The organism is Psychrobacter sp. H29 (assembly GCF_059073055.1).
Genome location: NZ_JCACRY010000001.1, coordinates 346029 through 576714 on the forward strand (window position 1 = coordinate 346029; position 230686 = coordinate 576714).

General features: G+C 44.4%; 193 protein-coding genes, 4 tRNA genes and 2 riboswitches (2 of these 199 only partly in view). Of the genes, 105 read left to right on the forward strand and 92 right to left on the reverse strand.

Annotation, left to right across the window (positions count from 1 at the left end; translation table 11 throughout):
• From AC5JP1_RS01395 to AC5JP1_RS01415, 5 genes are all read right to left on the reverse strand, one after another.
• Positions 1-217: the 5' portion of an FAD-binding oxidoreductase gene (locus tag AC5JP1_RS01395; RefSeq protein ID WP_493842830.1), read on the reverse strand. 1211 nt of this gene lie to the left of the window's left edge; only the first 217 of its 1428 coding nucleotides appear in the window; its start codon is at positions 215-217; its stop codon lies off the left edge, out of view.
• Positions 218-312: 95 nt separating this feature from the next.
• Positions 313-1971 (reverse strand): ABC1 kinase family protein, encoded by a 1659-nt coding sequence (locus tag AC5JP1_RS01400; RefSeq protein WP_493842831.1) that lies wholly within the window; start codon positions 1969-1971, stop codon positions 313-315.
• Positions 1972-2086: 115 nt separating this feature from the next.
• Positions 2087-2791 carry a ubiquinone biosynthesis accessory factor UbiJ gene (locus AC5JP1_RS01405; protein WP_493842832.1) on the reverse strand — a complete coding sequence of 235 codons (705 nt, stop codon included), beginning with the start codon at positions 2789-2791 and terminating at the stop codon, positions 2087-2089.
• A gap of 89 nt (positions 2792-2880) precedes the next feature.
• Positions 2881-3738 (reverse strand): bifunctional demethylmenaquinone methyltransferase/2-methoxy-6-polyprenyl-1,4-benzoquinol methylase UbiE, encoded by an 858-nt coding sequence (ubiE, locus tag AC5JP1_RS01410; RefSeq protein WP_493844413.1) that lies wholly within the window; start codon positions 3736-3738, stop codon positions 2881-2883.
• Between the two features lie 323 nt (positions 3739-4061).
• Positions 4062-4766, reverse strand: a complete 705-nt coding sequence (locus AC5JP1_RS01415; RefSeq protein WP_493842833.1) for an FFLEELY motif protein — start codon at positions 4764-4766, stop codon at positions 4062-4064.
• 475 nt (positions 4767-5241) lie between these two features.
• Here AC5JP1_RS01415 and AC5JP1_RS01420 point away from each other — a divergent pair, with 475 nt between their 5' ends.
• Together AC5JP1_RS01420 and AC5JP1_RS01425 are read left to right on the forward strand one after the other, a co-directional pair.
• Positions 5242-6912, forward strand: coding sequence for an ATPase (locus AC5JP1_RS01420; RefSeq protein ID WP_493842834.1), 1671 nt, complete (start codon positions 5242-5244; stop codon positions 6910-6912).
• A gap of 774 nt (positions 6913-7686) precedes the next feature.
• Positions 7687-9294 carry an inorganic phosphate transporter gene (locus AC5JP1_RS01425; protein ID WP_443526140.1) on the forward strand — a complete coding sequence of 536 codons (1608 nt, stop codon included), beginning with the start codon at positions 7687-7689 and terminating at the stop codon, positions 9292-9294.
• Between the two features lie 108 nt (positions 9295-9402).
• On the opposite strand, the gene AC5JP1_RS01430 is transcribed toward AC5JP1_RS01425, so the two are convergent.
• On the reverse strand, positions 9403-11076 hold the full coding sequence (locus tag AC5JP1_RS01430) for an aminotransferase class I/II-fold pyridoxal phosphate-dependent enzyme (protein ID WP_493842835.1): 1674 nt from the start codon (positions 11074-11076) through the stop codon (positions 9403-9405).
• Between the two features lie 430 nt (positions 11077-11506).
• Between AC5JP1_RS01430 and msrB the strand changes: the two genes are divergently transcribed.
• The 4 genes from msrB (at position 11507) to AC5JP1_RS01450 (ending at position 12987) form a co-directional block, all read left to right on the forward strand.
• Positions 11507-11932 carry a peptide-methionine (R)-S-oxide reductase MsrB gene (msrB, locus tag AC5JP1_RS01435; RefSeq protein ID WP_493842836.1) on the forward strand — a complete coding sequence of 142 codons (426 nt, stop codon included), beginning with the start codon at positions 11507-11509 and terminating at the stop codon, positions 11930-11932.
• A 140-nt stretch (positions 11933-12072) separates the two neighbouring features.
• Positions 12073-12558 carry a glutathione peroxidase gene (locus AC5JP1_RS01440; RefSeq protein WP_493842837.1) on the forward strand — a complete coding sequence of 162 codons (486 nt, stop codon included), beginning with the start codon at positions 12073-12075 and terminating at the stop codon, positions 12556-12558.
• A gap of 224 nt (positions 12559-12782) precedes the next feature.
• Positions 12783-12858: transfer RNA gene (locus tag AC5JP1_RS01445), tRNA-Val, on the forward strand.
• A 52-nt stretch (positions 12859-12910) separates the two neighbouring features.
• Positions 12911-12987: transfer RNA gene (locus AC5JP1_RS01450), tRNA-Asp, on the forward strand.
• 300 nt (positions 12988-13287) lie between these two features.
• Here the strand turns inward: AC5JP1_RS01450 and AC5JP1_RS01455 are convergent.
• Entirely contained in the window at positions 13288-14637 is a 1350-nt protein-coding gene (locus AC5JP1_RS01455; protein ID WP_493842838.1) for an MBL fold metallo-hydrolase, read from the reverse strand.
• Positions 14638-15013: 376 nt separating this feature from the next.
• Between AC5JP1_RS01455 and AC5JP1_RS01460 the strand changes: the two genes are divergently transcribed.
• From AC5JP1_RS01460 to AC5JP1_RS01490, 7 genes are all read left to right on the forward strand, one after another.
• On the forward strand, positions 15014-15280 hold the full coding sequence (locus tag AC5JP1_RS01460) for a YrhK family protein (protein ID WP_493842839.1): 267 nt from the start codon (positions 15014-15016) through the stop codon (positions 15278-15280).
• A 220-nt stretch (positions 15281-15500) separates the two neighbouring features.
• Positions 15501-15863: an ArsR/SmtB family transcription factor gene (locus AC5JP1_RS01465; protein ID WP_493842840.1), complete on the forward strand. Its 363-nt coding sequence runs from the start codon at positions 15501-15503 to the stop codon at positions 15861-15863.
• Between the two features lie 78 nt (positions 15864-15941).
• On the forward strand, positions 15942-16349 hold the full coding sequence (gene arsC, locus AC5JP1_RS01470) for an arsenate reductase (glutaredoxin) (RefSeq protein ID WP_493842841.1): 408 nt from the start codon (positions 15942-15944) through the stop codon (positions 16347-16349).
• A gap of 16 nt (positions 16350-16365) precedes the next feature.
• Positions 16366-17091, forward strand: a complete 726-nt coding sequence (gene arsH / locus AC5JP1_RS01475; protein WP_493842842.1) for an arsenical resistance protein ArsH — start codon at positions 16366-16368, stop codon at positions 17089-17091.
• 67 nt (positions 17092-17158) lie between these two features.
• Entirely contained in the window at positions 17159-18466 is a 1308-nt protein-coding gene (locus AC5JP1_RS01480) for an arsenic transporter (protein WP_493842843.1), read from the forward strand.
• A gap of 124 nt (positions 18467-18590) precedes the next feature.
• Positions 18591-19205 carry a DUF411 domain-containing protein gene (locus AC5JP1_RS01485; protein ID WP_493842844.1) on the forward strand — a complete coding sequence of 205 codons (615 nt, stop codon included), beginning with the start codon at positions 18591-18593 and terminating at the stop codon, positions 19203-19205.
• A gap of 80 nt (positions 19206-19285) precedes the next feature.
• Entirely contained in the window at positions 19286-19825 is a 540-nt protein-coding gene (locus AC5JP1_RS01490) for a DUF305 domain-containing protein (protein WP_493842845.1), read from the forward strand.
• A 114-nt stretch (positions 19826-19939) separates the two neighbouring features.
• Here the strand turns inward: AC5JP1_RS01490 and AC5JP1_RS01495 are convergent.
• Positions 19940-20015, reverse strand: a tRNA-Asn gene (locus AC5JP1_RS01495).
• 277 nt (positions 20016-20292) lie between these two features.
• Positions 20293-21495 carry a pyridoxal phosphate-dependent aminotransferase gene (locus AC5JP1_RS01500; protein ID WP_493842846.1) on the reverse strand — a complete coding sequence of 401 codons (1203 nt, stop codon included), beginning with the start codon at positions 21493-21495 and terminating at the stop codon, positions 20293-20295.
• Positions 21496-22114: 619 nt separating this feature from the next.
• On the opposite strand from AC5JP1_RS01500, the gene AC5JP1_RS01505 reads away from it, so the two are divergent.
• The 4 genes from AC5JP1_RS01505 (at position 22115) to AC5JP1_RS01520 (ending at position 27277) form a co-directional block, all read left to right on the forward strand.
• Positions 22115-22852 carry an SDR family NAD(P)-dependent oxidoreductase gene (locus AC5JP1_RS01505; RefSeq protein WP_493842847.1) on the forward strand — a complete coding sequence of 246 codons (738 nt, stop codon included), beginning with the start codon at positions 22115-22117 and terminating at the stop codon, positions 22850-22852.
• Between the two features lie 57 nt (positions 22853-22909).
• Entirely contained in the window at positions 22910-24613 is a 1704-nt protein-coding gene (locus AC5JP1_RS01510) for an NAD(P)/FAD-dependent oxidoreductase (protein ID WP_493842848.1), read from the forward strand.
• Positions 24614-24673: 60 nt separating this feature from the next.
• Entirely contained in the window at positions 24674-25693 is a 1020-nt protein-coding gene (locus AC5JP1_RS01515; RefSeq protein ID WP_493842849.1) for a DUF1365 domain-containing protein, read from the forward strand.
• A gap of 129 nt (positions 25694-25822) precedes the next feature.
• A complete protein-coding gene (locus AC5JP1_RS01520; protein ID WP_493842850.1) occupies positions 25823-27277 on the forward strand; it encodes a class I SAM-dependent methyltransferase in 1455 nt (484 codons plus the stop codon).
• A gap of 75 nt (positions 27278-27352) precedes the next feature.
• Here the strand turns inward: AC5JP1_RS01520 and AC5JP1_RS01525 are convergent, their stop codons facing one another.
• The gene (locus AC5JP1_RS01525; protein WP_493842851.1) at positions 27353-28525 is read right to left on the reverse strand and encodes an MFS transporter; all 1173 of its coding nucleotides are present in this window, start codon (positions 28523-28525) and stop codon (positions 27353-27355) included.
• Positions 28526-28633: 108 nt separating this feature from the next.
• Here AC5JP1_RS01525 and AC5JP1_RS01530 point away from each other — a divergent pair, with 108 nt between their 5' ends.
• From AC5JP1_RS01530 to AC5JP1_RS01550, 5 genes are all read left to right on the forward strand, one after another.
• Positions 28634-29521, forward strand: coding sequence for a LysR family transcriptional regulator (locus tag AC5JP1_RS01530; RefSeq protein ID WP_443526155.1), 888 nt, complete (start codon positions 28634-28636; stop codon positions 29519-29521).
• A gap of 29 nt (positions 29522-29550) precedes the next feature.
• Positions 29551-29961 carry a DUF2177 family protein gene (locus tag AC5JP1_RS01535; protein ID WP_319050595.1) on the forward strand — a complete coding sequence of 137 codons (411 nt, stop codon included), beginning with the start codon at positions 29551-29553 and terminating at the stop codon, positions 29959-29961.
• A 176-nt stretch (positions 29962-30137) separates the two neighbouring features.
• The gene (locus AC5JP1_RS01540; RefSeq protein ID WP_443526156.1) at positions 30138-30689 is read left to right on the forward strand and encodes an acyl-CoA thioesterase; all 552 of its coding nucleotides are present in this window, start codon (positions 30138-30140) and stop codon (positions 30687-30689) included.
• A gap of 184 nt (positions 30690-30873) precedes the next feature.
• The gene (locus AC5JP1_RS01545) at positions 30874-31968 is read left to right on the forward strand and encodes a cation diffusion facilitator family transporter (RefSeq protein ID WP_493842852.1); all 1095 of its coding nucleotides are present in this window, start codon (positions 30874-30876) and stop codon (positions 31966-31968) included.
• Positions 31969-31999: 31 nt separating this feature from the next.
• A complete protein-coding gene (locus AC5JP1_RS01550) occupies positions 32000-32557 on the forward strand; it encodes a DUF2059 domain-containing protein (protein ID WP_493842853.1) in 558 nt (185 codons plus the stop codon).
• 144 nt (positions 32558-32701) lie between these two features.
• Here AC5JP1_RS01550 and dps read toward each other — a convergent pair whose 3' ends face one another.
• Positions 32702-33184 carry a DNA starvation/stationary phase protection protein Dps gene (gene dps, locus AC5JP1_RS01555; RefSeq protein ID WP_493842854.1) on the reverse strand — a complete coding sequence of 161 codons (483 nt, stop codon included), beginning with the start codon at positions 33182-33184 and terminating at the stop codon, positions 32702-32704.
• A gap of 444 nt (positions 33185-33628) precedes the next feature.
• Here dps and uvrB point away from each other — a divergent pair, with 444 nt between their 5' ends.
• The 3 genes from uvrB (at position 33629) to AC5JP1_RS01570 (ending at position 37688) form a co-directional block, all read left to right on the forward strand.
• Positions 33629-35740 (forward strand): excinuclease ABC subunit UvrB, encoded by a 2112-nt coding sequence (uvrB, locus tag AC5JP1_RS01560; protein WP_319050591.1) that lies wholly within the window; start codon positions 33629-33631, stop codon positions 35738-35740.
• A 229-nt stretch (positions 35741-35969) separates the two neighbouring features.
• Positions 35970-37022, forward strand: coding sequence for a pyridoxal phosphate-dependent aminotransferase (locus AC5JP1_RS01565; protein ID WP_493842855.1), 1053 nt, complete (start codon positions 35970-35972; stop codon positions 37020-37022).
• Between the two features lie 288 nt (positions 37023-37310).
• Positions 37311-37688: a hypothetical protein gene (locus AC5JP1_RS01570; protein WP_319050589.1), complete on the forward strand. Its 378-nt coding sequence runs from the start codon at positions 37311-37313 to the stop codon at positions 37686-37688.
• 90 nt (positions 37689-37778) lie between these two features.
• Here AC5JP1_RS01570 and AC5JP1_RS01575 read toward each other — a convergent pair whose 3' ends face one another.
• Both AC5JP1_RS01575 and AC5JP1_RS01580 read right to left on the reverse strand, forming a co-directional pair.
• Positions 37779-38168 carry a hypothetical protein gene (locus tag AC5JP1_RS01575; protein ID WP_443526166.1) on the reverse strand — a complete coding sequence of 130 codons (390 nt, stop codon included), beginning with the start codon at positions 38166-38168 and terminating at the stop codon, positions 37779-37781.
• Positions 38169-38337: 169 nt separating this feature from the next.
• Entirely contained in the window at positions 38338-38853 is a 516-nt protein-coding gene (locus AC5JP1_RS01580; RefSeq protein ID WP_319050587.1) for a hypothetical protein, read from the reverse strand.
• A 339-nt stretch (positions 38854-39192) separates the two neighbouring features.
• Here AC5JP1_RS01580 and recJ point away from each other — a divergent pair, with 339 nt between their 5' ends.
• Positions 39193-41061 carry a single-stranded-DNA-specific exonuclease RecJ gene (recJ, locus tag AC5JP1_RS01585; protein WP_493842856.1) on the forward strand — a complete coding sequence of 623 codons (1869 nt, stop codon included), beginning with the start codon at positions 39193-39195 and terminating at the stop codon, positions 41059-41061.
• A gap of 68 nt (positions 41062-41129) precedes the next feature.
• Here the strand turns inward: recJ and AC5JP1_RS01590 are convergent, their stop codons facing one another.
• From AC5JP1_RS01590 to AC5JP1_RS01615, 6 genes are all read right to left on the reverse strand, one after another.
• Entirely contained in the window at positions 41130-41795 is a 666-nt protein-coding gene (locus AC5JP1_RS01590) for a trimeric intracellular cation channel family protein (RefSeq protein WP_493842857.1), read from the reverse strand.
• A gap of 123 nt (positions 41796-41918) precedes the next feature.
• Positions 41919-42554 carry a trimeric intracellular cation channel family protein gene (locus AC5JP1_RS01595; RefSeq protein WP_319050584.1) on the reverse strand — a complete coding sequence of 212 codons (636 nt, stop codon included), beginning with the start codon at positions 42552-42554 and terminating at the stop codon, positions 41919-41921.
• A 105-nt stretch (positions 42555-42659) separates the two neighbouring features.
• Positions 42660-43760 (reverse strand): multidrug resistance efflux transporter family protein, encoded by a 1101-nt coding sequence (locus AC5JP1_RS01600; RefSeq protein WP_493842858.1) that lies wholly within the window; start codon positions 43758-43760, stop codon positions 42660-42662.
• A 69-nt stretch (positions 43761-43829) separates the two neighbouring features.
• Entirely contained in the window at positions 43830-44561 is a 732-nt protein-coding gene (gene queE / locus AC5JP1_RS01605) for a 7-carboxy-7-deazaguanine synthase QueE (protein WP_493842859.1), read from the reverse strand.
• A gap of 235 nt (positions 44562-44796) precedes the next feature.
• Positions 44797-45618 carry a 2,3,4,5-tetrahydropyridine-2,6-dicarboxylate N-succinyltransferase gene (gene dapD / locus AC5JP1_RS01610; RefSeq protein ID WP_319050581.1) on the reverse strand — a complete coding sequence of 274 codons (822 nt, stop codon included), beginning with the start codon at positions 45616-45618 and terminating at the stop codon, positions 44797-44799.
• Positions 45619-45881: 263 nt separating this feature from the next.
• Complete coding sequence (locus tag AC5JP1_RS01615) at positions 45882-46838, reverse strand: alpha/beta fold hydrolase (RefSeq protein WP_493842860.1); 957 nt, start codon at positions 46836-46838, stop codon at positions 45882-45884.
• Between the two features lie 562 nt (positions 46839-47400).
• Between AC5JP1_RS01615 and AC5JP1_RS01620 the strand changes: the two genes are divergently transcribed.
• From AC5JP1_RS01620 to AC5JP1_RS01645, 6 genes are all read left to right on the forward strand, one after another.
• Positions 47401-48555: an FAD-dependent oxidoreductase gene (locus AC5JP1_RS01620; protein WP_493842861.1), complete on the forward strand. Its 1155-nt coding sequence runs from the start codon at positions 47401-47403 to the stop codon at positions 48553-48555.
• Positions 48556-48776: 221 nt separating this feature from the next.
• Complete coding sequence (gene arsS / locus AC5JP1_RS01625; protein WP_493842862.1) at positions 48777-49772, forward strand: arsenosugar biosynthesis radical SAM (seleno)protein ArsS; 996 nt, start codon at positions 48777-48779, stop codon at positions 49770-49772.
• Positions 49773-49982: 210 nt separating this feature from the next.
• The gene (locus tag AC5JP1_RS01630) at positions 49983-50804 is read left to right on the forward strand and encodes a DUF547 domain-containing protein (protein WP_493842863.1); all 822 of its coding nucleotides are present in this window, start codon (positions 49983-49985) and stop codon (positions 50802-50804) included.
• A 39-nt stretch (positions 50805-50843) separates the two neighbouring features.
• The gene (locus AC5JP1_RS01635) at positions 50844-51575 is read left to right on the forward strand and encodes a TIGR04283 family arsenosugar biosynthesis glycosyltransferase (RefSeq protein ID WP_493842864.1); all 732 of its coding nucleotides are present in this window, start codon (positions 50844-50846) and stop codon (positions 51573-51575) included.
• Between the two features lie 106 nt (positions 51576-51681).
• The gene (locus tag AC5JP1_RS01640) at positions 51682-52359 is read left to right on the forward strand and encodes a TIGR04282 family arsenosugar biosynthesis glycosyltransferase (RefSeq protein ID WP_493842865.1); all 678 of its coding nucleotides are present in this window, start codon (positions 51682-51684) and stop codon (positions 52357-52359) included.
• Positions 52360-52431: 72 nt separating this feature from the next.
• Entirely contained in the window at positions 52432-53475 is a 1044-nt protein-coding gene (locus AC5JP1_RS01645) for a methyltransferase domain-containing protein (RefSeq protein ID WP_493842866.1), read from the forward strand.
• Between the two features lie 129 nt (positions 53476-53604).
• Here the strand turns inward: AC5JP1_RS01645 and mtnP are convergent, their stop codons facing one another.
• Positions 53605-54498 carry an S-methyl-5'-thioadenosine phosphorylase gene (mtnP, locus tag AC5JP1_RS01650; RefSeq protein ID WP_493842867.1) on the reverse strand — a complete coding sequence of 298 codons (894 nt, stop codon included), beginning with the start codon at positions 54496-54498 and terminating at the stop codon, positions 53605-53607.
• A gap of 603 nt (positions 54499-55101) precedes the next feature.
• Between mtnP and AC5JP1_RS01655 the strand changes: the two genes are divergently transcribed.
• The 3 genes from AC5JP1_RS01655 (at position 55102) to AC5JP1_RS01665 (ending at position 58667) form a co-directional block, all read left to right on the forward strand.
• Positions 55102-56121 (forward strand): TAXI family TRAP transporter solute-binding subunit, encoded by a 1020-nt coding sequence (locus AC5JP1_RS01655; RefSeq protein WP_493842868.1) that lies wholly within the window; start codon positions 55102-55104, stop codon positions 56119-56121.
• A 70-nt stretch (positions 56122-56191) separates the two neighbouring features.
• On the forward strand, positions 56192-56659 hold the full coding sequence (locus AC5JP1_RS01660) for a DUF1850 domain-containing protein (RefSeq protein WP_493842869.1): 468 nt from the start codon (positions 56192-56194) through the stop codon (positions 56657-56659).
• Positions 56631-58667 (forward strand): TRAP transporter permease, encoded by a 2037-nt coding sequence (locus tag AC5JP1_RS01665; protein ID WP_372887390.1) that lies wholly within the window; start codon positions 56631-56633, stop codon positions 58665-58667. Before AC5JP1_RS01660 ends, AC5JP1_RS01665 begins: the two co-directional genes overlap by 29 nt.
• A gap of 146 nt (positions 58668-58813) precedes the next feature.
• Here the strand turns inward: AC5JP1_RS01665 and lipA are convergent, their stop codons facing one another.
• Both lipA and AC5JP1_RS01675 read right to left on the reverse strand, forming a co-directional pair.
• Positions 58814-59857, reverse strand: a complete 1044-nt coding sequence (lipA, locus tag AC5JP1_RS01670) for a lipoyl synthase (RefSeq protein WP_372887392.1) — start codon at positions 59855-59857, stop codon at positions 58814-58816.
• A 148-nt stretch (positions 59858-60005) separates the two neighbouring features.
• Positions 60006-60416, reverse strand: a complete 411-nt coding sequence (locus AC5JP1_RS01675; RefSeq protein WP_493842870.1) for a carboxymuconolactone decarboxylase family protein — start codon at positions 60414-60416, stop codon at positions 60006-60008.
• Positions 60417-60741: 325 nt separating this feature from the next.
• On the opposite strand from AC5JP1_RS01675, the gene acnB reads away from it, so the two are divergent.
• A complete protein-coding gene (gene acnB / locus AC5JP1_RS01680; protein ID WP_493842871.1) occupies positions 60742-63345 on the forward strand; it encodes a bifunctional aconitate hydratase 2/2-methylisocitrate dehydratase in 2604 nt (867 codons plus the stop codon).
• 247 nt (positions 63346-63592) lie between these two features.
• On the forward strand, positions 63593-64036 hold the full coding sequence (locus AC5JP1_RS01685) for a PACE efflux transporter (RefSeq protein ID WP_319050567.1): 444 nt from the start codon (positions 63593-63595) through the stop codon (positions 64034-64036).
• A 157-nt stretch (positions 64037-64193) separates the two neighbouring features.
• Here the strand turns inward: AC5JP1_RS01685 and AC5JP1_RS01690 are convergent, their stop codons facing one another.
• A complete protein-coding gene (locus AC5JP1_RS01690) occupies positions 64194-64991 on the reverse strand; it encodes an enoyl-CoA hydratase/isomerase family protein (RefSeq protein WP_493842872.1) in 798 nt (265 codons plus the stop codon).
• Between the two features lie 327 nt (positions 64992-65318).
• On the opposite strand from AC5JP1_RS01690, the gene AC5JP1_RS01695 reads away from it, so the two are divergent.
• A complete protein-coding gene (locus AC5JP1_RS01695) occupies positions 65319-66131 on the forward strand; it encodes an alpha/beta fold hydrolase (RefSeq protein ID WP_319050565.1) in 813 nt (270 codons plus the stop codon).
• A gap of 146 nt (positions 66132-66277) precedes the next feature.
• Here the strand turns inward: AC5JP1_RS01695 and AC5JP1_RS01700 are convergent, their stop codons facing one another.
• The 5 genes from AC5JP1_RS01700 to AC5JP1_RS01720 form a co-directional block, all read right to left on the reverse strand.
• Positions 66278-67342: an HpcH/HpaI aldolase/citrate lyase family protein gene (locus AC5JP1_RS01700; protein WP_493842873.1), complete on the reverse strand. Its 1065-nt coding sequence runs from the start codon at positions 67340-67342 to the stop codon at positions 66278-66280.
• Positions 67343-67412: 70 nt separating this feature from the next.
• Positions 67413-68594: a cysteine protease StiP domain-containing protein gene (locus tag AC5JP1_RS01705; RefSeq protein WP_493842874.1), complete on the reverse strand. Its 1182-nt coding sequence runs from the start codon at positions 68592-68594 to the stop codon at positions 67413-67415.
• 74 nt (positions 68595-68668) lie between these two features.
• Positions 68669-69487, reverse strand: a complete 819-nt coding sequence (locus tag AC5JP1_RS01710; RefSeq protein WP_493842875.1) for an HAD hydrolase family protein — start codon at positions 69485-69487, stop codon at positions 68669-68671.
• A 42-nt stretch (positions 69488-69529) separates the two neighbouring features.
• Positions 69530-70849 (reverse strand): phosphoribosyltransferase domain-containing protein, encoded by a 1320-nt coding sequence (locus tag AC5JP1_RS01715; RefSeq protein WP_493842876.1) that lies wholly within the window; start codon positions 70847-70849, stop codon positions 69530-69532.
• A gap of 43 nt (positions 70850-70892) precedes the next feature.
• Positions 70893-72116, reverse strand: coding sequence for a S1 family peptidase (locus tag AC5JP1_RS01720; protein WP_493842877.1), 1224 nt, complete (start codon positions 72114-72116; stop codon positions 70893-70895).
• A gap of 793 nt (positions 72117-72909) precedes the next feature.
• Between AC5JP1_RS01720 and AC5JP1_RS01725 the strand changes: the two genes are divergently transcribed.
• Positions 72910-73617 (forward strand): hypothetical protein, encoded by a 708-nt coding sequence (locus tag AC5JP1_RS01725; protein ID WP_493842878.1) that lies wholly within the window; start codon positions 72910-72912, stop codon positions 73615-73617.
• A gap of 122 nt (positions 73618-73739) precedes the next feature.
• Positions 73740-74480 carry an MHYT domain-containing protein gene (locus AC5JP1_RS01730; protein WP_493842879.1) on the forward strand — a complete coding sequence of 247 codons (741 nt, stop codon included), beginning with the start codon at positions 73740-73742 and terminating at the stop codon, positions 74478-74480.
• Between the two features lie 164 nt (positions 74481-74644).
• Here AC5JP1_RS01730 and AC5JP1_RS01735 read toward each other — a convergent pair whose 3' ends face one another.
• Positions 74645-75784: an ATP-grasp domain-containing protein gene (locus AC5JP1_RS01735; RefSeq protein WP_493842880.1), complete on the reverse strand. Its 1140-nt coding sequence runs from the start codon at positions 75782-75784 to the stop codon at positions 74645-74647.
• Between the two features lie 294 nt (positions 75785-76078).
• Here AC5JP1_RS01735 and AC5JP1_RS01740 point away from each other — a divergent pair, with 294 nt between their 5' ends.
• Complete coding sequence (locus AC5JP1_RS01740; protein WP_493842881.1) at positions 76079-77353, forward strand: TerD family protein; 1275 nt, start codon at positions 76079-76081, stop codon at positions 77351-77353.
• A gap of 150 nt (positions 77354-77503) precedes the next feature.
• On the opposite strand, the gene AC5JP1_RS01745 is transcribed toward AC5JP1_RS01740, so the two are convergent.
• The 12 genes from AC5JP1_RS01745 to queC form a co-directional block, all read right to left on the reverse strand.
• Positions 77504-78112: a TerD family protein gene (locus AC5JP1_RS01745; RefSeq protein ID WP_319050553.1), complete on the reverse strand. Its 609-nt coding sequence runs from the start codon at positions 78110-78112 to the stop codon at positions 77504-77506.
• Positions 78113-78172: 60 nt separating this feature from the next.
• The gene (locus tag AC5JP1_RS01750; RefSeq protein ID WP_319050552.1) at positions 78173-78925 is read right to left on the reverse strand and encodes a TIGR00266 family protein; all 753 of its coding nucleotides are present in this window, start codon (positions 78923-78925) and stop codon (positions 78173-78175) included.
• A 168-nt stretch (positions 78926-79093) separates the two neighbouring features.
• Entirely contained in the window at positions 79094-79669 is a 576-nt protein-coding gene (locus AC5JP1_RS01755) for a TerD family protein (RefSeq protein ID WP_319050551.1), read from the reverse strand.
• A 307-nt stretch (positions 79670-79976) separates the two neighbouring features.
• Positions 79977-80906: a glutaminase gene (locus tag AC5JP1_RS01760; RefSeq protein WP_493842882.1), complete on the reverse strand. Its 930-nt coding sequence runs from the start codon at positions 80904-80906 to the stop codon at positions 79977-79979.
• A gap of 224 nt (positions 80907-81130) precedes the next feature.
• Positions 81131-82198: a DUF475 domain-containing protein gene (locus tag AC5JP1_RS01765; RefSeq protein ID WP_493842883.1), complete on the reverse strand. Its 1068-nt coding sequence runs from the start codon at positions 82196-82198 to the stop codon at positions 81131-81133.
• A 222-nt stretch (positions 82199-82420) separates the two neighbouring features.
• Positions 82421-82996 carry a TerD family protein gene (locus AC5JP1_RS01770; RefSeq protein WP_057760825.1) on the reverse strand — a complete coding sequence of 192 codons (576 nt, stop codon included), beginning with the start codon at positions 82994-82996 and terminating at the stop codon, positions 82421-82423.
• A gap of 233 nt (positions 82997-83229) precedes the next feature.
• A complete protein-coding gene (gene rlmKL / locus AC5JP1_RS01775; protein ID WP_493842884.1) occupies positions 83230-85536 on the reverse strand; it encodes a bifunctional 23S rRNA (guanine(2069)-N(7))-methyltransferase RlmK/23S rRNA (guanine(2445)-N(2))-methyltransferase RlmL in 2307 nt (768 codons plus the stop codon).
• 194 nt (positions 85537-85730) lie between these two features.
• The gene (locus tag AC5JP1_RS01780; RefSeq protein ID WP_493842885.1) at positions 85731-86906 is read right to left on the reverse strand and encodes a mechanosensitive ion channel family protein; all 1176 of its coding nucleotides are present in this window, start codon (positions 86904-86906) and stop codon (positions 85731-85733) included.
• 147 nt (positions 86907-87053) lie between these two features.
• Positions 87054-88541, reverse strand: coding sequence for a dihydrolipoyl dehydrogenase (locus AC5JP1_RS01785; RefSeq protein ID WP_493842886.1), 1488 nt, complete (start codon positions 88539-88541; stop codon positions 87054-87056).
• Positions 88542-88664: 123 nt separating this feature from the next.
• Positions 88665-89162 (reverse strand): peroxiredoxin, encoded by a 498-nt coding sequence (locus AC5JP1_RS01790; RefSeq protein ID WP_493842887.1) that lies wholly within the window; start codon positions 89160-89162, stop codon positions 88665-88667.
• 163 nt (positions 89163-89325) lie between these two features.
• Positions 89326-89655 carry a hypothetical protein gene (locus AC5JP1_RS01795; protein WP_319050543.1) on the reverse strand — a complete coding sequence of 110 codons (330 nt, stop codon included), beginning with the start codon at positions 89653-89655 and terminating at the stop codon, positions 89326-89328.
• A 222-nt stretch (positions 89656-89877) separates the two neighbouring features.
• Positions 89878-90597 (reverse strand): 7-cyano-7-deazaguanine synthase QueC, encoded by a 720-nt coding sequence (gene queC / locus AC5JP1_RS01800; protein ID WP_493844414.1) that lies wholly within the window; start codon positions 90595-90597, stop codon positions 89878-89880.
• Between the two features lie 342 nt (positions 90598-90939).
• Between queC and ttcA the strand changes: the two genes are divergently transcribed.
• Positions 90940-92118 (forward strand): tRNA 2-thiocytidine(32) synthetase TtcA, encoded by a 1179-nt coding sequence (ttcA, locus tag AC5JP1_RS01805; protein ID WP_493842888.1) that lies wholly within the window; start codon positions 90940-90942, stop codon positions 92116-92118.
• Positions 92119-92220: 102 nt separating this feature from the next.
• Here the strand turns inward: ttcA and AC5JP1_RS01810 are convergent, their stop codons facing one another.
• The 7 genes from AC5JP1_RS01810 to ccoN all read right to left on the reverse strand — a co-directional run bounded on the left by AC5JP1_RS01810 (position 92221) and on the right by ccoN (position 98286).
• Entirely contained in the window at positions 92221-92802 is a 582-nt protein-coding gene (locus AC5JP1_RS01810; RefSeq protein ID WP_493842889.1) for a FixH family protein, read from the reverse strand.
• Between the two features lie 178 nt (positions 92803-92980).
• Positions 92981-94393, reverse strand: coding sequence for a cytochrome c oxidase accessory protein CcoG (gene ccoG, locus AC5JP1_RS01815; RefSeq protein WP_493842890.1), 1413 nt, complete (start codon positions 94391-94393; stop codon positions 92981-92983).
• Between the two features lie 229 nt (positions 94394-94622).
• Positions 94623-94673 carry a type I addiction module toxin, Fst family gene (locus tag AC5JP1_RS01820; protein ID WP_493844415.1) on the reverse strand — a complete coding sequence of 17 codons (51 nt, stop codon included), beginning with the start codon at positions 94671-94673 and terminating at the stop codon, positions 94623-94625.
• A 159-nt stretch (positions 94674-94832) separates the two neighbouring features.
• Positions 94833-95978 carry a cytochrome-c oxidase, cbb3-type subunit III gene (gene ccoP, locus AC5JP1_RS01825; RefSeq protein WP_493842891.1) on the reverse strand — a complete coding sequence of 382 codons (1146 nt, stop codon included), beginning with the start codon at positions 95976-95978 and terminating at the stop codon, positions 94833-94835.
• Entirely contained in the window at positions 95975-96157 is a 183-nt protein-coding gene (locus AC5JP1_RS01830) for a cbb3-type cytochrome oxidase subunit 3 (protein WP_194197257.1), read from the reverse strand. Before AC5JP1_RS01830 ends, ccoP begins: the two co-directional genes overlap by 4 nt.
• The gene (gene ccoO / locus AC5JP1_RS01835) at positions 96157-96795 is read right to left on the reverse strand and encodes a cytochrome-c oxidase, cbb3-type subunit II (RefSeq protein ID WP_201601089.1); all 639 of its coding nucleotides are present in this window, start codon (positions 96793-96795) and stop codon (positions 96157-96159) included. Before ccoO ends, AC5JP1_RS01830 begins: the two co-directional genes overlap by 1 nt.
• A gap of 9 nt (positions 96796-96804) precedes the next feature.
• Positions 96805-98286, reverse strand: a complete 1482-nt coding sequence (ccoN, locus tag AC5JP1_RS01840) for a cytochrome-c oxidase, cbb3-type subunit I (RefSeq protein ID WP_319050538.1) — start codon at positions 98284-98286, stop codon at positions 96805-96807.
• Positions 98287-99141: 855 nt separating this feature from the next.
• Here ccoN and AC5JP1_RS01845 point away from each other — a divergent pair.
• Positions 99142-99531, forward strand: a complete 390-nt coding sequence (locus AC5JP1_RS01845; RefSeq protein WP_319050537.1) for an SCP2 sterol-binding domain-containing protein — start codon at positions 99142-99144, stop codon at positions 99529-99531.
• A 204-nt stretch (positions 99532-99735) separates the two neighbouring features.
• Here AC5JP1_RS01845 and AC5JP1_RS01850 read toward each other — a convergent pair whose 3' ends face one another.
• Positions 99736-100710, reverse strand: coding sequence for a hypothetical protein (locus tag AC5JP1_RS01850; RefSeq protein ID WP_493842892.1), 975 nt, complete (start codon positions 100708-100710; stop codon positions 99736-99738).
• Positions 100711-101154: 444 nt separating this feature from the next.
• Between AC5JP1_RS01850 and AC5JP1_RS01855 the strand changes: the two genes are divergently transcribed.
• The 3 genes from AC5JP1_RS01855 (at position 101155) to AC5JP1_RS01865 (ending at position 103589) form a co-directional block, all read left to right on the forward strand.
• On the forward strand, positions 101155-102390 hold the full coding sequence (locus AC5JP1_RS01855) for a lipoprotein-releasing ABC transporter permease subunit (RefSeq protein ID WP_319050535.1): 1236 nt from the start codon (positions 101155-101157) through the stop codon (positions 102388-102390).
• 44 nt (positions 102391-102434) lie between these two features.
• Entirely contained in the window at positions 102435-103115 is a 681-nt protein-coding gene (gene lolD, locus AC5JP1_RS01860; RefSeq protein ID WP_493842893.1) for a lipoprotein-releasing ABC transporter ATP-binding protein LolD, read from the forward strand.
• 165 nt (positions 103116-103280) lie between these two features.
• A complete protein-coding gene (locus AC5JP1_RS01865; protein WP_319050533.1) occupies positions 103281-103589 on the forward strand; it encodes a hypothetical protein in 309 nt (102 codons plus the stop codon).
• Between the two features lie 50 nt (positions 103590-103639).
• Here AC5JP1_RS01865 and AC5JP1_RS01870 read toward each other — a convergent pair whose 3' ends face one another.
• Positions 103640-104215, reverse strand: a complete 576-nt coding sequence (locus AC5JP1_RS01870; protein WP_443526234.1) for a DUF2062 domain-containing protein — start codon at positions 104213-104215, stop codon at positions 103640-103642.
• 299 nt (positions 104216-104514) lie between these two features.
• On the opposite strand from AC5JP1_RS01870, the gene AC5JP1_RS01875 reads away from it, so the two are divergent.
• The 4 genes from AC5JP1_RS01875 (at position 104515) to AC5JP1_RS01890 (ending at position 110755) form a co-directional block, all read left to right on the forward strand.
• The gene (locus AC5JP1_RS01875; RefSeq protein ID WP_493842894.1) at positions 104515-107451 is read left to right on the forward strand and encodes a ComEC/Rec2 family competence protein; all 2937 of its coding nucleotides are present in this window, start codon (positions 104515-104517) and stop codon (positions 107449-107451) included.
• 189 nt (positions 107452-107640) lie between these two features.
• A complete protein-coding gene (sppA, locus tag AC5JP1_RS01880) occupies positions 107641-108696 on the forward strand; it encodes a signal peptide peptidase SppA (RefSeq protein ID WP_319050530.1) in 1056 nt (351 codons plus the stop codon).
• A gap of 264 nt (positions 108697-108960) precedes the next feature.
• Positions 108961-109851: an alpha/beta fold hydrolase gene (locus tag AC5JP1_RS01885; protein ID WP_493842895.1), complete on the forward strand. Its 891-nt coding sequence runs from the start codon at positions 108961-108963 to the stop codon at positions 109849-109851.
• 100 nt (positions 109852-109951) lie between these two features.
• A complete protein-coding gene (locus AC5JP1_RS01890) occupies positions 109952-110755 on the forward strand; it encodes a CPBP family intramembrane glutamic endopeptidase (RefSeq protein ID WP_493844416.1) in 804 nt (267 codons plus the stop codon).
• A gap of 84 nt (positions 110756-110839) precedes the next feature.
• Here AC5JP1_RS01890 and dusA read toward each other — a convergent pair whose 3' ends face one another.
• The 3 genes from dusA to AC5JP1_RS01905 all read right to left on the reverse strand — a co-directional run bounded on the left by dusA (position 110840) and on the right by AC5JP1_RS01905 (position 115109).
• On the reverse strand, positions 110840-111823 hold the full coding sequence (gene dusA, locus AC5JP1_RS01895; RefSeq protein WP_493842896.1) for a tRNA dihydrouridine(20/20a) synthase DusA: 984 nt from the start codon (positions 111821-111823) through the stop codon (positions 110840-110842).
• A gap of 113 nt (positions 111824-111936) precedes the next feature.
• The gene (locus AC5JP1_RS01900) at positions 111937-113241 is read right to left on the reverse strand and encodes an MFS transporter (protein ID WP_493842897.1); all 1305 of its coding nucleotides are present in this window, start codon (positions 113239-113241) and stop codon (positions 111937-111939) included.
• A gap of 224 nt (positions 113242-113465) precedes the next feature.
• Complete coding sequence (locus tag AC5JP1_RS01905; RefSeq protein WP_493842898.1) at positions 113466-115109, reverse strand: phospholipase D family protein; 1644 nt, start codon at positions 115107-115109, stop codon at positions 113466-113468.
• Positions 115110-115532: 423 nt separating this feature from the next.
• Between AC5JP1_RS01905 and AC5JP1_RS01910 the strand changes: the two genes are divergently transcribed.
• The 4 genes from AC5JP1_RS01910 to AC5JP1_RS01925 all read left to right on the forward strand — a co-directional run bounded on the left by AC5JP1_RS01910 (position 115533) and on the right by AC5JP1_RS01925 (position 119431).
• Complete coding sequence (locus AC5JP1_RS01910; protein WP_493842899.1) at positions 115533-116840, forward strand: O-succinylhomoserine sulfhydrylase; 1308 nt, start codon at positions 115533-115535, stop codon at positions 116838-116840.
• Between the two features lie 111 nt (positions 116841-116951).
• Positions 116952-117281 carry a YbaB/EbfC family nucleoid-associated protein gene (locus AC5JP1_RS01915; RefSeq protein WP_319050524.1) on the forward strand — a complete coding sequence of 110 codons (330 nt, stop codon included), beginning with the start codon at positions 116952-116954 and terminating at the stop codon, positions 117279-117281.
• Between the two features lie 118 nt (positions 117282-117399).
• Positions 117400-117993: a recombination mediator RecR gene (gene recR / locus AC5JP1_RS01920; protein ID WP_319050523.1), complete on the forward strand. Its 594-nt coding sequence runs from the start codon at positions 117400-117402 to the stop codon at positions 117991-117993.
• 124 nt (positions 117994-118117) lie between these two features.
• Positions 118118-119431, forward strand: a complete 1314-nt coding sequence (locus tag AC5JP1_RS01925) for a ribonuclease D (RefSeq protein ID WP_493842900.1) — start codon at positions 118118-118120, stop codon at positions 119429-119431.
• Between the two features lie 45 nt (positions 119432-119476).
• On the opposite strand, the gene AC5JP1_RS01930 is transcribed toward AC5JP1_RS01925, so the two are convergent.
• The 5 genes from AC5JP1_RS01930 to gcvT form a co-directional block, all read right to left on the reverse strand.
• Complete coding sequence (locus AC5JP1_RS01930) at positions 119477-120166, reverse strand: esterase/lipase family protein (protein WP_493842901.1); 690 nt, start codon at positions 120164-120166, stop codon at positions 119477-119479.
• A gap of 194 nt (positions 120167-120360) precedes the next feature.
• Positions 120361-123258, reverse strand: a complete 2898-nt coding sequence (gene gcvP, locus AC5JP1_RS01935) for an aminomethyl-transferring glycine dehydrogenase (RefSeq protein ID WP_493842902.1) — start codon at positions 123256-123258, stop codon at positions 120361-120363.
• Positions 123259-123322: 64 nt separating this feature from the next.
• A complete protein-coding gene (locus tag AC5JP1_RS01940) occupies positions 123323-124096 on the reverse strand; it encodes a nitroreductase family protein (protein WP_493842903.1) in 774 nt (257 codons plus the stop codon).
• Between the two features lie 318 nt (positions 124097-124414).
• On the reverse strand, positions 124415-124795 hold the full coding sequence (gene gcvH / locus AC5JP1_RS01945; RefSeq protein WP_444526966.1) for a glycine cleavage system protein GcvH: 381 nt from the start codon (positions 124793-124795) through the stop codon (positions 124415-124417).
• A 117-nt stretch (positions 124796-124912) separates the two neighbouring features.
• Complete coding sequence (gcvT, locus tag AC5JP1_RS01950; protein ID WP_493842904.1) at positions 124913-126085, reverse strand: glycine cleavage system aminomethyltransferase GcvT; 1173 nt, start codon at positions 126083-126085, stop codon at positions 124913-124915.
• A gap of 168 nt (positions 126086-126253) precedes the next feature.
• Positions 126254-126402: riboswitch (glycine riboswitch) on the reverse strand.
• A gap of 76 nt (positions 126403-126478) precedes the next feature.
• A riboswitch (glycine riboswitch) is annotated at positions 126479-126630 on the reverse strand.
• A gap of 261 nt (positions 126631-126891) precedes the next feature.
• Here gcvT and AC5JP1_RS01955 point away from each other — a divergent pair.
• The 5 genes from AC5JP1_RS01955 to AC5JP1_RS01975 all read left to right on the forward strand — a co-directional run bounded on the left by AC5JP1_RS01955 (position 126892) and on the right by AC5JP1_RS01975 (position 132749).
• Positions 126892-127212, forward strand: a complete 321-nt coding sequence (locus tag AC5JP1_RS01955; RefSeq protein WP_319050517.1) for a YcgL domain-containing protein — start codon at positions 126892-126894, stop codon at positions 127210-127212.
• Positions 127213-127441: 229 nt separating this feature from the next.
• Complete coding sequence (locus tag AC5JP1_RS01960) at positions 127442-128167, forward strand: hypothetical protein (protein WP_493842905.1); 726 nt, start codon at positions 127442-127444, stop codon at positions 128165-128167.
• A 379-nt stretch (positions 128168-128546) separates the two neighbouring features.
• A complete protein-coding gene (locus tag AC5JP1_RS01965) occupies positions 128547-129395 on the forward strand; it encodes an AAA family ATPase (protein ID WP_443526263.1) in 849 nt (282 codons plus the stop codon).
• A 13-nt stretch (positions 129396-129408) separates the two neighbouring features.
• Positions 129409-131523: a nuclease-related domain-containing protein gene (locus tag AC5JP1_RS01970; protein WP_493842906.1), complete on the forward strand. Its 2115-nt coding sequence runs from the start codon at positions 129409-129411 to the stop codon at positions 131521-131523.
• A 2-nt stretch (positions 131524-131525) separates the two neighbouring features.
• Complete coding sequence (locus tag AC5JP1_RS01975; RefSeq protein ID WP_493842907.1) at positions 131526-132749, forward strand: vWA domain-containing protein; 1224 nt, start codon at positions 131526-131528, stop codon at positions 132747-132749.
• Between the two features lie 130 nt (positions 132750-132879).
• On the opposite strand, the gene AC5JP1_RS01980 is transcribed toward AC5JP1_RS01975, so the two are convergent.
• From AC5JP1_RS01980 to AC5JP1_RS01990, 3 genes are all read right to left on the reverse strand, one after another.
• Positions 132880-133692 carry a phosphodiester glycosidase family protein gene (locus tag AC5JP1_RS01980; RefSeq protein ID WP_493842908.1) on the reverse strand — a complete coding sequence of 271 codons (813 nt, stop codon included), beginning with the start codon at positions 133690-133692 and terminating at the stop codon, positions 132880-132882.
• A 106-nt stretch (positions 133693-133798) separates the two neighbouring features.
• The gene (locus tag AC5JP1_RS01985; protein WP_493842909.1) at positions 133799-135625 is read right to left on the reverse strand and encodes an FMN-binding glutamate synthase family protein; all 1827 of its coding nucleotides are present in this window, start codon (positions 135623-135625) and stop codon (positions 133799-133801) included.
• A 171-nt stretch (positions 135626-135796) separates the two neighbouring features.
• The gene (locus tag AC5JP1_RS01990; RefSeq protein WP_493842910.1) at positions 135797-136624 is read right to left on the reverse strand and encodes an IclR family transcriptional regulator; all 828 of its coding nucleotides are present in this window, start codon (positions 136622-136624) and stop codon (positions 135797-135799) included.
• A 191-nt stretch (positions 136625-136815) separates the two neighbouring features.
• Here AC5JP1_RS01990 and AC5JP1_RS01995 point away from each other — a divergent pair, with 191 nt between their 5' ends.
• Together AC5JP1_RS01995 and AC5JP1_RS02000 are read left to right on the forward strand one after the other, a co-directional pair.
• Positions 136816-138000 (forward strand): acyl-CoA dehydrogenase, encoded by a 1185-nt coding sequence (locus tag AC5JP1_RS01995; RefSeq protein ID WP_493842911.1) that lies wholly within the window; start codon positions 136816-136818, stop codon positions 137998-138000.
• Positions 138001-138205: 205 nt separating this feature from the next.
• On the forward strand, positions 138206-139414 hold the full coding sequence (locus tag AC5JP1_RS02000; protein WP_493844417.1) for a CaiB/BaiF CoA transferase family protein: 1209 nt from the start codon (positions 138206-138208) through the stop codon (positions 139412-139414).
• A gap of 50 nt (positions 139415-139464) precedes the next feature.
• Here the strand turns inward: AC5JP1_RS02000 and AC5JP1_RS02005 are convergent, their stop codons facing one another.
• Positions 139465-140235, reverse strand: coding sequence for an IclR family transcriptional regulator (locus AC5JP1_RS02005; RefSeq protein ID WP_493842912.1), 771 nt, complete (start codon positions 140233-140235; stop codon positions 139465-139467).
• 221 nt (positions 140236-140456) lie between these two features.
• Between AC5JP1_RS02005 and AC5JP1_RS02010 the strand changes: the two genes are divergently transcribed.
• The 3 genes from AC5JP1_RS02010 to AC5JP1_RS02020 all read left to right on the forward strand — a co-directional run bounded on the left by AC5JP1_RS02010 (position 140457) and on the right by AC5JP1_RS02020 (position 145050).
• On the forward strand, positions 140457-141920 hold the full coding sequence (locus tag AC5JP1_RS02010; RefSeq protein WP_493842913.1) for an NAD-dependent succinate-semialdehyde dehydrogenase: 1464 nt from the start codon (positions 140457-140459) through the stop codon (positions 141918-141920).
• A gap of 135 nt (positions 141921-142055) precedes the next feature.
• Positions 142056-143315, forward strand: a complete 1260-nt coding sequence (gene gabT, locus AC5JP1_RS02015) for a 4-aminobutyrate--2-oxoglutarate transaminase (protein WP_493842914.1) — start codon at positions 142056-142058, stop codon at positions 143313-143315.
• 292 nt (positions 143316-143607) lie between these two features.
• Entirely contained in the window at positions 143608-145050 is a 1443-nt protein-coding gene (locus AC5JP1_RS02020) for an APC family permease (RefSeq protein ID WP_319050507.1), read from the forward strand.
• 130 nt (positions 145051-145180) lie between these two features.
• On the opposite strand, the gene AC5JP1_RS02025 is transcribed toward AC5JP1_RS02020, so the two are convergent.
• From AC5JP1_RS02025 to carA, 8 genes are all read right to left on the reverse strand, one after another.
• Positions 145181-146545 (reverse strand): glycosyltransferase, encoded by a 1365-nt coding sequence (locus AC5JP1_RS02025; RefSeq protein ID WP_493842915.1) that lies wholly within the window; start codon positions 146543-146545, stop codon positions 145181-145183.
• Between the two features lie 149 nt (positions 146546-146694).
• Positions 146695-147567 carry a TIGR03915 family putative DNA repair protein gene (locus tag AC5JP1_RS02030; protein WP_493842916.1) on the reverse strand — a complete coding sequence of 291 codons (873 nt, stop codon included), beginning with the start codon at positions 147565-147567 and terminating at the stop codon, positions 146695-146697.
• A gap of 90 nt (positions 147568-147657) precedes the next feature.
• Positions 147658-148926, reverse strand: coding sequence for a putative DNA modification/repair radical SAM protein (locus AC5JP1_RS02035; RefSeq protein WP_493842917.1), 1269 nt, complete (start codon positions 148924-148926; stop codon positions 147658-147660).
• Positions 148927-149231: 305 nt separating this feature from the next.
• A complete protein-coding gene (locus AC5JP1_RS02040) occupies positions 149232-150134 on the reverse strand; it encodes a hypothetical protein (protein ID WP_493842918.1) in 903 nt (300 codons plus the stop codon).
• A gap of 551 nt (positions 150135-150685) precedes the next feature.
• The gene (gene greA / locus AC5JP1_RS02045; RefSeq protein WP_057760725.1) at positions 150686-151162 is read right to left on the reverse strand and encodes a transcription elongation factor GreA; all 477 of its coding nucleotides are present in this window, start codon (positions 151160-151162) and stop codon (positions 150686-150688) included.
• A 342-nt stretch (positions 151163-151504) separates the two neighbouring features.
• A complete protein-coding gene (gene carB / locus AC5JP1_RS02050; protein ID WP_493842919.1) occupies positions 151505-154759 on the reverse strand; it encodes a carbamoyl-phosphate synthase large subunit in 3255 nt (1084 codons plus the stop codon).
• Positions 154760-154812: 53 nt separating this feature from the next.
• On the reverse strand, positions 154813-155553 hold the full coding sequence (locus AC5JP1_RS02055) for a hypothetical protein (protein ID WP_493842920.1): 741 nt from the start codon (positions 155551-155553) through the stop codon (positions 154813-154815).
• A gap of 1 nt (position 155554) precedes the next feature.
• A complete protein-coding gene (carA, locus tag AC5JP1_RS02060; RefSeq protein WP_493842921.1) occupies positions 155555-156787 on the reverse strand; it encodes a glutamine-hydrolyzing carbamoyl-phosphate synthase small subunit in 1233 nt (410 codons plus the stop codon).
• Positions 156788-157308: 521 nt separating this feature from the next.
• Here carA and AC5JP1_RS02065 point away from each other — a divergent pair.
• The 12 genes from AC5JP1_RS02065 (at position 157309) to AC5JP1_RS02120 (ending at position 173238) form a co-directional block, all read left to right on the forward strand.
• Positions 157309-157845 (forward strand): gamma carbonic anhydrase family protein, encoded by a 537-nt coding sequence (locus AC5JP1_RS02065; protein ID WP_493842922.1) that lies wholly within the window; start codon positions 157309-157311, stop codon positions 157843-157845.
• A gap of 180 nt (positions 157846-158025) precedes the next feature.
• Complete coding sequence (locus tag AC5JP1_RS02070; protein ID WP_493842923.1) at positions 158026-158727, forward strand: HAD family hydrolase; 702 nt, start codon at positions 158026-158028, stop codon at positions 158725-158727.
• Between the two features lie 124 nt (positions 158728-158851).
• A protein-coding gene (prfB, locus tag AC5JP1_RS02075; RefSeq protein ID WP_493842924.1) for a peptide chain release factor 2 occupies positions 158852-159947 on the forward strand; the annotation gives its coding sequence in 2 pieces (ribosomal slippage) (positions 158852-158923 and positions 158925-159947; 1095 coding nt in all).
• 61 nt (positions 159948-160008) lie between these two features.
• On the forward strand, positions 160009-160293 hold the full coding sequence (ppnP, locus tag AC5JP1_RS02080; RefSeq protein WP_319050494.1) for a pyrimidine/purine nucleoside phosphorylase: 285 nt from the start codon (positions 160009-160011) through the stop codon (positions 160291-160293).
• A 208-nt stretch (positions 160294-160501) separates the two neighbouring features.
• Positions 160502-161632 carry a DNA topoisomerase IB gene (locus AC5JP1_RS02085; RefSeq protein WP_493842925.1) on the forward strand — a complete coding sequence of 377 codons (1131 nt, stop codon included), beginning with the start codon at positions 160502-160504 and terminating at the stop codon, positions 161630-161632.
• A gap of 345 nt (positions 161633-161977) precedes the next feature.
• Positions 161978-163693, forward strand: coding sequence for an AMP-binding protein (locus tag AC5JP1_RS02090; protein WP_493842926.1), 1716 nt, complete (start codon positions 161978-161980; stop codon positions 163691-163693).
• A 71-nt stretch (positions 163694-163764) separates the two neighbouring features.
• On the forward strand, positions 163765-164571 hold the full coding sequence (locus AC5JP1_RS02095) for an SDR family NAD(P)-dependent oxidoreductase (protein WP_493842927.1): 807 nt from the start codon (positions 163765-163767) through the stop codon (positions 164569-164571).
• Between the two features lie 111 nt (positions 164572-164682).
• Positions 164683-165264, forward strand: coding sequence for a L,D-transpeptidase family protein (locus AC5JP1_RS02100; protein WP_493842928.1), 582 nt, complete (start codon positions 164683-164685; stop codon positions 165262-165264).
• Between the two features lie 216 nt (positions 165265-165480).
• Positions 165481-168078: an ATP-dependent chaperone ClpB gene (clpB, locus tag AC5JP1_RS02105; RefSeq protein ID WP_493842929.1), complete on the forward strand. Its 2598-nt coding sequence runs from the start codon at positions 165481-165483 to the stop codon at positions 168076-168078.
• Positions 168079-168281: 203 nt separating this feature from the next.
• The gene (locus AC5JP1_RS02110) at positions 168282-169547 is read left to right on the forward strand and encodes a PQQ-dependent sugar dehydrogenase (protein WP_493842930.1); all 1266 of its coding nucleotides are present in this window, start codon (positions 168282-168284) and stop codon (positions 169545-169547) included.
• Positions 169548-169713: 166 nt separating this feature from the next.
• Positions 169714-171357 carry a BCCT family transporter gene (locus AC5JP1_RS02115; RefSeq protein WP_493842931.1) on the forward strand — a complete coding sequence of 548 codons (1644 nt, stop codon included), beginning with the start codon at positions 169714-169716 and terminating at the stop codon, positions 171355-171357.
• Positions 171358-171585: 228 nt separating this feature from the next.
• Positions 171586-173238: a BCCT family transporter gene (locus AC5JP1_RS02120; RefSeq protein ID WP_493842932.1), complete on the forward strand. Its 1653-nt coding sequence runs from the start codon at positions 171586-171588 to the stop codon at positions 173236-173238.
• 128 nt (positions 173239-173366) lie between these two features.
• Here AC5JP1_RS02120 and AC5JP1_RS02125 read toward each other — a convergent pair whose 3' ends face one another.
• From AC5JP1_RS02125 to AC5JP1_RS02155, 7 genes are all read right to left on the reverse strand, one after another.
• Positions 173367-173711 carry a hypothetical protein gene (locus AC5JP1_RS02125; protein WP_493842933.1) on the reverse strand — a complete coding sequence of 115 codons (345 nt, stop codon included), beginning with the start codon at positions 173709-173711 and terminating at the stop codon, positions 173367-173369.
• A 215-nt stretch (positions 173712-173926) separates the two neighbouring features.
• Positions 173927-174286, reverse strand: coding sequence for a DUF3144 domain-containing protein (locus AC5JP1_RS02130; RefSeq protein ID WP_443526305.1), 360 nt, complete (start codon positions 174284-174286; stop codon positions 173927-173929).
• A 75-nt stretch (positions 174287-174361) separates the two neighbouring features.
• Positions 174362-175528, reverse strand: a complete 1167-nt coding sequence (gene metK / locus AC5JP1_RS02135; RefSeq protein WP_319050483.1) for a methionine adenosyltransferase — start codon at positions 175526-175528, stop codon at positions 174362-174364.
• A gap of 162 nt (positions 175529-175690) precedes the next feature.
• Entirely contained in the window at positions 175691-176287 is a 597-nt protein-coding gene (locus AC5JP1_RS02140; RefSeq protein ID WP_493842934.1) for a DJ-1/PfpI family protein, read from the reverse strand.
• Between the two features lie 154 nt (positions 176288-176441).
• On the reverse strand, positions 176442-177137 hold the full coding sequence (nth, locus tag AC5JP1_RS02145; RefSeq protein ID WP_493842935.1) for an endonuclease III: 696 nt from the start codon (positions 177135-177137) through the stop codon (positions 176442-176444).
• A 91-nt stretch (positions 177138-177228) separates the two neighbouring features.
• The gene (locus AC5JP1_RS02150) at positions 177229-178116 is read right to left on the reverse strand and encodes an RnfABCDGE type electron transport complex subunit B (protein WP_493842936.1); all 888 of its coding nucleotides are present in this window, start codon (positions 178114-178116) and stop codon (positions 177229-177231) included.
• Positions 178117-178511: 395 nt separating this feature from the next.
• Entirely contained in the window at positions 178512-179402 is an 891-nt protein-coding gene (locus AC5JP1_RS02155) for a LysR family transcriptional regulator (RefSeq protein ID WP_493842937.1), read from the reverse strand.
• Between the two features lie 93 nt (positions 179403-179495).
• Here AC5JP1_RS02155 and AC5JP1_RS02160 point away from each other — a divergent pair, with 93 nt between their 5' ends.
• The gene (locus tag AC5JP1_RS02160; protein ID WP_493842938.1) at positions 179496-180425 is read left to right on the forward strand and encodes a DMT family transporter; all 930 of its coding nucleotides are present in this window, start codon (positions 179496-179498) and stop codon (positions 180423-180425) included.
• A 52-nt stretch (positions 180426-180477) separates the two neighbouring features.
• Here AC5JP1_RS02160 and nudC read toward each other — a convergent pair whose 3' ends face one another.
• From nudC to dnaQ, 3 genes are all read right to left on the reverse strand, one after another.
• Positions 180478-181398: an NAD(+) diphosphatase gene (nudC, locus tag AC5JP1_RS02165; RefSeq protein WP_493842939.1), complete on the reverse strand. Its 921-nt coding sequence runs from the start codon at positions 181396-181398 to the stop codon at positions 180478-180480.
• A 136-nt stretch (positions 181399-181534) separates the two neighbouring features.
• The gene (locus tag AC5JP1_RS02170) at positions 181535-183217 is read right to left on the reverse strand and encodes a hypothetical protein (RefSeq protein WP_493842940.1); all 1683 of its coding nucleotides are present in this window, start codon (positions 183215-183217) and stop codon (positions 181535-181537) included.
• A 259-nt stretch (positions 183218-183476) separates the two neighbouring features.
• The gene (gene dnaQ, locus AC5JP1_RS02175) at positions 183477-185096 is read right to left on the reverse strand and encodes a DNA polymerase III subunit epsilon (RefSeq protein ID WP_493842941.1); all 1620 of its coding nucleotides are present in this window, start codon (positions 185094-185096) and stop codon (positions 183477-183479) included.
• 405 nt (positions 185097-185501) lie between these two features.
• On the opposite strand from dnaQ, the gene AC5JP1_RS02180 reads away from it, so the two are divergent.
• Both AC5JP1_RS02180 and AC5JP1_RS02185 read left to right on the forward strand, forming a co-directional pair.
• The gene (locus tag AC5JP1_RS02180) at positions 185502-186047 is read left to right on the forward strand and encodes a hypothetical protein (RefSeq protein ID WP_493842942.1); all 546 of its coding nucleotides are present in this window, start codon (positions 185502-185504) and stop codon (positions 186045-186047) included.
• 100 nt (positions 186048-186147) lie between these two features.
• Entirely contained in the window at positions 186148-186453 is a 306-nt protein-coding gene (locus AC5JP1_RS02185) for a hypothetical protein (RefSeq protein ID WP_493842943.1), read from the forward strand.
• A gap of 155 nt (positions 186454-186608) precedes the next feature.
• On the opposite strand, the gene AC5JP1_RS02190 is transcribed toward AC5JP1_RS02185, so the two are convergent.
• Entirely contained in the window at positions 186609-187121 is a 513-nt protein-coding gene (locus AC5JP1_RS02190) for a YkvA family protein (protein WP_493842944.1), read from the reverse strand.
• Between the two features lie 263 nt (positions 187122-187384).
• Here AC5JP1_RS02190 and AC5JP1_RS02195 point away from each other — a divergent pair, with 263 nt between their 5' ends.
• A complete protein-coding gene (locus tag AC5JP1_RS02195) occupies positions 187385-188659 on the forward strand; it encodes an LD-carboxypeptidase (RefSeq protein WP_493842945.1) in 1275 nt (424 codons plus the stop codon).
• 102 nt (positions 188660-188761) lie between these two features.
• Here AC5JP1_RS02195 and AC5JP1_RS02200 read toward each other — a convergent pair whose 3' ends face one another.
• Positions 188762-189784, reverse strand: coding sequence for a GlxA family transcriptional regulator (locus AC5JP1_RS02200; protein WP_493842946.1), 1023 nt, complete (start codon positions 189782-189784; stop codon positions 188762-188764).
• A 182-nt stretch (positions 189785-189966) separates the two neighbouring features.
• Between AC5JP1_RS02200 and AC5JP1_RS02205 the strand changes: the two genes are divergently transcribed.
• The 6 genes from AC5JP1_RS02205 to arfB all read left to right on the forward strand — a co-directional run bounded on the left by AC5JP1_RS02205 (position 189967) and on the right by arfB (position 196009).
• Positions 189967-191772 carry an acyl-CoA dehydrogenase family protein gene (locus AC5JP1_RS02205; protein ID WP_443526321.1) on the forward strand — a complete coding sequence of 602 codons (1806 nt, stop codon included), beginning with the start codon at positions 189967-189969 and terminating at the stop codon, positions 191770-191772.
• A gap of 22 nt (positions 191773-191794) precedes the next feature.
• The gene (locus tag AC5JP1_RS02210; RefSeq protein ID WP_493842947.1) at positions 191795-192802 is read left to right on the forward strand and encodes an NADP-dependent oxidoreductase; all 1008 of its coding nucleotides are present in this window, start codon (positions 191795-191797) and stop codon (positions 192800-192802) included.
• Positions 192803-192805: 3 nt separating this feature from the next.
• On the forward strand, positions 192806-193600 hold the full coding sequence (locus AC5JP1_RS02215) for an SDR family NAD(P)-dependent oxidoreductase (RefSeq protein ID WP_493842948.1): 795 nt from the start codon (positions 192806-192808) through the stop codon (positions 193598-193600).
• Positions 193601-193807: 207 nt separating this feature from the next.
• A complete protein-coding gene (locus AC5JP1_RS02220; RefSeq protein WP_493842949.1) occupies positions 193808-194572 on the forward strand; it encodes an SDR family oxidoreductase in 765 nt (254 codons plus the stop codon).
• A gap of 107 nt (positions 194573-194679) precedes the next feature.
• A complete protein-coding gene (locus AC5JP1_RS02225) occupies positions 194680-195534 on the forward strand; it encodes an HpcH/HpaI aldolase/citrate lyase family protein (RefSeq protein ID WP_493842950.1) in 855 nt (284 codons plus the stop codon).
• A 61-nt stretch (positions 195535-195595) separates the two neighbouring features.
• Positions 195596-196009: an alternative ribosome rescue aminoacyl-tRNA hydrolase ArfB gene (gene arfB, locus AC5JP1_RS02230; protein WP_493842951.1), complete on the forward strand. Its 414-nt coding sequence runs from the start codon at positions 195596-195598 to the stop codon at positions 196007-196009.
• A gap of 169 nt (positions 196010-196178) precedes the next feature.
• Here arfB and AC5JP1_RS02235 read toward each other — a convergent pair whose 3' ends face one another.
• The 3 genes from AC5JP1_RS02235 to AC5JP1_RS02245 all read right to left on the reverse strand — a co-directional run bounded on the left by AC5JP1_RS02235 (position 196179) and on the right by AC5JP1_RS02245 (position 201152).
• Positions 196179-198062, reverse strand: coding sequence for an autotransporter domain-containing protein (locus AC5JP1_RS02235; RefSeq protein ID WP_493842952.1), 1884 nt, complete (start codon positions 198060-198062; stop codon positions 196179-196181).
• Positions 198063-198359: 297 nt separating this feature from the next.
• On the reverse strand, positions 198360-199622 hold the full coding sequence (locus AC5JP1_RS02240; RefSeq protein ID WP_493842953.1) for an MFS transporter: 1263 nt from the start codon (positions 199620-199622) through the stop codon (positions 198360-198362).
• A 330-nt stretch (positions 199623-199952) separates the two neighbouring features.
• A complete protein-coding gene (locus tag AC5JP1_RS02245) occupies positions 199953-201152 on the reverse strand; it encodes a sugar transporter (RefSeq protein WP_493842954.1) in 1200 nt (399 codons plus the stop codon).
• Positions 201153-201715: 563 nt separating this feature from the next.
• Between AC5JP1_RS02245 and AC5JP1_RS02250 the strand changes: the two genes are divergently transcribed.
• Positions 201716-202351, forward strand: coding sequence for a hypothetical protein (locus AC5JP1_RS02250; protein ID WP_493842955.1), 636 nt, complete (start codon positions 201716-201718; stop codon positions 202349-202351).
• A 221-nt stretch (positions 202352-202572) separates the two neighbouring features.
• Here the strand turns inward: AC5JP1_RS02250 and AC5JP1_RS02255 are convergent, their stop codons facing one another.
• Complete coding sequence (locus AC5JP1_RS02255) at positions 202573-203211, reverse strand: TetR/AcrR family transcriptional regulator (protein ID WP_493842956.1); 639 nt, start codon at positions 203209-203211, stop codon at positions 202573-202575.
• A gap of 282 nt (positions 203212-203493) precedes the next feature.
• Here AC5JP1_RS02255 and AC5JP1_RS02260 point away from each other — a divergent pair, with 282 nt between their 5' ends.
• From AC5JP1_RS02260 to AC5JP1_RS02280, 5 genes are all read left to right on the forward strand, one after another.
• On the forward strand, positions 203494-204645 hold the full coding sequence (locus AC5JP1_RS02260; RefSeq protein WP_493842957.1) for an acyl-CoA dehydrogenase family protein: 1152 nt from the start codon (positions 203494-203496) through the stop codon (positions 204643-204645).
• A gap of 56 nt (positions 204646-204701) precedes the next feature.
• Complete coding sequence (locus tag AC5JP1_RS02265; protein ID WP_493842958.1) at positions 204702-205910, forward strand: acetyl-CoA C-acetyltransferase; 1209 nt, start codon at positions 204702-204704, stop codon at positions 205908-205910.
• 71 nt (positions 205911-205981) lie between these two features.
• Positions 205982-208183 carry a 3-hydroxyacyl-CoA dehydrogenase NAD-binding domain-containing protein gene (locus AC5JP1_RS02270; protein ID WP_493842959.1) on the forward strand — a complete coding sequence of 734 codons (2202 nt, stop codon included), beginning with the start codon at positions 205982-205984 and terminating at the stop codon, positions 208181-208183.
• Positions 208176-209333, forward strand: coding sequence for a CaiB/BaiF CoA transferase family protein (locus AC5JP1_RS02275; protein WP_493842960.1), 1158 nt, complete (start codon positions 208176-208178; stop codon positions 209331-209333). The genes AC5JP1_RS02270 and AC5JP1_RS02275 overlap by 8 nt, the downstream gene beginning before the upstream one ends.
• 299 nt (positions 209334-209632) lie before the next feature.
• Positions 209633-210337, forward strand: a complete 705-nt coding sequence (locus AC5JP1_RS02280; protein ID WP_493842961.1) for a hypothetical protein — start codon at positions 209633-209635, stop codon at positions 210335-210337.
• Between the two features lie 113 nt (positions 210338-210450).
• On the opposite strand, the gene AC5JP1_RS02285 is transcribed toward AC5JP1_RS02280, so the two are convergent.
• Positions 210451-211251, reverse strand: a complete 801-nt coding sequence (locus AC5JP1_RS02285) for an alpha/beta fold hydrolase (RefSeq protein WP_493842962.1) — start codon at positions 211249-211251, stop codon at positions 210451-210453.
• A 444-nt stretch (positions 211252-211695) separates the two neighbouring features.
• Here AC5JP1_RS02285 and rluF point away from each other — a divergent pair, with 444 nt between their 5' ends.
• Both rluF and AC5JP1_RS02295 read left to right on the forward strand, forming a co-directional pair.
• A complete protein-coding gene (rluF, locus tag AC5JP1_RS02290) occupies positions 211696-212691 on the forward strand; it encodes a 23S rRNA pseudouridine(2604) synthase RluF (RefSeq protein WP_493842963.1) in 996 nt (331 codons plus the stop codon).
• 69 nt (positions 212692-212760) lie between these two features.
• On the forward strand, positions 212761-213204 hold the full coding sequence (locus AC5JP1_RS02295) for an SRPBCC family protein (protein ID WP_443526352.1): 444 nt from the start codon (positions 212761-212763) through the stop codon (positions 213202-213204).
• Between the two features lie 75 nt (positions 213205-213279).
• Here the strand turns inward: AC5JP1_RS02295 and AC5JP1_RS02300 are convergent, their stop codons facing one another.
• The 4 genes from AC5JP1_RS02300 to AC5JP1_RS02315 form a co-directional block, all read right to left on the reverse strand.
• Positions 213280-213591: a DUF1244 domain-containing protein gene (locus AC5JP1_RS02300; protein ID WP_319050448.1), complete on the reverse strand. Its 312-nt coding sequence runs from the start codon at positions 213589-213591 to the stop codon at positions 213280-213282.
• Between the two features lie 129 nt (positions 213592-213720).
• Positions 213721-214356, reverse strand: coding sequence for a class I SAM-dependent methyltransferase (locus AC5JP1_RS02305; protein WP_493842964.1), 636 nt, complete (start codon positions 214354-214356; stop codon positions 213721-213723).
• 23 nt (positions 214357-214379) lie between these two features.
• Positions 214380-215453, reverse strand: a complete 1074-nt coding sequence (locus tag AC5JP1_RS02310) for an HNH endonuclease family protein (protein ID WP_493842965.1) — start codon at positions 215451-215453, stop codon at positions 214380-214382.
• A 253-nt stretch (positions 215454-215706) separates the two neighbouring features.
• Positions 215707-215781: transfer RNA gene (locus AC5JP1_RS02315), tRNA-Gly, on the reverse strand.
• A 259-nt stretch (positions 215782-216040) separates the two neighbouring features.
• On the opposite strand from AC5JP1_RS02315, the gene AC5JP1_RS02320 reads away from it, so the two are divergent.
• The 3 genes from AC5JP1_RS02320 to AC5JP1_RS02330 all read left to right on the forward strand — a co-directional run bounded on the left by AC5JP1_RS02320 (position 216041) and on the right by AC5JP1_RS02330 (position 220235).
• Entirely contained in the window at positions 216041-217711 is a 1671-nt protein-coding gene (locus tag AC5JP1_RS02320; protein WP_493842966.1) for an alpha-keto acid decarboxylase family protein, read from the forward strand.
• Positions 217712-217901: 190 nt separating this feature from the next.
• Positions 217902-218237, forward strand: coding sequence for a GlpM family protein (locus AC5JP1_RS02325; RefSeq protein ID WP_319052153.1), 336 nt, complete (start codon positions 217902-217904; stop codon positions 218235-218237).
• A gap of 204 nt (positions 218238-218441) precedes the next feature.
• On the forward strand, positions 218442-220235 hold the full coding sequence (locus AC5JP1_RS02330; protein ID WP_493842967.1) for a potassium/proton antiporter: 1794 nt from the start codon (positions 218442-218444) through the stop codon (positions 220233-220235).
• A 14-nt stretch (positions 220236-220249) separates the two neighbouring features.
• On the opposite strand, the gene AC5JP1_RS02335 is transcribed toward AC5JP1_RS02330, so the two are convergent.
• Complete coding sequence (locus AC5JP1_RS02335; protein ID WP_493842968.1) at positions 220250-221152, reverse strand: LysR family transcriptional regulator; 903 nt, start codon at positions 221150-221152, stop codon at positions 220250-220252.
• 250 nt (positions 221153-221402) lie between these two features.
• Here AC5JP1_RS02335 and speB point away from each other — a divergent pair, with 250 nt between their 5' ends.
• From speB to AC5JP1_RS02375, 8 genes are all read left to right on the forward strand, one after another.
• A complete protein-coding gene (gene speB / locus AC5JP1_RS02340; protein WP_493842969.1) occupies positions 221403-222371 on the forward strand; it encodes an agmatinase in 969 nt (322 codons plus the stop codon).
• A 130-nt stretch (positions 222372-222501) separates the two neighbouring features.
• A complete protein-coding gene (locus tag AC5JP1_RS02345; protein WP_493842970.1) occupies positions 222502-223848 on the forward strand; it encodes a purine-cytosine permease family protein in 1347 nt (448 codons plus the stop codon).
• The gene (locus AC5JP1_RS02350; RefSeq protein ID WP_493842971.1) at positions 223845-224642 is read left to right on the forward strand and encodes a carbon-nitrogen hydrolase family protein; all 798 of its coding nucleotides are present in this window, start codon (positions 223845-223847) and stop codon (positions 224640-224642) included. Before AC5JP1_RS02345 ends, AC5JP1_RS02350 begins: the two co-directional genes overlap by 4 nt.
• A complete protein-coding gene (locus tag AC5JP1_RS02355; RefSeq protein ID WP_493842972.1) occupies positions 224639-225382 on the forward strand; it encodes an MBL fold metallo-hydrolase in 744 nt (247 codons plus the stop codon). Before AC5JP1_RS02350 ends, AC5JP1_RS02355 begins: the two co-directional genes overlap by 4 nt.
• A 140-nt stretch (positions 225383-225522) precedes the next feature.
• Entirely contained in the window at positions 225523-227259 is a 1737-nt protein-coding gene (locus AC5JP1_RS02360) for a 5-guanidino-2-oxopentanoate decarboxylase (protein WP_493842973.1), read from the forward strand.
• A 59-nt stretch (positions 227260-227318) separates the two neighbouring features.
• Positions 227319-229109, forward strand: a complete 1791-nt coding sequence (gene dld, locus AC5JP1_RS02365) for a D-lactate dehydrogenase (RefSeq protein WP_493842974.1) — start codon at positions 227319-227321, stop codon at positions 229107-229109.
• Positions 229093-230499, forward strand: a complete 1407-nt coding sequence (locus AC5JP1_RS02370; RefSeq protein ID WP_493842975.1) for a YjiH family protein — start codon at positions 229093-229095, stop codon at positions 230497-230499. Before dld ends, AC5JP1_RS02370 begins: the two co-directional genes overlap by 17 nt.
• A gap of 152 nt (positions 230500-230651) precedes the next feature.
• Positions 230652-230686, forward strand: the 5' portion of a protein-coding gene (locus tag AC5JP1_RS02375) for an aldehyde dehydrogenase family protein (RefSeq protein ID WP_493842976.1). 1477 nt of this gene lie beyond the right edge of the window; 35 of the gene's 1512 nt are visible here — the first part of the coding sequence; it begins with the start codon at positions 230652-230654; the stop codon falls past the right edge of the window.

Here is a 230686-nt window from a genome sequence, read left to right on the forward strand (position 1 = left end):
AAATCTCGACCGCTGCTGCGACTTCTTGCTTATCTTGCACCGTTAGTACGGCATCTGGCGGCTGATTGGCCAGCCACGTCATCGTATGGCCATGCTGTTCACGCACTGTTGAGTTCACACTCAATTGTTTGCCAAAACGTTCTTGCAGTGCTGCGATAGCCAAGCTATGGTCTGGTTTGAGAGTGTTGTGAGTCCGTGACAATGCTAGTGCTGACATGATGTATCCTATAAATAATGCGACTATTTAGCCTTAAACTAACATAATCGATATTTATTTGATATCGCTAATAGCAGGCATTTGTTCTATTATAATTACATTAGGATACGCCATACAACGACTAAAACAGCTAACAAATAAAACAAGGGTGCAAACCAGCCCACTTGCGTTGCAATACCAATATTGATCCCAAATCCAGCCAATGCCAGCCAATCGCGGCGACGGTCATTGAGCATGTCAGCGCGAATCTGCTGAATTTCACGCAACTGGCTGTCCTGACGTGACCCCTGTGAGGCAAGGCTTTGTAGACCTTGATCAAGTAGTTTGGGAATATCAGTGGTAGACAGTAGCATTTCAGGCAGCTGCTGGCGTAACTGTTGTAGATTGCGCATAGGATCTAACTGCTCCTTAATCCAACTGCTCAGGATGGGCTTGGCAAGTGACCAGATATCCAGATCAGGATACAAGTCGCGACCGAGCCCTTCTACATGAACCAAGGTTTTGAGCAAGAGCATCAGTTGAGGGGGGATGCTCATATGATGACGACGCGCAATGTCTAAAATCTGCATCAGCACGCCAGCAAAATCGATATCATTGATTGATTTTTGTAGCATAGGGCCCACGGTGCGCTTCATATCACGCATTAGGGCATGCTTGTCAGCATTTGGTGGTATCCAGCCTGCACGGCTAACGATATCGACGACCGCGGTAAAGTTATTGTTCATGACCGCAAGTAGCATTCGTGCCACGATAAGCTGATCGTCTTTTGATAGGGTACCCATAATGGCGCAATCAAGCCCGATATAGCGTGGCTCATGCCCCAAATCAACTGCTGCCATACCTTCGTGTAGTGTCTGCACAGGCGGCGTCTCTACGAATACATTGCCCGGATGCATATCGGCATGAAAAAAGTTATCACGGAACACTTGCGTAAAGAATATCGTTAGACCTTTTTTGGCAAGCGCTGCACGGTCATAACCCAGCTGATCGAATATCTCAACTTGCGAGATGGGTACCCCTTGGATACGCTCCATGACCATCACGTTTTTGGCAGCATCATACACTTCAGGCACATACATCAATGCCGAACCCAAGAAATTATTGCGCATTTGGGTGGTATTATCCGCCTCAAGCGTCAAATCCAGCTCATTGAGCATGACTTGCCGATAGTCTTCGACGATATCAATGATATGTACGGCGCGTGCAGCCTCGATACGGGCAGATGCCCAACTTGCCAGTTCTCGTAGCAATTCAAAATCAGAAACGATTACAGTGCGAATATCAGGGCGTACGACCTTTACGACGACTTCACGTCCATCATGCAATGCAGCCGTATGGACTTGCGCAATAGACGCTGCTGCTAATGGTTTGATATCGAAGCGAGCGAATAACGTGTCAATAGGCTGCCCAAGACCCTGTTTTGGATGCTCAATTTGAGCGACAGCAATGTCCGCGTCGAAGGGCTTAACTTTGTCCTGCAGTTGCACCAATTGAGCGATAATTTCGGGTGGTACTAGATCGCGGCGCGTTGAGAGCAGCTGCCCCAATTTGAGGAATAGTGTACCCATATCTTCAAGCGCGTACTTGATCCCATTTGGCTGATGCTTCTTGCCCCATGCTGCCGGATGCGTACGAATTAGGCGCATTAACGGTTGTAGCTGTGGCGATTCTTCGATAGAAAAATGGGTATCGAGGCGATAAGTGGCGGCGATACGCCAAAGCTCAAGTAAACGGGCGCGGTGAGATAGTAGCATGGGATAGGGTACTCTGGGCAAAAACGAAAATAGGGTAGGCGCTATGTTGTGTAGTAAGTATGATCAGCAATACTGGCTGCTGATCATAGATTAAATATGCTACTCATAAAACAAACTACTGATGAAATGAGTTATTGAGGAAACGGGCCTGCTCTTCTTTAATAGCAGCAAGCTTGGCTTGTTCACGTTCGACATCAGCCCGCAGTTTTAAGAGTTGCTGTTTAAGGTCATTGGCTTCAGCGACTTCGACGGGGTCAGGTGTGCTGTTACCAGCAACGTCATTGGCCCAATCACTGACATCATCAAAAGCACGTTTGGCATTGTGACGCCAAGTGCCTTTGAGTTGAGAGATGAGAAGATGTAATTGACTGGCCATTGGTTTGCCAATCAGTGGCTCAAGCTGACCTGCTACATCGGGGTCAAAACCTGCCACCAGCTGTTTTAGCTGCATCAGTACTTTGTAATCGCCAGCGATTGGTAAGTTACCTTCGGCGCCGCGCATCAGATTGAGCAGCTGAGCGGGATTGTCTACGGTGATGGTACAGTCTGGCCGGCTATGTCCAAAACGTGCGCGCTCCGTACTGGCTTTTTGACGTTCGCTCATCTGGCCACTTGGCTCAAACACACTTTCAGTCATGACTGGCTCAAAACGCAAGCGCTCATGAGAGAACAGGACATCTAAGTCAATATCAGGCATGCCCATATTGAGACGCAATACTTTACCTGCAAGTGGTGCCAAACCTGCTTTGGTAATCTCGTCACTTGCAATCGCAATATTAATCAGCTTTTCGGCACCAGCCAATAGTAATACAGTTAGCATAAGGCTCTCGCATCGTTAAGTGAGCGCTTGATTAGCGCATAGAATATTAAGTATTAACGTCAGTTCAATAGGGTATTGCCAGTTGTGCTCTACGCCTTAAAGCCGCGGTGCACAGCAACAATACCAGCAGTCAAGTTGTGATAATCACAGTTTTCAAAGCCAGCTTGTTGCATCATTTGCTTTAAGGTCTGCTGATCAGGGTGCATGCGAATTGATTCTGCCAAATATTGATAGCTCTCAGAATCATTAGCAATCAGCTTGCCCATGACTGGCAGGGCGGTAAACGAATACAAATCATAGGCTTTTGATAATGGCTCAAACACGGGCTTTGAGAATTCCAGAATCAACAAGCGACCGCCTGGTTTTAGCACGCGGTACATGGCTTTTAGCGCTGCGTCTTTGTCTGTGACGTTACGTAGACCAAAGCTAATGGTCACTAGATCAAAGCTTTCATCATCAAATGGTGCCAATGTTTCAGCGTTCGCCAGTACAAAATCAACATTGTTACAGCCAGCATTGATCAGACGTTCACGGCCCACCTCTAACATAGCAGCATTGATATCTGACAATACAACATGACCGTTTCTACCGACTTCACGGCTAAATACTTTAGCTAAGTCGCCCGTACCGCCAGCGATATCTAATACATGCTGACCCGCACGAACGCCTGATAGACTAATAGCATAGCGCTTCCATAGACGATGAATACCAAATGACATCAAGTCGTTCATGATATCGTATTTTTTGGCGACAGACGTAAAGACATCAGCCACGCGTGCTTGCTTTTCAGCTTTATTGACGGTCTTGTACCCAAAATGCGTTGGCTCGTCGCCATCAGTATCTGGCGTATGCGGATTGTTGATGTCATCGCGTTGGTTAAATAGTGCTTGCTTGATCGTTTGCGCGGTACTGTTGTTAGCGCTACTACTCTTATTGCTGTTTGGCATAGTCGTTTGCTGGCCTTGCGGCGTTCCAGTTGGTAGATCTTGAACTTTGGTAAAGTCATTGTTGCTGTTATGAGCAGCATTGCTGTTATCTGCGTTAGATGCCGCTGTCTGGGCACGCAGTATTTGTGCGCTTATCTGCTGGCTATGAGCGATACTGTCCTCTACCAGTTTGTTTTGCAAGTGACTATTGGTAGGTATGGTATGGTCAAGATGGGCACTGTTATTGTTTGAAGTATCGGTCATCGTGTTTCCCTATCGTTTTTTATTAGACTACATACAGCCTAATGTATTATAAGAGCTGATTGAACTCTAAATGATGTATTCTATGATACAACAAACCCTACTGGCTTATCGCTATTATGCACCTCATCGACGATCAGTAGTTCACGCTTACAAAACGGCTCAATAAAGTCGCTGACACTCTTAAGAGGTTTCATCGCTTTAAAGCCTGTATCAATAAAATCATAAAGCGGTTGATAACCGTGACGATATGCTGTGGTCTTTGCTAAGCCAAACGCCTTTTTTAACATAAATGAGTTTAAGTGTTTGTCCGTGCGATAACAGACTTCTTTTAGATTGGCAATCTGTACTCGGCGCTCCGCTTCTTCGTCCACAGCGCGGTAAGCGGCCAGCATATTGTCTTCGTTCACTGGCAGGTTTTGATCGAGTAACCACTGTGCTAAGTGCAAGTCTAGCTCGATGGCTAAAATTGCGGCTTGGATGCCCATGCTACCAGCTTCTAATGCAGATTCTTTGGCAAGACGCTCTAGTTTTTTTGCTTTTGGCAATATACGTGCTAGCTGTTCAGCCAACACTTTAAATTCGTCACCCCCATACAACTGGGTCAAAAAATAATCTGCCATTAGCTGGTTTTTTGGCTGCTCAAACAGTGCGCGATGAGTATGACGTATGCGTGCTTGCTGCCATGTTTGTACTTCTTTGAGCTTAATGCTCAATTGCTCATCCTGATGATGAGGTAGTGCCCAAAAACGGTTCAAGTGCTGTTGTAGATCAGCTAAAGCGGCCATGGCAGTAAATCCTATAGAGGTAAATAATATTTTAAAATTATAAAAAGTAGGTATGTTGATTTGAGTCAGTGAGTGTTTGAGCATCTATGTTAACAAGCACTTAAAATTGTGTTCACCTTAAAAGAAAATAAATAAGAATACAAATGCCAAACTGTTACATAGCACTATTATTTACTCGATTGGCGCGGTGCTATGATTAAGTGAGATAAAAATAGCCGAAAAGACAGTTGAAAGAACGTTTTGCTAGCGATATCCGCTGTGTGCAGAAGTACTTAGCGGAAATCTTCTTAACGCATAGTTTCTTAATTAACAGCTTCTTGATGACAGGCTTCTCGGTCAAAGGGTTTAATATTATCTGACAATAAAATAACCGAGCAATAATACAAATCAATAAAAACGTCATTTAATAAAAACAAAGTTACTAAGAATATAGCTACCAAAAATACAGTTACTATAAATAAAAGCGAGTCCAATCATGTCCCAAAAAAATGATACTACTGAACCTGCGGCACTACAAGCGGTGAGTGCACAATTTAGTGAGCAAGTCGTCGAGCAGCGCCTAACGCCCAATCCTTTGAGTCAGTTCTCTATGGATGAGGATGCGCTGAGACTGGCGCTAGTGACAGCGCAATATGCACTAAGAGCCACGCGTCAGCAAACCACCAACAAACCAACAGGACTATTGGTGCTTGTCAATGGGATGGAGCAGGCAGGTAAGGGCACATCAGTTAAGCAGCTCAGACAGTGGGTTGATCCAAGACTACTCAAGGTTGAAGCAACCATTGGTCAGGCACCACTAAGCTATCAGCCTATTTGGCAAGCCCATACGAGTGATATGCCGCGCCATGGTGATGTGATGGTGTATTTTGGTAATTGGTATGCGGACTTGCTATACAACATCATGCGATTGGCAGCATCGGATGACAAAAGTGACCAAGATCAGTCTACGAATGCTCAGTTAATGAATAATAGTATCGACACAGACGCACTGCCTATTGCTCAATGGCAAGACTATCTACAGCAGCAATTAAAAGTGTTAAAAGCGTTTGAACAAGATCTTGTGGCCAATCATACCAGAGTATTAAAATGCTGGTTTCATGTTGACGCTGACACGCTGCAAAGTCGCTTGGAAGATGATGAAGCGGATCCGCAGTTTTTGTATCAAATAGACTGGAACAGCAAAAAAGTCATCGAAAAATTTAATGAGGTAGCAGCGACGCTACTCGAACAGCAAGGTGATTGGATTATTATCGATGGCGACGACAAGTCTGTAGCTGCTGATAACTTCTGTCATGAAGTCTTGCATGCCATGCAAGCCTCACTGGTAAGTAGTCGCAAAAGTGCACCCAAGGCTGAAAAATCTCAATCTAAGAAGAAAAAGTCTCAGTCAAATGCTGACAAAAAGCCCTTTAAGCCTGTCAAGATACCTAAGAAATTGACTGACATAGACGACTCAAAAATCAGTAAGTCTGACTACCGCGAAGCACTGGCAGAGAAGCAAGCGCGTCTTGCTGAGCTATTACGTGCGCGCAAAGGTCGCCATATTGTCTTTGCTTTTGAGGGCATGGATGCCGCTGGAAAAGGCGGTACGATTAAGAGACTAGTGGCAGCGCTCGATCCACGTGAGTATCAAGTTTATAATATTGGCGCACCGATGTTATACGAGACCCAGCATCCTTACTTATGGCGGTTCTGGACCAGATTGCCTGCTGAGCAAACCAATCGTATCAGTCGTATCGCTATTTTTGATCGCACTTGGTATGGGCGCGTATTGGTTGAGCGTATTGAAGGGTTTGCAACCAATGACGAATGGCAGCGCGCGTATGATGAAATCAATCGCTTTGAGTCAGATTTGGCAGCTGCAGGAACGTTGGTTATAAAATACTGGTTGGCTATTGACAAAAAAGAGCAGCTTGAACGTTTTGAGGATCGCCAAGACACACCGCACAAGCAATTTAAGCTGACTGATGATGACTGGCGCAACCGTGATAAGTGGTCTGATTATGTGCAGTCTGCCGCGGATATGCTGGCACGCACAGACACAAAAACAGCGCCATGGTGTGTTATTGCAACCAATGAAAAACGCCAAGCACGTTTGGATGTGTTAGATCATGCGATTGAGCAGCTATCAGCAGTAGCTGAATAAAAATAACTAATTTTTAATGATTAGGTTTCACTATTAGAGTTTTGATGTTTTGGTTTTCATAACTTGGCTTCAATGTCTGCGCTTTAGTGTCTGGACTTTAAGAGTTAGGCCTGTGATGGTCATGCTTTGAATAGTGATTTTTGACAGTGGTTTATACTGACAGCTCGCTGTTGATAGCGCCTACAAGTTGCCTATTAATAGGCTAATGGAACAAAACATATTCAATTCAATCTGTCATCGAGAAAGGGTGACATCAAACGTACACATTCCCAGTTACAAATATTGCAATATCATTATGCATTATGTGATTATATTTAATATAATAGGGGCAAAATTGCCTCTGTTATGTCATAAAGTCTCCTAGTAAACGAATATTTTATGATTAGGGCAGAGATTCAACCAATATTACTGCCGTACTAGAGATAAATAAAAACAGTACCACTATCAGAGTTGTAAGCCGCGAGATGCTGTAATCGAATGATTGAGCACTATACCTTGCGGCTTTGTGATATATGGAGTGATGTGTTTTTGGTAGGGAGTATTTCTTGTTGACCTACTATTATCGACCTAAATCAGACGTGCAAAAGCAACGATAGATTTAGGATTACGGCAGCAATAGCATGTTAAAAGTTCATTATTTTAAGTTCACTGTTTAGAAAACACATTGCGTACATATCAAGCAGTCGAAATGCAGATTAGCATCATCTGCTTAAATGCTACGCAATGTCCTAATCGCATATAATTTCAATCAGCTTACGCAGGACGTATCAACGTATGGGTATTAGCAACAGTTCTACAGAGCCAACTCAACCAGTCGGCTCTATGAAAGTAAATCTATTTTTTGCCATTCTATTAATTGCGATGACCGTCTACTTTTTGTGGTGGGGTTTAGATTACACCATGCGTCAGCAAACGACGCTGTTCATTGTGGCAACCGCGTTTGGTGTCTTTATGGCATTCAACATCGGTGGTAACGATGTTGCCAACTCCTTCGGTACTTCGGTAGGGGCAGGAACGCTAACCATTCCCCAAGCGCTAGGGGTAGCCGCGATATTTGAAGTTTCTGGTGCAGTATTGGCAGGTGGTGAGGTTACCGATACTATTCGTAAAGGTATCGTTGACTTGGACGGTCTGACAGTCACACCCAACCAGTTTATTTATGTCATGCTCTCAGCATTGATCGCCGCTGCATTTTGGCTGCTATTTGCCACACGCAGGGGGCTACCAGTATCGACGACCCATTCTATTATCGGCGGTGTCATTGGTAGTTCTATCGTTCTAGGATTCGATTTGGGTGGTAGCGCTACTGCACTATCTACCGTAGATTGGGGTACGGTTGGTACCATCGCTATTTCTTGGGTTCTATCACCGCTGCTAGGTGGTGTATTAGCATATATCCTATATGGTCTCATTAAGAAAAATATCATTGCGTATAATGATCAAACAGAAGCCCATATCGGTGAGCTAAAAGCCAATAAAAAGGTACTAAAGCAAAATCATAAAGAGTTTTTGGATGGTTTGACAGAGTCAGAACAGCTGGCTTATACCTCAGCCATGCTACGTGATCAAGAAATCTATAAAGATGATGATTGTGTCGTCACAGACTTAGAAACTGATTACTACAAAGAGCTTTATGAAATCGAAAACGAGCGTAGTAATCTTGATACGCTAAAAGCGCTTAAGCAATGGGTGCCTATTATTGCTGCATTGGGCGGCGCAGTCATGACTTCCTTGGTCGTGTTTAAAGGTCTTAAAAACGTTAATAGTAATCTGACCACGCTGCAGGGTTTCTTGATCATGGGTATGATCGCAGCCTTAGTTTGGCTAGCGACCTTTATCTACACCAAGAGTATTCGCGGTAAGCACAAAGAAGATCTGACCAAGGCTACTTTTATTATGTTCAGCTGGATGCAGGTATTTACTGCATCAGCCTTTGCCTTTAGTCATGGTTCAAACGATATCGCTAATGCGGTTGGTCCTTTTGCTGCCATCATGGACGTTATCCGTACCAATGAGATTGCCTCACAAGCAGCAGTACCGCCAGCTGTCATGCTGACTTTTGGTGTTGCGTTGATCGTAGGTCTTTGGTTCATCGGTAAAGAAGTGATCCAAACGGTTGGTACCAATCTAGCAAAAATGCATCCTGCGTCAGGATTCTCAGCAGAGCTTGCTGCTGCTGCAGTTGTGATGGGTGCATCAACCTTAGGTCTGCCAGTATCTAGTACGCATACTTTGGTAGGTGCTGTACTTGGTATTGGTATCGTCAATAGAGATACGAATTGGGCGCTAATGAAGCCAATTGGTCTTGCATGGGTAATCACCTTGCCAGTTGCCGCTGGACTATCAGCGATCAGCTATGTTGTTTTGAAAAACATCTTTTAGTATGTGTCTCGTTGCGACATTTAGGTTGCGATTATGCTAAGAACAACAAAAAACGCTTATTAGTTTTATGCTAATAAGCGTTTTTTTATTTGTTTACTAACTGTATGTTTAATCGGTACCGAACTGTTGGCGTTTTTTTGCAAAAAACCGATCCAGTCTATCCATTGCGTTTTCTAAGTCGTGCAGATTAGGTAAAAACACCAAGCGGAAATGATCCGGTTTGTCCCAATTAAACCCTGTTCCTTGCACCATCAATACGTTTTCTTCGACCAGTAAGTCCATCATAAAGTTCATGTCGTCGTCGATAGGGTAGACCTCTGGATCCATTTTTGGAAAACAATAAAATGCGCCTTGGGGCATGGTGCAAGAAATACCTTTGATTGCGTTAAGACGTGAGACCGCCATTTCGCGCTGCTTATATAGGCGACCTTTTTCAGAGGTTAGCTCTTGCATACTTTGGTGACCACCCATAGCGGTTTGAATAGCGTATTGTCCCTGAACATTAGAACAAAGGCGCATGGACGCTAACATATCCAAGCCTTCAATGAAGTCAGTAGCGTGCTGCTTGCGACCAGATACCATCATCCAGCCTGAGCGAAACCCTGCAATACGGTGTGATTTTGACAAGCCATTGTATGAGAGCACCAGTACTTCGTCAGTTAAGGTGCTCATAGGGGTGTGCACGTGATCATCATAAAGAATACGATCATAAATCTCATCTGCCATGATGATCAAATTGTACTCTTTGGCAACCTCAATAATCTGTTTTAGTAGCTCATCGCTATAAAGAGAACCTGTTGGGTTGTTGGGGTTGATAACCACGATGCCTTTTGTCTTGCTGGTAATTTTAGATTTGATATCTTCGATATCAGGGTGCCAGTTGTCTTCTTCGTTACAGCGATAGTGTACGGCGGTGCCACCAGCGAGGTTAGCAGCCGCTGTCCAGAGCGGGTAGTCTGGCATCGGAATCAGTACCTCATCGCCATCATTCATCAGCGCCTGCATGGTCATCACAATAAGCTCAGAGACCCCGTTACCTAGATAAACGTCACGCACATCCACCGCTGACAGCAGACCTTTAGATTGGTAGTACTGTAAGATCGCTTTGCGCGCTGAAAAAATGCCTTGCGAATCTGAATAGCCAGTAGCTTCAGATAGGTTCATGGCGACATCACGCAAAATTTCATGGGGCGCTTCTAAACCAAACGGTGCTGGATTACCGACATTAAGCTTCAATATACGCTTGCCTTCAGCCTCCATTTTATTAGCAGTCTGTAATAGTGGGCCACGAATGTCGTAGCAGACGTTCTGCAGTTTGTCAGATTTTTTGATGGTGTTCATAGTGTGACCGTTCGTCGAATGAGTGTATGTGTGTTTGCCAGTATGAGAAGACATAGCAGGTTGAATAGTGTCTGTTTTGGTATTTATTTGACTATGTGACGTCGCATTTATGTCAGTAGCTATTTCAGTAGCTATGTCGGTATCCGTATCTTGCGCACTTTGCTTTGTAGATACAGTTAATTCATTGTTGTCAGTGCCTCCGCTCTTTAGCTCTCCGCGTAGTAGGTAGCCTTCGCTACACCCTAAAATACGGGCAAGTGTGGGCAGCTTTGATGAGACGATGCCATTGGTGCCACGTTCCCAGTTTGAGATAGCGCCGCGACTGACTTTGGCACCAGCAGCTGTCATGGCTTGTGCTAGTTGTTCAGCGGTGAATCCTTTGTCATGTCGCAACTGGACCAATCTTTCTGCTTGCGTGCTTTTATTCTTATCATCAGACATTGTTGTTGGAACCTTTATTGATTAGTAAACTCATAACCTGAGATACGTGTTTTTACTTAATACCAATGCAAGATATTATTGCATTCAAAAGTGTTTTGCAAATAGTTTTAAATAAAAAATCTTATATGCAAGTTATACTTGCATTAGCTATAAACAACTCTTCGATTAGGAATGTTTGTATATCAATAATAGGCGTTAGGCGTATCAAAATTACATCTTTACCCATTATTATGTAGAGGTAATTTGCTATATTTTGCTTAATCAATCTCATTAGCAATGCTACGTATCCCGTAATATTAGCAGCACTCCCTTTGTTTATACCTTGAATAGTGAGGCAATAACCAACAGATAGGGCACATCGTTTTCATAATTATATGGCGATAAAACAGTTATCGAGATTAGATAATAAATACTCGAATAAGGATAAATTATGCAAGATAATCAATTAAGCAAAGAAGAGATCAGCCAACTGACTGAAGCTGACTGGAAAGAGCGTTTAAGTGCTGATGAATACCATGTGATGCGTGAGAAAGGTACTGAGCGTCCATTCACAGGTGTGTACAACGATGCCACTGATGATGGCATCTATCGCTGTAAAGGCTGCGGTGCTAGCTTGTTTGATTCAAGCAGTAAGTTTGATGCCAGCTGCGGTTGGCCAAGTTTTGATCAAGGTATCGATAACAGTGCGATTGACGAACACGTTGACAACTCGCTTGGTATGACTCGCACAGAAGTCACTTGTAGCAACTGCGGTGCCCATTTGGGTCACGTATTCCCAGATGGTCCTACTGAGACGACGGGTATGCGCTATTGCATCAACTCAGTATCTATTGATTTAGATAAGTCTGAGAAGTAGAGAAGTAAGTTAAATAGTATTAGCAGCGTGAAAAGGAAGTACAGAGTGCTTCCTTTTCAATAGTTTTATTATATGTATGATAGAAAAAGAAGTGGTGCATAAACGCCTAGAACAATAAAACCTCAATTTAAGGATAAATAATGAGTACTATTTATGATTTTACCGCTGAGCGAATGGACGGTAGCTCGCAAGCATTCTCTGATTACAAAGACAACGTATTACTAATCGTCAATACGGCAAGCAAATGTGGTTTTACACCGCAGTTCGAAGGGTTGGAGTCGTTATATCAACAGTATAAAGATCAAGGCCTAGTCATCATTGGTTTCCCTTGTAATCAATTTGGCAGTCAAGATCCAGGCAGTAACGATGAGATTGGGGCATTTTGTCAAAAGAACTATGGTGTCAGCTTTCCTATGATGGCAAAAACCGATGTCAACGGATCAGATGCTCATCCTGTCTACGAATGGCTCAAAGATCAGAAAGGTGGTGTGCTGACCGATGGTATTAAATGGAACTTCACGAAGTTTTTGGTCGATAGTAGAGGACAAGTTATTGACCGCTATGCCCCAACAACTAAGCCAGAAGCAATCAAAAGTGATATTGAGCAGGCACTAGCGCATAAATAAACAGCATATCTCAAAAATGTTGATTTTTTAGAAAAATATAAAATCAACAAAAACATATGCTTGCTAAAAATTTGGATAAAAATGTCAAAAATATTTCAAAAAGTAGAAAATAGCGTTTGACAGCCATGTGTAAATCTATATAATACACACCCACAGCAGCAGAGCTTAGTGACAAATCTTAGAACTCAGTTGATGTTGAATAAATTGCATCGCAATTGTTCGAAGGGTGATTAGCTCAGTTGGTAGAGCGTCTGCCTTACACGCAGAATGTCGGCGGTTCGAATCCGTCATCACCCACCACTTCTTAGCAAGTGGGCTCTTTAAATAAGAGCAAGAAGCTAAGACGACCTAAGCAGCGGTAGTTCAGTTGGTTAGAATACCGGCCTGTCACGCCGGGGGTCGCGGGTTCGAGTCCCGTCCGCTGCGCCATATTTAAAACCAATTTAGACTCTCGAGTTTAAGCAAGTTTCGCCTCAAACATTAGATTGTTTGAGGTTTTTTTGTGTCTGTGTTTTCATCTGTTTTCTATGAATTATATGTAGCTAAGTCATATCAATTAAAGGTTGGCTAAAACGTGAACCCTTCTTTTATATCATTCTTGTACTGAATAAAAGAAGGGTCGTCGTATTTATTTTAGATACAGCGTTTTAAAGGAGCTTTGCTTAAAGTGGATTATCTATAATTTATGACACGTTTGGCTCATTATAGACTTTAGCTACGGATAGAGGGTTAGTCATACGCTGCTTGCCATGCGCCCATTGATCCTAGATAGATATCAATATGCTCAAAACCTCGACTAGCAAGCCATCCTGCTGCTATCGTTGCTCGAGCTCCACTGGCACACATCAATGTATAGTGGCGATTCTGGTCGAGCTCACGCCAACGCTCGTTCAGGTGACCAACATAGATATGCTGTGAGCCTTCAATCGCACTATCGTTTCTCTCGTCGATATCGCGCACATCTAGCAAGGTCCAGTTCTGAGCATTGTCCAGACGATTTTTTACTTCAGAGGTGTCAATCATAGGGGTTCGCTGCATCCGCGCGCCTTGCGCAGCAGCAGGAACGACACCCACATAGCCCCCGACAATATTATCAAAAGCAATACGTACCAGATGCTCCATTGCAGTCGCTAGTTGCTCTTCATCAGAAGCAATCAGTGCCAAGCTTTGTCCTTCCTCAATAAACCACCCAGCAAATGCAGGTAGCATATTGACAGGTAAGCTCTTCGATTCAGGCAGGTGTCCGGATGCATAGGCCATTGGCTCACGAATATCGATGAGATGATGGGCACCGCAGTCATGCAGCTGCTTGAGCGAGAGGCTACGCGGACGCATAACAGTAGGAGGCGCCTCACCGCCCTCCATGTTGAGACGCTCCATCAACCTAAAGTAGGGCGGTTGATAATGGTTTTCGTTAGTCTTAAAGTCAATAAATGCCTCACGATCAGTAATCTGCAAACGCGGGTTGTTCATCCGTTCATGACCAACAGTAGAAAACTCACGCTCCGCCATACCTGAGCCACATACTGAACCAGCACCGTGAGCGGGATATATAATGGCCTGATCTCCGAGTGCTAGAATGTCTTGTAACGAGTCATAAAGTAAACCTGCCACTTCCCTGCGACGATCGGGATAGAAGTCGGTACGGCCAACATCACCGACGAACAGTGCATCGCCTGTAAAGACGCCGACGGCTTTGTCTGGATATGCGGTATCAAACAGTGCATAAGCCAGATGATCATCGGTATGGCCAGGAGTCTCTAGGGCACGGATTTCAAGTTGACCGATGGCGAAGCAATCACCATTACGTGCTGTCTGAGCATAGACAACCGGTTGCTCTGGGTTTGGTCCATGCAAGACGGTTGCCCCTGTCAAGGCTGCCAAAATAGGGGCGCCAGAGACCAAATCCTCATTACGATGTGTCTCAAAAATATGAGTGATCTCAAGCCCTGCTGCACGTGCTTTTTCTATATATATAGTACAGTCGCGTCGCGGGTCGATTACTGCTGCCTTACCACCAGAGCCTACCAAATAAGATAGGTGAGACAGTCCAGGTGTTTTAATTTTTTCTAATAGCATGGTCTTTTCCTTGTTATAGTTATGTCAAATGAGATTTTTGCCAGTAGCATGTTATTAGCCACATTAATGTATCCGATTGAATTCTTATTCATTGGGATTTTTTTAATATCTATCAATATACAATAACATATATTAACTTTGTATTTGTATAGGTATTTATCCAATAGATAGCGCTTTTTTGAATTGATATTTAGCGTTTCATGTATGCTGTTTTCAGGTTTAAAAATTCTATAGATATAATAAAGTTATTGAACGGTAGTGAGGGAGGTTAAAAACAGACGTCTTATTTAGTAGGTTTTTTACAGTAGCTTGTTGACAGAGATGCTGGCCAATTGATATATCTATGACTCAAATACATGCAAGTAAAGGATGAATTTTGAGTGACCACAAAGCGTTAGATGTTGATGTTGGGCAAGAGCATATTGTCATACAGCGACGATATGACGCTTTGGGTGCAGTGAATGATTTGCTCATTGCTGTTTGGTTTTTGATTGGTAGCTTTTTCTTTTTGAAAGAATCGTTGACGACGGACGGTACATGGCTATTCATCCTTGGCAGCGCACAACTACTTATCAAACCGCTAATTAAGCTAATTAGCTTGATTCATGTTGGTAGGGTATTTAAACGCGCAAAAAAACAGTAAGTTGCCGAGGTAGGTAATACTATATCAAGCCGTAGCATCAAATTACTTCCTATCCATTCTTACTTCTGAAACTGATAATTGCTAATGCTTGTGGCGCATTACTAAGGTGTATTGGTTTAATTTATCATGCCATGATGAATAATGCCTGACGCCTCTAAGAAATGAAAATCTCGTTCAAAAAGCATTGAACTATTTTTAATATGTCTGTATTATTGGACATATGGAAATAACTAATGCTATTGCAAGCTTTGCTGCGCTCTCTCAAGATACTCGATTAAAGGCTTTTAAGCTGCTGGTCAGTCACGAGCCTGAAGGTCTCCCTGCGGGCGAAATAGCCCGTCAGCTTGGTGTACCGCACAACACGATGTCAGCTCATCTAGCGGTGCTAGCACGAGCAGGTTGGGTAGTCTCTCAACGACACAGTCGGCAAATAATTTATCGAGCATCGCTCTCCCATATGGACAGCGTCATTCAATTCTTACTCCAAGACTGCTGTGCAGGGCATCCAGAGCTATGTGCCTCACTTATGGATAGTTTGAGTGGCTGCCGAGTGGATGCGTCTGCCGAACAAAGCCGTCATTAAACCGATTATCAATTCAATAACGACCCTCACTTAAACGCCTCTCACTTAAACGACAGTCACTTAATAGGTAATATCACTATGAAGCCATTGATTTTTCATAATCCCAATTGCGGTACCTCTCGTAATACCCTCGCTATTATTAAAGCGTCAGGCGAAACGCCAGAAGTAGTGGAATATCTGAAAAATACACCGACGCGTGATCGCTTAGTTGAGCTATTAGCGCAAATGCAAATCTCTCCGAGAGAGTTATTAAGAAGCAAAGAAGCTATCAATGATGAGCTAGGGCTAGATAATCCTGAACTCTCTGACGATCACATTATCGATGCGATGATCGCGCATCCTATCTTAATCAACCGTCCTATCGTGGTAACCGACAAGGGCGCAGCTTTATGTCGTCCTTCAGAGCGAGTGTTTGAGCTGTTAGATAACCCAGTAAGCAGCTTTACCAAAGAAGATGGCGAGGTTGTCTCTCATGGTAAACGCTAAGGTTACGCAGCCATCTATGACGACCTCTGATATTGATGACTTGCCCAATATTGATATAGATAATCTACAGCCTATCGACATCGAGTCTCTTATTGCACCAAATGATTCACGTCATTCGCCGAAGATATTGGTGTTGTACGGCTCTGTCCGCGCGCGCTCATTCTCTAGATTGGCCGCTGAAGAGTCAAGCCGGTTGCTACGTTGGTATGGCTGTGAAGTAAAAATGTTTGATCCATCAGGTTTACCATTGCCTGATGATGTGGATTCAGACCACCCCAAAGTGCAAAAATTGCGAGAGCTAGCGCAGTGGTCAGAAGGTATGCTGTGGGTAAGTCCGGAGCGTCATGGCAGTATCACCAGTATCATGAAAGCGCAAATCGACTGGATACCATTGTCACTAGGTGGTGTGCGACCCACTCAAGGTAAAACCTTAGCACTGATGCAAGTCAGCGGTGGCAGTCAGAGCTTTAATACGGTCAATCAAATGCGTATTCTCGGTCGCTGGATGCGGATGATCACTATCCCTAATCAATCCTCGATTCCCAAAGCATTTTTGGAATTCAATGACGACAATCGTATGGATATGTCACCTTTATATATGCGTTTGGTTGACGTCTGTGAAGAGCTGGTGAAATTTACTTGGCTCACACGCGGACGCTCAGCATACCTTACCGATCGCTATTCAGAACGCGTTGAGAGTGCTGAACAAGTATCAAATCGCGTTAATCAAAAATCGATCTAACCCCCTAATCGATCTAATTCTCTATATTAAATCGGCTGAATAAAGTCAGCTTAATTAAGGTTGTACCATGCTTGCATTTACTATTTTTGTGGTCACTTTAGTATTAGTCATATGGCAACCTAAAGGGTTGGGTATCGGCTGGAGTGCTATGGGCGGCGCTCTTGTCGCGTTGGTGTTCGGTGTGGTACAGCTATCAGACGTCGGTACTGTTTGGGATATTGTTTGGGATGCAACCTTTACCTTTGTGGCGCTAATTATCATCTCGCTTATCCTAGATCAGGCGGGGTTTTTTGGTTGGGCGGCATTACATGTGGCAAGGCTCGGCAACGGGCAAGGGCGCTTGCTGTTTCCTATGATTATAATGCTAGGCGCCTTTATCTCTGCGTTTTTTGCCAATGACGGGGCAGCGCTATTACTAACACCCATTGTGATTGCTATCTTGCTGCGTCTCAATTTTTCGCCGCCGTCAGCTTTGGCATTCATCATCGCGACAGGCTTTATCGCTGATACGGCAAGTTTGCCTCTGGTCACCTCAAACTTGGTCAACATAGTCAGTGCCAACTATTTCGATATTGGGTTTGGTCGTTATGCGGCGGTCATGGTACCCGTCAATATCGTGTCTGTATTGGCGACACTCTTAGTCCTATGGGTCGTTTACGCGCGTCATATTCCCAAGCGCTATCCAGTTGATAACTTAAGTGATCCAGAGTCTGCTATTACAGATCCATTGGTGTTTCGAGCTGCATTTCCGCTATTGGGCTTGCTGCTTCTTGCTTATTTTGCGACTGAACCATTAGGGCTACCGATTTCACTTGTTACTGGTGCGGCAGCTCTTGTTTTGATGGCCATTGCTGGTCGCTTGTGGCAAGGCGGGCACGGTGCAGTTGTTTCTGTGAGTGAGGTGTTACGTAATGCACCTTGGCAAATCGTCTTATTTTCCATCGGTATGTATTTGGTGGTATATGGTTTAGGTAATGCAGGTCTCACTGCATATGGTGCACAAATCCTTAATTGGTTGGGAGGACAGGGCGCAGTCATTGCCACAGTAGGCACAGGGTTCTTGTCTGCCATTGTCGCGTCTATCATGAATAATATGCCAGCGACTTTAGTCGGCGCGCTAGCGATTGATCAGGCTCAAGTGCCCGCAGCGACGCGAGAGCTGATGATTTATGCCAATGTGATCGGCAATGATTTGGGCCCCAAGTTTACACCGATTGGTAGTCTTGCCACTTTATTATGGTTGCATGTACTGGCAGAAAAAGACTATAAAATCAGCTGGGGACAGTATATAAAAATAGGCTTGTTGATTACGCCGCCTGTGCTATTCGTAACATTGTTAGCTTTGGTTGTTTGGTTGCCTATGCTGTCAAGCTAATCAAAGCATTAGCAAGCTCACTTTACTAGAACGCCAATTTGATAAATGTATCGATGCTCAGCTTTTTTTTGGGCATGATAAGGTCTCCATGCAATCCGTGTTTTACCTAAAATGAGGGTATAAAATGACAATGCTTACTGTGAACACCGTCCTCAAACCTCGTCAGTATTTGCTAATGCCAATCCGCGGGGCAGCTGTATTGGTTACTGCGCTTCTATTGTCGGCATGCGCAGAGTCTGATAATACTGATGACGTAAGTGTCAATACCAGTAAAGATGCAAACGTTGCGGTAGTAGAGTCTACAGCAGAAACGCAAGCAAGCCAGACTGGTATTTTGAAGAATGTATCTGCAACCGTCTACAAAGATGCCAACTGTGGTTGCTGTAAAGAGTGGATAGATCATGCACAGACGCACGGGCTAGTCTCAACAGCCCAGCACCCAGCTGATTTGTCATTGATTAAAGACCGCTATAGCGTTCCTAATGAGATGCGTTCTTGTCACACGGCAGTGACGACCGATGGCTACATCTTTGAAGGTCATGTCCCGGCGAAGTATGTGGCAGAGTTTTTACAGAACCCACCAGAGCAAGCTATTGGGCTCGCTGTACCTGGTATGCCAGTCGGTAGCCCAGGTATGGAGTATCAAGACAAGTTTTCGCCTTATCAGATTATGCAAATGAACAAAGACGGTACAAATCAAGTATATGCAGATATTGAGTCCATTGCTCAGCAGCTATAGCCTGTAGTTATATAGATACATTGATAACTATATGTCTTACAACCATGTTTTTTGGTTTAAGCGGTGACGGAGACTGACTAATGAATGCTTCAGAGCACAAAGGCATGAATCCTTATGTGAAATTTACGCTTATGATTCTGACATCTACTGCCGTGATGTATATCATGATGTACTTCAACACTTACCAATGGGATCATGTTTATTTTAGTGAGACTAGGGCTTATATGGCGCTATATATGGGTGCGGGTATGGCAGTGGTGATGCTGGCATTTATGACCAATATGTACAAGAGAACCAAAATTAACTTGATGATTTATGGTCTAAGCGTATTGATGTTTGCTGTTGCTGTTGCTGTTGCTGTTGCTGTTGCTGTTGCTGTTGCTGTTGCTGTTGCTGTTGCTGTTGCTGTTGCTGTTGGTGTTTGGGGTGTCAGATCGCAAGCAACGGTCGATCAAGTCGATTGGATGCAAGCCATGATACCGCATCACTCTATTGCCATTCTCACCAGTAGTCGTGCTGATATTGAAGATCCACGTGTACAACAGCTTGCCGATGATATTATTGAAGCCCAAAAACGTGAGATAAAAGAAATGCAGGCGCTTATCGAAGCGTTGGAGTAAGGGTAGAGTTTCTTTCATATTATAGCCATAAAAAAACCCCCATCAAACTGATGGGGGTTTTGGCAAATGCCATAATTGAATCTATAGTGACTCAAAAGATTTACTACTAAAATGTGGCTCTCCAACCTGGGCTCGAACCAGGGACACACGGATTAACAGTCCGTTGCTCTACCAACTGAGCTATTGGAGAATAGGCTGTAAGTATTTGATCGCTTACAACGAGCCTTAGAAGCCTCTAACGAGTTCTTGCTAAGTGGGGCGTATTCTAGCAAAGATAAAAAATACGTCAAGCGTTTTTTTGCATAATTAGTAAAAATTATCATTTTAATAGCTTGAGAGAAGATTTTTGTCAAAAACTAACCAAAGACTGCCTAAAAAAGACGCCACATAGAGAATATGTGGCGTCTTTATTTATCAAGATACGAGATCTACTAGAATACTGGCAACACTAATTGGCGTTGATTAAGTTACTCGGCAACGTCTAAATCAGCAACGGCTTTTTCGATACGTGACAAAGCATCTTTTAAAGTAGCCTCGTCAGTCGCGTAAGAGATACGCATATAGCCACCAAGACCGAAAGCATCACCAGGTACAACTGCCACACCAACTTTATCTAATAACCAAGCTGAAAACTCAGTACAAGAAGACAAACCAGCCGCTTTGATAAGTGGCACAATGTTTGGATACACATAAAATGCGCCATCAGGACGCAGGCAAGTAATACCTTTGATAGCATTTAGACCATCTACAACCAAGTCACAACGCTGCTCAAACGCCTCAATCATTGGCTCAAGTACACTTTGATCACCGTTGATCGCTGCGGTTGCAGCAACTTGGCTAATAGACGTTGGACATGAAGTAGACTGTGACTGTACTTTTTTCATCGCACCGATGAGTTTGGCAGGGCCGCCAGCATAACCAATACGCCAGCCGGTCATGGCATAGGCTTTAGACACACCGTTCAAGATAATGGCACGGTCTTTTAGCTCAGGCGCTGCATTTAAAATATTGTAGAACTTATCACCTGTCCAGCGGATGTGCTCATACATATCATCAGATGCCACATAGACGTGTGGGTACTTTTTCAATACTTCAGCAATGGCTTTTAGCTCATCTAGCGTATAAATCATACCAGTCGGGTTAGAAGGGCTGTTCAGTACCAGCATTTTGGTTTTTTCAGTGATGGCATCTTCTAGCTGTTCGGGGGTGATTTTAAAGTCTTGCTCAGCTGGGCACTTAACGATGACTGGTACGCCTTCTGCGATGATAACCATGTCAGGATAGCTGACCCAGTATGGTGCTGGGATGATGACTTCGTCGCCAGGGTTGATAAAGGCTTGGGCAAGGTTGAAGAATGACTGCTTACCACCGACCGATACTAGGATCTCGTTTGGCTCGTAGCTGATATCGTTGTCACGCTTGAATTTTTCTATGATAGCGGCTTTTAGCTCTGGCGTACCATCGACAGCAGTATACTTGGTGAAGCCGTCATTGATTGCATCGATTGCTGCTTTTTTGATGTGATCAGGGGTATCAAAATCAGGTTCGCCAGCGCCCAAACCGATAATATCTTTACCAGCTGCTTTTAGTTCTTTGGCTTTGTTAGTAATCGCTAGCGTAGGAGAAGGTTTGATGCTATTGACGCGGTCAGACAGTTGCAACTCGCTCATGAGAGATCCTTTTTTATATGGGAGTGGGGTTGGTGAAAATCTGATATGAATGATTTAATGTTTTTATAGCTGTCAGGACAAGATGTTAAGTGGCTTGAACAATAATAACGCCAGTCTCATGTTGTCATGAAGATAGCCTTTATTTGCCCATCAACGAACCGGTTCACTAATGTACGTATGGCTATCTTGATATTGTAGCATGCCCGTATAGAGCTGTCTTAACGCCTCTATGACAAAACGATAGTAAACGGTTGCGATATCGCGAACCGTACCATTTATTAAGGTTGTTGCCTGTCTGCATAGCTAAAGCTTTGCGAAGATATTGCGCTTTTATATCAGCAATTGCGAAGTCACAACAATAAACCTATCGCCATACACTATAATTATTTAGGTTTGTTAAATAAGATGGCTTATCGCTTAATCAAAATCAATCAATACGGTGCGTGAGTCAATACGGCATGTTAGAAATAAGACAGTCGGTCAACGGCAAGCAAGACAAATAATCTTCATTGAAGGGTCTCGTGTGGTTTTCCGAGATAAGTCTCCTTAGATTCTAGATGAAGGGCACACTTCACAACATATATTTCATACTATAAGAATATTACAAAGGACATTTACCATGACAAATTCTACTGAAAATCTACATATTCTCATCACGGGTGCGACATCTGGTATCGGTAATCAGTTAACAAAGGATTACCTGTTAGAAGGACACACCGTCTACGCCGTTGGCCGGGATGATGAGGCATTAGCCGAACTTAAGTCATTAGGTGCAGAAACGATTGATTTGGATCTTATGGATCGAGATAAAGTCGTTGAAGCTTTTGCGAAAATCGAAACGGTTGATCTCGCGATTTGCGGTGCTGGCATGTGTGAATATCTGGACATGCCAAATTTCGATAGCAGCGCCTTTATGAAAGTCATGTCAGTCAATATGGGTACGTTGTCTCATGCTATCGAAGGAGTATTACCACATCTGATTGCTTCAAAAGGTCGCCTTGTCGGTATCGGCTCTGCATCTGCTTATGTGCCTTTTGCGCGTGCTGAAGCTTATGGCAGCTCAAAAGCAGCGATACATTACTTGATGAAAACGCTACAAATTAGCTTGGCGCCACATGAGGTGTCGGTCAGCCTTGTCGTACCTGGTTTTGTCGAGACGCCAATGACCAAGCAAAATGACTTTCCTATGCCGTTTATCCAGACGCCAAAGCAAGCAAGTCAAGCCATCCGTGATGGTATCGATAGCGGTCATGAGGTTATCGAGTTTCCCAAAAAGCTTACTATGCCACTAAAAGTATTGGGTACGCTGCCTGATCTGGTCTGGCAGCAAGTCAGTGAAAAGCTGAATAAAAAATAATTTATCATAGAATATATGACTCACTAACATAGTAAAAATATAATAGGGAATGCCTTTATGCCGTTTATTCGCGCCAAGCGTGCAACCAGCCAAAAGACTGATAACAGCAACATAAAAAAATCAAGTGGTCAGCCAGTGCAAAAACGTATTGCCATCATTGGCTCAGGGGTATCAGGATTGACTTGTGCGCATTATTTGGGTATGCAGCATGAGGTGACCGTTTTTGAAGCCAACGATTATATCGGTGGGCATGTAAACACCATTGATGTGGCACTACAGGATGGCAAAAAGGCAAAGAGCGGTAATGAAGAGAGTAGTGCAATAGACACCGGTTTCATTGTTTTTAATGAGCGTACCTATCCGAATTTCTTTCGTTTACTTCACGAGCTACAAGTACCGTTTCAATCGACGGACATGAGCTTTTCGGTAAAAAACACGGCGCGTCGATTTGAATACAACGGTCATACGTTAAATACCTTATTGTCACAGCGCAAAAACGTACTTAATCCAAAGTTTTGGCAATTTATAAAAGATATCTTACAGTTCAATAAGCATATCAAGCAGTTGCGTCAAGACTATGATAATGCACGCGTACAAGGAGAGGCTGTTAGCGGTTTTACCACGCAAACCCTTGGCGGTTACCTAGCACAAGAAAGCTACGGTCAGCTGTTCACTGATAACTATCTGCTACCGATGGTTTCTGCTATTTGGTCGACCAGCTTGGATGAAGTGCAAGATTTCCCGCTGGTGTTTTTTGCGCAGTTCTTTGACAATCATGGTCTACTCGATGTGGTCAATCGTCCACAGTGGTTTACGATCAAAGGTGGTTCAAAACAATACGTCAATAAGTTGATTCCACGTTTTATCAAGTCGGGCGGTAAAGTGCGAGTAAATAGCCCAGTCCAATCTGTGGCGCGTGATGGTGAGCAAGTGTTATTGACTGTCCAGAACAAAGGTGATGATAGCGATACCGAACACCTTGTATTTGACGAAGTTATCTTTGCCTGTCATGCAGATACGGCACTGGGTATTTTAAAAGATGCCAGCACTAATGAATCAGAGGTGCTGAGTCATTTCCGCTTTACCAAAAACACCGCTGTACTACATACCGATACCAGTATTTTACCTAAGAAGCCATTGGCATGGGCAAGTTGGAATTACCTGATAGATGAGAGTATTTCAGGTACTAAAACAGGTGATAAACAAACTGACGTAAATACGAAAACACCTGCAAAGCCCGTGCTGACCTACCATATGAATATCTTGCAACGTCTAACCAAAAAGCACAATTATTTGGTTACGCTTAACCATGATATAGATGACAAACAAATCATTAAAAGTATTGATTATAGTCATCCGGTATTTGATCTCACAATGGTTGATGCGCAAACCAAGTGGGCAAGTATATCTGGTGCCGGCTTGCACACTCATTTTTGCGGTGCCTATTGGTTCAATGGTTTCCACGAAGATGGCGTACGCAGTGGTCTACGTGTCTGTCAGGCGCTCGGTCATGATATCGATATCAAAGATGAGGTTGATCCAGCACATTTGCCTGACGCTACGAGTGCACATACGCCGTTTCGCTATAAAGACCTGCCAGTAAAGGCTGACACAAAACAGCGTAAGTTAGATAAGCGTCAGGTGATGACTGCGACCACCAATCAAGAGCTGGTTGAATATGCTGCACTTCTACAGAGTGAGACGGGAAATAGCAACCAACCTAAAAAACGTGGTTTATTTGGTCGCCGTAAAGCCAAGTAATATCACGATATTTTAAAGAATGTATGTTATAAAAATATGACGTTAAAAATGAGACTGTCTATGGCCACACCCATTCAATCTGCTAATGCTATGCCCGCGCATGATCTAACTCGTAAGCGTCCTATAGTGCCGCATCAGTTATTTGAGGGTACGACATGGCACAGTCGCTTGCTACCCAGTATCAATAAGTTTGTTTATCCGTATCGCTATTGGGGAGTCAATATTAGCGCGCTGGCAGCAGGTCACGCGCTGCCTGAGATCAGTACAGCAGCCTTCAGCGATCATAAGACTATCAGAACATCACCTTTGAGTACGATATTGCCAAAGCAATTACTGGTAAAAGGACTGCCTTTGTTTTCTGCAAAATCAAAGGCGCTACAACGGTTCTGCCCTGAAGACTATTTGCAACATTCTAATAGCCTAAGTGACGATAAAAAGGTAGATAACAATATTCAGCCTGATCAAGCATTAGAGCAGCGTTTAAGCCAAGCATTTTTGAAGCATGCAGGCAGTACACCTACAGGGGATATGTTGGGATTACTCGTTTGCCGCAATGCAGGTATGTATTTTAGCCCAGTCAATTTCTATTTAGGGTTTGACGAGCAGCAGACACCGACGCATTTGCTGGCTGAAGTTTCCAATACGCCGTGGGATAAGCGTCACTACTATGGGTTTTTGTTAGAAGGGGAGGACACCGAGTTCTGTCATGATAAAAACTTCCACGTGTCACCTTTTAACCCTATCGATCAGTTATATCGCTGGCAGGTCACAGTTAAGCGTAGCAGTACAGATATGGCAGATGAGCAATCAACTACTGGATTACAGGTTCGTATCGCGATCAATATCAGTGATGAGCGCGGCGAAGTCCTAAAAACAGGTATAAAAATATCGGGCGTACCGATGACAGATCGTTCTGTGCGTAATAGCTTGCGCAAAAATCCATTGATGAATACCACGTCTTTAGTACGTATCTATTGGCACGCTTTTAAGCTATATGCGATCAAAAAAGTACCTTACGTCAATTATGACGAAAAACTAGCTGACAGCCAGCAGAAAAGTACGCATCATAAAAAATCTTGAGCGATTAGAGAATTAGCGCTCCATAACCTTAAAAGTCAAAATCTTAAGATGCAGCAACCTAAAACGTAGCCATACCCTTTATATACTCAATTCCAAAATACAAAGCACTTAGACAAGGACAACCATACGATGTCAGCACGACCGACCGACAGAGCACCAGTCACAACACTAGAGAAATTAAGCGCTCGCATGAGCAAAGTCGTCAATGAAAGCGCTGTGCTACAGCCAGTAAGCGATGGCGTAAACAATGTCGCTCGAAAACTTATATTTCGTGCACTGCAGCATATTCAGTTTGGCAGTCTTACTTTAATTGAAACATTTGCTGAGCCCGAATCAAAGACGAGCAGTTTTGGCAAAGTCGAGTCCAATGCAGCAAGCAGCTCGGCAGTGGGTCGCCATCCGTTGCATGTCACCTTGAAAATTCATGATAGCGCCGTATATCGTCAGCTATTGTTAGGCGGCTCAATCGCGCTTGCGGACAGCTATATAAATGGCGAATGGGATACGGATGATTTGACAGGTTTGATTCGCTTGGCGGCTCGCAACTTAGCCGTGCTCAACAAGCTAGAAAACCGTTTTGCAGGTATTAGTAAGGCGTTCGAAAAAGCCAAGCATCAGCTACGTAGCAATGATAAATCGGGTTCTAAGTCTAATATTTTAGCGCATTATGATTTGGGCAATGACATGTATCAGCGATTCTTGGATGACACGATGATGTACTCATCGGCGGTATATCCCACGCCTGACATGACACTTAGTGACGCTCAGCAGCATAAGCTATCGCTCATATGCCAGCGTTTACAGCTCAGCGCTGATGACAATGTGATTGAAATTGGCACAGGTTGGGGTGGGTTTGCTATCTATGCAGCCAAACATTATGGCTGTCATGTGACGACCACGACCATCTCGGATGCTCAGTACGATGAGGCACAGCGGCGCGTCACGGCAGCAGGTCTGTCAGATAAGATCACGCTACTCAAGCAAGACTACCGCGAGCTTACGGGACAATATGACAAGCTGGTCAGTATTGAGATGATTGAAGCGGTAGGGCATGAGTACTTGCCAACGTTTTTCGCTAAGTGTGACAGCCTACTTAAACCAACGGGTCTTATGGTACTACAAGCGATCACTTTCAATGATCAAAACTACCAAGATTACATCGGTTCGGTCGATTTTATCCAGACGCATATCTTTCCAGGTGGCTGCCTGCTCTCTAACCAAGAGCTGACCACTCAGTTCACTGAGCAGACGGACATGGTCATCAAGCAACTACACGACTATGGCTTTGACTACGCTTATACATTACGTGATTGGCGTGCTGCGTTTTTGGCACAGCGTACAGAGATCCAAGCGCTTGGCTATGATGATGCCTTTATACGTTTGTGGGAGTTTTACTTCTGCTACTGCGAAGGTGGGTTTTTGGAGCGCACCATTGGTGTGGTGCAGGTCACTGCAGTAAAACCAAACAATATCGATACCTTGCATTTTTCTGATTTGCCAGCTGCTGTTTTGGACGACAAAACGGTCTCAGATAATGAAGGAACATTTAACGATGCAGGTGTGACAGACACAGTCTCGGTATAAGTATATAAGATTTAGCTGTTGAGCTTGTGCGGTCTCATACTACCAGTAGAGTATGAGACCGATATGCTGACAGACTTAGGAAGCTAGTGCAGACCGTCTATCAATGGCGCCCGAATAGCGTGTCACTGCTAATGCCATCAAAGAGATAACAGCACCGATCCAAGCGGTATCTTGCAAGCTCAAGTTTTCAACCACGCTGCCGCCGATAATAGAGCCGAGCGCGATACCGATATTGAATGCAGCAATGTTGAGACCAGAAGCGACATCGACAGCATTTGGTGTGTATTTTTCGGCTTGTTTGACGACGTAGATCTGTAGACCAGGCACGTTTCCAAAGGCAAAAGCACCCCATACTAAGATAGTCAGCACCGCTGCAACTTTTGACTGCATCGTAAAGGTAAACAGCAATAAGACAATGCTAAGTGCGCTAAATATTATACTAAGCGCACTAATAGGACCACGTTTGTCGGCAAGTTTGCCGCCCCAAATATTGCCGACGGCAACGGATACACCGTATACTAGCATGATGAGGGCAACAGCAGAGGGTGCAAATTTGGTCTGCTGTTCCAAAATAGGGGCAAGGTAAGTAAACGCTGTAAACGTACCACCATAGCCAAGAATAGTCATCAGGTATACCAGCAGCAATTGTGGTTTTACGATGACTTGCAGTTGTTCTTTAAATGTTGCAGGAATGGATTGTTTAAGGTTTTTGGGTACCAGTAAAGCGCTGCCAATCAAAGCGATAACGCCCAGTACCGAGACGACCAAAAACGTGGCACGCCAGCCAAAATGCTGACCGATCCATGTGCCGAGTGGTACACCAGTGACTAGCGCAACAGTGAGCCCGGTAAACATAATGGCAATTGCACTGGCCTCTTTTTCTTTACTCACTAAACTGGTGGCGATCATAGAGCCAATGGAGAAAAACACGCCGTGAGCCAGACCGGTTAATATACGTGCAAGTATCAGAGTCTCGTAACTGGGCGCTTGCCAAGCCAGCAAGTTGCCGATGACAAATAAACCCATGAGGCTCATGAGCACTATTTTGCGATTCCAGCGACCAGTGAGTGCAGTAAGTATGGGCGCGCCAATAGCGACGCCCACCGCGTATAAGCTGACCAGTAGCCCTGCAGAAGGCAAGCTGACGCCCAGATCAGCTGCGATAGTTGGTACTAACCCAACAATGACAAATTCGGTTGTCCCGATTGCAAATGCGCTCAGCGTGAGCGCCCATAAAGCGAGTGGCATAACGACATCCTAAGCATTAAATGATGTGCGTAGTTTGACGTACTTATAGTTTGCAAAAAACAGCACAAATGACAAAATACTTTTGTCAGTTTCGTAAAGGTAGCAGTAATGACAGGACATGCTAGAACAGAAGATATAGAGATATTTTTGACGGTAGTGGATACGGGCAGTTTTACTGGCGCTGCTAACTTGTTAAATCAGCAGGTCGCTAAAGTATCTCGTGCTGTGTCCAGACTCGAAGGTACGCTGCAATGCACACTGCTAAATAGAACGACGCGACGTTTAGAGTTGACAGAGGAAGGGCTTGTCTTTATCCGATATGCGCGTGAGAGTTTAAATACTCTGCATACTGGTGAAGAGGCGATTAAGTTGTTAAAGCAAGCGCCAAGTGGACACTTACGAATTGATGCAGCCAGTCCGTTTGTTTTGCATCAACTCACGCCATTGGTAGGTGAGTTTGTGCAGCAGTATCCGCATATTACGCTTGATTTGACATCGCATGACAATATTATCGATTTACTTGAGTACAAAACTGACCTTGCGATTAGAATCGGTGACTTAAAAGACTCAAACTTGCACGCGCGTATGCTAGGCAGAAGTAAACTGCGTCTGGTAGCCAGTCCTGAATATTTATATCGCCATAACCAAGTCACTGATGTCGCAGACTTGATCCATCACAAATTGATCAGTTTTAATGACGCATCAAAGCTTGCGAGTTGGCCATTGACGTCGTCCGTGGATCTTAGTTTTCATATGACCGCGAGTAGTGGCGAGACCCTGCGGCAGCTATGCTTGGCGCATCAAGGCATCGCGCTGTTGTCTCATTTTATGATTGGCAAAGACATAGAGTCTGGGCGACTGATTGAGGTACTGCCTGAGGCGGTAGACAGACCGAACAATCGCGAATCGATACAGGCCGTTTATTATAGAAACAGTGCTGTATCGTCGCGTATTTTAGCATTTCTAGATTTTATTCAGCCGCGGCTGACATTATAGTTTTTATTCATTTGATAAGGGATATCATTATGGGCTACGTTTTTATCTACCTTGCCGCTGTGGTTATTTTCTTGGGTGTTGACGCTGTTTGGTTGACGACCATGAAAGGCGCCTTTTATGAGTCGCGTATTGGTCATCTTTTGGCTGATGAGCCAAATATGATGGCTGCTGGTGTGTTCTATATGTTCTATATACTGGCACTTTGTATATTGGTTTTATATCCACAAATCAAAGCAGGCGCATCAGTTGGTCATATCTTCTTACTTGGTGGTTTGATTGGTTTGATGGCTTATGGCACCTATGACTTTACCAACTTGGCACTTTATAAAGGTTTTACATTAGATACGGCGCTGGTTGATTTTGTGTGGGGCGGTGTTTTGACAGGTTCCGTCAGTGCGATTGTTGCTTGGCTTGCTTATCGTTTTCATTGGTTGAGCTAAGGTATATCGTCTTGCTCTCTATGATGTCGTATATATAGTACTGACATATCGCTTTACTTGTAGAGCGGTGATTTACATAACCTAGACTGTTTACTGACAGAGGGCTGTTTGTGCTATAGGCTGACCTACTGTATAAATGGTAGGCATAATAAATGTCAAACCCATTAAGGAATATTATGCCACAATACAATACCAGCTCAACTGCCAAAAAAGCCCCGCTAAACCACGAGTTGTATATGTCGATATTGATGACGCCTGATATGGCAAACTTCATCGGTAATGTACACGGTGGTGACTTGCTCAAGATGCTTGATCAGGTTGCTTACGCCTGTGCCAGTCGCTATAGCGGGAACTATGTAGTGACACTGTCTGTCGATCAAGTGATGTTCCGTGAGCCTATTTATGTGGGTGAGTTGGTTACTTTTGCAGCGAGTGTCAACTATGTAGGTAACACTTCGATGGAAGTAGGTATTCGCGTTGAGGCAGAAGACGTACGTGCTCGTACAGTGCGCCATACCAACAGTTGTTACTTTACGATGGTGGCTATCGATGATAATGGTAAACCAACCCCTGCGCCGCCACTCGATATAAAAAACGAAATGCAGCAGTGCCGAGCTGATGCAGCAAAAGAGCGCAAACAGCAACGTATGGAAAGCTCACATCGCCCAAGCTGCGACTTTGAGAGCATAAGCCAAAAATTCGATAAGCATGATAATGAGGCTAAATAAAACAAGAAACTAAACAGAACGAATAGCTTTTCAATTCTGAATATTCAGCCATCATTACCCTGTGTAACGACTCACTAAAAAGACACTAATAGTGTAGCGCGCTTACTTTAAGCTGATGTGTATTCCAATTTATTCATCTATAGTAAATACGTTCAGTATCAACCTTTTCTTTAGTGAGTCCAGCATGAGCCTAAAACCATCTATCGCTAATCCCCAGCGTCATCTATCATCCTCTCCTAAAGCACAGCCCTCTCGTGCTCGCGGTGCCAGTCATCCAAAAGTATCAGATGATACCAGCCTAAACTCTAATACCAACAACTATTCTGAAATCAATGATGAGCATTCAGGTTCACTCGTTACGGTATTGATTGCGGTTGGTGCCAATCTTATTATCGCAATTGCAAAATCAGTTGCTGCTTTTATGACAGGCTCTGCCTCGATGATTGCAGAAGCCGCTCATTCGTGGGCAGATGCTGGTAACGGCACATTACTCATTGTGGCAGAAAAAAAGTCTATAAAACCTGCAGATAAGAGCCATCCATTAGGCTATGGCAAAGAATCCTATGTTTGGTCGATGATTGCTGCGTTTGGTGTATTTACCGCAGGTTCAATTGTCTCTATCTATACTGGTATCAAAGAGTGGAATGCTACGGAGTCTGAGACCAATTATACGGTCGCTTTTATTGTGCTAGCAGTAGCATTTGTGCTTGAAGGGTTCTCACTGATTCAGGCCTATAGACAAAGTAAGAAACATGGCGAAGCGTTAGATGTTAGCGCGATTGGCTATGTAGTAGATACCTCTAACCCAACGCTGCGCGGAGTGTTTTTTGAAGATTTGGCAGCTGTTGTTGGCTTGGTGATTGCGGCTGCCGCGATGGGTATGCATGCTTATACAGGAGAGCCTTATTGGGATGCGCTAGGCTCTATCATTGTAGGTTTGCTACTGGGAGCGGTCGCTATCTTTTTGATCAGTCGTAACCGAGACTTTTTGGTAGGACATCGAGTTGCTGAACACATGCATGAGTATGTCTTGGGCGAACTACTCAATCATCCAGATATCGATAGTGTGTCATATCTACACCTAGAGTGGGTCGGTCCCAAAAAAATGTTTATGGTTGCGGCTGTAGATATCAAAGGTAACCAAAAAGAAGAGCAGATTGCACAGAAATTCGAAGAGGTTGAGAACCTATTTCGAGCCAATCCTATATTTCAGGAAGCTATTTTGACACTATCGGTGCCAAATGCTGATCTTTTGACTTTATCAGATATTTCATTATAAACTTAATCCACAACAATCAAGTGATAATCATATGAAAGCTTTTTCAAGAAATACCATATTTTCTATGTCATTGAGTGCCGTGGGACTGATACTCATGCCTACGCTATCCACACAAGCCGCTGTGCCAACGGATAGTTCTTTACTACGGTTAGCACAAGTGACTAAGGTCGTAGAGCGAGCGAACGATATTTCTAATAGCAGTGGTATGGCAGAACAGGTCACGCAGTCAATACTATCTTCGATATCTAGTGATAACATAAGCCAAGAAAAACGCCAACGTTTCGATGAGATTGTTAGTAAATACAGTAAAGAAATGACAAATAGTAGCCAAATAGGAGATATGAATAAGCAGATTATCAACGTCTATATGCAGACAGCGAAACAACACTTTGACCAAAGAGAAGTTGACGCTCAGATAGCCTTCTATAGTAGTGAAATAGGTCAAAGCATCATCGACAAACAACCTGCTATGCTCAACGATTATATGGAAAAAGTGATGCCTATTGCTATGGAGTCCACTATGAAAAAAGTGAAAAGCACTGTACCGAAAATGGTAGCAGAGATTAAAGCTCTCCAGCTTGAAAAGTAGTTCGAGTCATTATGAGATTAAAAGATTGTACATACAATAAATTAGTCGTTGAAAAATACCAAAAGCACAAAAAAGGCCACCAATATTGGTGGCCTTTCTAAATCTAAAATATCTATCTAAAATCATCAAAAAACAATGAAATTATTATTTCTTTGGCGCGTTGGCACCGATGAACCATGCATCTTTATCAACAATACGACTTGCTTCGGTAAACAAATCAGCAGTATCTTCATCACCTGCATCACCAGCAGTAGCGATTGCTTCTCTTAAGGTCTCTGCTACTTTTTTATAACGACTAGTTAGCTCACGAACGTGTTGATCTACTTCAGTAATATCAGTTGGATAATCATCCAAGATAGACTCTTTTGCCACACGACTAGCTAGACCATTCGGCTGACCACCTAGGATAACAATGCGCTCAGCAATCGTGTCTGACACTTCAAGAATACGATCTGATGTTTCATCTAATAACTGATGCACACCGATAAACCCAGTACCTTGTAGGTTCCAATGGCACTGCTTGCCATCCAGAGTTAAATCAATAACATTTGCTAGGTTTGCGTTTAGCAAATCAATCATTTTCTTTGCAGTCTCGTCCGAAATTCCACTTGCGTAACGTTCTCTCATATTGTACTCCGTTATTTGTTTAAAATTATTATATTGAATTAAATATCCAATCTATTTTTATTAGTTCTTGTTTGATGACACTTGATAAATTAATTTCGTTATTTGATCGAGTGCCATCTACTTGCTTGTTAATTCATGATCGATAATAACAGCTTAAACTGATGATGGAACCCCTCAGTGTTAGGCTTTGTTAGGTGGTCGTGTAAAGGGTTTGTTAACCGTGAAAATCTTTGTAAATTTATCAGAGGCTGTGTGCGTTTTTTATAACGATGCAATATTTATTCGCTACTATTGAAGCTATACATATAGCAAATAGCGCTTTTATATACTTGCGCTTCATTTAGAAATAATCTTTGTAAGCCTTAGATAAGCGGCGTTATTGTCCTTTAAAATCCGCCGTTTGAACCCCATATTGTTATAAACGTTAATAAGAAGAAATCAATTATGCGAATGCCTGAACCGCGTTCATCGCGTCAGTTAAACCAGTTGGCCACACAGCTCCAAGGTGAAGCTGAAATCACTGGTGTCAATGCGTCAGGGACGCAAATATCGAGTCGTGCTTTTGAGATGGTTACCGATTTTGAGCCGGCAGGCGATCAGCCGCAAGCGATAAAAAAACTGGTCAATGGTATCAACTCTGATATGGATGAGCAGCTATTGTTAGGTGTAACAGGCTCTGGTAAGACTTATACCATGGCAAAGGTTATCTCTGAGACGCAGCGTCCGACCATTATCATGGCGCACAACAAAACACTGGCCGCTCAGCTATATGGTGAGTTTAAATCGTTTTTCCCTAACAATGCTGTCGAGTACTTTGTTAGTTATTACGACTATTATCAGCCAGAAGCCTATGTTGCTGCCAGTGATACTTTTATCGAAAAAGACAGTGCCATCAATGATCATATTGATCAGATGCGTCTGTCTGCTACGCGTGCACTTTTAGAGCGCCGTGATGCCATTATTGTGGCCTCGGTATCTTGTATCTACGGTTTGGGTGACCCAGAGAGCTATCTAAAAATGTTATTGCATGTTGTGGTGGGCGACAACATAGACCGTACGGCGACTATCAAGCGTTTGGTAGAAATGCAGTACACACGTAACGAGTTAGATTTTGGCCGTGGTACGTATCGACTACGTGGTGAGCTGCTTGACATTTATCCTGCTGAGTCTGAGCAGCTAGCCGTACGTGTGCATTTATTTGACAACGAAGTCGAGAAGATTACGTGGTTTGATCCTTTAACAGGGAAAACAGTACGCAGCGTGCCACGTATTACGATTTATCCAAAATCGCACTATGTGACTCCGCGCAATAAACTAGAGGCAGCAAGTCATACCATCCGCGAGGAACTAGAGCCACGGCTAGAATACTTCCGTGATAACAACAAGCTGATTGAAGCACAGCGTCTCAAAGAACGTACTCAGTATGATCTTGAGATGATTCAGCAGCTGGGCTACTGCAATGGTATCGAAAACTACTCACAGCATCTCTCTGGTCGCCCATCAGGAGAGGCGCCTCCGACATTGTTTGATTATATTCCAGAGGATGCGTTATTGTTCCTTGATGAATCACATGTCACGGTCTCTCAGATTGGGGCGATGTATAAAGGCGATAGATCACGTAAAGAAAACTTGGTCAATTATGGTTTTAGATTGCCAAGTGCAATGAATAACCGCCCGATGAAGTTTGAAGAGTGGGAGCGTATCAAGCCTAAGACGATTTACGTCAGTGCGACGCCAGCATTGTATGAGCTTGAACACAGTGAGCAAGTAGTAGAGCAGGTCGTCCGTCCAACTGGTCTGATCGATCCTGAGATTGAAATACGTCCCGTATTGACGCAGGTTGATGATGTGCTATCAGAAATTACTAAACGCCGAGAAAAAGACGAGCGTGTCTTGATTACCACATTGACCAAACGCATGTCAGAGGATTTGACCAGCTATCTTAAAGAGTACGATGTAAAAGTCGCTTATCTACATTCAGATATTGATACGGTCGAACGTATGCAGATCATTCATGAGCTACGCACAGGCGTACATGATGTGTTGGTCGGTATCAACCTATTACGTGAAGGCTTAGATATGCCTGAGGTGTCGCTAGTGGCGATATTTGATGCTGATAAGGAAGGTTTTTTGCGTTCTGAGCGTTCACTTATTCAGACGATTGGTCGTGCCGCACGTCATTTAAATGGTAAAGCCATTCTTTATGCTGATCGTATTACGCCAAGTATGCAAAAAGCGATAGACGAGACGGATCGTCGTCGTGATAAGCAGATTGCCTTTAATGTCGAGCATAACATCACGCCAAAAGGCGCTCGCCGCAGTATTACTGATAAGATTGATACGGGTGAAAGCTTGGATGCCAATGATAATCAGGCTATCCCTGTTAAGAGTAACCTACCAGATGTCGACATCAATATATTACGTAGTCCTGATTTGCTTGCTAAAGAAATAAAACGTCTAGAGAAACAGATGCAGCAAATGTCGCGCGATTTGAAGTTTGAAGAAGCAGCAAAAACACGTGATAAAGTGCTTGAGTTAAAAGCACATTTAATCTGATAGTTTGGTTTGATAAATAAAAAAAGGTGACGTGCTTATTGAGTACCTCACCTTTTTTATGGCTTTTTCAATAGTAGGGCGCTTGTAATACGTTTTAATGACACTTACCATATGCGCACCATTCTTACTATCCACATCGCATTCCAAAACTTGTACCAGGCTTTATAGATAAGCTTGTCATCCAAGACTGAATTTTTGGAATGGTCATAAACTAGGCGTATTATTCACTGTGCTTATTAACCATTTGATAGAACTTAACTCCAATGAAAACTCACTGGGTATGTCAGCGGCTGCCAAAAAAGCTGTTATCGACTCTTTAGATATCGGCTTTCGTTATCCAGACGATCAGCGTGCAGCACTGATCACCAAAGTCGCTGAGATAAACGGCGTAGCAGAGAACCAGATCTCACTAGGCAGCGGCTCTAGTGAGAACATCCGTACCGTTGTCCAAATGCTAAAAAATAAGTCCTTAATAGAAGGTAAAAACTTTCAAGTCATCGTGCCGCATCCAACTTTTGCCTATGCTGAGCTATATGCAACTTCCATTGATATACCCGTGGTAAAAGTGCCTTTGACCCCTGAAAACTACGATTTCGACTTACAAAACATGCAAAAAGTCGCTGACGACTTTGACGGTATTAGCTTATTTTATTTATGCAATCCAAATAACCCAACAGCGACTATTACCGATACTGCAGTATTAAAAAATTGGGTAGGGTCTGCGCCAGCCGATCACTATTTTTTATTAGACGAAGCTTATTCGGAGTATGTGATAGACTCTAGCTTTGAGAGTGGTATTGGCTGGCTCAGCCAGCAGCAATCGGATAATCTGGTTGTTGTGCGTACTTTCTCAAAACTATGTGCGCTCGCTGGCATGCGTATCGGCTATGCAGTGGCTAGCCCGCAAATGATAGCCAAACTAGAGGCGTTTATCTCGATTGATAATACCAACTTGTCAGGCGCTGTAGCTGCGTTAGCGACTCTCGATGATGATGCGTTCTTGTCATTGAGTCTACATACGGCCAACCAATCGCGTAAGTTAGTTGAGCAGACGTTAGATGAGCTGGGCTTACGCTACCTGCCATCGCAAGCCAGCTTTATATTTCATGAGATAAAAGGAGACGTACAAACCTACATCGATAGAATGCGAGATCATGGTATCGCAGTCGGTCGGGAGTTTGCGCCAATCACTGGATTTAATCGGCTAACGCTTGGCAGACCTGATGAGATGGCAGTATTTGTAAAAGTGCTCAAATCATTTCGTGATAAAGGCTGGGTTTAGTTGGATTCGTTAAGGTAGTTTGATAATGCAGTAGGGAAGTTGCCACTGAGCAATTTCATTTTCTACTTTATATACCTTTATTTATGTTCCGACACTAAAATTGACCGCGGGTTTTTACCAACATCAAACGCAGTTTTACATATTGTACCTTAAATAACTTTTTTCTATCTTATAGGATGGTTCAGTAAGGTGTGACCCGATAAGCACATATATAAACGTCGTATAAATAATATACAAATGGGCATGCTCACGTATCTGATAATTATAAAGTTAGGGATGTACTGTACTATGTTTGATATCAAGTCGTTTTTCAAAAGAGAAGTAGAAAAAAAGCTCATCAACGTGGATGATTATATTTTTATGCCTGAGCGAGTAGAGATGGAGCTCGAAGGGGGTCGATTGAACTGTGTACTAAATAGTGACGGCCGCGTAGATATTTTTTATAGTAAAGAAGGGGTAACAGAAGTAGGTTCGGCATCGCGTAAGCACCCATTTACAGCATTTGAGAAAGAGCTGTATCATGGTATTTATGATGACGTAATCGATGATTTGATCAAGGAAGTAGATAAAATTATTGATAGCTCTTCTAAGTACTTCCGTCGTAGCCAAGTGCTTCCTTTTACCGCTGCTATATCGCAAAATCCAGTGGACGAAAACAAGTTCTAGGCTACGTAGTATAGAGCTGAGTAGCAAAAAAAGGGGTGCATTACTTATAATGCACCCCTTTTTTTTGCTATTCTTTAATGCTTATATATTCTACTGAACAAAACTTGCATAGCAGCTCTGTAGTGATTTTGCGACTACTTGCGCTACCAACTGAGTACGATACTGAGAGTCAATAGCGGCATTGCCCAACTCAACAATGGTGACTTGCTGCGGTGCTTGCTCGCTGACACAACCACAAACGTTGGTTTTGACCGATTCTTGCTGTGCTTCTGTCATGGCGACGCTTGCAACACGCCAAGCGGTTTGTTTTTCAATTTGGCTACGGCATTGGTTGTCGATCGCAGCTCTAAAGACATTCATACCAATCTCGTTTGCGGTGCCGATTGCTGTACCTGTACCGTTATTTGTAGCACCTGTTGTGGTACATCCAGCTAGCGCAAAAGTGGCTAGCATGACTGTTGAAGCCAAAAGTTTTTTCATGAATTAATCCTTTAAGGTGTTGGGTAGTCTCTAAAGCTACATATTATCAGTAAAACATCGCAATGACATCATGAACCAATGGCTGGGGTCAGCTTTCAACTAGATAACGCATAAAAAAGCCATCTAAGAGAATGTCTCTCAGCTGGCTTTTTGCAAAATATGGCTGATATTAGACGTTTTTGCCGTGCTCTTTTTGCTGAATGTCTTTTGCTAGCTTGTAGCATTCATTGATATGGTCAGTAGCGATCTTCTTAAAGATGGTATAGCCCATAGTAGCAGCAACCAATTGACCGCCCAATGGGATAAACTTAGTAACCTGTTTTGCAGCGATGCGACCACCGAAGCCTTGGATTGTCTTTTTGACGATACCACGTGTCGCCATCAGACCAGCAAAGTCTACCGTACGGTCTTTAACAGCACTCCAATGCACTTCACGTGACTCTAAATTGATGGCTGACTGACGATCTTCAATCAAACCAAAGCGCTCACTGATTTCAGGAATCAATTGCGTCAACATACCAGCATCGACCGCCACATCAAAAAACGGTACAGGAATAACAGCAACACCTGCAGATACTCTGGCGCGCTTTTTTACCATGCCTAGGCATTCTTTTTTGACTTGATCAAGATCCAAGCTAGGATCGATTGTATTCGGTAGTTTTTCAGCAGCTGGGGTGGTTTTCATAAAGTGTCCTTATAAATGGTTAAAATATTGATAATTAAAATTTCAATAAATAGCAAGTCTCTCAGTTGTTTACTATTCTATGTATTTATCAGCGGCATACAATCATTGCTTTGTAGCAAAATGCAGAAAAGTACGGTCACTATGCACCCTTTTTGTAAATACAGGACTGCCTGTGCCTATACATGTCAGCCTTTACTTGATGATGAAAATACAAATCAATCACCTATCTAAAGTGTTTGCGAAGCTAATATTTTGATAAGCATATGCAACCATGAATAGTATACAGAGGCATTATAAATTGTCGTTGTGAGCACGCTCTAAAGCCAGTAGAATACGTTCATGCTAAATTTAACCTCCCGTTATACTGGTACTCGCATCGACGAGCTACCCACTGCGTTGCAACCACTTGCCGCCCAATCTTTCACACTTGCCCGACTGTATGCAGGGCGAGGTATCATGGAGCCTGATGAGCTTGAGACAGCTTTGTCTGGTCTGTTGCCAGCTGATATGCTGCACGGTGTTACTGACGCTGTCCATCTATTAGATACTGCTATCGATGAGCGTAAGCGAATCCTTATTGTTGGGGATTTTGACTGCGATGGCGCAACCAGTACCGCACTGATGATGCGTGCGCTGACTGCGATGGATGCGGTTGTTGATTTTTTAGTGCCAGATCGATTTAAGTATGGTTATGGACTCACGCCAGAGATTGTTGAGCTAGGGATTGAGACTTATCGTCCAGATCTGATAGTGACAGTCGATAACGGTATTTCTAGCCATGAAGGCGTGGCGCGCGCCCAAGCTGATGGTATTACGGTGATTATCACTGACCATCATCTCACGACTAAAGAGACACCACCTGCTGAGGCCGTCGTAAACCCTAATCAACTTGCTTGCGACTTTACTAGTAAAGCACTGGTAGGGGTTGGCGTAGCATTTTATGTCCTTGGACGACTGGCAAAGCTGCGCCGCCAAGCGGGCAAGTCTACAGTACAGGTCAGTCAGTATCTGGACTTAGTTGCGCTTGGAACCATTGCAGATGTTGGCGTACTCGATAAGAATAACCGTATCTTGGTACATCATGGATTGTCTGCTATTCGTCAAGGTCGCTGCTGTATGGGTATATTGGCATTACTTGAGCAAGCAGGCCGTGACCCGAAACAGCTTCAGGCACAGGATTTTGGTTTTGTGTTAGGACCACGTATCAATGCTGCTGGACGTATGGATAACATGCGTATTGGGATTGAGTGCTTATTAACTGAAGATTGGAGTACTGCGCAGCGTTTGGCGCAAGAGCTTGAACAGCTGAATCGTACACGTCGTCATGTAGAAGGCGAGATGCGGGCACAAGCAGATAGTATTGTGCAGGCATTAACCACTGATAATATTCATGATAGCGGTGTCAATATTGAGACTCATGTTAATACTGATGAGCATATAGGCGATAACCAGAATGAGAGTCATGATGATACAGTCAGGTCAGATGTCACCTCTGATCTGACGAGTAAAACAAGTGCTCGTAGTATCGTTCTGTATCAAGATGACTGGCATCAAGGTGTCATTGGCATTGTCGCTGGTCGATTGAAAGAAAGCCACTATCTACCTAGTATCGTTTTTGCGCCAGCAGATACTGAGCATACGGATGCAGACAGTGCCATCAAAGGCTCGGCACGGTCTATCCCCGGCATCCATATTCGTGATGCGATTGAACAAGTCGCCGAGCGATATCCGGATTTGATCAGCCATTTTGGTGGTCACGCGATGGCAGCAGGCTTGACCCTCAAACGCCGTAACTTTGAAGCATTTGTTACCGCATTCAATGAAGTAATGGCTCAAATGAACGACGACGTGTTTGCAGAGCAAAAATTCACTGATGGGTCTTTGCAGGCGAGTGACTTTAGTCTATGGTTTGCTGAACATCTCGCAGATGCCAGTATTTGGGGTCATGGGTTTGCACCGCCACTGTTTGATGGTGTCTTTGAAGTGCTCAGCTTTAAAATATTAAAAGACAAGCATCTGAAGCTATCGCTACGCTATCCAGACGTTCAGTATCCAATTGATGCGATTTGCTTTAATTTTGACAGTGATGCTTGGGATTACCGTGCCAAAAAAGTACATTTGCTGTTTCAGTTAGATATTAATGAATGGAATGGCAAGCAAAGCCTACAGCTGATGATAAAAGATCTAGCGGTAGTAGAACAGGGCTAAGGCTAAAATAGTGTGAGTGCCATCAAGCTTGAGTGTACTCATACCAGTTGCCATCTTTTGATTTTGGATTAGTATTTCCATTCGAGTGTCGGAAACTGCCAGTCATAGCGGATAGCCAGCATACGTAAAGTAAATATCGTACACATGGTAGAGATATCAACGATCCAGTCTGTCACGCCTAGGTTTCTGAGCGCAAAGTAGAGAATACCACCAGTTAATGCGGCAGTAATATAAATCTCTTGCTGTAGTACCAGTGGAATCTCGTTGCAGATCATATCGCGGATAATGCCGCCAACAATAATGGTAATCACACCCAATAATAGTGCTACCGGTACATTGGCGCCCATGCTATCAGCGACCTTGATACCTATCAATGTGAATGCAGATAAACCGATGGTATCGGATAGCTTGAGGAACTTGTCGACGCGCCTTGAGTTCGGGTGAAAAAAGATCTGCATCACCAGTGACGAGATAGTAATGAGCGTCAGATAGCTCATATCTACCATCCAAAATAGCGGATGACGGTCCAAAATCACATCACGTACCGTGCCGCCGCCAATAGCGGTGACAATTGATACCAGCAAGCAACCAAAGACGTCAAAGTTTTTGTGCTTCGCCAGAATCGTTCCTGAAACACTACAGGCGACAATGCCGATCATATCAAAAAAATATATCAAAGAGCGCGGATCAAAAGTAGTGATTAGGACGGCAGGATCCAGTGCGATAGCCAACATAAGTCATTCTCACTATTTTCAATGATCGTCATTGGGACTGTCTTAGTCAATAAACTACCATAAGCCTGCCATCGCAAATGCAGTAGCTAGCAACTAAGTAATTAGCAACTAAGCAGCTAATAACTAAGCAACCAAACGAATAGAGGGCAGATGCCAGTCATATCTAAGTGCTAGCATACGCACGGCAAAAATCACAAAGAGCATAATAAACTCATTAATACTAGCACTTACGCCCAAGTACTGTAGACATAAATAAGTCACAGATCCTGCGATACTGGCAGTGATATAAATTTCACGTTGTAGTACGAGGGGTATCTCATTACAGATGATATCACGTAGCATTCCGCCAATAATGGCCGTCCAAACGCCCATCATTATCGCAATAATCGGGGACATATCTTGTGTCAATGCAACCTTAAAGCCAATAACACTAAATGCCGCTAGACCAATAGCATCAAAAAGCTTAAGTGCATTGTCGATCTTGTGGTAGAGATGGAAAAATATCTGCAGGATAAGAGACGTTACAGTAATCACGATCACATAATTGAGATCAGTCATCCAAAATAGGGGATGACGGTCTAGTGCCATGTCACGTAGGGTTCCACCGCCGATGGCATTGACCATAGAAACCAATATGCAACCAGCAATATCAAAGCCTTTGTGCTGCGCGAGTAGCGTTCCTGCAATCGCACAAGCGATGATACCTACCATATCTAATAAATATAATAGAATATCGGGAAAAATTAAATCATTAACCATGGTTATATTGCCAAATCTTGATCATCAAAAATAATTAAATGTGTTGTTAAAGCGGGTATGACGATGATGACCTAAACTAAAGCTATTTTGCTGTTAGATCATCATTTAGCCATCTTTTGCAAACAGTATCAGTCCGATAATAATCAGCACAATACCGACCAATCCTAAGATTGATGGGAGTGGGTTGCCCAGCAGGATCATACCACCGATCAAAGCAAAGATAATTTCACTTGCCTGAGTCGAGTCGACGCCCGCTACCTCGCTTGAGGTCACCGCTTGCTCACGTGCATATAAGAACAGGCTGGTCGCAGCCACGCCTGATAGTAAAGCAACCAGTAGCGTATTGAATACCTGCGCGCCGCCTGGCAACTCAGGGCGGACTATAATGCCTAACACAAGCCAAAATGGCAAACTCCCTACGGTCATTAACCATACTTTGTTAAAGGCGTTCTGCAGTAAGTCTGTATCGATAACAGGGATGCGTCCGATTAGAGTCTGAAGGGTGGAGCTACCGGTAGTGTCATGCTGAGTACTATGGGTATCAGCGGTATCACGAGCACTGGCTAATAATGCGGTCTCAGCACGCATTGGCTGCGCCTGTTGCTGGCTGTCTTGTTCTTTAATTTTATGCTGCTTGGCATTATAAGAGGCCTGCCAGACCAACTGATTACCAATAGGGTAGCTAAATGCAGCGATTAGCGCCGGTAGTGCACCATATAGCAGCATTTGGGTCAGTGGAATAGCATTGGTATCAGCAGGCGCGTGTAGACCCTCACTGATATTGACCAGCACGACGCCAACGAAGACAATCAGCGCATAGACGATGAATTTTTTGTCAAAGCGTTGCCCAAATGCCAATAAGACGAGCAAGCTGGTGACGACCGTAAACATAAAGGTTGCCGCGACAACCCAGCCGCTAGCATGATCACCTGCATAGCAAATACCGGTATAAAACAAACCAAAACCAATACTGCCAGTGATGCACCAAAAGCCTATATGCTGACAGAAAATCGTCCAAAGCTCTTTGATGCGTCCCATACCGTGCTGAACAGCAATCATTGCCGTCAGTAGCAGCAACATAAATACGTAGCGCAAGCTCGCTGACCAAAACCAATGCCCACCAGCCGCGCTCATCAGCTCATTTAACACAAACGTTGAGCTAAAAAACGCACCTGATAGTAGCCCCAGTAAGATCAGTCTTATCATATTTCCTCCTTGAAAATGCTTGCGGTTTGTATCTGGTTTTAGGCAGACGATATGTCATCTGTGGTTATGCTATTTGCCTTTGGCGTCCGCCCAGATAATCTTGTGTAGTTGCAACTGAAAGCGCACAGGCAGGGCATCTGCCAACATCCACTCAGCAAGCTCCCGTGCCAATACAGGTACTTCAGGGCTAAGCTGCTCATCAATATCATCTGCAACGTTGAACATTGGCGAAAACCAAACGGTTCCGACCAGCTCATCTAGCTTATGCTCTATTAATTTTTCTTTGGCCCAGTCGTAATCTTTACGATTCATGATGACAAATTTGATTTGGTCATGTTCGGTGAGGTAGTCGAGGTTTGACCATAGGTTTTTGTCGACTTCGCCTGAGCTAGGCGTTTTGAGATCCATGACTTTACTAACTGCTGGCGGCACATTCTCTACGGTGAGGGCACCTGCTGTCTCAAGAGATATCTCGTAACCATCGCTCAGCAAGCGTTTCATCAGCTCGATAGCATTCGGCTGCGCTAATGGTTCACCGCCTGTCAGGCAGATGCGCTTACATGGATAGCTTTTGATGGTTTCTACAATCGTCTCTAAAGACTGACGTTCGCCACCAGTAAAAGCATATTCAGTATCACAATAAATGCAGCGCAGCGGACAGCCTGTGAGACGGACAAATATCGTCGGTAAGCCTGATGTTATTGCTTCACCTTGTAAAGAATAAAAAATCTCGGTCAGACGCAGTCCGGCTTCAGGATCAGTAACAGGAATAGCGGCGTTGCGTAATAGTGATTCACTCATAATATGTCAAATACAGTTAAAGGCTGACAAAGCGATTAAGCCGTTGTCAATCGTAGTAAAAAAGGCAGGTTTTGTTATAGATGATTTTGTTTGGACAAAGCCAAAAAATGGATTATAACGCAACAGTATCTATTAAGGTGCAAAAAAGACGCTGAAGTTTGCTTCAGCGTCTTTGATAAAGAAGATTTATTACTGTCTGTACCGTTCGGGTACGAGAATATAAGTATGAAAAATACTAGGCTAAACGTAATAGCTCATTTACTGATGTTTTTGCACGAGTTTGTGCATCGACTTTTTTTACGATGATTGCAGCGTACAAGCTGTGCGTGCCGTCTTCTGAAGGCAAGCTACCCGGTACGACAACAGAACCTGCTGGTACACGGCCACGATGAATCTCACCAGTTTCGCGATCATAGATGCGTGTAGATTGACCGATGTAGACACCCATAGAGATAACAGCGCCTTCTTCGACGATCACGCCTTCAACGATCTCAGAGCGTGCACCGATGAAGCAGTTGTCTTCGATGATAGTAGGGTTGGCTTGTAATGGCTCTAATACGCCGCCGATACCAACGCCACCTGATAGATGGACGTTTTTACCGATTTGGGCACATGAACCAACGGTTGCCCAGGTATCAACCATAGCGCCTTGATCAACATAGGCACCAATGTTGACGTATGATGGCATCAATACTGCACCTGCTGCGATATATGAGCCTTTACGGGCAACTGCTGGCGGTACCACACGTACGCCTGCTTCTTTGAACTGTGCTTCAGTCCAGTCAGCAAACTTAGTTGGTACTTTGTCATAAAACTGCACATGCTCGCCTGCTGCCTGGACATAGTTGTCGTTCATGCGGAATGATAGTAGTACGGCTTTTTTTGCCCATTGGTTGACGACCCATTCGCCATCTTTCTTTTCTGCGACGCGTAGGCTACCGTTATCTAACTGCTCAAGCACTTGACTGATAGCATCACGTACGTCTTGTGGCATAGTGCTTGGGCTATACTCATTGCGATTTTCAAAAGCCTGTTCGATAGTTTGTTGTAACGACATAAAAATTCCTAAGATAAGTGAAAGGGGAGGTAACTCAGTATTATAGTGATATAACGGGTTTGACCCGATCTCAAATAGGCCATACCTCACAATATAATTGATTTTGAGGTGTGGCTTATTTATAGGATTCACTGGGTCAAAAACTTACTTGCCGTATTGTCGCTAATTTGGCAGCGTTTAGCAAATAAGTTCAGTGTCTCGTGATGAAAGTACGGACGATAAAATCCCTGAAACATGCTGTAAAAAAGAATCAGCTACCACTGTTAAGCATCTGGCGTGGTGTTGTCTATCCACGCTAAAATATCTTGATAAACAGTCTGGTGGTCTGTTTCGTGTAGCACTTCATGGCGCATAGTGGGATACAGCTGAATATCAACACGATTGAATTTTTGCTTGTGTAATCGGCCAACAACTTTGCGGATACCGCGTCCCATATTACCAATAGGGTCATCCTCACCGCTAATAAACAGCATTGGAAAATTCTTGGCGATGGTGGTTGCCCAGCCTTTATTTAGTCCTGTATCCATTAGGGTAAATAGGGTCATAAAGCCATTATTAGTAAAGTCAAAACCTGTTTTTGGGTCGGCTTCATAGGCCTCAATGTTAGCCGTGTTTTCACTCAACCACGCAAACTTCGATGATGCAGTACGATCTTTCAGTTGGCTATTGAGTATCTTATTCATGGTATTTGCCAGCACTGTATTGGGCTGTCTTGGTGCTATTTTTGCTAATATCTTATTGATAGGAAGCAAAACTTTGGTCAGTGGGTTGGCGTCTGCCGAGCCCATTAGTATCGCCCCAGTAAAGTTATGTGCGTGATGTTTGAGCACGTTGCGCACGATAAAAGAGCCCATAGAATGACCCATAACAAAATGCGGCACATCGGGGTGGCGGACTTTTAGGTTGTCTGCCATCACAATCACGTCTTTTAATAGAGACTGCACGGGATGTTCTTCACCAAAAAAACCTAAATCCGCGTCGGTTTTGATAGTTTGCCCATGACCCAAGTGATCATAAGTCGCTACAGCAATCCCATTGTCCGCCAAAAACTGCGCAAAATCTGCATAACGACCACCATGTTCTGCCATTCCATGCACGATCAGTAACGTTGCGCGAATATCGATACCTTTGTCACGAGGTTCAAAGAAGTCATGATGTAAATAATGGGTGTTATCGGATGAGAGAATATGGTCATTATTGGTATCGAGAGGGGTACTCATATAAGGTTCCTTGACGGGTTTTGATTGTCTGTATTTTTTGTTGATATGTTTTGAGAGTGACAATGCATTGGGCAATATCTCACAGAGCAGTATCTTACAAAGCAGGGTCACAAAGAGTTAGATCTTAAAGAGCTATGTTTTAAAGAAAAAATCTTAAAATAATGCTCCAAAATAATGTCTCAAAAATAGCTACTTGAAAACTTGAAAAATAGCATTCTAAAAAATCACTCTATCACGTGGCTTCTATTACGACTCACTATACTAAGTGTTTTGTCATCAGCGTAGGTAAATAATTTTACCTTCTTTTATTATTCCGAACAGTATGCTTACAAAATTCATGGTTAGCCGGACAAATGCCATGGACAATTTAACGACAAAGCTGAGTGTGGTCAATATTGTTAAAAGACTTTGAGCTTTTTAAGCCGTTTACGCTCTTACTGTCTGCCCGTAACAGAAGACTCTCAATTATATGTTACTTTTAGAAAATATCTAATAATCAGATGCCCTAAAGTTGTCTATTAAGACACCCCTTAAACACACCGTCAGCCTTGATAAGTTGCCTATGAAACCTTCACCGATAAAGAAACTCTTATTAGCAGGGGCGGGTCACGCTCATATTGGTATGCTGCGCCAAATTAGTGACGCATCTCTAGACACGAGCGATATTGATATTTGTTTGGTTAGTGAGCAGACGCAGACCATATACTCTGGGATGCTACCTGGTTGGATGGCAGGACATTACCAACTTGATGACATCAGTATCGATACAAAATCACTGTGCGCGCGTGCGGGTGTACGATTTATTCAGCAGGCAATTACTCAGGTCCATGCCGCATCAAATACTGTAGTGACTGATGGTAATGATATGTCGACTGGTGACGAGACGTTAGCTGATGATAAGGCGTTAGCGCTCGACTATGATGTGCTGTCACTCAACACGGGTGCAGATACGGATATTAGGTGGTTAGAGTCGTCAGCAGGCGTGATTGCTATTCGTCCATTGTCAGCATTCATCACACACTGGCAGCAGATATTGGCGGATGCTCAGCAGTCTGATAACTATCAGCTGGCTATCGTTGGCGCAGGGGCTGCCGCGACCGAGTTGGTTATGGCCGCTCAAGTCGCGCTACAGCATATCAACAATAACCATCAAGTGATCTTGGTGTGCGGCAAGCAACTGTTATCAGGATTTAATACACGGTTTCAAGAGCGCGTTATTCAGCAGCTGCATCGCCACGGTATTAAAATAGTTTATGAGCGAGCAATTGACTATCGTAACGGCCACCTATCGACAACAGATGACTCGTGGCCGATGAATGCTGTGATCGCTGCAACTGGCGTAGTGGGTGCTGCATGGACGACTAACACGGATCTTCAGACAGTAGATAGAGGCTTTGTCGCAGTCAATAATCTGCAACAAAGCATCTCTCACCCCAATGTGTTTGCAGTTGGTGATGTCGCCACGCGCGTAGATAAAGAGGTAGCGCATTCAGGTGTCCATGCGGTGCATGGCGGTGCGGTAGAAGCTGATAATCTATTTGCATATCTAAAAGGCGAGTCTATGCAAGAGTATCAACCAAAAGCACGCACGTTGTATCTATTGTCTTGCGGTGACAAATACGCCATTGCCAGCTGGGGAGACTGGAGTTTACAAGGTCGCGGGCTATGGTATCTCAAACGGTATATTGATAAACGCTTTGTAAAATCCTATTCGTAGTCATGCTCATTTGGAATAAAAGATAATATCCATAATATTGGTTGTCAATATTGATTCACAATGAGGTATGATTGGTTAGGTAAACCGTAAAGTAACGGGGAAGTATACAAGATGCTATTTCTAAAATAGTAAGCGAAAGCAGTAACTTGTATTTGTCTAAAGCTTTTTTGACTTTGCGCTATTATTTTTTAGTTGTGTGACTAACAGGGTTTTATACCATTATGAAATCGACTATCGAATTACTTGAGCATACTGACTTTCCAGCTATCAAACGCCGTCAACTGACAATACTACAAGTCAACATGGGCTATTTATGCAATATGTCCTGCGTGCACTGCCATGTGGCAGCCAGCCCTTATCGTACAGAAATGATGTCGCGTGAGTTGGTTGAGTTGATACCCAAGGTGTTACAAGCACAAAATATAGATACGCTCGATTTGACGGGCGGTGCGCCTGAGATGCATGAAGATTTTAAGTATCTGGTAAAAGCAGCTCGTGCACTGGGTGTTAAAGTGATAGATCGCTGTAATCTGACTATTCTCATGGAGGATGGCTATGAGGATATGGCGCAGTTCTTAGCAAACAATCAAGTGGAGGTAGTCGCATCTCTGCCGTGCTACTCCCTAGAAAACGTAGATAAGCAGCGCGGTAAGGGTGCGTTTGACGACAGTATATTGGGGCTACAAAAGCTCAACCAGTTAGGCTACGGTAAGTCCGATTCAAACCTAACGTTGAATCTGGTCTACAATCCGCAAGGTGCTACGCTGCCACCCAATCAGCAACAGCTTGAAGCGGATTATAAGCGTGAGCTAAAAGAGCACTTCGATATCGAGTTCAATCATCTGTTTGCATTGACCAATATGCCTATCCAGCGCTTTGGTGCAGTACTACTGGCCAAAAATGAATTTCATCCCTATATGGACTTGCTCAAAGAAAACTACGTGGCAGACAACTTAGCCGAGGTGATGTGTCGCTCGACTATCAGTGTCAACTGGCTTGGTGAATTATTTGACTGTGATTTCAATCAGCAACTAGAGATTCCTGTACCCAATAAATCGCGTCGGCACCTACGTGATCTATTGACTCAAGATCCCTCTGGAGATGCCATTGCCATTGCTGACCACTGCTACGGCTGTACAGCAGGACAGGGCAGTAGTTGTGGCGGTGCGCTAGAGGAAGAGACTACAGATCAAACGATAATAGACACGGCTATTTAGTATTCTATACCCATAATAAATGACGACTGGTCGTAAGTGATTAGCAAAGATAAGCAACTACCTGTAATAGGCACTTATGTACCGTAAATATCTATGTGCAGTAAGATCTTATTGGCAGTCAATACTGTCTGTCGTTTATATACAAGATTGTAAGAAGCACATCGAAAGAATTATACAAAGAATATCATCGACTCAAATGGAGTTAGTTTTATGTCAAGATTCAATTTTTCAGCGAAAACGGTAATCGTGCAACCAGTCCTTGCGATCGCGATCTTATCATCAAGTGTAGCTGCTTATGCTGACTTTAACCATCAAAGCTGGGACAGTTTATTAAATAAACATGTAACCATGACCAATGGTGGCAAAGCCTCTGTGGTCAATTATGCTGGTATGAAGGCGGATAAGAGCAAGCTGACAAGTTACCTTGAGGCGACGAGTAAAGTGTCTCAAGCAGAGTTTAATCGCTGGAGCAAAAACGAGCAGTTGGCATTTTTGATCAATGTCTATAATGCTGGTACGGTCGACTTGGTATTGACGAAATATCCGAATATTAAATCCATCAAAGATATCGGTGGTCTGTTTGGTTCGCCGTGGAAACAGGATTTTATTCCATTATTAGGTAAGACACGCTCGCTTGATGATATCGAGCACAATCTCATTCGTGGCTCCAAGCGTTACAACGATCCGCGTATTCATTTTGCGGTCAACTGTGCCAGCATTGGCTGTCCTGCACTGCAAGATGATGCTTTTACTGGTAAACGTCTAAACAGTCAATTAGAGCAGGCAACTTCTAAGTTTTTGGCAGACAGTAGCCGTAACCGCCTAAAGGGAAGTACGCTAAGCGTGTCGCCGATTTTTAAATGGTATAAAGAAGACTTTGCTACCAATTGGCGTGGCACCAATGATCTGGAAGGGTTTTTGGGTCGTTATGGCTCATCTTTAGGGCTGAACAAAGCGCAAACAGCAGATCTAAAGCAGGGCAAGATAAAAATCAGCTACACTGATTATGATTGGAATCTGAACAAAAAATAAGACGAGGCTCCAATTGATATTGGTTAGCAGTTGCCTACTATGACGGTACATACATTGAACCTCTCTATCATTGTTCCATTGTTAAATGAAGCGGATAACTTGCCGCAGCTTATTGGTCATATCAGTAGACTTAGGCCGGTTCCGCAGCAAGTTATCCTAGTCGATGGTGGCTCAAATGATGGTTCAGTCTCTATCGCTAGAGAGTTGCTAAAAGATGTGTCAAGTAGGACTCACTCATTGACTGACTGGCTTGTTATTGAGTCTATCGCTGGACGCGCGCGGCAAATGAATGCTGGTGCTGGGCAAGCGACGGGTGAGGTATTGCTGTTTTTGCATGCAGATACTCAGCTACCGACTGACGCGATAGATAAGGTAGAGATAGCAATGCGTCAGCATAAATGGGGGCGTTTTGATGTGCGCTTGGACAGCACTCATCCGCTTCTTAAAGTCGTTGGTACAATGATTAATAAGCGCTCACGTTTGGTTAGTGTTGCGACAGGTGATCAAGCCATCTTTGTCAAAAGATCCGTGTTTGAACAACTCGGAGGTTACGCTGATCAGCCGTTAATGGAAGATATTGAGCTATGTAAGCGCTTAAAAAATATCAGTAGACCTGCTTGTCTAAAGAGTAAAGTGACGACATCAGCGCGGCGCTGGCAGCAACATGGAAATGTTCGTACGGTTTTTTTGATGTGGCATTTGCGTTTTGATTACTGGCGCGGCGTATCGCCTGATGTTTTGAAACAGCGCTATTACAAGCAGCACAGATAATATGGCGATAAGCATTCAACATCGAGGTTGCGATAAGTATTTAAATCGAAAGAAAACAACTTAATTTATCGATATTGTAGACAAGAAAAGAAAGGGACTTTTACTGATGCACTCAAGCCCTCGCACTGTTCACACCGCGAGAACTGACTCGCAAGCAGGCCAGCAAAAAATAGGCATTATTCTATTTGCTAAATACCCTGCACCAAATATGGCAAAGACTCGTCTACAGCCTGCATTAGGTGTTGATGGCGCTGCACATATGGCAAAAAATCTGCTACTACATAGTATAGAGCAAGCGGTTGCTACCGACTTTGCGGTCGAGCTATGCGTGAGTCCCGCGCCAGATTACCCGTGCTGGCAAGCGTTTGACTTACCCGAGTCAATGCAATGGTCGGCTCAGTCAGAGGGCGATTTGGGCATGCGTATGTTGACAGCCAGTCAGAGCGCATTAGAAAAATATGAAAAAGTTGTCTTAATTGGGACAGACTGTCCTAGTCTCACGGCAGAGCGTATACAGACCGCCGTACAGCAGCTGGAGAAATACGACACGGTGATGATTCCTGCAACCGATGGAGGCTATGTGTTGCTTGGGTTCAAGCAGATTAATACTAGCCTTTTTTCAGACATCAGTTGGAGTACGACGATCGTCGCTGACGTGACCAAGCAACGTATCGCGGCATTAGGGTGGACACTGGCGCTATTGCCAGCGTTGCATGATATTGATGAGCCTGAAGACTTACAGCATTTACCGTCAGATTGGTGCAATACGCTCAACAAAATCTAAAAATAAAATATGATTTTCTACCGTTATTCACTTAACTTTTAATTGGATCTTACTACTAATAAGGATATTGTCATGCATGATGTCGTGCAAAATTACTATGGAAAAGAGCTGCAAGGTACCGATGATCTAAAAACCTCGGCATGTTGTGATATTAGCAATATGCCTGAGTGGTTAAAGCCGTTGCTCGCAAACATCCATGATGAAGTATTGAATCGTTATTACGGCTGCGGACTCGTGTGTCCTGCATTGCTTGAAGGCTGCCGAATTTTGGATTTAGGCAGTGGTTCAGGTCGCGATGTCTATGCACTCGCGCAACTGGTTGGTGAGAGCGGTCATGTGGTCGGTGTAGACATGACTGACGAGCAATTAGCCGTTGCAAAGGAACATCAAGCCTATCATGTTGAGCAGTTTGGCTATGACAATGTGACGTTTTTGCATGGTTATATCGAAAAACTAGATGAACTGGATCTTGCTGATGGTAGCTTTGATATTATCGTCTCAAACTGTGTTATCAATTTATCACCAGATAAGGCTGCCGTGATGGCGAGCGTGCAGAGACTACTCAAGCCTGGCGGCGAATTTTATTTTTCTGACGTCTATGCTGATCGCCGTATCCCGCAGCATCTGATCGATGACCCTGTCTTATATGGAGAGTGTTTAAGTGGCGCTTTATACTGGAAAGATTTTGTTCGTTTATCAAGATGCGCAGGGTTTTTAGACCCACGTCTGGTCGAAGATCGCCCGCTTGAGATTACAGATCCAGTACTGGCTGCCAAAATCGGTGATATACAGTTTTTCTCAGCCACTTATCGCCTGTTTAAGATTGCCGCGCTAGAAGATGCCTGTGAAGATCATGGACAAGCGGTGATATACAAAGGATCTATCGAGCAATCCCCGCATCGGTTTGATCTAGACAAGCATCATGCGATTGAGGCGGGCCGGGTATTTCCTGTCTGCGGCAATACCTTTCGGATGCTACAAGAATCTCGCTTTGCACCGCATTTTGAATTTATTGGTGATGACAGTCGCCACTATGGTATTTTTGCAGGGTGCGGTGAACTGATGCCATTTGATCAGGCTATGATGCCATCGTCTGGTATGGGCGGCTGTTGTTAAGAGTAAAGGCGTGTATTTAGTATAAATTTCAGACCTATATGCTAAAGCAAAGGAAGGCTATTATTTGAGATAATAGCCTTTTTTTTTGATTAGAAGTAGTCAGTTCACAATGGAGGATACGCTTTAAGACTACGCTAGCAACGCTGCCAATCTGATTTTGGTATGTTCATCCATCATATCCACAGGCGTGACCAATGCTTGTGCAAGCGCACTATGAGCGATGGATTCAGGCATTTCAGCAGCAATCAAAGCAACGGCTTCTTGGATCACCTGTTGAGCATTTTCAGCATTTTTCATCAGATTTTTTATCGCATAGTCTGCACTGACAGCCTCTTCGGTCGGGTGCCAACAATCAAAATCGGTTACTAACGCCAATGTTGCATAAGCCATGCTGGCTTCACGTGCTAATTTGGCTTCGGGCATGTTGGTCATGCCAATGATATCTGCTTGCATTTGACGATACCACTCTGACTCTGCACGAGTTGAGAACTGAGGCCCTTCAATACAGATATAAGTTGCCTGCGAGTGACAGTCACCCTCGATAATATCTGCTTGGTGATAGGCACGTGTCAATATACCCGATAGAGCAGGGCATAGTGGGTCTGCCATTGATACATGAGCAACTGCGCCTTCGCCAAAGAACGTACTTACTCGCTGTTTGGTCATATCAATCATTTGATCTGGCACGACCATGTCTAATGGTTTGAGTGATTCTTGTAGAGAGCCAACGGCTGATACCGAGACGATATAGCGTACGCCCAATGTTTTTAGCGCATAGATATTAGCGCGATAGGGGACTTCAGATGGGGTCAGTCTATGACCTTGACCATGCCGCGTCAAAAAAGCAACGGTCACACCTTCTAGCTCACCCAAAACAATATCATCAGATGGACTGCCATAAGGCGTCTGTACCGTAATACTACGTTTATTGGTCAATGCTTGGATCTGATAAAGACCACTACCGCCAATGATAGCGATATCAGCAGACAAAGGTCCTGATGCTTCTATTGTAGATATTGTCATAAAAGTTATCCAAGTTGGGTTATAAGAAACGATGATGTTGTCTTAGCTGATAAAGCATATATCTATATATAGTCAATCCTCTATAAATTGGATACGGTGTCAGCCTTGCTGAGTCTACTGCTCGTAGTACTTTCACTCGGCTTCCTTGTATCCAAATCATATTGAACCGACTATATCTTAGACGCCGTATCAATAAAAAAGGTCTGTACGAAATATAGCAGAACTTGAATAGTAATAAAAATAAATCGAAAAATCTGACCCACTCTCCATTATCGACTATGTTGTTATAAACAATATGAAATAAGGATAAGCATTCGCTGAGTAGTAATTGATAGCGATAAAGGTTTACAACGCAAACAAACTTTGATTAAATATATGGAACACCGTTTCACTAAGCGGAACATTGTAACGCGTAAATCAGACAGTAAAGTAAGGTTAATTTCTCAAAGCGCCTTGTATATAAGGCATTGAAAGCAAAAGAGAAAAAATACTTTAGTTTATTTATGACAAAAATTGCTATATCATGACTCAGCTGTAACGGATTAATGCCAATTTATTAATACCGTTAGATGTATTAAATTGATTACTTCAAGGATGAACTCAATGCTCAACTCTCTAAAGTCTCCATTACTTTTATCAGCCATGTTAAGCGCCACACTAGGCCTAACCGCATGCTCATCACCGAGCTCAGAAGGTGAGGATACTGCCGCTGTAGATAGTACGGCAACTGAGGCTGCCACTGATACGCTGGATACTAAATTTGTGACTATCGCGACCGGCGGCGCCTCTGGTCCTTACAACATCATCGGTACATCACTGTCTGAGGTGTATGTCAAAAACTTTGGCGTTAACTCAAAAACCCAAACCACTGGTGCATCGGTTGAAAACGTCAATCTATTGACCCAAGGCAAAGTCGATATGGTATTGGCATTGAGTGATGTGGTCACTGATGCAGTCGAAGGCAAAAACAACTTTGAGCAGCCAATCACGAACATCCAACAGATTGCAGTACTGTACCCTAACGTGGTGCAAATCGTCACGTCGAAAAAATCTGGCATCAAAAATATTGAAGACTTGCGCGGCAAGCGTATCGCTGTTGGCGATCAAGGCTCTGGCACGGAAGTAAACGCTCGCACCTTACTAGAAGGGTTTGGCATCACATACGATGATGTCACCGTTGATTATCTAGGGTTTGCTGAAGCGGCTGATGGCATGAAAGCAGGTAAGATTGAAGCGGCATTCTTTAGTAGTGGTCTACCAAACTCATCTCTAATGGAGCTAGAGCAAGGCCTCGATCTACAGATTGTGACTATCGACCAAGACAAGCTAAAAGAAATCATTGCGGCTAAGCCTTATTTTAAAACCTTTGCTATCCCTGCGGGCACTTATGGCAATGAAACAGATGTTCCAACTGCAGCAATCATGAATGCGTTGTTGGTTAGCTCTGATCTGTCTGAAGCTGATGGTTATAAACTAACCAAAGCTTTGTTTGATAATTTGGACGGTCTAAAAACAGCACACCAAGCGGCTAATGACATCAGCTTAGAAACGGCTCGTGAGGGTATGGTCGCTCCAATCCATCCTGGTGCTAAGAAGTACTATGACGAACAAGCAGCCAAGTAATTCATGTTGGTTATCAACTGGCGCCGCATTCATTGTAGCGCTGGTTTTTTTTATGCTATGGATGGGTTTGATGCTCCAATCCGTTGTGGAAGTGCGAGTTGCAGTCGAGGGTGATGATGACAAGGTTTGTTATTTCGCCGACCCTAATTTTCAGCTGCGCTGGATACATTCTGTAGAAAAACAGTGGTGGGAAGAGCAGTATCAGCGTCTAGATAAAACCAGTACAGAAGATGCTACGTTATTACTCACCACCACTTACTTTGAAGCGTTCGGTGCTGGGACCCCCTCAACTGAACCACTCGCTCCCATACAAAAACCTGGCTATCTCGGGTATCAAATTAATGAAGAACTGCCCAATCTCAATTGGGTCGTGTCTAGACTGACCAAGGGTGAGATCGATTACGGTGGTCGTCGTTTCTTGATTCACCAGTGGGTGCCAGACTATTCTGAAGTGGTAATCATGCCTAAGACGTATGGTTTAATTGATAGATTTAAAAAGGACTTTTGTCATGAACTCCCAAGTGACGGATCACGATAGCGTGAATACCACGCCAGATGCTGACGTTGATAAAGATGCTGAGGCTGTCAACCGAGCGGTATTGGAAAAATACGACCGAGAGTCAATCACACGTCATATCACGCAAGGACCAGTGAAGTACTTTATCGCTGGTATTTGTATCCTTTATTCGCTCTTTCATTTGTATATCACCTTTAACCCAATGCCAGCGTTGTTACAGCGCTCCGTACACGTGGGTGTTGGTTTTGCCTTGATTTTCTTGATTTTCCCCGCCAGCAAGAAAAGCAGTCGTAAGCGAGTCGCATGGTATGACTGGCTTTGGTTTGCGCTGTCCTTATCTGGCATGGGCTACTTGATTTACGAGTATCAAGATATTGTGACCTCGCGCGGCGGTATGGCGAACCAGATGGATGTGATATTTTCACTAATCACCGTAGTCTGTGTGCTAGAGGGTAGTCGCCGTATCACAGGTTGGATTTTGCCGATATTGGCAGGGATATTCTTAGCCTATCCGTTTGTCAGTCACATGGATTTTATGCCTGACAGACTTTTGACTCGCCCTTATGATATGGGTGATATTTTTGGTCAATTATTCCTAAAAACAGAAGGTTTATATTCTGTCGCGATCGGTGCGTCAGTGACGTTTATTTTCTTGTTTATCTTATTCGGTGCGTTCTTAGCACGCTCAGGGATGGGGCAGCTGTTTAATGATTTGGCATTGGCCATCGCAGGTCATAAGAAAGGCGGGCCTGCAAAAGTAGCGGTCATCTCTAGTGGCTTTATGGGCAGTATCAACGGCTCTGCATTATCAAATGTAGTAAGTACCGGTGCCTTTACGATTCCGCTGATGAAAAAAGTCGGCTATCACAAAGATTTCGCGGGTGCAGTTGAGGCGAGTGCGTCTGTAGGTGGGCAGATTTTGCCACCAATTATGGGTGCCAGTGCGTTCATTATGGCAGAGACCACAGGTTTGCCTTATAGCACGATTGCGCTTGCAGCCCTACTACCAGCCGTGCTGTACTATTTGGGTGTGATTGCACAGGTACACTTCCGCGCTGGTCGCCGCGATCTAAAAGGTATCGCTAAAGAAAATCTGCCAGCAGTAAAAGCAGTACTAAAAGCACGTGGTCATATGCTATTGCCGATTGTTTTTTTGGTTTTCTTGTTAATCAAAAATGTACCTGTCGGTTATGCTGCTGCTTATACCATTGGTTTTACGGTTGTCATCAGCATGCTACGTGCTGAGACACGCATGAGCTTCTCTGATATTTTGGGTGCATTGGAAGATGGTGCGCGTCAGTCGCTTGCAGTCATGGCGGCCTGTGCGGTCGTTGGTATTATCATTGGGGTGGTGAGTCTGACCAGTTTTGGTACAGTCATGACATCCTCTATCGTCACGCTAGGTGCGGGATCGTTGTTCTTTACGCTTATTTTGACCATGCTAGCATCTATGGTATTGGGCATGGGACTTCCGTCTATTCCTGCCTATATCATTACGGCGACGATGGCGGCGCCAGCATTAGCTGGTTTTGACATTCCAATCTTGTCAGCGCACATGTTTGTTTTCTACTTCGGTATTTTTGCCAATATTACACCGCCTGTGTGTCTAGCGGCCTTTGCGGGTGCGGGTATATCGGGCGGCGATCCGATGAAGACAGGATTCTTGTCACTCAAACTGGCACTCGCTGGATTTATCGTACCGTTTATGTTCATCTATAATCCTACGATGCTGATGATTGACCCAACTGGACTCGCTGTTACGGCAAAAGACTTCCCACTACCGCCTATTGTAGATATCATCACGGTGGTTGTGACCTCAGTAACAGGTGTGATTGCACTAAGCTCAGCACTTGAGGGGTATTTTAGAGGTCAGATGAATACCGTAACTCGTGTCATCTTAGCGATTGGTGCTTTGCTATTAATTTATCCTGAGATGTTGACGGGTATCATCGGCGGTATCATCGTACTAGGTATTGCAGTACTCAACATAAAAACAGCTGGAAAGCCAACGCCAACTTTAACCGTGTAAAACGTTGGATTTAAATCTTTTGATAGATTATCAAAGCTAAAAAAAGGGTGAATAACAAATTTGTTATTCACCCTTTTTTCGTATTCTTAAAAACTGTTCTTAGCGATCGTTGTTAGCAACTAATTTCGCATCGCTTTGTAGCTAGATTAGCAGCCAAGTTTGCCTTCAGCTTCTAATGCTTTTTTGCTACGGATAGGCGCTGGGCAATCTTCGCCGTAGTACTGACGATCCGCAAAGTAACTTGAGCGCACCATTGGACCTGCCCAAATGCTAAAGAAGCCAATCTTTTTGCCGTAGTCCATATAACGCTGGAACTCGTCTGGATGGACGTAACGATCGACGGGCGCGTGATTCTTACTAGGCTGTAAGTACTGACCAATGGTGATCATGTCTACGTCATGCGCTTTTAGGTCATCAAGTAGGGCATAGATCTCTTCTTCAGTCTCACCAAGACCGACCATAAAGCCGCACTTAGTGGCGATATCAGGACGACGCTCTTTATAAATCTTAAGCAAATCTAGCGAATGCTGATAGTCAGAACCTGGACGGAAGGCTTTGTACAGACGTGGCACGGTTTCGATGTTGTGGTTGAACACATCAGGCGCGGTCTCTGTCAGTAAGTCCAAAGCGATATCCATACGACCACGGAAATCGGGTACTAGGATTTCAATCAAGCAGTTTGGGCTAAGGGCTCTTGATTCGTTTAGCACTTCAACGAAGTGTCCAGCACCGCCATCTTTTAGATCATCACGATCGACAGAGGTGATTACCGCATATTTGAGCTTTAGACCTTCGATAGTCTCAGCGGTATGACGCGGCTCATCCTTATCTAGCTCATTAGGGCGACCGTGACCGACATCACAAAATGGACAACGGCGAGTACAGATATCACCCATAATCATAAAGGTCGCTGTACCGTCCGCGAAGCACTGTGGCAGGTTAGGGCAGGCAGCTTCTTCACAGACGGTGTAGAGCTTTTGCTCACGCAAAGTGGCTTTGATACGTGCCACTTCAGCAGGCGATGACATCTTTACCCGAATCCAATCCGGCTTTTTCTTAGCCTCGACGGTCGGGATCACTTTAATTGGGATACGGGCAACTTTATCGTAACCACGCAGCTTTTCGCCTTGGATGGCTTTTTTTGGTTTGACCTTAGCAGCAGGTACATGTGTTTGTACGGCAGTTGTCATAATAGAATTATCTCTTAACCCTTTATATTATAAGGGTTTATGGAATTATCAAAATGTTTTATGAGTGGCGATATTATAGCAGAAATTTAGCAGATATTTTTTGTACAATATCATTAAGGTTACTACGATTGCTCTAGCGACCATAGTTTTAAATATCTATGTTGATTTCTAACTCATTCAGTGTATCTATGGCGGCGCGAAATGCTTCTTGTGTGGCGGGTGCACCGCAGTATGGCAAGCTATGCATGAGGACTTCTCGAATCTCAGCGACACTAGCCCCATTATTGATGGCACCGCGGATGTGTCCTTTTAGCTCGGTCGGGCTTTTTTGGGCAATTAAAAAAGCGATGGTGATTAATGAGCGGTACTTGCGCGGCAATACCGAGTCATCTTGCCAAGTACTGCCCCAAGCGTGCTCAATAATCCAGTCTTGTAGTGGCTGAGTAAATCCTGTTGCCGCGTCAAGCGAGCGCTTCACATGCTGCTCACCCATGACCTCCGTGCGTACTTTGAGGCCGTTGTCATAGTTGGTATTATTGTCCATATTGCTATCGTCCATATCGTGTCGTCCTTAATAATGTCTTATAAAAGCGTATAACAGTCATATGGTGTCTGTTCGGTCATAAAGCAAGCGCTTATTGATACGTGTGACTGAGTAAATGCCAGTTATAATGAGCGCGACAATCATATTATTGATGGCACTATTTTTATAATAAATGTTCAATATGGCCTTACTATGCGCCTTTTCAGGACTGAGCCATTAACATTTAGAGCGATTTAAGCTATGATTGCACGGATAATTATTCCCTATAGTATATAGACGCAGGCAGTCATACTGACTACCCACGCAATGTGCTAAACCCCAACTGACGAGGACGACTATTGTGTTAGAAGCTTATCGTAAACATGTCGAAGAACGTGCTGAGCTAGGAACGGTTCCGCTACCATTGAACGAAAAACAAGTAGCAGAGTTGGTTGAATTACTAAAGAACCCGCCAGCAGGCGAAGATGCATTTTTGATGAACTTGTTAGAAAACCGTATCCCTGCTGGTGTTGACCAAGCAGCCTACGTAAAAGCTGCGTTTTTGGCTGCTATCCTAAAGGGTGAGACGTCATCGCCACTTATTAGCAAGCAAAAAGCGGTTGAAATCCTAGGTACGATGCAAGGTGGCTACAACGTTCAGCCACTAGTTGCTGCCCTTGATGACAGTGAAGTTGCACAAGACGCTGCTGAAGCACTAAAGAAAACGCTATTGGTATTTGACGCATTCAATGACGTGACTGAGAAAGCAGAAGCGGGCAACACCATCGCTAAAGAAGTGGTTCAATCTTGGGCTGACGCAGAATGGTTCTTGAACCGTGATGCAGTAGCAGAAAAAACCACTTACACGACGTTCAAAGTCACTGGCGAAACCAATACAGATGACTTGTCACCTGCGCAAGACGCATGGAGCCGTCCTGATATTCCATTGCATTCACTAGCCATGCACAAAAACTCTCGCGACGGCATCACTGCTGACGAAGAGGGCGTTGTTGGCCCAATGAAGCAAATCGAAGCGTTAAAAGAAAAAGGCCATCCGCTAGCTTATGTTGGTGATGTCGTTGGTACTGGTTCTAGCCGTAAGTCTGCCACCAACTCAGTATTGTGGTTGATGGGTGAAGATATTCCTAACGTGCCAAACAAACGTGGTGGTGGTCTGGTATTGGGTAACAATATCGCTCCGATCTTCTTTAACACCATGGAAGATTCTGGCGCATTGCCAATCGAAAAAGTTGCTGTTGATAACCTAAACATGGGTGATGTGTTTGACATCTATCCATACGAAGGCAAAATCACTAAGCATGACTCTGATGAAGTGCTATCAACGTTTGCACTAAACTCACCAACATTGCTTGATGAAGTACGTGCTGGTGGCCGTATCCCATTGATCGTTGGTCGTGGTTTGACTAACCGTGCTCGTGAATATATGGGTCTTGGTCATTCAGACGTATTTGCTAAGCCAGAAGAGCCAGCCGATACGGGCAAAGGCTTTACGCTAGCGCAGAAAATGGTTGGTAAAGCGTGTGGTCTAACTGGCGTACGTCCAGGTATGTATTGTGAGCCTAAGATGACTACGGTCGGCTCTCAGGATACCACTGGTCCAATGACGCGTGACGAGCTAAAAGACTTGGCATGTTTGGGTTTCCAAGCAGACCTAGTCATGCAGTCATTCTGCCATACTGCTGCTTATCCAAAGCCAGTTGACGTTGAGACTCAGCATACACTACCTGACTTTATCATGAACCGTGGCGGCGTCAGCTTACGTCCAGGTGATGGTATCATTCACTCATGGTTGAACCGTATGCTATTGCCAGATACCGTTGGTACTGGTGGTGACTCGCATACTCGTTTCCCAATGGGTATCTCGTTCCCAGCGGGTTCTGGCCTGGTTGCGTTCGCAGCTGCAACTGGTGTAATGCCACTTGATATGCCTGAATCTGTCCGTGTTCGTTTTGTTGGTGAGCGTCAAGCGGGTATCACCCTACGTGATCTCGTACATGCGATCCCTTATCAAGCGATCAAAGAAGGTTACTTGACTGTTGATAAGAAAGGTAAAATCAACGAGTTCAACGGTCGTATTCTTGAAATCGAAGGTCTAGAAGATTTGACCGCTGAGCAGGCGTTCGAATTGTCTGATGCCTCAGCTGAGCGTAGTGCTGCTGGTTGTACCATCACCTTGTCTGAAGACTCAGTAACGGAGTACCTAAACTCAAACATCACGCTACTTAAGTGGATGATCAGTGAAGGCTATGGCGATGCGCGTACGATCAGTCGCCGTGTTGAGCAAATGCAAGAGTGGTTGGCCAATCCAAGCCTCATGCGTGCTGATGATGATGCTGAATACGCTATCGACATCACTATCGATATGAGCGAAATCAAAGAGCCGATTCTTTGCTGCCCGAACGATCCAGATGATGCAAAAACGCTAGCAGACGTGGCTGGTGATACCATTGATGAAGTATTCATTGGTTCATGTATGACCAACATCGGTCATTTCCGTGCCGCTGGTAAATTGCTACAAGACGTACCAGCAGGTAGTCTTAAGACTCGTCTATGGATTGCACCACCAACTAAGATGGATGCACGCCAGTTGATGGAAGAAGGTTACTACAATATCTATGCACAAGCCGGCGCTCGTACTGAAATGCCAGGGTGTTCACTATGTATGGGTAACCAAGCACGTATCGCACCGAAATCTACTGCGGTATCGACCTCTACTCGTAACTTCCCGAACCGTCTAGGTCAAGGCGCTAACGTATACCTGGCTTCTGCCGAGCTTGCAGCAGTTGCAGCCGTACTTGGTAAACTGCCAACGAACGACGAATATCAGCAGTATGCTGGCATGCTAAACAGCATGGGTGATGAAGTCTATCAATACATGAACTTCGATCGTATGGAAGACTATACGGAAGAAGCAGACAAGATCAACGTTGCTCAGTTGAGCTAATCTTGGTCGATACTTAAGTTAGACGTTTTTAAGTTCTATTACTCTCATTTAAACAGTAACCCCGTATCGTAATGATGCGGGGTTTTTTGCGATATAAGCACTAACTGACTTCCAAAGCTATCTCATGTATAATATAAGTGCAGGCGGAAACCGTGGCTCTGCACTTCCTTTATCTTTTCTATCTCGGGACGGACCGATACTTTGATATGCACTTTGCTGTTTAAATACAGGTGCTTTGGAGTCTTGGTTGATTACCTTATCCCCAGTTAAACGCCGTATTGTCTATGTGATTGTGTTTGAGATTCTGGCAATCATATCCTCTACCTTTGTACTCATGAAGCTTAGCAATAGTGATGCATCAGAATCGCTGCCCGCTGCTATGATGATATCGCTCGCTGCGATTATTTGGAACTTCTTATACAACACCGCTTTTGAGACTTGGGAGCAGCGCAGGCGTATAGCTGAGCGTACGCTGCTAATTCGTAGTGCGCATGCGCTGATTTTTGAAATCGGTCTGGTATTGATTTGCTTACCAATATACATCATCTGGTACGATGTCGGCTTGATCGAAGCATTTATGATGGAGGCAGCTTTGATGGTTTTCTTCTTAATATATAACTTTGTATTTACCTTTATTTTCGATAAAATATTTACCTTGCCTTATCATTATGACCCCGCGACGGCCTCTTGATAAAGGGCGCTGAATAGAAAAGGGCTGCCATAGTGGCAGCCCTTTTTTGATAGTATCCTTATAGTCCATCTAAGCAAAACAAACTCAGTTGTCAGATTAAAATGCTTACAGTCTCGTTATTTAACTTGGCGTTTAGCTTGCCTAGCCATTGACCCTGTTACTTACCTTGATAAACAGGTTTACGTTTTGCTATAAATGCGCTAACCCCTTCTATAAAGTCATCGGTTTTTGCCATTACTGTCTGTTGCTCTACTTCCGTATCTAGCGCTGCGCTCAAACCAGCAAAGGCGTGTACGTTGAAGCTCTCCTTCATAGCAGCCAATGCTTTGCCTGGCAGTTGGCTCAATCGTAGCGCCAATGCTTGTACGGTAGCATCTAGCTCATCAGCACTCACCACGTTATTTACTAAATTTAAGCGCGCCATATTTTCTGCTTTTAACTTATCACCTAGCATCACAAGTTCAGTTGCTTTTGCGGCACCGACCAATTGATTCAGTAAATAAATACCACCTGCATCTGGCACTAGGCCAATATTGACAAAGGCTTGTACAAATTTTGCGTTGTCTGCGGCGATACGAAAGTCACAAGTAAGTGCCAAGTTCATACCAGCACCAGCTACAGCGCCTTCTAGTTTGGCAATGATAGGTTTATGCACCTGGCGTAGCTTCAAGCTGACCTCTCCTGCGCCCTCTACCATACCTCTTAGTTTGGTGGAGACAACCTCTTTGTCCAGTCCTTCAGATAGCATCTCTTTGATATCGCCGCCACTTGAGAAATTACCGCCAGCGCCTTGCAAGATAATCACTCGTACCTGATCGTCTGCTTCAGCCTTGTCTAGTGCTACCAAGACTTGGTTTTTTAGGGGGGTACCAAAAGCATTTAGGCTTTTTGGATCGTTAAAGGTAATGGTCGCAATGTGTTTTTCAACTTGATAATCGACTAAAGGCTCTGACATTATAGATTTCCTTATTTAAATGACGGTTTTAATATTTTGTATCAGTGAGAATGCTATGAGATAAAGGTAAAAATGATTCAATACCAATTACTATAGCAGCTTGCTCGGATTATAAAAGGGCATTTTATGAGCGCTCAAGACACATCTACACACTGGTCAAGAGTGCTGTTTTGTCGTATAAATTGATAAGGATTATCCAAGGACGTGATTGTCTAGCAAGGAGGTCATTGCCGAATGCATTTATAGACTATGCTAATATTCTAAGCTGAGCATAGAAGAATGTCATGTGACATATAAATTTTCAATGAATCAAACAAGGATGTGATTATGCCAACTATCAATATCAATAATGCTGATATCTATTACGAAGACAGCGCGCCTAACGATACGCAAAAGCCTGTCATTGTGTTTGCTCATGGTCTGCTGTGGAGCTCGCAGATGTACGAAAAACAAGTAGCGTATTTTAAATCAGATTATCGCTGCATTGCTTTTGACTTCCGCGGGCAGGGTCAGTCACAGATTACCAAATCTGGCTATGATATGGAGACACTGACCGAAGATACGCTTGGGCTAATCGACGCGCTTGGTATTGATCGCTGTCATTTTGTTGGTCTGTCCATGGGCGGGTTTGTGGCTCAGCGTATCGCCATAAAGCGTCCTGAACTACTGCTATCGCTCAGCTTACTAGAGACATCATCTGACGCCGAAGATCCAAAAAACATACCGCAGTACCGTAAACTGGTCAAAGCCATTCGTTGGCTCGGTATAAAGCGTGTGAGTAGCAAAGTCATGCCGATTATGTTTGGCAGTACGTTTTTGACGGACAAGCTACGCAAGTCCGACCGTAAGCACTGGCTCACTATGTTGCAGGGTAACCGTAAAGGCGGTGTGGTTAAGGCGACCATGGGCGTCATCGAGCGGACAGGTACTTATGAGCAACTGGGTGAGATTACGACACCGACACTCATCATCGTTGGGGATGAAGACGCAGCAACGCCTTATGATAAGTCTGAACGGATGCATTTTGCCATTGCTGGATCTAAGCTTGCGGTTATCAAAGGAGCAGGTCATACCTCAACAGTAGAGGAGCCTGATCAGGTCAATCGAGTGCTTAATAAGTTCTTGGAAAGCTGTGCTTAATATAAACAACGAGTAGAGTATAGATAACGAGCAGATGCACGGCAGTACTTTGCTGATTGAAAAGTACTCAATAACCTAACAAAAAAGCCGCTATCGCTTATGTGATATCGGCTTTTTGTACTGTAGATATGATAAGCAGTGGAGGACTAGCGCCGTGAGCTATATGGCGTATGTCCATCATCAATGGTACCAAAAGCTTCTGCACGGTTGACAACTTCGGTGGCCCATGCCCGATGGGTCGCGGGCTCTAGCATGGTGTTGTTATATTTAAATACTGCTTTTGCGTCAGTATGTAGAATGGCTTGTGCTTCATCTAATGTGCTGAGTGGCACGCAGTAAGCTTGCTGCACTAAGGCGATTTGACTCGGATGAATGACCGTTTTGCCCACTAGACCCAAGCTGACATCATGGTTTAGCTCTTGCATGAACAGTGTTGGCTGATCCAGATATTCAAATACAGGCGCGCTCAGATAAAACCCATGCGGCACGAAACAGCCAAGCAGCTGATAGGCTAGGGTACCGATAGGCGTATCATAGATAATGCTGTTTTTTGGTCGACGTAGACGCAGCGCTGCAAATAGATCATTACCACCAATACGGAGTGCAAATACAGGCTGACTAAAGGCCTCCTTAAAAGCAATGGCCAGCTCTTGGTTATGATGCGGACTAAACAGCGCGGCAGTTTCGAGTGTGGGCATGAGTAGGTGGTCGATACTGAGGTTCTGACAAGCCATCCGCCAGTTCGATAAGCTATACATATCGACCTTTGGCATGACAAAACCGTCGATCAGGTCGATATGAGCATAGTCCGCCAGTTGTTGTAGCATCGATGGACTACGCGGACGTATAAAGACCAATGGTCGCGTTGGATGCTGTGCGTGAATAGCAGCGGCTCTAGAGGGCGCATTGATGCTGTTGACATGTTCAGCCCAAGTATCCAGCAGTATACGCAAGCGCTCAAGTGCCAGCTCAACGTCTTCATGACTGACAGCATCCTCTAGGCAAATAATAATACTGTTGATCGTAGGTAGCTTGTCGCGCTTGATGACTTGCCAAATATCTTGCCGAGTAGCAGGCATGTATAGACTAGCACCCAGCTGATAGGGATGATGCGTATGCGGTCTGACCATCGCATGACGCTCAGTAATCAGATGCGCATAAGACTGGGTATCGTGGTAAAGCTCTGACTCATTGTGTTTGGTATCTGACATAGTTGGCATCATAAATAGAGGAATAAGGGACAAGCGTTCAATCATGCGAGATGAATTTGTGCTACAGGTACTAACTGTCTTTCGTGCGTTGCTTGATCAGAGTGATGGCTTGATAAGGCAGTATTTTATCACCTAATACGTCAATAGTGATGCCTCGTTGCTCACATAAATGACGCAGTAGTACGGTATCGGGATGCGCCGCGGTCGCGAGCAATATACGCTCGGGATCACGGCGCAAGATAGCGCGCGTCGCCTCGGCAATCGTGGGCTTAATACGGTTGCGATTAGTGATGTTATAGTCTGCTGCGAGCGTATCTATCAATGCAGCTGTCTGGTAGCGCGGCTGCTGATAGGTTGGCAAACACTCTGGTGGCGCGGTCAGTGAGCGTCTCGCTGCATCGACATGATCGATAAATGCCAAGCTATGATCTGCCTCTATCAAATCTTCATAAAAAACACTGCGATGAAGACCTGATTGCGGCTCGGTATATAAGCTGCGCGAAATCAGGCCTGATACGGTGCTATTTAACAAGCCTGATGGAATTAACCAATCTTCTGCGCTCGCCGCGAGCCAAGCAACGCCCGCCGGATCGGCAAGAGTCAATAGCGGAATAACATTCGCGCCTTGGTGAAAAATATTGGCAAAATTGGCATGAGACGTATCGCTAAATACGTCTAAGCTGCGCGCAAGCTCCTTATAAATCGCGCCTTTACCTGTCCAGCCATCGACGAATACAATCGGACTGTTTGGGTACGCGTCCAGCAGCATTTGCAGCGCCACAGGATCAAGCCCGCGATCACGAATGATGCTGATACCATAATGCTTGCTTGGTAAATGATAGCTACTGTCTGTGTCCGACAGTGCGCGCTGCAATAGTACGCCAATCGGTAGACCTGCCCGTACTAAGCTGACCAAGATCAGCGGATGCTCATCACTGACATCATGACCAAAGACATCATGTAGGGTATGCGCTAAGTGTGCGATATCAGTTGCGGCTCTCTCACCACCTTGCGTTAGCGCTTGACGGTATAGCTGCTCATGCATCGCGGTAGGCGCTTGCTCTAAGGTTAACATATCAGAGTAGTGACGTTGCCCACTTTGAATGAGTGCCTCTTTTTGACTGACCGGCACATCGGCAACAGCGTCTTTATCGACGATATTGAGTAGGACCGTCACATCGCTGGCAAGGTAGCTACCTGAGCCGTAGTTGTTTAGATTCGCTCTATGGGTCTGTATGTTAGGTAAAGTCATAATATGAATAATGGCACTCGTGATGATAATGAGGTTATGTGTCTGTTTTTTGGACTAGTTGTTTAAACTGATAGCTAAGACTGATAGTGATCATGTATCTGACCGCGGCTTGGCATACCGTACCAGTCAAGCAGTTGCAGAAAAGGTAAGTCCGCCAAGCTATCACCAAAGCCAAAACTGGGACGCTGATGATCTAAATGATGGTCTAACAAAAACTGTACGGCATGATGCTTGTGAACCGCATGGGGCAATATCGCTAGATTATTGGCATTGACGTGTACATAAAAATCTTGCTCAAAATCACGTATCAATGCTGGTAATTGTTTGGCTAAGTCGACCAATGCTTGATGGTCTTTTTGCGCGTGTTTAATCGCTAAATAAATGGTTAATTCTTCCTCGACAGAGCCATTGCTAAAGCAATCAATATGCGGCGTAAATACCAACTGACTCTGCTCACTTTTGCTATGACTAGCAAACAGCTCGCTCAGTTGGTTTAACTTATCTTGCAATGGTGCAAGCTTGTTATACATATGTTGCTGCCATTTGCTTAGTAGCTGCCCATTAGCCGTTAAAATAATGGCACCATGAGTCAATACTTGCCAACTGTCAAACGGCAGCTTCACACGTTTTATTTCACTACGATCTCGCGCCGTCACGACTATTAGGTCGGTACTAGCCAGTAACCAGTTAAAAAAGCTCGCTTGGCGCTGACTCATAAAGCTGAGTGGTTCATCTTGCTTATTAACCGTCGCACATACTAAGTTTTCAGTTTCAGCAGTAGGCAAATCCCATGCGTCGATTTTACGTTGGGTTTGAAAAAGTGTATCGTCCAAATCCATTAAGGCATATGGTTTGATAACATCGGGATTGGGCTTGAAAAATGGGGTAGTCATGACGTCGTCCATAAACAGGAAGTATGAAGGTGAAAGAATGGTTTAAGTCGTCGGACTGACCACCAAAACATTATCCAAACCGCGCCACATCGCATCGACGCTATCAGCAGCCGTTTCTACACACAACACAATCAAGTCCCACTCATTGGGATCAACATTATAAGCAAAGTTGGTCATACCCAATCCGTAATTATCATGAAAGCTCAGCATGGTAGTGATGGCCCCGCCAAGCGCAATCGGTGAGCGAGTCAATGCACTAAATTTCACGATAGTATCCGTGTCAGCTTTGAGGTTTTGATATGTTGTCTCAAGCCATTCCGCCAATAAAAATGGCAACCAAACAAACTCATTGCTGCCCAATACCAATATTTTTTTGGGCAGTTGACTCACATCAAAACTGTCTTGATCATGAAAGCGTGCAAATGTAGCCTTAAAACTTGAAAGATAGTTATCAAAGCCATCTGTGCTATTTAATGTAGGAAAGCGTCCCCAGTTGCCGGTAAATCCAAGCGCTTGGCTACCTGCTGCAGTAGTATCAACCGATGGCATAGTGATAGGCTCTGGGTTGGGTGCGTCTGTCCATTGCCATGCTCCAGACAGCAGATGATGACGATGAAACTCAATACCAGTCAAGCGATCCGCCATACGCGTAGGCTGAGCGTCATCTGTCTGCTGGTTTGTATTCTCTTGATCCAATGACCAATCAACCAGAGTCGTTAGATGCACTTGCTCTAATTGTGTCAGCCCTGCATCACGTAAAGCCGTGACGACATTAACACAGGTATTGCCTGTTGACGCTTCGTCATCGACCATGATTAGCGTTTTGCTAGCGAGCAGCTGTGCTTGTGTGATGCTATCTGTACTTTGATAAATCAAATGCTGGCTGGCATGACTGTGATCTTCACAAAAAGTCGTGAATAACGAATTAGCATCATTAGTATCGCTTTGTTTACCCTGATCAAGGCTTTCATCATGTTGAGCATGACGAGTAGAGTTCAGTAGCAGCGCCTGCGGATAGCGTGTTTGTAGCGCTTGATGCACGCCTGCCGATAGACCGACCGCAGTCTCTGCCATACCGATGACTAAAATTGGCTCGGGCAAATCATTAGGAACTAAACTGGCCAAATCAGTAAACGCATTTCGCATGGTGCTGGGTGCCACGGGAATATGACGACCCAATACTTTTGAGACAAACAAAAACGCCCGTTTTGGGTTAATGCGCTGGGCAAATCCAAGCAGATCTTCTAGTTGATAGTGGTCGCTGTGTGCCAAATCACGATTAGTGGTTGCATTCGTCTGATAGGTCAGATCCAGCGTGCCGCGAGGTAGGGTGATGCTTGTACTGTGTTGCTTATTTAACATTCATATTCCTTTGCGCTTTTCATTTTATATAGGTATAGATTTCTTAACCCTGACAGCCAACCAGCCATAACGCGCTACGGCTTTGCTTGCTGAGTTGCGGTGTGGTTAAAGTCATATCGCTTGATCTATCAGTCCTATTCTCCAAGCTGATACCAGCGCTTGCAAGCAGCGCAGATAATAACTGAAATTTTACCGCATAGTTCATGTTTTGTGCGTGTTCATGGATCAGACTGGCAGTTACCATACCAACGACCTCGCCAGTTGGTAGCAATAATGGGCTACCACTAGAGCCGGGTTGAATGGGCGCGGTAAACTGAAGATAACGGATATCATCATTCAAGCCCGTTAGCCCTGAGATACAGCCTTGCGTCACTTGTAGTTGACTGCTGAGTCCCGATAGCGGAAACCCCAATGTGGTAATGGTTTCACCCAATATATCACTACACTGCTGCGCCAATGGAATATGGTGAGGCAATGGGTCGCTAACTCTGATAATAGCGGAGTCGCTACCGATATCGCTGAGTACCACTTGTGCCTCGCGGTCGGGCTGGCCCTGCTGGCGTATACCAATCATTTGGGCTGACTCGATTACATGATAACAGGTAAGCAGGTGATACGGATCAATGGCAAATGCCGTGCCTGTCCACGTCTCACCTGACTGCACTTGACGAGGCGTACGCACTTCGTTATTAGGACGCGCGTGCTGTTGCTGGGCCTCTATAATACGTGCATGTGTATCAGGTGACCGCATATCGAAACTGACCTGTGCGCGCCGCTCAAGACTTGCCAATCCTTGGGTCGATGATTCACCAAGCGCCCGACATTTGAGTTGTCCATTACGCTGATATATCTCTAAGATGATAGCGGCTTTCACGTGACGTTCGCGCGCCGTAAAGTCATAGCGAAGGGCACCATCATCGATCGTCAAGCAAACATCCTTTAGCTCAACTGCAGGTAGGTTGAGATTAGGATCATGATAAACATAAGCAATCAGCTGTAAAAAATAAACGCCTTTTTTATCAAATAATGTAGGTAAATCAAGCTGCCATATATTTGGGTCTTTTGAATTGTTTATTGTCGCCCAATCTTTCAGTTCATGCAGATAGGCAGGGCTACAAACCGCTTTGCGATTCGCATCTAGAGGCAGCCATAGTAGCCCAAGCTGCTGTCCAAATTTAAGGGGTGTGGCGGTAGAGAAGGTAATCGAGCACTGCGCGTTTGTGATAAAGGTGTTGGCGCCTAACACGAGCGCGGTCTGTGCTGTCATCGTATAGTCCTAATTGATTTTTTATTTATCCACACGGTCATTATAGTGTTGAATGTAGTTGTACTAGTGACATAAAAAGTAGTACTCATACATCATGATACAAATAGAAAATTAAAAGTATCGCTATATTTTAGAATAAGCAGCATGTTTATCTACTAGCAACGGTGATCTGTGGTAAGCACAAATGACAGAGAGCAGAGTATATATAGAAGACAGCACAATGATAATGCTAAAACGTTGTATTAAGCAGACTAATGTTTGTTTATATAATAGATAGCCATCTATCGGATATAGTCACCATCCATCGGACAATCTATCAATAAGTCTTGCTTGACTAGATAAATATCATGATAATGCGATTAAAATTCATTACTGTTTAGTAACTTTATTGCAGATTACTGTTAACGAAGTAAATGAAGAAGCTATAAAGTAACCACTTACTAAGTACTAATTAACCACGTACTTGAAGTACTCAAGACCAGCCGTTCCAATCTTATCTTAAAGCTCACTTTTTATCTTTAAATATACGAAAAGCTAAAAGTTGCCCAGCTGCAAGTAATACCATGTTTGATAACTATGCCTACACGTTTATCAGTTATTAAAAATAAGACGGTTTAGTCATTCTATGCTGAATAGCATGGTTAAAAAAGAATTTTACATATCGCCTTTCCATAATATCTATATTGCACAACAGTCAATAGTATAGAAGCTCGATGCTTCCATTAGACATGCTGCCTGATATATAAATGGTTCGGTATAGCAGCTTAGTCGTATTTTAGAAAAGGAGTGACCTTTGAAATTTTCTTGTGCATTAGAGACGTCTTCTGAACGTGTCCGTTTGGTTAATGTCATCTCGCCACTTATCAAAGCGGGTTATCAACTTGTCTCCCAAAGACAAGAGTCGTCAGGAAATGGTGGCAATATCATCCACGTCATTGCGAGAAGTATGGGCTCCAAGACACAAGAAGAACTAATCGATGATCTTTCTTCGATTGAAGGGTGCACGCTTTTTAATTTAGAAATAGATGACGAGAGTAGCTCATCAACCGCGCCTGCACAAAAGGTTTTAGACGAAAAAAGTGTTCTATCCGCCATTGGTGCCTATTATCCTAAGATAGCAGATATCGTTAGTGAGTATGAGGCAAGCCTACCTTTTGATCGCCGTGTAACAGCGTTGCAAGAGTTGGGACGCAAGGTGGGTGGCGGTATTTATCAGCGAGATTATTCACTGGGCAGCCCATTAAAAATGCCCAAGACAATCAGTCGTGAGCTTGTACCAGCACTGAAAGGGTTGTCCAAAATTAAAGCAAAAGACAATGTCATTTATTTAATCAAATGTCCATTTTGCAAGTCGGCAAACCACAACCATTCAGGGTGCCACTTTGTTGTGGGATACATAGAAGGGTTTTTGGCAAGCAACCCTGCTGTAGATAGGGTGCAAGTCGAAGAGACTAATTGCGGCGCCAGTAGTACCAATATTTGCGAATTTACCATCGGGTAGGTCAGCACGACGCATAGATAACTCACTGTCTATGTAAACCAATAACGAGCGTATGATGTCCTGCAGTTGATCCAAATCAGTGTTATATGGCTCAGTTTTTATTAAACACAAAAGGCAAAAAAATGATTGAAGTTGAATATAACTTACTTTTGGTACTGGTCTCTTATGCCATTGCAGTATTTGGCTCTTATGTTGGTTTAAATCTTGCCATTCGAGTACCCTCTGCAAAACCAGGTTCAGACCTGTATTTTTGGGTTGCGCTATCTTCGATTGCGATTGGTGGTGCTATTTGGTCGATGCATTATATTGGCATGATGGCAGTCGACATGAAGATGCCAGTTACCTATGATTTAGGTCTGACGATTGTCTCGATGTTGCTGGCTGTTGGCTTTGTGGCTGTGGGAATTATCATTGTAGGACGCGGCGACTCTAGCACCGGTAGATTGATCGGCGGTGGTGTTTTGACAGGTTTGGGTGTTGCAGCCATGCATTATACTGGTATGGCTTCGATGCAAATGGACGCGACTATGTCATACAACATACCGCTTTTGATTACATCTATTGTGATTGCTATCGTGGCTGCTATTGCGGCATTATGGTTGGCCTTCAATCTACGCGGTACGCTACAGCGTTTTGGTAGTGCGTTTATTATGGGCATCGCCGTTTGCGGTATGCATTACGTTGGTATGGCAGCGATGGAGATGAATATGACTGGTCATATGATGGATATGGGTTATACGCATGACAGTGCTATATCTTCATCGATTATGATTTTTATCGGTTCGGCTATCGTATTGGGCTTGTTGTGGTTTATTGCATCTAAGAATGCACCTAAAAAAGCAACACTGGTATTTGGTGACTAACTTTAAGTTACTGCTTTGCTATTGATATATCAAGAATACAGGAAAAAGGGTTTTAGATAGTCATCTAAAGCCCTTTTTTTGTGGCTACTTTTTGAGCCTACTAATATGGTTATTGACACGTCGTATTTTTAAGTATGCAATCAGTCACTCAGCAGCATCTTCAGTTACTCAGTAGTGTCTTCAATTTTGACACTCACCATGATAGAGCGTACTTGACACGGCTCTATTTGCTGCGTGATATCAGCCAACTTTGGTTTATCGGTCAGGCCGAGCCAATAGCCAAAACCAATTTGCGTCAAATCGATCCCGCTATGCGTGGTGTAACCAATACCACCAGATGGGCGGCTATTAATCTCAAGGACGCGGTGTTGTCCGTCATCATCGGCTTTGGTTTGTACACTCACGATACCGTCACAGCCAAAGGCTTTAATCAATGGAATAACCACATCCATGACTGATTGCTCATAGCCAATATGCTGGATCTTGCCTGTCTTATAGCGAGTAACGGCCGCTAGTACTTCACCATATTCGCAGACCACATCGATTGAGTACTCTTGCCCTGATAGATAAGGCATAAGCAGCATAGGGATAGGGCGCTTATGTACCATTACGCTATTGTTGTAAGCATTGATAAACTGCGCGGTATTTATTTTTTTCTCTTCAGTAAAGTATAAATGCTCAAAGCTATCGTAAGCACTGTCTTCAGACTTACCTGTATCCAAGCGCCAAAATCCTTGGGCAAAAATACCGACGACAGGTTTGACGCATAGGGGCTGATGACCGTGCTCAGCGAGTAAAGCCTCAAGCTCAGCAGTATTGTCAAAGCGCCAAGCATCAGCGACAGGGATACTGTGCTCATGACACTGTTGCATAAAGGCAAATTTATCTTCGATCGACTCTAATGCCGCAACGCTCGTTGCTCCTGTTAGCAAACGAATACCCGCCGCATCAAATATCTCACGGTGTGCTTCGTAATCGACGCCATTACGCCCAGTCAGCAATACTTTGACATTGTTTGCTTTGGCGTGCTCTAAGACAAATTGCCAGCGCGGCGTAGCTGGTGCACTCATTGCTTGCGCTTCATCATTGATAAATGATTCAGACGGCTCACGATAGATCTTATCAGCAAATTCAAAAATCTCAGGGCGGTTGTGACGGTGTGAGGCAATAATATTAAAAGAGTCGTTTAACTGGTTTTTTAGAGTCTGCAGGCTCTCTAACATATCGCGCTGGCTGGACTGACCTTCAGCTAACCAAGCAGCTACTGGTGTGGAGTGGACGCTATCGTTAGCAAGGTTATTCATAGTTTTCTCAGCGTTATCATTGTGTGTAGGAAACAGGATCAATCAGCATTGCTACCGCAAAACTGGTAGCAATAAGGGCAAGACGATATCATCTAGCAGCATGTATTATATACAAATGGCGCCTCTTATAAATGCCTCTCATGAAATAGTCACATGGATTTTTCAGAGTGTTTTTATGACTCAAAGTATGATTGCTCGGTTCAAAACTCTCATAATATCCATGCTACTATATGACGATGATGGACATAGCAATCAAAATGACAACGAGATAATAAATAATCCAAAGGACAGATAATGAGTCAAGTGCAACCCCAAACATTAGTGGCAGGTGCCAATGCACCGTTACCAACTGACAATATCAGTATTCGTATCTTGAGCCAAAGCGCTATTGACTGCGCAGCGTATCGCCTAACCACAGATGGCAAGGTACGCGGCGATGGCGATATGATATTTTATGGACAGACCCGTAGCGATGATGGCAGCGTTAGCTTTCGTGGTCACGATAGTGATGGGTTTTTTGATATCAACTTACCTGCACAACCTACGAGTATCGAAAAAATCGCTTTGGCGTTCTCTAGCGCGCAGGCATTGGCCCAAGTTGGCGACGTGGATATTCAAGTCCTACAAGGCAGTCAGGTACTCATGAGTTGCCAATTGAGTGCTGCTGGGCGTAACGAAAAAGCCATTATTTTGGCGGAGTGCTACCGTCGTCAGGGTAGTTGGAAGTTTCGTTTTATTGCTCAAGGATTTGAAGGTGGGTTAAAACCGTTGTCTGAACATTTCGGAGTCGAAATCGCAGATGAGGCACCAGAGCAGCAGCAAAACCCTGTACAAAATCAGTCGCAACCGATCAATACGCAGCGACCTATCAATACGCAAAAAGCAGGCAACACCTCTCAAGCGAGTACTCCGCCACCGATTCCTACCAGTCCGTCGATTAATCTAAGCAAAATTACGTTAACCAAAAACCAATCGAGCATCAATCTTAAAAAACGCGATGACTTTGGTAAGATTTCAGTGAACTTGGACTGGAACCAACGTCCAGAGAGTAACAAGTCAGCTCCCAAAAAAGGCATCCTAGGAGATCTATTTAAACAGCATCAAGCGAGCGGTATTGATCTTGATGTTGGCGCGATGATTCATCTAAAAAACGGTGAAAAAACCCTGATTCAAGCGTTGGGTGACCGTTTTGGTAGTCTGCAAACAGCGCCGTATGTGTGCTTGCGAGCCGATGATAGAACGGGGCAGGTGAGCGGCGGTGAGTGGCTCGATATCAATGGTCAGCAGTGGTCACAGATTGAAGAGGTGTTTATTTTCGCCTTTATTTATGAAGGCGCGCCAAACTGGGAAAAAACCGATGGTGTTGTGACCATTCATGTACCGGACCAGTCACCGATTGAGACCCGTCTAACAGAAGGGGCTGGTAACTTGCCGATGTGTGCAATTGCGCGTTTGGTCAATCAGCAAGGCAGTATCAATGTAGAGCGCATCAATCAATACTTTAAAGGCCATCAAGAAATGGACAAAGCCTTCAACTGGGGTTTTAGTTGGAAGCGTGGACGTAAGTAATGGCTTGAACCATACTACTCGAAAACCCCCTCGTTGCTACAAAAGCGACTGGGCAAATAAGAAACCCCGTCTGTGAATAGACGGGCTTTCTTATAATAAAATGAGTCAATAAATCAGATAAATTATTATCCAATCAAAATATCAAGTCAATTATGCATGTGGTGTGATAGCAGGCATCAAGTCATGGAAGGTACGACCAGAGGCAGTTTCACCAATCGCGTGCATTTTCCATTCGTTGTTATGACGATAAACTTTTGCCATTACCATCGCGGTATGTCCACCTTGTGCTGACAGATTATAACGTGCTACTTCGCTATTGTTGTTGGCGTTAACAATACGGCAAAATGCATTCTCTACCGTTTCGAAGGTTTGACCGGTAAAGCTATTGACCGTGAATACTAGAGAGACCACATTGGCAGGGACTCTTGAGAGATCGACGTTGATAACTTCATCATCACCATCGCCATCACCAGTACGGTTATCACCTGTATGGACGATACTGCCATCTTTTGACTTTAGCTGACTGAACCAAATAGCGTCAACTGCTTGTTTATTGGCATCGAACATAATGCATGAAGCATCTAAGTCGATAGAGTCGCCGCCACTACCGCCGCCGAATAGTTTGCCTAAAAAGCCACCTTTTTTATCTTGTGGACCTTGAGCGACATCCCAGCCCAGACCCAATTTAACCTGAGTCAGATCGCCGCCAGCTTCTTTGCTTAGGGAGATTTTCTGCCCTTTTTGTAGACTAACTGCCATGTGAGTATCCTTATAATAATTATGAGTAAAAACTGCGAATAAAAACGTGATTAAAAAATGCTATAAAATATTATCTAAAAATCCGCCACCGCCGCCGCGTCCACCTGAGCTACTGCCTAGTACGCTCTGTAACCAACCTTGATAGCTATCGCGATTGCGCGAACAAATAATCACTTTGCCCGTTCCTGAAAAGTTCAGAACCATACCTTCGCCACTGGTTACAGAGTTGATGATATTGCTCATAATGCCTTTTTTCTTACTGGTCGAAACGGATAGCTTATACTCAAGGTTCGAGTCCCAGCAAACGACATGACCGTTATCAATAATGACATCTTTGTCTGGCGTCACCTCAATCTCAAACAGTGAGCCAAAGCCAGATACCACGACCTGTCCTTGACCTTGGGTCTGCATGACCATGAAGCCACCAGTATCCCCAAATACCGCACCGCCCAGATTACGCTGAATATTGGCTCTAATATCGACACCTGTCTGCGCGGCAACAAACGCACCATCGCTGAGCGTATATTGTTGTTTGCCGACCTCGATGATTTGCATATCACCATCTAGCGTAGGCGCGAGCAGACAATCGCCTTCACCATTGACCGCTTCAATCTGCTGCTGAAACAATGATTCATCATTGGCGAAACGGCGCATGAGTGACTGCATAAGTCCACCTTGGAGTTTACCTTTTAACTCAAGGTTAGACTCCATCATCACCATTGCATTGGCTTCACAATATATCGAATCGCCTTTTTTGAGATTACAGTGTAAAAAAGGCTCAATAGTACCGATCAAACTGAATGTTGCGGACATGGGTGGCAAATCCTTATTCTAATATCTTTTTTAAGTAGCTTTTTAGTCAGCCAATTAAATTTAAAGCCATCAAATGCGTTAAAAGGGCACACTTGATGGCTCATAATTATCGCAAACAATCACCTGATTGCGATAATTGGCTGGTCAGACGTTTACATTATTTCGATATTATACGTTGACGCCATAAGAGGCTGCTAGTGGTCCAAGACCACCACTGAAGCCTTGACCAACAGCACGGAATTTCCAGTCACCATTATGACGATATAACTCGCCGAAGATCATAGCCGTTTCAGTACTACCATCTTCTGATAGGTCGTAACGAGCGATTTCAGATTCGCCATTATCATTTACGACACGGATATAAGCATCGCCAACTTGACCAAAGTTTTGGTTACGTGCCTGACCTTCATAAATAATGGCACAAATGGCTACTTTGTTTACATCAGATGGGATGTTAGCAAGATTGATTTTGATTTTTTCGTCATCGCCATCGCCTTCACCAGTGCGGTTGTCACCAGTGTGCTCAACAGCGCCATTATCTGATTTTAGGTTGTTAAAAAAGATAAAATCTTGGTCATTACGGACTTTTCCTGCTTCATTGATCAAAAAGCCAATGGCATCTAAGTCAAACTCTTGACCGTCAGTTGCGCGTGGATCCCAGCCTAGACCGACTGTAATGTTAGTTAAACCTGGCGCTTCTTTTGATAAGTTTACGTTGCCGCCTTTTGTTAAGCTAATAGCCATACAAATATCCTTTGGATTAATAGTTAAGTGGATTAATTATAAAAAATAAATTAAAAGTTGTGCAGTGACTGATATATCAGCCAGAACAGCAAAAAACTGAGCTGTACGCTATATGCTGTATATCATTACGTTTTACTATACTAAGCGTTCGCTCACTAAGCAAGGCGTATTTTGTGCGCTTACTATATGCTTACCAAGGGACATAATAACCCTGCAAACTTGATACTTTTTAATCATCTTAGCAATAGTGGATAAGATATTGTTATGAAAAGTAAACGTCTAATCTAAGCACATATACATGTCGTGCTTATTCTGCAAAAACTGACCAACCAGTTTCTTGCACAAAACGCTCTAGCGCTTTTAATCCAAGTTTAGAGTTGCCTATATGATCAAGCCCTGGTGACCATACCGCGATAGAGCCTTTACCGGGCGCTATGGTCAAAATACCGCCACCAACGCCACTTTTACCAGGTAAGCCCACACGGTAAGCAAACTCTCCAGAACCATCATAATGACCACACATCATCATTAGTGAGTTAATACGCCGTGCTCGGTGTTCATTGATCACACGTACTCCTGAGTGCTTATCAACCCCATTAGAGACTAAGTACAGACCGGCACTGGCTAACTGTTGGCAATTCATGGCAATCGAGCATTGATGAAAATAGGTACCTAATACATTGTCCACCTCATGTTTTAGACGACCAAAGGATTTCATAAAGTGTGCTAAAGAGGCGTTTCGGTCTTTGTGCGCCATCTCAGACGCCGCTACTTTATGATCAAAGCGAATTGACTCGTCATCTGCAATGAGGTGAACAAATTGAAGAATCTCACCCAATGTCTCTTTGGGTTTATGACCCATCATAATAGCATCCACTACCGCAATAGCGCCGGCATTGATAAATGGATTGCGTGGGCGCCCAGTCTCATGCTCGAGCATCACAATTGAGTTAAAGGGGTCACCAGATGGCTCACGACCAACGTGTGTCCACAGCCCATCACCTAACTTGCCAAGACCAATAGTCAGGGTAAATACCTTAGAGATACTTTGGATTGAGAAGAGTGTACTAGCATCTCCTGCAGTATAGAGCTGTCCATCGGGGGTAGCGACTGCCATACCAAACTGGTCTGCATCTACATGTGCCAGCTGAGGTATGTAGTCTGCTACTTTTCCGCGATCGGTTTCAACTGCCATTTCTGCGGCGATATCATCAAGAATTTGCTGTATATCAATCATGAGGTCTTATTTTTGTCGTATTGTTGAAGGATGAGGCATTTGGTAATGAAGCGGGGTGCCTATAGTCAAGCGCTCATCATACAGAATGACGTACTCGTAGTATACGCATACATGAATAAAGGATGGGGTTATATCGCGCTAAAAGTGACGAAAAAAAGCAGGTCATACCTGATGATATGACCTGCCTAAATGCGTAACAGTAGATACAATACTAATAATCTGTCTTAGTTTAAGCTTGCTCTTTCAGCTTTGCGGTGCTGCAGTGATGCCAGCAGCGCCCAACCGATAAAGGCAATACCAATAAGACCAGTAATAATCTCTGGAACATGGAACTTGACTGACAACAACATGATGAGTGCCAAGGCACCGATAGCGTAGTGTGCACCATGCTCAAGATAGATAAACTCATCAAGCGTGCCTTTGTCCACTAAGAAGATAGTCATAGAACGTACGAACATCGCACCAATCGCAAGACCCAGCATGATAACGATAACGTCATTGGTAATCGCGAATGCGCCAATCACACCATCGAAACTGAATGAAGCATCAAGGACTTCTAAGTATAAGAAACCAATGATACCGCCTTTCATAATAGCGCTGGTTGCAGCTGCACCTGAGCCATTCTCTTCGTTCTCTAAGTCGGCTTCAAGGTCACCCTCAAGCATACCTGATACGACTTGCACACCAAGGTATACCAAGATACCCCAAACACCAGCGATCAAGACAGCACTTGATTGCTCAGCAGAAGCCCACGATACGGCAATCATCAAGACGATAAGCGCAACAAACACACTCATAGCATCAACTTTGCCAAGCTTTGCTAGGCGGCTCTCAAGCCAATTAAACCAATGTACGTCTTTGTCATCAAATATAAAGTTCAAGAAGACCAGTAATAAGAATATACCACCAAATGCTGATATTTCAGCATGATGTGCCATCAGTCTGGCTGAGTACTCTTGAGGGTTGTTCAATGCCAAATCGATTACTTGCATCATACCAAGGTCAGCAGTAACAGCGACGATGACAATAGGGAATACCAAGCGCATACCGAAAACTGCGATCAAAATACCAACGGTCAAAAATATCTTTTTCCAAAACTCGTCCCAGCCTTTGAGGACTGAGGCGTTGACCACCGCGTTATCAAAAGACAACGAAATCTCCATGACGGCCAAAATAGCGGTAATCGAGAGCGTGGCTATCAAGCCGCCCATACCGCCATGTGAATATCCCCACCATGCTGCGATTGCCAACGCAATTGCGGTAAAGATAAAATCTAAATAAAAATGTCTCATGACACATCCTGTCTGGTTGCGTAAAGCTGGTCTAGTATAGACACAAGCCGCAAAAAAGTGGCTATTGCTAACCACTTTTTATGCATAATTTTAAACGAAACGTAAAGCATTACTAGTCATTTGAGCATTAAAAATTGTGACTATTTGCAACGATGATTGCTCTACGTTTTGGACGTGATATTTAGGACCGATGAGGGTCTAAATGCCAATATAGATACGCCTTTAGATGTCGACACCATACTGCTGACACATTGCTTGTAGGCCACCTGAGTAACCTTGACCTACTGCGCGGAATTTCCATTCACCGTTATGGCGATATACTTCACCAAATACCATTGCCGTCTCAACAGAATAGTCTTCTGCCAGATCAAAACGAACCACTTCAGTGCCCGTTTCTTCATTGACTACGCGGATAAAGGCGTTTGCCACCTGACCAAAGTTTTGACTACGAGCAGCCGCGTCATGGATGGTCACAGTCACAACCACTTTGTCTACGTCAGCAGGAACTTGAGTTAGGTTGACTTTGATGACTTCATCATCGCCGTCGCCTTCGCCAGTACGGTTGTCACCAGTGTGCTCGACCGCACCATTGTCAGATTTGAGCTGATTGTAAAAGATAAAGTCGTGATCGCCGCGTACTTTGCCAGCACCATTTAACAAAAACACACTGGCATCAAGATCGAATTCGGCACCAGAGGTGGCGCGTTCATCCCAGCCAAGACCAATAAGTAACTTGGTTAAATTTGGATCCGTCTTTGTGAGTGACAGATTGCCGCCTTTGTTGAGTGATAAAGCCATAATGTTATCCTTGTTATTAGAAGTACTATGAAATAAAAGGCGATGGTTACGCTATATCTGCGCAAACCCATCGCCTAGTAACGCTCTATCATAACAACAAAAAATGACCCAATCAAAGCCGATTGGGTCATGGTTATATTTCATATACATAGAGCAAAAAACTTACGTTTCAGACAGTTATGTGACTACTGCTCATTGCTCCACTCACATAAAGAACCTTCGTATTTGCTACATTATAGACTCTGGCGATGACGAATCTCAAAGCTCTGATGAATTGGCTTTTTGATATTAAAATCAAAGCCAATGGTTTTTTGCGTAATATCGACGATATCGTAGCGCTCTATCAACTGCTCATCTAGCTCAAAGCGCGTGAAGTTATTAGAAAAGTATAAGACGCCATCGGAGGTCAGACGATTCATCGCACGATTGATTAGTGCGGCATGATCCCGTTGCACATCAAAGGTACCTTGGAACTTTTTAGAGTTTGAGAATGTCGGCGGATCAATAAAGATAACGTCGAATTGCTCGGTATTGTCTTTGATCCACTCAAAGATATCAGCCGCGACGAATTGATACTTGTTGCGGCTAACGTCCAGACCATTCAATACAAAGTTTTGTTTGCCCCAATCTAGGTAATTCTGTGACAAATCAACGCTGGTGACTTTTTTAGCGCCAGCGAGAGCGGCATGGACACTAGCGGTACACGTGTAAGCAAATAGATTGAGTACGGCTTTACCGCGACTGTTGTCTTTGATGCGTGCGCGCATATTACGGTGATCGATGAACAAGCCTGTATCTAAATAATCGGTAAAGTTAACATAGAGATAGGCACCATCTTCACGGGCAACATGAAACTTGCCACGTTTTTCAGTGGTGTTCTGTTTGCTGTACTGATCATTACCTGACTGGCGTGCCCGTGTTTTGATAAAGATTTGTTCGCGGTTAATATCAAACACTTCACGAATACCCATCAATGCCAAGTTGAAGCGCTTTTTGGCCGTCTCAGGTGGGATAGTTTTTGGCGGTGCATACTCTTGTACATGGGCGTAATCACCATATAAGTCGATAGCTACTTTAAAATCAGGTAAATCAGCATCGTATACACGAATGTTACTCACGTTGCCTTTCTTGGCAAGCTTTTTAAGTTTGCCAAGATTCTTTTGTAGACGATTAATAAAATCCTGTCCTTCTTCCACTTCGATTTCACGTTTCTCAAACTGACTGACAAGGTGGCCTGTTTGCCCAGAGATCAGTGTTCCATAGCGGAAGTAAACCGTGATCGCACCATTATGGCAGCGCAGAGTACGCGGCTTTTTGATAGGGAGTATATCTACTTGCTCAACGCGAGACGCCAGGATGCCGAGCATTGGGTCGATACCGCTACCAGCAAAGCTGTCCTGAATAATAAGCCCAATCGCTTGGTATAACGGTTTAATCATCTCCTCATCACCCAAACGCTCACCATAAGGTGGGTTAGTGATGATCAAGGGGTTATTCAATCGACCGTCATTGACCAGTGGTTTTAGCGTGCTGCCCAGTTGATCAAGGGCACGGGTTTCGATATCGAGTAGCGGGAGTAAGTCTTGTAACCCTGCGGCAATTAGATTTTTTTCGGTGGCGATGATTGCGCCATTGTCAGCATCAAACCCTAGCATCAGTGGCAAGGTATCTGGTTGCTCATTAGCAATATCTAAGGCATCACGAAAGCGTGTCTGAGCATCATCAATCATCTCCTGCCATAGCGTCTCATCATGATGCTGCCACTCATAAAAGCCAAATTGATTAGCAGCTTTGTCGATACCCACAGCGTAATCGCAGTGCATGAGTAGTGCTTCGATCAGAAACGTCCCAGAGCCGCACATAGGATCGATCAAGGCATTGTAATAAGGCGCGTTGCCTGCCTCGTTTTTCTTATGCCAGCCCGCACTATAAAGTAGGGCGGCCGCTAGGTTTTCTTTTAGTGGGGCTTCTGTCATGGCCACACGATAACCGCGGCGATGCAAGCTGGTGCCTGACAAATCTAGATACAACTCGGCTTGCTTGTCATTGATGGTCGCAAAAATAGAAAAATCTGGGTTTTTGCTATCGACATTAGGGCGGCTGTCGTAAACTTCGTTGAAAGTGTCTGCAATAGCGTCTTTGACACGTAGCATCGCAAACTGCTGGCTCACCGCGACACGTTTATCGACAGACAGACGAATCGCAAAGGTTTGCTCCAAGCTAAACTGCTCTGTCCAATTGACCGATTTTGCCAAACCATAGAGCTGCTCTGCCACATCATATTCTGCGTTAATGTTTCGACGTTTGATGAGCATCAATACTCGTGAGGCGACACGCGACCATAGGCAAATAGTGTATAAGTCACGCAAGTTGCCAGTGACGGCAAGACGTCCCGTACTCTTGATATCGCTCTCAATACCAAAACTGGTCAGCTCAGTCTGCAGCGGTGCCTCAAGCCCATCGGCACAGGTAATGATAAGATCAAGCATCAACTCTGGTGTAACGGTTGCTGGAGATGCGGGGGCAGTTTGTTCGGTCATACGGATACCTGTGGGCTAAATTGACAAAAAAGCAAATAATAAGAGGGACGGTGTAACCCGCAATTTTACCATAATTCGTGGTGGGATAGTTCAAAATGAGGACGTACCTATATGATCAAACCCATAGAATCTGATCAAACATATCACGTTATGTGTCTATAGACGTCACATGTCTACTTATATGTTGCTAAAGGTCACTCTTCTGGAACCACTTGGGTAGTAGTGGCAAAAGGTTTGGTCGCGATAGGGTAGTCAACGTCTTTTGGCATAAGCAGGCGCATATGCGGGTAGGGCGTCGAGATTTCAGCGGCATCAAAAGCAACTTTGATCTCTTCTTGCAATACTTCTTTGATTTTGGGTATACGTGCAACCGCTGCTGGTTTTACCCAAAAACGCACAATAAAAAACACGCCATACTCACCAATTTCGGCGACTGTGGCGGAAGTCTCAGGACGATTGAGCACCGCATCGGTATTGCTGAGCACTTGCAAAATCTCTTTGCGCGCCATCTCGATGTCGTCTTCGAAGGCAATACGCACACGTATATCAAAACGGATGAAATTTTTGGAGGTTAAATTGATCACCTCAGAGGAGGCAACGTTGGAGTTTGGGATAATGACCGTGATATTGTCTCGCGTCAGGATATGGGTTGTGCGTAAAGCAATGAGTACCACGCGCCCTTCGTTATCATTGATATGAATCCAGTCGCCAACCTGAAAGGACTGCTCTAGCAAAATCGTAATACCTGCAATAAAGTTGGCAAGGGTTGACTGAGCTGCAAAGCCGACTGCTAAGCCAACAATGCCCAAACCAGCAACCAATGATACGATATCAAAGCCAAATTGTGCCATCACGCTGGCAAGACCGAGTACCAATATGAGCACCGATAAAATATTTTTGAGCAGCTGCTCTATCGAGGCGTTGAGACCGTAATGCTGCAATACTTTATGAATGATTTGACCTGATGATGCCCAGAGCACGTAGTAAATACCAGCCCAAGTGCTCGCTTTTACTGTGGCTTTGATCGTTTCCGGTTCAAAGTTTATTTGACTCATGATTGCAATCAGGCTCGCCACAATCCACACGTAACGTAGTGTTGAGCGAGCGATTTTGGTACGGCGCTCGTTCAAATGAATTTTGGCTCTGCTTTGTCTCAGGATATAGTTGGCTAACCAATAAAAAAAACCCAATACTGCAAGCAGTATTAGGATTTTGATGCCAGTACTTGTCAGCTCTACCGCCTGAGAGGACCAATTAAGGGATTCTTCATCTATGGAGCCACCCAGAGCAAGGTAGAGGCTAGTATGCAGGTCACGAATGATCTCTTTAAAAAAGTCGGTAACACTGGCGATAGGCATTGTTTCATCCATACAGGGTGTGTTTGTACAAATTTTTATATATGAGGTATCTACTAATAAGTTACCTCAAGTGGTCAAAGCAATCAAATATATTACTACTGAGCATGACTTATATCTAAAGATGCTGCTCATGACTACATAGGATTGTTTGGTCATCAATTAAAAATTGTCTTCCTGAGTGTCTTGAGACTGATATGGAATTTTCATTTTATCCTGAACATCACGCAGCGCCGTACGTAGTCCCTCTAGTATCGTAGGATGATAAAAAGGCGTGTCTAACAGTTGTTTGATACACAAGTCATTGGTAATCGCAGTGGCTAATATATGACCGATATATTCAGCATCAGGACCGACCATACTAGCACCCAAGATTCTATCGGTTTTTTTGCACCCATAGATATGTAGCAATCCGCAATTGACACCCATCACTCGGCTACGGCCCTGATTGTCAAAGCTCACGCTACCGATAACAAACTCAAGCTCTGAGTCGTTTTGGATTTCTGGTAATGACATACCGATATTGACGATTTGCGGTGAGCAAAAAACAATAGAAAAAGGCGGGGCAGGTGGACGGATATATGCGTTTTCTGTATTTTCGCAGACCATATTGCCTGCACTATAGCCTTCGTCACTAGCGACATGTAGCAGCGGAATATTGGCATTGGCGTCACCGACAATATAGATATCCAAGTCACCAATTTGCCCCGTCTTTTTACTTAAGTCTTTTGGACGGTTTTTATCATCAAGCTCAACGCCTAAGTTCTCGACTCCGAGCTGCTTGATATTATTGCGGCGACCAGTAGCGACCAGCACATACTCACCTTGCCATCGCTGAGATGTGCCTGCACTATCCTCATATTCGATAAACGCACTCGTGTTACCGCTATCTGATGTTGTACCGACATTGTTGATGGTGCTTCCCAAATGCATGGTGAGCTCACTACTCAAGCAGTCGATGGCTTTGTGGTTAATATCCTCATCTTTGAGACCAGCTACTTGCTTGACTCGGTTTAGGAGCGTGACCTCAACGCCCAAACGCGTGAATGCCTGCGCAAGCTCTAGACCGATAGCGCCAGCACCGACGACGGCCATAGATTTGGGCAAATCTGTCAGCTCAAAAACACTATTAGAGGTGAGCATGGTATCGCCAAGCTTGTCTGCCCAGCCATCAGGAATAAACGGTGAGCTACCTGTCGCCACAATGATTTGTTCAGCTGAGATGATCTCGTCATTTACCTCAATCAATCCATGCTCATTAATACGAGCACGTCCATCGATTTTTTTGTGATCGGGCCAGCTGTCTACTTGTTTTTTGATGTAGCTGGCAAAATGACTGCGCTCGTCACGCACACGCTGCATGACCTGCTTGCCGTCAATTTTTGCTGTTGCATGAACACCGAACTCGCTAGAGTTATTGGTATCATGTGCGCGATCAGCCGCCGCAATAAGTAGCTTACTAGGCATACAACCGACTGCGATACAAGTTGTTGTCCAAAACCCTTCATTGATAATGACGACGTCGTCCTTTATTTTGCTCGCTTGGCGAAAGGCATTTTGACCTGCGGTACCAGCGCCAATAATGGCAACAGAAACGTGGCGTGTGATGTTATGTGGTGCATTATCAGTAGTATCAGACGGTTTGTTCATATTATTCTCTAGTAGGAAGGGTTGTAGTAGCAGTGCGTTTTATTGGCCAAGACCTTTATATTCAAGCGGTCATCATGTTTATGGATAGTGCGTAACTGCTGATTAAATGGCTCAGCTTATAGATTATGGTGCTAATATAGTCAGTAAGCGACTGGTGTAGTCTTTGGCACGTAGGTTTCGCTGCGCATGAGTCAATTGACTGTCTTTATCAAATACAAATGCAGAGCGCACCAGACCTAGAGTAATCTTGCCATACATATTTTTTTCTTTAATAACTTCAAAATACTGGCAGAGCTGCTCATCAGTGTCACTGATAAGCGGGATTTGTAGATCATACTTGTCGATGAACTTTTCGTGAGACTCGACGCTATCACGAGAGACACCAATGATGTCATAACCTAAATCATCAAATTCGTGGAGATGAGCGGTAAACTCAGTCGCTTGAGTAGTACAGCCAGGGGTGCTGTCTTTTGGATAAAAATAGAGAATAAGACCTTTGTCCGTATTGGCAACCATCTCTTTTAGACTGATTTCATCATGGATGAAGTTACCAGCGAGCTTGCGTACTATTGTTACTGGAAAGTCAGGTAGGTCGATGGTTTCTGTGGTTGGCTTGGCCATTGTAAAATCCTTGTTGGTTTTGATTATATGTTGGTTTTATTTATCGTGTTCTTATTATAGGCAGATTAATAGAAATAAATAATCAGTTTTACACTTTGCTCATTCATTGCCAACAAAAAAGACTGGCAATGGCCAGTCTTTTGTATATCAAATAAGTAGTCGGTTAAGCAGGTTTCTGTGGCTGCTTCAAATCCAATCCGACCGTACACTGTTGCAAGTCTTTTTGCATGGTTTTTACATAAGGCAAGCCAGAGGGATCTTTTTTATCTTTTGCGTAGCTTTCGATCTCCCACATCTGACCAATCGTCATATTACTACGCACGCCGATAGTACAATTACACAGTTTAGTAGCGTCGTTTTTACTAGCAACTTTATATTTGACTGCGCCATTGACACAAGAGTTGATATTATCCTGCTTGATATCGGTAGCATTGGCTTGTGGCATGGCAAATACGGCAGCCAAGGCTAGGGGTAATACTGGCAATAACTTCATAAATTTCCTCTTACAGGTAGCGTCAGTTTTGTAGATTTGGTATTCAGTGCGTCATCAGCATATGAGCGACTATAACGGTCGATTTCATCTGATGACACAGATAATCGTTCATACCATAGCAATTATATCGATTGAAATACAATGGCGACGTGCTGTGTTAATGCAAGCGAATGTTTCGCTAATGTTGATTGGTAGCGCTGTTTGATCCGCAGTCTGTCGTCTCTATCCTGCTTGATAATGAGTAGGATCAGTGACGCCAGCTTGGCTAAACCCTTGACGACGTAATGCACAGCTGTCACAAACCCCGCAAGCCAAACCATTCGCATCTGCACGATAACAAGAAATCGTTTGTCCATAATCGACACCCAACGACAGACCAAGCTCAATCGTTTGCGCTTTAGACAGTTGTTGCAGTGGCGTTTGAATAGACAAGCGATGACCGGTAACGCCAGCTTTTGTGGCAAGATTGGCCATGTGCTCAAAGGCTTCTATGTACTCTGGGCGGCAGTCTGGGTAGCCAGAATAATCGACTGAGCTGACCCCAATGACAATATGGTTGGCATCCGTTACTTCTGCAACGGCTAGTGCATAAGACAAAAAGATTGTATTACGTGCAGGCACATAAGTGTTTGGGATAGCGTCATTGTCAATCTCGTCACGCTTTTTGCTAGGGAATTTATCTGAATCACCATCTGGTACGATCATGCTATGGTCGGTGAGCGACGACCCACCAAGTTGGGCGATATCAATATCAATGATTCTATGATTAACGTCTGCTGTCTCTGCGATGGTCTTTGCTGCGACAAGCTCGCTATTGTGACGTTGACCATAATTAAAGCTGACCGCTGTCACAGAGGCATAGCGTGCTTTTGCCCAATACAAACAAGTGACCGAATCAAGACCACCTGATAATAGGACAACAGCGTTTTGGTTTTTGTTAATAGCGTCCAACTCAGTATCGGAGGATTGAGGGAGAGAAGTATCCTGAAAAGTAACGTTAGTCATAGTGATATCTATTATTGGTTTACGAAAACGGCTATTTTAGCAAAAATCCAGCGACTACAGAACCATGAAGCGACCAATCAGGCATCATTAAGTAGCCAAGGCGAACGTGGTCAGTATGCTGATAAAAATAAAGTCCAAATGACTGTCCTCTTTTCAATCTGTTAGCAATATTTGTTATAATTGCCGCTTTAAAAGCACCAGCCACCACAGGTCATTCACTGTGCTTTACTGCAAACTGTTTTATCGCAAAACCCTTCTTATAAAGATATTGAGTAACTTATGACTGCAGCAACTTTATTTACGCCAAACATCCCTCCTAAGTTTGATGAGATGTCTGATCATATGTCTGGTGAAACAGGATTTAGCAGCTATGTTCTAGAGGACGATACCGACACAGAGGCTAAAGCGTCTAGCAATGAGGATGTCGTTGCTAAGCAAGCTGCCGATACTCAGGCGCCTACTGAGTCTACATACTTTCGTAAACTCCAAAAGAAGCTACGCCGTCAAGTATCATGGGCCATTCGTGATTTTAATATGATCGAAGATGGTGATGTGGTGATGGTCTGCGTCTCAGGCGGTAAAGACAGCTATACCTTACTGGATATTTTATTGTTATTAAAACGCATTGCCCCCATTCATTTTGACATCGTCGCGGTCAATCTGGATCAAAAGCAGCCTGGCTACCCTGAAGATATTTTACCTGCATATCTCAATCAGCAAGGCATTGCCCATTATATTTTAGAAAAAGACACCTACAGTATCGTCAAAAGCGTGGTACCAGAGGGTAAAACTTACTGTTCAGCGTGCTCACGTCTGCGCCGAGGCTCACTATATGGTTTTGCCAAACAAATCGGTGCCACCAAAGTTGCGCTTGGGCATCATCGCGACGACATGCTTGCGACTTTCTTTTTAAACCTATTCCATGGCGGGGCGCTTAAATCAATGCCACCTAAATTGTTGAGCGATGACAAGCAAAACATGCTGATTCGCCCGCTAGCCTATGTCGAAGAAAAAGACATCATTGAATATGCCAAATTAAAAGAATTTCCGATCATTCCTTGTAATTTGTGTGGCAGTCAGACCAATCTACAACGCGCTATTATTAATGACATGTTACGTGAATGGGATGATGCGCATCCGCAGCGTTTGGCTTCTATCTTTAAAGCCATGCAAAACGTAGCGCCATCGCAATTAGCTGACCGTGAGTTGTTTGACTTTGAAACACTCAGTCTTGATCGTGATAATGATGAGCGTTTATTTGAGGGTGACAATATTCAAGCAGGGCAGACTGATAGCTTGGCGGATATTGGTTTGCCAGTATCACCAAAAACGCAGACGTTCAATCCAAAGTTCGCCAGCGAGAAGTTACATCCGGTAGCGCCAGAATTAGCAGCAGACAGTACCTCAAAAAGTGAGCGTACCGCCCAAAAAATTCCAACGATTAACCCTATTATTTAGCCTTTATAAATGAATACTGATTGAGAAAACCATAAAAAACCAGCCACTGTTATGAGTGGCTGGTTTTTTTGAATGTAGATATTAGGGCATAGCTCACTAACATTAACTCTTAGCGAAGACTGGTAATGGGTCAAAGCTAACTGTTGAGCGCGGTAGTTTTGCCACATCTTGCATGCGCCAATCATCCTGACCATCGTTGCTTACTTGCAAGTAATATTTGGCTTTTACTGAATCAAGCTCTACTTGCGCGCTGTATTTATTACCCTCGATATGCTGTAGCACGACGTCGTGGTCTTTTTTGACATCGGTTGCATGCGAGATAGACAGATCCAGCGTATCGGGGTAGGTGAGTGGTGCGCCGTTTAGTAGTTTGCCTGACTGCACGCTTTGCTCAGGATAATTAAGATAAAACACAATATCGCCATTATCTGTAAATTGCATTTCACCATGCAAGTCTAAATCATAAGTGAGCTTATCACGTGACACATCATGGTAGAGCGTCTTGCCATCCATATACCAGTCGTCACGTACCACGCTGTCACGGATTTGGTAGGAATAATAAACGAACCAGATGCACGCGATTACTACCACAGCTGGCATGCCTATGACAAAGATAACAACCATATAGTTCTTGTACCAAGGTTGAGTATCTTGAGGCTTAAAGTTTGGTGCTTGATTAGACATAAAATACCTATTTATCAGATACTTATTTATCAGAAATCTATACATCAGATATCTACAAACGGTATCAACGGATAATTTGACGGCTAAGCGCTGCCAGTTCAATGATAAATTCTTCATTCGATAGCTTACGATAGACCGCATCGCTAACTATCAAATGAAATATATAGGACCTAAAGGCTTACTGTCCTTGGGTGGTAAAGACATTCTGTTTACTGACCTGATACTTGCCGTCTTCACTGACCACGTTCAGGGTCACTGGCGTTTGACCAAACTCAATCACATCAGGGTCACCATAAATACTAACGGGCATATCAAAGCTTTCGCCTGCTTCTAATGGCACATCATTAAAGCGTAGCTCTAGACTCAGTCCATCTTGCGGTGCTAGCGTGATTTTATAAGCATGCGCATCTTGTGTTTTATTGGTCAGTTTAACGATATAGCTGTTTTCTATCATGCCTTCAGTATTGACGGAAGATAATTGATTGCGGTCACGGCGAATATCAATCTCTAACGGCACGCGATCTGTTAGAGCATATATGACCCCACCACACAGTACCGCTAATAAAGCCAAATAAGCAAACAGTCTGGGGCGAAGTACGCGGCTAGGCTCTTTTTCTGCCAGTTGACGCTCGGTTGTATAACGAATCAGCCCGCGCGGGTAGCCAACCTTATCCATGATCTCATTGCACGCATCAATACAGGCTGCGCATTGGATACAGGCGACTTGCAGGCCATCACGAATATCGATACCAGTGGGGCAGACCTGTACGCACATAGTACACTCGATACAGTCACCTAGATGCTCAGGATTTGTGCCTTTTTTGCGGGCACCGCGCGGCTCACCGCGCTCATAGTCATAAGAGACAATCAAGGTATCTTTATCAAACATCACGCTCTGAAAACGCCCATAAGGACAAATCTGTACACACATCTGCTCACGCATATAGCCTGCATTGGCATAAGTAGCAAAGGTAAAGATAAACATCGATACCCATACCCATGTAGGCCAATCAGGTATAGGAATCAGTCCTACTGTCTGCCAGCTATGATACAGAGAGTCTGTCCCCGCCACATAACTGACGAAAGTCGCCGCTGTGATAACTGAAAGCAAAAGCCAAATCGAATAGACCACCGTACGTTTGAAGATTTTACTTGCACTCAGTGGTGCCTTGTCAAATTTCATGCGTTTATTGCGATCACCAATGACCCATTTTTCAACATACTGATACAGATGTGTCCAAATCGTTTGCGGACAAGCATAACCACACCAAACACGGCCTGCATAGACAGTCACCATAAACAAAGTGAACGCGGCAATGATGGCAAATGCGGCAATAAAATAAAAATCTTGAGTTAAAAAAGTCATGCCAAAAATATAGTAGTGCTGTGAGGGCACATCGAACCATATTGCTTGTCTACCATTATAGCGCAGCCACGGCAAAAGTAAAAAAGCGGCTAAGAGCGCATACATCGTGATGACACGAATGTTTTGATAAAAACCTGTGACAAACCTCGGGTGGACACGATGCTTGGTCGCATCAAGATCAATCTGTTGGACCGGGATTTTATTGGGTGATTGTTGTGCTGACATAAACGTGCCTCTTTAAAAAAAGAATCAGTCTGCTGGCATGATGAACAAATACCTCTAGCGTTGAAGTATATGAGTGTACGATGTTATCAATGTCAGTAAATAGAGGGTAGAGAACTGGACAAATACCAGTCTCATCCACTTACCAAATAGTAGCTTATAGAGATCAAATTGGTAGAGACTAAGTTAGGACTTCATAGCGTCATACTTAACAGGCTATTTTGAACGACAGCTATTCTAACATTACCCCTACTAATAATGGGGTTATAATCTTGAAAAGCAATTACTATATCGTGATAATGTTTACTATCTATGATTGATTACCATAGTCATTCTGAATTAATAGTCATTTTGAATAAAATTCTGCAAGGATATATAAAAAGGGAGAACTGTAATGACAGTTCTCCCTTCATTAAATCTCGTCCATGTACAGTATTTATACTTAGTTAGCAGTTGCTTCTTCAGTTGCTACAGGCTGAGTCGCTGCTGCAGTAACCATTGATCCCTCAGGTGATTTACCAGTCTTGTCTGATAGTGAGTAGATGTAAGCAGCAAGAAGCATAATACGCTCATTACCTAGCTTAGTATCCCACTTAGGCATCACACCAGCACGACCATAACGTAGCGTCTCACGAATAGTCTCGCGGTCACCACCATATAACCAAATATTATCAGTCAAATTCGGTGCACCCGCTGAAATCATACCTTTACCATCTGGTCCATGACAAAGAACACAGTTGGTAGGCTCGTTGAAAATAACCTTACCTTGAGCCACTTTCGTTTGATCAAGTTCATAGTCATTTTGATTACCTGACATCGCTAAGACGTATTCAGCAACAGCACGTATGCCATCTTCACCAAGCTGATCACGCCATGCTGCCATACCACCGACACGCCCGTTATGTAACGTCGTTAGGATATTGCTGGCTTCACCACCATATAACCAATCATTGTCGGTCAGATTAGGGTAGCCTGTGGCACCTTTAGCGTTTGAGCCGTGACATACCGCACAGTTCTGCAAGAACAAACGGCTACCGACTTTCAATGCATTTGGATTTTCAGACAGTTTTTCGACATAGGGGGCAAGTTCTGCTACTTTACCATCGATTTGAGTCTGTAAGTCTGCTGGTGGGTTGTCACTACGACGCATGGTCGCTTGCAACTCATTCAGTGTCCCTAGCGTCGCGGTTGCACCCGCTGCATCGGCTTTGACCAGGATGTTCTTTTCAAAGTTATCGGTAAATACTTTGTTGTTGCTCTCAAGCTCACTAAATAGCTCGTTCTTAGAGGTCCAAGGCACTGTTTCGCCATCGACTTCTACGGTTGCGATACCTTCCCAGTGTTTAGGGAACATGGCTGGGAAAAATACCCAATAAGCAACGCCCCAAATGATTGAACCAAAAAAGATTACCAACCACCATTTAGGGAGTGCTTTGTCGTATTCTCGGATGCCATCATACTCATGACCAGTCGTACCGTCGTCTTCTAGGCTCGGTTTGTATTTGATAACAAACAACAAGACACCAAGAATAAAAGCCCAGCAGCCGATACTGATTAGCGTGATCCAAGAACTCCAAAAAAATGTCATCGTTTATCCTTATTGCGCTGCTCTTCAGACAAGGATTTAATATCCTCGTCATCAAGCGCAAGTTGTGCATCTTCTTCGAAGCGTTTTTTGTTTTTTGGCGAATACGCCCACCATGCAACGCCTACGAAGGCAATAAAGGCAGAAACGGTCGCAATTGTTTGTAATTCACCAATACCCATTAGCGCTGTCCTTCCATTGCGGTACCTAACTGCTGTAGATAGGCAACCAAAGCGTCAAGCTCAGTGGCACCAAGTACAGCATCTGGAGCACCTTCGATGTCTTCTTCAGTGTAAGGAACACCAAAACGATCGCGGAATAGACGCATTTTAGCTTGAATGTCTTCACCATCTACTTCATTTTCAGCAAGCCAGGGGAATCCAGGCATCACTGATTCAGGCACTAGCGAACGTGGCGCAATCAAATGCTGCTTTTGCCAGTCTTCAGAATAACGACCACCTACACGTGCTAAATCTGGTCCAGTACGTTTCGATCCCCATAAGAATGGGTGATCCCACGTTGACTCAGCGGCACGCGAATACGGTCCATAGCGTTCGACTTCTGCACGTAGTGGACGAACCATTTGCGTATGACAAACGTGACATCCTTCACGGATATAAATATCACGACCTTCGAATTCAAGCGCTGTCCAAGGCTCCATAGCAGGTAGGGGAGCATTCACCCCACCTTCCTCAGGGCCCTTGTTATCATAGATCAATGGTACGATTTCAACCAGCGTTGCAAAACTAATAGCAATCACGATACCAATGACTAACAAGCCTGTATTTTTTTCAATAATTTCATGCGGTGTACCAGCCATGATCGCTCCTTATACGTTAGCTGTCGAAGGTTTTTCGACACTAGGTTCATGATCCGTTGGATCAGCGACATCTACAGGCTTACCTTCTGGCATCTTGAGTGTTTTATAGCAGTTATAAGCCATAACAAACATACCCGATACATACAAGAAGCCACCAAAAGCACGACCGATATATGGGAAATGCGAGAATTCAACAGTATCAACGAAGCTATATACCAAAGTACCGTCTGGGTTCGTAGCAAGCCACATCATGCCTTGACCAATACCTGAGATCCACATAGAGACGATATAGAAAATCGTTCCTGCAGTCGCCAGCCAAAAATGCGTGGTGATCAAGCTAATAGAGTACATCTTTGGTTTGTTATAAATACGTGGTAACAATACGTATAGCGAACCAATAGTAATCATACCAACCCAGCCAAGTGCACCTGAGTGTACGTGACCAATTGTCCAGTCCGTGTTGTGCGATAGCGCATTGACTGTCTTAATAGACATCATTGGGCCTTCGAACGTCGACATTGCGTAGAACGACAATGCCACAATCATAAAGCGGATGATCGGATCGGTGCGCAACTTATCCCAACTGCCTGATAACGTGAGTACACCATTAATCATACCACCCCAAGATGGCGCGAATAGAATGATAGAGAATACCATTGCCAATGACTGCGTCCAATCAGGAAGCGCTGAATAATGCAAATGGTGACCACCAGCCCACATATATGAAGCAATCAATGCCCAAAAGTGAACGATAGACAAACGATACGAATAGATAGGACGACCAATCTGTACAGGAACGAAATAATACATCATTCCAAGGAAGGCGGCCGTTAAGTAAAAACCTACCGCGTTATGCCCGTACCACCACTGCACCATCGCATCAGTTGCACCGCCAAATAGCGAATAAGATTTGAACGCACTAACCGGAATTGCCATGCTGTTTACGATGTGTAGTAGGGCAATCGTAATGATGAAAGCGGCAAAGAACCAGTTAGCCACATAGATATGTGAGGTTTTACGTTTGATGAGCGTACCAAAAAATACAATGGCATAAGAGATCCATACCAAAGCAATCAAGATATCGATAGGCCACTCAAGCTCAGCGTACTCTTTACTTGTGGTCAAACCTAGCGGTAGGGTGATGATGGCTGCGACAATAACTGCCTGCCATCCCCAAAAGGTGAACCACGCCAAATACGGCGCAAATAAGCGTGTCTTACAGGTACGCTGGACGATGTAATAAGACGTTGCGAACAGGGCAGAACCACCGAACGCAAAAATCACCGCATTGGTATGCAGTGGTCTTAGATGACTAAAGGTCAGCCATGGAATGTCAAAGTTGAGTCCTGGCCATGCTAACTGTGAAGCAATGAACACACCAAGACTCATGCCGAAGATGCCCCAAACGACAGCCATAATCGTAAAAAATCTTACGACAGTAATTTCGTACTCACGGTCAACTGGGGCGACTGCTGTGTTTTGTAAACTCATTGGATGATTCCTTTACAGCCCGAATTATCAACAGAATTAACCAACAGTCCGCGCTATAGATATTATAAAAACTGACAAACTATAATAGCTGCGGTACATACTGTTCTTTGCCGCGCTTATCATCATAATCTTATTAACTATCAATATAGGCTGGCGTTTTATATCAGTAGGCACTGATGGATAAAAAGAGGCGCTTTGTGCACCTTGTTTACAGCCAATCGATAGTAGGATTGTTAATAGATTATCAAGATAAATAAGAAGACGCGCCGTTTTTGAGCATCAAACATCTTGTAAGGCTAAATATATATCTTAATTATTACGAAAAAATCGGTACTAATGAAGATAGATACCCATACTATAGGGCTATAAAAACGCACTGACCATAGATGTATGCTAGCGGCGGCTGACAAAAAAACATTTTTATGTAATGTTAGGTTAAAACTCCCGACTCTGTTTAAGGGTATTGTAACGCAATCCTAATAAAATATCATCAGAACTATGCGCCAAAATACAAACTCTTTGGTATAAAAGTTAGCAAGCAACTTATTATCATTGCGCTATTTGCTTATTTTATACCCAATTTTATCACGATTCTAGAGGTGTATTTGTGTCAAACCAAGACAAATCTCATTAGAGATAGACATGTGCTTCTAAAGTAATTTTGTAACAATGGGCTTACAGGTGATACAAATAGGTTTTACTTATTATCAAATCGCCCCTTATAATGAGCCTGAACATCAGTGATAGCGACATCTTATAAGTCTATCAATAACAATCATTTCAATAAATTGATAATTAGGTTGATACGCCAGACAATAGTATTAACCCAACAAAATACCAATTAAGGACAATAACATGGCAGTTTTTTTGACAGATGAATGGTTTGAGCAAGTAGAGAAGATGGGTAGTGAAGCGGGTGAGCTAAACTTGCCACCAGCACTGGCTAATATGATCGTTAACCTAAAAGTATCCGATACAGAAAAAGACATCGAAGCCAATTTTGCTAATGGCCTATTACATCGCGGTTTGAATAGCGATGCGACCACGACATTGCTATTAGATCGCAGCATTCTGCAATCTATCATCACTGATTTTGACACCAACCAAATCATGGGTGCCTTTATGAGTGGCAAAATTCGTGTCGAAGGTGATATGTCGCAGTTGATGGCAGTACAAACTGCTCGCCCAAGTGCAGAGCAAAAAGAGCTATATACTCGTATCAAATCGATGACGACGATGGCTTAGTCACGTATTTATACGACTTTTAATCTAGAATTTTGAATGGTAAAAGTCGATAAGATACAAAAAAGCCCCTAATATAAATTAGGGGCTTTTTGTTGTATAAAAACGAGTTATAGCACGCAATACTGTCAGCTATCCAGCTATCCAGCTATCCAGCTATCCAGCTATCCAGCTATCCAGCTATCCAGCTATCCAGCTATCCAGCTATTAGCTGGCTTTCGATGGCTGTTTTGCGCTTTGCTGATTTTCTTTGTATATCGCGGCTTGTAACCACACATTGGCTTGTACATAGTCGTGTACTTTTATACTAGCGGTCTCTGGTGTGTTTAGAGCACCGATACGCACTACAAATGGATCGGCATCCTGTTCGCGGAGCGTCACCACATCAAACAAAATAACGGATTTACCGTTAAATACGGTTTCTTGTTTCCCAAGTACTTGACCTTGACACCAAGCCTCGTCTTCTTGTCCTAAGGTATCGCCAAATAAATAAGCGCACATATGACCTAGATTGATTTCAACAGGTGCCATTTGTTCTTTGGTTTCAGGTTTCCACTCACTGATTTGCGCTTGTAAGTCATCTGGAATTTTTCCGTCATTTGCTGCAACGATATCGTTAAAAGCACGGTGATAGCGGATAGATTCTTGATCTTCTACCATGATTACCTCATTTTGTTCGCTTAGCTTAATCTCATGTGCCCATGCGCTAAAATTCACAAAATAAGAGGTATCGCGCTGATACAGATGGCGGTTGGTCGTATAGAGCTGATCAAATGCATAAATGATACTGCCATCAGCAGTACGCAGGCGTAACACTGCATCGTGCGAGTTGTCATTGGCGATGACGCGCTCGATTTTGCAGTCAAGACCATAAGGGCTATCGACGCAAGGATATGCATTGATAAAGCGCTCAGGCTTGCCATCTTTCATCGCTAGCACTTGATTAATATGACAAGGCTGATCTTCTGATAACAACAAACAGCTGTCTTTTGCACTGACATTGTTGTTCAGGCCTTTGGGCATGGCGGCGACTTCAATCATTTTTTGTAGCCACTCTGGCACATCTTGACTCATGTCATCGGTCAAAATACGCCAGTGATCACCGTGACCTGCAGACTGCTCGTCGGTCAACGTGATCTTGGTAGGAGATTGAATGTTTTTATATTGATAATTTATGGTCATGAAAATACTCAAAATTAAGTCAGCGTGAGGTTTGTATCTAATACTGCTGTTACTTACACACCATTCAGTATTTCAAATTACTGGTTTATGATGTCAGCGATATGATCAGCAAAGCATGAACAAATCACAATGTGGGGTTAATGACAATTGTCTTTAGCATATAATATATAGGTATGGACACGGCTAATAGCAAGACCCTCTCTCAAAAATAATAACAGAAACCAGTTTTTTGGTAAAAAATCCTCTCAGTACTTGCTAATGACTGGCACATATCAGCCAAATTGTGTCAAACTAGCTCCCTTTTGACGGCTGTCTTTGGCTCGTCTGAAACCCTGTTTTTGTGTTCGATTTATATGTGAGCAGTAGCAAATGTTTGATGCATTGACCGCTGCTCATTATCCAACCTATATAAAGTCGCACGTAGATAAGATAAAGAGTTTGAATATGTTTCGTCCTTTAGCGTTATTTATCGGCTTACGATACACCCGAGCAGAGCGCAGTAATGGCTTTATCTCCTTTATATCACTCATCTCAATGATCGGTTTGACGCTTGGGGTTGCCGTATTGATTACGGTGCTATCAGTCATGAATGGGTTTGATCGCGAGCTAAAAACCCGTATTTTGGGTATGGTGCCGCAGGCCACGGTGGTATCTACTGAGATCATCGGCGATTGGGAACAATTGGCGGATAAAATAAAAGAAGATCCAGAAGTGGCGGCGGTGGCACCCTTTATCCAATTACAGGGCATGCTGACATCTAATGGTCAAGTCGCAGGCATCATGGTGACTGGCGTCGAGCCTGAATACGAAAAAGATGTCTCCATCATCAATGAGCACATGATTGAAGGCAGTATTGATACCTTGCAAAGCGGTGACTTTAGTATCGTTTTGGGCGAGGAGATGGTGCAGTCTTTGGGCTTGCAGATAGGGGACAAGGTGACTCTAGTGCTTCCAGAGGCCTCTCCGTCACCCGCAGGCGTGATACCGAGATTTAAGCGCTTCACCTTGACAGGCATCTTCACTATTAGCCCAGAAGTCGATAGTCTCATGGCATTTATCCCGATGGGTGATGCCGCCAAACTATTACGTCTGCCTGAGGGTGCGCAGGGCGTACGTATGAAACTGGACGACATCTTTACAGCGCCAGCTGCAGCAGAGAAAGCCGCTGCTATTGCTCCTCAGCAGCTGTATCCTAACGACTGGACACAGACGCACGGCAATCTATTTGGGGCGATTCAAATGGAAAAAGCCATGGTCGGTTTGCTGCTGTTTTTGATCATCTTAGTGGCCGCTTTCAATATTGTCTCAAGTCTTGTGATGCTCGTTACTGATAAAAAAGCCGATATTGCGATCTTGAAGACCTTTGGCGCATCACCTCGACTGATTACCCAAGTGTTCATGGTTCAAGGTGTGGTTATCGGTGTGATCGGTACGGTTGCTGGTACGATATTGGGTGTGATATTTGCACTGACTGTCAGTGATATTTTGGGCTTTATCAATCAAGTCTTTAATCTAAATCTGTTTGATGCGTATTTTGTGAATTATTTGCCTTCACAGCTGCGTTTGCTTGATGTGTTATTGATTACAGGGGCGTCGTTTGTACTGAGCTTTTTGGCGACTATTTATCCAGCACGTCGCGCAGCCAAGATTCAGCCAGCTCAAACGCTACGCTACGAATAGCCTAAACGCACAAATATCAAAATAAATAAAATAAAGGAAGCGCTATGTCTGCCATTTTGAAGGCGACCAATATCAACAAGATATATGATGAGGGTGCAGTCAGTACACAAGTATTGACGGGTCTCGATCTAACGGTTCATGCTGGTGAGCGCATCGCTATCGTTGGTACCAGTGGCTCAGGAAAAAGTACCTTACTGCATTTACTTGGTGGTCTCGATACACCAACCAGCGGTGAAGTATGGCTACATGGTCAGCTACTAAATAGCATGAATGAGACTGAACGCGGTGCCATGCGCAACAAGCATTTGGGGTTTATTTACCAGTTTCATCATTTGTTGGCAGAGTTTACCGCTGTTGAAAACGTTGCGATGCCGCTGCTCATGCGTCCAGAAGTCTCAACGACCCAGGCACGCACCCAAGCGATTGAGATTTTGGAGAATGTCGGTCTTGAGCATCGACTGATGCACAGACCAGGTGAGCTGTCAGGGGGTGAGCGTCAACGTGTGGCGATTGCGCGTGCGCTAGTGACCAAGCCCTCGCTTATCTTGGCAGATGAGCCAACGGGTAACTTGGACTACGACAATGCGCAAAGCGTCTTTGGACTGTTGTCAGAGCTACAGAGCACGATGCAAACGGCATTATTGATGGTCACACATGATCGCAATCTAGCGGCGCTTGCTGACCGTCAATTGTTGCTGCGCAATGGTCATTGGGAGCAGTATTAACCCTTCATATGACGAGAATGTCAGATTGACGTAAGTATTGTCTATTGGCGCTAATAAGCGCTGTTCTGGTGAAATATATTGTTGTATTATCGAGTAGATATTTAATAGCAAGAGATACTGAGGCGGCTACCAATCAGCTGCCGTATCTATTTTATAGGAACACATATGATGAATTTAGATGACGATCCAATCGCTGCTTTTGGTAGTGCTGAAGAAGGTGATGAGCCATTAAAGCCGTATATCGATCCGTCTGTGTTTGAGACTATTGATAGTCAAGAGCAAAAGGATTTAATCTCGCCAGTGTTTGATGCGATTACTCTAGCTGGGGTTGATTTTGATCTCAAGGTTCAAGACAGCGCAACTGGTAAACGTTATACGCTATGCAAAAACGATGAAGTTATTGAGATTGTCTCTATGGACAAAGACTTTACAGATAAGCTCAAAGCCGCCATAGATAAGAACAAAGCAGAGTAGCGGTATCAATCAAAAACAACCTTAATACCGCTGGACTGACATAAGCGGTATTAAGGCTCAAAGGATTTGTCAGTGGGTTTTTTCTGACGTTTTTGCCAACTTGCAACGGTTTTATAGCGCCACACTGCCTTAAAGGCAAGTCCACAAATAATGCTGGTTACAACCGCCAAAAGCGTTAATCCGATACAAAATGCTGTCAGCGATACTGTGCCTTTATAGGTAATAAATGGATTGGCACCATCTGATAGCGCCCATAAGCTAAAGTCTGCAATCATCCTACCGATAAACCGCAAACTGATCACAGGTGCGTCAATAATTTTTGCGCCGATATAATATCCAGCATAAAAGATTGGTAGACTAGTCAGTGGATTAGTAATCCATGTCAGACCGAGCGCCATAGGTACATTGGCTCGAAAAATAAGCGAGCCAATTAAGGCCAATAACATCTGCCCTGGCAATGGAAAAAACGCGCTGAGCACACCAATATAAACCGCCTTGTTGAGACTATGGCGATTAAAATGCCATAAACGTGGGTCTGCTAAATGCGGCGCGAATAATTTTAAGGTGCGACTTTCTAGGACTTTTTCTGGTGTAGGAAGTAAGTCTTTTAGACGTTTTTGGGGCACAGGATCGCCTTTAATCGTTAACCACAGTCCACTCAATGATGTTGAGGGGCTGGTATAGAGTAATATTATGGATAAAAAGTAATAGTGAGTATACATAGGGCAGTAATGTCAGACAGGCATCACCTTCGTATTTCTCATCAGTATAGGGTAATATAAATATAAATGCTATTGCATCATAACTATGCTCATTCAGTTGCTTCCAATATGTCTACGAATGCAGTTATGTCTATGCCTTTATTGGCATAAATAACCATAGCGAACGACGTTATCTTATTTTGCCCATCAAGCAAGGAGTGCTGGTGTATTGGTTAATTGGCAGCCTCGTCGTTATTGCTATGATGGGGACTTTGACAGTCGCAGACAAGGTGGCGATCCCTACTGAACTGTTTTCGATAGGGCTGGCTAGTACGTCTGGTTTGTTTATCTTACTTATATTATTTTCTATTATTCTACTGACACTTACCCAGTGTCATGTCTCCTCAGCAACAAATCATCACACCTCAAGCAGCATATTCAAAAATGCTGAACGCTCATCTCGTATCGTTAAGTACTTTTTATTTACTATATTAGCCACTTTGTTGGTAGCAGGTAGCGCGCTACAGGCGTTAGTGGCACATCATAAAGCTGCAGCCGCAGAAATCACCGATCCTATACGTGTGCAAGCGCTTGTTCGTATTGAAGGGCTAAGCGACAGTGTCTATAGTCCAACCGCAGATAGTGGCTATCGACAAGTAGCCGTGCTAACAAATGTAACGCCATTAATAACTGAATTAACGCCTCAAGATTTGGCAAATAGTACAAGAGACTATATAGCAAAAAATAGCCTAAGTAATAACAACACCAATCGTTCTAACCAAGACAACGACAGTAACGTCACGTACCGAGCATTACTTAATGCTTATCCAAAAAGTGCATCGACTGATGCCACACTCTCAAACCTCAATAATTTGCAGCCTGGTGATACGCTATTTATGAGTTTAGCACTTGCGCCATTGGTGGCCTCTGATCAAACAATAAACAACGCTTCTGGTTTTGATAGCTATCGCTGGTTGCGAGGTCGGCATATTGATGGCAGCGCAAATATCTTGGCTATCAGCCCACTAACCGTAAGTAATAACAAAGCTAGCCTGAATGAGGCGTCACATCAAAATCCGACTTCTGACTCGTATCTTGAGCGCTTGCGCTTGCATATTGATATAGGGCGCTGGCAATTAAGACAGCATTTTTATAGAGACTGGTCAGCACAAACGACAGCAGAACAGCAGGCTAAAGCTGTCACGTTGAGCTTACTCACAGGCGATCGTAGTCTAATTAATCGAGATACCAAAGATTTGTATCAACTGGCAGGTATTTCTCATTTACTGGCTATCTCAGGGACGCACGTATTGTTCTTGGCTATTGTACTAGGTGGTCTCATTGTGCTGCTGCTTAATCAGTTATGTCCAGCACTTTATCGTTATATTCCGCGCTGGCAAGTGCGTTGGTGGACAATGATTGGTGCAGCCTTTATCTACGCGTTGTTTACAGGTTTTGATGTACCTGCTGCTCGTACGGCTTGGATGCTACTAGCGATTGGACTTGTGAGAGTGACATTGCTACCTATTAGTACGATTCGAGTACTATTGGCGCTGGCCATACTGATGGCATGGTATGATCCTTATGTGCTCTGGCAGGCAGGATACTGGTTGTCCTTTATTGCAGTAGCGCTATTGCTCAAATATGACGATACGTTACATCAGCACAGTACCGCTGAGTTGGCAGGGCCATATACGAATAATAAAAGCACTCACGTAAGCACGGCGCTATTGAAGCATGCTTTGCGAGCTGTCCGGCGTATTCTTAAGCTACAGTTCTGGCTATTCTTTACTTTACTGCCCATCACATTGATCTTATTTGGCAAGGCATCATTATGGGGGTTGGTGGTCAATTTATTTGCCATTGGGCTGTTTGGTTGGGTGATTGTACCGCTTAATCTACTAGCAGGACTGTGTTATCTGTTATCCCCTATGGTAGCCGACACCATTTGGTCGCTAGTCATTACCATTGTCGGCAGCCTGCATGAGCTGATTGGTTGGTTAACATCGTTGCCAGCACTGTCAGAGGCATGGCTCTATACACCAGTGAGTATGGCTATATTGCTTATGGTTGTATTGAGTATTTTGCCTTGGTTATTGCCTAGAGGTCTGCTCAGTCGTTGGTTGATACTGCCACCATTGACGCTATTAATGATGACGGTGTATGCCAATCAGCAGTCGCTGACCATAGTGCCGACACTGTATGTCCTACCGACGGGTGATTCGTATATAACGGCAGCATTGCTGACATATCCTACCGTAAACAAAGAAAGTAGTAACTGGTTGTTCTTAGCTGATCACAGACCTGCTTCTACACGAACCACGCCAAATAGCCTGACAGTAGATACACTGTCTGCTTCTTTAGAGCAGCAACTGGGGAGCTTACCGGTTAATCGTTTGGAGAGTGTCATAGTACAGAGCAGTAGCGCCGCACTGACGGATACGCTGACCTCTGATAATCAACGCATGATTTCTAACACCAACAACTCTGAGTTATTACCGAAAACAGTCATTCATTTGGGAGAGCGCCTACCGATCAGTCGATATTGGCAAGCAGGACGCTCTGAGCGTTGGTCTACGTTTCAGCAAGCATATAAAACAACAAACGGTGTCAAGAGTCAAACAAATATCAGTGCCCAAAACTGCGAGCAGGGAAGTGTATGGCAGCTTGCAAACGGAGATATATTAATAAAGGCAATGACAGGCTGGAGCCAGATAGGTGACACTAGTGTTTGGGACTGTACAATTGCCATCGATAGCCGCACACCTATACAAGTACGAAGATACAATGCAGCTGATCCACTCAAGTCATCACCTATAAATCCTCACCTGCAATTGGCCAATAGCTATCTGGATGATAGTCGTATAGATACTAGTCGTACAGACACTTCTCGCTCACGACTGATTTTAGATACCGATACACACCAGCGCGTCTGGCAAATGTGGTCGCTACTATGTACGGCCGATCTGGCTGACGAGCGCGCAGTATTTAAAAATACAACCTGGCTAGGTCATAGTACCTCTCAGGTGACAGCCGATGTCATGGTTCGTCAAAGCGTTGATACTGTCATGACCTACGATGATAAGCCTTTACCAGTGGCATTGTCGTTAAACACGCTTGATAATAGTGTTGATATTGAAGCTGTTCGCCCTCAAGAATAATGCTGATACTACCAGCGTTACAATATAGTGATATTTCACAGTTATACTATTGAACCATGGTCGAAATACAACCATACTTAGCACCCCATGAATACCGATGACTGATTTGACATAGAGACCATTACTTCTAGTGGTATCTGTCAACCTCATCTTTTTATTGTTTTAGCTTGTTCTGACTTAGGAAGTTATATGCCCAACTGGCCACCAGACCCTAACAAACGTCCTGATAATTCGCCACATCAGCCAACACAAATGCAGCAACCAAACGCGCCGAGTGGACAAGAATGGAAGGTGCTAGAAAATACCTTATTAGCTAGTGTGGTCGAGCAGCGCCGCGCTCGTCGCTGGAGCATTTTCTTTAAATTATTAACCTTTGGTTATATTTTATTGATATTTTTGACCCTAGGTCGCGGGTGCAGTAGCGCGCCAACAGGTATGGATGCCGTAGATACCAGCTCGCCGCATTTAGCTGTAGTGGAGCTGCAAGGTGTGATCAGTAGCGATGATGTGGCCAACGCCTATGATGTCAATGATGCGCTAAGAAGTGCCTTTGCAAACAGCAACTCCAAAGCCGTTGCATTAGATATTAACTCACCTGGTGGTTCACCTGTACAGTCTGATGAAATTTGGCAGACTATGATGGAATTACGTGAAGAGTATCCGGACAAAAAGCTTTATGCAGTGATCGGTGATATCGGCGCATCAGGTGCTTACTATATTGCTTCTGCAGCAGATGAGATTTATGTCAACCCATCGAGCTTGGTCGGCTCTATCGGTGTCATTATGCCAAGCTACAATGTCGAAGGTCTGATGGACAAAGTTGGTGTAGAAGATCGTACGATTACCGCTGGTGAGTATAAAGACATCTTAAGCTTGTCACGTCCATTGACTGATTATGAAGAAAAGCATGTTGAAGGAGTGCTGGCTAATACGCATAAGCATTTCATCAATGCAGTAAAAGAAGGTCGCGGCGACCGTCTCAAAAACCCTGAACAAAACAAACTGTTTTCAGGGCTGTTTTGGACAGGTGAGCAGTCTATCGAGCTAGGACTAGCAGACGACAACGGTAGCATTACCAGTTTGAGTCGTCAGTTAGAGCTAGATACCGTAATTAGCTATAGTCCAACTGACCCGTTCCAAATGTTTATGGACCGTTTTGCCGTAAAACTAGGGGCAGGTATCGGCTCAAGCGTCAGCCTTGATGGTTTCTTACCGCAAGAAGATGGCGATGCAAAAATGCGTTAAGCGTTTTATGTTTTAGATATAGTGTGTATGATTGTTAAGGCTGGGCATATAATTATGCTCAGCCTTAATTTTGTGCAACCTTAAATAAAACATATGGTTTAAAGTTATAAGAATTACCAGATAAGCGACGTATATATGCCAATTATCAGACTTGCTATAGAGCATGTCTGGTATTTATGTTGGCAATGCAACAATATGACAATGCAATAATATGACAACCACTAAAAATAATAGACAAACTAAACGATTCAACGAGAGCCTGTTATGAGTGATGAAATAAATTCGCAGACCTTTGCGGTGCTACCTGTCTCCAAGATCACCAATAAACCTGTGCTACATTTTGCCCATGCCAATGGGATGCCAAGCGCTGTTTACGAGCCATTCTTTGAGAGATTGTCAGCGTTCTTTACGATTGAATATATCGCCATGTTGGGCGATACCCCCGATTACCCCGTAGACGATCATTGGCGTAGTCTAACGCAGCAGATTATTGACAGTGTAAAAGATGCCTGTGACAAGCATGGCGTCGCGCAAGTAGTAGGTGTGGGGCATTCGCTAGGAGCCATGTGTACCTTGCAGGCAACGTACCGTCGGCCAGAACTATTTGCTCAAGCCGTGCTTATGGATCCGCCTTGGATTTATGGCAAAGTCAGCCTGTTGTGGCATTTGGCAAAAACAGCAGATAGATTGCCACTTATGAATAACCGCTTGATGGACAAACTATCACCAGCAGGTGTGTCCAAACATCGCCGCGATGTATGGGATAGCCGAGATGAGGCCTATGAAAAGATGCGCCACAAAGGATTTTTTAAAAACTTTGATGAACGCAGTTTTCAAGGGTATATCGATCATGGCTTACATGAGCGCGCGGATGGTAAAGTCACATTGGCCATTCCTAAAGCCAGTGAAGTCGAAGTGTTTCGCACCAATCCTTCTTGGTATTGGCTAGCCCCAAATCGTGGTCCGAAGGTGCCTGTTACCTTAATTATAGGTCAAGACAGTATCTTCTTAAAACGCCGCTTTCCCCAGCAGATACAGTCGCGCTTAGGCATTCCTTATGAGACGCATAAAGGGGGTCATATGTTCCCGCTAGAGCATCCAGAGTCTGTCTCAATGCAGGTGCTCGCCTTGATCGAGCAGCAACTGCCAAAATAAAAGTAAGGTACCATCAACTCGTCAGGCTCTTGGATCTGAGCTGACTGTCTATTTGCTAAGTGATATTGATATGTCCAAGAACTCTGTGTCCAACAAACCTATGCCAAAAAACTCTACGCCAAATGACCTAGCTGAACCGTCTGATAGGCAACGCTTGCCTCATCGTGCGCCATTGTTTTCACGCTTAGGAGTATTTGTATTAACAGTAGGTATGGTATTTGCATTTTTTATCAGTCAATTGGTAGGCGTATATATTGCTGGCAAGCTGGTATTACCTGCTACAAAAAATGCATCGATAGGGGATATATTCTTTTTTGGTAGTAATGATGGGACGGTCGTGAGTATCTCGATAGTCATAGGCTGCATACTGTTGGTAGCGACCAGTATTATCGTTATTCGTCTACGAGGCGGTAAGGTGCGTCAGTACCTAACATTGAAGCCGTTTTCATTTGCGGTAGGTATGGGTATGCTGGGCGTGCTATTGATATTTATGATTGCCAGTCAAGCGCTGACCTATATACTAGATATGACACCGCTGGTTTTTGTCGATCCACTATATCAATCGGTAAGCCCAATATGGCTGTTGGTCTTAGCGATGGTAGTCGTTGCCCCAATTTACGAAGAAGTTATTTTTCGGGGCATCTTATGGTCAGCGATTGCAGAGCAGTTCACAGCGCCGTCATACTCTGTGCATCACGGCGCGATAGTAGCAAGTATCGTGACAAGTTTGATATTTGCTATTATCCATGTGCAGTACGGTATTTATGAGATCAGCACTATTGTGGTACTGGCACTGATATTTTGCTATGCCCGTATTAAGTCAGGGTCACTATTACTGCCAATCGCACTACATATCATTAATAATGGGGCAGCGATGTGGCAGTATCTCTCACAAGTATCGTAGTCAAAATTGACATTGTAATAGTGACAATATGACAGTAGTGACTAAAATCTGTAGTCTGTTAAATTGACTGCATGCCAATCTGTGCTATGCGTCAGGATTTAACAACAATACCTCATCTGCCGCTCTTTTGACATCATCGAGAGTAAGCTGAGGTTTGCCGCTTAGTGCTTGTCGCCATTTACGCGCGCCCATCAACCCCTGAAATAATCCCAAATAATGTCGCGTCATTGTTGGGAGTGCTTCGCCTTTTTCAATTTGTTCTTCTAGATATGGATATAGCCGTGCCAAGATTTCTGAGCGCTTAGGGATAGTCTCGGGTGTTGTCTCACTCCACAAGCTATTGGCCTCTGCTAATAGGTACGGGTTATGATAAAACGCTCGTCCTATCATCACGCCATCGATATGCTGCAGGTGCATTTTGATGTCTTCTATCGTGTCGATACCGCCATTGATTTCGATATCTAGCTCAGGAAAGTCTTGCTTTAAGCGGTAGACATCATCATAACGTAGCGGTGGTATCTCGCGATTTTGCTTAGGACTAAGACCTTGTAGCCATGCCGTACGTGCATGAACAATAAAACGTGTACAGCCAGCAGCAGCTACTTTCTGCACAAAATCGACCATAAACTCGTAGCTGTCAAAGTCATCAATACCAATACGGTGTTTGACTGTCACTGGAATGTCGACAGCTGCTTGCATGTGCTTGACCAAGTCGGCAACCGTTTTGGGCTCTGCCATCAGACAAGCACCTATCTTATTATGTTGTACGCGATCAGAGGGGCAGCCGACATTGATATTGACCTCGTCATAGCCATACTGCTGAGCAAATTCAGTACACTGCGTCATCTCATCGATGTCTGCACCGCCAAGCTGCAATACAAGCGGGTGCTCGAGCGTATCAAAACGTAGATGCCGTGCTCGGTTACCATGTATCAATGCACCAGTACTGATCATCTCGGTATATAGATACGTATGCGGATTGAACAGTCGTGCAAAGTAGCGATAATCTGTCGTTGTCCAGTCGATCATTGGCGCAACTGAGAGGCGTTTGTTGGTCATATCAACCATGATTATTGAGCCTTAATATTTGTGTCTTAAATAAATGGATAAGGTGCAATGGACGAGACATACCATTGCACCTTAGTTTTAAACTTTGTTCAAATCAGTGACTGATCCATTATTTATAAAATAACATGATCAATCTTTTTGAATTCGGGCAAATTATAGAAGTAAAGCCCCATAATAATACCGATAGAGCCCACAAAGGCAATATATAGCGCTGGTGAGAAGCTGATAAGCGTCGTGGCGTAACCAAGACCAAAGGGGATCAGTACACCAACGATACCGTAGGTAATATTATAACAAAAAGCGATACCTGTGAGACGTACATTGGTCGGAAATAGCTGCACTAAAATGGCAGGGACCATGCCCACGATACCGGCACAGAATCCCAAAAGTGCATACATAATCAATATATAATCGCCACCCGCCTGCAAATGATAAAAGAACGCCAACGTTTGAGCGATAAGTAGAACAGAACCAATGACCAAAATTTTACCAAAGTTCTCATGGGTCGAGATCATGCCATAAAAGACACAGCCAAGAATCATAAATACGATGCCCAAACTGTGAGAGAAGCTAAACAAATCACTGTCTAAAGTAAAGTTGATTTCTATTAAATCTGGCAGTAGTAGGACAATAACAGAGGTAATGCTAGATATCACTAGAGTCAGTACCATACTGACAAAGATAGAATGCTTGCAGCGCTTGAATAACACCGTAAATGGTCTACCCAAATTCTTACCAGTTTTTGGCTTATCTAACGCCAAGAAAAATGGGGTCTCTTTAACCAGTCGCCATACCAACAATGGTAGACAGGTTAGTAAGGCACCAACAAAAAACGGCAAACGCCAGCCATAATCAGTCAACTGTACGGTGGTCATAAAACCAGTCAGCCACAGAAAAAACGCATTAGAGAAGAGTACCCCTACCAAAAAGCTAGCGGTAATGTAGCTACAAGCCACTGACAAATACTGCCTAGGCACATGCTCCGCCACAAACACCCAAGATAACGGTACGTAAAGACCAAATGCCATGCCCTGTATGATTCTCAGCAGTATGAATAACGCAGGTGCAAGCGCGCCCCACTGCGCATAAGTAGGCAGATAGGCCATCGCAAGCAAGCTACCTGCCGTGACGATTATGCTCAGAAAAAGGGTCGGTTTTCGACCTTTGAGATCACCATAACGCCCGAACAGAATACCCCCAAGCGGACGAGCTAAGTAACCAATGACAAAAAGCCCCAGTCCTTGTAGTTTGGCGACATTGGGGTCAGTATCAACAGGAAAAAACGCAGCGGTCACGATATCTGCAATGTATAAGTAAATCAAAAAGTCAAAAAAGACGATCGCACTGATGAAGCTTACGAACATAACGGTATTTTTGTCTTTTGTAGACATCAAGGCGTATTGAGAACGAGACGGCATAATAGATCACGCATCCACAGGGTAAAGTGGCCATTAAGACGATCATCGTTTAGATAATCGGCCATGATAAAAACCGGCAAATCAAAGTATATAAACAATGATTTGCCGAAACAGTAATTTTGTGTGTGTTGTAATAAGAACTTTGATTACAGGATCTGGCTTTTACCAGAAGCGAAACTGCACATCCTGTACTTTTAAGGACTATTTAGAAAAGGATTTACATACTACAGCAGCCAGTCGATGGGTAGCCAAGACATGATAGTAAGCCAAATATGATCACCCATATCGACTCGTGGCTCTGACTCGTAAACGACCTCTTTGCCATCTTCCATCGTGTGCCACTCTAAACTACCATTGTCTAGCAGCTTGACCTCATAAGCCTGATTTAACAAATCATCACTAAGCGCACCGTGTAGCTGTCTTGCTAGCTCGTCATCATTGATAATGACACCCATCTCAGTGTTGATATTGGCCGAGCGAGGGTCAACGTTGTATGAGCCAATAAACACTTGATAATCATCAACTGCAAAGGTTTTTGCATGCAAACTGGTCGATGACTGACTACGCGCTCGCCACAGTTTATTATCGCGTTTTTCTTCACCAGCCGTTGATTTTAGCTCGTATATTTTGACACCTGAGCGAAGTAGGTTAGGACGCCATTGGCTATAACCAGAGTGAACGGCAGTGACATCAGTGGCATCAAATGAATTGGTTAAGATTTTGATATTAACGCCAGATTCAGCCAGTTTCACCAACGTATCGACACCATCTTTGGTTGGCACAAAATAAGAAGAGATAATGGTCAGCTGTTTGGTTGGGCTACCAAGTAACGTACGCAGTTGGTGAACCAAATTGGTTTCAGAGGAGACGCTTTTAGACAGTTTGCCCACATCATCACTCAAGAACTGCATGTCCGTCCAACGAAAGGGAACCTGTTTGTTGATCAGATCAGTATCAATGGTAGAGTCTTCGATAGCGGCCTTATAGACAGTCAAACTGCTGCCTTCGTTGTTTTGCTCATCGATACCGAGCTTGTCCAAAGCCTTTAAAAAGTCAGGCGTAACGTCAGTATCAAATTCGGCTAAGGTCTCAATATCAAACGCCAAAGGAGACGACCAGTAACTGCCGAAGCTATTGTCAATGTCTGCGACCACCTTTCCGATAAGCAAAACATCCAAATCTGCAAACTGACTGCTTTGGTCATTACTCAGGTATTCGTTGCCGATATTACGTCCGCCAATGATGGTGATTTGCTTGTCAAAAGTCATGCTCTTATTGTGCATACGGCGATTGATACGCGGCAACCCAGTGACGTAGTTTAAGGTCGGCATTTTACGGTGCATCAAAGGGTTGATGATGCGCACTGCGATATTAGGGTGGCTAGCAAAACGTAGCAAGTGCTGATCAAACTTTGCACTGTTATTAAAATCATCTAACAACAAACGCACGATGATACCGCGTTCAGCCGCTTCCCATAAGTCTTTTAAAAGTAACTGCCCAGCTTGGTCATTGTGCCAAATATAGTACTGTGCATCGATATTGCGCGTGGCCATACCGGTCAAGATGCTACGCGCTGCAAACGCATTTGCCCCAGTGACAATCGGATGGTAGCCTGATAAGTCAGGGTGGATCTCATTTTGGGCAGTAATGGCAGTCACCAGATCAGTAGGACTTGGCTCTGCTGTGGTTTCTGGTTCAGAGTCTGGGCTATCTGACTGTTGGTATAATGCATTGACTCGGGCAGATAACTCTTGGCTATCAGACAGGTGCGGCTGCTCAGGTAGACTCTGGCAAGCACTTAGACCCAAAGTCAGACCAAGCGTTAGACTGAGCGATAAGGTGTTTGCTTTTATACTGAACGTCGACATAACGAGTTTACCTTAGTGAGTCTAAATAATACTGTTAAATAAAATGTATGAATAAGTAATGTGCTGAAATCGTTCAGCTATTTTAGAGATGATAGCATTGATTGGATGCTCTATCATCATATCACCAAAGGCAAAACCCAAATCGCCGCTCAGCTTAGCAGCTGTTTGCATATCTGCCTATTATAAATACGTTATTTTTGTTAGATGAAGTGGCTGCTTTTACTATAAGCTAGCCGATTTATATGGCGATAACAGAGTCTGGATATGTGAGCAGTGCAGTATATGATAATAATATTTCAGGGTGCTCTGAAACCAGATGTGTAGAATAAGGCGACATGATATGATAACCCTGATGAATTTGCTTGATAATCAGAAAAATAAGCAGTCATTTTATACCAACCAAAGTAAAGCAACGGAACGTCTATGAGTCAGTCGCAAACGAAAGATGAAAGCAGTTTGAACCAAAAAGCCTCAACCAATGGGTTGGATCCAAACTGGCGCAATGATGCCTTAGATTTGGGTCTTGACTATGGTATGCAAACTATTGCTGTGCGAGCAGGTCAACACCGTACCGATGAGGGTGAGCATTCAGAGCCTATCTTTACTACCAGCTCTTATGTCTACCAATCAGCTGCTGATGCTGCTGCTCATTTTGACGGTACAAAAACCGGTAATGTCTACTCTCGTCATACCAACCCAAGTGTACGTACTTTTGAGCGTCGGTTGGCTGCATTAGAAAATGGTGAGCGTGCTGTTGCAACGGCCTCTGGTATGGGCGCGATCTTGACCATGTGTCTGGCGTATCTCAAAGCAGGCGATCATCTACTCGCAGCCAATCAACTATTTGGCTCATCTATTGGTCTATTCAACAACTATATGGCCAAGTTCGGTGTGGAAGTCAGCTATGTGGATTGTTTTGATAATGATGCATGGGCAAATGCTGTTCAACCAAACACCAAAGTCATTTATTGCGAAAGTCCCAGCAATCCGCTAGCGCAGATTTGTGACATTGGTTACTTGAGTGAGCTATGCAAAGCCAATGATATCTTACTGGTCGTTGATAACTGCTTTGCCACGCCAGCTCTACAGCGCCCACTAGATTTAGGTGCGGACGTGGTTATTCACTCGGCGACTAAGTATTTAGATGGACAAGGGCGAGTATTGGGCGGTGCGTTGGTTGGTAGTGATAAGCTGATGCAAGACGCATTTACCGTGGTGCGCTCAGGCGGTATCAGCATGAGCCCGTTTAATGCATGGGTATTTACTAAAGGACTTGAGACACTTAAATTACGTATGCAGGCGCATTGTCACAATGCCAATAAAGTCGCAGAGTTTTTGGTCAATCATCCTAATGTCAGCACCGTGCATTTCTCAGGCTTGAGCGATCATAGCGCACATGAACTTGCCACACGTCAGCATCATATGAAAGGTGGCTATGGTGCTATCATGGGTTTTGAAGTCAAAGCGTCTGATAGTAATGAGTCAAACAGCCGCGATACAAAAGAAGCAGCGTGGCATGTGATTGACTCGACCCAAATGGTCTCTATCACCAATAATTTGGGTGATGCCAAAACCACGATTACTCATCCTGCAACGACCACGCATTTCCGCCTGACTCCTGAAGCTCGTGCTGAAGCGGGGGTTAAAGATGGTCTGATTCGTCTATCAGTCGGTTTAGAAGATGTCGAAGATATCATCAAAGACTTGGCACGCGGTTTAGACAGTTTGTAAAGATAGCGGTATAATCACTGTTCACGCATGACATGAACTTTACGTGGTTCATGACTACTAATTACGATGCGCACCGTATAACATTCAAATATAAAAGATAAAGAGGCAACTATGAACATTCAAGCATTGATGCAACAAGCACAAACGATGCAAAAGAAAGTAGAAGCAAACGTTGAGTCGGCTAAAAAAGAGCTGGCTAACAAAGAAGTACAAGCCGAAGCGGGCAGTGGCTTGGTTAAAGTAACGATGACGGGTCGTCATGTGGTCAAGCGTTTGACTATTGATCCAAGTTTGCTAGAAGACGAGCCTGATATGATCGAAGATCTTATTGCGGCAGCCATCAATGATGCGGTTCGTCAAGCGGACGAGTTGTATGAAGAAACAATGGCAGGCGCGACCTCAGGTATGGGTCTACCACCAGGTATGCAAGGCATGTTCTAAGCGCTAAATATGTCGTACTGAAGTCAAAAATGGGGTTGTTATCGACATGATACGACCCCATTTTTATAGCTACGATTTATAAATCCAGTTAAATAAAGTCAACTAAAGGAAAGTCACTTTGCTTACAGCCAAATTTGATCAGCTAGTCAAGCAGCTGCGTATTTTGCCAGGTGTCGGTCAAAAAAGCGCCCAGCGAATGGCGTTACATCTGCTCAGCAAAAAACGCCCGCAGGGTATGGCACTTGCCCAAGCACTCGATGAAGCCATGCGCGATATCGTTGAGTGTCAGCGCTGTCATAGCTTTAGTGATGAAGAGGTATGTCCTCTGTGCCAAGACCCTAGGCGCGATGACAGTCTGCTATGTGTGGTTGAGACGGCGGCAGATGTGATGGCCATTGAGCAGACAGCAGGGTACCGTGGTCGTTATTTTGTACTGGGCGGGCATTTATCACCTATCGATGGTATCAGTGCTGATGATCTAAATATCGACCAACTGGTGTGGCGAGTCAAGCAAGAACCCGTAGAAGAGATTATATTGGCAACGGGCACAACCGTTGAAGGTCAGACTACTGCTCATTTTATTAGCGAAGCAGTCAATCGTCATGTGAGTAGAGTCACGCGTTTGGCACAAGGCGTGCCGATGGGCGGCGAGCTTGAGTATCTTGATAGCATGACACTTGGTCAAGCCATGCAGAATCGCTCTTTTTTATAGTATTTGATAAAGACTAAGTCTTAGCCACTTTGTTTCATGAAGTTGTTATAATTGTATTCTCCTTTAATCTTAATAAGATGCATGTTAGCGTTTTATTTTCTCTTATATATGCAGGTATCTGCCCGTGTCCAATAATGTTCCAAACGCTTCAGCCCATCCTGATCCAGATAGCATGACTACTGATGTCTCAGAGCAATCAGCTCGCACTGAAACGATACCAGCAGCGTTAGACGTTGATATACTAGACATTGACGCATTGCTGGATATTGCTGATGACGTTGCGATTACTTGGGTGCGTGAGCAGAATCAATTAGTTGAGGTTATTGACGCCTTAGCGACTTGCGGACGTGTGGCATTAGATACTGAATTTATCAAGCGTGACACTTATTATCCACGTTTGGCACTGGTACAACTCAATACTGGCGATCATGTGTATCTACTGGATGCCCCGCAATTACAGCTGGCAGAGTTATGGGAAGCACTGCGTAAAGTCGATGTGGCTATTTGGCATGCTTGCGGTGAAGATCTAGGTATTTTTTATCTGCTGTCTGGTTGTCCGCCACTGACCAATATTTTTGATACGCAAATTGCCTTGTCTTATTTAACAGGTCAATTGCAAATGGGCTACCAACAGGCGCTCGCTGACCAACTGGATATGCATATCGACAAAGAGCACAGTCAATCTGACTGGTTACAGCGTCCGTTGACAGATGAGCAAGAGCAGTATGCAATCGATGACGTGCGCTACTTGCCAGCGTTATATCTGAGTATCGAGCATGCACTAAAATCACAAGGGCTATACGAGTATGTCTGGGCTGACTGTCAGCTCTACGCCAGTGACTTATATGATGCGCAGCATGTTGAAGACGATGCGATGTATCTTACGATGGCTGACTATCGCTATACCTCACAGCAAATGGCTATCCTCAAAGGAGTGGCGACGTGGCGAGAAGAGCTGGCACGTGCGACCAATCAACCGCGTACCTTTATCATCAAGAAACAAGCGGTACGTGAGATCGTCACCGAAAAACCAAACAGCATGCGTGAGCTGTCGCACAAAACAACAATGCACCGCAGTATGCTGCGTCTGTATGGTGAAGAGCTGCTAAAAGTAATAAGAGAGGCAAAGAGCCTGCCACTCGCGGAGCATCCAGACTGCCTAGTGCCGCCATATCGCTCAAAAAACAAAGTGCTGTCCAAAGCGGTGCAACAATCGATTGATGAGCATGCACGAGAGACTGGTGTACCTGCTAGCGTACTAATGCGCAAAAAATGGTTAGGACAACTGTACGAAGTCGTCGCTCTCGATAAAGATGTCAGCCAATTGCCACAAGGGCTGAAGGGCTGGCGTAATGACTGGGTCATACAAACCTTGATACCAGTGATTGAAAAGCACAAAACTGAGTTGCGTCAAGGTATGGGTATCAATGCCCAATAACGTCTAGTAAAGCTAAGAACTGATATCAAAGATAGCGTTTAATCGTTAGCGTTTAAAGACGCCGTGCACTAAGAAATATTTGGTCTGCTCAGCGACCTCTGGGTTTACGAGCATACCAGTATGAGAGACAGGCAGGGTGATATGATCTGCTGCCGCCTCAATCTTAGTTTCCTCTATATAGACGGTTCCGTCATGTGCCAGATGCTCTTTGAGTGGCGGCTTATCTGATTTACGCAGTTTGCGATTGTGATACTTCAAAAACATTTGACCCAAACCATAAGGACGATTGCCAGCGATCACGCCAAGGGTCACATGCTGTGGTAGTGGTGCGACAGTACCATCTAAGGCATCGATGTAGGAGCGACCAACGACAGCAGGAGTCAGTCGCCAGATATAATCGGCACAAACACTGCCGACATGCGGCGTCCCTAGCGTCACACAATGGCCAATCTGCCATTTGGGGTACTGAGCGACAAAATCACGAATGATTAGACCGCCCAAGCTGTGTCCGACCAGATCTATGGGATGGTCTGGATGATGGTTTTTCTCTAACCAATGGTTTAAGCGTGCGCTATTGGTTTTGATACTATCACGCATGCTCCGGTAGCTATATTGATAGGTATCAAACCCCGAGGCTTGCAAACGTTTTGCAAGTGGGCGCATTACCCAAGCTGTCTGGTGTAAACCATGTATTAGGATGACACGCGTCTTTCGTTTAGGTGATTTGTGTTGCATAGTATTGCCCAATTAACTGCTTTGAAAAATCTAAGTTAAGTGTCTCGTTGTGGATACATTTTCCATTTTTATAAATACTACTATCAGTAATAGTACCTGTTAATCGAGTATATAAAAAGTCAGCAAAATAAAAACCTCCAAGCCAGTAGCTGGCTTGGAGGTTTTTTATACATGTAGCGTTTAAACAGTAACGATTACATATAGTTTTCGATACTTGGGCAAGAGCACATTAGGTTCTTATCACCGTACGCATCATCAACGCGTGCCACACTTGGCCAGAACTTGTTTGCACGGATGTATGGCAGCGGGAATGCAGCAGTATCACGGCTATATGGATGCGTCCACTCTTCGCTAGTAATCATAGCAGCAGTATGCGGTGCATTGACCAATGGGTTGTCTGCTAGCGTCCAGTTATCTTCGCCCGCTTTGGCTTTGATTGCTTCAGCTTTGATAGATTTTAGCGCGCTAATAAAGCGATCCAATTCTTCTTTTGACTCAGACTCTGTCGGTTCAATCATTAGCGTACCAGCGACTGGGAAGCTCATCGTTGGTGAATGGAAACCATAATCCATCAAGCGCTTAGCGATATCGCTTTCAGTGATACCAGTCTCTTCTTTTAACGGACGAATATCAATAATACATTCGTGAGCCACGCGGCCGTTTTTGCCTGCATATAGGACAGGGTAGTGGCCTTTTAGCTCGGCTGCTACGTAATTGGCGTTTAGTAATGCCAGCTCTGTCGCTTTTAGCAGACCATCACGGCCCATCATAGCAATGTACATCCATGAAATAGGCAAGATGCTCGCTGAGCCATAAGGGGCTGCCGATACTGCTGAGCAGTCTTTTTGCGCATTATGTACAGGGCTCAAGGTGTGGTTGGCCATAAATGGTGCCAAATGCGCCTTCATACCGATAGGACCCATACCTGGACCACCGCCACCATGAGGGATACAGAAGGTTTTGTGCAGGTTCATGTGCAATACATCAGCACCAACGTCTGCAGGCTGCATCATACCAACCTGAGCATTCATGTTAGCGCCATCCATATAGACCTGACCGCCGTGCTTATGAGTCAAATCACAGATATTGCGGATACCTTCTTCAAACACACCATGCGTCGATGGATAAGTGATCATTAGCGCACCTAGACGATCACTGTGCTCTTCACATTTGGCTGTCAAATCATCGATATCAACGTTGCCATTCTCATCGGTTTTGACGACGACGACTTTCATGCCCATCATCATGGCGGTCGCAGGGTTGGTACCGTGTGCTGACATTGGAATCAGGCACACATCGCGATCGGTCTCGCCGAGTGACGCGTGATAACGGCGAATAGCGAGTAGACCAGCATATTCACCAGAGGCGCCAGAGTTTGGCTGCATAGAGACGTCATCAAACCCAGTAATGGCTTTGAGCTGATCTTGCAAACTATCAATCATCGCAATATAGCCGGTGACTTGGTCACGCGGTGCAAAAGGATGCACGTTGGCGAACTCAGGCCAAGTGATTGGTAGCATCTCACTGGTGGCATTCAATTTCATAGTGCAGCTGCCCAGTGAAATCATGCTACGGTTCATCGCTAGATCTTTGTCTTCGAGCGACTTGAGATAACGCAGCATTTCATGCTCGGTATGATGCGAGTTGAATACTGGATGTGACAAGATATTATCTGTACGCAGATGCGCACTATCGAGAGAAACGCGAGCGGTTTCAGGTAGCTCGTGAGACTTACTTACAAAAAGCTGAGTCAAGATTTTAAAATCTTGCTGATCGCTGGTTTCACTAAAAGCAACGCTTAATTTGGTGTCGCTTAGACGCCATAAGTTGTAGCCCACGTTGTCTGCGTTTTTGAAGATTTGAGTAGCCAGTTTTTCTGAACCGCAATCAATCACAACGGTATCAAAGAATTGATCATGTACTACATTTAGGCTGCTGTCATTGGCTTCTTTGATAGCATCAGCGAAAGCAGTCGCAAAGGCATGAATACGCGTGGCAATGCGTTTGACGCCGCCTGGACCATGATAGACCGCGTACATACCAGCGAGATTGGCTAGTAATACCTGTGACGTACAGATGTTTGAGTTGGCTTTTTCGCGGCGGATATGCTGCTCACGTGTTTGTAGTGCCATACGCAGTGCGGTATTGCCTTGCGAGTCTTTTGATACACCAATGATACGACCAGGCGCTGAGCGTTTGGCTTTATCAGAAAATGCAAAGAAAGCGGCATGTGGACCACCAAAGCCCATTGGAATACCAAAACGCTGCGTGCTACCTAGTGCCACGTCTGCACCCATATCGGCAGGTGACTTAAGTAGCACCAAGCTCATGATGTCGCTGACGACACTCACATAGGTTTTGTTTTCTTTTACGGCCGCGATGACATCTGTTAAATCTTTAACGTCGCCTTCTACGCCAACATACTGGAATAATGCGCCAAAATAATCACCAGATTTAGCCGTTTCAAAATCACCAACAACCACGTCCCAACCGAAGTATTTCGCACGCGTATGAATCACATCTAGCGTCTGCGGATAGACACGTTCATCAACGAAATACTGTGTTGATTTACTTTTGCTTACGCGCTTTGACATGGCCATGGCTTCTGCCGCTGCGGTTGCTTCATCAAGCAATGAGGCACCAGCTAACTCAAGACCAGTCAAATCGATACATACTTGTTGGAAGTTTAGCAATGCTTCTAAGCGACCTTGAGCGATTTCAGCTTGATAAGGCGTATAAGCCGTATACCAACCTGGATTTTCAAGAACATTGCGCTGAATAACAGCAGGCATACGGACAGGCGAGTAGCCTTGACCGATATAGCTTTTATTAACAGTGATGTCGTCTGCCATCGTGCGCAGTTTGGCAAGTGCAGCATGCTCACTCATCGCCACTGGCAAATCCAACTCTTTGTGCAAGCGCACTGGCTCAGGCACTGTGTCATTGATAAAGCTTTGCATATCTTTATAACCAACAGCGCTGAGTAGGTCAGCTTGCTTGGTCTCATTTGAGCCTAAGTGGCGATAGACAAATTCAGCTTCGTTGAACAATCCTTGGAAGGTATCAAACGATGGGTTTTGAGAGATAGTCATGACAATCCTTGGTTAAGGGAGTAATAAACAAAATAGCAATTAAGGGAATAATGTGAGCGGTACGTTATACGTAATGCACAAACTGAGTCTGATCAAAGCGGAACTGAGTATTGTAAACGCCATTGTCAGCGCGTTCGCCAGCACCAATCATCATAATGATATGTTGATCGTCGCCCAAGCCTAGTAAGCGCTTCATAGCAGGCTCATCAAAGCCGCCCATGGCACAGCTATCAAACCCATGAGCGCGTAATGCTAGCATGAGGTTTTCGGCAGCAAGTGAGGTGTTATTGGTTGCCCAGTTTTTGGTGTCTTCAAACGTATAGTAAGGCGATTTTATTGGCCCTTTTACGCGTCTGACCACTTGCGTCGCGCCCCATTTGGCTGCTGAGACTACGTTGGCTGGACCGCGCAAAAAGTCCATCGTGACGACTTTGTTATAGTAGTCTTTCACTTTCTTTGGGACTGGCTGGTCAGGGTATTCGCGCAATACTTGCTGAGCGTGGTCGTGCCAAATGTCAGTACGGGCAACGATTGCAATCAAACGTGCTGATGTTTTTGCTGCGTTTTGATTCATGCAGTTTTTGATGGCACGTTTTTTATTGTCAGCATCATCGATAACATAAAACTCCCACGGCTGCAGGTTGCTAGAGTTCGGTGCTAGCATTGCCAAACGCAGACAGTCTGCCAATACGTCGTCAGGTATGGGGGTGTCAGTGAAGCGGCGTACTGAACGGCGTGACTCTACGATATCGCGAAACGCTTGTAAGTTTGGCGTATGAGTAGGCGTGGCAACGAGGTCTTTATTGTCGGTCTCTAAGGTGGCGGCGTCTGAGTTCATATTAGGATCCATGCTGGGGATTGGGTCATCTGTCCGAGTCGGTATTGGGGCACATCTATAATAGAGGTCAAACATGTGAGCAATACGAGCCAATAAGATAACGCTTGAGAGCAATAACATCGAGCGATCATGATTTGTGACGGTCTATATGATCTATGTACAGCTATTCTCATATAACAAACGCATAAAACGACTAAGCGCTTTTGATGAGACAGGGTATTGAAGTAGAGAATATAGATACCAGCTGCTGCCAGTATCTATAACGTTTAGTCGGAGCTAATAATTTGTATGAGCTAATATTTTATATGTTCTAAAGTCTTACAAGTCGCTTTCGTATTCATCAGCAGTCATCAGTGCTTCGTAGTCAGCGATATTGTCAGGCTTCATTCTAAAGAACCAACCTTCGCCATATGGGTCAGAGTTGATGATCTCTGGATCATCTTCTAGTGCTTCATTGATCGCAATAACTTCACCTGAGATAGGGGCATAAACGTCAGAAGCCGCTTTTACAGACTCTACTACTGAGATCTCGTCATCAACAGCGATGATGTCGCCTACGTCTGGTAGCTCAACGAATACCACATCACCCAATAGATCTTGAGCATGGTCAGTAATACCAACAGTGACCGTACCGTCGTCTTCTAGGCGTAGCCACTCGTGGCTCGCAATATATTTTAGCTCTGCTGGGATGTTGCTCATGGTCTCTCTCCTAAGTGATAGAGGTTAATTAACAAAAGTAATAGAGGCTAGGCGTGTCGTCATTTCCATAGTTCTGTGTAAAATGACAACGCGCTCTAATGATAGAATTTATAAGACCTAAGAGTCAAACTGCTGCTTGCCATTACGGACAAAAGGCAGCTTCAATACGCGTACATCAACGAATTTACCTTTGCCGCGTAGATCGACTTGTACACTGTCATCTTCTGATACGCTGGCAGGGACACGGGCAATCGCGATTGAATTTTTTAGGCTAGGGGAGAATGTGCCGCTGGTGATAATGCCAGTTTGCTCATTGTCAGCGCCTTGATTGATAGTCACCGTCATGCCTTCACGCAATACGCCACGCGTGGTCAATAGCAGACCCACTTGTTTCATAGCGGTGTTGTCTTCTTTTGACTGCTTGCGTTTGCTGACCAGTGCTTCGCGGCCGACAAAGGCGCGGTCGTCTTTTAGTGCAAGCGTCCAGCCCATGTTGCACTCGTAAGGGCTGATGGTCTCGTCCATATCGTGACCATACAGGTTCATGCCAGCTTCCATACGCAGCGTATCACGCGCGCCAAGGCCAGCAGGTTTGATGCCATTTACTTTTAGTTGCTCAAAGAAGGCAGGGGCATCATCGGCATGCATGATGACTTCGACGCCATCTTCACCAGTATAACCAGTGCGAGCCACAAACCAATCAGCGCCTTCAATGTCTGTCAAATCAGCACCGACGAAAGGTTTTAGTCCTGCTAAAGTATCTGCCCAATTTGGTTTGGCTTGAGCCAGTTTTGCAATAGCATTTGGACCTTGCACGGCGAGCATGGCAAGCTCAGGACGCTCGGCAATAGTGATATCAAAGCCTTCAGCGACTTTATTGAACTGTACCAAGTCTTTGTCACGAGTAGCAGCGTTAGAAACGATACGGTACTCAGTTTCCTCTGCATTCATGAGATAGACGATCAAATCATCAATGACGCCGCCTTGCTCATTGAGCATACCAGAGTATAGCGCTTTACCAGTGGTAGTGAGTTTATTGACATCGTTGGCGAGTAGCTTTTGTAGCCATGCTTTAGTATCAGCACCCTTGATATCTGTCACCACCATATGTGAGACATCAAACATACCAGCATCTGTTCTTACAGCGTCATGCTCTTCGATTTGTGAACCGTAATTGATAGGCAATTCCCAACCAGAGAAGTCGACCAGTTTGCCCTCACTATCAATGTGAGACTGGTAAAAAGGGGTACGCTGAGGCGCTTTAGAGTGAATATCTTGGGTATCAGTCATAACAAATCCTTATGTGTACATCAGTCAAGCTCAGCAGAGCCGGACGTGATGCGCAACGCAAAAGTAGTGAGAAGCAATACTGCAAGGTGCAAATATTACATCAAAGGGTGACACAGAAAGCAAAGATAAAGACGTAAGCCAAATAGACGCTGAACGTCAATTTGAGCTAAAGCCCCATCTGTCCTGTGACCTGAGATTTTCAATACGAATCATCATTTATGGGCAATGATATAAACCCTACAATCAATGATAGCGTATTTTCTCCCCTTCGGTGGGTAAGACGTCGTCCGTACTTACCACTCTCCAGATTTGTTATGCCTTATGTTTGAAAGTATTTTGAGAGGTAGTGCGCTATGAGCGTGATGCTACCAGACACTATCAAACAACAGTGACATGCGTTTTTCAGTCCTTTTACCTGAGCGATTGGCAGGGTGGATGCGCCTTCGGTGGTTGTATGGCAGTTATGATCTTTATATCGCCATTTGTATAACCAATGCGGTTCAATACAAAGTGGATGCCCACAAACTCTCTCCTGAAAAACGCTTTTATTATGAAAGGTTCAAAGCGCTTTTACAAGTCATCCGAGCCATTAAAATCAATAAATTTAGCAAAAATCATATTTTGTTTGGGCAGTTTACTGACAGTATGCGAGCGTTAGTATTGTATTTTCTGTCTCTATCAGCAGTTTTTAGAATGTTTCACGCCATACATAACCGCAAAAATTACCATAGCAAAACGCAAAGCAACTACTGGTATTTGCCTGAAATATGCTAACCTACGCCCATAGTTTCTGATAGGTGGTTTTTATGCATTGCGATATTTATAAATTTCCCAAACATGACGATATGTATGTCTACATTGCGCGTCCTGATTATCCTGATGATACCGATGAAATAAAAGACTGGCTTGGGGTGTTACCAAAAGATTTCCGTGCAGGGTTAGGTCGTAGCAAGTTTGTCATGCATTTAGATTTGGCAGCGACGCCAACACTTGCACGTGTCGATAAAGCAGAAGTACTGGCAAAACTACAGTCTCAAGGCTATTTTGTACAGCTACCACCGCAAGATGTGATGCGTCGCCAAGCAGAGCTGCGCGCTCGTGAAGCACAAGACAGCATTTATGATTAGTGTACTGGTTAAGGCATGATGGCAAAGTGATCTAGAATGTGGTCTCTACAGCGGTATGGTTAAAGCGTCCGTGACACATTCGGTCACATGCATTTGGGTAGAGAGTCGTGATAAACTGACAGTCCACGACATCTATAGAGAATTAAATAATCGGCATTGATAATGTGTATCGATTATTTATTGAGTCTTTTTGGTACGATAGCACGCACCATACACTGCTAGGCACAATGTGTCATCGGTGATAAACGCAGGTAACAACACACGCATGGACTGGTTAAAAAATATCTTACACAGCTTACCATTAGAATCTATCAGCGACATTCTCGGTGAGATTGCTATTTGGTGGGGTCAGATGGTAAAGAACGTACCGCCTGCGGATCTGCCAATGTATGCTTATCTTGGCGGTGCTATCGTGGTGTTGGTATTGTGGCTACTGGTCGCTCGCGTACTGCCAAAACCCTTAGGCGGTATGAGCTGGATGATATTGTTTGCCGTGCTATTAGCGCCAGGTACAGCGCTTGGTGATGCCAGTGAGCTTGCACCAGCCAGTATCAGTGTGGTCTACGCTATCATGATGAAAGACTTTGCAGGCGCGATTGCCAATATGCTACCGATATTAGTGGTATTGGTTTTCGGGTTGTTCATCGGTTTTTTGTGGCAGCTGATACGCGGTGCTTTTGCCTCGAGTCTGGATAAAGCACGTAGCCGCAGCGCAGAAGATACACAGGCGACGATGCAACTGACGACAGGCAACTATTTGGCGGACAGCGCTACGCTGAGTGAACCGTCTGATGAGTCTACACTGTCTGCTAAGACTGAAACCAGTCATCTTAAGGATAGCAGCTATAAAGACAATATTTATAAAGACGGTGCTAGTGCAAAAGCAGATAACGTTAGCCTAACAAAAGAAAGCACACTGTCCAAAAAAGCAGATAATAAAATCTCTGAAAAGTAATAAAATCTGGAAAGCGACAGATCTGGAAAGCGACAGAAAGGTAGTGCCTGCTTACACAATGGACTCATACGTTCAGAATATAAAGATTAAATAAAAAAGACACCAAGGCGTGTCTTTTTTTGTGTCAGATTGATGCTGTGGCATATTACTTTCGCGCCAAACTATTTGTGTGCAGGATTGTTTGTAGGTTATATCAACAATGACAGCTTGTTAGGCACATTATTAGGCACACATAACAATTGTTAATAACTGCGAACGCATGAGTATTTTGGCAATACGTCAGGCTGTGCTAATCTAATTTATTATATTGATTTGTTATCCACTTTTTATACCCATTCATCTATAACCCCTCATTTATAACAACAATCGAGATCTGACTATGACCGACAAAACCTTTACAGGCACACAAAACTATATCGCAACAGATGATCTGCAATTGGCAGTAAATGCAGCTATGACGCTACAAAAGCCGCTGTTGATCAAAGGTGAGCCAGGAACTGGTAAGACCCTGCTAGCCGAAGAAGTCGCAGAAAGTTTAGGCATGCCGCTGATTACGTGGCATATCAAGTCGACCACCAAAGCTGAGCAAGGTCTGTATGAATATGATGCGGTATCGCGCCTGCGTGATTCGCAGTTGGGTGATGACAAGGTTTATGAGATTGGTAACTATATCAAGCCAGGCAAGCTATGGGATGCCTTTACCAGTAAAGAGCGTAGCGTACTATTGATCGATGAGATTGATAAAGCAGATATCGAGTTCCCAAATGATTTGCTACATGAGCTTGATAAGATGTCTTTTTATGTTTATGAGACGGGTGAGACCATCACCGCAGAGCAGCGTCCAGTAGTGATTATCACCTCAAACAATGAAAAAGAGCTACCAGATGCCTTTTTGCGTCGTTGTTTTTTCCATTATATCGACTTTCCAGAAGAGCAAACCATGCGCCAAATCATCGAGGTGCATTTCCCTGATATTCAAGAAAAACTGGTCAACGATGCTTTGGATATATTCTATAAATTACGTAATATTCAGGGCCTCAAAAAGCCACCATCAACGTCTGAATTGGTTGATTGGTTGACCTTGTTGCTAGCTGATGATATGGCACAAGAGGAGCTAGAAGAAAACCTACGTGGCGAAAAGTCTATTCCGCCACTATATGGCGCGCTGCTCAAAAACGAAGCGGATGTGAATTTATTGCAGCGTTTTGCCAATATGATGCGCCGTTAAAAGGAAAAGTACATTGTATTTCGATGAGCAGTTTAACGTTTTCGTTTTAGGAAGTAGTAATGATGAAGCATTATTAAATACACTTGATGTGTTGCTTTTTAAAAGTAGTACTTCAAGTAAGTTTAATAGCGTATCTGATAAGTTGGATGACTTTTGGAGATCTAACTTTATAGGAAACTTAACAGTAGAGCAGATGAATAATGAAAATCTCATTCTTGCTCTAAGTCAATATGTTCGTTCAAAATCAATTGACAAAGACATAGTGACCAAGTTGTTGGAACTCAATCAACCTAGCGTTATCAAAGCAATACGTCAGTCAGGCATTATTGCCAATGCTGACCATTGTTCTTGGGGAGTTTTGAGAGAGATAAACAATCAAGTTGATTTGTTAGAGTTCAAGGAGTTTTTACTTATAGTTGAATACATACAACTACAGTATCAAGAACGTTGTAATGCTTATAAATATCTCAAGCGCCAGCTGCAGCTAGATCAAATTACAGCAATGGTATTTAGTAGCTTCTATGCTTATGAATATTTAATGAGTGATACGGATCGTCTAAAAATACCGTATCAAATGGACATTAATGACAACGTTTCTGTTCAAGAGATCTGGTCTGTTTTCCATGAAGTTATAACAAGCTCAAATATCGAGAAAAACAAGCTAACAGAGAAAAAATTAGCTCAGGTTTTAAAAGCTAAAATGATGCCATTCTTGATTGGTGAAAATCTCAATCATTCTCTTATAAAACAGTATGAAGCCTTTAAAGAACTTGTTGCTCATAAAGTAGAAATTAACCTATATCAAGATCAAGTTATCAGTGCCTACTGTTATCAACTCTCAACAAATTATTATTTAAAGAATGGGCAGTTGGTACTCGAATCTAAACCACGTGATTTAGACTTATTTCAAGAGAAGTTTGGCATTTTATCAGCATATTGGCAATGGCGCGGATTTAATAATTTAACAGAAAACCCTTACTTCGAGCGCTTGGATAGAGGCGGGAATATAGAGTTCAACGCGTTGGCATTAGCCAAAACCGAAGGTGTCGCCCTACAATTACATGAAATATATGGTATTGAAAAAGCAGTTTTTGAACAAAATTATGACCTATACTCTTTAGTTTTTACTATGTTGTTGTCGCAGGTTCATTATGTTCAAGATTTTGTTGTAGCTTTTAAAAAAATAAGAGAAAGTAAGAATCAATACGTGTTTGCAATATTATCTCAGTTGATGATGGATGGACTTTTAATTGGCCAGAACAGGATGCCTATTACTTTTTCTACTCACAAAGAGAAAGCAATTAAAATGTCAGATTGGATAATTGAAGGTGGTAAAAATAAAAGAGTAAGAGAGATGAGTCGTATTCTTGAATTTTGGTCGCGAGATTTACGAGATGGTAGCGATACTTCTTACATTGAGAAATCTTTCTATAAGATCGATGAATATATATTTGCTCTGCCATGGCTGTCAGCTCAAAAAAACTTCAATACAGCCACTATAAATACTTTTAGGAAACTAGATAAAAATAGATCTAACTTGAAATCTGAAACAGACTCAATGGAGCAGAATTTAGCTAGGTTATTAGCTAAATGTAAAGGCAGAGTCTACAGTCAGTATGAGCCTTTAGAGTCTGGAGTAGGTGAGATAGATGCCATTGTAGTAACAGATAATAAAGTTCTAGTTATTGAGCTTAAATCTACTTATGTAAAAAGTAGCGTTAAAGAGATATATGAGTACAGGAATTTCGTACTGAAGAAAGCTGCATATCAATTATTACGTAAGTCCAGCTATGTTAGAGATGTTTTTTTGCCTAGCTTAGGACTTAACAGCTCTCAATTTAGTATTCATTCATGGATTGTAGATACTACGCTAGAGTTTGATCATGAATACATTGATGGTTTCTTAAAAGTGTCTTTTGAAGAGTTAGTTATTATTCTAAACGGACATAAACAGTATCTTTCAGATATGCTTGATAACGACGACACTAATAACAATCCTCTTAGCGCTTATGAAGAGAATTTAGACACGCTGATCAAAAGTGTTGAGGATAATACTTTTTGGACTACTAATTTATCGCTTATGAGTTCAATTCAAAATTCAAATAATGCTTCTACATTAAAGGCATAATCATGTTTATCAAACTATTCTATACTTTACGGACCTATGGCGTGCCAGTCAGTACGCGTGAACTGCTTGATCTCAATGCCGCTTTAGATAAAGGGCTGATGATGCAGACGCATCCTGAAGACCCAGCACTCACTACTTTTGCGAGTCGTGAAGACATGTACCGGTTGATTCGGCTGTGTATGGTCAAAGACGAGCGTCATTTTGATAAATTTGATCGGGCAATGGCAGATTACTTTGAAGGAGTTGACAGCCTTGATATGGATGCGCTGTTGGCAAAACTGACAGACGTACCCAAAGAGTGGCTTGATCTAAAGCTGGATCCAAAGAATCTAACCGAAGAGCAAAGACGTCTGCTGAAGAAGTATGGCTCATTAGAAGAGTTGATGAAGGCACTAGAAGAGCGGTTAAAAGAGCAAAAAGAGCGTCACCAAGGTGGTAGTAAATGGGTTGGCACAGGTGGCACTTCGCCATTTGGGGCTTACGGCGACCATCCAGAAGGCGTACGTGTCGGCGGTGAATCTCGCAAACGTAGCGCCGCAAAAGTCTGGGAGCAGCGTAAATACCGTAACCTCGATGACAACAATCAGCTTGGTACCCGTCAAATCCAGATGGCACTACGTAACCTACGTCAGTTTGCACGTACGGGCAGTGCAGATGAGCTCGATATTCATGAAACGATCAAACGTACCGCAAAAAAGGGCGTGCTCGATATTCATATGCAAGCGGAGCGTCGTAACCGCGTCAAAGTACTGATGCTGTTCGATGTGGGCGGGAGTATGGATATCCACGTTGAAGCACTAGAAAAACTGTTTTCTGCGGCAAAGAATGAATTCCAGACGTTAGAGTTCTTTTATTTTCATAACTGCTTGTATGACTATGTGTGGAAGGATAACAACCGTCGACATAGCGCCCCGATGCCGACTTTTGAGTTACTTAATAAATATGGTCGCGAGTATCGAGTCATCTTCGTCGGTGATGCCTCTATGTCACCCTATGAGCTGATGACAATAGGCGGCAGTGTCGAGTATATGAATGACGAGGCGGGTATCGTATGGCTCAAGCGCGTACTTGAGCATTTTGATAAAGTAACTTGGCTCAATCCTGAAAACCCAAGCTACTGGCAGTACACTCAAACCATCGTTGAGATCAAAAAGCTGTTTGAAAACAAAATGTACCCGATGACCTTGCATGGTGTTGAGGAGATGACCCAATACATGGCGCGGTAATACTATTGTTATGCTTGTATGCGCAACATAAAAAGCACTTAGGACGATAGCGTCGTCTTAAGTGCTTTTTTAATGGGTGACAAGTAGTGATAAAAAGTGGCGAGTTTATACTTTATAGTAAATACGGCAGTTATTCTGCGTTTTCAACCAGTCCGATCATCACGCCCATCTCTTTTTTGTCTTGCTTGTCGATACTAGGCGCATATAACGCCGAGGCAATACCACCATCTAAAAACAGCGCGTTTGGACAACTCAGCTCATTTTTAAATAATTCTGCAAACTGATAAAAAGTCACAGGTGCATCGCTATTGACGAATTGTATGCTGCCATCAGTACAGACGCCTGCGCCATTACGCAGTTTGACTGAGCTACTATCAGGGTTGAACTGAGGATGTATCTCATCATTGATGACCAGCATGGGGCCAGATTGCGTCGCATACCAAGGCTGCACATCACCATTGTTTAGCTGTTCATTTAACGCGTTACTTTCGGTGATTTGCACGTTGCCAGCTTTGTCCCACCACATCACCCCATTAGGCAATAGATGAAAATTGCCGCCACCTTCTTTTAGGTTCAGTGACTTGATCTTTTTGCCCTCAATGATAGTGTAGCCAATCGGCGCATAGCGCTCATCATACATACCGGCATTCATCGCAAAATTGAGGGTTTGGTCTTCTGGTAATGCTGTCAACAATCCATCAAAGGTTAGTAGCGGCTGAGCACTATTGGCGGACTGCCAAAATAACTGTAACGAATAACGGTCGCCTGTTAACGCGCTAGCATTCACACGGCAGACGCTATAAGTAAAGGGATAGTCTGCTGTCTGACAAGACCAGCTGTCCGTATCAGTGCTCAAGACAACAGTGTCTTCTTGCTGACAAGCACTAAGGCTGAGCGCAAGCACTACCAATGATAGCGATAAAGTAAAAATAGAGGTCGGCATCGATCACGCGTCTCTTAACAGGGTGGTTGTATGGGATTACTAAGGTTCGCTGGTATGTCGAATTTTTATTGGCTCTTATCGATAATCAGCATCTTTTAATCATTAATTAACAATCGCCAGTCGGTGGGAAGTTACGAAAGGTATTGTTGACATTGCCGATGAGTTGTCCGCCGTTAGTAGCATCTGAGTGTTCAGAGTCATATTCAGCGTTATATCCAGTACTATGCTCTGTTGGCGCACTTGTCTCTTTACCCTTATCACGTGAGTCCTTGTTATAAGCAATGAGCGCATCGTTATTGGCTAAGAAGCTATCAGGGTTTGCCATGACCCACATCTGATTGAAAATATCGGCACGGGCGCTATGATCGAGCAGGGCGTCTTTGTCCGCAAAGTAGAAAAACTTGGACAATAGCTTAATCTGTCCATCATCGAGACGGCGAGCGATATGATAAGGCTGTAATTGGCTAGGATGCTGTAAACCAACAGCACCGACGATGCTAGCGAGCGATTTTAGCGTATTTTTGTGGAAGCTGGCAACGCGTTCTGCTTTGCTTGGGACATCGAGTGCTTGTTGACGGTATGGGTCTTGAGTTGCCACACCTGTCGGACACGTATTGGTGTGACAAGAGCGCGACTGGATACAGCCAACCGCAAACATAAAGCCGCGTGCTGAGTTACACCAGTCTGCACCCAGCGCAATCATGCGTGCAATATCAAAACCTGAGACAATCTTGCCACTGACGCCAAGCTTGATCTTGTCACGGATACCTGCACCGACTAAAGTATTATGAACGAGCAGAAACCCTTCAACCATTGGCATACCGACATTGTCCATGAACTCGACGGGCGCGGCACCTGTACCGCCTTCAGCCCCATCAATGACAATAAAATCAGGATAGTTATCTGTCTCAATCATGGCTTTGACAATTGCCATAAACTGCCAAGGTTGACCCACACATAGCTTAAAACCAACAGGCTTGCCGCCAGATAAGTCACGTAGCTGCTGCCAAAAGGCGACAAGCTCGCGCGGTGTGCTAAATGCAGTGTGCGAGGAGGGCGAGATGCAATCTTGACCCGTCGGCACTTGACGGGTATCCGCAATCTCTTGCGTGATTTTGCTCGATGGCAACACGCCACCTTTACCAGGCTTAGCGCCTTGTGACAGCTTGATTTCGATCATTTTAACTTGTGGATCGATGGCTTTTTCGGCAAAAGACTGTGGATCAAAATTACCTTCGGCATCACGACAGCCAAAATACCCAGTGCCCAACTCCCAAATCAAATCACCACCGAACTTACGATGATGAGGACTGATAGCTCCTTCGCCCGTATCATGCGTAAAGCCGCCTATTTTTGCACCTTGATTGAGCGCCATGATGGCGTTCGCTGATAGACTACCAAAACTCATCGCTGAGATATTAAATACCGACATATCGTGTGGCTGCTGACAACGCTCGCCGCCTACTGTGATACGAAAGTCTTTGCTTTCTAGTGGGGCACTGATAGCAGACTGCAAAAACCATTCTTTGCCATGAGTATAGAGGTTATCCAACGTACCAAACGCATTGGTGTCGCTGACGTTCTTTGCCCGTTGATAGACTAGAGCGCGCTGCTGGCGTGAAAACGGTACTTGTTCTTTGTCATCCTCAAGCAAATACTGACGAATCTCAGGGCGAAAATCTTCTAATACATAGCGAATATGTCCAGCTATTGGGTAGTTTTTTAGCACTGAATGCTTGGATTGAGTCAAATCATAAATGCCTAATGCAACTCCTAAGCCGCCAATCAGAATCAGCCAGCCATGCATCAGTAGCAACCCTGCTAATAGTAGACAGATGGCTGCCCCAAACATACTATAACGCAGCAATAATCCGATAAAATACGGTGAGCTGGTTTTGACTTCAGGATTTAGGTTGGTGCGAGATTCAGGCATAACGAGGCTCAATAGTTATTCTTTGGATAGATAAGATGCTTACATTTGTCGCGTACATCATACACGTATGAGGTCGCGACGTCGGTATCAATGGGTAACAGGGTTACATATGCTATCTCATCAGCCTAACTTTCATCAGACAATTTTTATCAAGCTTATATTCAAAATTCATTAAACCCCGCCACCAATCCGCTCTGCCAACGCCTGCAATTTTGGCACTATCATCGCAGCATACTCATCCGCTTCCCAGTTGGCACTTGGTACACTGGCATTGAGCGAATACGCGTATTGTCCTGTTGCAACATCATAGACCCCAACGGCGACTGCCAATATGTCGGTAGAAAATTCCCCATCAGACACGGTATAGCCATACTTTTCATAATGCTCAGCCGCACTGGCTAGGGCAGTTTGTGCATGGTCATAATCTTCGACAGATAAATTCTCTTGTAGGTTGTTAATGATAACTGCCTGTCTCGCTTGTGAGCTTACCGCATAAAAAGCACGTCCAATGGCAGTGCGTGCGACGGGTACAGCTGAGCCAACTTGCAAGTTGACCGATAGTCGAGCAGGACTACGACAGCAGGCGTGATAGCGCATCTCTCCTTCGACTTCAGTCGCTAGATTCACTGATACTTCGTTGTCACTGGCAAACTGCCGCAACAATGGTTCAGCGTACGCCACCATGTCATGACGACTCCATGCAGTCGCACTGAGACGTACCGCACTACTGCCCAGTTGATACTGTCCGTATTTATTCGTACGCAAAAACCCAAGCGTAATTAGAGTATGGATAAGGCGAGTGATGGTTGCTTTTGGTAGATCTGTCATCTGACACAACTGCTGATGAGTGAGCTGCTCATCATGTTCAAAAGCAACCAATATGACCAATCCACGACCCAGTGCCATCACAAACTGTCGATCGTTATCTTCTTTGCTCTGACTCATGACGTCATGCATGCGTTCTAGTAGTGGCGTAGCTATTGATGAGTGTTTTGTCATTTCATTTCTATCTCTTTTAATGGTGATATTTTTTGATAAAGGTTTACAGGGTGGCAAAAGTTTGTTTTAATAGTTTTAAATTATGAAACTAAGTTTCGCACAGCGGAATAATGAAGTCAATAACTTGTTAAATTAAATGATGTATCAATCACTATTCGTCAGTCAGGATGACTGATATTAAGGAGATCCACATGGCAACATCTACTAGCCCGCGCTTTGATTGGGAAGATCCTTTTTTATTACGTGACCAGCTCACCGAAGAAGAACGTATGGTCACCGACAGCGCCCGCCAATTTTTTCAAAAAGAGCTAATGCCAGGCATTGTTGAAGCCAACCGCAATGAAAATTTTGATCGTAATATTATGCGTCAAATGGGTGAAATGGGTCTGCTTGGCGTCACGATTGAAGGTTATGGTTGTGCTGGCTTGTCCAGCGTTGCTTATGGTCTGATTGCTAAGGAAGTAGAAGCTGTTGATTCAGGCTATCGTTCAGCGATGAGCGTGCAGTCAAGCCTAGTGATGCATCCTATTTGGGCATATGGCACAGAAGAGCAAAGAGAAAAGTATCTGCCAAAACTTGCTACCGGTGAGTATGTCGGCTGCTTTGGTCTGACTGAGCCTGACTCAGGGTCAGATCCGTCATCGATGTCAACGCGTGCGCGCGCTGTAGATGGTGGTTATGAGCTGACGGGCAATAAAATGTGGATTACCAACAGTCCTATCGCTGATGTGTTTGTCGTATGGGCAAAAGATGATGCTGGTGAGATTCGTGGTTTTGTTTTAGAAAAAGGCATGACAGGCTTGTCTGCGCCCAAGATCGAAGGCAAATTCTCGCTACGTGCATCAGTCACCGGTGAGATCGTCATGGACAAAGTATTCGTTCCTGAAGCCAATGCTTTCCCTGATATTCGTGGTCTAAAAGGGCCGTTTGGCTGCTTAAATAAAGCCCGTTATGGTATCGCTTGGGGCTCGATGGGCGCAGCAGAGTTCTGCTGGAAAGCGGCTCGTCAGTACACGCTAGATCGTAAGCAGTTCGGTCGTCCACTTGCTGCAACACAGTTGGTACAGTTGAAGCTCGCCAATATGCAGACAGAAATCAGTCTAGGTCTACAAGCCGCGCTACGTGTGGGACGTCTGATGGATGAGAACAATGTCGCCCCTGAGATGATCTCCATGATCAAGCGTAACAACTGCGGCAAGGCGTTAGATATCGCTCGTATCGCTCGTGATATGCATGGTGGTAATGGTATCTCTGATGAGTTCCACATTATCCGTCACGTGATGAACTTGGAAGCGGTCAACACTTACGAGGGCACACATGATATCCACGCGCTTATCCTAGGCCGTGCCCAGACAGGTATACAAGCATTCTTTTAAACTGATGTTAAGTTAAACATTCAGATTTAAGACATGCCCTAACGTACGTTGCTGCTTGGCTTTTTACGAAGCATATATAAGTAGTAGCGTACGTTTTTTAGTTGTTCTTCATGATTTAACAGCTTAGCAATTACATCATGAAGAACAACTCTATGATCAAAAAAGCAAAAAATACGCGACACAATAAGGAAGTTTTATGGCAGATATGACTGATATAGCTAATATGCCAGAGGGCGCATTGCACGGTATTAAGGTGCTTGATTTATCGAGAGTGTTGGCAGGGCCTTCTTGCACGCAAGTACTCGCTGATCTGGGCGCAGACGTTATCAAAGTTGAGCGTCCACACATTGGTGATGAGACGCGGCACTGGGCACCGCCAGTATTCAGTGACAATACCTCCGCTTATTACGCGACCATTAACCGCAATAAGAAATCACTGACAGTGGATATTACGACGCTAACAGGACAAACTATTATCAAACAGCTCATCGCTGAGAGTGATATTTTGGTCGAGAACTTTAAAGTTGGTGGTCTGAAAAAATACGGCTTAGACTATGACAGTCTTAAGCAAGACCATCCGCGTTTGATTTATGCCTCATTGACAGGGTTTGGTCAGACAGGACCAGATGCAGCGCGTCCGGGTTATGATTATATTATTCAAGGGTTGTCAGGGCTGATGAGTATCACGGGTCCTAGCGATGGCGAACCGCACAAAGTTGGCGTCGCAGTGGTTGATCTGTTTGCGGGGTTACAGCTGACAATAGGTATTCAGGCGGCGCTATTGGCGCGTCAACATACTGGCACTGGGCAACACGTAGACGTCGCGTTGCTCGACAGTGCGCTGTCTATGCTAGCCAATGTCGGTATGAATCATCTGGCATCAGATAAGATACCGCCAAGACTGGGCAATCAGCATCCTAATATCGTGCCGTATCAGGTGTTTGCCGGCGAGGGAGAGCAGCACTTTATCCTAGCTTGCGGCAATGACCGTCAGTTTGCCAAACTGTGCGATGTGCTCGCAGTTGACTGGCATACCGATGAGCGTTTTGCGACCAACCCACAACGCGTTGCCAATCGCGAGCTGTTGTGCGGTGAGTTGACTCAGCAATTCGCCAAGCAACCGCGTACATACTGGCTAGAAGTATTAGATCAGGCGGGTATTCCGTGCGGTGCGATTCATAATGTCGCTGAAGCACTGGCCATGCCGCAAGCACAAGCACGAGAGATGATCGTTAATTTCACCGAGCAAGGTAGCCCAGTCAGAGCACTCGGCAATCCTATTAAGTTGTCCGCATCGCCAGTCACGTATCGTACGCCGCCACCGCAGCTCAGTGAGCATACTGACAGTACACTTACTGACTTGGGTTATGATAGTGAGATGATTGCTAAGCTAAAAGCCGACGGCATTGTTTAATAGCATTTTTTAGATTGTTTTTAGTTTTGCACCGATACTTAACCCTAACGCTATCTTTCAGCGTTAGGATTAAAGCCCAAGCACTGCTCAATTTGCTCTGCCAATTCTATCAGTACCGCACTGACCTCAGCCCGCTTAGACTCATACTCTCCTTGCAGAAAACTCACTGCCATACCAGCAACTGCCGTGCCTGACGCGTTACGGATATAAGTACCTAAACAATACATCCCATCACGCAGTTGCCCATCATCGAGTGATATTCGACTCTCTTGAATTGCCTCAAGCTCAGCGGATAAGTCCGCAAAATTATTGACCCCATGCTGAGTCATAGGTACCGGAAACTTCTCTTCATACAATGACTTGATACTGTCCATAGACAATGTAGATAGCATGGCTTTACCTGTCGCTGAAAACACCGCAGGCACGCGCACGCCGGCACGAAACATAAAGCCAAGCGGGGCGGGTGATTCATGACAAGCCAAAAACACCACTTCTCCCAAATCCAGCTTTGATAACGTGACCGTGTGCTGAAGCAGCACTGGATACTGCACAATCAAATCTTTAAATAGCTGTACAACACCCTGCTGCTGCTCATACTTACCTGCCCAATACATCAGATAAGAGCCAAGATGAAAGCGGCTGTCAGTATCTTTATAGATGACATGCTTGGTCAGCAGACTCTGCAAAATATTATGGGTGGAGCTGCGCGGTAGCCCAAGCTCTTTTGCGATATGAGCCGCAGTAAGTGGCTGTGAGCTATCGGTAATCAAATCCAAAATCTGAAACGTTTTTTCTAATGCAGGCACGGCAGTTGAGCTCATAAGTAACCTATAACAATGAAATAAAAGAAAAATACAAGGTAATTATTAAAATAATGAGATTAAAGGTTGCAAATCGCGTCTTATCGTTCTTATAATGACGTCTCGTATATAGAATACGTGTTCAGTATATTGAACAATAATAAGTTTATCAATAAGTATTTACCACTCACGATTATATCCATTCTTATAACCATACCATCTATATGACAAGGAGCGTCAATATGTCAAATACGCTACAGTTATCAAATCCAGACTTACTCAAACAATCTTGTTTCATCAAAGACGGCTGGCATGCTGCTAGCGATAACGCCTCACTCGATGTCAACAATCCTTTCAACGACGAGCTCATCGGTACAGTACCTAGTCTCACGACTGACGATGTCAATGAAGCCGTTGCTTGTGCGCATGAAGCACAAGCAGATTGGGCTGCAAGAACCGCTAAAGAGCGTTCAGAGTTGCTACAAAAGTGGGCAGACCTTATCGATGCCAACAAAGAAGATCTTGCGATCATTATGACTGCTGAGCAAGGCAAGCCGCTCACTGAGTCACGTGGTGAGATTGGCTATGCCAATAGCTTTATTCGCTGGTTTAGCGAGGAAGGCAAGCGCGTTTATGGTGATGTCATTCCTGCCAACAGTACTCAATTGCGTCACGTTGTGCTCAAGCAGCCAGTTGGCGTTTGTGCTGCGATCACTCCTTGGAACTTTCCAGCGGCGATGATCACGCGCAAAGTTGCACCCGCAATGGCAGCAGGCTGTACGATTATCGTCAAACCTGCCACCGAAACACCGTTTTCAGCATTAGCGCTGGGTGCATTAGCAGAGCAAGCAGGTATTCCTGCAGGCGTACTACAGATCGTGACAGGTAAATCATCAACCATTGGCGAAATCCTAACGGGCGATGCTCGTATTCACAAATTGTCATTCACTGGCTCTACAGAAGTCGGTCGTACGCTTATGGCGCAATGCGCGCCGACTATTAAGAAGCTGTCACTAGAACTGGGTGGCAACGCGCCATTTATTGTTTTTGATGATGCCGATCTTGAGAAAGCCGCTGCAGGTCTCATCGCTTCCAAATATCGCAATGCAGGTCAGACCTGTGTGTGCGCCAACCGTGTCTACGTGCAGGACAGCATTAAAGATGAGTTCTTAGATATCTTTGTCAAAAAAGTCGCTGAGCTAAAAGTGGGCAATGGCTTGGAAGAGGGCGTCGATATTGGCCCGCTAATCAACCAAAAAGCATTGGATAAAGTACAAGCCCTGCTCAAGGACGCTCTAGACAAAGGCGCCAAACTGGTTACTGGTGGTAGCGTCAATGACGCCTCAGAACTGACGTATAACCCAACCGTGATCACTGATATCAGCAGTGATATGGACATTGCGTCTGAAGAAATATTTGGACCAATCGCCACAATCTTCACGTTTAAAGACGATGCAGAAGTTATCCGTGCTGCTAACGATACGATTTATGGCTTGGCCGCTTACTTTTATAGTAGTGACTATGCCCGCTCATGGCGCGTTACCGAGGGTCTGGAGTACGGCATCATCGGCCATAACACTGGTTTGATTTCTACAGAAGTTGCCCCATTTGGCGGTGTGAAGCAATCTGGCTTTGGCCGTGAAGGCTCAAAATACGGTATTGAAGACTATATCACGACCAAATACTGGTGCTCTGATATCAGCTAACAAAGTTTTGAATATCTTTGGTGCCTTGAAAAAGGTGCCATTCGATAGTCAACAAGTATGAATTAAGTCACCCCTTACTACAAACCGCCAATCCCTAGATGGCATCTATGTTACGACGAAGAAAAGGATATTCCCATGACTACCAATCAATCATTACTTGAGCGCCGCAAAGCTGTTTTACCAACAGGACTTGGGGTTGCCTTTCCTATCTTTGCAGAACGAGCAAAGAACTCAGAAATTTGGGACATCGAAGGCAAGCGTTATATCGACTTTGTCGGTGGTATCTCAGTATTGAACACCGGTCACAGCCATCCAAAAATCACCCAGCGTGTCCATGAGCAGCTCGACAAGTTTACGCACACTGCGGCACAAATGATCAACTATGAGTGCTATGTGGACTTGGCAGAAAAACTGTGCGAAAAAGCGCCAATTAGCGGTGATACCAAGGCATTCTTTTTGACCACTGGTGCAGAAGCGGTCGAAAACTGCATCAAGATTGCGCGTGCTAAAACCCGTCGTCCAGGCGTTATCTCTTTTGTTGGTGGCTGGCATGGTCGCACGATGATGTGCATGAGCCTGACAGGTAAAGTACTGCCATACAAAAAGAACTTCGGCCCGATGCCAGGACCTGTGTTCCATGCGCTGTTCCCTGCAGAAGAGTTGAACGTCACAGAAGCGCAAGCGCTACATAGCCTTGACATGATCTTCCAAGCAGACATCGATCCTAGTGAAGTGGCGGCGATGATTGTTGAGCCAGTCCAAGGCGAGGGCGGCTTCCATCAGGTGACACCATCATTTGCCAAGGCACTACGCGAGATCTGTGATGAGCATGGCATCGTACTTATTTTTGACGAAGTGCAATGTGGTTTTGCCCGTACAGGTACGTTGTTTGCTACTGAACAGCTGGGCGTTGAGCCTGATTTGATGACCGCTGCGAAGAGTTTGGCAGGTGGTTATCCTATCTCTGCGGTCATCGGCCGTGCTGATATCATGGATGCCCCGCAAGTTGGCGGCTTGGGTGGTACGTACTCTGGTAACCCACTCGCCTGTGTGGCTGCGCTTGCTGTCATGGAAGTGATCGAAGAAGAAAACCTATTAGAGCGTAGTGTTGAAATTGGCGATACCATCGCTGAGTTCTTAAAAGGTTTAAACCTAAGCAGTATCGGTCATATCCGCTATAAAGGCGCTATGCTTGCGTTTGAATTGATCGATAGCGAAGGCAAGCCCGATGCTGCAGCAGCAGCCAACCTAAAAGCAAAATCATTTGAAAAAGGTCTCCTATTAGCGTCTTGTGGTATGTATGGCAATGCCATTCGCGTCATGGTGCCATTAACGGTTGAAGATGAAGTGCTACAAGAAGGTCTTGATATCATCAAAGACATCCTAACGGCTTAATAGTTACCGAGTGTCATTTACTGTAGCGATGGATCGCTTTTGACCAAACACGGATTTTGGTCAAAAAGTTATATTTAAGATAACGGCAAGGCCGCCCTCGTAGCACTCATTTATGGTGTGTTTCTGAACGGCGTCTTGCCAGTCAAGACGCCGTTTTTGTTTTTTGAATATTAGAAAATATCAAACGATAAGGTCTGAGCAAACCAGTAAATATAATGGGTTTATCCCACTAAACAGAAATAGTGTAGCTATAACAGGCGTACACGGATGACACACAGACAAGGAGTAGGTTATGTCTGAATTAAAGAAATCGTTAGGTGTTTTTGATATCATCGCATTGGCATTTGGTGCGATGGTCGGGTGGGGCTGGGTAGTACTGGCAGGCAGTTGGATCATCTCGGCAGGTATATGGGGGGCCATTAGTGCCTTTTTAATCGGTGGTTTGGTCGTTGTGCTCATCGGTGTGACCTATGCTGAGTTGGCTGCGTCCATGCCTATCACTGGGGGCGAGCATACATATACCCACCGTGCCTTAGGAGTAAATATATCCTTTATTTGCTCATGGAGTATTTTGTTTGGTTACTTCTCTGTCGTGGCTTTTGAGGCGGTCGCATTGCCTACCGTTGTTGAATATATTATTCCAAACTATAGCCAGGGCTATCTCTGGAATATCGCTGGCTGGGATGTCTATGCTACGTGGGTCGCTGTCGGTATGCTCGGCTCAGTGATCGTTACCTGGCTCAATATTCGCGGTCTAGAAGTCAGTGCTTGGTTTCAAAAGCTGGCAGTTGTCGGTATTTTTCTTGTCGGTATATTATTATTCGTTGGGGCGTTACTGTTTAATGCTGAGACCTCTACTACCGTACAAGCGCCTAACTTCATCGGTGGTATAGGCGGCATCATGACGGTAATGGTAATGGTGCCGTTTCTGTTTGTGGGCTTCGACGTCATTCCGCAAGCCGCAGAAGAAATCAATCTATCTCGTCCAAATATCGGCAAGTTCCTGATTGTGTCTATTATTATCGCTGTGCTTTGGTATGTTGCTGTCGCATGGAGTGTGGGCAAAACCTTGCCACTATTACAAGCGCAGGATTCGACATTGGCAACTGCTGATGCGATGACAAATGCTTGGAATGGTAAATGGGCAGGTACATTACTGGTTATCGGCGGTGTGCTTGGTATTTTGTCAAGCTGGAACGCGTTTCTTATCGGTGGTAGTCGTCTGCTATATGCGATGGGTAAAACGCATATGCTGCCACAGTTCTTATGCAAACTGCATCCTAAGTACAACACCCCAGTCAATGCTATCTTGTTGATCGGTGGTCTTGCGACACTAGCGCCGCTTTTTGGTCGTAAAATGCTCGTGTGGATTGTGGATGCGGGCGGATTCGGTATCGTCATCGCCTATACTTGTGTGGCGCTTTCATTCCTAGTGCTGCGCTACCGTGAGCCCAATATGGTACGTCCATTTAAAGTGCCAGCGGGTAAATTGGTTGGCGTCATTACTATTCTGCTTAGTCTGGGTATGCTGGCACTCTACCTACCAGGTATGCCGTCAGCACTCGTCGCTATTGAGTGGTGGATCTTCCTTGGCTGGACAGTTTTAGGGGCTGCATTATATGGCTATGCGACGATGAAAAACCCTGGAAAGAGTAAGGAGATCATGGATCATGAACTACATGAACTAAAAATTGCTAACCAGCAGTGGCTAAAAGAAAACCCATATAAAAACTAGTTGTATCTGAATTCGCTATATAAAAAAGCCTAACGTCAAACGTTAGGCTTTTTATTTGTTCAATCAAATAATCATGTCTCTTAAATTCAGGATAAATGAGTTTGTGTGTAAGGTAATTATCACGATCAGCTTATGACTTCTCACTGTCTTTAGAGGCTTCTGGGTTTATATCTATTTTAGATGGTGCTTCTACTTTATTTGGTTCTACTGCATCTGGTTCTGCTGTATCTGATTTTTTCTTAATTAGTTTGACTTTTGGACGCTTAGGGATAGGTTCGACATGCTTGACCGCTGCACCAACAGCAGGTTTTTTAAGTACTTTTTTGATTCGCCGTACGGCGATTGCATCGGCTCTGGCTTGCTCTTCCGCTATCGCCGCCTCATGTAAGCTTTGATAGACCGCAAGCGTTTTTTCGATCATCTCACGCATTGTAAATTGGTTGGTCATTTCAGGACGAGTCACACTTTCTAACTGATTGCGTACCGCTTTGCATAGCGAGTTAGCATTGTGTTTTTTGACCAGTCCTTGCGGATAGAGCGGTTGTAGGATCTCACTAAAAGCTGCCTGATCCCAACCAATCACAGGTGTGCCCAAGTGGATCGCTTGTAGGGCGTTGATACCAATTGATTCAGGTTCATTGGCAAGCGCCATAACGATGTTGGCGGCTGAGAGCCATTCGCGCATATCATTACGCTTGCTGCCCACATAGGTAATACGTTCAGAGAGTCCCAAGCTATTGGTACGCTGGCGAAAGTCTTCATGAATGACATCACCATCTCTGTAATCATCATCCATAATAATGACATGGATATTGGGAAACTGCTCTTGCAGATTACCCAAAATATCAATCAGCCACTCTTGACCATACTCATTCCCGATAACTGTTGGAAATACGAGCCACTTCTTATGCTCAAGCTCAGGATATTCGGCAAACGTATGACGCAGCCAATAGACCGAAGGGTTGTGCCGATAAGGATAACGCCGAGTATCAATGCCGCGATGAATACGTACGACTTTTTTTGGGTCTACTTCTTCTCGGCGCAGACCTTTGTGTAGATATTGGGTGACACTATCAGATACGGTAATAATGGTATCGACATTGAGTAGCGCTTGGGAGTACTTATTGATGGGGTAGAACCCATACATGGTGGAGACCAGCTTTGGGAAATGCTTAACTCGTGCACGTCGCAGCGCTAAGTGTAGTATCCATGCAGGGGTACGCGAATGTATATGAATAACATCAGGTTCATACTTTTCGATCAGGTGCCGTAGTGCTGAGACTTGCAGCAATGACAACCAAGACTTTTTATTCATATGTAGCTGATGATAGATATTACCATCGCGCTTGAGCCGTCTGACCAGATCATTGCTCTCATCTGCACTAGAGACGATGATAGAGGTATGCTCGTTTTTGACCAATGCACGCCCAAGGTGAAAAATACCGCGCTCGGATTCATCATGCTTCAAAGACGACAGTAAGCGCATAATCTTCATAATAGCGTTGGTCACCGGTTAAAAATATTGAGCTGCTATTGTCAGTTAAAAGCGATTAAAACTCAACCATCAAGATACAAAGATGACTCAGAGGTTTGGTTTCTCAAGATATATCAGTATACCTGTCTGGTCGATACGCCTAACACTCACTAACGACGCTTTTGTAGATGTTCAGCATTAGGCAGTACTTGCTTCTCGCTCAAGTACTTCCAATAGCGCTGCGGGAGATACTGTCTATGTAGCTTGGAGTTTTTGCGCTCTTTAATATTGACGTTGGTAAAATAACCCTGCCAAAATTTTTGATAGCGCTGCTCATCTGGGCTATGAATACTGGCAGGATTGCGTAAGACGGCATCATCGAGGTCGGTAATGGTTTGTAGCTCTGCAGGGCGAGTAGGCGTGCTATTACTTTTATCATAATAAATGCCATAACCACGCGTCAGATCATAGATTGCCCAGTGTTGATCTTGATAACGTTGGCGAAAATGCTCTCCGATCAGTGGCAATACATTAAAGTCAGGTTCGACCCGCGCGAAATAGATATCATCAGTCGTGTGCTCAAAGCGTACAAATGCCTCCATACGATGCTTTTCGCGCCCGACCGACTTGACCGTTTGTGCTAACTCCAGAACGTCTAAATGACCTAAATCTTGCATGATCTGACGGCTAGGGTAATCGATGGCATACTTGACCACACGAAACAACGTCGTACCGATATCATCCTTCTCCGACAAGAACCCCCATAAAAGATTGCGCATACCAGAGCGTCCTAGCAACGTATTTAGCTTTACCAACACGCGCTCAGCGTTATCTGCATCCATCGCAACGCTAGTCGCTTGCGCTATTAATGAAGGCACATAACAGTCTTGAGCGGTGAGCTTTAATGAAATGTCGTTTTGCAATCGGTTGGCATAGACATAAAATACCGCACTGAGCCACCCCTCAAAACTTGGTTCATATAGCACGATACTAGGCGTTAACTGACCGATAGCGTAAGCGTCGTTTTGCATAAGTGCTGACATGGTTGGTCCTAAGTTTTTATGGTAAATAGTTATCGCAAATAACCATCATAAATACCGTAGCGGAAAGGCTGTTTTTTTAGCAAACACTATCTAAAATAAAGCCAACTGTCCGCTACGTTGATCTTTAAACTTGGTCTGTGTTTGTGCCAGTACATATTGACGAAAATTATCGCGCGTCAAGTGAGCCAAATGCTCGTTCTTGCCAGTGGTGGCGATAAAGTATTTGGCACGGTTGACCGCAGCGCCCATCTTTTTTAGGTGATGTAGGGTCAATTGGTTGAACCGGCGCGCCTTCACAATTTTCTTGGCAGTTTTGGTACCGATACCTGGTATACGTACAATCATCTCATAAGTCGCTGTCTGAATATTGACTGGGAAATGCTCGCGATGACGTATTGCCCACGCTAGCTTGGGATCACAATCTAAATCCAAGAATGGTGACTCTGGCTCGACAATCTCGTGGGCGCCAAACCCATAAAAACGCATTAACCAATCTGCTTGATATAGGCGGTTCTCTCGTACCATGGGTACAGGAGTGCCAATCGCAGGCAAGCGGTTGTCAGAGAGCATCGGTACATAACCTGAATAGTAGACACGCTTTAGATCATAGGTTTTATAAAAATGACTGGATAGCTGTATCACCTGTAAGTCAGTTTCATTACTCGCACCAACAATCATTTGACTGGTCTGACCTGCGGGCGTAAATTTAGGTGCTTTTTTGTGGGTTTTACGACTCTCACGGATAGTGATAATCTCTTCTTTAACCGTTTCCATCGGTGCTTTTAATTGCTCATGTGATTTTTCTGGCGCAAGCAAAGCCAATCCTGATTTGGTCGGAATCTCGATATTGACGCTCAGTCGGTCAGCATAGAGTCCTGCCTCTAGCAGCAGTTCCTTTGATGCACCAGGTATGGTCTTTAGATGAATATAACCGTTGAAACGCTCACGAGTACGTAGGAGTTTGGCAACTTCGACCAGTCGCTCCATCGTATAGTCGCCATTTTTGAAGATACCAGAGCTCAGGAACAGCCCTTCGATATAGTTGCGACGATAAAACTGCATGGTCAAGTCCACGACTTCTTCGACACTAAACGCCGCACGCGGGGTGTCATTGCTTTTACGTGAGGTGCAATACGCACAGTCATAAATGCAGTGGTTGGTCAACAGAATCTTTAGCAAGCTGACGCAGCGACCGTCTTCGGTATAGCTGTGGCAAATACCAGTGGCTGAGGCATCGCCTAAACCGCCGCCTTGATTTTTGCGCGTACCAGCCGAGGATGAGCAAGACACATCGTATTTTGCCGCATCGGCCAGAATATTGAGTTTGCCCTGTAATCTTTCATAATTGATGTTTGCCATAAGTCGCTTATTACCAATTAATTAATGAACGACTATTTTACCAAAATATGTATTAAGTCATTGTATTAATAGGAAAATTGGAAAAATAACACGACAGATAGTGTCGTATACGACAATGGGATTAGGAGGGAGGTGATGGGTATAATTATCAATACTGATTGATGAAAATTATGGAAAGAGGATTAAGAGTCAGTTATACCATGGTCATAGTAGAAGAGTCATATGTTAAAACAGGTCTTGAACATTCAAGACCTGTTTTAGAGCAATACGTATGAAAAAACATATGCTATGGTAGAGGTAAATGTTTACTGAACCTTCGCACGTATGACTACGGTTTGATTACCATTGGCATTAAGGTTTGCTAAGTTCCATTTGAGACCAGAGTAGTTTTCTTGTATGGCGACCGTATTGCCAACCTGCTGAATGGTTTGATAAGTATTGCCGCCAGTGGTGGCAAATGTCGGTAGCGGGCTATTTAACGATACCAGTTGAACACCGCTAGGTAGTGAGATCATAGCATTGATATCATTGACTGGTTGCGCTGTGGTATTGGTATAGGTGGTGTGATACTCGATAACATCACCTGGAGCAATATGATTGGCAGGCACAGCAACTTCACGTCCAGTACCATTTTTCATGATTTTCATCACTTTAGTGTTCGCGTTTACGACACCAGGGGTACTAAAGGTAGGGGTCAACTGCAGGGTATCTAACGTGGTCGTAGTTACTTGACTCGTTGTAGGCTGATTGGTAATGACGGTTGTCGCTGGCGCGTTTATGACCGGCAGCTGAGTGGCTCTAGTAACAGGTAATACTTGTGTCACGGTATTGATAGGTGTGGCGATGACATCTACTTTAGTAACACTGTTGGTCATTCGATTGGTGACGGGTACGCTTGTCACCGTCGTACTACCTTGAGTGATGACTGCGCTGTTGGCACCTTGGCGAACGACATAGCGTGGCACGTTCGTGACCTGCGTCACCGCATAAGGCATGCCATCTTGCATCGCGATGCCGTTTGGTGTTGCCGTGATAGTGGCTGTTTGACCATTGGAGTATTGCTCAACCACGGTAGTGCTACTGCCCGCAGATGAGCTGATAGCGATTTCAGGCGCAGCATGTGCTGAAGAGGCGGCAAGTATCGTACCTGCGAATATAGCAGATACAGTGGTGGTTAGCGCTGTTGGTATATAAGTTCTCATGGTCATAATAGACTCCTTAGCAGTATCAATAAACAAAGTAGCAGTAAGTAAAGCAGCAATAAATAACGCCCAGATAAGCGAAACCCCCGCCAATTGACACCACAAAGTATGCCAAATAACGAGGGTATCAGTACTGACGATAGCCGGTGTCTATGATCAGACCATCATTATCTTGAGTAATGAGCAACGCAGTATGAACTTATTCGGAAGCTCATAGATGTGATGTAGCGTCGACTGTGTTCAATATCAACGATGCTCAATATCACAATAATTGTGCACTCATAAACTCAAATAATTATGCGCCAAAACAAATCATGTATAAAAGCTGCATTGTGTAACCAAAGCGGTATAAATGCTATCAATGCGTAATGTCACTTTTCGTTATGACGTGGGTTGCATTGGGGACACGCACTAGATCGAAAGTCGCATCTATGATGATGAAAAATGTCTACAATTGAATCGAGCGGCTACTTACAAAGTAAATGTTTATTGTCTGGCAATATAAAGCCTTAACTAATAATGTACTGCTTAAATTGCCTGCCATTCAGAGCGTATGATTAATCGTAGATAACTTTCATGACTTCGTATTCAACCACACCTTTTGGTGTTTCGATGCGTACTTCATCGCCTTCAAACTTACCAATCAGACCGCGCGCGATTGGTGAGTTGACTGAGATTTTACCTGCTTTAAAATCAGCCTCATCATCACCAACGATTTTGTACTGCTTTTCTTCTTCAGTGTCCATGTTTTCGATCACGACGCTGACACCAAAGACAATACGACCTTCTTTTGGTAGTGTCGAAGGATCGATGACTTGAGCGCCACCAAGTTTGGCTTCGATATCGCGAATACGTGCTTCACAAAACCCTTGTTGCTCGCGAGCAGCATGGTATTCAGCGTTCTCTTTTAGATCGCCATGTTCACGTGCTTCAGCAATCGATGCTGTGATACGTGGACGGTCGACACTTTTTAACTGTTTTAATTCGGCTTCTAAAGCCGCATGTCCTTGCGGAGTCATTGGGTAACGTTGCATGTTTTTTCCTTAAACCAATAACACCACACCACCTCATAATGAGATGGTGTTAGTGCTGTTGCAATGGATATAAAATATAAAAGAATGATAATTAAGACGTTGTAATAAGTAAGCTGACTATCATTTATGAGTGTATCTCACCTCAATTCAAGCATAGCCACACTTAAGCTTACGTAATAAAAAGCATAGTCGCAATATTGCCACTATGCTTTTGGGTCTATCATGATAAAGGTGTCGCTCTCTGGCATCGCTCGGTTGTATTTAGCGATGCCTTTGTGAGCGATTAGGCAAGCCTAATGGTTATGCTTAATCTACTGAAATTATTCTACCAAGTCAATAGAACTAGCCAATAGACTTTGCTTGCTCATGCAAATCTTGTAACTTATAGACATCAAACGGTAAGTCAATCGCGTAAGATTTACAAACAGCATCAGCGGCGCCTAGTGTCGTGACATAGAAGACTTTGCCCTGTAGCGCACTGCGGCGAATAGAGAACGAATCCTCTTGTGCCTGCTTGCCTTCAGTTGTGTTGATGATAAGGTCAATTTTGCCGTTTTTCAAGGCGTCAACGATATGCGGGCGACCTTCAGTGACCTTGTTGATTTGCTGACATTCGATACCAGCGTCGCTCAGTACCTTTTTCGTACCAGTCGTTGTGACGATTTTGAAGCCAAAGTCTACCAGCTGACGGGCGATCGGAGCGATTTGCGCTTTGTCACTATCACGTACTGAGATAAAGACGGTCTTGGTCTCGCCTTCAGTGGGTAGACCTGGCAGACGCTCGTTACTACCGATGATGGCTTTGTAGAATGCTTCGCCAAAGGTCTTGCCCACGCCCATGACTTCGCCCGTTGATTTCATCTCAGGACTCAAGATTGGATCAACACCAGGGAACTTAGCAAATGGGAATACTGCTTCTTTGACCGCATAAAATGCTGGCACAATTTCGGTTGTAAAGCCTTGGTCTTTAAGTGAGGTGCCTGCCATACAGCGAGCCGCAACCTGCGCTAATGAGGTGCCGATACACTTAGAGACAAACGGTACGGTACGGGCAGCGCGTGGGTTCACTTCTAGGATATATACGGTTTCACCTTTGACAGCGAACTGAACGTTCATCAGACCGACAACGCCAAGCTCTTTTGCCATAGCGACCGTTTGCGCACGCATCACGTCACATAGTTCGTCAGATAGTGAGTATGGCGGTAGTGAGCAAGCAGAGTCACCTGAGTGGACACCCGCCTGTTCGATATGCTGCATGATACCGCCGATGACGACATCAGTACCGTCACATACACAGTCGACATCGACTTCGATGGCGTCATCCAAGAAGCGATCGAGTAGGACAGGCGCTTCGTTTGAGGCTTGTACCGCAGTACGTAGGTAATGTCTTAGCTCGTCTTCGTTATAGACGATTTCCATCGCGCGGCCACCTAACACATACGACGGACGTACAACCAGTGGATAGCCCACGTCTTTTGCTTTAACCAAACCATCTTCTAAGCTGGTTGCTAGTGCGTTTGATGGCTGTACTAGGTTTAGCTGTTGAATCATGTGCTGGAAACGTTCACGATCTTCAGCGCGGTCGATCGCATCAGGACTCGTACCGATGATTTTTACGCCCGCAGATTCTAACGCGCGCGCCAGTTTCAATGGCGTTTGACCACCGAACTGCACAATCACACCGTCTGGGTTTTCGATACGGACGATTTCTAGCACGTCTTCTAACGTGATTGGCTCAAAGTATAGACGGTCAGAAGTGTCATAATCGGTTGAAACCGTTTCAGGGTTACAGTTGACCATGATGGTTTCAAAACCATCTTCACGCATGGCAAGCGCTGCGTGTACACAGCAGTAATCAAACTCGATACCTTGACCGATACGGTTTGGACCGCCACCGATGACCATGATTTTTTTCTTGTCGGTTGGGTTGGCTTCACATTCGCTATCGTAGGTTGAGTACATATAAGCGGTGCTGGTAGCAAACTCTGCAGCACAAGTATCAACACGCTTATAGACGGGGTAAACGTTCAGATCCCAGCGTTTCTTACGTAGTTGCTTTTGTGAGATACCAAGCAATTTAGCCAAACGCAAATCTGACAAGCCTTTACGCTTAAAGCTGCGCAAGTTTTTCTCGGTTAACCCGCCAAAGCCGAGTGATTTTACGATTGCTTCAGTTTTCACGATGTCTTCAATCTGTACCAAGAACCATGGATCAATCTTGGTATAATTAAATACCTCATCGACACTCATACCAACGCGGAAGGCGTCAGCGATATAGTAGATGCGTTCAGGGGTTGGAATGGTTAAGCGATTGATAATTTCGCTACGAGCCTTCTCAGCACCTACTTTGGATAAATCCACTTGCTCATCAAAACCGTCCGCGCCTGTTTCCATACCACGTAGGGCTTTTTGCATAGACTCTTGGAAATTACGACCAATCGCCATCACTTCGCCGACCGATTTCATCTGAGTTGATAGGATGTTGTCCGCTTGTGGGAATTTTTCAAAGTTAAAGCGAGGTATCTTGGTCACGACATAATCAAGCGCAGGCTCAAAGCTGGCTGGCGTTTTACCGCCCGTGATGTCATTTTGCAATTCATCTAGCGTATAACCAATCGCCAGTTTTGCTGCAATTTTGGCAATCGGGAAACCAGTGGCTTTTGAAGCGAGAGCAGATGAGCGCGATACGCGTGGGTTCATCTCGATGACGACCATGCGGCCCGTATCAGGGTTGATACCGAACTGTACGTTTGAGCCGCCTGTTTCTACACCGATCTCACGCAGTACCGCGAGCGATGCATTACGCATGATCTGGTATTCTTTATCCGTCAATGTCTGCGCTGGGGCGACAGTGATTGAGTCACCAGTATGCACACCCATTGGGTCGAAGTTTTCGATGGCACAGATGATGATGCAGTTGTCGTTTTTGTCACGGACCACCTCCATCTCGTACTCTTTCCAACCAATCAATGACTCATCAATCAATAATTGATGGTTAGGAGACAAGTCAAAACCGCGCTCGCAGATTTCAATGAATTCATCGCGGTTGTAAGCAATACCGCCACCTGAACCGCCCATGGTGAATGATGGACGAATGATACACGGATAGCCCATTTTCTCTTGGGTTGCGAAGGCTTCTTCCATCGTCTCAGCGGTTTCAGCGCGTGGGCACTCAAGGCCAATACGTTTCATCGCTTTGTCAAATAAGTCGCGATCTTCTGCCATCTCGATCGAGTCTTTGGTCGCGCCAATCAGCTCACAGTTATACTTGGTCAATACGCCATGCTTGTCTAGGTCTAGTGCGCAGTTTAGGGCAGTCTGTCCGCCCATAGTTGGTAGAATTGCATCAGGGCGTTCTTTGGCAATGATTTGCTCAACCGTCTGCCACGTGATCGGCTCGATATAGGTGGCATCCGCCATGACAGGATCGGTCATGATGGTCGCAGGGTTTGAGTTGACCAAGATGACACGGTAGCCTTCTTCTTTTAGTGCTTTACACGCCTGTGCGCCTGAGTAGTCAAACTCACATGCTTGGCCGATGACGATAGGGCCTGCGCCAATGATAAGAATGCTTTTTATGTCGGTACGTTTTGGCATAATGTTTTTAAGTCCTATTTTGGCGGGTTGGGATTTGTATGATCTATCTTGTCTTACTCAATTGGATTGAGTTTAAAATTACATTTTTCAGCAGCAGCTTGAAGTACCTGTATAAAGTCAGTGTTTTGAGTTTTGACATTAACCGCAACAAGTTTTGCTAACTTTGAATAGTCAGGATTATTCACAATTTCTCTGACAGCAAATGCAAGTTTAGGTTTTTGAAGGCCATGCAATCTGAAAACATAATGATAATCCTCGTCTCCAATCAAACTCGCATGAGAAATATTATGTAACTCATAGCTTAATTCCGAATCAATTAAGAGTTCTAAGTCTTTGTGATTTTTTTCAGCAGTTTGACTGTTAATGTGATTTTTGGCAGTAGCATTAAATGACTCTCTTACATCATTATAATTGAACTCATTTTTCATACACACTTCTTTGTTAGGGTCTAGAATACGCGTGCCAGGAGATTTAGGATTGTTCCAAAAATCTATAAAAAACTTTTCAATGTTATAAATATAAACAAGCGTATTTGTTAGTTCCTCAACTTGCTTATCTTTATTTAGTCCTGAAGTAGAGATAGTATTAAAAGAATTAGCTTGTTCGTTCTTTTTTTCTGAGCGTTGCTTATTAAAACTTTGCAACCGAGCGTGCTTATCAGCCTCAATCTGTTCAAGCCGCATTTGGTCTTCAGTATCTTTTTGGCTATGATTGCTAGCTTGAAGAGAAGTTGGAAGCCAAAGACTTATTGAAATAATCATTACTAATAAGGCTTTGGCAGAAAGAGTATTCATTCTAAGTCTTAGCCTTTTCCATCATCTCAGCAAACTTATCAAACAATGGCGCGCAGTCATGTGGACCAGGGCTGGCTTCTGGGTGACCTTGGAAGCTAAAGACAGGCTTGTTGGTCAGCTCGATACCTTGGTTGGTGCCGTCAAATAGTGAGCGATGAGTCGATTTGACATTGTCAGGTAGCGTGTCTTCATCAACCGCAAAACCATGGTTTTGACTGGTGATCATCACTGTGCCAGTCGCCAAGTCTTGTACGGGATGGTTGGCACCATGATGGCCCGTTTTCATCTTAATAGTACTTGCACCGCTGGCAAGACCAATCAGCTGATGACCTAAGCAAATACCAAACGTTGGTACATCAGTCTCTTCGATAATGTGACGCACGCTATCGATTGCGTAATCACAAGCAGCAGGATCACCAGGGCCATTTGATAAGAAGATACCATCTGGGTTCATGGCTAGCACGTCTGCGATAGGCGTCTGTGCTGGTACAACCGTTACGTGGCAGCCACGGTCGACGAGCATACGTAGGATATTGGTTTTGCTACCGAAGTCATAAGCAACGACATTGAATTTGGCATCAACATGGGTGCCGAGTTGTTTAAAGAAGCCGCCCGTACCGCTGTCATGGCTACCATGGATATCACGGTTGAGCAGGGTATCTGATAGATCCCATGTGCCTGCTGTCCATTCAAAGCTGTCTGTCGTACAGCACTCTTTTGCTAGATCCATACCTTTTAGACCAGCAAAGCCTTGAGCCAGCTCAATTGCTTTTTGCTCATCATCAGTGCTGATAGTCTCGCCATCTGATGCGGTCATGATACAGCCACTTTGCGCACCCTTATCACGTAACAGGCGTGTCAACTGACGCGTGTCAATCTCAGCGATAGCAACGGTCTCATTACGCTGTAGATAGTCGCTTACAGATTCTGAGTTGCGAAAATTAGAGGTGACCATCGTTGCATCACGAATGATTAGACCTTCAGCCCACACCTTGTGACCATTACCAGACTCAGTATCCTCAGCGTTGGTACCTGTGTTACCGATATGCGGATACGTTAGGGTCACCAGCTGGCGTGCATAACTTGGGTCAGTTAGGATTTCTTGGTATCCTGTCATGGCGGTATTAAATACGACCTCACCAACACGATGACCTAGGCTGCCTATACTGACACCACGAAAAATTGTACCGTCTGCTAGTGCCAAAATTGCTTGTGTTTCTGCTGATGAATTCAAGGATTGCCTCCGCTATTATTGGTGAGTGCCATCATGTTTCGCTAGTCAATATATTGCTCCGTATCCTTTTATTTACGGCATCTGACGACTGTCACATAAAGCTCATAAAAGGGCGATACACAAAAATTTTCCACAAAAAAGCGAGAAGACATTATTGATGAAAACTACAAAACCCACTAGATAGTGAATAGGTAACTTGCATCATGTCCGCTCGCTTAGGCACAGATTTTGCGTATTATATATAAAATAGACGAGTATGGCTAGCCGATTCTTTGGATTAATAGTCATTACATAAAGGAAAGTTGAGTTTTTATGAGGAATACAGACTGAGTAAAATAGCCTAAGTATAAAAAAACAGGTTTGCAGTCACATTCAATAACATTGATATTCATCAGCCACTAATAGCGCTGGATTTTAGCAGTTGGCTTTGCCACAATGAACAGCGCAGCAATATACTCAATTTTTATGATCGTTTGTTATAACAATAATGAAGATAACAATTAGGATAACAAGGAGTCGTTATGATTTATCAGTATTTGGACAAAACCCCTGAGTTTGCCGCGCCATTCAATGGTTGGGTAGCAGATTCGGCGCAAGTGATGGGTGATGTGTATCTGGGTCATCAAGCCAATGTTTGGTTTGGTGCAGTGATACGCGGTGACAATGATCGCATTCATATCGGTGATTATAGTAATGTGCAAGAAAACAGTGTGATTCATACTGATGCAGGCATAAAGGTCACAGTTGGCAATTATGTTACCATCGGCCATCTGGCGATGCTACACGGCTGTGAGATTGGTGATAACAGTCTTGTTGGTATTGGTGCCGTGGTGCTCAATAATGTCAAGATTGGTAAAAACTGCCTCATAGGGGCAAAGGCCTTGGTTACTGAAGGGCAGGTCATTCCAGATAACTCTCTGGTGATGGGCGCGCCTGCAAAAGTTGTCAAAACACTAACCGATGAGCAAGCTGCTATGCTAAAAATGTCAGCGCTACATTATGCTGAGCGTTGCCAGAAGTTTAAAACGGGATTGACAGAAGTGGCAATGCCCAATTAAAGACAGACAGAACCAGTCTATATAGACGAAGCAAACTCTAAAAAAGATTATGGAGTAGCAGCTGGGTTTGCTTGATGCTGTCATTCTTAGTCAATGACCACCCTCATTTCTTGTACTTTTTATTAGATCACTTTTATCAAATCACTCATATTTTTTCGCAATTAACGATAAGGTCTCACCATGCAGGCAGATCCAGCACAAAAACAACAAAAGCAACTGGCGTTATTTGATTTAGATCATACGTTACTCGATGTCGATAGCGATTATCTCTGGGGCGAATATATCGTCAAGCATGACCTTGTCGATGAGGCTCAGTACCGAACTGCCAATCAGAAATTTTATAATGATTATATAGAGGGCACGCTAGACGCAACAGAATACAATGAATTTGTCGCGCAATTTTTGAGCAGTCTGCCGCTTGATCGACTTGATGAGTTAAGAGAAGATTATATCAAGAGCGAAATCGAGCCAAATATTCGTCCAAAAGCGATGGAAGTATTGTGTCAGCATATCGAGCAAGGGCACCATGTGGTGATTATTTCTGCGACCAATGACTTTGTGGTATCCGCCATTGCCAAGCGTTTTGGTATTGAAGCCGCCAATGTATTGGCAACGCCGCTTGAGATTAAAGATGATCGCTATACAGGTAAGCTCACTGACAAACCAAACTTTCAAGCAGGCAAAATCTACCATTTAGACAAGTGGCTGAATAATAAACAAGCTGCTGGCATTACTTTTGAAAAAACATACGCCTATTCAGATTCCAAAAACGATATTCCACTGCTCGAATGGGCTGATGTGGCCGTTTGTGTGTCGCCTGATGATGCGCTACATGCACATGCCTTGGCACATCGCTGGGCAGTAGAGGATTGGTCTTTGTAGAGGGTTTGGTTTAGATATAACAGAAATACTAACAATAATGATAATTAGCTAATTATTTATACTTAATCTCATTTAAAATAGCGCCGTATTCGTTATTTATTTTTTAGAAAAAACAGGAATATTTATGGAAATTAATCCGTATCAAGAACAGATCAAAGACTTATCTGAGCGTGGACAGGACTTACGGAGGTATCTTTGACTTCGATGGTAAGCAAGAACGCTTAGAAGAAGTCAATTTGGAATTAGAAAACCCTGAGCTATGGAATGATCCAGAGCGCGCGACCAAAATTAATAAAGAAAAGAGTCACCTTGATGGTGTCATCGATGTGGTGGTCTCTCTTGAAACCACACTAGAAGATGCGTCTGCCATGCTAGAGCTGGCTGTCGAAGCAGAAGATGATTCACTGCTAGCTGACGTGCAGAGCGAGCTAGATAGCGCTGAGAAACGCGTGGCTGATCTAGAGTTTCGCCGAATGTTCAGCGGTGAGATGGATCCAAATAACTGCTACTTGGATATCCAATCGGGCAGTGGCGGCACTGAAGCACAAGATTGGGCAGAAATGCTACTGCGTATGTATACACGCTGGGCGGAAGCGCATGGCTTCAAAGTGGATGTGATTGAAGTATCCTCAGGTAGTGTGGCTGGTATTAAGTCGGCGACGATTGAGATCAAAGGTGATTATGCCTTTGGTTGGTTGCGCACCGAAATTGGTGTCCACCGTTTGGTACGTAAGTCACCATTTGATAGTAATAATGGTCGTCATACCTCGTTTGCTGCGGTGTTCGTGTCGCCTGAGATTGACGACAATGTCGAGATTGATATCAATCCAGCTGATTTGCGTATCGATACCTATCGCTCATCTGGCGCGGGTGGTCAGCACGTCAACACCACAGATTCTGCGGTACGTATTACCCATGAGCCGTCGGGTGTGGTAGTAACCTGTCAGAATGAGCGTAGTCAACATGGCAACAAAGCCACCGCAATGAAAATGCTACGTGCTAAGCTCTATGAGCTTGAGATGCAAAAACGTATGGAGTCACAGCAAGCGGTCGAAGATGGTAAGTCTGACGTCGGCTGGGGCAGTCAAATTCGCTCATACGTGCTCGATGACTCTCGTATCAAAGACTTGCGCACTGGTGTTGAAACCTTCAATACTGGTGCTGTGCTAGATGGCGACCTCGATCAATTTATCGAAGCCAGTCTAAAAGCAGGACTATAAAACAGAATCGAGATATTCATAACTGTTTAATATATCTACCTACATTTAATTAAGGAAAATTATGCCAAGCGTTAATAACTATTTTGATGATAAAGTGACTTCTATCGCCTTTCAAACAGCGACCAAGCCTGCGACAGTCGGCGTTATGGAGAGTGGTGAGTATGAGTTTGGCACCAGTGAATTTGAAACCATGAGTGTGGTAAGCGGTGCATTAACCGTCAAGTTACCAGAGAGTGATGAGTGGCAAACGTTTAATGCTGGTGAGCAATTCACGGTTGAAGCCAATCAAAAGTTCCAAGTAAAAGTAGATGTCGAAACCGCTTACTTATGCGTGTATGGTAAATAGTAAGCTCTAAGTTATAGCGACACATAAAAAAACGCCAAGTATTTTATACTTGGCGTTTTTTTATGTGTCGTATTTTAAATGAGGTTTAAGCTACCATTTTAAAAACCCTATTTTACACAGCATTACACTTTGTCTGTGCCAAATAAACAGCAAAAAAAACACTCATTAATTATGCTAAGACCATGAATTCTCGAAGGTATATAGTGTTATGACAAAGGCAACAGAAAAGGCGAGTCAGCAGACGATTACAAAAGATGCGCGCCACGATTATGAGCATCTAGCACGCCGTGCTAATTTGCGCTATGTGAGTGACGATGAACCAGGCTACGAGCGTAGACGCTGGGGTCGCGGTTTTACTTATCGTGATGCCACAGGCAAAACTGTCAAAGACAAAGCGCTACGTCAACGTTTTGATGCGTTAGTGATACCGCCCATGTGGTCGGAGGTGTGGATCTGCCAAGACGAAAAAGGACATCTGCAATCAACAGGACGAGACGAAAAATCACGCAAGCAATACTTGTATCATCCCTCATGGAATAATATCCGTGACCAAGCCAAATTTGACGCGATGATAGGATTTGCAGAAGTGCTGCCTAACCTACGTGCACAAGTTGAGATAGATCTAGAGGCCGAGTCGCTGTCACGCACCAATGTGCTGGCAGCCATCGTCAAACTACTTGAGACGACACTGATTCGTATCGGTAATAGCCGCTATGCCAAGCAAAATAAAAGCTATGGTCTGAGTACGCTACGTAGCAAGCATGTGAGCGAAATCGATACTGGACTCGCGTTTGATTTTGTAGGAAAAAGCGCAAAAGAGCATCACATTGAGCTACAAGATGAGCGATTGATTGATATCGTACAAGCCTGCTCAGAGTTGCCGGGTTATCAGATATTCAAATACTTAGATGATGACGGACATAAACAAGTCGTTGATAGTAGCGACATCAACGAATACCTGCGCATGCATACATGCGGTACAGATTGTGAGAGTAAGCTATATAGCGCAAAGGATTTTCGCACGTGGATGGCAAGTGTACTCGCGGCAAGCTACTTATATGACGAGTTACAGATGCCCGCAGGCGCGAGCATATTGGCAAGTGCTCCAGAAAGTGCTGAGCGTCAGCAGTTGGTTGTTGATATGGTAAAAAGTGTGGCAGCAGAGCTGGGCAACACGCCAACCGTATGCCGTGCCTCTTATATTCATCCTATTGTTATTCAGCGTTTTTTAGCAGGGCAGTTCTTTGAGCGCTATAAGCAAGCACGTCGCGGCCGCACAAAAAAATACCAAAGCTGCGAAGAAAAAGCATTGTTAGGTTTTCTGAGTGCTGCCGTTTAAGTATTGCCATTTATAGATAAGTATTTAGATACGGGTGCTCGAGCCTTAATATTGCAGTATCAATGTCTTTCTGAAGGCTTCGAGCTAAAGGGTTCAAAAACAGCTATAAACTATAACTATTGAGGTATTTAGCACTAGACCATAACTCATTAATAATAATGAGCTATGGTTAAATTTTATCTATATAAAATAAAAATGATACGTTATGTATTGAAATAAGCGTAAAAATGCGTTACTAATAGAGCATGATAAATACGAACGTATAAAACGGTCTATAGGATGTGACCATTTTGCAATCATACATACCATTTTAACAGTTACCTGCTATTGCTAAAGGATTAGCTTATGAATACCGCCACTCAAACTCCTACGAATGTTGATACAGACACTACCAGCACACCAAAGAGTTATACCGATTACTATAATAATTTTGATATGAATGCGTTGCTACCAGAAATCTTTGGCGAGCATGTAGACGATCGTCTAAACGCGTATATGGCGTGCTGTGGTCGTCATGTACGCGATGGCCGCGCTGACCATGCTGCGCTAGTACATGAAGATACCGCCGGAAATATAACGCGTATGAGCTTTGGTGAGCTTGACAAAGCAAGTGCTCAAATCGCTAACTTGCTACAGTCGTACGGCGTAAAAGCGGGTGACAAGGTGGCGACAATGCTACCGCGTACACCCGAGCTACTAACCGTTGTATTGGCAACATGGCGCATCGGCGCGGTATATCAGCCATTATTCACCGCTTTTGGTTATGATTCAATCAAATACCGCATGGATAAGGCTGACACTAAAGTTGTTTTTACCAATCTAGAGAACCGCAGCAAGTTTGAAGACTTAGCCGCGCAAACCAAGATGGTATTGGTCGGCAGTGCGGAAGACGCTCAAACATGGGGTGACGATCACTATAGTCAGTCTATGACAGCACAACCGCAGATGATAGAGGCCGTCACACTCGATACGGATGCGCCATTTTTGCAGATGTTTACCTCAGGTACAGTCGGTAAATCAAAAGGCGTTAGCGTTCCGTTAGCGGCACTGCCTGCATTTTACCTTTATATGCGTTACGCCATCGATCTGCGCGACGATGACCAGTACTGGAACATGGCAGATCCCGGCTGGGCATACGGCTTGTACTACGCCATCACGGGACCTATGTTACTGGGCATCACCACTTATTTTAATGAAGCAGGATTTGATGCGACCAATACCCGTGATTTTATGGTGCGTCACAAGATTACCAACTTAGCGTCTTCACCCACCGCATTTCGCATGATGAAATCTAGCGGCGTGTTCGACAATGTTGATGAAAACGCCCGTAACGATGCAAATGCTAAGCTGTCTTTGCGCTGTGCCAACTCAGCAGGGGAGACACTGAATACCGAAGTCGTCAACTGGGTCGAAACTTATCTAGACTGTCAGGTAAAAGATCAATATGGGCAAACAGAAACTGGCATGACTTGCTGTGCGCATCATGCGTTAACGCACGAGTCTCCAGTGGGGTCAATGGGAATGGCACTACCAGGTCATACGTTAGTGGTATTAGGTGATGATATGACTGTACTGCCAGATGGTGAGCAAGGACAGTTAGCAGTCGTGGTCAGTCAGTCGCCTGCGTTCTATTTCCGTGGTTATAGCTGGAATGAAAAACAAGCCTTTGTAGAGGATTACTATCTAACAGGCGATGTGGTCGAGCGTCATAGTGACGGTAGTTACTGGTTCTCAGGCCGTGATGATGACATTATTATTACCGCAGGTTACCGCGTCGGACCTACGGATGTCGAAAACACCGTATTAGAGCATGACGCCGTTGCAGAGTCTGCGGCGGTAGGCGTGCCGGATGAAGTGCGTGGTCATACCATTAAGTCCTACGTGGTGCTAAAAGACGGTATCAAAGGCAGCGATGAGATTGCCAAAGAAATCCAAGAGTTGGTACGCAAACGCTTATCTACTCATGCGTATCCGCGTGAGGTCGAGTTTGTGACAGAACTGCCCAAAACGCCAAGTGGTAAGATTCAACGCTTTTTGCTACGTAGTCTGTCTGCTGCATAAATAAGTTGATAAGGCGTCCATAAATTTAATAGAAAAATATCTAATGAGAAGCAAAATTTAAAGGAATAATCATGCAAGTTAAACAAAACAGCTTTTTGGTCACAGGCGGTGCATCAGGTTTGGGCGAGTCAGTGGCTCGAGCGATTGTAGATCAAGGTGGTAACGTCGTCATCGCTGACCTGAATGAGTCAGCAGGGCAAGCATTGGTCACTGAGCTAGGTGATAGTGCACGTTTTGTGCGTTGTGATATCACCAACGGTGATGAAGTGCAATTAGCGGTTGAGATGGCAGAGTCAGCTTTCGGCGGCTTACAAGGTTCAATCAACTGTGCGGGCATCGTAGTCGTACAAAAGCTGCTAGATCGTGATAACAATCCGGCAGACCTTGAAGCATTTAGCCGCGGGGTCAATATTAATTTGGTCGGTTCATTCAATGTTGCCCGTTTGGTCGCAGCAAGTATTGCTAAGCGTTTGGTCAGTGATAGCGCTACAGATGCCAATGCAGAAAAGAACCATGTAGGAAAAAATGCGGATCAAGGTATTATTATCAATACGGCATCTATCGCCGCCTTTGATGGTCAAGTGGGCCAAGCCAGTTACTCATCGTCCAAGGCAGGCGTGGTTGGATTAACTTTACCACTTGCTCGCGAGCTGGCTCGTCACGGTATACGCGTGATGACTATCGCACCGGGTGTCTTCGCTACGCCGATGATGGAATCTATTCCAGAAAAAGCCCGCGAACAGTTGGAGGCGGGCGTACCTTATCCTAAACGTTTGGGCGCTCCCAATGAGTTTGCCAAATTGGTGACCCATATTATTGATAATGCCTATCTAAATGGTGAAGTCATTCGCTTAGATGGTGCCATTCGTATGGTCTAGCTCTTGTTGCTTTCATTATTTTCACACAAAATTGATCTACATAATATGGCATGATTCTTTGATACAGTATTATTAATTACTCTTGAGAGTTGATGATAAGGATCAAGTTTCATGTCATTTTTTTGCAAAAAATCTTACCAATTAAGCGAATCATATCCGAACTTGTTGCTAATACTTATCAGTATTAGCCTCATTTCCTTTGCGAGCACTAGCGCTATTGCCTATAGTGAAAGCACCTCAACATCCAATGATCCTATGCCATCCTCGACAGTTATTGATAAAGTTTTTGTCGATAAATCAGATCGTGTCTTACAGCTCATGGAGCGTGGCAATGTCATACGGTCATACCGTATTGCGCTTGGCGACAGCCCAGTTAGTCATAAACAGCAGGAAGGCGATCAGCGTACGCCGACAGGGATTTATACCTTAGATTATAAAAATGAGAACTCTATTGCGTATCGTTCCATTCATATTAGCTATCCAAATGCTGCGGACAAAGCACACGCAAAGTCGCTAGGCGTCAGCCCAGGCGGCGATATCATGATTCATGGACAAATGAATGGCTTTGGACATTTAGGCTGGTTGAACCAAAGCCGCGATTGGACTGATGGTTGTATCGCGGTTACCAATGACGAGATGGACACCATCATGGCAGCTGTTAAGGTTGGCACCGTAATTGAAATCGTTGAGTAAACGGTTTAAGTTTATGATAATTATAAGATGTAAGTATAAATTGATGCTTTATAAAGGATAGTTTTTCCCTATTTTAAATATCATTGTTTTTAGTAAGGTTTTATGGCGCAACTGTCTTGAAATAATTGTATATATACCTTATATAAATGACAGATAACAGAGGGCGCTAGCGACTAAAACGACCTCTGATAATACGAATTATAAAAGGATATACACATGAGATTTGAGAAATTCACTCAAAAACTGCAGTCCGCCATTCAAGAAGCACAAAGCCTAGCGTTAGGTCGTGATCATACGGGTATCGATCCTGTGCACTTACTTGGCGTACTGCTGCAAGATGAGTCTAATTTATCTATCTGTCAGCAAGCAGGCGCTTCTATTCCAGCGCTAAAAAATGGCGTTGCTAAAGCACTGGATAATCAGGCTACAATTGCGGAACCGACAGGAGATGTCAATCTAAACCCGAATTCGGTTAAAATCTTGAACTTGGCAGATCGTCAGGCGCAAAAAGAAGGCGATGATTTCATTGCTACTGAATGGGTGATGTTGGCACTCGCTGAGCAAGGCGAAACCAAAAAGATATTTGAAAGTGCCGGCGTAACGGCTAGCAAACTAAAAGCGGTCATTGAGCAGCTACGCGGTGATGATACGGTCAATAACCAAAACGCCGAAGATCAGCGTGACGCGCTCAACAAGTATACGATCAATCTGACTGAACAAGCAGAGCTGGGTAAACTTGATCCAGTAATCGGTCGTGACGAAGAGATTCGCCGTACTATTCAGGTACTGTCGCGCCGTACCAAAAACAACCCTGTACTCATCGGTGAACCAGGTGTTGGTAAAACCGCCATCGTAGAAGGATTGGCACAAAAAATCATTAATGGTGACGTACCAGAGGGTCTGCGCCGCAAAGAAGTGCTGTCGTTAGATCTAGGTGCGCTCATTGCAGGGGCAAAATTCCGCGGTGAGTTCGAAGAGCGCCTCAAAAGCGTATTGAGTGACTTGGCGAAGCAAGAAGGCAACGTCATCTTATTTATCGATGAGCTGCATACGATGGTCGGTGCGGGCAAATCAGAAGGCGCGATGGATGCAGGTAATATGCTAAAGCCAGCACTGGCACGCGGTGAGCTGCATTGTGTTGGAGCCACGACGTTAGATGAATATCGCAAGTACATCGAAAAAGATGCTGCCCTCGAGCGTCGTTTTCAAAAGGTTTTGGTTGATGAGCCAACGGTCGAAGATACCATCGCAATATTACGTGGTCTAAAAGAGCGTTACGAGCTGCATCATGGCGTCGATATTCAAGATAGCGCTATCATCGCGGCGGCACGTATGAGTCATCGTTATATTACCGATCGCAAGCTACCTGATAAGGCGATTGATTTAATTGATGAAGCAGCCAGCCGCTTGCGTATGGAGATGGACAGCAAACCTGAGTCACTAGGTAAGCTTGATAGCCGTCTCATTCAGCTAAAGATGCAGCGCGAAGTGCTCAAAAATGAAGAAGACGCTGGCGCGCAAGCTGAGCGTAAAGTGCTTGATGCCCAAATCGCAGAGTTAGAAAAAGAATATGCCGATCTTAATGAAGTGTGGCAGGCGGAGAAGGCACTGGTCAAAGGCAGTCAACAGCTCAAAGACGAGCTGGACAAGGCCCGTATCGCCTATGACAAAGCCAGCCGTGAAGGCGACTACGAGACCATGAGTAAGCTGCAATACGAAACTATTCCGCAGCTTGAGCGTCGTATCCATGAGTCTGACTTGGCTGAGCAAAAAGAGCAGACAGGTGAGGGTAGCGGTGTCAAATTACTACGGAATAAGGTAACAGACAACGAAATCGCAGAAGTCGTGGCAGCGGCAACGGGCATTCCAGTCAGCAAAATGATGCAAGGCGAGCGCGATAAGATGATAGCCATGGAAGAAAAGCTCCATGAGCGGGTCATCGGTCAGAACGAAGCGGTCGAAGCCGTTGCAAACGCGGTACGTCGTAGCCGAGCAGGCTTGTCTGATCCAAATCGCCCTTCTGGTTCGTTCTTGTTCTTGGGACCTACGGGTGTTGGTAAGACTGAGCTCACCAAATCACTGGCAAACTTCCTATTTGACTCTGAGGATGCGATCGTACGTATCGACATGAGTGAGTATATGGAAAAACATAGCGTCAGCCGCCTAGTTGGTGCGCCTCCAGGTTATGTCGGTTACGAAGAGGGCGGCACATTGACGGAAGCGGTACGCCGCAAACCGTATAGCGTTATACTCTTCGATGAAGTGGAAAAAGCCCATCCCGATGTGTTTAATATCTTACTGCAAGTGCTGGATGATGGTCGCTTGACTGACTCACAAGGACGGGTGATAGACTTCAAAAACACCGTGATTATCATGACCAGTAACTTAGGGTCGCATAAGATTCAAGAGATGGTAGGTGAGAGCTACGATGATATCAAGGCAGAAGTGATGGATTCGGTTGGGCAGCATTTCCGTCCAGAGTTCGTCAACCGTATTGATGAAATTGTGGTCTTCCATCCGCTTGGTATGTCGCAGATGGCAGGTATTGCCGACATTCAATTAGATCGCTTGCGTCAGCGCATTCAAGAGCGTGAGATGGATATTGAGCTATCAGCCGATGCGATGAATAAATTGGTGGCAGTAGGGTATGATCCAGTTTATGGCGCGCGCCCACTCAAACGTGCCATTCAACAAGAGATCGAAAACCCTTTGTCATTGAAGCTACTGGCGGGCGATTTCGTTGCGGGTGATATCATCAAAGTTGATGTTGGCGCAGATGACAAGCTGACTTTTGACAAGCTAAGAATGAGCTAATCACTTTAACGTTGACGTTTGTTTGACCTCATTATGTGCGCTAAATCAACCCTTTATCTACAATCGTAGGTAAGGGGTTTTTCGTTTAGACAATTATTTTACGCTACGATTCTTTTACGTTTTAAATCTCTCTTAACTATCAGGACTATGCTATAAATAAATGACTAGCAATATAAGTGCAAACCTAATAAAGAGGAAAAACAATGACAACTCATATCGAGCGTATTAATAAACCTTTAGCATTGCCACTAGTAATCGCAGCTTTACTGTTCAGTACTGCAGCTTGCTCTAACTCTTCAACAGTAAACACCAGCAACAAAGTGACAGAGTATAAAGAAGTGCAAGTGCCTAAAGCGGATATGCAGGTAAGCGATGCTCAGGTCAGTCTAGAAAAGCCTGAGTTTACAACAAAGTCAGTGGCCACATTTGATGAGCCTTGGGCCATGACCGCACTACCCAGTACCACCAATAAATCGCCACAGCTACTGGTCACCCAAAAAACAGGCGAGTTATTCATTGTGGATACCGCAACAGGCAGCAAAACAAAGGTCGGAGGCGTGCCTGAAGTTGCTTATGGTGGGCAAGGTGGTTTAGGAGATATTATACTAGCACCAGATTTTGCGACTTCTAATGCTGTGTATTTGAGCTATGCAGAAGCGGGGATGGGAAGCGAGAGCAATACATTTGGCGCAAAAGTTATCAAGGCGACGCTCGCGGGACTAGGTACTAACGCACCCATGCTGCAATCCATCACGCCCATTTGGGAGCAGTTTCCAAAAGTGACAGGACAAGGGCATTACAGTCATCGATTGCTATTTTCACCAGATGGACGCTATCTATATATCAGCTCAGGCGAACGCCAAGACAAAGAACCAGCACAAGATATGAGTATGAATTTGGGTAAAATCATTAGGCTACATGCTGATGGTTCTGTGCCAAAGGACAATCCATTTGTCAGTGACAGCAATGATATTGCCTCTCAGTTCTGGACAATGGGCAATCGCAATGTGCTCGGCATCAGATTCGATGAAAATGGCAGGCTTTGGGCTAACGAGATGGGACCAAAGGGTGGTGATGAATTTAATCTGATTGAAAAAGGGAAGAATTACGGCTGGCCTATTGTCTCAAATGGTCGCAATTATTCAGGGACACCAATCCCAGACCATGACACTCGTCCTGAGTTTGAGATGCCTAAAATTACATGGACGCCTGTTATCTCACCATCTTCACTCAGTCTATATACTGCTGGTAGCCATAACGACTTCCCAGCATTGCAAGGTGATTTTTTGATCAGTGGCTTGTCCTCGAAGGCGCTTATCGTAGTGCGTGTCAATGAAGATAATAGTGCTACTGAGCGTTATCGTTATGATATGGGTGAGCGTATTCGTAGCGTGATGGCAGTCGATGGGCAAGTGTGGGCGCTAGAGGATGGTGATGGCGGACAACTACTCAGATTAATGCCTAAATAGTCATTGGATTAGATGATTTATGGTTATGATTTTATGTAGTTATTCTAAAATAAGCATCAAATCTTTTAGAATAAACAAAAGGTTTTATCAAGTTTTATTTTGTAATTGATTGATAGTTAAAGCCTATTTTGTTAAGGTAATATTCCTTGAATTTTGAGACTTGCACATGGAAGAAGTAAAAGTAGGTAGATTGGGGCCTTTTCCACGGGTGAGTAAACCTGTGTTTATTACATCGTCACTGTTGATCGTTGGATTTATTATTTTCGGTGCGCTTTTCACCGAAACAGCAGGGGCTGTCTTTAGTTTTTTACAGAACTTTATTACTGATAAGTTCGGTTGGCTATTTATTATATTAGTCAACGTCGCGCTTATACTTTGTGTCTACTTGGCAATGAGTCGTTATGGCGATATTAGGCTTGGTAACCAAACGGAGCGACCACAGTACAATCTGTTTTCTTGGATTGGCATGTTGTTCTCCGCAGGTATTGGTATCGGCCTAGTGTATTGGGGTACAGCGGAGCCGCTATATCACTTTATGGCACCGCCATTGGGTGAGGCTGAGACAGTAGAAGCAGCCAAGCAAGCGATGAATATCTCGTTTATGCATTGGGGACTACATGCTTGGGCGATCTATACAATCGTAGCGCTATCGTTGGCATATTTCCATTTCCGCCGCGGTCTACCGTTATCGATTCGCTCTACTTTGTATCCTTTACTGGGCAAAAGAATTTATGGCCGATGGGGTCATACTGTTGATATCTTGGCCGTGTTCGGTACGATGTTTGGTGTGGTTACCTCACTCGGACTTGGCGTCATGCAGATCAACTCTGGACTAGAAAAGCTATTTGGTACGCCAAATAGTCTGACAGTACAGTTTGGTCTGATCGCTTTCATCACAGCGCTAGCAGCGGCTTCCGTTATGATGGGACTGGACAAAGGTATCAAGCGCCTTAGTGACATCAACATCGGTTTTACAGTTGTATTGCTCGCGTTTATGGTCATTTTAGGACCAACGCTCTTTATCTTCGATAGCTTCATCGAAAACATCGGTAATTATCTGACTGCGATTGTACCACTAGGTACGTGGGGTGAGTCTTACAGTGAAACCGATTGGCAGAGCGGCTGGACAGTATTCTACTGGGCATGGTGGGTTAGCTGGGCACCATTCGTTGGTATCTTTATCGCCCGTATTTCTCGTGGTCGTACCATTCGTGAATTTACGCTTGGCGTATTGTTAATCCCAATGCTTATCTTGTTCTTCTGGTTTACGACTTTTGGCGGCGTTGCTATTCACATGGAGCTTGCTTCTGCTGTGACAGGTATCAGCCCAGGGTTGGTCGAAGCGGTACAAGCAGACAGTGGTAGTGCTATCTTCAAATTGGTTGAGTACTATCCGTTGGCAAAACCTATCACGCTATTGATTGTGGTTATGATCATGCTATGGTTTGTGACCTCATCGGATTCAGCCAGTTTTGTTATCGATATGCTGACAGCTGGTGGTGATACCAATCCACCAAAAATTCAGCGTTTGTTTTGGGCAACGACAGAAGGCATTATCGCGGCTATATTGTTAGCAGCTGGCGGACTTTCTGCCCTACAGGCGGCAGCTATCGTCGCAGGCTTACCGTTTGCTCTAGTGATATTTGTCATTATGTATGCGTTACTGCGCGGGCTCAGCCGAGATCGTCTGATTCTATACCGTGCGCAGCAGCAATTTATCACAGATGAGTCAGCAGATCATAACTCTGCTAACGAGTTCGTCGATGAGCATTTACTCAAAGGTCCACCTAAGATTGTAAAAGGTGACTAAGCAGTAAAGTCGTTATTCAGGTTGTTCAGAGAAGCCCCAATTCAATAAATTGGGGCTTTTTTATTGGGCTCTATAAATGAGGATTATTTAGAACAAGTGAACGTTGGTCAAAACAGCTGTCAAAGTGTCGATACCTTACCTATACATTAGCGACTGTTTTTTGAGTGTTATATTTGATAATTGGCTCATACCTTGGTATGGTTACGCACTTTTTTTTGGGGAATACCTATGGATCATGTAAAAGTTGGCCGAGTAGGCCCTTTTCCGCGGGTAAGCAAACCTGTATTTTTGACGTCAGCAATATTGATACTTGCTTTTATTATCTTTGGCGCGTTATTCAACGAGCAAGCAGAGATAGTATTCAACCAAGCAAAAGCATTTGTTTCTTTGCGCTTTGGCTGGTTCTTTATTGTCGTGGTCAATTTAACATTGGCCATGAGTATTTATATGATATTTAGCCGCTACGGCGATATCAGGCTTGGTCATCAAAATGAGAGACCTGCGTACAATCTTGTTTCTTGGGTTGGTATGTTGTTTTCGGCAGGTATTGGTATTGGTCTGCTCTATTGGGGTACCGCTGAGCCACTGTATCACTTTATGGCACCGCCATTAGGAGAACCAGAAACCGTTGCTGCAGCAAAACAAGCGATGAACATCTCGTTCCTTCATTACTGTTTTCATGTATGGGGTCTTTATGGCATGGTCGCGCTATCACTGGCATATTTCCATTACCGGGTAGGCTTACCACTGGCTATACGCTCAACCTTGTATCCAATGTTGGGTAAAAAGATCTATGGTGGTTGGGGTCATACGGTAGATACACTAGCGGTATTCGGTACGATGTTTGGGGTAGTCACGACGTTAGGTCTTGGTGTCCTACAGATCAATTCAGGTCTTGAGACCTTATTTGGTATCCCTAATAGTATTACGGTGCAAATTATCTTGATAGGTATTATCACGATGCTAGCAGGGTTGTCTCTGTTTGTAGGACTTGATAAAGGTATCAAACGCCTAAGTGATATTAATATATTATTCACTATCATATTACTGAGTTTTGTGATTATTTTTGGGCCAACTCAATTTATTTTTAATAGTCTAATAGAGAATATTGGTAATTATTTGCATCAAATTGTGCCGTTAGGTCTTTGGACAGAGTCTTATAAGGGCGAAGAAAACTGGCAATCCTCTTGGACGATATTTTATTGGGCATGGTGGATCAGCTGGTCACCATTCGTTGGGGTGTTTATTGCCCGTATCTCTCGAGGACGCACCATTCGTGAGTTCATATTAGGAGTGCTGTTCATCCCTGTCACGATTTTATTTTTGTGGTTTACCGCATTTGGTGGTTCTGCAGTAAATATGGAACTTATGGCAGCAGCAGATCCCAGTATTGCTAGTCCAGGACTTATCGAGGCGGTACAAGCAGATACAGGTAGTGCTATCTTTAAGTTGATGGAGTCTTATCCGCTAACGGGCGCGGTCAATTTGCTTATCGTAATAATGATTGTATTGTGGTTTGTCACGTCATCAGATTCAGCCAGTTTCGTTATCGATATGTTGACATCAGGTGGCGATACCAACCCACCAAAAATTCAGCGTTTGTTTTGGGCAGGCTCTGAAGGCGTTATCGCTGCAGTATTATTAGCAGCAGGTGGACTGAGTGCACTACAAGCCGCCTCTATTGTCTCAGGTTTCCCGTTCGCTATTGTGATCGTCGTGATGATGTATTCTTTATTACGTGGCCTGAGCCGAGATCGTTTGATACTGTATCGCAATCAGCAGTGGTTCACTACCGAAGAGTCAGCAGAGCACAACTCTGCCAATGAGTTCCGTGACGAAGAGTTGTTAAAAGGACCACCAGCCATTGAAAAAGAAGTTTAATTCTTAGATCGAATGTTTTAATGTTAATGGTGCCATTAGTCTTCGCCGCCATAAAATACCCAGCTTATGACAGTTGGGTATTTTTATGTGTGCTTGAGTAGATGTTGCTACTAATAATGCCCTAATGGTTAATGACACTCGCCTTCTGTATAACCGATGGCTTCAGGTAGGTTGCATGCCGAACAAGCATTGCCCGCAGTACGGTAGCTTATCACTGAGCCGGTTTGAGTCTTCACGCAGACAGGCTCATATTGCATGGTGCACATGGTGTTGTTAGAGGGAGAAGCTGGGCACTGGGTAAGCGTATCTGCGATATTGTCCGTGCCTGACTGAATAGGGGTAACGCTATCAGGAGTATAGCTACAACCTGTTAGTATTAGTACCGATGTAAGAGCGAGGGACAAAATAAGCCATGATGATTTAAACGGGTTAACGAATGCTAAGAGTGGTAATTGAGGTAGGTTATGTTGCATGAGGCTGCTTCCTTGTTTATGTCGTCCAATAGCGTCCTGTTATCGCCTATGAGCTATATAGTGAGACTGCTAAATCATATAATAGCCAATCTATAGCTGTCTACTCAATAATCTTTCACAAAAAACCCAAGCCTAATGAGCTTGGGTTTTTATTTGATAAAGACTGTTTTATACTGCCATGCTTAGATATAAGTTCCTAAGAGGATAAAATCTACTTATTCAGCTGGCTTATCATCTTGGTTTAGCTGCACATACTTATCGAAGTTTTGCGCATAATCTGTCAAGTTGTCGCTTAGCATCTGGCGATACTGTTTAACATAAAACTCAACAATATCGTCTTTTTCTTTGGCAAAATCATCGCCTTTGACAAAGCCAATAGAAGCAACTGATGCGCTATAGCGAGCAGCTGCATACAATAGAGAAGCGCCTACTTGTCCTGAATGAGCATCAGGGCCTAATTGACTGTTTGCAATGCCAATAATGGCGTCAGCACGCTGATAAAACGCCTGCATTTCAGGAGTGATTTCGACAGTGCCGTCTTGAGTGTTACCATCTTGAATATTGTCTTGAGACATAAGCTGCTCCTAGTAATAAGTGTCGGTAATTTTTAGTACATAAAATGGGTTATAAAGACTCTAAAGCAGTAACGCTTATAATCCAGCGTCAGCTTTTAAGATGTCAGCTTTGTCTGTTTTTTCCCACGTAAAGGCAGTCTCTGAGCCTTGACGACCAAAATGTCCAAAGGTAGACGTTTGCTGATACATGGGTTGTAGTAAGTTCAACATACGAGTGATGCCATATGGGCGCAAGTCAAAATGGGTACGAATCAGGCGGATGATCTCATCGTTGCTGATTTTATTCGTCCCAAAAGTATTGACTGAGATAGAGGTTGGCTCAGCCACACCAATGGCGTAACTGACCTGTATCTCACAGCGATCAGCAAGACCAGCGGCGACGATGTTTTTCGCCACATAACGTACCGCATAAGCGGCGCTGCGATCTACTTTTGAAGGATCTTTACCACTGAATGCACCGCCACCATGACGTGCCATACCGCCGTATGTATCAACAATGATTTTACGACCCGTTAGACCCGCATCACCCACAGGACCACCAATCACAAATTTGCCTGTTGGATTGATATGATAGCGTGTACCAGCATGTAACAGATCAGCTGGTAGTACCTGCTTGATAATAGACTCCATCACCGCTTCTTGTAGATCTGATTGCGAGATACTTGGGTCATGCTGTGTCGATAGAACGACTGCATCGATAGCAACAGGTCGGTTGCCATCATACTTTAGAGTGACCTGTGCTTTGGCATCGGGGCGCAACCACGGTAGATCGCCTGCACGGCGCAGCTCAGACTGACGCTCCATCAGACGGTGAGCGTATTCGATAGGGGCTGGCATCAATACGTCAGTTTCATTACTGGCATAACCGAACATTAAGCCCTGATCACCTGCACCTTGCTCTTCAGGATCGCTACGATCGACACCTTGGGCGATCTCAGGAGACTGCTTACCCAGCATGTTGATGACGGCACAAGTTTCGCCATCAAACCCTAAATCTGAATGATGATAGCCAATACCATTAACCGTATCACGAACCAGACGCTCTAAATCGATGTTTGCTGTTGTGGTGATTTCGCCAGCAAGGATGACCGCGCCTGTTTTTACTAGGGTTTCGCAAGCTACGCGGGCATGTAGGTCTTCACGTAAGATAGCATCGAGGATAGCGTCTGATATTTGGTCAGCCATTTTATCAGGATGACCTTCGCTCACAGATTCTGAGGTAAATAAGTTGTATTCACGCATAATGGGGTCGCTTAATTGCAGGGACTGTAGTCGACAAACTCAGTCATTATTAAATGTATAGAAAAATGAAAGACGAAAACGAATCAAAAAATTAGCATATTTTACCGTGTATCGAGGTAAAACTCTAGCAATGTATGGTGTTGTGAGGTAACTGGTGATGGATTAAGGGCGGTAAAAGTCATCAATGTCGCTATTTTCTTGCCAACGAAATTCAGTATGTTGCGCCACTTGGTAGGCTTTCTCGACGCCATGTCTATCAGCGATAAAACCAAGTGCCATATCCATGCCTGCGCTAACCCCTGATGAGGTATAAAACTTACCATCGATAACCCAGCGGGCTTGTTCGACCCAATCCACTTGATCCGACTGACAAGTCACCCATTGCCATGCCATTTTATTAGAGGTTGCTCGCTTGCCATTTAACACACCGCTTTTTGCCAACAAGGCGCTACCAGTACAGACGCTCAGTACCCAATCAGCCTCATCAGTGAGAGTTGTTAGCGTTTGCAGAAAGGATGAATCGTAGACTAGCTGGCGTGTACCAAACCCGCCTGGTACCAAAACAATATCCGTCTGACAGGATAATTCGTTGACAGCGACTGTTTGCATAGGTACGTCATGCTTACTGCGGATGATGCCACCAGCCATTGAGGTAAATTGGATACAATAATGCTCAGGCAAGCTTCCAAACATCTCAACGGGTCCGAATAAATCCAAGGTCTCAAAATCATCGAACACTAGCGCGGTAATCGTACGCATGTGGCACCCTTACTTAAAAGTATCTCTTATAAAGTACAGCTATCGTATTATGGCAGCTTGTCACACCATATCATGACATGTCATCACACCATCAATACTTTATCGGTCCATAAAAGTAAAACACAGTGATCAAACGGCAAACAATCAATGGTCATTATAGTTCTAAAAATTTAGCTTTGTCTTTGAACATGCACTCCTCATAGACAGGGCAAGCACCGCATTTGGGTGTGCGTGCTTGACAGGTATAACGCCCGTGTAAAATAAGATAATGATGGGCGTCAACTATGAAGTCATCGGGTATACGTTCAACCAGTTTATTTTCGACGATTAGCACGTTTTTACCAGTAGCAAGACCGGTACGATTACTCACCCGAAAAATATGCGTATCAACCGCCATAGTAGGTTGACCAAAAGCGGTGTTCAACACCACATTGGCGGTTTTACGTCCAACGCCGGCTAGTGATTCTAAATCTTTGCGATTATCAGGGACGGTGCTATTGAATTTCTCAATCAAATCGCGGCAGGTTTTGATGACGTTTTTGGCCTTGGCATTATATAAACCAATATTTTTGATATAAGATTTGAGACCCTCTTCACCTAGCGCGAGTATCGCCTCAGGTGTATTTGCCACAGGATATAGTTGCTGAGTGGCAATATTAACGCTCACATCGGTAGCCTGTGCGGATAAAATGACCGCAATCAGCAGCTCAAAGTTACTTTTATAATGCAGTTCAGTGACGGGCTCATCGATGGCCGCTTCTAACTTTTCGAAGAATGGACGCACATCGCGGTTGGGCATTCGCCGTGAAGGTGGGGTATCAGCTGTCTTATGTTTGACCGTTTTACTCATGGTGTTATGGCTATTATCTAATGAAGTGAGTATGCAAAATTATATGATAGTGAGACCAGTTATATTGCTTATTAAGGTATCAATCACGTAATCATAGGGCTACTTGCAGTGAGTCGAGTTCTGCTTGTAGCGCCTCAAGCTCTACTTGCTTTTTGTCATTAGCACGGGCGCTAAGCTGTTTCTCTAACTTTTTGATTTTGGTACGTAGTTTGGCAGCTGCAATGGTATTTTTTGCTTGTGCTTCGCTAATGTTTAGAGACTGGCTCGTTGCATTATTCAGTTTGGCTTCGACCATACTCACCACAGGTCTGCTATTGCTGGTATCAGCCAATTGCTCTGTCACACGTTTGAGATGCGTGTGGTAGCGCTGTCTTAAATCTTCTTGTTCGGCAAGCCTTTCAGGTTCAGATATTTCGCGATCAATCGTGACCAAATCGATGCAGTCGACAGGGCAGGGTGCGATACACAGCTCGCAGCCCGTGCATAAATCGGTAAAAATCGTATGCATATGTTTGCCCGTACCGACAATAGCATCGACTGGGCACGCTGGGATGCACTTGGTGCAGCCGATACAGTCGTCTTCACGAATCACCGCACGAACCTCTGTTGGACGACCAGATGTCATATCTACTGGCCACTGTGATGGTGCAGCGCTAAGGGTATTGCTCTGAGTGTCTATCCCAATCGTCTGAGCGATCGCGTCAGTCACCGGCTGACCACCAGGCACGCATTTGTTGTACGGCTCACCCTCTAATACGATAGCAGCTGCATACGGCAGGCAACCGTCTGGATGCTCACACAAGCCGCATTGTGTCTGCGGCAGACAAGCATCAACGCGTGCAATTCTTGTCTGTATATCAGCGGGCAGGGTATCGATATGTAGTGATTTAAACAAAATCGGCAAGTCTGCCAAACGTGTCTGCTCGGCATTTTGAGCGACACGTAATGCTGCTTGTGGATAGTCGTCGGTCTGAGACATGGTATTACTAGCCTTAATGTCAGTCATTGTCAGTAGTGTCATTGATAGGGATCGATAGGTAGATAAGTAACGACTTGCCGGATGTGCCATAGACGTATCACAGGCCTGACTAGCAGTATCGTACGTTTAATAGCTAACCAATCTATCTATACAGCTTATCTACACAATCTATCTATAATGATCGCTCTTGTCTTGCGCCGCAAAAGATTAACATATTTGCAGTCGTAAAACATCCTGATCAAATACCAAGACAGCAACATTAAAAAAACAGCATTGCTTTAAAGCCACAGCATCCTCAAAAAGTATCAGCCCAAATCTAACGATGACAATTTAATGCCATCAGCTTAAACCTAACAATGCTAATAGGTATTATAAAACGAGTATTTGCATAGCATTTATTTGCCAAAACGCTTGAGGATGAAATTAATCAACAAATGCATACGATGTGGCATGTTATCACGGTCACGATAAAGCATCTGGCAGCCTCTGGGCTGATTGTTCCATTCAGGCAGCACCCACTGCAAACTGCCTGAGTGGATCAAAGGAGTTGCATCATAATCTGGAATAAAGCCTAGACCTATGCCATCTGCAATAGCCCCAGTTAGCAGGCTAATATTGTCGACCTTTAGTCGTACATCGTGCATGGGCTGGTATGTGTGTACTTCTCCAGTCGTACGATGTTGTAGATGCCAAGTCGACATAGGCGTGCACAATACCGTAGGATACTTCGCCAAATCGCTAGGCACTTGAATATCAGACACATCGATATTGCTAGCGGCACAAATCATAAAACGAATATGGGTCAGCTGTCGTCCAATCCAGTGATCGGCACTATGTTCACCAATACGAAAAGCAATATCAATCGCCTGCGCATCAATATCAATGGTTTGATTGGACAAACGTAAATCTAAGTTGATATCTGGATATTGCTTCAAAAAGGCGTTGAAATGTGGCGCTAAAATATCGCTACCAAAATTGACAGGGGCACTGATTCTGATAGTACCTTTGGCTTGGTCTTTATCTTGTAGCAAGCAAGATGCGACATTTTCTAGCTCGTCAAAGAGATGAGCACTGCTTTTATAATACAGCTGTCCGGCATGGGTTAGCTGGACACGATGTGCATCACGATTGAGCAATCTCAGTCCCAGATCGGTCTCTAATTTGGCAATGCGGCGGCTCAAGGTGGATAGTGGCATATCAAGCATCACTGAGGCTTGGCGAAAGCTGCCATAGCGTACAACCGCACAAAAGCTGCGCATATCGTCAAGGGAGTAGTTAAATTTCATATTCGGAATCTATGCTCTCGTTATTGCTTGTTTATACCGTATTTAAAATATATACACTGGTGCTTATCTTTTCGCAAGTTTTTTGGAAATCATATGAGCCGTTCAGCGAATACCACCGCCGTATTGTGTTTGCTACTGTGCACTTTCTTTTGGGGTGCAAGTTTTCCTGTTGGCAAACACGCTTTGAATGAGGTCAATGCCTTGACTTTGGTCGTATGGCGTTTTGGTATTGCCTCGGTATGTCTGTACCTCTATGCAAAATACAAGCACATGCCACTGCCAACGCTCACACCAAAACAATGGGCATGGGCGATTGGCGTCTCTATCATCGGTGTTGGCGGCTTAAACTTAGGGTTATTCACAGGCCTGGCGCAGACCAATGCCAACAACGGCGCCTTGATTATGGCGCTGAGCCCGTTGGTTACTTCTTTGATTGGTTCTGTGGCACAGCGTCAGTTCCCTACGAGAAGCGCATTGTTTAGTTTGGTGGTCTGTCTCTCTGGGGTATTACTAGTACTGACCGATGGCGCATTTGCCAAACTATTAGGGTTTGAGTTCAATCATGGTGATCAAATTATCTTTTTGGGCATGCTGTGCTGGAGTCTATATACCTATCTGACCCAAGGTATCAGTCGCTGGATGCCAATGATTCCTTATACTTTGGTTGGTATGTTATCAGGGCTTGGAGTGATCTCACTTATGGTGCTGTTTAGCGCAGATGTGCACCCTATACAAGAGAGCCTAGCGATCAGTCGCAGTGTCTTTGGTGACCTGATGTTCATTGGTATCTTTGGTACGGTTGGTGGCTATCTACTATGGATTTCTGGTGTTAAGCAAGTAGGCGCTACCAATGCCTCTTTATTTTTCAATTTTGTACCTGTATTTGCCGCGCTCACCGCGTTTGCTTATGGTCAGCAAGTGACTGCTTTGCAATTGTTAGGCATGGCGATCGTGATTGCAGGATTGTTGATACCTAGACTAGTAGAGTGGCAGTATCAGCGTGTGGGCTTGCGCAATGCGTGAGCCACTACAGAACTCCCAATATAATGCAGCATCACGCTGATATCAGCGCATTCTAATCTAATAGTAAGACGCCTTGCTCGGTAGCAATTTGATCGATCAAATCTCGAGCGATGCTACCTTTTGGCGGGATTCTGGGTAGATTAGATAGATCAAAAAAGTCAGCATGTGATAACTCTTCTTCTTGAATGATGATATCACCATCGGCATAAGACGCGCGAAACCCTAGCATTAAGTTGGAGGGAAACGGCCATGGTTGACTGCTCACATAGCGGATGTCTGAAACGCTAATATGCACCTCTTCTGCCACTTCGCGGACGACTGCATGCTCTAGACTCTCTCCAACTTCTACGAATCCTGCGATCAAACCATACATGGGTGGCAGTTTTTGCTGTCCATGGCGATGGTGATGAGCCAATAGGATTTGTAGCTCGCTGGTCACTGGGTTTGGGCGAGTAATGGCAGTAATGACGCACGGCTGTACGCGAGGATACTGGCGCAGCCTACATACAGGACAAACCATAGCACGTTCGCCTTGGTTGGCATGCACCGTAGGGCTAGCGCAGCGACTACAAAACTGTGTATCTGCTTGCCAGCCCAATAATTGTATGGCTTGGCTAATCTGATCTGACAAAGCAACTGGCAAATGAGTCATCAGCTGGCGATAAGGAACAAATACACTATCACTGCTTTCAGCGATGATAGGCAGCGTTACGCCGTGCGCGACTGCATAATCATAAGTCATGGCAGTGGTTGCTTGCGCAGTAAAGGTTTGAGCGTCTTCGTTATCAGCAGTACTGTTGGACAGCCAATGATGCGGCGACAGGCTTTCGTGTAGCGTGACATATCCAATCTGATAGGTAGGCTCATCTGAACCGTTGCGACTTGAGGGCAGTTCAATTTGCCACGGCCACCAGCCATCCGGCATTTGACGACATAGAACAGTATCGCCACTCAGTACAAAAGCATGTGCCATAAAGTTTTCCAAACAGTTTGAGATAAACCTGCATCGGCTTAGATACAGACTTATTTAAAGTAAATGATCTTATCGATGATAGTTAAGATAAATGTCATGGCGGTAACGTTATAACCATGACATTCAGACCACTTTATCACGCTGCAAGTAAGTGGCTCAGGCTTTGCTGACCAATATCAAGGGCTTGCTTGCTAACAGGACGGTTATTCTCAAAGCCATCTAAATGATGATCGACGGCCATAATGACATCAGCGATGCAGGCCAATGTGCTGTCTTCAATGCGTCGTTCGCTTTCTATACGTTGCTCGATATAGTTAGCCAATTGACTCAGCATACTAGCAGGAGTAGGCAGCTGTAAGAAGCGCACTGCACCTGCGACTTGACGCATCATGCCAGGGACGTTTTGAATATTTAACATATCACGCTCAGGCTCTGCCAAGTAGTCATTGATGGCTTGCTCGACACTCGCGATAGCAGTACGACTCTCTTGTATCAGCGTATCGTTGGCTGTATTGAGCTGATGCAATGAGATGTGAGGGTTATTTAGCGGTAGATAAATCGCCCCTGGTGTATGCATCTCTGCCATTGCAATGGCTGCGTTCTCTGCATGCATCAATGCCAATAATAAATGGTCAAAATCATCTGGTGACGGCGCTTGCCAATGACTGACAGCGTCTGCTGCGGTGCTAAGGCTGTTGGCAGCATTTGAGAGTCCAAGCAGACGTAGTGCTGAGCTAAGCTCAGTCAAAGCTTCGATTATCTGTGCAGTATGCATGTCAATAGGATTGATTGAGTCCCCACGTGCATAGCTGTCCACATTTTCTTTGATCGAACCAATCTGCGTTTGAATAATAGTATTTAAGGTATCGGTAAGCGCGCGATTGGGACCAAACAAGAAACGCTTCATTTCATCAAGCTGAGTACCTTCTAAATGGTTACTTGCATACTGCTCACGCAAGTGCTGTGCCGCTGCGCTATCACGCTGGCAGGCAAAGCTAACCAAATCAGCAAAGCGTGTGTCCATCACTGGTAAATAGCTGTGAAATTGCTGCTCTAAATAAATCAACGTATGTTTTTGGCTCAAACTTAATGGCATAACCGCTGCAAGATCAGTAACTGCAGTCGTCGCTGCTTGCCAAAATAAACTATTGGTCTGTGACGCTATCAATGCACAGGCAGCGCTCATCGCATCGAGTCTTTGCTGCTCGTTGGCATCGATATCGCCATCTTGATTCAGTAGCGCTACTCCAAGACCACTGCGATACGCATCAGTGAGTAGTTCTGTATCCAAATTAAGTGAGCTGAGCGGTTCGAAATTTTGTTCCGGATTGGCGATAATGACGCTACTGCTGCCAAAGGCAGAAAAGTCTTCGACCACCATAGGCGGTTTCTGCCCGTGAGCATTAAGCTTGTTGACCACGGGTAATAATAAAGTCGGCTCTACCGATTCAGTTAGTAGGACAAACTCGATATAGCGATCCAACGTCATGATGGCTTCTGATAGATCCATGATTAAATCGACATCATTATTATCGCCACTATCATAAAGACGCTGTAGACCATCAACGATGGCATCGTTCAACAGCTCTGCACCGACCAAAGAGATCAGTTTAAAAATACGGGACAGCTGTTTTAGGACACCAATAGAGTCTAATAATAAAGGGGCTTGATTGTTATCGTCGTTGAACTCACTTAAGTGAATCTCAGTATCCTTAAGTGTGGCGACAACCTCATCATGCAACAAATGAAGGGAGGGTAGATTAAAATCAGTAACACTAAGCGTAGGGGCGGTTAACTTCATTTGCGCAGACTGGTCCATAAGTATTTTTCCATAATGTACTGATGAGAATAACAATGGTATAAATTTGAATTATAAAATAGTTGTTAGTGATGTTTTAACGTTTTATTTAATAATAATCAAGACTATATTGTACAATTGTCGATGTGGAGTCAGTCGACGACAACAGAATATTAGACAATTTTGTTTACAGTATGCATCGTGCTTCGGCACTTGACTGCTTATATTTGTTTGCGCTGAGTTAACGACCATCAGCTGCCAAACGTCAACTAGACATCAGCTAGAGATGGGCGTTGAGTGCAGGGTAGTCTTCTGCCAAAGCGCTATACCAGCTTTGATTGGCAGTCTCGTCTGTAGATGACGCTAGCAATAGATTTGCCAAATCAGCGAAATTTGCATGAGCGGTCTGTCCACCATCTGCTTGAGTATCCTCTTCAATGGCGAGGGTGACCTGTCCACCTGTCATTGCCAAATACACTTCGGCTAAAATCTCTGAATCCAGTAAGGCGCCGTGAAAGGTACGGTCTTGCTTACCAACGTTTAGGCGACGCACTAGGGCATCTAGGGTGTTTTTTTGCCCAGGGTATTGCTGCTTTGCCATGACCAAAGAGTCAGTGACTTGTACCCGATTGGCAAAGTCATTCAAACCAACTTTCGCAAACTCCATATTTAAGAAGTTCATATCAAACGTGGCGTTATGAGCGATAATCTCAGCGCCATCCATGAAATCATATAAGGCCTGTGCCACTTGATCAAAAGTAGGCTTATCGGTCAAGAATGCCTCAGAGATACCATGAATACGAATGACTTCCTCATCCATACCGCGCTGCGGGTTGATGTAGACGTGTAGTTTCTCACCAGTGAATTTACGTCCAACCATCTCTACAATACCCACCTCAATGACTCGGTCACCTTTTAGGGCATCAAGTCCTGTGGTCTCCGTATCCATAATGAGCTGGCGATCTGCCTCATGACGATGTATTGGTTTTGGTAGCAGCGGTTTGAAATGAGGGTTAGCACGGCTCGTATCCCCATCAAACTTAGGAGCATCAGGATCTATACTCATTGTGCCGCTATTTATGGTGGTATCAGTCATAGATGTTTTGACCTCTGGCATATCATTGATAATCGTCGGGGTATTGGTGTTGATATTGCTGTGATGATGCGTAGCCTGCGCGCGATCATCTTTATTTGTGGTAGTGCTGGTAGTAGCTTGATGGGAGTCATAAACCTGCGACTCATCCTCTAAGATGTCTTCGTCATACTCATCGTCTGCCATATCTAAACCCAATGGGTCGAACTTCAGCCAATCATCATTAGATGAGTTCTGGGTCTTATCAGACGTCACGTGGTCTTTTTTTTTAGTGCTGTCTGACTCAGTTATTGCTGTATGACCGCTATTTGATGTGACCCCTAAATTTGCCAGCTCATCTGCTTTTTCGTTACCTGCATGTCCAGCATGACCCTTGACCCAGTGCCAGCTCACATCGCGCATCTGGCACAGTTTATCTAGTTGCTGCCATAGGTCTTTGTTCGCGACGGGCTTTTTGCTGGCTGTTTTCCAGCCTTTTTTCTTCCAACCTTCAATCCATTCGGTGATGCCTTTTTGGACATAACTGGAGTCTGTCCAAATCTCAAGCGTCTGTTCATGTGGACTATGCGTCAGGGCCTGTATCGCACCCATTAGCTCCATGCGGTTGTTGGTGGTTTCGGTATCGCCGCCATATAGGTCTTGTGTATTGCCATCACTGAATATAAGATGCGCGCCCCAACCGCCAGCGCCAGGATTGCCTTTGCAGGCACCATCAGTATAGGCGACAGTGGTATTTGCTTTGGCGGCTAGTGGATTGGTTGCATTGTCTGTGATGGATGGCATAGGGTTACTACCGTTGTCTGACATAAAAGAATATTGACCTGATAAAGGATGGGCATAGCATTGTGCTAAAGCATCTTGTTCATGCTATATGTACCAAGTGCTGACGTTGTGAGTATAGCAAATCTATAATAAATAGGGGCAATCACCACACACAAAATCGCAAAACCCTTCTGTCTACTCACAACATAATAGTAACCTGATTGTTTTCTGTTAAAATAACATTAGCGTACTGACAGCAACATCACACACAAGCGCCGTAGCAAAAAGTAGCGAAACTAAGTTGTAGATAACTAGTTATAGATGACCAGTTATAGGTAACTGGTTCTAGATGGCTCCTTAATATTGCTTTGATAACGTCGCTTTGATGATTATGCAATAATGGTTCGCTCAAAGACAGCTTCTAACACATAACTGCAGGGTAACTCTATTATGTCCTTACGCTCAAACATTTCTTATAAAAGACTGACGTATCTGATGCTCAGTGTGACTGCCAGTAGCGTACTCTTTTTGAGTGCTTGTAATGATAGCAGTACTCAAGCAGATAGTGAGGTTGCGACAGACCTGTCTGTCTTTGAGGGTTGCTATACCGTGAGCCAAGACGAGCCTGCCCAGATAAAGGTTAGCCAACAAGAAGGCGCTTGGGTGATGCAGATGAAAGAGCCGGCCACAGCCAAACGTGTTTGGGATAATCCTGAGACATTAGAGGTGATTGACAATAGTGATATACCGCAGTTCTTCTCTATTGACCCTGACAACGTTGATGCGGTTATTGGTCGTCCTGATCGAGTGCTGGTACTGGCCCATGTCAAGCCCTCCTATGCAAATATCGACCCACTGTTAGACAGTGAGTACTTGTCTTATATTTACCGAGGTGCCAACACTATCTACCGAGTAGAGTGTGATGATATCAATACGGATATTTTAGGTAATCCCCATGCTGATATTATTATCGATAATGTCAATGAGAGTATCTAAAACGATGTCCTTCAGCATTATTGATGAAAAACAGTATTTTTAGATGGTATCTTAAAACCGTATTTTGCTATAAACAGTCATACCATTAGAGTTAAGCAATATGAATTTTTTTAGTTATGTCGTGTTAGGCGGGTTTTCTTATGCAGCGGGCTGGGCGATAAGAACCTATGTATTAGAAAAACAGCCGACACCTGAACAGCCCTACAATCTAAAGCACCCTGCTATTTTGGCATATTTGGGTGGGTTTTTTATCATTATGCTCATTGTTTCGTGGTTTATTGGTCGTTATGCACTTGGTCATGCTTCGATTGATTTACCTTTTATCATTATCAATAGTTTGGTGGCGACCTTTGTCTATTCGTTCGGGCTCAATCCAGAAAAAGCGAGATACGATGTCCCTGATTAAAGCATGCCAGTAGATGGGCTGACCGCAAAAAGCCACGACCGAATCCTAAATGAACGGTCGTGGCTTTGGTTTATCAGCTTGTTTGATACTACAGTTTTATTAGCGTTTAGTACGCTGTAAAACTTGATCGGTTGATTACTTGGGTTAATTAATGGCTATGATACTTTTTTTAGGTCGGCGCTGTTTTCATCACTGTCTTTCTTGTCGCCATCTTTCTTATCACTGTTAGTTTCTTTATCAGTAGTAGCCTTGTCGTCACTATTTTTATCGGCATCTTTTTTGGCTTCTGACTTAGCTTTGGCATCTGATTGTTCTTGTTTCCATTCTTTGTATTTTTGCAGATCTTTTTTGGCTTGTTTTAAGCAAAATCTAAGTACCAGTGCATCATCGATATGACCGATGAATGGAATAGAATCAGGAATCAAATCAATTGGGTTCAGCGTATATATCGCACCAACAACGCCAGCTGAAATGGTTTTAAAAGGAATCTTACGGTAATCACCTTTGTAATAGTCTTTGACAAGACTCATAAATAGCATCAGATCATCACTAAAAGGTTCAAGGTATCCGCTGTCTTCTAGCTTTTCTTTTAGTTTGCTTTCTTTACTAAGTAAATATTCCAAATTAGAGTCAAGCGCTTTATCTTTGTTCGTTTTTTTATTAAACATAAATTTTGCCTTTTATTATTTTCGATGAATTCGTATTTACAGTAACAAATTCAATCAACCTGTATTGTGTGTCTCGGTAGCGAAAAAGTAAATATAGGTAAAGGTTGGGCAACTTGTCTGCTGGTGAGATACGTTACAATATGAGCGCACGACTATAGTAACGGGTATGGGCATAAGTATGTCTTGCGATAAATATATATCAGTACAAAATTGCTCAGCATAGATAAACAACAAAAATAAAAGTATATAGGCAGTAGTAACGTATGGGTTCAAACACTCTATTAGCTAAAAATGAGCGCTCAAAACTAGTGACTAGTATCAGCGCCAGACTAAACCGCCGGCAATTCTTGCGTCAAATAGGTATCGGTGCAGGCACCGCAGCATTAGCGACTCAAGTTATATCTCAAGCATTTGCCGCGAGTTCTGCCGATGCCAATAATATATCGCAGCTGACCAAAGACGATTTACCAATGGCACTATCGGGTGAGCACTCATCATTACCCTCACAGTCGTCATCAACCCAAACGCGCTGTATTACCCCAACTATTGAGACACGGATTTTTGCCAGCTCCAATATGGGCGGCAGTGACGATCGTAACCAATTGGCATTGGATCGTATGGCTTGTGCGGGGTTTAAAGTAAATAATCCTACAATTACCAATCGTCAGTATTTGCGCTTTTCGGGTACGGACTTCCAGCGGGCAAGTGACTTTCAAAATATTGCCACTGGTGCGATAGCGGCACCAAAACTCCTACTTGGTGTCCGCGGTGGTTACGGTGCGATGCGACTATTGCCCATGGTTGACTGGGTGACACTTGGTCGTATTACAAAAGAGCGCGGCACGATACTCGCAGGGTTTAGCGATGTGACAGCTCTTCAGTGTGCATTACTGGCAAAAGGGTCAATGAGCTCGCTGGCGGCCCCCATGCTCTATAGTGAGTTTGGCAAATCAGCGCCCGACCATGTCAGTTGTCGGCAGTTTGCCGAAGCGCTAATCAATCCTCGCTTAACCATCAGCATACAAGACGCATCTTTGACCAGTCAAAATTTGCCTAGTATCTTAGCAAGTGGTGAGCCAAAACCAATAACAGGTACTATCTGGGGTGGTAATTTGAGCGTGGTATCTGCATTGGCAGGTAGTGAGTATCTGCCTCGCATTGATGGTGGTATTGTGTTCTTAGAAGACGTGGGGGAGCAGGCATATCGTATTGAGCGTATGTTGTATGACTTGTACCTAGCAGGTGCCTTTAAACACCAACAAGCGATTGTACTTGGGGCGTTGTCTGGTGCAGGCGAGGACAGTTATGACAAGCGCTATGATGTTGCTACAGTCATTCGCCAATTGCATGAACTAACAGGATTGCCGGTTTATAGTGGTATGCGTTTTGGTCATATCGGTCAAAAGCACAGCTTCCCACTTGGTGCCACGTGCCAGCTCAACCCTGATACAGATGGTGGCTATCAGTTGGCATTTAGCGACTATCCAACTATCAAGGCTGACGCTATTCATGTAGAGGGCTTGTGGCAGCCTACTTAGCGCTTAGCACTAAGCACTAAGTGCTAAGTGCTAAGTGCTAAGTGCTAAGTATTGGGCATTAGTCTCTAACTACTAACTTTAAACCAATAATTATTAGCATTGCTAAATCGCCAACCGTGAAAACTTATCTTGATACTCCTTAGGAGTGAGCTCTGTTGCACGTTTGAATAGTCGGGTAAATGACGAGATGTCCTCATAACCAACTTGATAGGCCAGTGATTTTATCGAGACGTCGCCCAACTCTAGTAAGCGTTTGGCCTGCTCGATTCTGACAGCTTGAATATACTCAATCGGTCGCATCGCGACGCAAGACTGAAAGCGTCTGTTCAACGTCCGCGGTGTGATGTTTATCATGGCAGCTAGGCTACTGATCTGTAACGGTTGGCGGAAGTTTTCTTCTATGTAGTCTTGGACTTGTTTAATCAAATGATCCGAATGTGGTTTGTGCAAAGTCACATTGGTATAGCTGTTTTGACTGCCTCTTTTACTATCGATAATTTGGGTCTTTGCTACTTGCGTAGACATCTCACGGCCACAGTAACGCTCTATTAATAAAAGTCCTAGGTCATAAAAAGCACTACCACCTGCCGCACAGAATATATTGCCTGATTGAGTACTCGACTGACTTCTTGACTGCGTGACAAACTGGTTTTCTTGCAAATCGACCAGTGGAAAATCTGCTTTAAATTTGTTGGCATAGCCCCAGTGAGTGGTGGCTACTTTGTGATCCAATAATCCTGCCTTTGCCAAAAAAAACGCCCCGCTACAATTACTCGCAATATCAGCATTGGTATTTGCAAGCCGCACTAGGTGTGGTAGCAGCTCGCTGTTTTGCGTCAATACTTTGTCAATAGAATCTCCAATAGTAGGGACGAGCAATAAATCGCACTCTGTCACATCTTGAATATCGCAGTGAGCTTGCATGATCAAACGGTTACTACATCTGATATCCCCGCCGCCTAGACTTGCTATCTGCACGTTAAACCGAGGCTCTACAGACTCATTTGAGAACCGTTGCCAGCTGACGCCTGTAAACGAAAATAAATCCAATGCGCCAGAGAGGACACTACCAAGCACGCCATCGAAGCCAAGGATAATCATCTTAAAAGGTTTGAAGTAAGGCATCAGTCACTAATTCTCCATTGATATATGTACCAAAACAGCCGTTTGGTTGGTATTTTTGTCCAACTGTGTACGCCATATCTGTCTTATTTGACCATAATTATGTCATAAATGACAATACGGAGGCAGGTTAAATTAGATTAATATCAATTGATAACTACATTTAATTCGTTAGCGAGAATACTATGGCAGCAGATACCCTCCTCAATGATTTTGAGTTACCGTTCCAGTTGTATGACGTACTAGGTACTGAAACACTCACCGAGCACTCAAAGTTTTCAGAACATAGCCGCGAGACGTTTGACGCAGTATTAGAGACCGCAAATAAGATCGCAACCGATTTGTTTTTGCCGCACAATCATATTGCAGACAAAGACGAGCCGCAGTTCGATGGCAAAAAAGTCAGCATGATAAGCGATGTCAAAGTTGCTTTTGATGCGTTTCGCGAATCTGGCTTTATCGCCGGTCGTTATAGTTTCGAAGATGGTGGCATGCAATTGCCTGAAACCGTCATGACTGCCGTGGCAGGCTACTTTATGGCAGCCAACCCGTCGACAACGGCTTATCCATTTTTGACCACCGCAGCAATCAACGTTATCTCGCATTTTGCTAGCGACGAGATCAAAGCTGCCTTTATGCCGCGTATGCTAACAGGTGAGTTCACTGGAACCATGGCGCTGACAGAGCCACATGCTGGCTCGTCACTTGCTGATATCAAGACCACCGCAGTCAAACAAGACGACGGCTCGTACCGTGTCAAAGGCAGCAAAATTTATATCTCAGGCGGCGATCACGAACTGTCTGACAATATCGTGCATTTGGTATTGGCCAAAATCCCAGGCGGTCCAGGTGGGGTCAAAGGCATCTCTTTATTTGCCGTACCGAAATATCGCTTGAACGATGACTTGTCTGTTGGCGAGCGTAACGATGTGCATCTGACAGGACTGATTCATAAGCTTGGTTATAGAGGGGCGACTTCTACCGCATTGAGCTTCGGTGATGAAGGCGAGTGCTATGGTTATCTGATTGGTGATGAGCACTTTGGTCTGCGCTATATGTTCAAGATGATGAATGAGGCGCGTATTGCTGTTGGTTTTGGTGCGTCGATGATCGGCTATCGCGGCTATCAGTATTCGCTAGATTATGCCAAAGACCGTACCCAAGGTCGAATTGCACCGAATAACAAGCCTGAAGATGATGCGACTGCTATCATTCAACATGGTGATGTAAAACGCATGCTACTGGCACAGAAAGCCTATTCTGAAGGTGGTATCTCGCTATGTTTGTACGGCTCAAATCTGATTGACCGTATCAATACCTGTGAAGATGATACGCTAAAAAATGAGCTCACCGAGCTGTTAGACCTTCTCACGCCAGTACTAAAAGCATGGCCATCTGAGTATGGTCCAAAAGCCAATGATCTGGGTATCCAAGTATTGGGCGGCGCAGGCTATACGCGTGAGTATCATGCTGAGCAGTTTTGGCGTGACAATCGCCTAAATCCGATTCATGAAGGCACAAATGGTGTACAGGCACTAGATTTGTCATTTCGTAAGTTGTGGCAAAAAGGTGGTTTGGGTATTCAAATCCTAAAGCGTGAAATCACCCAAGACCTAGAGAGTATCACCACGCCTGAGAGTGCAGCGCTTGCGGGCAAACTGACACCTTATATGGGTCATCTGCATGAAGTGCTGGTACATCTAAGCAAAGTGTTGCAGACAGAAGAGGCACTAACGCTTACTGGTAATGCCCAAGCATTGATGAATATCTTTGCCTCAATTGTTCTGAGCTGGATTTGGATTCGCCAAGCCAGTAAAGCCGAGCAGCTACTAAGCACTACCCAAGATACTGAGCAGCAGAACTTTTATAAGGGCAAGATACAAGCGGCTAAGTATTTCATCGATTGGGAGCTGCCATTAATCAAGCGCGATATCGAGATTTTAACCAACACCAACGCTGTTTGTACTGATATGCAAGCGGATTGGTTCTAAGTACAACTCTAAGGAAAGAGACATGACAACGATAAACAAACAATGGCGCCTAAAAGCAAGACCTGTTGGTGCACCAAGTGCAGAGACTTGGGATTATACCGAAACGGAAATACCGACCATCAGTGATGGTCAATTACTGATTAGAGTTGACTATATCTCTATCGATCCTGCTATGCGCGGCTGGCTAAATGATGCAAAATCCTATATCGAGCCGGTACAGATTGGTGATGTGATGCGCGGTGGTACGGTCGGTGAAGTGATCGAGAGTAAACATGAAAAGTTCGCTGTCGGTGACTATGTGGCAGGACACAATGGCGTGCAGTCGTATGCGGTAAGTGATGGTACTGGTTTGCACAAAGTCGATCCAAACTTAGCGCCGTTGTCCTATTACCTAGGTGTACTTGGTATGCCAGGCATGACAGGGTATTTTGGTTTGCTAAAGACAGGTCAGCCAAAAGCAGGCGAGACCGTTGTTGTCTCTGGTGCTGCTGGTGCTGTGGGTAGCTTGGTCGGTCAAATTGCCAAGATTAAAGGCTGCCGCGTCGTTGGTATCGCAGGTGGTGCTGAGAAATGTAAATTCTTAGTCGATGAGCTTGGGTTTGATGCGACGATTGATTACAAAAACGAAGACGTAAAAAAGGCATTAAAGAAAACCTGTCCGGACGGCGTTGACGTCTATTTTGACAACGTTGGCGGTGATATCTTAAATGATGTGCTGACCAAAATTAACCTACATGCTCGTATCGTTATTTGCGGTGCCATTAGCCAATATAACAACACTACAGAAGTAAAAGGTCCATCGAACTATCTGTCATTATTGGTCAATCGTGCTCGTATGGAAGGCATTGTGGTTTTCGATAACATCAAAGAATATCCAGTCGCTATGAAAGAAATTGCTGGCTGGATTCAGTCAGGTGATATGAAAGTAAAAGACCATATTGTTGAGGGTATCGAGACGTTCCCTGATACGCTTATGATGCTCTTTAATGGTGAAAACTTCGGCAAACTAGTACTTAAGGTAGAGGGATAGATCATGACACTGAACACAAATGGAATTGCATCAGATGTAGCTAGTAATGTGGCTGGCAAACGAGTTTTGATCACGGGCGGTGCCTCAGGCATCGGTGCAGCAAGTGCATTGTTGTTAGCCAGTCGCGGTGCAAAAGTGGTCATCGGTGATATGGCAGAAGAGATGGGCGCTGCTGTTGCCCAGCAAGGTCAGGATGCTGGTAACAGTATCGTCTTCAAAAAAGTAGACGTGACCAGCGGTGATGAAGTGCGCGCGTTATTTGATTTTGCCATGGAAACGCTGGGCGGTCTAGACGTGGTGGTAAACAATGCCGGCATCGATCATAAACCATCACCGATGCATGAGCTGAGTGATGAAGAGTTTGATCGCAATATCGCCGTGAATTTAAAAGGCGTTTGGCACTGTATGCGTGCCGCAGTTAAGTGTATGTTACCGAGTGGCGGCGGTCATGTGATTAACGTAGCCTCTATTGCAGGTCTACGCTCAGCGCCTATGATTTCAGCCTATAGTGCTGCCAAACACGGAGTTATGGGTCTCACCAAATCAGCAGCCCATGAGTATGCTCGCGCCAATATTCGTTTTAATGCCGTATGCCCAAGCTTCATCGATACGCCAATGGTACGCAATACTATGGCGTCTATGGATGAGCGTACGCAGCAAGCAACTATCAAGGCCAGTCCGCTACGCCGCTTAGGAAACGTTGATGAGATTTCTAATGCGATTGCATGGCTTGCCAGTGATGAGAGCACCTTTATGAACGGTCATGCATTCACCTTAGATGGTGGTATGCTAGCATAATCGGTGAGCGCGTGTATTTTGCTCATTAGTGCTCGATAATCGCTGTTTGTATGACAGCGATTATCTGCGTTCAGCGGTCTAAGCTTGATTACATAGGCTTGAATATATAGGCTCAAACATACAAGCTTAGTAACCGAATTACTTTAGCCACTAATATGTATAGCCGTGAATCTCACACGTATAAAATATCTAAAAATATAAGGAATAATGATGAAAGATTTATTTGATTTAACGGGCAAGATTGCCCTAGTAACGGGTGCTAGCCGAGGCATTGGTGAATCTATTGCCCGTCTCTTGGCTTCTAGAGGCGCACATGTCATCGTCTCTAGCCGCAAAATCGACGCTTGCCAAGCAGTCGCTGACAGTATTGTCGCTGATGGTTATAAAGCAAGTGCTTTTGCTTGTCATGTGGGAGATATGGAGCAAATTGACGCAACGTTTGCACATATCAAAAGCGAATTTGGTCAAATCGATATTTTGGTCAATAATGCAGCAGCCAACCCATACTATGGTCATGTCTTAGACACGGATTTAGCTGCCTTTGACAAAACCGTTGAAGTAAATATTCGTGGTTACTTCTTTATGTCTACTGCCGCTGGCAAAATGATGAAAGAGCAGGGCGGCGGTGTGATTTTAAACACAGCATCCGTCAACGGCTTAGTAGCAGGCGATAAGCAAGGGATCTATTCAATCACCAAAGCTGCAGTCATTAGCATGACCAAAGCATTTGCCAAAGAATGTGGTCCACTAAACATCCGTGTCAATGCGTTATTGCCAGGCTTGACCGATACCAAATTTGCCTCGGCCTTGACGACTAACGATAAAGTCTTGAAAATGGCATTACACTCGATTCCGCTCGGGCGCGTGGCTGACCCTGATGAGATGGCAGGTACCGTACTGTATCTGGTATCGGATGCCTCAAGCTATACGACTGGTGCAACTATTGTTGTCGATGGTGGTATGCTGGCTTAATTAACATGACGTCAGTCAAAAGATTGTTACTATCGAAAACCGTATGAGACTAATGCTCATGCGGTTTTTCTCATTCAATTTTTGATGAACTATAAAAGGAGTGCAGTATGGGATCGATGAACAATGACCGTGTACATGCCATTTCTCAAAACAAAACATGGTTGTTTGTACCAGCGACTCGAATGGATAGAGTAGACAAGGCCTTTGCTAGTGGTGCAGATGCGGTCATCGTAGATTTAGAAGATGCGGTAGCTCCAGAGGATAAAGCATTCGCACGTGAATCATTAAAGCAATATCATAATAGTGCAGGTTATCAGCCGATTTGGGTACGTATCAACAAGGCAGGCAGTGAAGCGTTCTTCAAAGATATTGTACTGTGTCAGCAAATGCCACACTTAGCAGGTGTGGTATTAGCCAAAGCTGAGAAAGCAGAAGACATTAATAGTGTACATCAGGTCACAAGCTTACCTGTCATCGCATTGATTGAGAGTGCTGTTGGGTTATACCAAATCGATAGCATGGCAAAGGCAGTTGGGCTAGTGGCATTTAGCTATGGGTTTCTAGATTTGTGTAATGAGCTGCAGGTGCAAGTAGGAACGTCTGCTGCGGATACTATTGCCAATCAGATTCGTTATCAACTCATTATAACGTCAACAGTACATCAGTTGTCGCCACCTATCGATACTATTTATCCTGATTTTAACGATGAAATAGGGCTGAGCGCGCGGGTGCAGCTATGGTCACAGATGGGCCTATCAGGAATGCTATGTATTCATCCCAAACAAGTGGCTGTCGTCCAGCAGGCATTACAGCCAACAGCTGAGGCGCTGTCTTTTGCTCAGCGTGTGGTAGATGAGTACGAGCGCAGCGGGCGGGCCGTGTTCAAAATAGAGGGAGAGATGGTGGATGCACCAGTGATAGAGCGCAGTCGTCAATTATTGAACCAGCTATTGGCAAAGTAGCAGGCAAATCTATAATGCGATATCATGGACGATATCTATTCATACTCTATAAAAGCATACTATGATATTTATCAACAACCGTATCAGCCTCAATGACAACGAGGTTGAAATCAGTGCGATACGCGCACAAGGTGCAGGCGGGCAGAATGTCAACAAAGTATCCTCTGCCATTCATCTGCGTTTTGATATTCATTCCTCAAGTCTGAGCGACGAATACAAGCGGCGATTGCTAGACAGCAAAGATAGCCGCATCACCAAAGAAGGTGTGCTCATCATAAAAGCGCAACAGTTTCGTACGCAGGAGCGTAATAAGATTGATGCACTTGAGCGACTGCAGGGCTTTATCACAAAAGCCACTTACGTCAATAAAACCAGAAAACCGACCAAACCTAGTAGAAACGCCAAACGCAAACGCGTAGACCAAAAAACCCAGCGTGGTAAAACAAAAGCCTTACGCGGTAAAGTAGACTTTTAGAAGGTTTGCTATATCAGATTTTGTTGTTAAGACATATTTTCAGTAGAAGATAATTGCATTAGAAGGTACTACGCGGTAAAAGCAATTGTAGGTATCTTAAAATAAAAATCGGTATAGGGGATTAGTTATCACCTATACCGCAATCCATTATTACAGACTCGCTAGTGGTTTAGAATGCACCGCTAAGACCAACAAATAAGCTGGTTGAGTCATCATCATCACCTTGTGAGTGTGTGACGCCAGCATTGGCGTTCAACAAGCCAAAGCTTCTAGACAGACCAAGTGTCATAGCAACATTATCATCATCAGTTTCGATCGTAGGCGTCTCAAAGCTGATGTTCGGTAGCGTATTCAAACGTGCGGTTACCGCGTCGCGATTGTCACTCAGCTGCTTTTGGTAATGAATATCACCAAATACGTTGAGGTTTTCCATCAAGGTGTGATTGGCTTTTAGCCCAAGCTTGCCATATGTCGTAGAGTATTTTTGTTCATCAAACTGCATGGCGATGCCAGACATCTCTTTTTCTTTGAGTCCGTCGATTTTTACGCGGCTCGCTGTTGCACCGATATAAGGGGTGATGGCAATGCGACTGACTTGCATAGGGTAGCCTGCCTGTACATTGGCATAGAAGCGCTTACCATCAGCATTTGACTCAAACTGTTGTCGGTTGCCACCAAGTGTGACATTACGTGTGACATCGACATCCATGTTGCCAAACCCTGCAGCACCATTGAGCTGTAAACCGCTAAGGTTGTTGCTATGGTAGACACCAAAACCAACCTCTCCAAGATCAATGTCGCTCAAACCAGTACCGACGTCCGAGTCTTCAAAGTCTTTTTGGGTGATATGGCCATATAAACCTGTCACCGCGTTGGCTGAGTTTGGATGAGCAAAATCTACACCAAGCAATACCTGAGTGTTATTGTCACCGTCAAACCCTGCAATCTCTTGATTGGCAACTTCACCGACTGCCCATAGAGCACGGGCAGGTTTTTGCGCGCTATTTTGGACTTGATTGATGTGTGACTGCAAGCGCTCATTGGTTGCCAGTCCAGTGGTCGTCGCAATATGAGGCAAAACGCCTATTAGACTTGGTGCCGTAACAACCGCATTTGCATAATCTGCAATCAATTGATGCGTACGCCCTGTGGGATGTATGCCATCAGCGAAGAAGTAGGTTTCATTAGCATTTGCCTCTACAAGATCATCAGGTCCACAAGTTAGAGAGCTATTATTGTCACCGCAGGCTTCATCAGTAACATTGGTAAAGCCATACTGAGCAGGTGATGCAATGATTTCTCGTGATAAGCTAAACATATCTAGGGGTATGATATTAGCCCCAGTACCCGCCACGCCACTGAGCATAAATTGATTGTATAGACCAGTTGCGCCAGTTGCAGCCCCTTGGGCGGCTAAAGCGTCTGCGAGCTCTTGTCCTTCTAAACTTGGATCTGGAAGAAATCTAGGCGTCAGGCCAACATCAGGAATATTAGGCACTAAAATGTAGTTTGCGCCATTATCCTTTAGAGTATTAATCGTATCGATCTGGCTGGCTACTGCGCCTAGTATGGTAGCTTGAGCATTATCAGAGTCTTCACCCGCCGCCAGCAAATCATTTGCCCCTGCCCACACCACATAGAGTCCATTAGGATCGACGTTGTTATCAGCTAAGTAATTACTGACTTGGCTATTGGCAGAAGCAATGGGAACACCACCAGGGAACACTTCATCTTCTCCTGCTCTTGCACCGCCAATAGCATAGTTATTGCCAGTTTGAGGACTACCGAACACCACAGGGGTAGCGGTTGTACCTAGCTGTTCAGCAAATGAGGTCGCCCAGGTATTATCAGGGTTAGTAGTGAACTGAGCAGGACCTGGCACAACTTGGCTAAAATAGCCGCCATCGGTCAAGCTATCACCAAAAAAAGTCACGCTACTATAATCATTAGCGTGAGCAAATCCTGCTGTACATAGCGTAATGGCTAACATGCTTTTGGTGAGCGTTTTGAGCGTAGTCTGGCTGACTGCGGGGAGAAGGGTATGACGAGACATAGCGACTTCCTTGTCGTAAATGTAATAGTTTGTCAGCCGAGTGTAACTGCTTTTGGGCAAGCTATCAATCCTTTTGATAGCAAAAATAAAAGAACATAGCGGTCAAAATATCAGTTGCAAAGCTTTAAAAAATCTGTAGCAATTAATTATGGTCCTCTATTATAGAGAAGCGGTAAGTATATGATGCATATGGAGATTGCAAGTTTTTAAATCAGTTGCTTTAACTGACCAGCCCCTTCATTTAACTCAGTACATATCTAATCATGCATAGCGTAGAGAGTGTCGCCTATAGTAGTATCAAGGTGATTTTTGTGGACGCAACAGCAGAGACAGTCCAAGTGCCACAAAAGCTGCGATGCCAGATAGTAGATAGCTGATACTAAAGTCCCCAGTGATCTCTGCAAGATAACCTGCCAGCACAGGTCCAAGCGCCTGCCCACCCGAAAAAGCAAACGTCAGTGCCGCGAGCGCACTTGCTGCGGCTGCCGCTCCAAAATAATCGCCTGCAGAGGCAGCCATAATGACAGGAACACTCCATACCACTATGCCAAACAAGACAATTGATAAATACAGCCCTAACTGCCAATCAGTGAGTCCGACCAACAGATAAGCGATAGCCAAGAAGAAAAAAGCCAAGGCAAGACCAAGGCGTCTGCCAATGTGGTCAGAGATCCAACCAAACAACATGCCTGAAAACATGCTAAGCAGTCCAATCCACGCCCAAATACCACCAGCAGTCGCTTCGCTCAGTTGATAAGCGCCGACCATGCTAGTGACGATAAAGGTGACGTAAACCATGTAAGTGGCACCATAAATCGCAAAGATGATACCCAAATGTACAAGTAGCTTGATATTGCTGCGTTCTAGCTTTTTTTTGTTTTTGACAGGTGAGGTAGGGATACGCCCAAAAGGGTCTTGCCTCACATCATCTGGATGGTTGCGAATCAAAGTAAAAGTCAGCAAAGCCACTACCACATTGATAACAGCAAAAATGAGCCAGCCTGTCTGCCAGGATAGTAGACCTAAAAGGGGCACAAGTTTGGGTACCACAAAACCTGATAGTATGATGCCAAATCCCGGGCCTGCCATGACGAGTCCTAAGGCAAGTCCGCGATGCGATGGAAAAAACCAATGTGACATGACGCTCATCATTGGTAAAACCACACCGCCGCTACCGATACCTGTCAGCACATAGAGTGCACATAATGCCGGAAACCCTGTCGTAAAAGCCATACCAAGCATAGAAACTGCAATAAGGAGCAGACTTGCTGTCGCGGTATTGCGAGTGCCAAGTCGCGGTAGTACCAATGGACTCAGAAGTACGGCGACGAGATAGCCTATTAGGTTGGTAAATCCCAATATGCCACTTTGGGTGTAATTCAGCCCCAAAGAAGATGACATAGAGGGCAATAGCATACCGAAGGCAAATCGCCCCAATCCTAGTCCGCAGAACATTGCCACAGACCCAGTCATAGCGACGATCCAAGCATAATGCACATTGCCTAGTCTAAGCGGTGCGGTGCTGTTCTGGTTCTCTCGTTGAGTTGATCCGTTCGACATCACCAACCTCCAACAAGCTGAAAATTGGCAATATTCAATGCCGTTAAAGGCAGATCATAGACAACAGCGTCCCTGTTTTTAGTGTCATTCATTTTACACGCATCCTTGTGTGCTCAATCCTTGTCGATCTTTTATTAAGTATGCTTATCGATTAAGCATACTTTTGTCCAATAGAAATCAGTATAACGATACGTGAACGTTCGTTCAATGAATGTTTAATTAAATTATTGCAATGATCTAAGAGACAATGACAAAAAAATACCAGCCCGTTTATATGGCTGGCATGTTTACTGCTATTTTTTAATGACTATCTTTTGATAGTGTTTTTGATTAACCCAGTCGCCGACTCAGCTCAGGAAAACGCTTTATCATAAATAGCATGAGAAGTAGCGCAAGACTGGCAATCGCAGCACCCGCATAGCCGACGCTAGACAGCGAGATGTGGGTGACAGCATAACCGCCAAATAGCGCACCCGTACCGATTCCCAGATTAATAATACCTGAGAACATCGACATGAGCATGTCTTGGGCGTTGACATCCACCATGATGACTTTGGCCTGCATCGAGATGATCAGTAGCATGAGCGCCGTGCCCCACAGTATGGCGTTGATACTAAGCGCCCATACTGAGGTTACGGCAAACAATAGTGTCAGCATCGCTACCAGTATCAATATCGTCGACATCAGCATCAACTGAGTATTGAACCTATCGCCCCAACGACTAAATATAATACTACCCAAAATACCTGCCGCGCCAAACAGCAGCAACACAAAAGTCGCTGCGTTTTCGCTGATGTTACCAACCTGACGCATAAACGGCTCTATATAAGAATACGCCGTATAGTGGGCGGTAAAGACCAATAAGATAAGCAAATATAAGCAGACCAATAGTGGGTTTTTGAGTAGTTCTGGAATTTTTCTAAAAGACCCCTCAAACATACTGGGCAGCGTGGGCAAAAGCCTCGCCTGTAGCACAAATACCACCAGCGCAATGAAACCAATACCGCCAAAAGTGGCGCGCCAACCGAACCATTGACCGACCAAGCGACCTAGCGGCACACCCAATACCATTGCCAATGAAGTGCCAGTCGCCAGTACACTGAGTGCCAACGCTTTTTTGCCTTCAGGAGCCACGCGTATGGCAATAGCTGCTGTGATGGACCAAAATATCGCATGCGATAGTGCAATACCGACGCGGCTAATGAGCAGCACGTCAAAACTCCACGCAAATACAGACAGCACATGACTGGCGATGAATACCGCAAAAATTCCCAACAGCAGTCGTTTGCGCTCAAATCGGCTGGTCAGTAGCATCAGGGGTAATGACATCGCTGCGACAATCCAAGCATAGAGTGTCAGCATCCATCCCGTCTCCGCCGTAGTGATAGAGAAGTCTTGAGCGATATCACTGAGCAGTGCCACAGGAACGAATTCTGTAGTGTTCATAATGAAGGCACTAACGCCCATCAAAAATACTTGAAAATACTGAGTTCGGCGAGCGTTTGTGCTGGCCTCAAGGTTATGTGTCATAAGATCCAATATAAAGCAGGTGCTAATACTACGGGTGATAACTCAAGGTGGGGTAGACATTTGGTAATACAAGGGTCGCGGTGCAAGATAGCAAGTCAAAGAGGATCGTCATAGATATTTTCTGATAAGAGATGTTACGTAGACTTTACTAAAAGAGAGCATGGTATACAGTGCTATTGAGCAATGATATTAGAGCGCTTTAATTCTATCATTTGGGGAGATAAGGCGACATATCATAACGAAGATTAAAAAATACTTATAGCCCAAAACAGCAGCTGCTGATATTTGCAAAATAAGTAAACATATCAGTATTTATTTTCTGTCATCTGATGTGCTATCATCGTTGAACGATTTATCGTGGGTTTAACAGTTTTGACTGACCGATCATGAGGCCAACCTTGTGACAGCATTCAAACCTTGCAACTTCCAGCACGATATAAAACAACTCTGGTAAAGCGCATGAGCCTGTACTCCGACACCCTCATTTGTGCCTGATTTTTTGCCTATTTGGCATATCTCAACCTTTTTTGTCGGAGTTACAGGAGTCTAAGGTGTTCAATATCATGAGCCACATTGCTAATCCATCTAAATATACCCGTTGTTATCATCCACGCCATTCTCTAGCGCAGTATATAATTAATCAAATAGAGTCGCTTGAGCTGCGCCCGCAAGATATCGTCAAGCAAATGGGCTATCCTCTCAAACACACCATACCTGCCTATGACCGCCTGCGCCATGTGCTATCGAACAAGCACCTCGGACTCGATGGCAGCTATATGGATAAATACTTTACGGCAGATGAATTTTTGATAGCACTTTTCGCTGTGCTTGAGATACCGTATCAGCCATTCGCAGAAGATATCGCTCAGATTAAGGATGATGTAGCGAACCATTCCAATACACTACCCAAATATAGCTTGCGTGCCGATGTGGGTTTTACCTTCGTCAGTAGCACAAACTGGATGTCTCGCGATGCAGCGTCGCGTTTTGCGCAAGTATATCTGCCCAATGGTTTTGCCAAATTAGACGATGCTGCACGTAAGTCAGCGATTGAAGAGTGTATCTGTGAGCACTATCAGCAGTATGAGAGCCATTTGCCATATGATGGGGTTATAAAAAGTTATCAGCTGACTATCGAGAAACCCAATCATAGGATCGAACATATAGAGTACGGATTGCCGAAATCTAGTAGCATCTGAAATACTGTGAATATACAATCAGCTTAACTGATTAGTTATATTGACTGAATAATCAGATTGATTTTAAAAGACAAATAGTTTCAAAAAACAAAAAATTTTAAAAGACAGAAAAAAGCCTCACTTTGTCGTGGGGCTTTTTGGTTTTTTTAATTACGGTTAGTGTGTTGAATACCTTCTTGTGCTAAACATTGAGGCATAAGAATCGTTGTACAAGTATCATATTAAACCTCAGGTTTAGAGATAGCACGCCACAAAATAGTGAATAGTGCATCAAACTCTGCATTTATGGGTGTCTCTGTTTGGCGAATGGTATGCATGAGTCCAAGACGACTGATAAAGCCCATAAACACATCGAAGAGTATATGTAAGGGAACGGTATCATTGAGTACCCCACGATTTTGCCCATCTTCTAGTACTGCCAAAAATGCGCCAATTAATTCTTTGTTTTCATAAATTGCAATATTACGTATGCGTGATGCCGATACAGATGAGAGCACCATCACCGCATCTGGGTGCGAGTCGACAAAGTCAAAACACACCCACAGCGTCTTTCGCAGACGATCTTGGACGCTATCAATACCTTGCAGATGATCCATGATACGAGCAGCCAATCTGCCCAGCACAATATCCATAATGGTATAAAACAGCGTTTGTTTGTCGCCGAAGTACTTGTAAAGCGTTTGCAATGAGACATTTGCAGATTTTGCAATCTGCGCCATCGTTACCTCATTGGCGTCAAATCCTGCAAAATCTTGACGAACCGCTTTCTCGATTTTCTCCAAAGTTGCAGGTCGCATATCGGATAGCGAGGCTAGAGCTCGAGTTGGGTTGGCATCATCTGACTGACTAAAGGTGTTCATATTTATCACTTCTTGAAGTATTAGCTATTTGATATGTCCTACCAGTCGAATAACTATCTCGCTAATCTAACGTGATTACATTAATAAGTAATGTGAATTACCATTTTTATTTAATTGATTGCGAAGTAGTTTTTCATGACCTAGTATAAGACTCAGTTATCAGTAAATACAGTGAATTTATAGTATGTAGGTAACGGTAATATAAATTACCATAAGTTGGTTTTTTACTGAAATAACGTGGATATCGTTGTTGTTCACTTAACCTTGTCAAGGATAGACATTATGAGTATCGAAAAATTCACTCCAAATTGGATGACCGAAGAGCATCAGATGGTGCACGACAGCGCCCTAAAGATGTTCCAATCTTGGGATCCCAAAGATGAGCAGTGGCGCAAAAACGGCATGATTGATCGCGATGCGTGGGAAGAGGCGGGCGAGATGGGGTTTTTGTGTGCGGCGATACCAAGCGAGTATGGCGGCGGCGGTGGCGATTTCGGTCATGAAGCGGCGCTTATTTACGCACAGACTGAGGCCAATCAGTCAGGATTTGGCGGGATGGTGCACTCAGGTATCGTTGCGCCCTATATTTTAGACCATGGTACTGAAGAACAAAAACAAGCGTGGCTACCCAAGATGGCAACAGGCGAATACATTGGCGCCATTGCCATGACCGAACCTGGTACAGGGTCTGACCTACAAAACATCAAAACCTATGCGGTAAAAGACGGTGATGACTATATCATTAACGGTTCAAAGACTTTTATCACCAACGGTCAGCATGCCAATCTGATTTTGTTAGCCTGCAAAACGGACCGTGAAAAAGGCGCGCAAGGTGTCTCACTTATCATTGTCGAAACCGATAAAGTAGAAGGGTTTGAGCGTGGACGCAATCTCGATAAGATTGGTCTGACGTCGCAAGATACCTCAGAGCTGTTCTTTAGTAATGTACGTGTGCCGCAAACCAACCTCTTAGGTACGGTAGAAGGTATGGGTTTTATACAAATGATGCAGGAGTTACCACGTGAGCGTCTGATCATTGCGTTATCAGGTATTGGGTCGATGAAGCTGGCGATCAACTTGACCCTAGATTATGTAAAAGGTCGCGAAGCTTTTGGCAAGCCCATTTGGAAGTTCCAAAATACCCGCTTCAAGATGGCAGAGTGCTATGCCGATTATCTTGCTGCTAGCAGCATGTGTGACGCGGCAGTAGATGCAATGCTTGAAAATAAATTGTCTGTACCGCATGCGTCACTGATCAAATACTGGGTTACCGAAAAACAATGTGAAGTGCTGGATGAATGTGTACAACTGTTTGGTGGCTATGGCTATATGACAGAATATCCTATCGCACGTCTATACGCTGATGCCCGCGTACAAAAAATCTATGGCGGTACCAATGAGATTATGAAAGAGCTGGCTTCGCGCTTCATGTAGACGTGTTGCTTATTGATTGAAATGATGGTTTGTTTAAAAATAAAAAAGGATTTTTTATGACTGAGACTGCATATATTTACGATGCTATCCGTACGCCACGTGGTAAAGGAAAAAAGGATGGCTCTCTTTATCAGGCATCACCGATTTGGCTGACACGTACCTTATTAAAAAAGATGGAGCAGCGCCACAACTTAGATACCAGCTTGGTTGATGATGTGGTGCTTGGCTGTGTGACACCAGTGGGCGAGCAGGGCTCTGATATTGCGCGTATCGCCGTGATTGATGCTGGCTGGGCACAAAGTGTGGCTGGAGTAACCTTGTCTCGCTTTTGTGCCTCTGGTCTAGAATCCATCAATCTGGCGGCTGCCAAAGTCATGTCAGGTATGGAGGATATGGTGGTGGCGGGCGGCGTTGAGTCCATGAGCCGCGTGCCGATGGGCTCTGATGGCGGCGCTTGGTACATGGATCCACGCGTCAATGACGCGACGCATTTCGTACCGCAAGGCGTGGGTGCAGACACCATCGCAACGCTCAAAGGCTTTAGTCGTAGTGATGTCGATGCTTTTGCCACCGAGTCGCATCGCCGCGCTGCACAGGCATGGGAGAAAGGCTATTACGACAAATCTGTCGTCCCTGTCACCGATCTCAACGGTATGATGCTACTGGATAAAGATGAAACCATCCGCCCTAATACCAATGTCGAGACTTTAGCGGGTCTTAAACCTTCTTTTGTTATGCCAGGTAAAATGGGCTTTGATAGCGTGATATTAGACCGATACACCACGATTGAAACCGTCAACCATGTACATCATGCAGGCAACTCTTCAGGCATCGTTGATGGGGCCGCGATTTGTTTGGTCGGTAGTGCTGCTGCTGGTCAAAAAGCAGGTCTAAAACCACGCGCCAAAATCACGATGGCATCAGTTATTGGCTCAGAACCTGCCATCATGCTGACAGGTCCAACGCCAGCTTGCCAAAAAGCCCTCGATAAAGCGGGCATGCAAGCCTCTGATATAGACCTGTGGGAAATCAACGAAGCATTCGCTGCTGTCCCGATGAATACCGCTGATGATTTTGGAGTCTCGCTTGATATTGTCAATGTTAATGGTGGTGCAATATCCATGGGTCATCCGCTTGGGGCAACGGGTGCGATGCTAATGACGACCGTCCTCGATGAGTTAGAGCGCCGTGACCTCAAGACCGCCATGATCACGCTATGTGTGGGCGGTGGTATGGGCATTGCCACCATCATCGAGCGCGTTTAACTTCTTTCTCAAATAAAATGAAAAACAAGTAGGCAAAAAACAATAGATAAAGAATCATTTAAGGGATAAAAATGATGACAAACAACCAGGCAGCTAACCAGACAACAGATAGCGTGACAGTCATTAAAGCATTAGAAAACTTCTCCGCCCAGCGTGATGACGATGGCATCGTTACCGTTACAATTGACCAAAGCAAACGCAAAATGAATGTCATCGGTGACGGTTTTACGGAGTCGTTTGCCACAGTGGTCGATAGCGTTATCAATGATGACTCAGCCAAAGGCTTGATTCTCACATCGGCTAAAGAAACCTTTGTGGTTGGCGCAGATATCGATCAATTGAACCAGATAAAGACAGCCGAGCAAGCATTTGCACTGACTGAAGATCTCAAAGGGAGTTTGCGTCAGCTTGAAACATCAGGCAAACCTGTGGTCGCTGCTATGACAGGAACCGCATTAGGCGGCGGTTTAGAGTTGGCGCTTGCCTGTCATTATCGCATTGCCATTGATACGCCGAAGACTAAGCTTGGTCTACCCGAGGTTAAATTAGGCTTGCTACCGGGCGGCGGTGGTACGCAGCGTTTGCCGCGATTGGTTGGTATTCAAGTGGCACTGGAGCTGATGACGCAAGGCAAAGAGTTGCGCGTCGCTGCAGCGAAAGACATCGGTCTGATTGATGCGACAGCTATCGATCATGCAGATATGCTGGTGCAGGCTAAGGACTGGATTCAAAATAATCCAAGCGTGCAGCAGCCATGGGATAAGAAAGGCTTTAAAATCCCTGGTGGTGATAGCAAACACCCCAAAGTGGTGCCTATATTCTCCATCGCCTCAGCCATGGCCAATCAAAAATCTCACGGCAACTATCCAGCGATTACTCATATTATGTCTTGTGTGTTTGAGGGCTGTTTGGTAGATATCGATACGGGACTTGAAATTGAGTCGCGTTATTTTGCCGCTTGTGTGCTGTCGACTGAATCAAAAAACATGATCAACACTCTATGGACGCAGCTGAATAATATCAAAAAAGGTCAGTCTCGCCCTCAAGGGTTTGAGCGGACACCGACCAAAAAAGTCGGTATCTTAGGAGCTGGTATGATGGGCGCAGGCATCGCTTATGTCACTGCCAAAGCAGGTATAGATGTCGTGCTATTGGACACAGATATTGCTAATGCTGAAAAAGGCAAAGCGTATTCTGCTAACATTTTGGATAAAGCCATCAGCCGAAAGCGCGCTACCGAAGAGAAAAAACAAACCCTCTTAACACGTATCACGCCAACCGTCTCTTACGATGATTTGGCTGATTGTGATCTCATCATCGAAGCAGTATTTGAAAACCGAGAAATCAAAGCCAAGTGTACCCAGCAGAGTGAGGCAGTGATTCCAAGCACGGCTATTTATGCGTCCAACACCTCAACGTTACCTATTACAGGACTGGCAAAAGCCAGCACTCGCCCAAACCAATTTATCGGTCTACATTTCTTCTCACCAGTAGATAAGATGCCGCTCGTTGAGATCATTGTAGGCGCGGAAACCGACGATGCAACGCTCGCCAAAGCGTTCGATTATGTTTTGCAAATCGGCAAAACGCCTATCGTCGTCAATGACAGCCATGGATTTTATACTTCCAGAGTATTTGGTACCTATGTATCAGAGGGCATCGCGATGCTGGGCGAGGGTGTCCATCCGCGTAGTATCGAAGTTGCTGGATTAAGAACGGGCATGCCTATGCCGCCCCTGGCATTGCAAGATGAAGTGTCACTGAGTCTAGCGTTACATGTCAGCGAGCAGCAGCAGGTGGATATGGCAGCCGAAGGCAAATCTGTCACTGTGCGCCCTTCTTACGAGATACTAAAGACACTGGTCAATGAGCATGGGCGCGAAGGCAAAAAAAATGGCAAAGGGTTCTATGATTATCCAGAAAACGGTAATAAGCATTTATGGCCTGAGCTTATCAACTTGTATCCACCACAGTCAGAGCAACCCTCACAGCAGGACCTAGTTGATCGCTTAATGTTTATTCAAGCCAATGAATCTGCGAGATGCTATGAAGAAAACGTCGTACGCTCGGTCGCCGATACCAATATAGGGTCTATCTTTGGCTGGGGGTTTGCCCCGCAGCACGGCGGGACGCTACAGTTTATCAATGCAATGGGTGTCAGTGAGTTCGTCAAGCGTAGTCGCGAGCTGGCGGCAAAATATGGTGAACGATTCGAGCCTGCCCAGATATTGTTAGACATGGCAGCCAAAGGCGAGGCGTTCTCTGATGACTGATGTACATGTATCAAATCATGGTCAAATGGCAGATTGTCTACAAGGGTTACGAGTCGTCGATTTGACTCGTAACCTACCAGGGCCCTTTGCCACGCGCCTGCTTGCAGATCTAGGGGCAGACATCCTCAAAATAGAACCCAAACAAGGCGATCCTGCTCGCGTGTTTGGGGAACTGTTTGCGGCTTTAAACCACGGTAAGACAACCGAGCAGCATGATTTTCATGACCCTAAAGCGATAGACAGTATAAAAGCGCAGCTCAAAGATGCTGACGTGATGCTAGACAGCTTCCGCCCAGGTATCCTTGCGGACATTGGACTAGATGCCAAGACGCTTCATACGATCAACCCAAAGCTAGTCATGGTGTCGATCACTGGCTATGGTGTGGCAGGCAATGACACAAAAGAAGAGTCTCACGGAAAAGAAGGTGTGCATTTAGAAGACGCCCACTTAAAAGATAACTCTCAAGTAACTCATCATTGGTCTGACAAGGCCGGTCACGATATCAATTTCATGGCTATGAGCGGTGTGCTTGATCAGTTAAAAACAGCAGCAGGCGGGCAGGCCATGCCCAATATCCAGTTTGCGGACTTGGCAGGTGGTAGTGATACAGCAGTGATTGCGCTACTGGCTGCTGTGTTTGCCGCCCAGCGTACCGGCAAAGGACGGCATATTGCGATTAGCATGACGCATAGCCTTTATAATCATATGGTCATGCCAAAGGTAACGGGCAAGTTAATTAATCGTTTGTCAGGTGATACTTCAGCAACACCGCCTATGCCGCAGCACGATTTTTTAGGTGGCGCATTGCCATGTTACCGACTGTACCAAACCGCTGACCTGCGCTATATGGCTGTTGGTGCATTGGAGCTAAAATTTTGGCAAGGTCTATGCGAGGTGCTGGATTTGCCTGAACTCAAAGGAGTACATTGGCAACTTGGGGTCATGCCAACTACGCCTGAAAGTCAAACAGCCACCAAAACGATGGCGGAGACATTTGCCAGTCAGACGCTTGAGCATTGGCAGGGCGTATTTGCAGCAACGGATGTCTGTGTGACGCCTGTATTGAATTTATATGAAGCCAAAGCGCACCCATTATTTGCACATCAAGACGAGCATCATACAACGCCTGGGTGGCAGCAAATCTATTAACGATTAGTATGTAAGTAGCTTTAGCGAAAAGTGAAAGTTGGATTAGCACTTGAAGGCGATACCAAGCCGCTGCTGGCTAGTATCGTCTCTTTAGTCTGTGCCATTTAGACTGCCTGTCTAAAGTAGAGTGATTGAACTTGTATATTTATAACTGTCTATCTAAAATCGTCTGAATAAGAGACAATATACATATAGAACCTAAGGCACTATGATATTCACAAATTATGCGCTTAAAGGTTTAGCTAGTTCGATATTTACCGCTATTTAACACATTAACTTAAGCAAAAAGGCCGTTCTGAATGACCACAAATAACCCATATAATTTCCTACCTTTGCAGCCTACTGGTAGAAATGAGAACGATACTGCCAATACCTATGCTCCTGAAGATATGATCAAAATATATGAGCAGCAATTCCTTATTCAAGTACCCGAAGATAAGCTGACAGAGTTTCTGCCAGCGCTCAAAGCGTTTTATGATATTGATAATCATACGTTAGATGTTAGTGCTATTATTTTCGATGCAATCGCAGACTCTGCTATTATTTATAATCACAAAATCAAAGTAGGCGACTATCAACTGCTGGGCGGATTGGTAGAGGAAGCGATCGAATATGACGAAGACAATAAAAGCGAGGATAGTGCGGAAGGTGAAGAGATCCAAGCCTACACGTTAGAGTGCCAGCGTAAATTTTTTATTAATGATATAGAGATACCTTATCATTTCAATCTATTTATCTACGGTGATGGCTATTCTACATTGACCAAAAAAGACACGGTACTCGAAAAGATGTATTGGTTCGTTAGAGGTCGATTCGAAGAAGACTTGTTAGATGAGGCTGAAGACAACGACAGCTTAGCGTCTATCAACAAGCAACTGGCTGAGTTAGGTATTCGTGCAATGGACCTGACGACTATAGATGAAATGATCAGCTATGTAGAAAACAGCATCATAGATGATGCCATGGTAGATGAGTTAAATAGGCTTTTAGATGATGCCGAGTAAGGTAAAGTGCTATCTCATAAGATGAGTAGTCACTTGGTCCACCACAAAAGGGCGCTTTAGATTAGATATCTAAAGCGCCCTTTGATTGCTATGGCTAAGCGCCTCTAATATCATTACGAATGTGCTGAGATGAAGTCGGCAATAAACTTATTGACGATTTTTGGCTGCTCAAGTGCTACGGAGTGACCGGCCTTTGGAATGACAAACATTTTGCCATCTGCTACCTTTTTAACAATATTTTCTGACAGAGGTACTTCATACGCATGGTCTTGCTCACCTGCCAATACCAGCATAGGTACCTGACAGCCCTCAATCTCATCTAGTATACCCTTACGATGAATAACGCCATCGGCACTACGCGCAATGTCTGGTTCTAGCTTTAGCACATGTTCGCGCCAGTACTCACGCTCGCTTGCTCGAGAGGCATCTGCCAAGTAATCATCGCCAAACATTATGTACATAAGCGTATCGATAAATGGTTCAGTACCTTGTGCACTTAATCCTTCTACTAAAGGCGAAAAATCAGCTAGTTTGTACTCAAGCTCTCCGCTAGATCCAAGTACAATACAACCCTTTAATAAATCTGGGCGACGAGCGGCTAAGCGTAAGGCAATAAATCCACCCATAGAGTTACCAGCGAAGAAACAAGGTCCTAGCTCAAGCGCCTCAATCAATGCGATAGCATCATTGGTGTGGGTATCCATATCAACGCTTACAAGTTCTGAACGCGCACTTTGTCCTTGATCTCGATCGTCATAACTTATAATGCGAATGGTTTTAGATAACTGCTCTATCTGATGAACAAACATTTTGTGATCAAAAAATAGCGAGTGACTTAGTACCAATACTGGCGCATTTTTAGGACCGTTATCGCTATAGAAAAGGGTGGTTCCGTTGACATTAAGATTTGGCATGATCTTTTCCTTGTGTGAACACTATTGAGTCTGATAACACGCATAATAAATAGAGCGTCATATCTACGTTGTGTGATATCTGTGTTAATCCTTTAACCTTATTATTTGTATCAGAGTTCTTTGGTCATTGAAAGCAATGAATGGTGAGAAAGTCTTTTACTGAAGTAAGCATCAAAGTTGATGGGTTATATCAGTACCATTGTCATTATAAAAGGTATACTACGAATGACTCCGTATATGCCTGTCTGAGAGTCGCTACCATCAACAAGTCGCCTTACCGCTATTTACGATTACACGACTCTGTATATATTTCTAGGTTTTTGCCCATCTCTGCTCAAAGGGTTACTGGATTTCCTATATAATGTCAGCAGTCTCGTTATAGACGTCCCATTCAATGTAGACTTTCTTAGTAACAATACTTCTTATCAGGTAAAACGGTGCTTTATGTTTAACGCTTCCTCGACTCGTCTAAATAAATATATCAGCGAAAGTGGTATTTGCTCACGGCGTGACGCTGACCGCTTTGTGGAACAAGGTAACGTATACATCAATGGCAAGCGTGCTGCGGTCGGTGATCAAGTGGTCGCTGGTGATACCGTAAAAGTAAACGGACAGCTGATTGAGCCACGAGAGCCTGATGATTTTGTATTTATTGCTTTAAATAAGCCCGTGGGAATCGTGAGTACAACAGAAAGCTCTGAGAAGAACAATATTGTTGATTTTGTCAGACATGGGGTTCGTATTTTCCCGATTGGTCGACTGGACAAAGACTCTCAAGGACTGATCTTTTTGACCAACAATGGTGACCTGGTCAATAAAGTATTGCGTGCTGGTAACAACCACGAAAAAGAGTACTTGGTCACGGTCAATAAGCCGATAACGGACAGCTTTATTGAAGGGCTAGCAGGTGGCGTGCCGATGCTGGGCAAAATGACAAAAAAATGCCCCGTAACCAAGGTTGCGCCCAACATATTCAATATCACACTTATTCAAGGTCTGAACCGCCAAATTCGCCGTATGTGTGAGCATTTTGGTTATGATGTCGTCAAGCTTGAACGTACACGAGTTATGAATGTCAGTCTGAAAGGACTCCCTGTAGGCGATTGGCGAGACCTCACGCCAAAGGAGTTAACTGATTTGCTTAAAGCTGTAGCAAACTCTTCGTCACAAGATAATCATTCAGGCAAAAACTCTCGTAAAGCACCAAGAAAAAAGCCTTATAACGATACCTCATCCAAGTCAAAATCATCTTCAAAATCGGCGGGCGCTTCAAAAGGGCGTAACAAACATGCCAAGGATGATGCCAGAAAGCCCGCAGGGTCTAAAGGCAGAGATGGACGTCCCACTGGTCGCGGCAAGAATGCTGGCGGCAATGGTAAGCCCACTACAAACGGTAAGCGTCCCTCAAAAGGTCGCGGGGCTAAACGCTCTTCACGTTAACATCTGATTGCTTTACTTATTTTGAAATGCCAGTAAGCTAAATAGTTCTAACCTTAACGAGACACTATTATGTTTAAAATAAAAGTAGAACGCATTGTCAAAAAACCAATTGATGACGTTTTTGAAGCCTTGAGTGACCATGCGAGCTATGGATCATTTAAAGCGGTAGGAGTAGCTAAGTTAGTCACTGAAGGTGATGAGGAGCGCAATGGCGTTGGCGCTTTACGCACCATTAAGACAGGACCTGTTAAGTTTTGGGAGCGAATTACAGCGTTTGAGCGTCCTACTCATATGCAATACCAAATCGAAAAATCTAAACCTATCAAAATGCGACACGACAAAGGCGTCATTGATCTAAAAGACTTGGGTGATGGCACCACACACGTGACGTGGGTATCTGAGGGTCGATTGACGGTACCATTGCCATTAGTTGGTCGTTTATTCGACCGTCAAATGCAAAAACAAGGAACCATAGGATTTAGTAGCATACTCAAATCTATAGAAAACCGCTAATCTAGTAGTCATATGAGCTCGTCTGATGTAACTTACGGGTAGTGGCTATTTTATTTGAGCCGCTACCCGTTGGCTTTAATTGGTTTTGTTCTTGGCAGCTTCAATCTCATTAAAGCGCGCTAACTGCTCTGGCGTGGCTTTTTGTTGATACTTCTCTTTCCACTCAGCGTAAGGCATCCCATAAACGAGCTCGCGCGCATCTTCGTAGTCGATGTCAATACCACGCTCTTCACCTGCAGCTTTATACCATTTAGACAAGCAATTACGACAAAAATCAGCAAGATTCATCAGCTCGATATTTTGTACGTCTTTACGCTCGTCCAAATGCGCCAATAAGCGACGAAATGCCGCAGCTTCTAATTCGATATTTGATTCTAGTTTTGCCATAAGGTTTTCCCTAATTGTCGTTGAGCTATTTTAAAGCTAGATGATACTAATGATACAAACATTGCGCAACCTGTGTTGGTGTATCAAAAACGTGCAAAATAAACTCAATCATAGTAGCGGTTTATCAGCTTAAACTTTGTTAATCATAATATTAAACCATGCTTCATTTCTATCTGCTCTTTGGTCAAACGTGAGCCAAGTTTCTTCTTTACAGTCGCAAGTAATTTTTTGCTTTGTGGCTGCCCAGCGCACTTCATTCATATCGTTGAAAAAGCGACCATCTTTTATACGCTCATTATCGCCATATTTAAATGAAGCGTACAACCCTCCGTCTTCTGTCAGCATGTGTAGTAATTTCTCTATTAGCTCAGGCAGCTCTCTATAAGGTACATGGAGTAGTGAAGCGCAGGACCAGATAGCAGTGAATTTATGTTGCCAGTTTTCTTGGACAATATCCTCAAACGTAGCACAATACCACTCAATCGTATCTTGCTTGGCAGCAGATTTTGATTGTGCAAGGTCGATTAGTACTTGGCTACCATCAATAGCAGTAACATTGAAACCTAAGGTGGCAAAGTAGATACTGTCACGACCAGAGCCGCAGCCTAAGTCTAATATGTGTTGTTGGTTTGGTGATCTAGCAGGTAGGGTTGCTATAAAGGGATGATATAGCTGATGCATATCCACACCAATAGTTTGCTCTACGAATGAGTTTGCGTTGCTATTGTAGAAGGCTAGGGTCTTTAATTGAAATTGATTTGTCATGGATTATATATTGCCGATTATTATTAGAAAAGACTGTTTCCTTGTTGTCTAGGTTGCCAGACATGAATCAAATGCTCTTTTGAAAAGTTGAAAGACTTTTGCAAAAAATTCTGGCGTGACTTCTCATTTTTACCGGTTTGATTGATTAAGGTTTCGCGTAATGGGTGATGACTGCCAATCAAATATTCATTTCGTGTATGCAGTCTTTTTAATAATTCGATATGGGGTACTTGAGCAGATTTGCCATCAATACCGCGGTTGCAATCAGAGCAAGCGAGTACTAAGTTCCAAACCCCATCGACATTGACAGGTCTACAGCAATCAGCAGTCGCTACTTGAGATTTAAGGGTATGCGGAAAAAAATGGTCAATATCTGCTAGCATTGAGTGATTATGAGTTATGCTGATTTCTGTAAAGCAGTAAAAGCATCTGCTCTTTTGGTAACCGTTTAATGCACCTCTTGAGCTGGTGATATCAATGCGGCGATGTTTGGTGTCTTTAGTAAATAGCTGATGGGTATTTTGGTCAAATTCAACTGCAATTAAACTTTTGCTAATATTGAGCTCCCAAGCTTTTTCTACCAAATTCCAGCGTGATTCCGTCTCAATATTTAAACTTTCTGCTGAGTTATCAAACACATGAAATAACTTGAATAAGTTATCTGTTAAACGTATTCCTTTATTATGTCTGCGCTCATCAACAAAAAACTCCTCATTAATGACATCATAAAAACGTTCTTCTACTGATTTAGTGTTGACCACATGGAAGGCGTCCAAAACGTATTTGAAGCCTTCTTTGTTCGTAACATTAATGAGATCATCTTCGCTAATCTGCTGCTGGTTGAACTTAATACAAGCATTGATAAACTTACCGTTGCTAGAGGTGCTTTGTTTGGGACTGTGTTTAAGATGTTCACACAGATGCAGCGCGTAAGGAAGTGCTAAGTCTTCTAGTGAAATGAAGTCAGAATTTCTCTCTAAACTAACGTCGATTAGAGTTTGGGCAAGCGCAAATTTATAAGAAGCTGTATTTCTACCAAACAGAATAATAGCTCGCCAGTAATTCTCCAGCGTAGGCTCAACGTCTATAAAATTCATGAAAGGCTCAATCTGTCGTTAATTAGAATAGATGCTAATGCTAGTCTACTATAACTTTGACAGTTGAAATGAATTTTTAGCTCTAAGGGATTAGCTTGACATGGTCACGTTTTGGGCACCGCACCGAAAATGGGCTTTTTGATTGAGTAGCTAGACTTAACTGAATTAGAAAATATATTTCGAAATATCTTCTACAGCCCCTGAAAATTAGACAAAAAAAAGCCTCACTGTTAAGTGAGGCTTTTTAAGTATTTGGAGCGGGAAAAGAGATTCGAACTCTCGACCCCAACCTTGGCAAGGTTATGCTCTACCACTGAGCTATTCCCGCTAATTATCAATTAACTATCGTCAGTTGATGAAGGCGTATTATACGCAGTTTTTTTTGGGTGTCAACACCTATGACGAAAAAAATTAAAGTTATTAAAATAGGCATGTCCTCTGCCCACAAATGTATGTTATAACGGTTTATTATAATATGTATTCCAAAAGCTTTGCATATATAAATAAGCTGGAACGCATTTTATAATTTCGCTTTAATTACATTCACAGTTATCAATACTTATAAAGATAAGTCATAGGGATAAAAAATGAGTCAACAGTATACCATCGCTGATTATTTGTTTGATCGTGTTGCAGAAGCAGGTGCTTCTGAGATATTCGGCGTACCAGGTGATTTTAACTTAACTTTTTTGGACAATGTACTTGCCTCTGATAAGCTACGCTGGGTAGGTAACACCAATGAGCTAAATGCAGGCTATGCTGCCGACGGCTATGCACGCGAGCGTGGGTTTGCCGCTATGGTAACGACCTTTGGCGTAGGGGAATTATCCGCTATTAATGCGACGGCAGGTTCTTTTGCCGAGTACGCGCCTGTATTGCATATCGTAGGGGCACCAAGCACCGCTTTGCAAGATTCAAAGCGCCGTATTCATCATTCGCTGGGCGATGGCGTATTCAATCATTTTATTAAGATGGTTGAGCCTGTGACGGTAGCACGAGCGCAGATTACCCCTGAAAATGCCGCCTCAGAAATTGATAGAGTCATTCGACTGATTCTCAAAAAGCATCGTCCAGGTTACCTACTGCTTTCACCAGACGTCGCGCGTCAGCCTATCTATCCACCAACGACCAAGCTGATCGATAGTCAAGAAGATATCACCAGTCAAGCGGCATTATCGGACTTTAAGCAAGCACTAACAGAATTCTTGCCAAATAAGACCACTACACTAATGGCAGATCTGATGGTGCATCGTTTGGGCTTACAACCACAGCTCAAAGCGTTAATCGCTGACACCGATATTCCTTATACCACGCTGTCTTGGGGTAAGACCTTACTTGATGAAAACAGCGATCGCTGGGCTGGGACTTATGCAGGTGTTGCCTCACGTCCTATCGTCAAAGATGCGGTAGAAAACTGCGAATGTCTCATAAAAGTAGGGGTGCAATATACGGACACCACTACCGCAGGATTTAGCCAAGATATTGACGAGAGTATAGTAGTCGACTTGCATTATGAGCGTGCTTCTATCAGTGGAAAGAACTTTGCACCGATTGCCTTGCAAGATGCGTTACAGGCCTTGCATGAAGTCATGACCTCTGGCATCAATATCGTACCAAAACCATTCTGTGAGCCAGTTAAGCCGCATGAACAAAAAGGCGGGGATAATGAGGCGATTCGCCAAGACGACCTGTGGCATATCATTGCTGACTGCTTAGATCGTAATAACCTAGTGTTCTCTGAGCAAGGAACAGCATACTTTGGTATCAGTGATGTGCGTCTGCCAGAGGGCGTGACGTCATATGGGCAGCCAATGTGGGGGTCGATCGGCTATACGTTGCCAGCCAGCTTAGGTGCAGCGGTTGCCTCGCCAGATAAGCGCAGTGTTTTATTGATTGGTGATGGTTCAGCACTACTTACTATCCAAGAACTGGCGGTTATGATTCAAGAGCGTATCAATCCAGTCATCGTCCTAATCAATAACGATGGTTATACGGTGGAGCGCGCCATCCATGGCGAGAACCAATACTACAACGATATTCCTAAATGCGATTGGCAGATCATGCCAAAAGCGTTTGGCGCCACTGAAGCGAATAGTGTATTGCTCAAAGCAGAAACAGCAGGCGAGCTAAAAGCGGCTTTAAACAAAGCTGCCGCGACTACCGATAAGCTCGTAATGATAGAAGTCATCGCTGATAAGCATGATATTCCGCCATTGCTAGCCGATATTAGCGCCGCACTAAAACCAAAGAAGGATTAAGTAACTTGTAAAAGTTTACTGAATAAAAGTGAAAACCCCATTTAGCAACATGGCTAAATGGGGTTTTTTGCGTTTTTTTATCACCCTAGTCAATTAATCAGCGATGCCTCTTATGTCAATTCGTAGACTCTAGTATCATGGCTGATTGGGCTATGTTTAGCCTTTATATTCAATAGGAGATAACCCCGTCGTGATTTGGTTAAAAATGCTTATTGGTGCGTTGATGGTACTGGCTATTCAATTATTTGCACAAACTCGGTTCTTTTATTTGGCTGCACTTGCGCCGCTGTTTCCTACCTTTACATTGATCAGTCACTTTATTGTTGGTACTGAGCGTAGTCCCGCAGATTTAAAGGTCGCGTTGATATTTAGTATGCTGGGGGTCATACCGCACCTGATTTATACCTTTGCCGTATTTTTTAGCATCAGTTATATCGGACTGTATAAAGCACTTCTATTAGGCGTCGTTGCTTGGCTAATTGCAGCGGCAATTTTGGTATTAGCATGGCAGTATATTCAGACGTAGAGTTTTATGATAGAGAGCACTCTGTGAGAATAGGGGTGCTGGATAAGATAGAGGAAGTATAGATAGGCAAGCAAAAGATTTATGATCAAAGGCTATCTGGCGTGATGTTTGCTCACAGTGGAATAACGCAAATATTTTGGCAATCGATTACTATTATGCTGCACCACATACTAATATAACAACGATAAAAATAGGGCTTCAAAAATGGATACCTTAAATATCCTATACCTTGTAGGGTCAGTGCTAATCTTTGCCAGTATCATGGCGAGCACATTGTCGGCACGCTTAGGTGTGCCATTGCTATTACTATTTTTGATCGTCGGTATGCTGGCAGGTGAGCAGGGTATCTTGGGTATTGAGTTTTCTCAATATGGGATTGCCAACTTTGTGGGTCAAGCAGCGCTCGCCTGTATTCTATTAGACGGTGGTTTGCGTACGTCCTTTAAATCATTTCGGGTCGGTCTAAAACCTGCGATTACCTTGGCGACATGGGGCGTGCTGATCACCGTGCTGGTGCTCGGGGTGTTTGTCACATGGCTACTCGATGTCGATTGGCGTTTTGGTCTATTGATGGCGGCGATTGTGGGCTCGACCGATGCGGCAGCGGTATTCTCTCTATTGCGTAACGGCGGCGTCAAGCTCAACGATCGTGTCCAAGCCACGCTTGAGCTAGAGTCTGGTGCCAACGATCCCTTGGCTATATTGCTGGTGACAGGACTCATTGCCTTGAACGTTGACCCCGCTGGGCAGACGGTCTTTGGTTTTTTAGTTTTACTGTTGGAGCAGTTAGGCTTTGGCTTGGGAATGGGCTTGATTTTTGGATATCTGTTATCTCGGCTATTGCCCAAGATACATCTCGCAGAGGGTATGTATGCCATTTTGATACTATCAGCAGGCTTGGCAGTGTTTGCCGCGACCAATTTGATTGGCGGTAGTGGGTTTTTGGCGGTATATCTGACAGGGGTGCTAATAGGCAATCACAAGGTACGCTCAACCGAGCATGTGATGCGCGTGATGGACAGCTTTGCTTGGCTATCACAAGCGGTACTATTTGTGGTACTGGGACTACTGGTCACTCCGTCAAACGTCCTTAACGTCTGGCATTATTCAGTGGCGATAGCGGTCTTTATGATATTTGTTGCCCGTCCTATCGCGGTCTATACGAGTGTGAAGCCATTCAAGTTTAAAGACCGCGAGATTGGATTTATCTCTTGGGTTGGTTTGCGCGGTGCGGTACCTATTACCCTTGCTATTTTGCCTGTTATGGCGGGTATAGATAATGCCTTTATGCTGTTTGATATTGCGTTTGGGGTTGTGGTGTTGTCGCTCATATTACAAGGCACGACCATTCCTACTATGGCAAATTTGTTTAAGGTACGTATTCCGACCAATAAAGATCCAAAAGAGGAACATGAGGTCTGGGTATCAGATAAGGCGAGTATTACTTTATACGAGTTTGAAGCGCAATCAGGCGCATTTGCCATTGGTCGTCATCCTATGGGAATATCTAGAAGCATCAACCCCGATGAGATCAGCATCTTTGCTCTGGTACGGGGACAGCAAATTGTTGTGGTGGACGAAAACACAAAGCTAAAATTTGGCGATAGCGTCTGGTATGCCATGAGAGGCAATCATGCGAGTAAAATCGCCAAAATTTTCAATGATACGACTCTAGATCGTAAGGCGATTGATGATTTTTATGGCGATTGGCTACTATCTCCCAGCGTTAAGCTCGGTGATTTACCATTTTTTGCAGAAGTTATGGCGTCCGATACCCTAGTAAAAAAGCTGAAAAAAACAGATGCCAATAGCCAAGATGACATGTGGGAGCAGACGGTCACCGAGTATGTGACATCACACTTAGGTACCGCACCAGTATCAGGCGATACCATTGTGGTAAATGACGAGTGGTCGTTGATCATAAAAGAAGTGGGTGATAAAGGTAAGCTAAGAAGTATCGGCCTAAAGCACCAACAACCGTCTACTACAGAGATGTGATAGTCATCCTATTTTTATAGCAAGTTCATCATCTTGTTTAAGAAGTCAGCTGCTTGCTTGGGCTGGTTTTCCCGGTACGCCCAGTGATGCTCGACGTCGTAGCTTGCTTCATTGAGTAGGAGTATTTTCATCAGTCCCATACCTTCGTAACGCCTCGCCAGATCACGCGGTAAGTAGCCAACATGATGGCCTGCAAGAATAAGCTGCGCCGTCGCCTCCATATGGTAAGTGGTGGCGCTCAAGGTTTTGGGTCGGATGTGATTAATATGATGTTCAACCACATAGCCTCTTTTTATCCATGGATAATTTTGCTCTAAATCCTCAAGTGTCAAATCATCTGAGTTATAAAAAAGCCTATGCTCGCGTCCGCAGCAGACCACTTGCTTTTCAACAAATGCTGGTTGAAATGTCAGTAACGGTGGAAAGCTGCCAAAATAACCCACACCGATATCGCTCTCGTTACTTACGAGCTTTTCTAACATGCTCTCAGGACTTTGTACGTCGATAGAAAAGTGAATCAATGGGTTATCACGGTAGCTGCTGGCAAGGCGCAGTCTGAGCGCGTCATAAAAAAACTTGGGCATCTGATCAATCAAGCACAGCCTGATATGGCCACCGTGTACTGAATCTAATTGCTTAATGTAATGCAGCTGATGCTGAAAGCTTGCGACTGATTCGGTAAAACCCAAACATGCCTCATAGACCGCCGCACCGTCCTCCGTTAGCTTAAACCCTGCTCGACCACGGTGACATAATGTCATGCCCAAACGATCTTCTAAATGAGTTAAATGACCACTGATCACCGAGGTTGTAACACTCAAACGTGACTGAGCGGCAGTGACGCCTTGGCACTCCACGATAGCCATAAAGCTACGTAGTGTTTTGATGTCTATTTTTATCAGCTCATCTAATATCAAAATCGATTCCTTTTTTCAATAACGTACTGTCTTAACATTGTCCTGCCTCGACGATGTATCTTTTTAGCCACTAGTATTTGATCAGTATTACTGCTTCTAAACTTCTGGTAATAACCGATAAAGACACTTTACTACGAAAAACCAAAAGTTTACTTCTAAATTTTACCATGGTTCCTTCCCTTATATTTATGTATTGTCAATCGTATGTAGCAAATTGTGTATATAAACAAAACAGACAAGGAAGTAACTTATGACATTCAATCAACCACTAAGTGGCAACGAAATGCCAAGATTTGGCGGTTTCGCTTCTATGATGCGTCTGCCAACTCAGGCTGATGCTGAAGGGTTAGATGTGGCATTCGTTGGTGTGCCTCTAGATATTGGCGCCTCGAACCGTAGCGGTGCCAGATTGGGTCCTAGACAGATTCGTGATGAGTCAAGAATGATTCGCCCTTATAACGTCGCCACGCGTGCGGCTCCCTTCGAGTCACTGCAAGTGGCTGATATCGGTGATGTACCTATCAATACATTCAACCTGCTAAAAAGTGTTGATATCATCGAAAAATTCTATTCAGAAAAAATCGTTAAGCACGGTGCCATTCCGCTCACGCTAGGCGGCGATCATACCATCGCACTACCTATCCTGCGTGCACTCGCCAAAAAACACGGCCCTGTCGGTATGGTGCATATCGATGCTCACGCTGATATCAACGACGACATGTTTGGCGAAAAAATCGCTCATGGCACACCGTTCCGCCGCGCTGTCGAAGAAAACCTCATCGATGGCAACCGTGTGGTACAAATTGGCTTGCGCGGTACAGGTTATAGCGCCGAAGAGTTTGACTGGTCAACCCAGCAAGGATTTCGCGTCGTGCCTGCTGAAGAGTGCTGGTATAAGTCGCTTGCGCCACTTATGGCAGAAGTACGCGAAAAGCTCGGTGATGGTCCTGTTTATTTAAGTTTTGATATTGATGGGATTGACCCTGCGTTTGCGCCTGGTACTGGTACCGCTGAGATTGGTGGTTTGACCTCTACGCAAGGTATCGAAATCATTCGCGGGATGCGCGGTCTTGATGTGGTCGGTGGTGACTTGGTCGAAGTATCACCACCATATGATCCATTTGGCAACACCTCTGTACTGGCGGCGAACCTGCTATTTGAGATGCTATGCATCTTACCAGGCGTACGCTATGACGATAAGGTAAAAGCCGTCTACTAAGAGCCGCCGCTTATTAGTTAGAGCTGCAGATAAAGCGGCTATCCGAATAGGGTATGTGAGTAGACAAGGACATGGTTATCAGCGTTTTTGAGCCGCTGGTATGAATGCAATTTGGTTAAGGAAGACCCCAATGAGTAAATCCTCTTCGTTTTTTGGACAAGACACGCTCTCTCCAAATGAGGCTGGACACAGTTTAGGCTCGATTGGTACGTTTGCGTTATGGTTTGGTGCCAATATTGTGGTGACGACCATTTTGACGGGCATGCTACTCGTACCTGATTTACAGTTCACGACGGCTATCACCACCGTGCTCATTGGTTCATTGATTGGGGCGATCCCGCTGCTGTTGGTCGGTCTAATGGGGCAGCGTACCGGACTGCCATCGATGGCGCTGACGCGCCGTGCTTATGGCCCCGTTGGTAGTCAATTGATCTCGTTAGTAAATATGGCTGTACTGATTGCGTGGAGCTGTATTCAGGCGCTATTGGCTGGCATGAGTCTTGATTACGCGGTTGAGGCCACCACAGGTTATAGTAACTTGCCACTGTTTGTGATTTTGTGCGAGACCGTGGTGGTGCTGATTGTGCTACGTGGTCACCTTGGCATCGAGCTTGTCGAACGCTGGGCTGCATTGGCAATGGCGGCGCTTACCGTTATAGTGCTCTATCAACTCAACCAACATTACGATGTCTCAAGACTTTTTGAGATGCCTGTTGAGTCGCGTAATGGCATTACATTAGGTATCGCCTTTGATATTGTCATCGCCACTGCCTTCTCGTGGATGTCGTCTGCCGCCGATTACAATCGCAATTGCAAATCCCCAAAAGTTGCCATATGGGGTACATATTTTGGTTACATTGTGGCAGCCATCGTTGCCATGGGGTTGGGCGCTACTATCTCAGGTCTGTCTATCATGTATGGTATGGAGCAGACTTATGATCCGACGCGCTTGCTCGCTGACTTTGGTTTTGGCCTGCCAGCCGCACTGGTTATTTTCTTCTCGGTCATGACGACCAATGTCATGGCAGTCTATAGCGCCACGCTTTCTTGTATGAACATTAAACCCAATATGAGCTTTTGGAAGCCTGCTCTTATCATTGGTCTGGTCACTATTTTTGGCGCGTTGATTCCGGGTATTTTAGATCAGTTCCAAAACTTCCTGCTGATCGTAGGCGCGCTATTTATCCCCGCATTTTCCGTTATGATTGTCGATTATTACCTTGTTAGTAAAGAAGGCTATACGGCAAAACTGCTTGATGCGACTCATCAATTGGGACGTCCTACTGCAAAGATTGCGATTGCAGCTTACGTGATTGGTGCGGCTTTAGCAGCTTACTGGACATTAATTGCGCCGCCGTCATTTGGTGCATCGTTACCCGTGTTTATCATCACAGGTGGCCTCTACTGGCTAGGCGCGACTGTGTTTACTCGTCCTAGCGATGCCGTCAATTCCACTCACGAGGAGCCATCATTATGAAGTTGATGATCGCTCAAACCAATCCTTTGTGGGCTGAACCAGCTGCCAACCTAGACGCACTAGAATCGCTTTGCCGCCTAGCTGCAGAAGCAAAAGTAGTTCTGCTCGCACTGCCAGAGCTTGCATTTACAGGCTACAACATCTTTGAGCGTCTTGATGGCTTAGCGGAAGCGATCGATGGCCCCATTGTCACTGAGGTCGCGAGACTTGCTAATAAATACCAATTGCATGTGCTATTTGGGTTCGCTGAACGCCGACCTAGTGGTGAGCTGAGTAATGTCGCCATATTAATAGATGATAACGGCAAGCATCTTGCGACTTATGACAAACGCTATTTGTGGGATCGCGAACATCAGTTCTTTACAGCGGGCAAAAAGTCCTGCGTGGTCGATACGCGATTTGGCAAGTTGGGTTTGATGATTTGTTATGACAACGAATTCTCAGAAGTGGCAAGAGAATTGGCGCAAGCAGGGGCACAAATCATTTTATCACCGACAGCAAACATGCTGCCAAATGCCGAGCGTCAAGTGCTTCAAATACGCGCTCGCGCCATGGACAATCAATGCTTTGTCGCTTGTATCAATCGCTCGGGTGAGGAGGATAATCTTTATTATTGTGGCAATAGCATTGTCGCTGGTCCCGATGGTGAGGTGCTCGGTAGACTTGGCTTAGCGGCTGGCACGATGATCGTTGATATCGATCTTGCCCGTATTGATGAGAGCCGTACACACCAAAACTATCTTAGTGACTTAAATCTCAGCCGCTTGGATATCTCTAATGGAGCTAATTCATGAGTGAACAATCATTAGCGCGTATCAAACCAGAGAACTGGTATCGCACCACCGCGCATAGCGATGGTATTACGCTCATCGATGAGCCGTGGATTAAGCCGTTTTTTCGCTGCAATCTGTGGCACGTGCGCGGCAGCCATCGTGATTTGTTAGTAGATTTCGGATTGGGTGCGGTGCCGCTGCGTCGTCACGTTGCTCTACTCACGGATCGCGATATCGTGGGCGTTGCCAGTCATACGCATTTTGATCACATCGGCGCTGCCAGCGAGTTTGACTGCTGTCACGTGCATTCTGCTGAAGCGCATATTCTCGCTGAGCCAGACAATGCCCGTACGCTGGCAGATATGTTCGTCAATGACGAGATGTTTGATGCGCTACCGCCCGAGCCTTACGCTCATTGCGGCTACAAAATTGCTGCACCTGCCAAAATTATGCCATTAGAAGATGGTGACATGATTGATTTGGGCAATCGTCAATTTGAGGTGATTCATACACCTGGTCACTCACCAGGCGGTATCGCCTTGTGGGAAGCGGCTAGCGAAACGCTGATCTCAGGTGATCTTATCTATGACGGTCCATTGATCGAAGATACATGGCACAGTGACATGACTGACTATGCCAAGAGTATGCGCCGTCTCAATGCGCTGCCTGTGCGTGTCGTTCATGGCGGTCATTTCCCCAGTTTTTCAGGCAAGCGTCTGCATGTGATGATTGATGACTGGTTACGCCATCATGATTTGTAATTGATCGCATTTAGCCAGAATCTAAAACAAATGGCTATTCAACATAAGTAGCTACTAAAAAAATAACGACGCTAAATAAAAAGCTATTTCCAATAAAACATCTAACTTAATACTTATTAAATTTTTAGGATGATTGACTCATGACCCAATTGACACAAACGCCTCCTGTATCACCCGAAATCCCGTCTCTTACTTGCGGTGAGTTGCTCGTCCAGTGGCTAGAATATTATGGGGTAGAGACGGTGTTTGGCATACCGGGCGTGCATACGGTAGAGCTATATCGCGGTCTACCGAGTACCAATATTCGTCATATAACCCCGCGTCACGAGCAGGGTGCTGGGTTCATGGCAGATGGTTATTACCGTGCCTCAGGCAAGATTGGCGTGTGTTTTATCATCACAGGCCCTGGCATGACCAATATCATGACAGCGATGGCGCAAGCACTGGCTGACTCTATACCGATGCTGGTGATCTCTAGCGTTAATAAGGTAAAAGACACGGGAAGTGGGGAGGGGCATTTGCATGAGTTGCATGATCAGCAAGGTATGGTCAGTAAGGTAGCACTCACGAGCAAAACCATTTGGCAGCCTGAGACATTGCCCAAAGTTATCGCCGAAGCGTTTGCATTATTTAATGGCGCACGTCCAGGACCAGTCCATATTCAGTTGCCTATTGATGTTATTACCGCTGATGCCAGCCATGTTGCCAAACCGCCTAGTCTAAAGGGTGTAGCTGATAGCCAAGCTGACAAGAACAGCTTGACCCTACCACAAGTGATGAGACCACTGCCAAACCCTGCGCAATTGGAGCTGATTATCGAATCATTAAAAACCGCAAAAAAACCAGTATTGCTTTATGGCGGTGGCTGTGTCGATGTCGATCACGATGCGCAAAGACTGGCAGAGCTGATCGATGTGCCTACGTTTTTGACCATCAATGCTAAAGGATTACTGCCACCTAGCCATCCGTTGAGTCTAGGCAGTAATCAATCATTAGATGCGGGTCGAGCGGTGATTACAGAGGCAGATTGGGTGCTCGCCATTGGTACGGAGCTTGGCGAGACCGATTACGATGTGTTCTTTAATGGTGAGTTCAAAATCAATGGCACACTAGTGCGTATCGACTGCGATGCTGAGCAATTGCAGCGTCCGTTTATAGCGGATATCGCGGTACTATCTGACGCACAGATGGCTATCAGTGGTCTATGCAATCGTTTAGAAACTCGGATATCAAACGGGCAGGTATTTGACCATCAGGCATTGTCACGAGTGAATGCTGCAAAACAAGCGCTCATAGAAGAGACAACCCCAGACTTTGCCGGTCAAAACGCCTTGCTAAAACTGATTCGGGATGAGGTGGAAGGCGTGATTTTTGTGGGCGACTCAACGCAGCCTGTCTATAGTGGCAACCTTGGCTTTGAAGCATTGGCAACGCGTAAATGGTTTAACTCCTCAACGGGCTTTGGCACGCTGGGTTATGGCTTGCCTGCAGCGATCGGTGCCATGATTGGCTCGAACCTGCCGGTTGTTAGCTTAATCGGAGATGGTGGGATTCAATTTACCATTGCGGAACTTATTTGTGCAGCCGAGCTTGAACTGCCATTGATTGTACTGCTATGGAACAACCAAGGTTATGGCGAGATTCGCCGTTATATGGAAGAGGGCGGTTTGCCACTGATCGGCGTCAATATTAAAACACCAAACTTTGAGCCACTAGCCGCAGGGTTTGGCGCTGGTTATCGCAGAATTACCGATAAGCAACAGCTGCTAGAGTCGTTGCAATCAGACATCAAAGGCAAGCAGCCAATCATCTATGAGATTGATGAAGCGGATGAGTTTTTAAAAGAAATGGGGAAAACTGTCACTTATTTTAGCTAACGCTATCAATATTAGCGCTACTAATAATAAAACTGATTGTTCAAGGAAGTACGTCAATAATGCCAAATGCCAACAACTTGTCGGAAAATAGACAGAAGCGAATACCGCGCTTGTTAGCAGAATTGACGGCTGTGGTTGGCGTGAGCAATGTGTTGACCAGCCGTAGCCAGCAACAACCCTATGTACAAGGGGCGATTAAGGCAGTGACGGATGTTACCGTGGCCGTTGTGACACCGCCCTCACTTGTGGCACTATGGCGCGCTATTAATATCTGTGCCGCTGCGGACGTAGTTATCATCGCGCAAGCGGCCAATACAGGATTGACCGGTGGCTCAACACCGAACGGTGAGTATGATCGACCACTAGTCATGATGTCCATGCAGTTATTGGGCGGCATGCACTTGCTCAACGATGCAGCAGAGCTGGTTGCTTTGCCAGCCGCTACTTTGCAGCAGTTAGAGTCAACGCTTGCGCCATTAGGACGTGAGCCACACTCTGTACTGGGCTCTAGCTGTGTTGGGGCATCAGTGATAGGTGGTATCTGCAATAGCTCAGGCGGTATGCTGGTGCAGCGTGGCCCTGCCTATACTGAGATGGCGTTATTTGCCAGACGCAATGCCCAAGGCGCGTTTGAGCTGATCAATCATTTAGGGCTGGATCTGGGGACGCATCCAGAAGAGATACTTGAGAACTTGCAAACAGGCAGGTTCCAAAAACAGTTAGACAGTACGAGCAGTAAAGTCTGCAACCAGCACTATCAACACAAAGTACGTGATTGCGATGCCGATACTCCGGCTAGATTTAATAATGATGCGAGCGGTCTGTATGAAGCATCTGGCTCAGCGGGTAAGGTGATCGTATTTGCGGTTAGAGTGGCGACATTTGCCAAACCCAAGCAAGAGCAAACGTTTTATATTTCGTCTGATGACGCAGATACTTTGACGGCACTCAGACAGCAGTGGTTAAAAAGCGAGCTGGCTCTGCCTGTCTTAGTAGAATATATGCAAAAAGACTACAACGATATTACGCTGGATTATGGTCGTGACACTTGTCTGAGTATGCGCAAACTACCTGCTAGCAAGATAGGATCGCTGTATCGGCTGCAAGCAACTATTGGCTATTATTTGGACAAGTGGCATCTACCAAAGACGTTGCCTGATCGGATATTGCAACTGATCTCTAGGGTTATGCCGCCATCATTACCTGTCTCGTTGAGTACGCAGGCGCGCTCATATCAGTACCATTTGATTATTAAGGTGGCAAATGGCATCAATGGTAATCGTAGTAACAGTGATAACGATAACATTGCCGCTGCGCAGACTTTTTTGCAACACCATATGCAGCAGTATCAAGGCATAGTACATACGTGTACAGAGACTGAATCACAAGCGCTATTGGTTTTTCGCAGTGCTGCTACAGCTGCTATGTTCCGTTATCACAATCTCAACCACACTGAATTTGGTGAGCTGCTATCGACTGACATCGCCTTGCCAAGAAACGCTGTAGATTGGGATGAAGCGTTACCTAACCATTTACAAGAACAAGTCAGCAAAACCTTTTATTTGGGACATTTTTTTTGTCATGTCCTGCATCAAGATTACCTGTTACACCCAACTACTAATGCCACGCAGTTTAAGGAAGAGCTCTTAGCATTTTATGACCAGCGTCATATTGAATACCCTGCTGAACATAATGTTGGGCATATGTATCCCGCTAAGGCTGAGTTACAGCGCTTTTATAAAAAACTGGATCCAACCAACTCGTTAAATCCAGGTATCGGTCAGACAGAAAAATGGAAAAACTGGCGATCATCGCCCATTAAGGAGAAGTTAAATGACGAATGCTATTGATAAATCGCAGCAGCCGATTTTAGGGAACAATACTGTCGACCCAGAAACGCCGCAGGCAGGGCAGTGGCGCGCAGCAATGTGGAAGTTTCTATTGTTCTCAGCATTGGGTATCGCCCTGTTTATCATACCGTTTGAGTGGGATGGTAAGGTCACGATTTTGTTGGGCGTGTTGACCGATACGTTGCAAGCAGTATTAGGCGAGTTTGTGGTTTATATTGCCATGGCAATTGTGACCATCTCTGCGTTAGGCGCGCTGGCAGTCAAGGTGCTAAAACCCAATTTACCTGAAGACTCACTGATAAAAAATCTTTTTGATGTTGATTGGTTTTGGCTGACCACCCGATTTTTGGGCATGCTATTTGTGTGGATGATTTATCTACAGATCGGTCCTGAATTTATTATCAATCGTAATACCGGTGGCGTCATTTTTGAAGATTTGATTCCTATCCTCATTCCGTTATTTTTCTTTGCCATTTTATCACTACCATTTTTGACTGATTTTGGTTTGATGGAGTTTTTGGGCACCTTAGCCAGTAAGATTTTTATAAAGCTGTTTAAATTGCCGGGTCGCTCAGCTGTTGATGCCATGTCTTCTTGGTTTGGAGCGGCGTCTATCGGCTTGCTAGTTACCATGCAGCAGTATGATAAGAGCTTTTATAGTCAGCGTGAAGCAGCCATCATCGCCACTACCTTTTCAGTGACCTCTATCGCCTTTACCTATGTGGTTGCTAAAACAATCGGCGTGGACAATAACTTTGTCTACTTTTATCTAACCATTGCGCTGACTGGTTTTATCGCTGCAATCATTATGCCGCGTATACCGCCACTATCACTAAAGCCTGATACCTATCATGCTGGCAAAAGCATGCTGGACGAAGGTATTCCTGCACAGTACACCACTTATCAGTGGGCGATCAATCGCGCCGTCACGCGTGCACACTCTATGCCGAGCTTGGGTTATGTGTTCAAACGCAGCGTTGGTAACTTGTTCGATATCTACTTTGGACTGATTCCTGTTATTTTTGCTATCGGCACCATTGGTCTTGGATTAGCAGAGTACACGCCTGTCTTTAATTGGCTCGCGACCCCACTTGTGCCATTGCTTGAATGGTTGCAGATTCCAGAGGCCGCAAAAGCCGCGCCAGCTATGATTATGGGCTTTGCAGATATGTACTTGCCAGCACTGGTTGGCAAGAGCATTGAGAGTGAGATGACAAGATTTATCGTTGGTGCGGCCTCAATCACTCAGATTATCTACATGTCTGAAGTCGGTGCGCTTATCTTAAAATCAAACATCAAACTCAACGTATTAGAGCTGTTTTTTATCTTTATGCTGCGTACGCTTATTAGCTTGGTAGTGATTACCTCAGTGGCGCATCTACTGTATTAGACAGATACGCTACGATGAGGTTTGGCTAAACGATACGGCAACTGGTGGTCCTGCTATTTTGACATAAGTGTGTAGGTCGCCAGTAGTTATAAGATGCCTATAACCACCATCAGTAAAGTAAACACCGTGAAAAATAAGAGGTAAGAACACTCATGAATACAGCAAACGCTACATACCTAACCAGACA

Coding starts and splice junctions, on each gene's coding strand:
- AC5JP1_RS02295 (WP_443526352.1), top strand. CDS start 212,761: ATGTTTAAAATAAAAGTAGAACGCATTGTCAAAAAACCAATTGATGAC.
- AC5JP1_RS02180 (WP_493842942.1), top strand. CDS start 185,502: ATGTCCTTACGCTCAAACATTTCTTATAAAAGACTGACGTATCTGATG.
- AC5JP1_RS01665 (WP_372887390.1), top strand. CDS start 56,631: ATGAACTCCCAAGTGACGGATCACGATAGCGTGAATACCACGCCAGAT.
- AC5JP1_RS02040 (WP_493842918.1), bottom strand. CDS start 150,134: ATGACCATGAGAACTTATATACCAACAGCGCTAACCACCACTGTATCT.
- AC5JP1_RS01505 (WP_493842847.1), top strand. CDS start 22,115: ATGACAAATTCTACTGAAAATCTACATATTCTCATCACGGGTGCGACA.
- carB (WP_493842919.1), bottom strand. CDS start 154,759: ATGCCAAAACGTACCGACATAAAAAGCATTCTTATCATTGGCGCAGGC.
- AC5JP1_RS02055 (WP_493842920.1), bottom strand. CDS start 155,553: ATGAATACTCTTTCTGCCAAAGCCTTATTAGTAATGATTATTTCAATA.
- AC5JP1_RS01885 (WP_493842895.1), top strand. CDS start 108,961: ATGAGTGATGAAATAAATTCGCAGACCTTTGCGGTGCTACCTGTCTCC.
- AC5JP1_RS01720 (WP_493842877.1), bottom strand. CDS start 72,116: ATGACAGCACAGACCGCGCTCGTGTTAGGCGCCAACACCTTTATCACA.
- AC5JP1_RS02275 (WP_493842960.1), top strand. CDS start 208,176: ATGACTGATGTACATGTATCAAATCATGGTCAAATGGCAGATTGTCTA.
- AC5JP1_RS01405 (WP_493842832.1), bottom strand. CDS start 2,791: ATGCTAACTGTATTACTATTGGCTGGTGCCGAAAAGCTGATTAATATT.
- AC5JP1_RS02305 (WP_493842964.1), bottom strand. CDS start 214,356: ATGACAAATCAATTTCAATTAAAGACCCTAGCCTTCTACAATAGCAAC.
- AC5JP1_RS01990 (WP_493842910.1), bottom strand. CDS start 136,624: ATGACAAAACACTCATCAATAGCTACGCCACTACTAGAACGCATGCAT.
- gcvP (WP_493842902.1), bottom strand. CDS start 123,258: ATGACTATCTCTCAAAACCCATCGTTTGATACCTTCCAAGGATTGTTC.
- AC5JP1_RS01750 (WP_319050552.1), bottom strand. CDS start 78,925: ATGTCCGCAACATTCAGTTTGATCGGTACTATTGAGCCTTTTTTACAC.
- nth (WP_493842935.1), bottom strand. CDS start 177,137: ATGAGTAAAACGGTCAAACATAAGACAGCTGATACCCCACCTTCACGG.
- AC5JP1_RS01540 (WP_443526156.1), top strand. CDS start 30,138: ATGCCACAATACAATACCAGCTCAACTGCCAAAAAAGCCCCGCTAAAC.
- AC5JP1_RS01695 (WP_319050565.1), top strand. CDS start 65,319: ATGCCAACTATCAATATCAATAATGCTGATATCTATTACGAAGACAGC.
- AC5JP1_RS01415 (WP_493842833.1), bottom strand. CDS start 4,766: ATGGCCGCTTTAGCTGATCTACAACAGCACTTGAACCGTTTTTGGGCA.
- AC5JP1_RS02005 (WP_493842912.1), bottom strand. CDS start 140,235: ATGAGCTCAACTGCCGTGCCTGCATTAGAAAAAACGTTTCAGATTTTG.
- AC5JP1_RS01905 (WP_493842898.1), bottom strand. CDS start 115,109: ATGTCGACGTTCAGTATAAAAGCAAACACCTTATCGCTCAGTCTAACG.
- AC5JP1_RS02030 (WP_493842916.1), bottom strand. CDS start 147,567: ATGTCAGCACTTATGCAAAACGACGCTTACGCTATCGGTCAGTTAACG.
- AC5JP1_RS01735 (WP_493842880.1), bottom strand. CDS start 75,784: ATGAATAACCTTGCTAACGATAGCGTCCACTCCACACCAGTAGCTGCT.
- sppA (WP_319050530.1), top strand. CDS start 107,641: ATGCCCAACTGGCCACCAGACCCTAACAAACGTCCTGATAATTCGCCA.
- dld (WP_493842974.1), top strand. CDS start 227,319: ATGCCAAATGCCAACAACTTGTCGGAAAATAGACAGAAGCGAATACCG.
- AC5JP1_RS01485 (WP_493842844.1), top strand. CDS start 18,591: ATGACAATGCTTACTGTGAACACCGTCCTCAAACCTCGTCAGTATTTG.
- AC5JP1_RS02370 (WP_493842975.1), top strand. CDS start 229,093: ATGACGAATGCTATTGATAAATCGCAGCAGCCGATTTTAGGGAACAAT.
- AC5JP1_RS01965 (WP_443526263.1), top strand. CDS start 128,547: ATGACCGACAAAACCTTTACAGGCACACAAAACTATATCGCAACAGAT.
- AC5JP1_RS01760 (WP_493842882.1), bottom strand. CDS start 80,906: ATGATTGATATACAGCAAATTCTTGATGATATCGCCGCAGAAATGGCA.
- AC5JP1_RS01615 (WP_493842860.1), bottom strand. CDS start 46,838: ATGAGTACCCCTCTCGATACCAATAATGACCATATTCTCTCATCCGAT.
- AC5JP1_RS01705 (WP_493842874.1), bottom strand. CDS start 68,594: ATGACTTTACCTAACATACAGACCCATAGAGCGAATCTAAACAACTAC.
- AC5JP1_RS01570 (WP_319050589.1), top strand. CDS start 37,311: ATGTTTGATATCAAGTCGTTTTTCAAAAGAGAAGTAGAAAAAAAGCTC.
- AC5JP1_RS02255 (WP_493842956.1), bottom strand. CDS start 203,211: ATGAACACCTTTAGTCAGTCAGATGATGCCAACCCAACTCGAGCTCTA.
- AC5JP1_RS02185 (WP_493842943.1), top strand. CDS start 186,148: ATGAATTTTTTTAGTTATGTCGTGTTAGGCGGGTTTTCTTATGCAGCG.
- AC5JP1_RS02210 (WP_493842947.1), top strand. CDS start 191,795: ATGACAACGATAAACAAACAATGGCGCCTAAAAGCAAGACCTGTTGGT.
- AC5JP1_RS02125 (WP_493842933.1), bottom strand. CDS start 173,711: ATGCAACATAACCTACCTCAATTACCACTCTTAGCATTCGTTAACCCG.
- AC5JP1_RS02160 (WP_493842938.1), top strand. CDS start 179,496: ATGAGCCGTTCAGCGAATACCACCGCCGTATTGTGTTTGCTACTGTGC.
- AC5JP1_RS01640 (WP_493842865.1), top strand. CDS start 51,682: ATGCACTCAAGCCCTCGCACTGTTCACACCGCGAGAACTGACTCGCAA.
- AC5JP1_RS01550 (WP_493842853.1), top strand. CDS start 32,000: ATGAAAGCTTTTTCAAGAAATACCATATTTTCTATGTCATTGAGTGCC.
- AC5JP1_RS01590 (WP_493842857.1), bottom strand. CDS start 41,795: ATGTTGGCTATCGCACTGGATCCTGCCGTCCTAATCACTACTTTTGAT.
- nudC (WP_493842939.1), bottom strand. CDS start 181,398: ATGGCACATGCTTTTGTACTGAGTGGCGATACTGTTCTATGTCGTCAA.
- AC5JP1_RS01780 (WP_493842885.1), bottom strand. CDS start 86,906: ATGGATGAAACAATGCCTATCGCCAGTGTTACCGACTTTTTTAAAGAG.
- AC5JP1_RS02150 (WP_493842936.1), bottom strand. CDS start 178,116: ATGTCTCAGACCGACGACTATCCACAAGCAGCATTACGTGTCGCTCAA.
- AC5JP1_RS02205 (WP_443526321.1), top strand. CDS start 189,967: ATGGCAGCAGATACCCTCCTCAATGATTTTGAGTTACCGTTCCAGTTG.
- gabT (WP_493842914.1), top strand. CDS start 142,056: ATGACTACCAATCAATCATTACTTGAGCGCCGCAAAGCTGTTTTACCA.
- AC5JP1_RS02250 (WP_493842955.1), top strand. CDS start 201,716: ATGAGCCACATTGCTAATCCATCTAAATATACCCGTTGTTATCATCCA.
- AC5JP1_RS01660 (WP_493842869.1), top strand. CDS start 56,192: ATGCTCCAATCCGTTGTGGAAGTGCGAGTTGCAGTCGAGGGTGATGAT.
- AC5JP1_RS02195 (WP_493842945.1), top strand. CDS start 187,385: ATGGGTTCAAACACTCTATTAGCTAAAAATGAGCGCTCAAAACTAGTG.
- AC5JP1_RS01865 (WP_319050533.1), top strand. CDS start 103,281: ATGATGAATTTAGATGACGATCCAATCGCTGCTTTTGGTAGTGCTGAA.
- AC5JP1_RS02360 (WP_493842973.1), top strand. CDS start 225,523: ATGACCCAATTGACACAAACGCCTCCTGTATCACCCGAAATCCCGTCT.
- ccoG (WP_493842890.1), bottom strand. CDS start 94,393: ATGTCAGCACAACAATCACCCAATAAAATCCCGGTCCAACAGATTGAT.
- AC5JP1_RS02090 (WP_493842926.1), top strand. CDS start 161,978: ATGAATACCGCCACTCAAACTCCTACGAATGTTGATACAGACACTACC.
- AC5JP1_RS02200 (WP_493842946.1), bottom strand. CDS start 189,784: ATGCCTTACTTCAAACCTTTTAAGATGATTATCCTTGGCTTCGATGGC.
- AC5JP1_RS02330 (WP_493842967.1), top strand. CDS start 218,442: ATGGATACCTTAAATATCCTATACCTTGTAGGGTCAGTGCTAATCTTT.
- AC5JP1_RS02140 (WP_493842934.1), bottom strand. CDS start 176,287: ATGCGTACGATTACCGCGCTAGTGTTCGATGATTTTGAGACCTTGGAT.
- AC5JP1_RS01765 (WP_493842883.1), bottom strand. CDS start 82,198: ATGAGACATTTTTATTTAGATTTTATCTTTACCGCAATTGCGTTGGCA.
- AC5JP1_RS01580 (WP_319050587.1), bottom strand. CDS start 38,853: ATGAAAACCACCCCAGCTGCTGAAAAACTACCGAATACAATCGATCCT.
- msrB (WP_493842836.1), top strand. CDS start 11,507: ATGCAAGATAATCAATTAAGCAAAGAAGAGATCAGCCAACTGACTGAA.
- AC5JP1_RS02345 (WP_493842970.1), top strand. CDS start 222,502: ATGAGTAAATCCTCTTCGTTTTTTGGACAAGACACGCTCTCTCCAAAT.
- AC5JP1_RS01525 (WP_493842851.1), bottom strand. CDS start 28,525: ATGCCACTCGCTTTATGGGCGCTCACGCTGAGCGCATTTGCAATCGGG.
- AC5JP1_RS02130 (WP_443526305.1), bottom strand. CDS start 174,286: ATGTCTCAAGACAATATTCAAGATGGTAACACTCAAGACGGCACTGTC.
- rluF (WP_493842963.1), top strand. CDS start 211,696: ATGTTTAACGCTTCCTCGACTCGTCTAAATAAATATATCAGCGAAAGT.
- AC5JP1_RS01465 (WP_493842840.1), top strand. CDS start 15,501: ATGGAAATAACTAATGCTATTGCAAGCTTTGCTGCGCTCTCTCAAGAT.
- ccoO (WP_201601089.1), bottom strand. CDS start 96,795: ATGGCTGGTACACCGCATGAAATTATTGAAAAAAATACAGGCTTGTTA.
- AC5JP1_RS01520 (WP_493842850.1), top strand. CDS start 25,823: ATGTCAGCACGACCGACCGACAGAGCACCAGTCACAACACTAGAGAAA.
- ubiE (WP_493844413.1), bottom strand. CDS start 3,738: ATGCCAAACAGCAATAAGAGTAGTAGCGCTAACAACAGTACCGCGCAA.
- queE (WP_493842859.1), bottom strand. CDS start 44,561: ATGAGTGAATCACTATTACGCAACGCCGCTATTCCTGTTACTGATCCT.
- AC5JP1_RS02035 (WP_493842917.1), bottom strand. CDS start 148,926: ATGGCAAACATCAATTATGAAAGATTACAGGGCAAACTCAATATTCTG.
- AC5JP1_RS01440 (WP_493842837.1), top strand. CDS start 12,073: ATGAGTACTATTTATGATTTTACCGCTGAGCGAATGGACGGTAGCTCG.
- AC5JP1_RS02225 (WP_493842950.1), top strand. CDS start 194,680: ATGGGATCGATGAACAATGACCGTGTACATGCCATTTCTCAAAACAAA.
- AC5JP1_RS01955 (WP_319050517.1), top strand. CDS start 126,892: ATGCATTGCGATATTTATAAATTTCCCAAACATGACGATATGTATGTC.
- AC5JP1_RS01420 (WP_493842834.1), top strand. CDS start 5,242: ATGTCCCAAAAAAATGATACTACTGAACCTGCGGCACTACAAGCGGTG.
- AC5JP1_RS02110 (WP_493842930.1), top strand. CDS start 168,282: ATGACAACTCATATCGAGCGTATTAATAAACCTTTAGCATTGCCACTA.
- ttcA (WP_493842888.1), top strand. CDS start 90,940: ATGACTGCAGCAACTTTATTTACGCCAAACATCCCTCCTAAGTTTGAT.
- AC5JP1_RS02320 (WP_493842966.1), top strand. CDS start 216,041: ATGAGTCAACAGTATACCATCGCTGATTATTTGTTTGATCGTGTTGCA.
- AC5JP1_RS01425 (WP_443526140.1), top strand. CDS start 7,687: ATGGGTATTAGCAACAGTTCTACAGAGCCAACTCAACCAGTCGGCTCT.
- AC5JP1_RS02260 (WP_493842957.1), top strand. CDS start 203,494: ATGAGTATCGAAAAATTCACTCCAAATTGGATGACCGAAGAGCATCAG.
- AC5JP1_RS01575 (WP_443526166.1), bottom strand. CDS start 38,168: ATGAAAAAACTTTTGGCTTCAACAGTCATGCTAGCCACTTTTGCGCTA.
- greA (WP_057760725.1), bottom strand. CDS start 151,162: ATGCAACGTTACCCAATGACTCCGCAAGGACATGCGGCTTTAGAAGCC.
- AC5JP1_RS01940 (WP_493842903.1), bottom strand. CDS start 124,096: ATGAACTCAGACGCCGCCACCTTAGAGACCGACAATAAAGACCTCGTT.
- AC5JP1_RS02240 (WP_493842953.1), bottom strand. CDS start 199,622: ATGTCGAACGGATCAACTCAACGAGAGAACCAGAACAGCACCGCACCG.
- AC5JP1_RS02170 (WP_493842940.1), bottom strand. CDS start 183,217: ATGGACCAGTCTGCGCAAATGAAGTTAACCGCCCCTACGCTTAGTGTT.
- AC5JP1_RS01790 (WP_493842887.1), bottom strand. CDS start 89,162: ATGGCCAAGCCAACCACAGAAACCATCGACCTACCTGACTTTCCAGTA.
- AC5JP1_RS02285 (WP_493842962.1), bottom strand. CDS start 211,251: ATGCCAAATCTTAATGTCAACGGAACCACCCTTTTCTATAGCGATAAC.
- dnaQ (WP_493842941.1), bottom strand. CDS start 185,096: ATGTCAGACAACGGTAGTAACCCTATGCCATCCATCACAGACAATGCA.
- AC5JP1_RS02300 (WP_319050448.1), bottom strand. CDS start 213,591: ATGGCAAAACTAGAATCAAATATCGAATTAGAAGCTGCGGCATTTCGT.
- AC5JP1_RS02070 (WP_493842923.1), top strand. CDS start 158,026: ATGCAGGCAGATCCAGCACAAAAACAACAAAAGCAACTGGCGTTATTT.
- AC5JP1_RS01755 (WP_319050551.1), bottom strand. CDS start 79,669: ATGGCTATTAGCTTAACAAAAGGCGGCAACGTAAACTTATCAAAAGAA.
- AC5JP1_RS01830 (WP_194197257.1), bottom strand. CDS start 96,157: ATGGGTATTGGTGAATTACAAACAATTGCGACCGTTTCTGCCTTTATT.
- AC5JP1_RS01530 (WP_443526155.1), top strand. CDS start 28,634: ATGACAGGACATGCTAGAACAGAAGATATAGAGATATTTTTGACGGTA.
- AC5JP1_RS01930 (WP_493842901.1), bottom strand. CDS start 120,166: ATGCAACACAAATCACCTAAACGAAAGACGCGTGTCATCCTAATACAT.
- dps (WP_493842854.1), bottom strand. CDS start 33,184: ATGAGAGAACGTTACGCAAGTGGAATTTCGGACGAGACTGCAAAGAAA.
- AC5JP1_RS02280 (WP_493842961.1), top strand. CDS start 209,633: ATGACCACAAATAACCCATATAATTTCCTACCTTTGCAGCCTACTGGT.
- AC5JP1_RS02190 (WP_493842944.1), bottom strand. CDS start 187,121: ATGTTTAATAAAAAAACGAACAAAGATAAAGCGCTTGACTCTAATTTG.
- arsS (WP_493842862.1), top strand. CDS start 48,777: ATGAAATCGACTATCGAATTACTTGAGCATACTGACTTTCCAGCTATC.
- AC5JP1_RS01500 (WP_493842846.1), bottom strand. CDS start 21,495: ATGAGCGAGTTGCAACTGTCTGACCGCGTCAATAGCATCAAACCTTCT.
- AC5JP1_RS01535 (WP_319050595.1), top strand. CDS start 29,551: ATGGGCTACGTTTTTATCTACCTTGCCGCTGTGGTTATTTTCTTGGGT.
- AC5JP1_RS01745 (WP_319050553.1), bottom strand. CDS start 78,112: ATGGCAGTTAGTCTACAAAAAGGGCAGAAAATCTCCCTAAGCAAAGAA.
- rlmKL (WP_493842884.1), bottom strand. CDS start 85,536: ATGACCGAACAAACTGCCCCCGCATCTCCAGCAACCGTTACACCAGAG.
- ccoP (WP_493842891.1), bottom strand. CDS start 95,978: ATGACATTTTTTTGGAGTTCTTGGATCACGCTAATCAGTATCGGCTGC.
- AC5JP1_RS01730 (WP_493842879.1), top strand. CDS start 73,740: ATGATTGAAGTTGAATATAACTTACTTTTGGTACTGGTCTCTTATGCC.
- AC5JP1_RS02115 (WP_493842931.1), top strand. CDS start 169,714: ATGGAAGAAGTAAAAGTAGGTAGATTGGGGCCTTTTCCACGGGTGAGT.
- AC5JP1_RS01890 (WP_493844416.1), top strand. CDS start 109,952: ATGCCAAAAAACTCTACGCCAAATGACCTAGCTGAACCGTCTGATAGG.
- metK (WP_319050483.1), bottom strand. CDS start 175,528: ATGCGTGAATACAACTTATTTACCTCAGAATCTGTGAGCGAAGGTCAT.
- dapD (WP_319050581.1), bottom strand. CDS start 45,618: ATGTCGTTACAACAAACTATCGAACAGGCTTTTGAAAATCGCAATGAG.
- AC5JP1_RS02095 (WP_493842927.1), top strand. CDS start 163,765: ATGCAAGTTAAACAAAACAGCTTTTTGGTCACAGGCGGTGCATCAGGT.
- AC5JP1_RS01490 (WP_493842845.1), top strand. CDS start 19,286: ATGAATGCTTCAGAGCACAAAGGCATGAATCCTTATGTGAAATTTACG.
- dusA (WP_493842896.1), bottom strand. CDS start 111,823: ATGGTTGATATGACCAACAAACGCCTCTCAGTTGCGCCAATGATCGAC.
- AC5JP1_RS01455 (WP_493842838.1), bottom strand. CDS start 14,637: ATGCTATTAGAAAAAATTAAAACACCTGGACTGTCTCACCTATCTTAT.
- AC5JP1_RS01855 (WP_319050535.1), top strand. CDS start 101,155: ATGTTTCGTCCTTTAGCGTTATTTATCGGCTTACGATACACCCGAGCA.
- AC5JP1_RS01645 (WP_493842866.1), top strand. CDS start 52,432: ATGCATGATGTCGTGCAAAATTACTATGGAAAAGAGCTGCAAGGTACC.
- AC5JP1_RS01975 (WP_493842907.1), top strand. CDS start 131,526: ATGTTTATCAAACTATTCTATACTTTACGGACCTATGGCGTGCCAGTC.
- AC5JP1_RS01700 (WP_493842873.1), bottom strand. CDS start 67,342: ATGTCAGATACCAAACACAATGAGTCAGAGCTTTACCACGATACCCAG.
- arsH (WP_493842842.1), top strand. CDS start 16,366: ATGACGACCTCTGATATTGATGACTTGCCCAATATTGATATAGATAAT.
- AC5JP1_RS01985 (WP_493842909.1), bottom strand. CDS start 135,625: ATGCCTGAATCTCGCACCAACCTAAATCCTGAAGTCAAAACCAGCTCA.
- AC5JP1_RS01980 (WP_493842908.1), bottom strand. CDS start 133,692: ATGCCGACCTCTATTTTTACTTTATCGCTATCATTGGTAGTGCTTGCG.
- AC5JP1_RS01545 (WP_493842852.1), top strand. CDS start 30,874: ATGAGCCTAAAACCATCTATCGCTAATCCCCAGCGTCATCTATCATCC.
- AC5JP1_RS01915 (WP_319050524.1), top strand. CDS start 116,952: ATGAACATTCAAGCATTGATGCAACAAGCACAAACGATGCAAAAGAAA.
- gcvT (WP_493842904.1), bottom strand. CDS start 126,085: ATGACTGATACCCAAGATATTCACTCTAAAGCGCCTCAGCGTACCCCT.
- AC5JP1_RS01675 (WP_493842870.1), bottom strand. CDS start 60,416: ATGGACGATAGCAATATGGACAATAATACCAACTATGACAACGGCCTC.
- recJ (WP_493842856.1), top strand. CDS start 39,193: ATGCTAAATTTAACCTCCCGTTATACTGGTACTCGCATCGACGAGCTA.
- AC5JP1_RS01910 (WP_493842899.1), top strand. CDS start 115,533: ATGAGTCAGTCGCAAACGAAAGATGAAAGCAGTTTGAACCAAAAAGCC.
- ccoN (WP_319050538.1), bottom strand. CDS start 98,286: ATGAGTTTACAAAACACAGCAGTCGCCCCAGTTGACCGTGAGTACGAA.
- AC5JP1_RS01635 (WP_493842864.1), top strand. CDS start 50,844: ATGACGGTACATACATTGAACCTCTCTATCATTGTTCCATTGTTAAAT.
- AC5JP1_RS02155 (WP_493842937.1), bottom strand. CDS start 179,402: ATGAAATTTAACTACTCCCTTGACGATATGCGCAGCTTTTGTGCGGTT.
- AC5JP1_RS01845 (WP_319050537.1), top strand. CDS start 99,142: ATGGCAGTTTTTTTGACAGATGAATGGTTTGAGCAAGTAGAGAAGATG.
- AC5JP1_RS01510 (WP_493842848.1), top strand. CDS start 22,910: ATGCCGTTTATTCGCGCCAAGCGTGCAACCAGCCAAAAGACTGATAAC.
- AC5JP1_RS01515 (WP_493842849.1), top strand. CDS start 24,674: ATGGCCACACCCATTCAATCTGCTAATGCTATGCCCGCGCATGATCTA.
- AC5JP1_RS01710 (WP_493842875.1), bottom strand. CDS start 69,487: ATGACTACCCCATTTTTCAAGCCCAATCCCGATGTTATCAAACCATAT.
- AC5JP1_RS02310 (WP_493842965.1), bottom strand. CDS start 215,453: ATGAATTTTATAGACGTTGAGCCTACGCTGGAGAATTACTGGCGAGCT.
- AC5JP1_RS01655 (WP_493842868.1), top strand. CDS start 55,102: ATGCTCAACTCTCTAAAGTCTCCATTACTTTTATCAGCCATGTTAAGC.
- AC5JP1_RS01850 (WP_493842892.1), bottom strand. CDS start 100,710: ATGACCATAAATTATCAATATAAAAACATTCAATCTCCTACCAAGATC.
- mtnP (WP_493842867.1), bottom strand. CDS start 54,498: ATGACAATATCTACAATAGAAGCATCAGGACCTTTGTCTGCTGATATC.
- AC5JP1_RS01430 (WP_493842835.1), bottom strand. CDS start 11,076: ATGTCTGATGATAAGAATAAAAGCACGCAAGCAGAAAGATTGGTCCAG.
- AC5JP1_RS01900 (WP_493842897.1), bottom strand. CDS start 113,241: ATGCCGTCTCGTTCTCAATACGCCTTGATGTCTACAAAAGACAAAAAT.
- AC5JP1_RS01620 (WP_493842861.1), top strand. CDS start 47,401: ATGAAACCTTCACCGATAAAGAAACTCTTATTAGCAGGGGCGGGTCAC.
- AC5JP1_RS01785 (WP_493842886.1), bottom strand. CDS start 88,541: ATGAACAAACCGTCTGATACTACTGATAATGCACCACATAACATCACA.
- AC5JP1_RS01770 (WP_057760825.1), bottom strand. CDS start 82,996: ATGGCTTTATCACTCAACAAAGGCGGCAATCTGTCACTCACAAAGACG.
- lipA (WP_372887392.1), bottom strand. CDS start 59,857: ATGACAACTGCCGTACAAACACATGTACCTGCTGCTAAGGTCAAACCA.
- AC5JP1_RS02235 (WP_493842952.1), bottom strand. CDS start 198,062: ATGTCTCGTCATACCCTTCTCCCCGCAGTCAGCCAGACTACGCTCAAA.
- clpB (WP_493842929.1), top strand. CDS start 165,481: ATGAGATTTGAGAAATTCACTCAAAAACTGCAGTCCGCCATTCAAGAA.
- AC5JP1_RS02355 (WP_493842972.1), top strand. CDS start 224,639: ATGAGTGAACAATCATTAGCGCGTATCAAACCAGAGAACTGGTATCGC.
- AC5JP1_RS02100 (WP_493842928.1), top strand. CDS start 164,683: ATGTCATTTTTTTGCAAAAAATCTTACCAATTAAGCGAATCATATCCG.
- arfB (WP_493842951.1), top strand. CDS start 195,596: ATGATATTTATCAACAACCGTATCAGCCTCAATGACAACGAGGTTGAA.
- uvrB (WP_319050591.1), top strand. CDS start 33,629: ATGCGAATGCCTGAACCGCGTTCATCGCGTCAGTTAAACCAGTTGGCC.
- AC5JP1_RS02120 (WP_493842932.1), top strand. CDS start 171,586: ATGGATCATGTAAAAGTTGGCCGAGTAGGCCCTTTTCCGCGGGTAAGC.
- AC5JP1_RS01810 (WP_493842889.1), bottom strand. CDS start 92,802: ATGTCTAATCAAGCACCAAACTTTAAGCCTCAAGATACTCAACCTTGG.
- AC5JP1_RS02085 (WP_493842925.1), top strand. CDS start 160,502: ATGACAAAGGCAACAGAAAAGGCGAGTCAGCAGACGATTACAAAAGAT.
- AC5JP1_RS02025 (WP_493842915.1), bottom strand. CDS start 146,545: ATGAAGATTATGCGCTTACTGTCGTCTTTGAAGCATGATGAATCCGAG.
- AC5JP1_RS02215 (WP_493842948.1), top strand. CDS start 192,806: ATGACACTGAACACAAATGGAATTGCATCAGATGTAGCTAGTAATGTG.
- AC5JP1_RS01595 (WP_319050584.1), bottom strand. CDS start 42,554: ATGGTTAATGATTTAATTTTTCCCGATATTCTATTATATTTATTAGAT.
- AC5JP1_RS02245 (WP_493842954.1), bottom strand. CDS start 201,152: ATGACACATAACCTTGAGGCCAGCACAAACGCTCGCCGAACTCAGTAT.
- speB (WP_493842969.1), top strand. CDS start 221,403: ATGACATTCAATCAACCACTAAGTGGCAACGAAATGCCAAGATTTGGC.
- AC5JP1_RS02270 (WP_493842959.1), top strand. CDS start 205,982: ATGATGACAAACAACCAGGCAGCTAACCAGACAACAGATAGCGTGACA.
- AC5JP1_RS01480 (WP_493842843.1), top strand. CDS start 17,159: ATGCTTGCATTTACTATTTTTGTGGTCACTTTAGTATTAGTCATATGG.
- AC5JP1_RS01995 (WP_493842911.1), top strand. CDS start 136,816: ATGGCAACATCTACTAGCCCGCGCTTTGATTGGGAAGATCCTTTTTTA.
- lolD (WP_493842893.1), top strand. CDS start 102,435: ATGTCTGCCATTTTGAAGGCGACCAATATCAACAAGATATATGATGAG.
- AC5JP1_RS02020 (WP_319050507.1), top strand. CDS start 143,608: ATGTCTGAATTAAAGAAATCGTTAGGTGTTTTTGATATCATCGCATTG.
- AC5JP1_RS02065 (WP_493842922.1), top strand. CDS start 157,309: ATGATTTATCAGTATTTGGACAAAACCCCTGAGTTTGCCGCGCCATTC.
- AC5JP1_RS01630 (WP_493842863.1), top strand. CDS start 49,983: ATGTCAAGATTCAATTTTTCAGCGAAAACGGTAATCGTGCAACCAGTC.
- AC5JP1_RS01715 (WP_493842876.1), bottom strand. CDS start 70,849: ATGTTAAATAAGCAACACAGTACAAGCATCACCCTACCTCGCGGCACG.
- AC5JP1_RS01600 (WP_493842858.1), bottom strand. CDS start 43,760: ATGATAAGACTGATCTTACTGGGGCTACTATCAGGTGCGTTTTTTAGC.
- AC5JP1_RS01740 (WP_493842881.1), top strand. CDS start 76,079: ATGAGTCAAGTGCAACCCCAAACATTAGTGGCAGGTGCCAATGCACCG.
- AC5JP1_RS01400 (WP_493842831.1), bottom strand. CDS start 1,971: ATGCTACTATCTCACCGCGCCCGTTTACTTGAGCTTTGGCGTATCGCC.
- AC5JP1_RS01795 (WP_319050543.1), bottom strand. CDS start 89,655: ATGAAGTTATTGCCAGTATTACCCCTAGCCTTGGCTGCCGTATTTGCC.
- arsC (WP_493842841.1), top strand. CDS start 15,942: ATGAAGCCATTGATTTTTCATAATCCCAATTGCGGTACCTCTCGTAAT.
- AC5JP1_RS02220 (WP_493842949.1), top strand. CDS start 193,808: ATGATGAAAGATTTATTTGATTTAACGGGCAAGATTGCCCTAGTAACG.
- AC5JP1_RS02010 (WP_493842913.1), top strand. CDS start 140,457: ATGTCAAATACGCTACAGTTATCAAATCCAGACTTACTCAAACAATCT.
- AC5JP1_RS01690 (WP_493842872.1), bottom strand. CDS start 64,991: ATGTCAGAGCCTTTAGTCGATTATCAAGTTGAAAAACACATTGCGACC.
- AC5JP1_RS02350 (WP_493842971.1), top strand. CDS start 223,845: ATGAAGTTGATGATCGCTCAAACCAATCCTTTGTGGGCTGAACCAGCT.
- AC5JP1_RS02000 (WP_493844417.1), top strand. CDS start 138,206: ATGACTGATATAGCTAATATGCCAGAGGGCGCATTGCACGGTATTAAG.
- ppnP (WP_319050494.1), top strand. CDS start 160,009: ATGCCAAGCGTTAATAACTATTTTGATGATAAAGTGACTTCTATCGCC.
- gcvH (WP_444526966.1), bottom strand. CDS start 124,795: ATGAGCAACATCCCAGCAGAGCTAAAATATATTGCGAGCCACGAGTGG.
- AC5JP1_RS02265 (WP_493842958.1), top strand. CDS start 204,702: ATGACTGAGACTGCATATATTTACGATGCTATCCGTACGCCACGTGGT.